The 224733-nt window shown below is 64.0% G+C and carries 215 protein-coding genes, 1 tRNA gene and 2 pseudogenes (2 of these 218 only partly in view); 120 read left to right on the forward strand and 98 right to left on the reverse strand.

The features are described from left to right. The 3 genes in view from ACVW16_RS26680 to ACVW16_RS26690 are tightly spaced (at most 60 nt apart) and all read left to right on the forward strand, a layout consistent with a single transcriptional unit that may run on beyond the window. Nucleotides 1-163, forward strand: partial view of an FAD binding domain-containing protein gene (locus ACVW16_RS26680; RefSeq protein WP_456737815.1) — the 3' end only. The gene continues 854 nt to the left of window position 1, outside the view; the window shows 163 of its 1017 coding nt (coding positions 855-1017); its start codon lies beyond the left edge, outside the window; its stop codon occupies nucleotides 161-163. 2 nt (nucleotides 164-165) lie between these two features. Next, complete coding sequence (locus tag ACVW16_RS26685; RefSeq protein ID WP_456737816.1) at nucleotides 166-2457, forward strand: xanthine dehydrogenase family protein molybdopterin-binding subunit; 2292 nt, start codon at nucleotides 166-168, stop codon at nucleotides 2455-2457. Between the two features lie 60 nt (nucleotides 2458-2517). Then, the gene (locus tag ACVW16_RS26690; protein ID WP_092227328.1) at nucleotides 2518-2982 is read left to right on the forward strand and encodes an FKBP-type peptidyl-prolyl cis-trans isomerase; all 465 of its coding nucleotides are present in this window, start codon (nucleotides 2518-2520) and stop codon (nucleotides 2980-2982) included. Nucleotides 2983-3048: 66 nt separating this feature from the next. Here ACVW16_RS26690 and ACVW16_RS26695 read toward each other — a convergent pair whose 3' ends face one another. Beyond that, nucleotides 3049-3267 carry a CsbD family protein gene (locus ACVW16_RS26695; protein ID WP_456701992.1) on the reverse strand — a complete coding sequence of 73 codons (219 nt, stop codon included), beginning with the start codon at nucleotides 3265-3267 and terminating at the stop codon, nucleotides 3049-3051. A 127-nt stretch (nucleotides 3268-3394) separates the two neighbouring features. Between ACVW16_RS26695 and ACVW16_RS26700 the strand changes: the two genes are divergently transcribed. The 3 genes from ACVW16_RS26700 to ACVW16_RS26710 all read left to right on the forward strand — a co-directional run bounded on the left by ACVW16_RS26700 (nucleotide 3395) and on the right by ACVW16_RS26710 (nucleotide 4981). After that, nucleotides 3395-3910 (forward strand): cupin domain-containing protein, encoded by a 516-nt coding sequence (locus ACVW16_RS26700; protein ID WP_456701993.1) that lies wholly within the window; start codon nucleotides 3395-3397, stop codon nucleotides 3908-3910. 127 nt (nucleotides 3911-4037) lie between these two features. Continuing rightward, on the forward strand, nucleotides 4038-4466 hold the full coding sequence (locus ACVW16_RS26705; RefSeq protein WP_456737817.1) for a VOC family protein: 429 nt from the start codon (nucleotides 4038-4040) through the stop codon (nucleotides 4464-4466). A gap of 26 nt (nucleotides 4467-4492) precedes the next feature. After that, entirely contained in the window at nucleotides 4493-4981 is a 489-nt protein-coding gene (locus tag ACVW16_RS26710) for a VOC family protein (RefSeq protein ID WP_456737818.1), read from the forward strand. 138 nt (nucleotides 4982-5119) lie between these two features. On the opposite strand, the gene ACVW16_RS26715 is transcribed toward ACVW16_RS26710, so the two are convergent. Both ACVW16_RS26715 and ACVW16_RS26720 read right to left on the reverse strand, forming a co-directional pair. Continuing rightward, nucleotides 5120-6277, reverse strand: coding sequence for a hypothetical protein (locus tag ACVW16_RS26715; protein WP_456737819.1), 1158 nt, complete (start codon nucleotides 6275-6277; stop codon nucleotides 5120-5122). 2 nt (nucleotides 6278-6279) lie between these two features. Next, complete coding sequence (locus tag ACVW16_RS26720) at nucleotides 6280-6978, reverse strand: FecR family protein (RefSeq protein WP_456737820.1); 699 nt, start codon at nucleotides 6976-6978, stop codon at nucleotides 6280-6282. Nucleotides 6979-7190: 212 nt separating this feature from the next. Here ACVW16_RS26720 and ACVW16_RS26725 point away from each other — a divergent pair, with 212 nt between their 5' ends. Further along, nucleotides 7191-8456, forward strand: coding sequence for a phospholipid carrier-dependent glycosyltransferase (locus ACVW16_RS26725; protein ID WP_456737821.1), 1266 nt, complete (start codon nucleotides 7191-7193; stop codon nucleotides 8454-8456). 60 nt (nucleotides 8457-8516) lie between these two features. Here the strand turns inward: ACVW16_RS26725 and ACVW16_RS26730 are convergent, their stop codons facing one another. Further along, the gene (locus ACVW16_RS26730; protein WP_456802525.1) at nucleotides 8517-9158 is read right to left on the reverse strand and encodes an OmpA family protein; all 642 of its coding nucleotides are present in this window, start codon (nucleotides 9156-9158) and stop codon (nucleotides 8517-8519) included. Between the two features lie 518 nt (nucleotides 9159-9676). On the opposite strand from ACVW16_RS26730, the gene ACVW16_RS26735 reads away from it, so the two are divergent. The 4 genes from ACVW16_RS26735 to ACVW16_RS26750 all read left to right on the forward strand — a co-directional run bounded on the left by ACVW16_RS26735 (nucleotide 9677) and on the right by ACVW16_RS26750 (nucleotide 13238). Then, a complete protein-coding gene (locus ACVW16_RS26735) occupies nucleotides 9677-11089 on the forward strand; it encodes a caspase family protein (RefSeq protein ID WP_456737822.1) in 1413 nt (470 codons plus the stop codon). 256 nt (nucleotides 11090-11345) lie between these two features. Next, nucleotides 11346-11591: a hypothetical protein gene (locus ACVW16_RS26740; protein ID WP_456738317.1), complete on the forward strand. Its 246-nt coding sequence runs from the start codon at nucleotides 11346-11348 to the stop codon at nucleotides 11589-11591. A gap of 211 nt (nucleotides 11592-11802) precedes the next feature. Further along, a complete protein-coding gene (locus tag ACVW16_RS26745) occupies nucleotides 11803-11961 on the forward strand; it encodes a hypothetical protein (protein WP_456737823.1) in 159 nt (52 codons plus the stop codon). A gap of 116 nt (nucleotides 11962-12077) precedes the next feature. Beyond that, complete coding sequence (locus ACVW16_RS26750; protein WP_456702002.1) at nucleotides 12078-13238, forward strand: winged helix-turn-helix domain-containing protein; 1161 nt, start codon at nucleotides 12078-12080, stop codon at nucleotides 13236-13238. A gap of 120 nt (nucleotides 13239-13358) precedes the next feature. Here ACVW16_RS26750 and ACVW16_RS26755 read toward each other — a convergent pair whose 3' ends face one another. Then, nucleotides 13359-13793, reverse strand: coding sequence for a ribosomal maturation YjgA family protein (locus ACVW16_RS26755; protein WP_456737824.1), 435 nt, complete (start codon nucleotides 13791-13793; stop codon nucleotides 13359-13361). Nucleotides 13794-13860: 67 nt separating this feature from the next. Here ACVW16_RS26755 and ACVW16_RS26760 point away from each other — a divergent pair, with 67 nt between their 5' ends. From ACVW16_RS26760 to ACVW16_RS26805, 10 genes are all read left to right on the forward strand, one after another. Beyond that, nucleotides 13861-15198, forward strand: coding sequence for an MFS transporter (locus ACVW16_RS26760; RefSeq protein WP_456737825.1), 1338 nt, complete (start codon nucleotides 13861-13863; stop codon nucleotides 15196-15198). 125 nt (nucleotides 15199-15323) lie between these two features. Beyond that, a complete protein-coding gene (locus tag ACVW16_RS26765; RefSeq protein WP_456737826.1) occupies nucleotides 15324-16430 on the forward strand; it encodes an efflux RND transporter periplasmic adaptor subunit in 1107 nt (368 codons plus the stop codon). Between the two features lie 178 nt (nucleotides 16431-16608). Then, nucleotides 16609-19746, forward strand: coding sequence for an efflux RND transporter permease subunit (locus ACVW16_RS26770; protein ID WP_456737827.1), 3138 nt, complete (start codon nucleotides 16609-16611; stop codon nucleotides 19744-19746). Between the two features lie 33 nt (nucleotides 19747-19779). Further along, the gene (locus tag ACVW16_RS26775) at nucleotides 19780-20379 is read left to right on the forward strand and encodes a TetR/AcrR family transcriptional regulator (RefSeq protein WP_456702006.1); all 600 of its coding nucleotides are present in this window, start codon (nucleotides 19780-19782) and stop codon (nucleotides 20377-20379) included. 173 nt (nucleotides 20380-20552) lie between these two features. Beyond that, on the forward strand, nucleotides 20553-21176 hold the full coding sequence (locus ACVW16_RS26780; RefSeq protein ID WP_456737828.1) for a flavin reductase family protein: 624 nt from the start codon (nucleotides 20553-20555) through the stop codon (nucleotides 21174-21176). Between the two features lie 167 nt (nucleotides 21177-21343). Continuing rightward, entirely contained in the window at nucleotides 21344-23611 is a 2268-nt protein-coding gene (locus ACVW16_RS26785) for an acyl-CoA dehydrogenase (RefSeq protein WP_456738456.1), read from the forward strand. Continuing rightward, nucleotides 23611-24894 (forward strand): acetyl-CoA C-acetyltransferase, encoded by a 1284-nt coding sequence (locus tag ACVW16_RS26790; protein ID WP_456737830.1) that lies wholly within the window; start codon nucleotides 23611-23613, stop codon nucleotides 24892-24894. Before ACVW16_RS26785 ends, ACVW16_RS26790 begins: the two co-directional genes overlap by 1 nt. A gap of 2 nt (nucleotides 24895-24896) precedes the next feature. Beyond that, complete coding sequence (locus ACVW16_RS26795; RefSeq protein WP_456737831.1) at nucleotides 24897-26993, forward strand: 3-hydroxyacyl-CoA dehydrogenase NAD-binding domain-containing protein; 2097 nt, start codon at nucleotides 24897-24899, stop codon at nucleotides 26991-26993. Nucleotides 26994-27000: 7 nt separating this feature from the next. Then, nucleotides 27001-27411: an acyl-CoA thioesterase gene (locus tag ACVW16_RS26800; protein WP_456737832.1), complete on the forward strand. Its 411-nt coding sequence runs from the start codon at nucleotides 27001-27003 to the stop codon at nucleotides 27409-27411. Nucleotides 27412-27633: 222 nt separating this feature from the next. After that, nucleotides 27634-27825 carry a hypothetical protein gene (locus ACVW16_RS26805; RefSeq protein ID WP_092227352.1) on the forward strand — a complete coding sequence of 64 codons (192 nt, stop codon included), beginning with the start codon at nucleotides 27634-27636 and terminating at the stop codon, nucleotides 27823-27825. A gap of 65 nt (nucleotides 27826-27890) precedes the next feature. Here the strand turns inward: ACVW16_RS26805 and ACVW16_RS26810 are convergent, their stop codons facing one another. Then, on the reverse strand, nucleotides 27891-28343 hold the full coding sequence (locus tag ACVW16_RS26810; protein ID WP_456702012.1) for a nuclear transport factor 2 family protein: 453 nt from the start codon (nucleotides 28341-28343) through the stop codon (nucleotides 27891-27893). 154 nt (nucleotides 28344-28497) lie between these two features. Between ACVW16_RS26810 and ACVW16_RS26815 the strand changes: the two genes are divergently transcribed. Continuing rightward, entirely contained in the window at nucleotides 28498-29172 is a 675-nt protein-coding gene (locus ACVW16_RS26815) for an HAD family hydrolase (RefSeq protein ID WP_456702013.1), read from the forward strand. An 84-nt stretch (nucleotides 29173-29256) separates the two neighbouring features. Then, on the forward strand, nucleotides 29257-30105 hold the full coding sequence (locus ACVW16_RS26820) for a DeoR/GlpR family DNA-binding transcription regulator (protein ID WP_456702014.1): 849 nt from the start codon (nucleotides 29257-29259) through the stop codon (nucleotides 30103-30105). A gap of 4 nt (nucleotides 30106-30109) precedes the next feature. Here ACVW16_RS26820 and ACVW16_RS26825 read toward each other — a convergent pair whose 3' ends face one another. Together ACVW16_RS26825 and ACVW16_RS26830 are read right to left on the reverse strand one after the other, a co-directional pair. Beyond that, nucleotides 30110-30535, reverse strand: coding sequence for a PIN domain-containing protein (locus ACVW16_RS26825; protein WP_456702015.1), 426 nt, complete (start codon nucleotides 30533-30535; stop codon nucleotides 30110-30112). After that, nucleotides 30532-30824, reverse strand: a pseudogene (locus tag ACVW16_RS26830) (type II toxin-antitoxin system Phd/YefM family antitoxin). The gene ACVW16_RS26825 and the pseudogene ACVW16_RS26830 overlap by 4 nt, the downstream one beginning before the upstream one ends. 229 nt (nucleotides 30825-31053) lie before the next feature. Between ACVW16_RS26830 and glpD the strand changes: the two are divergent. The 8 genes from glpD to ACVW16_RS26870 all read left to right on the forward strand — a co-directional run bounded on the left by glpD (nucleotide 31054) and on the right by ACVW16_RS26870 (nucleotide 39673). After that, nucleotides 31054-32604 carry a glycerol-3-phosphate dehydrogenase gene (gene glpD, locus ACVW16_RS26835; RefSeq protein ID WP_456702017.1) on the forward strand — a complete coding sequence of 517 codons (1551 nt, stop codon included), beginning with the start codon at nucleotides 31054-31056 and terminating at the stop codon, nucleotides 32602-32604. Continuing rightward, nucleotides 32601-33740, forward strand: coding sequence for an ABC transporter ATP-binding protein (locus tag ACVW16_RS26840; RefSeq protein WP_456737833.1), 1140 nt, complete (start codon nucleotides 32601-32603; stop codon nucleotides 33738-33740). Before glpD ends, ACVW16_RS26840 begins: the two co-directional genes overlap by 4 nt. 12 nt (nucleotides 33741-33752) lie before the next feature. After that, entirely contained in the window at nucleotides 33753-34838 is a 1086-nt protein-coding gene (locus ACVW16_RS26845; RefSeq protein ID WP_456737834.1) for an ABC transporter ATP-binding protein, read from the forward strand. Beyond that, nucleotides 34838-35812, forward strand: a complete 975-nt coding sequence (locus ACVW16_RS26850; RefSeq protein ID WP_456702020.1) for a carbohydrate ABC transporter permease — start codon at nucleotides 34838-34840, stop codon at nucleotides 35810-35812. Before ACVW16_RS26845 ends, ACVW16_RS26850 begins: the two co-directional genes overlap by 1 nt. Beyond that, nucleotides 35812-36618 (forward strand): carbohydrate ABC transporter permease, encoded by an 807-nt coding sequence (locus ACVW16_RS26855; protein WP_092227359.1) that lies wholly within the window; start codon nucleotides 35812-35814, stop codon nucleotides 36616-36618. The genes ACVW16_RS26850 and ACVW16_RS26855 overlap by 1 nt, the downstream gene beginning before the upstream one ends. Before the next feature lie 9 nt (nucleotides 36619-36627). Then, nucleotides 36628-36957, forward strand: coding sequence for a DUF2160 domain-containing protein (locus ACVW16_RS26860; RefSeq protein ID WP_456702021.1), 330 nt, complete (start codon nucleotides 36628-36630; stop codon nucleotides 36955-36957). Between the two features lie 76 nt (nucleotides 36958-37033). Next, nucleotides 37034-38815, forward strand: a complete 1782-nt coding sequence (locus ACVW16_RS26865) for an ABC transporter substrate-binding protein (RefSeq protein WP_456702022.1) — start codon at nucleotides 37034-37036, stop codon at nucleotides 38813-38815. Nucleotides 38816-38962: 147 nt separating this feature from the next. Beyond that, nucleotides 38963-39673 (forward strand): hypothetical protein, encoded by a 711-nt coding sequence (locus tag ACVW16_RS26870; RefSeq protein WP_456737836.1) that lies wholly within the window; start codon nucleotides 38963-38965, stop codon nucleotides 39671-39673. On the opposite strand, the gene ACVW16_RS26875 is transcribed toward ACVW16_RS26870, so the two are convergent. From ACVW16_RS26875 to ACVW16_RS26900, 6 genes are all read right to left on the reverse strand, one after another. Then, complete coding sequence (locus tag ACVW16_RS26875) at nucleotides 39662-40471, reverse strand: tetratricopeptide repeat protein (protein WP_456702025.1); 810 nt, start codon at nucleotides 40469-40471, stop codon at nucleotides 39662-39664. The two genes, ACVW16_RS26870 and ACVW16_RS26875, sit on opposite strands and share 12 nt — an antisense overlap. 246 nt (nucleotides 40472-40717) lie before the next feature. After that, nucleotides 40718-41818 carry an alkene reductase gene (locus ACVW16_RS26880; protein WP_456702026.1) on the reverse strand — a complete coding sequence of 367 codons (1101 nt, stop codon included), beginning with the start codon at nucleotides 41816-41818 and terminating at the stop codon, nucleotides 40718-40720. A 180-nt stretch (nucleotides 41819-41998) separates the two neighbouring features. Further along, nucleotides 41999-42502 carry a DUF1993 domain-containing protein gene (locus ACVW16_RS26885; protein WP_456702027.1) on the reverse strand — a complete coding sequence of 168 codons (504 nt, stop codon included), beginning with the start codon at nucleotides 42500-42502 and terminating at the stop codon, nucleotides 41999-42001. 110 nt (nucleotides 42503-42612) lie between these two features. Further along, a complete protein-coding gene (locus ACVW16_RS26890; RefSeq protein ID WP_456737837.1) occupies nucleotides 42613-43914 on the reverse strand; it encodes a lytic murein transglycosylase in 1302 nt (433 codons plus the stop codon). A gap of 91 nt (nucleotides 43915-44005) precedes the next feature. Then, nucleotides 44006-45946 carry a glycosyltransferase gene (locus ACVW16_RS26895; RefSeq protein WP_456738458.1) on the reverse strand — a complete coding sequence of 647 codons (1941 nt, stop codon included), beginning with the start codon at nucleotides 45944-45946 and terminating at the stop codon, nucleotides 44006-44008. Continuing rightward, nucleotides 45943-47283 carry an HlyD family secretion protein gene (locus ACVW16_RS26900; protein WP_456737839.1) on the reverse strand — a complete coding sequence of 447 codons (1341 nt, stop codon included), beginning with the start codon at nucleotides 47281-47283 and terminating at the stop codon, nucleotides 45943-45945. Before ACVW16_RS26900 ends, ACVW16_RS26895 begins: the two co-directional genes overlap by 4 nt. Before the next feature lie 287 nt (nucleotides 47284-47570). On the opposite strand from ACVW16_RS26900, the gene htpX reads away from it, so the two are divergent. Together htpX and ACVW16_RS26910 are read left to right on the forward strand one after the other, a co-directional pair. Beyond that, entirely contained in the window at nucleotides 47571-48503 is a 933-nt protein-coding gene (gene htpX, locus ACVW16_RS26905) for a zinc metalloprotease HtpX (RefSeq protein ID WP_456737840.1), read from the forward strand. Between the two features lie 127 nt (nucleotides 48504-48630). Then, on the forward strand, nucleotides 48631-49272 hold the full coding sequence (locus ACVW16_RS26910) for a tetratricopeptide repeat protein (protein WP_456702032.1): 642 nt from the start codon (nucleotides 48631-48633) through the stop codon (nucleotides 49270-49272). A gap of 54 nt (nucleotides 49273-49326) precedes the next feature. Here the strand turns inward: ACVW16_RS26910 and ACVW16_RS26915 are convergent, their stop codons facing one another. Continuing rightward, complete coding sequence (locus ACVW16_RS26915; protein WP_456702033.1) at nucleotides 49327-49674, reverse strand: hypothetical protein; 348 nt, start codon at nucleotides 49672-49674, stop codon at nucleotides 49327-49329. Between the two features lie 158 nt (nucleotides 49675-49832). Next, the gene (locus ACVW16_RS26920; RefSeq protein WP_456702034.1) at nucleotides 49833-50642 is read right to left on the reverse strand and encodes a hypothetical protein; all 810 of its coding nucleotides are present in this window, start codon (nucleotides 50640-50642) and stop codon (nucleotides 49833-49835) included. A 218-nt stretch (nucleotides 50643-50860) separates the two neighbouring features. Here ACVW16_RS26920 and ACVW16_RS26925 point away from each other — a divergent pair, with 218 nt between their 5' ends. Further along, nucleotides 50861-51154, forward strand: coding sequence for an antibiotic biosynthesis monooxygenase (locus ACVW16_RS26925; RefSeq protein ID WP_074120044.1), 294 nt, complete (start codon nucleotides 50861-50863; stop codon nucleotides 51152-51154). A 106-nt stretch (nucleotides 51155-51260) separates the two neighbouring features. On the opposite strand, the gene ACVW16_RS26930 is transcribed toward ACVW16_RS26925, so the two are convergent. After that, nucleotides 51261-52706, reverse strand: coding sequence for a helix-turn-helix domain-containing protein (locus tag ACVW16_RS26930; RefSeq protein WP_456737841.1), 1446 nt, complete (start codon nucleotides 52704-52706; stop codon nucleotides 51261-51263). A 233-nt stretch (nucleotides 52707-52939) separates the two neighbouring features. On the opposite strand from ACVW16_RS26930, the gene ACVW16_RS26935 reads away from it, so the two are divergent. The 3 genes from ACVW16_RS26935 to ACVW16_RS26945 all read left to right on the forward strand — a co-directional run bounded on the left by ACVW16_RS26935 (nucleotide 52940) and on the right by ACVW16_RS26945 (nucleotide 55550). Continuing rightward, nucleotides 52940-54574: an isocitrate lyase gene (locus ACVW16_RS26935; RefSeq protein ID WP_456737842.1), complete on the forward strand. Its 1635-nt coding sequence runs from the start codon at nucleotides 52940-52942 to the stop codon at nucleotides 54572-54574. 23 nt (nucleotides 54575-54597) lie between these two features. Beyond that, on the forward strand, nucleotides 54598-54807 hold the full coding sequence (locus ACVW16_RS26940) for a DUF4170 domain-containing protein (protein ID WP_008137787.1): 210 nt from the start codon (nucleotides 54598-54600) through the stop codon (nucleotides 54805-54807). A gap of 188 nt (nucleotides 54808-54995) precedes the next feature. Continuing rightward, nucleotides 54996-55550 carry a hypothetical protein gene (locus tag ACVW16_RS26945; RefSeq protein WP_456702036.1) on the forward strand — a complete coding sequence of 185 codons (555 nt, stop codon included), beginning with the start codon at nucleotides 54996-54998 and terminating at the stop codon, nucleotides 55548-55550. Between the two features lie 15 nt (nucleotides 55551-55565). On the opposite strand, the gene ACVW16_RS26950 is transcribed toward ACVW16_RS26945, so the two are convergent. Then, on the reverse strand, nucleotides 55566-56459 hold the full coding sequence (locus ACVW16_RS26950) for a metallophosphoesterase family protein (RefSeq protein ID WP_456702037.1): 894 nt from the start codon (nucleotides 56457-56459) through the stop codon (nucleotides 55566-55568). A 92-nt stretch (nucleotides 56460-56551) separates the two neighbouring features. Here ACVW16_RS26950 and ACVW16_RS26955 point away from each other — a divergent pair, with 92 nt between their 5' ends. The 9 genes from ACVW16_RS26955 to ACVW16_RS26995 all read left to right on the forward strand — a co-directional run bounded on the left by ACVW16_RS26955 (nucleotide 56552) and on the right by ACVW16_RS26995 (nucleotide 65016). Next, nucleotides 56552-57043 carry an NUDIX domain-containing protein gene (locus ACVW16_RS26955; RefSeq protein ID WP_456737843.1) on the forward strand — a complete coding sequence of 164 codons (492 nt, stop codon included), beginning with the start codon at nucleotides 56552-56554 and terminating at the stop codon, nucleotides 57041-57043. Nucleotides 57044-57119: 76 nt separating this feature from the next. Continuing rightward, on the forward strand, nucleotides 57120-58307 hold the full coding sequence (locus ACVW16_RS26960; protein ID WP_456737844.1) for a glycosyltransferase family 2 protein: 1188 nt from the start codon (nucleotides 57120-57122) through the stop codon (nucleotides 58305-58307). 34 nt (nucleotides 58308-58341) lie between these two features. Then, entirely contained in the window at nucleotides 58342-59451 is a 1110-nt protein-coding gene (locus ACVW16_RS26965) for a hypothetical protein (protein WP_456737845.1), read from the forward strand. A gap of 61 nt (nucleotides 59452-59512) precedes the next feature. Further along, nucleotides 59513-60028 (forward strand): GNAT family N-acetyltransferase, encoded by a 516-nt coding sequence (locus tag ACVW16_RS26970; protein WP_456737846.1) that lies wholly within the window; start codon nucleotides 59513-59515, stop codon nucleotides 60026-60028. Between the two features lie 26 nt (nucleotides 60029-60054). After that, nucleotides 60055-60522: a hypothetical protein gene (locus ACVW16_RS26975; RefSeq protein WP_456737847.1), complete on the forward strand. Its 468-nt coding sequence runs from the start codon at nucleotides 60055-60057 to the stop codon at nucleotides 60520-60522. 114 nt (nucleotides 60523-60636) lie between these two features. Beyond that, nucleotides 60637-61407 (forward strand): IclR family transcriptional regulator, encoded by a 771-nt coding sequence (locus tag ACVW16_RS26980; protein ID WP_456702043.1) that lies wholly within the window; start codon nucleotides 60637-60639, stop codon nucleotides 61405-61407. Between the two features lie 239 nt (nucleotides 61408-61646). Next, on the forward strand, nucleotides 61647-62966 hold the full coding sequence (locus ACVW16_RS26985) for an MFS transporter (protein ID WP_456737848.1): 1320 nt from the start codon (nucleotides 61647-61649) through the stop codon (nucleotides 62964-62966). Nucleotides 62967-62975: 9 nt separating this feature from the next. Continuing rightward, nucleotides 62976-64592, forward strand: a complete 1617-nt coding sequence (locus tag ACVW16_RS26990; protein ID WP_456737849.1) for an N-acyl-D-amino-acid deacylase family protein — start codon at nucleotides 62976-62978, stop codon at nucleotides 64590-64592. Nucleotides 64593-64632: 40 nt separating this feature from the next. Beyond that, nucleotides 64633-65016, forward strand: a complete 384-nt coding sequence (locus ACVW16_RS26995) for a RidA family protein (RefSeq protein WP_456702046.1) — start codon at nucleotides 64633-64635, stop codon at nucleotides 65014-65016. Nucleotides 65017-65067: 51 nt separating this feature from the next. Here the strand turns inward: ACVW16_RS26995 and ACVW16_RS27000 are convergent, their stop codons facing one another. The 6 genes from ACVW16_RS27000 to ACVW16_RS27025 form a co-directional block, all read right to left on the reverse strand. Then, entirely contained in the window at nucleotides 65068-67335 is a 2268-nt protein-coding gene (locus ACVW16_RS27000) for a TonB-dependent receptor domain-containing protein (protein WP_456737850.1), read from the reverse strand. A gap of 149 nt (nucleotides 67336-67484) precedes the next feature. Next, nucleotides 67485-67883 carry a DUF2946 family protein gene (locus ACVW16_RS27005; RefSeq protein WP_456737851.1) on the reverse strand — a complete coding sequence of 133 codons (399 nt, stop codon included), beginning with the start codon at nucleotides 67881-67883 and terminating at the stop codon, nucleotides 67485-67487. Between the two features lie 326 nt (nucleotides 67884-68209). Then, nucleotides 68210-70273, reverse strand: a complete 2064-nt coding sequence (locus tag ACVW16_RS27010) for a hypothetical protein (protein WP_456702049.1) — start codon at nucleotides 70271-70273, stop codon at nucleotides 68210-68212. Nucleotides 70274-70451: 178 nt separating this feature from the next. Then, a complete protein-coding gene (locus ACVW16_RS27015; RefSeq protein ID WP_456737852.1) occupies nucleotides 70452-73265 on the reverse strand; it encodes a DUF4159 domain-containing protein in 2814 nt (937 codons plus the stop codon). Next, nucleotides 73262-74206: a DUF58 domain-containing protein gene (locus ACVW16_RS27020; protein WP_456702051.1), complete on the reverse strand. Its 945-nt coding sequence runs from the start codon at nucleotides 74204-74206 to the stop codon at nucleotides 73262-73264. Before ACVW16_RS27020 ends, ACVW16_RS27015 begins: the two co-directional genes overlap by 4 nt. Beyond that, nucleotides 74206-75204 carry an AAA family ATPase gene (locus tag ACVW16_RS27025; protein ID WP_456702052.1) on the reverse strand — a complete coding sequence of 333 codons (999 nt, stop codon included), beginning with the start codon at nucleotides 75202-75204 and terminating at the stop codon, nucleotides 74206-74208. Before ACVW16_RS27025 ends, ACVW16_RS27020 begins: the two co-directional genes overlap by 1 nt. 293 nt (nucleotides 75205-75497) lie before the next feature. On the opposite strand from ACVW16_RS27025, the gene ACVW16_RS27030 reads away from it, so the two are divergent. The 7 genes from ACVW16_RS27030 (at nucleotide 75498) to ACVW16_RS27060 (ending at nucleotide 81588) form a co-directional block, all read left to right on the forward strand. After that, complete coding sequence (locus tag ACVW16_RS27030; protein ID WP_456737853.1) at nucleotides 75498-76109, forward strand: DUF1285 domain-containing protein; 612 nt, start codon at nucleotides 75498-75500, stop codon at nucleotides 76107-76109. Nucleotides 76110-76111: 2 nt separating this feature from the next. Then, nucleotides 76112-76783: a CoA pyrophosphatase gene (locus tag ACVW16_RS27035; protein ID WP_456737854.1), complete on the forward strand. Its 672-nt coding sequence runs from the start codon at nucleotides 76112-76114 to the stop codon at nucleotides 76781-76783. Then, nucleotides 76780-77043 carry a DUF6111 family protein gene (locus ACVW16_RS27040; protein WP_456737855.1) on the forward strand — a complete coding sequence of 88 codons (264 nt, stop codon included), beginning with the start codon at nucleotides 76780-76782 and terminating at the stop codon, nucleotides 77041-77043. Before ACVW16_RS27035 ends, ACVW16_RS27040 begins: the two co-directional genes overlap by 4 nt. 10 nt (nucleotides 77044-77053) lie before the next feature. Continuing rightward, entirely contained in the window at nucleotides 77054-78307 is a 1254-nt protein-coding gene (locus ACVW16_RS27045; protein ID WP_456702056.1) for a CCA tRNA nucleotidyltransferase, read from the forward strand. Beyond that, a complete protein-coding gene (locus ACVW16_RS27050; RefSeq protein WP_456737856.1) occupies nucleotides 78304-79074 on the forward strand; it encodes a TSUP family transporter in 771 nt (256 codons plus the stop codon). Before ACVW16_RS27045 ends, ACVW16_RS27050 begins: the two co-directional genes overlap by 4 nt. 128 nt (nucleotides 79075-79202) lie before the next feature. Next, entirely contained in the window at nucleotides 79203-80510 is a 1308-nt protein-coding gene (locus tag ACVW16_RS27055; protein ID WP_456737857.1) for a chloride channel protein, read from the forward strand. Between the two features lie 886 nt (nucleotides 80511-81396). Further along, nucleotides 81397-81588: a hypothetical protein gene (locus tag ACVW16_RS27060; protein ID WP_456737858.1), complete on the forward strand. Its 192-nt coding sequence runs from the start codon at nucleotides 81397-81399 to the stop codon at nucleotides 81586-81588. Nucleotides 81589-82023: 435 nt separating this feature from the next. Here ACVW16_RS27060 and ACVW16_RS27065 read toward each other — a convergent pair whose 3' ends face one another. The 5 genes from ACVW16_RS27065 to ACVW16_RS27085 form a co-directional block, all read right to left on the reverse strand. Further along, the gene (locus ACVW16_RS27065; RefSeq protein ID WP_456737859.1) at nucleotides 82024-83583 is read right to left on the reverse strand and encodes a serine hydrolase domain-containing protein; all 1560 of its coding nucleotides are present in this window, start codon (nucleotides 83581-83583) and stop codon (nucleotides 82024-82026) included. 363 nt (nucleotides 83584-83946) lie between these two features. Continuing rightward, the gene (locus ACVW16_RS27070) at nucleotides 83947-84144 is read right to left on the reverse strand and encodes a DUF3303 domain-containing protein (protein ID WP_456738318.1); all 198 of its coding nucleotides are present in this window, start codon (nucleotides 84142-84144) and stop codon (nucleotides 83947-83949) included. A gap of 186 nt (nucleotides 84145-84330) precedes the next feature. Continuing rightward, nucleotides 84331-84627 carry an antibiotic biosynthesis monooxygenase family protein gene (locus tag ACVW16_RS27075; protein WP_456702061.1) on the reverse strand — a complete coding sequence of 99 codons (297 nt, stop codon included), beginning with the start codon at nucleotides 84625-84627 and terminating at the stop codon, nucleotides 84331-84333. Between the two features lie 120 nt (nucleotides 84628-84747). Further along, the gene (locus ACVW16_RS27080; protein WP_456737860.1) at nucleotides 84748-84930 is read right to left on the reverse strand and encodes a DUF1059 domain-containing protein; all 183 of its coding nucleotides are present in this window, start codon (nucleotides 84928-84930) and stop codon (nucleotides 84748-84750) included. Between the two features lie 374 nt (nucleotides 84931-85304). Further along, nucleotides 85305-85757 (reverse strand): hypothetical protein, encoded by a 453-nt coding sequence (locus ACVW16_RS27085; RefSeq protein WP_456737861.1) that lies wholly within the window; start codon nucleotides 85755-85757, stop codon nucleotides 85305-85307. A gap of 1094 nt (nucleotides 85758-86851) precedes the next feature. Between ACVW16_RS27085 and ACVW16_RS27090 the strand changes: the two genes are divergently transcribed. Continuing rightward, nucleotides 86852-87463 carry a hypothetical protein gene (locus ACVW16_RS27090; RefSeq protein WP_456702064.1) on the forward strand — a complete coding sequence of 204 codons (612 nt, stop codon included), beginning with the start codon at nucleotides 86852-86854 and terminating at the stop codon, nucleotides 87461-87463. Nucleotides 87464-87656: 193 nt separating this feature from the next. On the opposite strand, the gene ACVW16_RS27095 is transcribed toward ACVW16_RS27090, so the two are convergent. Genes ACVW16_RS27095 through ACVW16_RS27115 form a run of 5 tightly spaced genes read right to left on the reverse strand, consistent with a single transcriptional unit; the run spans nucleotide 87657 to nucleotide 90782 of the window. Further along, a complete protein-coding gene (locus tag ACVW16_RS27095) occupies nucleotides 87657-88397 on the reverse strand; it encodes an HAD family hydrolase (protein WP_456737862.1) in 741 nt (246 codons plus the stop codon). After that, nucleotides 88388-89287, reverse strand: a complete 900-nt coding sequence (gene hemF, locus ACVW16_RS27100) for an oxygen-dependent coproporphyrinogen oxidase (protein ID WP_456737863.1) — start codon at nucleotides 89285-89287, stop codon at nucleotides 88388-88390. Before hemF ends, ACVW16_RS27095 begins: the two co-directional genes overlap by 10 nt. Nucleotides 89288-89291: 4 nt before the next feature. Beyond that, a complete protein-coding gene (locus tag ACVW16_RS27105) occupies nucleotides 89292-89657 on the reverse strand; it encodes a 6-pyruvoyl trahydropterin synthase family protein (protein WP_456702067.1) in 366 nt (121 codons plus the stop codon). Nucleotides 89658-89671: 14 nt separating this feature from the next. Then, nucleotides 89672-90304, reverse strand: coding sequence for a 7-carboxy-7-deazaguanine synthase (gene queE / locus ACVW16_RS27110; RefSeq protein WP_456702068.1), 633 nt, complete (start codon nucleotides 90302-90304; stop codon nucleotides 89672-89674). A 19-nt stretch (nucleotides 90305-90323) separates the two neighbouring features. After that, nucleotides 90324-90782 carry a tRNA (cytidine(34)-2'-O)-methyltransferase gene (locus tag ACVW16_RS27115; RefSeq protein WP_456702069.1) on the reverse strand — a complete coding sequence of 153 codons (459 nt, stop codon included), beginning with the start codon at nucleotides 90780-90782 and terminating at the stop codon, nucleotides 90324-90326. 278 nt (nucleotides 90783-91060) lie between these two features. Here ACVW16_RS27115 and petA point away from each other — a divergent pair, with 278 nt between their 5' ends. From petA to ACVW16_RS27140, 5 genes are all read left to right on the forward strand, one after another. Then, the gene (petA, locus tag ACVW16_RS27120) at nucleotides 91061-91591 is read left to right on the forward strand and encodes a ubiquinol-cytochrome c reductase iron-sulfur subunit (protein WP_092227410.1); all 531 of its coding nucleotides are present in this window, start codon (nucleotides 91061-91063) and stop codon (nucleotides 91589-91591) included. Between the two features lie 62 nt (nucleotides 91592-91653). Further along, a complete protein-coding gene (gene fbcH, locus ACVW16_RS27125; protein WP_456702070.1) occupies nucleotides 91654-93717 on the forward strand; it encodes a cytochrome b/c1 in 2064 nt (687 codons plus the stop codon). A 149-nt stretch (nucleotides 93718-93866) separates the two neighbouring features. Next, nucleotides 93867-94541 (forward strand): dienelactone hydrolase family protein, encoded by a 675-nt coding sequence (locus ACVW16_RS27130; protein ID WP_456702071.1) that lies wholly within the window; start codon nucleotides 93867-93869, stop codon nucleotides 94539-94541. 230 nt (nucleotides 94542-94771) lie between these two features. After that, the gene (locus ACVW16_RS27135) at nucleotides 94772-96937 is read left to right on the forward strand and encodes an anthranilate synthase component I (protein ID WP_456702072.1); all 2166 of its coding nucleotides are present in this window, start codon (nucleotides 94772-94774) and stop codon (nucleotides 96935-96937) included. A gap of 9 nt (nucleotides 96938-96946) precedes the next feature. After that, nucleotides 96947-97486, forward strand: coding sequence for an adenine phosphoribosyltransferase (locus ACVW16_RS27140; RefSeq protein ID WP_092227414.1), 540 nt, complete (start codon nucleotides 96947-96949; stop codon nucleotides 97484-97486). Nucleotides 97487-97700: 214 nt separating this feature from the next. Here the strand turns inward: ACVW16_RS27140 and ACVW16_RS27145 are convergent, their stop codons facing one another. From ACVW16_RS27145 to ACVW16_RS27180, 8 genes are all read right to left on the reverse strand, one after another. Continuing rightward, nucleotides 97701-98369, reverse strand: coding sequence for a hypothetical protein (locus ACVW16_RS27145; RefSeq protein ID WP_456702073.1), 669 nt, complete (start codon nucleotides 98367-98369; stop codon nucleotides 97701-97703). Between the two features lie 60 nt (nucleotides 98370-98429). Continuing rightward, nucleotides 98430-99182 carry a P-loop NTPase family protein gene (locus ACVW16_RS27150; RefSeq protein WP_092227416.1) on the reverse strand — a complete coding sequence of 251 codons (753 nt, stop codon included), beginning with the start codon at nucleotides 99180-99182 and terminating at the stop codon, nucleotides 98430-98432. A gap of 192 nt (nucleotides 99183-99374) precedes the next feature. Continuing rightward, the gene (locus ACVW16_RS27155; protein WP_456737865.1) at nucleotides 99375-100634 is read right to left on the reverse strand and encodes a M48 family metalloprotease; all 1260 of its coding nucleotides are present in this window, start codon (nucleotides 100632-100634) and stop codon (nucleotides 99375-99377) included. 32 nt (nucleotides 100635-100666) lie between these two features. Then, nucleotides 100667-101227 carry a LemA family protein gene (locus tag ACVW16_RS27160; protein ID WP_456737866.1) on the reverse strand — a complete coding sequence of 187 codons (561 nt, stop codon included), beginning with the start codon at nucleotides 101225-101227 and terminating at the stop codon, nucleotides 100667-100669. A gap of 134 nt (nucleotides 101228-101361) precedes the next feature. Next, a complete protein-coding gene (locus ACVW16_RS27165; protein ID WP_456802526.1) occupies nucleotides 101362-102339 on the reverse strand; it encodes a small ribosomal subunit Rsm22 family protein in 978 nt (325 codons plus the stop codon). A 58-nt stretch (nucleotides 102340-102397) separates the two neighbouring features. Next, complete coding sequence (gene smc, locus ACVW16_RS27170) at nucleotides 102398-105862, reverse strand: chromosome segregation protein SMC (protein ID WP_456738462.1); 3465 nt, start codon at nucleotides 105860-105862, stop codon at nucleotides 102398-102400. A gap of 216 nt (nucleotides 105863-106078) precedes the next feature. Further along, nucleotides 106079-106735: a DsbA family protein gene (locus ACVW16_RS27175; RefSeq protein ID WP_456702078.1), complete on the reverse strand. Its 657-nt coding sequence runs from the start codon at nucleotides 106733-106735 to the stop codon at nucleotides 106079-106081. A 126-nt stretch (nucleotides 106736-106861) separates the two neighbouring features. Beyond that, complete coding sequence (locus ACVW16_RS27180; RefSeq protein WP_456737869.1) at nucleotides 106862-107371, reverse strand: DUF721 domain-containing protein; 510 nt, start codon at nucleotides 107369-107371, stop codon at nucleotides 106862-106864. Between the two features lie 201 nt (nucleotides 107372-107572). Here ACVW16_RS27180 and mutY point away from each other — a divergent pair. Both mutY and ACVW16_RS27190 read left to right on the forward strand, forming a co-directional pair. Beyond that, nucleotides 107573-108686 (forward strand): annotated as a pseudogene (gene mutY / locus ACVW16_RS27185) (A/G-specific adenine glycosylase). Nucleotides 108687-108738: 52 nt separating this feature from the next. Beyond that, nucleotides 108739-109158: a PaaI family thioesterase gene (locus ACVW16_RS27190; RefSeq protein ID WP_456737870.1), complete on the forward strand. Its 420-nt coding sequence runs from the start codon at nucleotides 108739-108741 to the stop codon at nucleotides 109156-109158. Between the two features lie 211 nt (nucleotides 109159-109369). Here ACVW16_RS27190 and ACVW16_RS27195 read toward each other — a convergent pair whose 3' ends face one another. Then, nucleotides 109370-110647 (reverse strand): flavin-dependent oxidoreductase, encoded by a 1278-nt coding sequence (locus ACVW16_RS27195; protein WP_456737871.1) that lies wholly within the window; start codon nucleotides 110645-110647, stop codon nucleotides 109370-109372. A gap of 126 nt (nucleotides 110648-110773) precedes the next feature. Between ACVW16_RS27195 and ACVW16_RS27200 the strand changes: the two genes are divergently transcribed. Then, nucleotides 110774-111394 (forward strand): glutathione S-transferase family protein, encoded by a 621-nt coding sequence (locus tag ACVW16_RS27200; protein ID WP_456702082.1) that lies wholly within the window; start codon nucleotides 110774-110776, stop codon nucleotides 111392-111394. A 30-nt stretch (nucleotides 111395-111424) separates the two neighbouring features. Here ACVW16_RS27200 and ACVW16_RS27205 read toward each other — a convergent pair whose 3' ends face one another. Then, complete coding sequence (locus ACVW16_RS27205) at nucleotides 111425-112339, reverse strand: LysR family transcriptional regulator (RefSeq protein ID WP_456702083.1); 915 nt, start codon at nucleotides 112337-112339, stop codon at nucleotides 111425-111427. A gap of 90 nt (nucleotides 112340-112429) precedes the next feature. Between ACVW16_RS27205 and ACVW16_RS27210 the strand changes: the two genes are divergently transcribed. Together ACVW16_RS27210 and ACVW16_RS27215 are read left to right on the forward strand one after the other, a co-directional pair. After that, complete coding sequence (locus ACVW16_RS27210) at nucleotides 112430-112879, forward strand: nuclear transport factor 2 family protein (RefSeq protein WP_456737872.1); 450 nt, start codon at nucleotides 112430-112432, stop codon at nucleotides 112877-112879. Nucleotides 112880-112959: 80 nt separating this feature from the next. Continuing rightward, nucleotides 112960-114969 (forward strand): HAMP domain-containing methyl-accepting chemotaxis protein, encoded by a 2010-nt coding sequence (locus ACVW16_RS27215; RefSeq protein WP_456737873.1) that lies wholly within the window; start codon nucleotides 112960-112962, stop codon nucleotides 114967-114969. Nucleotides 114970-115031: 62 nt separating this feature from the next. On the opposite strand, the gene ACVW16_RS27220 is transcribed toward ACVW16_RS27215, so the two are convergent. Continuing rightward, a complete protein-coding gene (locus ACVW16_RS27220; protein ID WP_456702086.1) occupies nucleotides 115032-115712 on the reverse strand; it encodes a glutathione S-transferase family protein in 681 nt (226 codons plus the stop codon). Nucleotides 115713-115858: 146 nt separating this feature from the next. After that, on the reverse strand, nucleotides 115859-116989 hold the full coding sequence (locus ACVW16_RS27225) for a DNA methyltransferase (RefSeq protein ID WP_456737874.1): 1131 nt from the start codon (nucleotides 116987-116989) through the stop codon (nucleotides 115859-115861). 415 nt (nucleotides 116990-117404) lie between these two features. Here ACVW16_RS27225 and ypfJ point away from each other — a divergent pair, with 415 nt between their 5' ends. Both ypfJ and moaB read left to right on the forward strand, forming a co-directional pair. Further along, complete coding sequence (gene ypfJ, locus ACVW16_RS27230; RefSeq protein ID WP_456737875.1) at nucleotides 117405-118346, forward strand: KPN_02809 family neutral zinc metallopeptidase; 942 nt, start codon at nucleotides 117405-117407, stop codon at nucleotides 118344-118346. Between the two features lie 98 nt (nucleotides 118347-118444). Next, entirely contained in the window at nucleotides 118445-119008 is a 564-nt protein-coding gene (moaB, locus tag ACVW16_RS27235) for a molybdenum cofactor biosynthesis protein B (protein WP_456737876.1), read from the forward strand. Between the two features lie 207 nt (nucleotides 119009-119215). Here the strand turns inward: moaB and ACVW16_RS27240 are convergent, their stop codons facing one another. Continuing rightward, nucleotides 119216-120145, reverse strand: a complete 930-nt coding sequence (locus ACVW16_RS27240; protein ID WP_456737877.1) for a bifunctional helix-turn-helix transcriptional regulator/GNAT family N-acetyltransferase — start codon at nucleotides 120143-120145, stop codon at nucleotides 119216-119218. A 61-nt stretch (nucleotides 120146-120206) separates the two neighbouring features. Next, entirely contained in the window at nucleotides 120207-120782 is a 576-nt protein-coding gene (locus ACVW16_RS27245; RefSeq protein WP_456702091.1) for a glycosyl transferase, read from the reverse strand. A gap of 270 nt (nucleotides 120783-121052) precedes the next feature. Here ACVW16_RS27245 and ACVW16_RS27250 point away from each other — a divergent pair, with 270 nt between their 5' ends. After that, the gene (locus ACVW16_RS27250) at nucleotides 121053-121892 is read left to right on the forward strand and encodes an RMD1 family protein (protein ID WP_456702092.1); all 840 of its coding nucleotides are present in this window, start codon (nucleotides 121053-121055) and stop codon (nucleotides 121890-121892) included. Nucleotides 121893-122086: 194 nt separating this feature from the next. Here the strand turns inward: ACVW16_RS27250 and ACVW16_RS27255 are convergent, their stop codons facing one another. Both ACVW16_RS27255 and ACVW16_RS27260 read right to left on the reverse strand, forming a co-directional pair. Further along, nucleotides 122087-123292, reverse strand: coding sequence for an acetate/propionate family kinase (locus tag ACVW16_RS27255; protein ID WP_456702093.1), 1206 nt, complete (start codon nucleotides 123290-123292; stop codon nucleotides 122087-122089). A gap of 5 nt (nucleotides 123293-123297) precedes the next feature. Next, nucleotides 123298-125712, reverse strand: coding sequence for a phosphoketolase family protein (locus tag ACVW16_RS27260; RefSeq protein ID WP_456737878.1), 2415 nt, complete (start codon nucleotides 125710-125712; stop codon nucleotides 123298-123300). Between the two features lie 210 nt (nucleotides 125713-125922). Here ACVW16_RS27260 and ACVW16_RS27265 point away from each other — a divergent pair, with 210 nt between their 5' ends. The 4 genes from ACVW16_RS27265 to ACVW16_RS27280 all read left to right on the forward strand — a co-directional run bounded on the left by ACVW16_RS27265 (nucleotide 125923) and on the right by ACVW16_RS27280 (nucleotide 130043). Continuing rightward, on the forward strand, nucleotides 125923-127086 hold the full coding sequence (locus ACVW16_RS27265) for a PA0069 family radical SAM protein (RefSeq protein WP_456737879.1): 1164 nt from the start codon (nucleotides 125923-125925) through the stop codon (nucleotides 127084-127086). Between the two features lie 21 nt (nucleotides 127087-127107). Beyond that, entirely contained in the window at nucleotides 127108-127563 is a 456-nt protein-coding gene (locus tag ACVW16_RS27270; RefSeq protein ID WP_456702096.1) for a VOC family protein, read from the forward strand. A 77-nt stretch (nucleotides 127564-127640) separates the two neighbouring features. Further along, entirely contained in the window at nucleotides 127641-128435 is a 795-nt protein-coding gene (locus ACVW16_RS27275) for a ribonuclease HII (protein WP_456737880.1), read from the forward strand. Between the two features lie 99 nt (nucleotides 128436-128534). Continuing rightward, nucleotides 128535-130043 (forward strand): glycosyltransferase family 39 protein, encoded by a 1509-nt coding sequence (locus tag ACVW16_RS27280; RefSeq protein WP_456737881.1) that lies wholly within the window; start codon nucleotides 128535-128537, stop codon nucleotides 130041-130043. Between the two features lie 13 nt (nucleotides 130044-130056). Here ACVW16_RS27280 and ACVW16_RS27285 read toward each other — a convergent pair whose 3' ends face one another. Continuing rightward, complete coding sequence (locus ACVW16_RS27285) at nucleotides 130057-130860, reverse strand: uracil-DNA glycosylase (protein ID WP_456802527.1); 804 nt, start codon at nucleotides 130858-130860, stop codon at nucleotides 130057-130059. A 136-nt stretch (nucleotides 130861-130996) separates the two neighbouring features. Between ACVW16_RS27285 and ACVW16_RS27290 the strand changes: the two genes are divergently transcribed. The 3 genes from ACVW16_RS27290 (at nucleotide 130997) to ACVW16_RS27300 (ending at nucleotide 135705) form a co-directional block, all read left to right on the forward strand. Further along, the gene (locus ACVW16_RS27290) at nucleotides 130997-132658 is read left to right on the forward strand and encodes an electron transfer flavoprotein-ubiquinone oxidoreductase (RefSeq protein WP_456702100.1); all 1662 of its coding nucleotides are present in this window, start codon (nucleotides 130997-130999) and stop codon (nucleotides 132656-132658) included. A 327-nt stretch (nucleotides 132659-132985) separates the two neighbouring features. Then, on the forward strand, nucleotides 132986-134782 hold the full coding sequence (locus ACVW16_RS27295) for a tetratricopeptide repeat protein (protein ID WP_456702101.1): 1797 nt from the start codon (nucleotides 132986-132988) through the stop codon (nucleotides 134780-134782). Between the two features lie 38 nt (nucleotides 134783-134820). Beyond that, nucleotides 134821-135705 (forward strand): 4-(cytidine 5'-diphospho)-2-C-methyl-D-erythritol kinase, encoded by an 885-nt coding sequence (locus ACVW16_RS27300; RefSeq protein ID WP_456737883.1) that lies wholly within the window; start codon nucleotides 134821-134823, stop codon nucleotides 135703-135705. On the opposite strand, the gene ACVW16_RS27305 is transcribed toward ACVW16_RS27300, so the two are convergent. The 5 genes from ACVW16_RS27305 to ACVW16_RS27325 all read right to left on the reverse strand — a co-directional run bounded on the left by ACVW16_RS27305 (nucleotide 135702) and on the right by ACVW16_RS27325 (nucleotide 140395). After that, complete coding sequence (locus ACVW16_RS27305; RefSeq protein ID WP_456737884.1) at nucleotides 135702-136574, reverse strand: alpha/beta fold hydrolase; 873 nt, start codon at nucleotides 136572-136574, stop codon at nucleotides 135702-135704. The genes ACVW16_RS27300 and ACVW16_RS27305 overlap by 4 nt on opposite strands. Beyond that, the gene (locus ACVW16_RS27310; protein WP_456737885.1) at nucleotides 136567-137199 is read right to left on the reverse strand and encodes a LysE family translocator; all 633 of its coding nucleotides are present in this window, start codon (nucleotides 137197-137199) and stop codon (nucleotides 136567-136569) included. Before ACVW16_RS27310 ends, ACVW16_RS27305 begins: the two co-directional genes overlap by 8 nt. A gap of 43 nt (nucleotides 137200-137242) precedes the next feature. Continuing rightward, on the reverse strand, nucleotides 137243-138505 hold the full coding sequence (gene fabF / locus ACVW16_RS27315; RefSeq protein WP_456702105.1) for a beta-ketoacyl-ACP synthase II: 1263 nt from the start codon (nucleotides 138503-138505) through the stop codon (nucleotides 137243-137245). Nucleotide 138506: 1 nt separating this feature from the next. Continuing rightward, nucleotides 138507-139022 carry a winged helix-turn-helix transcriptional regulator gene (locus ACVW16_RS27320; protein ID WP_456737886.1) on the reverse strand — a complete coding sequence of 172 codons (516 nt, stop codon included), beginning with the start codon at nucleotides 139020-139022 and terminating at the stop codon, nucleotides 138507-138509. A 365-nt stretch (nucleotides 139023-139387) separates the two neighbouring features. Beyond that, the gene (locus ACVW16_RS27325; RefSeq protein WP_456702107.1) at nucleotides 139388-140395 is read right to left on the reverse strand and encodes a polyprenyl synthetase family protein; all 1008 of its coding nucleotides are present in this window, start codon (nucleotides 140393-140395) and stop codon (nucleotides 139388-139390) included. A gap of 131 nt (nucleotides 140396-140526) precedes the next feature. On the opposite strand from ACVW16_RS27325, the gene ACVW16_RS27330 reads away from it, so the two are divergent. From ACVW16_RS27330 to glyS, 6 genes are all read left to right on the forward strand, one after another. After that, entirely contained in the window at nucleotides 140527-140754 is a 228-nt protein-coding gene (locus ACVW16_RS27330) for a putative signal transducing protein (RefSeq protein ID WP_092227450.1), read from the forward strand. Next, on the forward strand, nucleotides 140747-141514 hold the full coding sequence (locus ACVW16_RS27335; RefSeq protein WP_456738464.1) for a tRNA1(Val) (adenine(37)-N6)-methyltransferase: 768 nt from the start codon (nucleotides 140747-140749) through the stop codon (nucleotides 141512-141514). Before ACVW16_RS27330 ends, ACVW16_RS27335 begins: the two co-directional genes overlap by 8 nt. A gap of 216 nt (nucleotides 141515-141730) precedes the next feature. Further along, a complete protein-coding gene (locus tag ACVW16_RS27340; RefSeq protein WP_456702109.1) occupies nucleotides 141731-142639 on the forward strand; it encodes a S49 family peptidase in 909 nt (302 codons plus the stop codon). 105 nt (nucleotides 142640-142744) lie between these two features. Beyond that, a complete protein-coding gene (locus ACVW16_RS27345) occupies nucleotides 142745-142936 on the forward strand; it encodes a hypothetical protein (protein WP_456702110.1) in 192 nt (63 codons plus the stop codon). A 221-nt stretch (nucleotides 142937-143157) separates the two neighbouring features. After that, complete coding sequence (locus ACVW16_RS27350; RefSeq protein ID WP_456737888.1) at nucleotides 143158-144093, forward strand: glycine--tRNA ligase subunit alpha; 936 nt, start codon at nucleotides 143158-143160, stop codon at nucleotides 144091-144093. Continuing rightward, nucleotides 144093-146201 carry a glycine--tRNA ligase subunit beta gene (glyS, locus tag ACVW16_RS27355; RefSeq protein WP_456737889.1) on the forward strand — a complete coding sequence of 703 codons (2109 nt, stop codon included), beginning with the start codon at nucleotides 144093-144095 and terminating at the stop codon, nucleotides 146199-146201. The genes ACVW16_RS27350 and glyS overlap by 1 nt, the downstream gene beginning before the upstream one ends. Nucleotides 146202-146322: 121 nt before the next feature. Here glyS and ACVW16_RS27360 read toward each other — a convergent pair whose 3' ends face one another. Further along, complete coding sequence (locus ACVW16_RS27360) at nucleotides 146323-146676, reverse strand: DUF1236 domain-containing protein (protein WP_092227456.1); 354 nt, start codon at nucleotides 146674-146676, stop codon at nucleotides 146323-146325. Nucleotides 146677-146912: 236 nt separating this feature from the next. Here ACVW16_RS27360 and ACVW16_RS27365 point away from each other — a divergent pair, with 236 nt between their 5' ends. The 4 genes from ACVW16_RS27365 to ACVW16_RS27380 all read left to right on the forward strand — a co-directional run bounded on the left by ACVW16_RS27365 (nucleotide 146913) and on the right by ACVW16_RS27380 (nucleotide 152001). Next, a complete protein-coding gene (locus ACVW16_RS27365) occupies nucleotides 146913-147068 on the forward strand; it encodes a DUF3096 domain-containing protein (RefSeq protein WP_456702113.1) in 156 nt (51 codons plus the stop codon). Between the two features lie 96 nt (nucleotides 147069-147164). Then, nucleotides 147165-150089 carry a pyruvate, phosphate dikinase gene (ppdK, locus tag ACVW16_RS27370; RefSeq protein WP_456737890.1) on the forward strand — a complete coding sequence of 975 codons (2925 nt, stop codon included), beginning with the start codon at nucleotides 147165-147167 and terminating at the stop codon, nucleotides 150087-150089. 36 nt (nucleotides 150090-150125) lie between these two features. Continuing rightward, entirely contained in the window at nucleotides 150126-150416 is a 291-nt protein-coding gene (locus ACVW16_RS27375) for a hypothetical protein (protein WP_456737891.1), read from the forward strand. A gap of 127 nt (nucleotides 150417-150543) precedes the next feature. Beyond that, entirely contained in the window at nucleotides 150544-152001 is a 1458-nt protein-coding gene (locus tag ACVW16_RS27380) for a cell wall hydrolase (protein ID WP_456737892.1), read from the forward strand. Nucleotides 152002-152008: 7 nt separating this feature from the next. On the opposite strand, the gene nadC is transcribed toward ACVW16_RS27380, so the two are convergent. The 3 genes from nadC to nadA are packed head-to-tail and all read right to left on the reverse strand — an operon-like array spanning nucleotide 152009 to nucleotide 155618. Beyond that, nucleotides 152009-152887 carry a carboxylating nicotinate-nucleotide diphosphorylase gene (gene nadC, locus ACVW16_RS27385; RefSeq protein WP_456737893.1) on the reverse strand — a complete coding sequence of 293 codons (879 nt, stop codon included), beginning with the start codon at nucleotides 152885-152887 and terminating at the stop codon, nucleotides 152009-152011. 11 nt (nucleotides 152888-152898) lie between these two features. Further along, nucleotides 152899-154506, reverse strand: coding sequence for an L-aspartate oxidase (locus ACVW16_RS27390; RefSeq protein WP_456737894.1), 1608 nt, complete (start codon nucleotides 154504-154506; stop codon nucleotides 152899-152901). A gap of 8 nt (nucleotides 154507-154514) precedes the next feature. Continuing rightward, on the reverse strand, nucleotides 154515-155618 hold the full coding sequence (gene nadA / locus ACVW16_RS27395) for a quinolinate synthase NadA (protein ID WP_456737895.1): 1104 nt from the start codon (nucleotides 155616-155618) through the stop codon (nucleotides 154515-154517). 334 nt (nucleotides 155619-155952) lie between these two features. Here nadA and ACVW16_RS27400 point away from each other — a divergent pair, with 334 nt between their 5' ends. The 6 genes from ACVW16_RS27400 to ACVW16_RS27425 all read left to right on the forward strand — a co-directional run bounded on the left by ACVW16_RS27400 (nucleotide 155953) and on the right by ACVW16_RS27425 (nucleotide 163286). After that, on the forward strand, nucleotides 155953-157203 hold the full coding sequence (locus ACVW16_RS27400; RefSeq protein WP_456702119.1) for an MFS transporter: 1251 nt from the start codon (nucleotides 155953-155955) through the stop codon (nucleotides 157201-157203). A 41-nt stretch (nucleotides 157204-157244) separates the two neighbouring features. After that, nucleotides 157245-158231 carry an acrylyl-CoA reductase (NADPH) gene (gene acuI, locus ACVW16_RS27405; protein WP_456702120.1) on the forward strand — a complete coding sequence of 329 codons (987 nt, stop codon included), beginning with the start codon at nucleotides 157245-157247 and terminating at the stop codon, nucleotides 158229-158231. Between the two features lie 112 nt (nucleotides 158232-158343). Beyond that, entirely contained in the window at nucleotides 158344-158958 is a 615-nt protein-coding gene (locus ACVW16_RS27410; RefSeq protein WP_456702121.1) for a hypothetical protein, read from the forward strand. A gap of 166 nt (nucleotides 158959-159124) precedes the next feature. After that, the gene (locus ACVW16_RS27415; RefSeq protein ID WP_456705195.1) at nucleotides 159125-159379 is read left to right on the forward strand and encodes a DUF6894 family protein; all 255 of its coding nucleotides are present in this window, start codon (nucleotides 159125-159127) and stop codon (nucleotides 159377-159379) included. Nucleotides 159380-159585: 206 nt separating this feature from the next. Further along, nucleotides 159586-161319, forward strand: a complete 1734-nt coding sequence (locus tag ACVW16_RS27420; RefSeq protein ID WP_456737896.1) for a methyl-accepting chemotaxis protein — start codon at nucleotides 159586-159588, stop codon at nucleotides 161317-161319. A gap of 278 nt (nucleotides 161320-161597) precedes the next feature. Next, on the forward strand, nucleotides 161598-163286 hold the full coding sequence (locus ACVW16_RS27425) for a methyl-accepting chemotaxis protein (protein ID WP_456737897.1): 1689 nt from the start codon (nucleotides 161598-161600) through the stop codon (nucleotides 163284-163286). Here the strand turns inward: ACVW16_RS27425 and ACVW16_RS27430 are convergent, their stop codons facing one another. The 6 genes from ACVW16_RS27430 to ygfZ form a co-directional block, all read right to left on the reverse strand. Beyond that, entirely contained in the window at nucleotides 163287-165977 is a 2691-nt protein-coding gene (locus ACVW16_RS27430) for a DUF2339 domain-containing protein (RefSeq protein WP_456737898.1), read from the reverse strand. A gap of 46 nt (nucleotides 165978-166023) precedes the next feature. Next, the gene (locus ACVW16_RS27435) at nucleotides 166024-166986 is read right to left on the reverse strand and encodes an NUDIX hydrolase (RefSeq protein WP_456702125.1); all 963 of its coding nucleotides are present in this window, start codon (nucleotides 166984-166986) and stop codon (nucleotides 166024-166026) included. A 19-nt stretch (nucleotides 166987-167005) separates the two neighbouring features. Further along, entirely contained in the window at nucleotides 167006-167512 is a 507-nt protein-coding gene (locus tag ACVW16_RS27440) for a tyrosine phosphatase family protein (RefSeq protein WP_456702126.1), read from the reverse strand. An 80-nt stretch (nucleotides 167513-167592) separates the two neighbouring features. After that, on the reverse strand, nucleotides 167593-168207 hold the full coding sequence (locus ACVW16_RS27445; RefSeq protein ID WP_456737899.1) for a YfbR-like 5'-deoxynucleotidase: 615 nt from the start codon (nucleotides 168205-168207) through the stop codon (nucleotides 167593-167595). Then, the gene (locus ACVW16_RS27450; RefSeq protein ID WP_456702128.1) at nucleotides 168204-168830 is read right to left on the reverse strand and encodes a DNA-3-methyladenine glycosylase I; all 627 of its coding nucleotides are present in this window, start codon (nucleotides 168828-168830) and stop codon (nucleotides 168204-168206) included. Before ACVW16_RS27450 ends, ACVW16_RS27445 begins: the two co-directional genes overlap by 4 nt. Beyond that, nucleotides 168827-169708 (reverse strand): CAF17-like 4Fe-4S cluster assembly/insertion protein YgfZ, encoded by an 882-nt coding sequence (ygfZ, locus tag ACVW16_RS27455; RefSeq protein WP_456737900.1) that lies wholly within the window; start codon nucleotides 169706-169708, stop codon nucleotides 168827-168829. The genes ACVW16_RS27450 and ygfZ overlap by 4 nt, the downstream gene beginning before the upstream one ends. A gap of 101 nt (nucleotides 169709-169809) precedes the next feature. Here ygfZ and ACVW16_RS27460 point away from each other — a divergent pair, with 101 nt between their 5' ends. The 5 genes from ACVW16_RS27460 to ACVW16_RS27480 all read left to right on the forward strand — a co-directional run bounded on the left by ACVW16_RS27460 (nucleotide 169810) and on the right by ACVW16_RS27480 (nucleotide 173890). Further along, a complete protein-coding gene (locus ACVW16_RS27460) occupies nucleotides 169810-171144 on the forward strand; it encodes a dihydroorotase (protein ID WP_456737901.1) in 1335 nt (444 codons plus the stop codon). Nucleotides 171145-171297: 153 nt separating this feature from the next. Further along, nucleotides 171298-172173 (forward strand): sulfurtransferase, encoded by an 876-nt coding sequence (locus tag ACVW16_RS27465; RefSeq protein WP_456737902.1) that lies wholly within the window; start codon nucleotides 171298-171300, stop codon nucleotides 172171-172173. 73 nt (nucleotides 172174-172246) lie between these two features. Continuing rightward, nucleotides 172247-172936, forward strand: coding sequence for an RNA polymerase sigma factor (locus ACVW16_RS27470; protein WP_456737903.1), 690 nt, complete (start codon nucleotides 172247-172249; stop codon nucleotides 172934-172936). 89 nt (nucleotides 172937-173025) lie between these two features. Further along, entirely contained in the window at nucleotides 173026-173559 is a 534-nt protein-coding gene (locus tag ACVW16_RS27475) for a DUF4142 domain-containing protein (protein WP_456737904.1), read from the forward strand. Nucleotides 173560-173569: 10 nt separating this feature from the next. Then, entirely contained in the window at nucleotides 173570-173890 is a 321-nt protein-coding gene (locus ACVW16_RS27480) for a cupredoxin domain-containing protein (protein WP_456737905.1), read from the forward strand. Between the two features lie 41 nt (nucleotides 173891-173931). Here ACVW16_RS27480 and ACVW16_RS27485 read toward each other — a convergent pair whose 3' ends face one another. The 4 genes from ACVW16_RS27485 to ACVW16_RS27500 form a co-directional block, all read right to left on the reverse strand. Next, complete coding sequence (locus ACVW16_RS27485) at nucleotides 173932-174198, reverse strand: hypothetical protein (RefSeq protein ID WP_092227477.1); 267 nt, start codon at nucleotides 174196-174198, stop codon at nucleotides 173932-173934. Nucleotides 174199-174336: 138 nt separating this feature from the next. Next, the gene (locus ACVW16_RS27490) at nucleotides 174337-174714 is read right to left on the reverse strand and encodes a TIGR02301 family protein (protein WP_092227478.1); all 378 of its coding nucleotides are present in this window, start codon (nucleotides 174712-174714) and stop codon (nucleotides 174337-174339) included. Between the two features lie 103 nt (nucleotides 174715-174817). Further along, a complete protein-coding gene (locus ACVW16_RS27495) occupies nucleotides 174818-175252 on the reverse strand; it encodes an NUDIX hydrolase (RefSeq protein ID WP_456737906.1) in 435 nt (144 codons plus the stop codon). 17 nt (nucleotides 175253-175269) lie between these two features. Next, nucleotides 175270-175770, reverse strand: a complete 501-nt coding sequence (locus ACVW16_RS27500) for a hypothetical protein (RefSeq protein WP_456702137.1) — start codon at nucleotides 175768-175770, stop codon at nucleotides 175270-175272. A gap of 63 nt (nucleotides 175771-175833) precedes the next feature. Between ACVW16_RS27500 and ACVW16_RS27505 the strand changes: the two genes are divergently transcribed. Beyond that, nucleotides 175834-176592 carry an SOS response-associated peptidase gene (locus ACVW16_RS27505; RefSeq protein WP_456737907.1) on the forward strand — a complete coding sequence of 253 codons (759 nt, stop codon included), beginning with the start codon at nucleotides 175834-175836 and terminating at the stop codon, nucleotides 176590-176592. A 60-nt stretch (nucleotides 176593-176652) separates the two neighbouring features. Here ACVW16_RS27505 and ACVW16_RS27510 read toward each other — a convergent pair whose 3' ends face one another. Further along, nucleotides 176653-177069, reverse strand: a complete 417-nt coding sequence (locus ACVW16_RS27510; protein WP_456737908.1) for a Tautomerase enzyme — start codon at nucleotides 177067-177069, stop codon at nucleotides 176653-176655. Between the two features lie 107 nt (nucleotides 177070-177176). Here ACVW16_RS27510 and ACVW16_RS27515 point away from each other — a divergent pair, with 107 nt between their 5' ends. Further along, complete coding sequence (locus ACVW16_RS27515; protein WP_456737909.1) at nucleotides 177177-177737, forward strand: TetR family transcriptional regulator; 561 nt, start codon at nucleotides 177177-177179, stop codon at nucleotides 177735-177737. A 3-nt stretch (nucleotides 177738-177740) separates the two neighbouring features. On the opposite strand, the gene ACVW16_RS27520 is transcribed toward ACVW16_RS27515, so the two are convergent. The 6 genes from ACVW16_RS27520 to ACVW16_RS27545 all read right to left on the reverse strand — a co-directional run bounded on the left by ACVW16_RS27520 (nucleotide 177741) and on the right by ACVW16_RS27545 (nucleotide 183467). Next, nucleotides 177741-178934: a CaiB/BaiF CoA transferase family protein gene (locus tag ACVW16_RS27520; protein WP_456737910.1), complete on the reverse strand. Its 1194-nt coding sequence runs from the start codon at nucleotides 178932-178934 to the stop codon at nucleotides 177741-177743. A gap of 35 nt (nucleotides 178935-178969) precedes the next feature. After that, nucleotides 178970-179899: a glycine reductase gene (locus tag ACVW16_RS27525; protein ID WP_456737911.1), complete on the reverse strand. Its 930-nt coding sequence runs from the start codon at nucleotides 179897-179899 to the stop codon at nucleotides 178970-178972. Nucleotides 179900-180001: 102 nt separating this feature from the next. Continuing rightward, nucleotides 180002-180583, reverse strand: a complete 582-nt coding sequence (locus ACVW16_RS27530; protein WP_456702143.1) for an NUDIX domain-containing protein — start codon at nucleotides 180581-180583, stop codon at nucleotides 180002-180004. Between the two features lie 9 nt (nucleotides 180584-180592). Continuing rightward, the gene (locus ACVW16_RS27535; RefSeq protein WP_456702144.1) at nucleotides 180593-181030 is read right to left on the reverse strand and encodes a GNAT family acetyltransferase; all 438 of its coding nucleotides are present in this window, start codon (nucleotides 181028-181030) and stop codon (nucleotides 180593-180595) included. 2 nt (nucleotides 181031-181032) lie between these two features. Beyond that, nucleotides 181033-182460, reverse strand: a complete 1428-nt coding sequence (locus ACVW16_RS27540; protein ID WP_456737912.1) for an FAD-binding oxidoreductase — start codon at nucleotides 182458-182460, stop codon at nucleotides 181033-181035. Nucleotides 182461-182477: 17 nt separating this feature from the next. Continuing rightward, the gene (locus ACVW16_RS27545; RefSeq protein WP_456737913.1) at nucleotides 182478-183467 is read right to left on the reverse strand and encodes an L-threonylcarbamoyladenylate synthase; all 990 of its coding nucleotides are present in this window, start codon (nucleotides 183465-183467) and stop codon (nucleotides 182478-182480) included. 68 nt (nucleotides 183468-183535) lie between these two features. Between ACVW16_RS27545 and ACVW16_RS27550 the strand changes: the two genes are divergently transcribed. Together ACVW16_RS27550 and ACVW16_RS27555 are read left to right on the forward strand one after the other, a co-directional pair. Further along, nucleotides 183536-183612: transfer RNA gene (locus ACVW16_RS27550), tRNA-Pro, on the forward strand. Between the two features lie 104 nt (nucleotides 183613-183716). Next, complete coding sequence (locus ACVW16_RS27555) at nucleotides 183717-183866, forward strand: hypothetical protein (protein ID WP_456737914.1); 150 nt, start codon at nucleotides 183717-183719, stop codon at nucleotides 183864-183866. A 310-nt stretch (nucleotides 183867-184176) separates the two neighbouring features. On the opposite strand, the gene ACVW16_RS27560 is transcribed toward ACVW16_RS27555, so the two are convergent. Beyond that, entirely contained in the window at nucleotides 184177-184497 is a 321-nt protein-coding gene (locus ACVW16_RS27560) for a hypothetical protein (RefSeq protein WP_456737915.1), read from the reverse strand. A gap of 96 nt (nucleotides 184498-184593) precedes the next feature. Further along, nucleotides 184594-184998, reverse strand: a complete 405-nt coding sequence (locus tag ACVW16_RS27565; RefSeq protein ID WP_456737916.1) for an EF-hand domain-containing protein — start codon at nucleotides 184996-184998, stop codon at nucleotides 184594-184596. A 423-nt stretch (nucleotides 184999-185421) separates the two neighbouring features. On the opposite strand from ACVW16_RS27565, the gene ACVW16_RS27570 reads away from it, so the two are divergent. From ACVW16_RS27570 to ACVW16_RS27585, 4 genes are all read left to right on the forward strand, one after another. After that, the gene (locus ACVW16_RS27570; protein ID WP_456737917.1) at nucleotides 185422-185724 is read left to right on the forward strand and encodes a DUF485 domain-containing protein; all 303 of its coding nucleotides are present in this window, start codon (nucleotides 185422-185424) and stop codon (nucleotides 185722-185724) included. Beyond that, entirely contained in the window at nucleotides 185721-187412 is a 1692-nt protein-coding gene (locus tag ACVW16_RS27575; protein ID WP_456702191.1) for a cation acetate symporter, read from the forward strand. The genes ACVW16_RS27570 and ACVW16_RS27575 overlap by 4 nt, the downstream gene beginning before the upstream one ends. A 113-nt stretch (nucleotides 187413-187525) precedes the next feature. Further along, nucleotides 187526-189328: a putative nucleotidyltransferase substrate binding domain-containing protein gene (locus ACVW16_RS27580; RefSeq protein WP_456737918.1), complete on the forward strand. Its 1803-nt coding sequence runs from the start codon at nucleotides 187526-187528 to the stop codon at nucleotides 189326-189328. A 1-nt stretch (nucleotide 189329) separates the two neighbouring features. Next, nucleotides 189330-190001, forward strand: a complete 672-nt coding sequence (locus ACVW16_RS27585; RefSeq protein WP_456737919.1) for a 3'-5' exonuclease — start codon at nucleotides 189330-189332, stop codon at nucleotides 189999-190001. A gap of 147 nt (nucleotides 190002-190148) precedes the next feature. Here the strand turns inward: ACVW16_RS27585 and ACVW16_RS27590 are convergent, their stop codons facing one another. The 3 genes from ACVW16_RS27590 to ACVW16_RS27600 form a co-directional block, all read right to left on the reverse strand. Then, the gene (locus ACVW16_RS27590; protein WP_456737920.1) at nucleotides 190149-190460 is read right to left on the reverse strand and encodes a cytochrome c; all 312 of its coding nucleotides are present in this window, start codon (nucleotides 190458-190460) and stop codon (nucleotides 190149-190151) included. A 97-nt stretch (nucleotides 190461-190557) separates the two neighbouring features. Continuing rightward, a complete protein-coding gene (locus ACVW16_RS27595; protein WP_456702195.1) occupies nucleotides 190558-191121 on the reverse strand; it encodes a hemerythrin domain-containing protein in 564 nt (187 codons plus the stop codon). Nucleotides 191122-191288: 167 nt separating this feature from the next. Beyond that, entirely contained in the window at nucleotides 191289-191741 is a 453-nt protein-coding gene (locus tag ACVW16_RS27600; RefSeq protein ID WP_456702196.1) for a pyridoxamine 5'-phosphate oxidase family protein, read from the reverse strand. Between the two features lie 269 nt (nucleotides 191742-192010). On the opposite strand from ACVW16_RS27600, the gene ACVW16_RS27605 reads away from it, so the two are divergent. Both ACVW16_RS27605 and ACVW16_RS27610 read left to right on the forward strand, forming a co-directional pair. After that, entirely contained in the window at nucleotides 192011-192172 is a 162-nt protein-coding gene (locus tag ACVW16_RS27605) for a hypothetical protein (RefSeq protein ID WP_456737922.1), read from the forward strand. 152 nt (nucleotides 192173-192324) lie between these two features. Continuing rightward, nucleotides 192325-194613: a heavy metal translocating P-type ATPase gene (locus tag ACVW16_RS27610; RefSeq protein ID WP_456738466.1), complete on the forward strand. Its 2289-nt coding sequence runs from the start codon at nucleotides 192325-192327 to the stop codon at nucleotides 194611-194613. A 136-nt stretch (nucleotides 194614-194749) separates the two neighbouring features. On the opposite strand, the gene ACVW16_RS27615 is transcribed toward ACVW16_RS27610, so the two are convergent. Next, nucleotides 194750-195199 (reverse strand): c-type cytochrome, encoded by a 450-nt coding sequence (locus tag ACVW16_RS27615; protein ID WP_456737923.1) that lies wholly within the window; start codon nucleotides 195197-195199, stop codon nucleotides 194750-194752. 283 nt (nucleotides 195200-195482) lie between these two features. Between ACVW16_RS27615 and ACVW16_RS27620 the strand changes: the two genes are divergently transcribed. From ACVW16_RS27620 to ACVW16_RS27635, 4 genes are all read left to right on the forward strand, one after another. Beyond that, the gene (locus tag ACVW16_RS27620) at nucleotides 195483-195725 is read left to right on the forward strand and encodes a hypothetical protein (protein WP_456737924.1); all 243 of its coding nucleotides are present in this window, start codon (nucleotides 195483-195485) and stop codon (nucleotides 195723-195725) included. 190 nt (nucleotides 195726-195915) lie between these two features. Next, a complete protein-coding gene (locus ACVW16_RS27625) occupies nucleotides 195916-196359 on the forward strand; it encodes a baeRF12 domain-containing protein (RefSeq protein WP_456702201.1) in 444 nt (147 codons plus the stop codon). 97 nt (nucleotides 196360-196456) lie between these two features. Beyond that, complete coding sequence (locus ACVW16_RS27630; RefSeq protein ID WP_456737925.1) at nucleotides 196457-196900, forward strand: CBS domain-containing protein; 444 nt, start codon at nucleotides 196457-196459, stop codon at nucleotides 196898-196900. Nucleotides 196901-196940: 40 nt separating this feature from the next. Continuing rightward, nucleotides 196941-198053, forward strand: coding sequence for an OpgC domain-containing protein (locus ACVW16_RS27635; protein WP_456802528.1), 1113 nt, complete (start codon nucleotides 196941-196943; stop codon nucleotides 198051-198053). A gap of 38 nt (nucleotides 198054-198091) precedes the next feature. On the opposite strand, the gene ACVW16_RS27640 is transcribed toward ACVW16_RS27635, so the two are convergent. From ACVW16_RS27640 to ACVW16_RS27655, 4 genes are all read right to left on the reverse strand, one after another. After that, nucleotides 198092-199687, reverse strand: coding sequence for an MBL fold metallo-hydrolase RNA specificity domain-containing protein (locus ACVW16_RS27640; protein ID WP_456737927.1), 1596 nt, complete (start codon nucleotides 199685-199687; stop codon nucleotides 198092-198094). After that, a complete protein-coding gene (locus ACVW16_RS27645; protein WP_456737928.1) occupies nucleotides 199684-200604 on the reverse strand; it encodes a ribose-phosphate pyrophosphokinase in 921 nt (306 codons plus the stop codon). The genes ACVW16_RS27640 and ACVW16_RS27645 overlap by 4 nt, the downstream gene beginning before the upstream one ends. Continuing rightward, a complete protein-coding gene (locus ACVW16_RS27650) occupies nucleotides 200601-202133 on the reverse strand; it encodes a thymidine phosphorylase family protein (RefSeq protein ID WP_456737929.1) in 1533 nt (510 codons plus the stop codon). Before ACVW16_RS27650 ends, ACVW16_RS27645 begins: the two co-directional genes overlap by 4 nt. A 120-nt stretch (nucleotides 202134-202253) precedes the next feature. Further along, nucleotides 202254-202961 carry a c-type cytochrome gene (locus ACVW16_RS27655; RefSeq protein ID WP_456702206.1) on the reverse strand — a complete coding sequence of 236 codons (708 nt, stop codon included), beginning with the start codon at nucleotides 202959-202961 and terminating at the stop codon, nucleotides 202254-202256. 117 nt (nucleotides 202962-203078) lie between these two features. On the opposite strand from ACVW16_RS27655, the gene ACVW16_RS27660 reads away from it, so the two are divergent. Then, nucleotides 203079-203837: a CBS domain-containing protein gene (locus ACVW16_RS27660; RefSeq protein ID WP_456702207.1), complete on the forward strand. Its 759-nt coding sequence runs from the start codon at nucleotides 203079-203081 to the stop codon at nucleotides 203835-203837. Between the two features lie 75 nt (nucleotides 203838-203912). Here ACVW16_RS27660 and ACVW16_RS27665 read toward each other — a convergent pair whose 3' ends face one another. Further along, nucleotides 203913-204125 (reverse strand): hypothetical protein, encoded by a 213-nt coding sequence (locus tag ACVW16_RS27665; RefSeq protein WP_456737930.1) that lies wholly within the window; start codon nucleotides 204123-204125, stop codon nucleotides 203913-203915. A gap of 410 nt (nucleotides 204126-204535) precedes the next feature. On the opposite strand from ACVW16_RS27665, the gene ACVW16_RS27670 reads away from it, so the two are divergent. Continuing rightward, nucleotides 204536-205135, forward strand: coding sequence for a S1C family serine protease (locus tag ACVW16_RS27670; RefSeq protein WP_456737931.1), 600 nt, complete (start codon nucleotides 204536-204538; stop codon nucleotides 205133-205135). Nucleotides 205136-205269: 134 nt separating this feature from the next. Here ACVW16_RS27670 and ACVW16_RS27675 read toward each other — a convergent pair whose 3' ends face one another. Both ACVW16_RS27675 and ACVW16_RS27680 read right to left on the reverse strand, forming a co-directional pair. Then, on the reverse strand, nucleotides 205270-205992 hold the full coding sequence (locus ACVW16_RS27675; protein ID WP_456702210.1) for a CBS domain-containing protein: 723 nt from the start codon (nucleotides 205990-205992) through the stop codon (nucleotides 205270-205272). 88 nt (nucleotides 205993-206080) lie between these two features. Continuing rightward, on the reverse strand, nucleotides 206081-206602 hold the full coding sequence (locus tag ACVW16_RS27680) for an Hsp20/alpha crystallin family protein (RefSeq protein WP_456702211.1): 522 nt from the start codon (nucleotides 206600-206602) through the stop codon (nucleotides 206081-206083). Nucleotides 206603-207139: 537 nt separating this feature from the next. Here ACVW16_RS27680 and ACVW16_RS27685 point away from each other — a divergent pair. The 4 genes from ACVW16_RS27685 to ftsH all read left to right on the forward strand — a co-directional run bounded on the left by ACVW16_RS27685 (nucleotide 207140) and on the right by ftsH (nucleotide 212267). Further along, a complete protein-coding gene (locus tag ACVW16_RS27685) occupies nucleotides 207140-208414 on the forward strand; it encodes an efflux RND transporter periplasmic adaptor subunit (protein WP_456737932.1) in 1275 nt (424 codons plus the stop codon). Beyond that, nucleotides 208411-209637 carry an ABC transporter permease gene (locus ACVW16_RS27690; RefSeq protein ID WP_456702213.1) on the forward strand — a complete coding sequence of 409 codons (1227 nt, stop codon included), beginning with the start codon at nucleotides 208411-208413 and terminating at the stop codon, nucleotides 209635-209637. Before ACVW16_RS27685 ends, ACVW16_RS27690 begins: the two co-directional genes overlap by 4 nt. Continuing rightward, nucleotides 209630-210316: an ABC transporter ATP-binding protein gene (locus tag ACVW16_RS27695; protein ID WP_456737933.1), complete on the forward strand. Its 687-nt coding sequence runs from the start codon at nucleotides 209630-209632 to the stop codon at nucleotides 210314-210316. Before ACVW16_RS27690 ends, ACVW16_RS27695 begins: the two co-directional genes overlap by 8 nt. Before the next feature lie 145 nt (nucleotides 210317-210461). Then, nucleotides 210462-212267: an ATP-dependent zinc metalloprotease FtsH gene (gene ftsH / locus ACVW16_RS27700; protein WP_456738469.1), complete on the forward strand. Its 1806-nt coding sequence runs from the start codon at nucleotides 210462-210464 to the stop codon at nucleotides 212265-212267. A 50-nt stretch (nucleotides 212268-212317) separates the two neighbouring features. Here the strand turns inward: ftsH and ACVW16_RS27705 are convergent, their stop codons facing one another. From ACVW16_RS27705 to ACVW16_RS27715, 3 genes are all read right to left on the reverse strand, one after another. After that, nucleotides 212318-212782: a hypothetical protein gene (locus tag ACVW16_RS27705; RefSeq protein WP_456737934.1), complete on the reverse strand. Its 465-nt coding sequence runs from the start codon at nucleotides 212780-212782 to the stop codon at nucleotides 212318-212320. A gap of 150 nt (nucleotides 212783-212932) precedes the next feature. Next, nucleotides 212933-213274, reverse strand: a complete 342-nt coding sequence (locus tag ACVW16_RS27710; protein ID WP_456702216.1) for a c-type cytochrome — start codon at nucleotides 213272-213274, stop codon at nucleotides 212933-212935. Beyond that, nucleotides 213274-214107 (reverse strand): universal stress protein, encoded by an 834-nt coding sequence (locus tag ACVW16_RS27715; RefSeq protein ID WP_456702217.1) that lies wholly within the window; start codon nucleotides 214105-214107, stop codon nucleotides 213274-213276. The genes ACVW16_RS27710 and ACVW16_RS27715 overlap by 1 nt, the downstream gene beginning before the upstream one ends. 127 nt (nucleotides 214108-214234) lie before the next feature. Here ACVW16_RS27715 and phbB point away from each other — a divergent pair, with 127 nt between their 5' ends. Further along, nucleotides 214235-214960, forward strand: coding sequence for an acetoacetyl-CoA reductase (gene phbB, locus ACVW16_RS27720; protein ID WP_456738320.1), 726 nt, complete (start codon nucleotides 214235-214237; stop codon nucleotides 214958-214960). A 50-nt stretch (nucleotides 214961-215010) separates the two neighbouring features. On the opposite strand, the gene mgtA is transcribed toward phbB, so the two are convergent. After that, nucleotides 215011-217554, reverse strand: a complete 2544-nt coding sequence (mgtA, locus tag ACVW16_RS27725; protein WP_456737935.1) for a magnesium-translocating P-type ATPase — start codon at nucleotides 217552-217554, stop codon at nucleotides 215011-215013. Nucleotides 217555-217681: 127 nt separating this feature from the next. Here mgtA and ACVW16_RS27730 point away from each other — a divergent pair, with 127 nt between their 5' ends. Then, a complete protein-coding gene (locus tag ACVW16_RS27730) occupies nucleotides 217682-219511 on the forward strand; it encodes a PHA/PHB synthase family protein (protein ID WP_456737936.1) in 1830 nt (609 codons plus the stop codon). Between the two features lie 9 nt (nucleotides 219512-219520). Here ACVW16_RS27730 and ACVW16_RS27735 read toward each other — a convergent pair whose 3' ends face one another. The 4 genes from ACVW16_RS27735 to ACVW16_RS27750 all read right to left on the reverse strand — a co-directional run bounded on the left by ACVW16_RS27735 (nucleotide 219521) and on the right by ACVW16_RS27750 (nucleotide 222281). Continuing rightward, nucleotides 219521-220504: a zinc-dependent alcohol dehydrogenase family protein gene (locus tag ACVW16_RS27735; RefSeq protein ID WP_456737937.1), complete on the reverse strand. Its 984-nt coding sequence runs from the start codon at nucleotides 220502-220504 to the stop codon at nucleotides 219521-219523. 127 nt (nucleotides 220505-220631) lie between these two features. After that, nucleotides 220632-221336, reverse strand: coding sequence for a helix-turn-helix domain-containing protein (locus ACVW16_RS27740; RefSeq protein ID WP_456738471.1), 705 nt, complete (start codon nucleotides 221334-221336; stop codon nucleotides 220632-220634). Nucleotides 221337-221543: 207 nt separating this feature from the next. Next, nucleotides 221544-222005, reverse strand: a complete 462-nt coding sequence (locus ACVW16_RS27745) for a phage holin family protein (protein WP_456702221.1) — start codon at nucleotides 222003-222005, stop codon at nucleotides 221544-221546. After that, nucleotides 222006-222281, reverse strand: coding sequence for a hypothetical protein (locus tag ACVW16_RS27750; RefSeq protein WP_456702222.1), 276 nt, complete (start codon nucleotides 222279-222281; stop codon nucleotides 222006-222008). A gap of 159 nt (nucleotides 222282-222440) precedes the next feature. On the opposite strand from ACVW16_RS27750, the gene ACVW16_RS27755 reads away from it, so the two are divergent. The 3 genes in view from ACVW16_RS27755 to ACVW16_RS27765 are tightly spaced (at most 3 nt apart) and all read left to right on the forward strand, a layout consistent with a single transcriptional unit that may run on beyond the window. Continuing rightward, a complete protein-coding gene (locus ACVW16_RS27755) occupies nucleotides 222441-223577 on the forward strand; it encodes an MlaE family ABC transporter permease (protein ID WP_456737939.1) in 1137 nt (378 codons plus the stop codon). A gap of 2 nt (nucleotides 223578-223579) precedes the next feature. Further along, nucleotides 223580-224359, forward strand: a complete 780-nt coding sequence (locus ACVW16_RS27760) for an ABC transporter ATP-binding protein (protein ID WP_456702224.1) — start codon at nucleotides 223580-223582, stop codon at nucleotides 224357-224359. 3 nt (nucleotides 224360-224362) lie between these two features. Then, a protein-coding gene (locus ACVW16_RS27765) for an ABC-type transport auxiliary lipoprotein family protein (RefSeq protein WP_456737940.1) crosses the window boundary here: on the forward strand, nucleotides 224363-224733 show its 5' portion. The gene runs 739 nt beyond the window's last position; the window shows 371 of its 1110 coding nt (coding positions 1-371); its start codon is at nucleotides 224363-224365; the stop codon falls past the right edge of the window.

Here is a 224733-nt window from a genome sequence, read left to right on the forward strand (position 1 = left end):
GGCGCTGCTGAAGGGACAGACCTTCGATGATGGTCTCGCAGAGCGCGCCGCCGAGGCTGCCTTCGCGGACGCCCGGGGGCGCCAATACAACGATTTCAAGATCGCGCTCGGCAAGCGCGTGGTGGCGCGCGCGCTCCAGCAGGCCGCAACGATGGAGATCTGACCATGACCGCAGCTGCTCCCGAGCCCAAGGCGAATATGGGCCAGCCCGTGCCGCGCTATGATGCGGTCGCAAAGGTTACGGGGCGCGCCACGTACGGGTCCGATATGCCGCTGGACAATCCGGCGTATGCGTTCCTGGTCACGAGCGCAATTGCCAAAGGCCGGGTCAATAGTCTTGACCTCGACGATGCCAAACGCGTCCGTGACGTGATCGACATCATCACGCACGAGAACGCCCCTGATCTGAAGGAGTCAAAACTCTTCAGCAATGGCGGCTATGCAGGTACCACGATCCAGCCGCTGAAATCGACCGACATCGCGCATGACGGCGAGATCGTTGCCGTGGTCATTGCAGAGACCTACGAGGCGGCGCGTGAGGCCGCCAACCGTGTCAAGGTCAGCTACACCGCGGCCACCCCGAGCGCGAGCTTCGACTCGCCGGGAGCGACGAAAGCCGCTGCGAAGGGGCAGAATGCGCAATTCAAGGAAGACCCGCAAGTCGGCGACTTCGCGAAGGCGTTCGACGAGGCCGAGGTGAAGGTCGATGCTGCCTACGAGACGCCGACGCAGCACCACAATCCGATGGAGCTGTTTTCGACGAGCTGTGTCTGGATGGGCGACGATCTCGTCATCTATGAGCCCAGCCAATACGTCTACGGTCTGAAGAACGGCGTGGCCGAGCAGCTTGGCATCGACGCTGACAAAGTGAGGGTGGTCAATCCCTATGTCGGCGGCGGCTTTGGCTCGCGCGGCTCCATGACGCCGCGGACCGCCATCATCGCCGGCATAGCGAAGCGGCTGAACCGGCCGATCAAGCTTGTCCCGACCCGCGACCAGGGCTTTACTATCGCGACCTATCGCGCCGAGACGCGGCATGGGATCAAGCTCGGCGCGAGCCGGGATGGGAAGCTGGTCGCCCTCAGGCACGAGGGCGCCGAAGTGTCCTCCCGCGCCGATCCCTATTGCGTCGGCGGCACCAAGACCACGACACGTCTCTATGCCTGCCCGAATGTCGACAGCCTGGTGTCGATCGTGCGTGCCGACCGCAACACGCCCGGCTTCATGCGCTCGCCGCCGGAGGTGCCCTATATGTTCGCGCTGGAGAGCGCGATGGATGAGCTCGCCGTCAAGCTCGACATGGACCCGATCGAGCTCCGTCGCGTCAACGACACGACCAGCGAGCCGATCGGTGGCAAGCCCTATACCTCCCGATCGCTGATGGAGTGTTTCGACGAGGCTGCGAAAGCTTTCGGCTGGTCGCAGCGCTCGGCGGCGCCGAAATCGATGTCAGATGGCGACTGGCTTATCGGCTATGGCTGCGCGGCGGCCTGCTACCCGACGCAGATGGCGCCATCGGCGGCGCGCGTGCGCCTCCAGCGTGATGGCCGCACCCGCGTCGAGATCGCCGGCCACGAGATCGGCACGGGCGCCTACACAGTCATCGCACAGACAGCGGCGGAGCGGCTCGGCGTTCCCCTGGACAAGGTGGCCGTCTTTGTCGGCGACAGCGACCTGCCGCCGGCTCCTGTCGCGGGCGGCTCCAACTCGACGGCCAGCACCTGCTCGGCAGTGATGATGGTGTGTGACCAGATCCGCCAGCGCCTGTTCAAGGCGGTGATGCCAAAGGAGAGTCTCACCGATAAGGCCAAGGAAACGGTTGGCATCGGCCGGACGCCGACGGTGCAGGCGACGAAGAGCGACCGTCCTCTCGATCTGGAGAAGGCCTTCAACGCACTTGGTGTCGGCGTTGTCGAGGAATATGGCGAGTGGAAACCGGAGGGTGCCCCGCCGGATTCCTTCAAGGCCATGCACGCTGGACATGCGCGGCTCGTCGGCGGCGCCGCGATGAAGGACAAGATCGCTTACGCCTTCGGGGCGGAGTTCGTCGAAGTCCGCGTCAACCGATTCACGCACGAGATCCGTGCGCCACGCCTGGTCGGCGCCTTCGCAGCCGGCCGTATCATGAATCCGCGCACGGCCCGCAGCCAGCTGATGGGAGGCCTGATCTGGGGCATGTCGTCGGCGCTGCTGGAAGCGACCGAGATCGACCAGCGTAATGCGCGTTACGTCAACGACAATCTTGCCGACTACCTCGTGCCCGTGAATGCCGACGTCGAAGGTGTCGAGGTGATCCTGCTCTCCGAGCAGGACGATCACATCAATCCGGCAGGGGCGAAGGGACTTGGCGAACTCGCCAATGTCGGGACCAATGCCGCCATCTGCAACGCGATCTATCACGCCACCGGCCAGCGCATCCGCAAGCTGCCGGTGCGGCTGGAAAATATCGAGGTTTGAGGGGTGGAAACGGCGTCGGGCTTGCGGTAGACACCTTCCGCCTCAAACGGAAGGTGTTCTATGCAGCGTTTTCAACGCGCACTCCTCGCCATCATCTCGGCACTCGCGATCACCCTGATCGGTAGCGTGTCGACGTTCGTCTCCACCACGGCATCGGCCCAGACCGCAGGAAAACCCATGACAACAGCTTCAGGCTTGCAAACCATCGACCATGTCGTCGGCACCGGCGCTTCGCCGAAGCCCGGCCAGATCTGCGTGATGCACTATACCGGCTGGCTCTACGAGAATGGCCAAAAGGGCAAGAAGTTCGATAGCTCCGTCGATCGCAACGAGCCGTTCGAATTCCCCATCGGCAAGGGCCGTGTCATCGCCGGCTGGGACGAGGGCGTCGCCACGATGAAGGTCGGCGGCAAGCGCACGCTGATCATCCCGCCGCAGCTCGGCTACGGCGCGCGCGGTGCCGGCGGCGTGATCCCGCCGAACGCGACGTTGATGTTCGACGTGGAATTGCTTGCGGTGAAGTGAGCGAAGATCGCCGCAAACAAAAAGACCGGCCTTGCGGCCGGTCTTTTCATTTCGGTTCAGTGCGTGTTATTCAGTCGAGCGACGTGCTGACGCTGCCGCGCGATCGATTGCATCCTTCGCTGCGTCCTTGGCATCACCCATCGCCTTCTGGCCCTTGCCCTTCACTTCCTGGACCGCGCCTTCGCCTTGCAGACGCTCGGAACCGGTGGCTTCACCGATGCCCTGCTTGGCCTTGCCGATGGCCTCGTTGGCGTTGCCCTTGATCTTGTCACTAGTGCTGCCCATGAAACTCTCCTTGCAGATTGCTCGCGAGAACAACGCCCGGCGGCCATGAGAGTTCCGAATTTGCTATGGCCTGCAGCCGAGGCATTGGTTAGTTTCGCCGGCACGGAACCAACAGAAAGAAAAGCCCATGACCGGCCATGACCATTCGCATTCCCACCATGACCACGATCATCACGACGATCGCTGGAAACATGACGGCGTGCGCGTCATTCCCGGTAACCAGCTCGATACCAATGTGCCCTCGACCGCAGGCATGGACCGCGCAGCTGCGATCAATTTCGCGCGCGTTGGCGCGCAGAAATTGTGGGCGGGCACCGTCAGCATCAAGCCCGCTGCCAAGACCGGCGCACATCACCACGGGCATCTGGAAAGTGTCATCTACGTGGTCAAGGGCAAGGCGCGGATGCGCTGGGGCGAGAGCCTGCAATTCACCGCCGAAGCCGGCCCCGGCGATTTCATCTTCGTGCCGCCCTACGTGCCGCACCAGGAGATCAATGCCAGTCCCGACGAGGTGCTGGAATGCGTGCTGGTCCGCAGCGACGGCGAGGCGGTCGCGATCAATCTCGACATCGAGCCGGTCGAGAAACCCGAGACCGTGCTGTGGGTCGATCCGATCCACCGGGATCCCAACGAGAAGAAGTAATGCTGGCGGCCGGCCGGCGGTCCGACAGACCTCCCAGCGCAAAAATGGCCAAAAAAGTCTCGGAAGGCGTGTCGGATGGGCGCCGGGCCATCCGTCCTTGGGCAGAACCCGCCCCAAGGAGCTTTCGATGGCCAGGATGATCTTCCTCAATCTGCCCGTGACCGACCTCAAGCGCGCGACTGCCTTTTACGAGGCGATCGGCGCGACCAGGAATCCGCAATTCAGTGACGACACGGCGAGCTGCATGGTGTTTTCCGAGACCATCTACGTGATGCTGACGACCCACGACAAATTCCGTCAGTTCACGCCGAAGCCGATCGCGGATGCCAAGACCTCGAACCAGGCGCTGTTCTGCCTGTCCGCCGATGGCCGCAACGAGGTCGACGATATCGTCGGCAAGGCCGAGGCCGCAGGCGGGATCGCCGATCCCGGTCCTGTTGACGAGTACGACTTCATGTACGGCCGCAGCTTTGAGGATCCGGATGGTCACATGTGGGGTGTGAACTGGCTGGACATGGCGGCCGTCCCGGCGAAGCCCGCCATGGCGAGCGCCTGATTGGAACCGGAAGAGGAGCATTCGCGATGTCCAAGCTCGTGCCTTGCATGTGGTTTAACGGCGATGCCGAGGAGGCCGCCAGGTTCTACGTCTCGCTGGTTCCGGATTCAGGGATCACGCACGTCCAGCGCAACGTCTCGGATAACCCGTCCGGCAAGGAGGGCTCGGTGCTCGTCGTCGAGTTCACGGTCGCCGGCCAGCCCTTGGTCGCGCTCAATGGCGGGATGAAGGTCGAATACACCCACGCGCTGTCGTTGATGATTCATTGCGACGATCAGGCCCAGGTCGACAGCGTGTGGAGTGCATTCCTGGCCAACGGTGGCAAGGAGCAGCAGTGTGGCTGGATCAGTGACCGCTATGGCGTGTCCTGGCAGGTGGTGCCCAAGGTGATGTTCGAGTTTCTCTCGAGTCCGGACAGGGCCGCCGCCGCGCGCGCGATGCAGGCCATGATGAAGATGGTGAAGCTGGACGTGGACGTTCTGCGCCGTGCGTTCGAGGGCAAGTCGGCGGCGTGACGTCAACCCAGGTGCCGCAGGGTGGGCAAAGGCGCGAAAGCACCATGGCCACGGTCCCTTTGCTATCAGACGGATGGTGGGCACGGTTGCGCTTTGCCCGCCCTGCGAGACTTGCGCCTGGCGCTTACGCCAACCACGCTAATAATTGATCCTCAGCCCCACGCCGCCATGGATCGTGTTGCCTACTGGCTGGGGGCCGAGCGTGCCGTTGGCAAAGAGGTCCACGACCCAATCCTTCTGCAGACGGAAGCCGAGGCGTCCGCCATATTCGAACCAGCCCTGGTTGCCCATCGTCGGCGCCACCACGCCGTCGCCGGTCACGGTGGCAACGATGCCGCTGTGACTGGCGAATGACTGCACCCAGCCCCCATTGATGTTGGTCTCGATATTGCCGGCGAAGAGATGCGTCCACTGGCCGCCGATCTTGACCAGGCTGGTGCGGTCGGTGCCGTCGGCGATGGTCGCGTCGAACGGGTTGAACGCGACCGCATTGTCCGCGTAGCCCGACACGCGCTGCCAGAGTTGCCAGACCTCGATCGAGGCCGCAACCTCATCACGAGGTGACAGGCGGCTCATCCAGCCGGCGCGACCATAGACTGCGTAGTTGGAAGCGTCACTCGACCCCGTCACGCTCACCGCGCCGAGGCTGGTGTTGTAGCTGCGGGTGTATCGCACCTTCTCCCAGGGCGTCAGGATCGTGCCGACGTCGAAGAACGGACGCGATGAACCCCAATCGGTGAGGTCATAGCGCAGCGCGACGGCGCCGATCGGCGCGCTGGTGACGTGGTAGCCGCCCTCGCTGTATTGCGTGTAGGCGAGGCCGGCCAGCAGCGACAGATTGGGCGTCAGCTCCTTGCGGCCGTGGACGCCGGCCGAGAAAGAGCCAGCCGAACCGAACGCGCTGATGCAGTCACTGCAATTGACCTGCTCGTTGACGCCAAGCAGCACCGTCCCGAGCACCCGGTTGGTGATCATCTGGTTGAAGCGCTGGTTGGCGAGGCCGTTGACCGAGTTGCCGCTGGAATCGGAGCCGGTCGGCGTCGGGCTCGGCAGCGACGGAGACTGGCTTGGCGACGGAGACGGGCTTGGCGATGGAGACGGGTTCGGGGAGGGCGACGCGGCTGGCGTCGGGGACGGCGAATATGTCGGTGACGGGGTGGGCGTTGGATGACCGCACCCGGATTCGCAGAATGTCGCGGCCGTCGCGGGACGGGCGTCGAGCGCGAACAGCGTGAGCGCGGCGGCTGCGCCGAGCGCGCAGGCCAAGGCGAGACGTTTGAAGCCGGGCTTTGCCATCGTCAGCGCCCGCACAGCATGCCGTCGTCATGAACGGCGGGAGTGGCCGGCGAGGCATCGGCGTATTGGTTGACGGCGCAAAGTCCGGCATTGGCGGTGCAGTTGGCGGCAAAGGTCCAGGGCGGCGTGTTGGTCTTGGTGATGGTGACCCTCCCGCCGGTCGAGGTAATGACCGCGGTGTCGCCGGGCTGGGTGAGCTGAATGCACTGGAAGCTCAGGGTGCAGACGTTCGCCGCGCCCTCCTGGAGCACGACGACCGAGCGGCCGCGCTGCGACAGGATGTCGAGCGTCGTGCCGCGAACGCCGATGGTCGCAAGCGGTGTTGTGATCTTGTAGGCGGTCTTCGCCGAATGTCCGGTGACGAAGCGGAAGGCGCCGGTGGCCATGCTGATGGCCACGTCGCGATAGCTGTGCTCGTCATTGAACACGGTGCGGTCGAGCTTCAGCGTCGCGCTCGGCCCGAGCGACAGATTGGTGCTGTCGGCCATGACGAAGCGCGCCGCACTCTCCGCGCCGGTGTGTACGGTCTCGTCGCGCAACATGCTGTCGCCGACATTGATCGGTGTCGTACCTGCAGCGATGCGGACCACCTCGTTCTGGACGAGAACGGCTTCGCCGACGCGCGTCTGGGCTTGCGCGCAAGGCGCAGCGCAGAGTGTCATGGACAGCAGAGTTGGGAAAAGCAGAAAACGCAAATTCATGTCGTAACCGATCGAGGCCCCTGATCGTACTGGATCGCGCGCACTCGTGTTGTGGCAGAATTATCACAAGCGGCGTGAGACAAGCGCTAGCTTAGTGACAGTTGCGGCGGAATGCGTTCAATGGATCGTCCGAGTAGTTTTTTATTCGCGGTGACGCAGATTTGCCACGCAAAATAGCCCTAGAGCCGTCGCGCAAAGCACATGCGGCTCCGATGACGTCGCGAAGCGCAGTGATCGCTGTCGCGATCTTCCTAGCTGCGCATCTCGCGCTGCTGGTCGGGCTGACGACGCCGGAAAAATTCGTCTTCGACGAGGTGCATTACGTGCCGGCTGCGCGGCAGATGCTGGGCACCACGGTGTCGGAGCCGATGCTCAATCCGATGCATCCGCCGCTGGCAAAGGAGCTGATCGCTGTCTCGATCTCGGCATTCGGCGACAATGCGCTGGGCTGGCGCTATCCGGCAACGTTGTTCGGCGCGCTTGCGATCGTCGCGATCTATTTCTGCGGCCTCGCCGTGTTCGGATCGCAGGGACCTGCAATCGCGGCAGCGCTGATCGCGGCGTTCAACCAGATGGTTTACGTGGAAGCGCGCATCGCGATGCTCGACATCTTTGCGCTCGGTCTCGGCCTGCTCGCAATTGCCGCCTTCATGCACGGCTTTCGACGGGAACGTCCGCAGGCTCTGTTCGCGCTCGCCGGCAGCTTGTTCGGCTTTGCGGCGGCCTGCAAATGGAGCGGCCTGTTTCCGCTCGGCGTCTGCATCGTCATCGTGGCGACGGTCCGACTGATGCAGGGCTGGCACACGCTGTTTGCCGATGCGAAGCCGAGCGACTGGTACCGGCCCGATCTCTGGCCCGCCTTCAAGGCCCATCATGCCGCCCTCTGTTTTGCGCTGCTGCCCGCCGTGACTTATATCGCTGCCTTCGTTCCGCTCTATGGCCTGTCATTGCCTGATCTGATCGAAGCGCAGCGCCGGATCTTCGCCGACAACACCACCAGCGCGATCGCCGGCCATACGTATATGAGCTCCTGGCCGTCCTGGCCGTTGCTGGTGCGGCCGGTGTGGTTCCTGTTCGACAAGACGACGGACGACGACGTCGCGGCGATCGTCTTCCTCGGTAATCCCCTGGTGCTATGGCCGGCGTTGCTGGCCCTCGTCATGGTGTTGCGCGACTTCATCGTTGCGCGTCGCTGGGATGCGTTCCTGATTGCTTCGTTTTATTTCGGCCCCTGGCTCGCCTGGGCGCTGCTGCCGCGCACGCTCGGCTTCATCTATTATTATCTGCCGGCCGCAACCGCGGCCTCGCTCGCGCTGGTCTATGCGCTGCGCAGAGACGGCCTGCCGCGCTGGGTGCTGTGGGCCTATGTCGGGATTGCGGCGATCGGCTTTGCGGTCATGCTGCCGATTTCAGCCGCTTTCATCGGCACGTCGATGCGGATGTTCAGCCGGCTGATGTTGTTCCAGAGCTGGATCTGACAAGAGGACGTCGCCCGCCACTTTCGTGGCAGGCGGCTGTTGCTGCCGCGACGTCTCAAATCATTTGGACGCCGTCTTCGTGTCCATGTTCACAACCTGGACGCGGCGGTTGATCGGGTCGGCGCCGTTGGCGGTGTCCTTCAGCTTGGTCTTGCCATAGCCGACGGTGACGAGATCGCCGCCGTTGAGACCGTAGTTCTGCACCAGGTACTTCTTGATCGTGTCGGCACGACGCTCAGAGAGGCCCTGATTGTACTCTTCAGTGCCGATCGCGTCGGTGTGGCCGGCAACCACGAAAGTCGATCCCTTGAGCGATGGATCGGACAGCGCCATTCCGAGCGCCTGCACCGATGGCAGCGAGGTCTTGGCGATGTCGGCCGAGTTGTAGTCGAACTGGATTTCCAGATCGATGTTGGGCTTGGTCGACGCGAGCTCGGCGATCTGATCGCGCTCGCCCATCGAGAGCGAACGGGTCTGCCGGTTGCGCAGTGTATCGAGGAAGGTCGCTTCCTTGGCTTGCGCCGTCGGGTCGGCCTGCGGACCGACCGACAACCCGCGGGTCACCGGCTTCGGCCTCAATGCATCCAGGATCTGGTTGGTGGAAACATTGGCGTCGCCGGCGAAAGCGAGGCCCGCCGCCATCGACAGCGCCGCGGTAAGCGTGATCGCCTTCAGTCCGAAAGACTTATTGAAATGGGTCATTGTCGTATCCTCGGTGTAACGCTTGATGGCGATTTGATGCTCCCAGGATAGAGAAGGTTCAAAGGCTCGGATGTGATGCGGATCACATTCAGGAGGAACCGAAATTCGGTTCGTATCTTAGCAGCCGAGCCGGCCGGTATACACGGCATTCAGCCAGCGGCAGCCGCCTACCACCGGGGCAGCATAGGGCCTGCGTCAGGAAGTGACTCCGTCTCTCGATGCTCGAAAGCAGCGTGCAAATCCTTCACGTCTTTTCGATTTTGCGTTCCGCGGCTTGCTGGACTTCGGGCCGCTGCGGGTACAATCTCCCTGCATGCTCGTGACCGCGGTTACTGCCCGTTGCGTCAGCCCCCCGAAAAGTAGCCGTCGCAGCGTCTTGCAGCTCGGTTGGAGCAGCAGAAATCCCCGGGTGATTCAGATCACAGTGCGTCGCTGTGAACTGGATCTGATTGCTCTCATCGGATCGGCTCTGGCTGATCCGAGAGCATCGAAGAAGTTTGGATCAGGGGAGAATGATCATGCGCTTCTTGATCGCAGCAATTTCAATCGCAGCATTTCTCGTCAGCGGCAACGCAGCTTTTGCCGACAAGCGCGTCGCCTTCGTAGTCGGCAACGCCGCTTACAAGAATGTCCCGCAGCTCCCCAACCCGGCGATCGATTCCAAGGCGATGGCGAGGGTGCTGCGCAATGTCGGCTTCGATGTCGTCGAGGGCTCCAACCTCACGCGCGATGCCATGACTGCAAAGCTCTTGGAGTTTGGCAAGAAGAGCGAAGGCGCCGATGTCGCCGTGTTTTTCTATGCCGGCCACGGGATTGCCGTGAATGGTATCAACTATCTGCTGCCTATTGATGCCGACCTCAAATCCGAGATGGACGTCAAGCTCGGTGCTGCGATCAATGTCGACATCACGCTCGATCAGACCATGGCGGATGCGAAGGTGAAGCTCGTATTCCTGGACGCCTGCCGTGATAACCCGTTCGCAGCAAAGATCCGGTCGGCCAAGGCCACCCGCTCCGTGAATGTGCAGACTGGCCTCGCCGAGATGAAGTCGGGCGAGGGCACGCTGATTGCCTTTGCCACAGGCCCCGGCCAGACCGCGCTCGACGGCGAGGCCGGCACGAACAGCCCGTTCACCCGCGCCCTCGTCGCCAATATTGCCCAGCCGGGAGTCGAGATCCAAGAGGCCATGACCAAGGTTCGTGCCCAGGTCAGTGACGAGACCAGCAAGGGCCAATTGCCCTGGGGGCACACCAACCTCACCGGCAACGTCTATCTCAATCCGGTTGGCGCGCCGGCTGCGGCCACAATCGATCCGTCGAACGCGCCCGTATCGGCCGCGACCAGGCAAGGCGCCGACATCGAGCTCGAGTTCTGGCGCTCGATCAAGGACACCAACAAGGTGGAAGAGCTCAACGCCTATCTCACCAACTATCCGAACGGCACGTTCAAATCGATCGCACTCGCCCGCATCGCGGCGCTGCAGGATGGGCCGTCCAACACCACCCGCAACCTGTCGGCCGGGATCGATCCCGCGACTTTCACCGAAGAGGCCAGCCAGATCTCCGAAGACCAGATCGGTCTCGACAAGGGACAGCGCCGAGACGTGCAGCGTCGCCTCACCGGGCTCGGCTTCGACGTCAAGGTGACCGGGAAGTTCGACGACGACACCCGTTCCGTGATGAAGCGATGGCAGGCGGCACGTGGCTATCCCGCCACGGGTTACCTCAACAAGCTCCAGCACAAGGCTCTGCTGTCGGAGATCGTTTCGGCCCGCGCGGCCGCCTCCGAGCAGGCAGACGATGAGCCGGTGCGTCGCCGGTCTTTCGGCGGTGGTGGCCGGCGCCATCATAGTAGTGGCGTCGGCGCCCCGACGGGCGGCCCCGGCGGTCTGTTTGGCGGCATGATGGGTGGATTGTTCGGCCGCCGCTGAGAGGCAAAGGGCGACGGGGAGCGGCTCGATCGGGGCCGTCTTCGCTGTCGGAAACCTGCGCTCATCGTTCGTCGCAAAGCCGTCGCGTGACCGCCTGTCTGCGAACAAGTTTTCGGCCAGATGCGCGCCTAGCAGACACCTTCATCCGACATCGCAGGCGAGGGGAGCCGAGTTCCATCCAGTGCCGAGGCCAAGTGACTATCAGCGTGACTACCATCGCAGTGGCCCGCCGGATCGGGCCGTGTCTCTGAATGCCATGCCCATCTACATCGGCGCGGCGATGATCGCGGTCGCGATCCTGCTCTCCACGCTGATCACGGGAGTGACCTCCCGGTATACCGGCCTCCAAACTCCGACCGACGAGACCGTGTGGCTGGTCGATCGCCTCACCGGCAGCGTCTATCGTTGCGAGTCGGAAGGGCGCGGCAGGGCCTCCTGCGAGCCTGATATCGCCACTGGCAGCCTCAGCAACCGGCCCAAGGTGCCGAAGGACGGCCGCTAACGCCGTCTCGCTTTGCGCTGCAGCAAGACAATTGCCTGCTCCACGAAACGTTCTCGCCAGAGACTACGTAGTTGCGAAGGCCGGCATGACGCCGGCTTCGTTTTACTTCAGGAGACTTTTCGATGAAGACCTTGCTTACCGCGGCAGCTTTCGTCGCGTTTGCCTTTCCCCAGCGTCCGCCGCGATGATGCCGTGCACCAGCGATAATCTGATGAAGTCGACGGCCGCGATGTCCGGTCCCGCCGACACGCCCGCCAAGATGGCGGCGAACAAGGAAATGGCCATGGCCAACACGGACATGAGCATGGGCAAGATGAAGAGCGGCTGCATGCACTACATGAAGGCGCAGAAGGCCATGTCGATGAAGTAGGCTTCGGCCGCATCATTTCCGCCGCGCTGTCGGCAGATGACGGCGCGGTTTTTTATTTTGCGATTCATCTGCCGCTTCTTTCTCCCCCCGCGAATCCCGCTACATTGCCTCCCGCAATGTCCCGCCCACCAAAACCCCTCCCGCTCTCGACGAGACAGGCCCGGCAGATCTGGCTGCGCGCCCAGCGGCTCGATACGCGCGAGCCGTTCGGGGAGGGCGCGCAGGCGGTTGCCGATGCGGTCGCCCATCTTGGCTATGTGCAGATCGACACCATCAACGTGATCGAGCGGTGTCACCACCACATCCTGTTCAGCCGCATCCCGTCCTACCGCCGCGCCGATCTGCGTCATGCCCAGAGCGTCGACAAAAGCGTGTTCGAGTACTGGACCCATGCGCTGTCCTACGTTCCGTCAGATGATTTTCGCTTCTTCCTGCCGGCGATGCGCGAGCACAAGCGCGAGGGTCACAAATGGTACGCCTCGGTCAAGCCGGCCGACTCGCGCAAGGTGATGCGGCTGCTCCGCGCCGGCCCACTAACGATCCGCGACATCGAGGACGACGTGCTCACCGAGAAGGAGCATCTGTGGCAGAGCCGCAAGCCTTCGAAGCGGGCACTTCAGCTTGCCTTCTATACCGGTGTCGCGACCATCAGCGCGCGCCAGGGCATGCTCAAGACCTATGATCTGATGACGCGCCATTTTGGCTGGGACAAGCTGCCGAAACCCGCTTCGGCGAAAGAGATAACGGCCTATCTGCTTGACCGCGCGTTGCGCTCGCAAGGCGTGGTCAGCCTCGATTCGATCTGCTATCTCGATGCGCCCAGCAAGAAGGCCGTCGCGGGCCTGATCGCCTCGCGCGTCCGCCGCGGCGAGCTCCTGCCTGTCGCGGTCGAAGGCGCGGGAAAGCAGGAGCATTGGGCCATGCCGGCGGCGCTGGAGCCGCATGAATTGTCGCCGGATCTCGTCCACATCCTCTCGCCGTTCGATCCGCTGATCATCCAGCGCAAGCGCACCAATCTCATTTTCGGTTACAATCATCTGTTCGAGGCCTATGTGCCGAAGGCCAAGCGCAAGCTCGGCTATTTCGCGCTGCCCGTGCTGGTCGGCGACGAGATCGTCGCGGCGCTCGACCTCAAGACCGACCGGCAGGCCAGGAAGCTGTTGATGCAGAAATGGACCTGGCTCGGGCAGGGGAAGAAAACCGCCGGGCGCAAGGAACTGAAGCAGGAGATCGAGGACGAACTCGATCGGTTCGAGCGGTTTCAATTGGCGGCGTGAGCGTGGGGCGACCTCACCTCATCTGGACAACGACTTTTCCCTTGGCCCTGCCTTTTGCAAGATAGCCGAGGGCATCCTTTGCTTGCTCAAATGCCTTGTCGATCACCGGCCTCGACGAGACTAGCCTTCAGTTACCCTGCGTATCTCCAAGAGCCGATCCAGCCAGATACCGAACCCGATTCCAACCGCATAAGCCGCCAGATTCCAAAGCGAGAAGATGCGGCCCAACAGCAAGGCGCCGGCGGTGGTGAGGCGGAACGCATCGAGCCATGGCGTATGCACCAGCCGGGAAAACTCGACCACCGCCGCGACCGCCATCGCGATCACCGCGAGCTGGCTCCGGGGCAGCCGCGGCAGCAAGAGCCCGACGAGCAAGAACACCATCGTCGCCCACAGCAGCGAGCCGCCATACTTCACCACGAAGGCGGGAAGGCCGAGCGGAAAGCCGTACCGGCGGAGAGACAGCCCGCAGGCAATCACGACCAGCGCCAGGGCGACGCGGATCAGCGACGTCTGCCGCAGCGCAAGGGTGTTGACTGGCTGCATTGCTTCCATTGACTCTTTACCCGCCGATGCTCAAAACCGCCTTTAGCTCACAAAAGCAACAATAGGGGGGGACGCCATGAGCCAGACCACAGCCTATACCGGTTCCACGGGAGCCAAGAATACCAACAGGTCGGACATCGAGACCTCGACGATCCGTGCCATCTCCTGGCGCCTGATCCCGTTCCTGGTGCTGGCCTACTTCTTCTCCTATCTCGACCGCGTCAATCTCGGCTTCGCCGCGCTGACCATGAACGCGGAGCTGAAGTTCACGCCGCTGATCTTCTCCTGGGGCGCCGGCATCTTCTTCATCGGCTATTTCATCTTCGAGGTGCCGAGCAACCTCGCGCTGGAAAAGTTCGGGGCTAGCCGCTGGATCGCCCGCATCATGGTGACCTGGGGCATCATCTCGGCCCTGATGGCGCTCACGGGCGGCGTCACCAGCTTCTACGTTCTGCGCTTCCTGCTCGGGGTGGCCGAGGCCGGCTTCTTCCCCGGCATCATCCTCTATCTCACCTATTGGTATCCGGCCGAATATCGCGCCCGGTTCCTTGCGGCCTTCGCGATCGCCGTGCCGGTTTCGACCGTGATCGGTGCGCCGATCTCGGGCCTGCTGCTCGGCCTCGACGGCGCGATAGGTCTGAAGGGTTGGCAGTGGCTGTTCATCCTCGAGGGCATCCCTTCCGTGCTGCTCGGCATCGTCACCTGGTTCTACCTCACCGACAGGCCGGAGAAGGCTGACTGGCTCTCGGCCGAGCAGAAGGCGTGGCTCAAGGCTCGACTCGATTCCGAGATTGCCGCCAAGCAGGCGGTCAAGCATCTGTCCCTCGGCGAAGCGCTGTCCTCGCCGAAGGTGATCATGCTGAGCCTGGTCTATTTCGGCTTCGTGGGCGCGCTCTATGGCATGCAGTTCTGGTTGCCGCAGATCGTCAAGGCGTTCGGTCTCACCAACGCCCAGACCGGCTTCGTCACGGCGATCCCGTATCTGTTCGGCACCATCGCGATGATCCTGTGGGCGCGGCATTCGGACGCGACGCGCGAGCGCGTGATGCATGTCGGCGCGCCGCTGCTGCTGACCGCCGTCGCGCTCGCCGTCTCCAGCTACCTCACCGATCCCACGATGACGATGGTGGTGCTGACCTTCGCCGCGATCGGCGTATTCTGCTGCTTCGGTGTGTTCTGGACGCTGCCGACGGCCTGGCTCTCGGGCACCGCTGCTGCCGGCGCCATCGCGCTGATCAACTCGGTCGGCAACCTCGCAGGCTTCGGCGGCCCCTATCTCATCGGCTGGGTCAAGGAAGCGACGGGGCAGACCTCGACCGGCTTGCTCGTGCTCGCGGTGCTGCCCCTGATCGCCGGCATCCTGGTCTTCATCGGCGGCCACGAGAGCAAGCACGAGTTCGCCGAACGCCAGTAGCAAACATCGCCGGCGACGGGCAGAGGTCCCCTCAACGATCACGGTTTCCTGATGACTGACGATTATTGACTTTCGTCAGTGATTAGTCGACATTCCTCTCATTGCAGACGCAGGAGTGTCCTCCGATGTTCGTTCGGTCCGTTTTGTCCAGCTATTCCAGGCTCTTGGCGGGTGTCTCGCTGGCCTTGATGGCCGCTGCGCTGGCCGGGTGCAATGACACCGTCGCCGAAAAGGCCGAGCCTCCGCGGCCGGTTCTGGTCGCAACTGCCCATTTTGATGCCGAGACCCCGGAGCGCAGCTTCGTCGGCACGATCAGGCCCCGGATCGAGAGCGACCTTGGTTTCCGCGTCGCGGGCAAAGTCGACAAGCGACTGGTCGAGGTCGGACAGACCGTCGAAGTCGGTCAGGCCCTCGCGACCCTCGATGAGGTCGATCTGAAGCTCCAGGCCGAGCAGGCCGTCGCCGAGCAGACCGCCGCCACCGGCGTGCTGGCCCAGGCCGCCGCCGCCGAGCAGCGCGCCAAGGAATTGAAGGCCAAGGGCTGGACCACGGATGCCGCGATGGATTCGAGCCGCGCTGCCGCCGACGAGGCCCGTGCGCGCCTCGACCGCGCCATCCGTTCGGTCGAACTGACCCGGAATTCTCTTTCCTACGCGACGCTCAATGCCGACGCCCGTGGCGTCGTCACCGCAACGCTGATCGAGCCCGGCCAGGTGGTCGCCGCAGGCCAAGCTTCGATCCGTGTCGCCCGCTTTGCTGAAAAGGAAGCGGTCGTCGCGATCCCTGAGACGCTGGTTGCACGCGCCAAGTCGGGCGTCGCCAGCGTCACTCTTTGGTCGGAGCCGGACAAGAAATATACGGCCAAGCTGCGCGAGATCGCGCCCACCGCCGATCCGGCGACGCGCACCTATCTCGCAAAGTTTTCGCTGCCTGAAGCCGACGACAAGGTTTCGCTCGGCATGACCGCGACGTTGACGTTGTCGGACGCCGCCACCGAACGTGTCGCGCGGCTGCCGCTGTCGGCACTGTTCAACGAAGGCGGCAAGCCGTCCTTTTACGTCGTCGATGACAATGGTGCGGTCACGCTGAAGCCGGTTGCGGTGAAGGCTTACGACAGCAACGACGTTGTCATCACCGGTGGCGTCGACGAGGGCGCCAAGATCGTCGCCCTCGGCGTCCAGAAGCTCGATCCCGGCCAGAAGGTGCGGGTCGTGTCGTCACTGTCTTTCTAGAGTTTACGCGTCCGTTGTTGCAAGGCGAGTTTCGGCCCGACGCGCAAATGCACGGGCTGAAGCGGCGAAGCGATCCAGAACCTGCCCAGCCCCCTGGATTGCTTCGCTGCCTCGCGACGACGCCTTGAACAGGGCGGCTGTCGTTTTTGGCAATTGGATCGACTTTTCGGAGAGAGCGATGAAGCGCTTCAACCTTTCGGCCTGGGCCGTCAGCCATCCGACGCTGGTTCTGTTCCTGATGCTGGTGCTCGGCGTCGCCGGCTTCTTCTCCTATCAGAAGCTCGGCCGCGCCGAGGATCCGTTCTTCACGGTGAAGGTGGTCAACGTCTCGGTGATGTGGCCGGGCGCGACCGCGCAGGAAATCCAGACCCAGGTCGCCGATCCGATCGAGAAGAAGATCCAGGAGCTGCCTTACTTCGAGAAGGTGCAGACCTATTCCAAGCCTGGCTTCACCGCGCTGCAGGTGACCTTCCGCGATTCCACGCCGCCGAAGGACGTGCCTTACCTTTTCTATCTGCTGCGCAAGAAGCTGGTCGATGTGCAGGGGCAGCTGCCCGCCGGAATCCTGGGACCCGTCGTCAATGACGAATTCTCGGACGTGGACTCCATCCTCTACATGATGACCGGCGACGGCGCTGATTACGCCCAGCTCAAGAAGGTCTCCGAAGGCTTCCGCCAGCGCCTGCTCAAGGTTCCTGGCGTGACCAAGGTCGACGTCTACGGCAACCAGGATGAGCGCATCTACGTCGAGTTCAGCCACGCCAAGCTCGCGACGCTGGGCATCACGCCACAGGCGCTGTTCGATTCGCTCGCCAAGCAGAACAACGTCACGCCGGCCGGCACGGTCGAAACCTCGTCGCAGCGTGTGCCGCTGCGCGTCACCGGCGCACTGGACGGCGCAAAGGCCGTGGCCGAGACCCCGGTCGAGAGCAACGGCCGCGTGTTCCGCCTCGGCGACATCGCCACCGTCACCCACGGCTATGTCGATCCGCCGAGCTTCATCGTTCGCCAGGAAGGCAAGCCCGCCATCGGCATCGGCGTCGTCACCGCCAAGGGCGCCAACATCCTCGAGCTCGGCAAGGAGGTCGAGAAGGCAACGGCCGAGTTCATGAAGGCGGTGCCGCAGGGCGTCGACGTCAGCCTGATCGCCGATCAGCCGAAGGTGGTCGAGCACGCCGTCGGCGAGTTCGTGCACTCCTTCATGGAAGCGCTCGTCATCGTGCTGTTCGTGTCCTTCCTGGCGCTGGGCTGGCGCACCGGCATCGTGGTCGCCATGTCGGTGCCGCTCGTGCTCGGCATCGTCTTCATCGTCATGAACGTGATGTCGCTCGACCTGCACCGCATCACGCTCGGCGCGCTGATCATCGCGCTCGGCCTGCTGGTGGACGATGCCATCATCGCGGTCGAGATGATGGTGGTGAAGATGGAGCAGGGCTGGGACCGCATGCGCGCGGCGTCCTTTGCCTGGGAATCGACTGCGTTTCCGATGCTCACGGGAACGCTGGTTACGGCCGCTGGCTTCCTCCCCATCGGCTTTGCCAATTCCGCGGTCGGAGAATATGCCGGCAGCATCTTCTGGATCGTGGCGATCGCGCTGGTCGCCTCGTGGTTCGTGGCGGTGATCTTCACGCCTTACATCGGCGTCAAGTTGTTGCCGGAGATCAAAGTTCACCGCAATCATGACCCGCATGCGGTCTATGAGACCCGCATGTACCGCGGCTTGCGCGCCGTCGTGCAATGGTGCGTCAATCATCGTATCACGGTGGTGGTCGCGACCGTGGGTGTCTTCGTGGCTTCGATCGTCGGCTTCGGCCATGTGCAGCAGCAGTTCTTCCCGCTGTCGGAGCGGCCCGAACTGTTCCTGCAGCTGCGCCTGCCCGAAGGCACCGCCTTCAACGTCACCGAGATGGCCGTGAAGAAGGCCGAGACGTTGCTCAAGGACGACAAGGATATCGAGACCTATACCGCCTATGTCGGCCAGGGTTCGCCGCGCTTCTGGCTCGGCCTCAACCCGCAGCTTCCGAACGAGGCCTTTGCCGAGATCGTCATCGTCGCCAAGGGCGTCGAGGCGCGCGAGCGGGTCAAGGCCAAGATCGAGGGCGCAGTTGCCGACGGCATGCTGACGGAGGCGCGCGTCCGCGTCGACCGCTTCAATTTCGGCCCGCCCGTCGGCTTCCCCGTGCAGTTCCGCGTGATCGGCCCCGATGCCAACAAGGTGCGCGAGATCGCCTACCAGGTTCGCGACGTCATGCGGCAGAACAAGAACGTCAAGGACGTCCAGCTCGACTGGAACGAGCAGTCGCCTTACCTCAAGCTGGTCGTCGACCAGGATCGCGCCCGCGCCATGGGTCTCACCCCGCAGGACGTGTCGCAGGCGCTGTCGATGCTGATCTCGGGCGCACAGGTCACGACCGTGCGCGACGGCATCGAGAAGGTCGGCGTGGTCGCCCGCGCGATTCCGTCCGAACGTCTCGATCTGGGCGGTGTCGGCGATCTTACCATCACCTCGAAGAATGGCGTCGCGGTCCCGCTGCAGCAGATCGCCAAGATCGAATATTCCCACGAGGAGCCGATCCTGTGGCGGCGCAACCGCGACATGGCGATCACCGTGCGCTCCGACGTCGTCGACGGCGTGCAGGCGCCCGACGTCACTGGCCAGATTGCGCCGAAGCTGAAGCAGATTCAGGATCATCTCGAGCCGGCTTACCGGATCGAGGCGGGCGGTGCGTTCGAGGAATCTGCCAAGGGCAACGCTTCGATCTTCATCCTCTTCCCTGTCATGGTCATGGTGATGCTGACGCTGCTGATGATCCAGCTGCAAAGCTTCTCGCGCCTGTTCCTGGTGTTCCTGACCGCGCCGCTCGGCATCGTCGGCGCGTCCCTCGGCCTCAACGTCGCCAACGCCCCGTTCGGCTTCGTGGCGCTGCTGGGCCTGATCGCGCTCGCCGGCATGATCATGCGCAACACGGTCATCCTGGTCGACCAGATCGAGACTGACGTCTCGCATGGTCTGACCCGGCGTGAGGCGATCGTCGAGGCGACCGTCCGCCGCGCCCGTCCGGTGGTGCTGACGGCGCTCGCCGCCATCCTCGCCATGATCCCGCTGTCGCGTTCGGCCTTCTGGGGCCCCATGGCGATCACCATCATGGGCGGCCTGTTCGTCGCGACCTTCCTGACGCTGCTGTATCTGCCGGGCCTCTATGCCCTCTGGTTCAGGAAGAGCCTCGACGAGGGCGGTACGGCGGAACAGCCTGCCGCGCCGCAGCATGGGAGCGATGACGAGCACGCAATTCCGCTTGCTGAAGCGGCTGAATAAATGAGAAAACTGGCAATGGACGAGTCCTGACGCATGACACTGGTTTCGGAACATATCGAAGGCGACACCCGGGATCGTATTCTCGAGGTGGCCGAGCGGCTGTTCCGCCAGATCGGCTATCAGAAGACCACGGTCGGGGACATCGCCAAAGAGCTCCGGATGAGTCCCGCCAACGTCTATCGCTTCTTCGAATCGAAGAAAGCGATCCACCAATCGGTGGCTCGGGGCCTGATGGGCGAGGTCGAGCTCGAGGCCCGGCGCATCCTGGCAAGGCCCGGTGCGGTGATCCCGCGCTTCCGCGAACTGCTCACCACCATCAACCGCATGAATACCGAGCGATATGTCGATGACAACAAGCTGCACGAGATGGTCGAGATCGCGATGCAGGAAGACTGGGAGGTCTGCGTCACCCACATGGAGTGCATTGCCGGTGTGATCGGCCAGATGATCGCGCAGGGCGCCGCCTCCGGCGAGTTCGAGGTACCGGACCTGCAACTGGCCTCGCTCTGTGCCTGCACCGCCATGATGCGTTTCTTCCACCCCCAGATGATCGCGCAGTGCGCCACCAAGCCCGGCCCCTCGATCGACCAGATGATCGATTTCGTCATCGCGGCTCTGTCGCCGCGCCACTGACCGGGCGGCGGGATTACTCCTATAATCTGGTTCGCGGCGCCCTCGACGGCGGATGGCGAGCGAGGACCCGTCAACACACTCCGTCATGGCGAGCGAAGCGAAGCAATCCTGACTTGTCTCCGACGAGGGATTCTGGATTGCTTCGCGCGCAAATGACGAAAGGGAAGCAGCGCGTGACCGACAAAGACCTGCACTTCTATGAGCCCGCCAAAGGCCACGGCCTCAGGCACGATCCCTTCAATGCCATCATCGCGCCGCGACCGATCGGCTGGATCTCGTCGCGCGATGCCAAGGGCCACGTCAACCTTGCGCCCTACAGCTTCTTCAACGCGTTCTGCTATGTGCCGCCGATCATCGGCTTTTCCTCCACAAACTGGAAGGACTCGGTCGAGAACATCAAGCAGACCGGCGAGTTCGTCTGGAATCTCGCCACCATGGATTTGGCCAGGCAGATGAACGCGACCGCCGCGCATGTCGCCTCCGAAGTCGACGAGTTCGAGATCGCGGGCCTCACCGCCGTCCCCGGCAAGCTCGTCAATGTGCCACGCGTCGGCGAAAGCCCGGTCGCCTTCGAGTGCAAGGTATCCGACATCGTCCGCCTCAAGGGCGCCGACGGCAGGGAGGCCGACGCCTGGCTGACCCTCGGCGAGGTCGTCGCCGTCCACATCGACAAGGCCATGATCAAGGACGGCGTCTACCAGACGGCCGCTGCCCGCCCGATCGTGCGCGCCGGCCGCCGTGGCGATTATTTCGAGATCAAGCCGGAAAACATGTTCGAGATGGTCCGGCCGGATTAGACCGGGCGAGCCCGTAACCCGGAACTGCCACCGCACCCTGGCCGTTAAGTGCGCCGGGGCGGCCGCCCGGCCGCGTCAATTCGCATGATTTTTCAGGCGAAGTGTTCACGCACGCCGGCCACTTTCCGCTAAAATGCCCACATCAGCGCCGTTGCATGAGGTCCGCCATGAGCTTCCGCCGCGACACCCTGACCAAGCCGATCTTCTCATGGGCGCGCGGCGTGCTGCCGGCGATGTCCGATACCGAGCGCGAGGCGCTGGAGGCCGGTGACGTCTGGTGGGATGCCGATCTTTTCGCCGGCAACCCTGATTGGTCGAAGCTGCTGAAGATCCCGCAGGCGACATTGACCGAGGAGGAGCAGGCCTTCCTCAACGGTCCCGTCGACGAGCTCTGCGCCATGCTCGATGAATGGAAGATCTTTTGGGAATGGCGCGATCTGCCGCCCGATGTCTGGCACTTCATCAAGCGCGAAAAATTCTTCGGCATGATCATCCCGAAGGAATTTGGCGGCCTCGGCTTCTCGCCCTATGCGCATTCGGAAGTGGTGCGGAAAATCTCGACGCGTTCGATCGCGGCCGCCGTCACGGTGATGGTGCCGAACTCGCTCGGTCCCGGCGAACTGCTGATGCGCTTCGGCACCAGGGAACAGCAGGAGCGCTGGCTGCCGCGCCTGGCCGATGGCCGCGACATTCCCTGCTTCGGTCTCACCAGCCCGGAGGCCGGCTCCGATGCGGCCTCGATGGTTGACACCGGCATCATCTGCAAGGGCACCTTCGAGGGCCGCGAGGTCACGGGCCTCAAGCTCAACTGGCACAAGCGCTACATCACGCTTGGTCCCGTCGCCACGCTGCTCGGCCTCGCCTTCAAGGCCTATGATCCCGACCATCTCGTGGGCCGGCAGGAAGAGCTCGGCATCACCGTGGCGCTGATCCCGACCGATCTTCCCGGCGTCGAGATCGGCCACCGCCATCTGCCGTCGATGCAGGTGTTCCAGAACGGCCCGAACTGGGGCCGCGACGTCTTCATCCCGCTCGACTATGTCATTGGCGGCCAGGATCGCTTGGGACAAGGCTGGAAGATGCTGATGACGGCGCTCGCCGCCGGCCGCGGCATCTCGCTGCCATCGCTCTCGGCCGCTGGCGCCGCCTATGCCGCCCGCACCACCGGCGCCTATGCCCGCATCCGCGAGCAGTTCGGCATCTCCATCTCCAAGTTCGAAGGCGTCGAGGAGCCGCTCGCGCGCATCGTGGCGACTGCCTACCAGCTCGACGCGGCGCGCCGGCTCACCTGTGCGGCGCTGAACGCCGGCGTCCATCCCGCCGTGATATCAGGCATCATGAAGCTGCATGCGACCGAGCGGATGCGGATCGCGATCGACGACGCGATGGACATCCACGGCGGCAAGGCCGTGATCGACGGCCCGCAAAACTATCTCGGCAATCTGCACCGCGCCGTGCCTGTCGGCATCACGGTGGAGGGCGCCAACATCCTCACCCGCAATCTCATCGTGTTCGGCCAGGGCGCGATCCGCGCCCACCCCTATCTGCTCGACGAGATGAATGCGTTGGCCGATACCGACCGCGAGCGTGGGCTCACCGCGTTCGACAAGGCATTCTGGAGGCATGTCGGCCACAGTTTCCGGACGCTGTTCCGCGCGTTCGGTGCGAGCTGGACCCTTGGCGCCTTCGCACTTACGCCCGATGCAGGCGACGCCACGCCGTTCTATCGCCAGCTCTCGCGCTATTCGGCGGCATTCGCACTTTGCGCCGACGTGGCGCTGCTGATGCTCGGCGGCGCGCTCAAGCGCAAGGAGATGCTGTCGGCGCGCTTCGGCGACATCCTCTCCGAGCTGTACTTGCTCTCCGCCGCGCTAAAACGCTGGCAGGACGAGGGCCGGCAGAAGGAAGACTTTGCCGCGCTCGAATGGTGCATGGCGACGGGCTTCAGGACCATCGAGGTCAGGCTCGCCGAAATCCTTGCCAACCTGCCGAACCGTTTCATTGCCGTCATCCTCAAGCTCGTGGTCCAGCCCTTCGGCGCCCGCGTGCTCGGCCCGTCCGACCGCGTCGTGCACCAATGCGCCGGCATCGTGCTGGAGCCTTCGGCCGCGCGCGAGCGTCTCACGCCGAATCTTGCTCATGTCGATGACGATGGCGGCTTTGCGCGGCTGGAGCGCGCGTTCAAGCTGGTGACGGCCACGGACGCGGTCGCCAGGCGCATGCGCGTCGCTGAAATCCGCGACTGGAAGGAAGCCGTCGCCAAGGGCGTGATCACGCAGGCCGAGGGCGAGCAGCTCGCTTCCGCTCACGAAGCCGTGGCAAAAGTGATCGAGGTCGACGATTTTGCGCCGGAGGCGCTGTCGCCGATTTACAAGAAAACCGGCGACGTGCATCAGTTCTTCCAGGAACTTGGTGAACAGAGGGCGGCGAGCTGATGGCACGACCGGTATTCATCGTCGACGGCAGCCGGACGCCGTTTCTCAAAGCGCGCTCGGGGCCAGGGCCGTTCACGCCTGTCGATCTCGCCGTGCAATGCGGACGGCCGCTGCTGGCGCGCCAGCCATTTTCGCCTGACGATTTCGACCAGGTCATCCTTGGCTGCGTCAACGTGATCGCCGACGAGATGAACCCGGCCCGGGTCGCCGCGCTCCGGCTCGGCATGGGCGAGGACATGGTCGCCTTCACCGTGCAGATCAACTGCGGCTCCGGCATGCAGTCGATCGATACCGCCTACCGCTATATCCGCGAAGGCCATGCCGACATGATCCTGGCCGGCGGCACCGAAGCGTTGAGCCACGCGCCGCTGGTCTGGCCGAATTCCGGCGTGCGCTGGTTCGCAGGGCTCGCCACCGCCAAGGGCCTGGCGGCGAAGCTCGCCGCAGCCTTCAGGCTTCGCCCTCGTTATCTCAAGCCCATCATCGGGCTGGAGCGCGGACTGACCGATCCCGTCACGGAATTGAATATGGGCCAAACCGCAGAAGTGGTCGGCTATCTCTTCGGCATTACCCGCGCACAATCGGATGCCTATGCGGCCGAGAGCCATCGCCGTCTCGCGCATGCGCAAGATGCGGGTTTTCTGAAAGGCGAGGTCGAGACCGCGTTCTCCCGCGACGGCAAATTCTTCGACCATGACGACGGCGTGCGCCCGGACTCCACGGCCGAGACGCTGGCAAAGCTCCGGCCGGTGTTCGAGCGTCCCTGGGGCCAGGTCACTGCCGGCAATTCCTCGCAGATCACCGACGGCGCCTCCTGGGTGATCCTGGCTTCCGACGCGGCGGTGGCCAAACACAAGCTGACGCCGAAGGCTGCCATCGTCGACAGCAATTGGGCCGCGCTCGATCCTTCTATCATGGGGCTCGGTCCCGTGATGTCGGCGACGCCGCTCCTGACCCGCAACAATCTCACGCTCCAGGACGTCGAGACCTGGGAGTTGAACGAGGCGTTTGCGACGCAGGTGCTCGGCTGCCTCGCTGCCTGGAACGATGACAAATTCTGCCGCGAGATTCTCGGGCTCGACGGCGCGGCCGGCCGGATCGACCGCGACAAACTCAATGTCGATGGTGGCGCTATCTCGCTCGGCCACCCCGTCGGCACCTCCGGCAACCGCATCGTGCTGCATCTCGTCAACGCCATGAAACGGCTCGGCACGCGGCGCGGCATTGCGACCGAATGCATTGGTGGCGGGCTCGGTGGTGCCATGCTGATCGAGGCGGTGTGACCATGGATTCCAAGATCATGACCGCGCTCGGCGACCGCGTGCTGGAGCTCGGGCCCAAGCCGGCGGCAGACGGCCCGTACAAGCATTTCAAGCTGACGCGCGGTGCCGATGGCGTCGCCTGGCTGTTGTTCGATCGCGCCGGATCAAGCGCCAACACGCTCTCTTCGGACGTGATGGAGGAGTTCGACGCCGTGCTCGCGGCGATCGAGACTGAGCGCCCCGCGGGCCTGGTGATCCGCTCTGCAAAATCGTCCGGCTTCATCGCCGGTGCCGATGTCAACGAATTCCGTGGCGCATCCGATGCGGAGGCGGTGGAGACGCGCATTCGTGCCGCACATGCGGTGATCGACCATCTGGAGGCGCTGAAGCTGCCGACCGTCGCGGTCATTCACGGCTTCTGTCTCGGTGGCGGCCTCGAGGTCGCGCTGGCCTGTCAGTCGCGCATTGCCATCGACGGCGCGCGCTTCGGCTTTCCGGAGGTGATGCTGGGCCTGCATCCCGGCCTCGGTGGCACCGCGCGCGTCACCGCGCTGGTGAACCCCACGCAGTCGATGACGCTGATGCTGACCGGCCGCACCATCGATGCGCGCCGCGCCAAGTCGCTCGGCCTCGTCGACACCGTGACGCAGGAGCGCCATGTCGAGGGCGCCGTGAAGGACGCGCTGTTCGGGCGCCTGAAGCGGATGCGTCCGGGGGTCCTGACGCGCGCCGCCAATTTCGGTCCGGTGCGCGGCCTGCTGGCAAAACGCATGCGCTCGGAGGCGGCGAAGGCCGCTTCCCGCGAGCATTATCCCGCGCCCTACGCGCTGATCGATCTCTGGGAGACGCATGGCGGCAGCAAAGCTGCGATGTTGAAGGCGGAGCAGGTTTCGTTCGCCAAATTGATGGTGACGCCGACCGCGCAAAATCTCATTCGGGTGTTCTTCCTGCGCGAGCAGATGAAGAAGTCCGCCGGCTCCGGCAACACGGTCAAGCACGTCCACGTGATCGGGGCCGGCGCCATGGGCGGCGACATCGCGGCCTGGGTAGCGGGGCAGGGGCTGCGCGTCTCGCTCGCCGACATGAAGGCCGAGCCGATCGCCGGCGCCGTGAAGCGCGCCGCCGAGCTCTACGGCAAGATCATCCGAAAAGCCACCGAGGTGCGCGACGCGCTCGATCGCCTGATCCCTGACATGGACGGCGAGGGCGTCCGCAACGCGGATCTCATCATCGAGGCGGTGCCGGAAAAGCTCGAGCTGAAGCAGAAGGTCCATGCCGCCCTCGAGCCCAGGATGAAGCCGGGTGCGATTCTCGCCACCAACACGTCGAGCATCCCGCTTGGGGATCTCCGCACCACGCTCTCGCGGCCGGAGCGCCTTGTCGGGCTGCACTTCTTCAATCCGGTATCGCGGTTGCAACTGGTCGAAATCGTCAGCCACGATGGCAACGACGCGCAAGTTCTGAAAGAAGCGCTCGCCTTTGTCGGCGCGATCGACCGCCTGCCGTTACAGGTGAAGAGTTCGCCCGGCTTCCTCGTCAACCGCGCGCTGACGCCCTACATGCTGGAAGCGATGGTGATGCTGGACGAGAAGATCGACCAGCGCCTGATCGATGCAGCTGCCGAAAAGTTCGGCATGCCGATGGGACCGATCGAACTCGCCGACCAGGTTGGGCTCGACATCTGTCTCGACGTCGGCGACATGCTGCGCAGCAAATTTGGCGACCTGCTGCCACCCACGCCTGCATGGTTGCGCGACAAAGTCGCAAAGGGCGAACTTGGCCGCAAGACAGGCAAGGGCTTTTACACCTGGAAGGACGGCAAGGCGCAAAAGGCGCCCTTGCCCGAGACCGGTCCTGGCGTAACCGACCAGATGATCGACCGCCTGGTGCTGCCGATGTCCAATGTGTGCGTCGCCGCTCTGCGCGAAGGCATCGTCGACGACCCCGACGCTGTCGACGGCGCAATGATCTTCGGCACCGGCTATGCGCCGTTCCGCGGCGGGCCGCTGAACTATGCACGTGCGCGCGGCACGGAAAATGTCGTATCGACCATGCGCGCGCTGGCCGAGCGATTCGGCGGCCGCTTCGCACCCGATCCGGGCTGGGACAATTTCAGGTGAGATCCGCATGACCGAAAAGTCGGAGACCGAGCCCAGCGGCGATCTCTGCATCCGCACGCTGGCGATGCCCGCCGATACCAATGCCAATGGCGACATTTTCGGGGGCTGGCTGCTCAGCCAGATGGACGTTGGTGGCGGCGTCTTTGCCTCCAAGACTGCGAAGTCGCGCACCGTCACCGTCGCGATCGACGCGATGAACTTTCGCAAGGCCGTCTATGTCGGCGATCTCGTCTCGGTCTACGCCACCCTCGTGCGCGTCGGCCGGACCTCCCTGACCGTCCATCTCGAAGCGTGGGCGCTGCGGCGCCGCGAGTTGCAGCCGATCCTGGTGACCGACGGCAATTTCACTTACGTCTCGATCGACGACAACGGCCACCCGCAAGCGATCCAGCGCAGCGATCCGCCGATCGCGACATGATCGCATGCGGCGCTCTGTCTCATCTCATGAAGACGTGCAGTGTCAGGAAAGGCGGCGCGAGTGAGTCAACGCGTCGCGCCTTCGCCAACAACCAGTCATAAAACGGATGAGGTCCCGGCGTACTCAATAGGCCGTCGATTCGGGAGGAAAACCGGTTGATTTGCCCTAGGAACCTTTGGGCAGACATGCCGTTATTTGCCCGCACTGAGGAATCTACGGGACATGCCGGACAGCTATATCATCGAAGTGAATTCGCAGACCGCGGGCATCGTGGTCCGCGGCCAGGGCGGCTACTGCTTCTTCGCCTCGTCTGACCAATTCAACCGGCTCGAAGGCCAGCTCTTCCGCAACGCCCGCGAAGCCGAGCGTGCCGCGCGCAAGCTGGTGAATGGGGACGTGAGGGAGGCGGCGTAAGGGCCGTTCTCGTGATTCCGAGGCGCGCGTGGCGCGAGCCCGGAATCTTGCCGCAATGCCGTCGATCACAGCTTCGTCGCTGCGCGCGACAGGAGCTTCCACTCCTCGCCCTGCTTCTGCCAGTTCATCAGGATGTGAAGATTGGTCGGCACTTTTTTCCCGTCGGCCGCCATTTCCTGTTCCGCGATCCAGTGGAAGCGCACGATCGCGGCGGGGCCGACGACTTTGATGGTCGGGTCCTTGTATTCGATCGAGAGAAACTTTGATTTGCCGTCGGTGGCATTGGCGATGAAGGTCGCCTTGTCCTCGACCTTGCCGCTGGAATGGCTGTAGCTCAGCTCGTCCCAGCACAGCGCGCCGAGCGCCTTGCGGTCGGCCGCGATTTGGGCGAGGCGGAAGGCCTCGACCTGCTTCGCCACGGCCTCTTCCTCCCCTGCGGCGGCGAGCGCCGGTTTCGAGAGCGCAAGCGCGGAGATGGCGAAACTCGAGAGAGCCAGATCGCGCCGGTTGATCGTCATCGTTTCCTCCTTTTTGATCTTGCATGGAGTGTTGCAGCCGGGTGCGCTGTTGTCGAGTGGCGCGTGGTCGTCATGCGTGGACGTCATTGCGCGCCCAAGCTTCAATTGATACGTCTTCCGCATCGATGCATCGTGCATCTGGGAAAGTACAGACATGATCGAGAGGATGGGCAGGGCGTTGCTGTTCGATATCGACGGCACGCTCGCCAATACCGACCCGCTGCACTTGAAGGCGTTCAACCAGGTGCTCGGTCCTCGCGGCCATGTCTTCGATCACGCGCGCTTCTCGAAGGAACTGCAAGGCTTCGCCAACGTCGCGATCGGCGAGCGGTTCTTGCCCGACGAAACGCTGGAGCGGCGTGCCGCCATCCTGGACGAGAAAGAAGAAGTGTTCCGCGCCCTCGTTGCGGGTCATATCGAGCCGCTGCCAGGCCTGATGGCGCTGCTCGACCGCGCGGATAGCGCCGGGATTCCCATGGTCGCCGTCACCAATGCGCCGCGCCTCAATGCCGAGTTGCTGCTGTCCGGCCTCGGCATAACGGAGCGGTTCGAGGCGCTTGTGATCGGCGACGAGTTGCCGCACGGCAAGCCGCATCCGCTGCCTTATCAGGAGGGTCTGCGCTTTGTCGGAGCCAGCGCGGCTGCGTCGATCGCGTTCGAGGATTCGCGCTCCGGCGTGCAGTCGGCCACCGCGGCCGGTATCCCGACGATCGGCATCCGGACCAGTCTCAGCGATGCTGACCTTGTTGGGTCCGGCGCGGTTGCCTCCGCGAGCGCCTTCGACGACCCGTTGCTGCTCGCGCGGCTGGCGAGCGCGATGGCGTGGTGAGGGTTTCGTCCACCTACCATCGTCGTCGTGCATTGACCGCGCGCTAAAACCGCCGCACCATGCACCATTCTGGAGGCCATTGCCGTGACCGGATTGACCCATCGCCAGGCTGAAATCCTCAACATCGCCCGCGCCTCCGGCCGCGTCATGGTCGAAGAGCTGGCGCGCCGGTTCGAAGTGTCGGCGCAGACCATCCGGAAAGACCTCAACGATCTCTGCGAGCGCCGTTCGCTGACCCGCGTCCATGGCGGCGCGATCATCGCTTCCGGCGTCGAAAACCTCGCTTACGAGGCGCGGCGCTTCGTCGCCGCCGACGAGAAGAAGGCGATCGGCGCTGCGGCTGCGTCCCTGATCCCGAACGGTTGTTCGCTCTTCATCAACATCGGCACGACGACGGAAGAGGTGGCGAGCGCGCTGACCTCGCACGAAGATCTGCTCGTCATCACCAATAACCTCAACGTCGCCATGCTGCTCTACCGCCATCCCCGCATCGAGGTGGTGGTGGCCGGCGGCACGGTGCGGCGCGCCGACGGCGCCGTGGTCGGCTCGACGGCGACGCAGCTGATCGGCCAGTTCAAGGTCGATTACGCCATCATCGGCGCGTCCGCGATCGACGAGGAGGGCGCGCTGCTCGACTTCGACTATCGCGAGGTGCAGGTGGCACAGGCCATCATCGCCAACGCCCGCAGCGTCATGCTGGTGGCCGATTCCACGAAGCTTCGCCGCAGCGCGCCGGTCCGCATCGCCCATATCAGTCAGATCCAGACCTTCGTCACGGATCAGGAACTGCCGGAGCGCCTCGCCACCATCTGCCACAGCAAGGGCATCGAGGTGATGGCGGCGATGCCGAAGGGAGCGGAGGATATCGACGATACCCAGGCCGATGCGCAGGACACAGCGTCCGAAGCCGCGCCGGTGGTGCGCTTGAGGTAGAGCTTTATGGGCCGTCCCACGGATTGAGCAGCGGAATGCCGAATGCGGCAAACTCCTTCACGTTACGCGTGACGAGTGTGAGGGTGTTGGCAAGCGCGGTTGCTGCGAAGAATCCGTCCATCACCGACAACGCGATGCCGCTGCGGCGGCTGTGCGCCATCAGATCGCCCCAACGCTCGGCGACCGTATGGTCGATCGGCAGGATGCGGCCTCCAAACCGGGCCGGCAGATCATGGGCGAGCCAGGCGGTCAACGCCTCCCGCCGTCGGCCGTCATCCAGCAAGGCGATGCCGCGGCGAAGCTCGGCGATCGACGCAACGCTGATGAACGCGCGATCCTCATCGACGGTATCGAGCCACGCCAGAACTTTCGGAGAAGGCGCCGGCCACTGAACCTCCGATAGCACATTGGTGTCGAGGAGCAGGTTCACGGCATCGCGTCGCGTGGTTCGTCGTGCGCGCGTTCACGCTCGAGTTCGGCGCCGCGTAGCGGCGAAGCCAGCAGGAATTCGGCAAGCGTGCCTTTGCGCGCGGTTTTCCGTGCCCATTCTTCGGCAGAAACGATCACAGCGTCAGGCCTGCCGTGACGGGTGATGATCTGGGGCCCGTTTGGGCGCGATCGACCACCTCGGAGAGGCGCGCCTTGGCCTTCGCAAGCGTCCAAGTGTCTTTCGGTGGGTCAGCCGGCGGCAAGGCGGGAGCGGTACTATGATCGGTCATGTCGAATTTAACCAGTATGACTATCGTGACCATAGAAGCGTGATGTGACCATGCAAGTGTGCGTTGCATCCAAATCGTCGTCTCAGGTGCCCACTTCGAGGGCTGATTGCACACAGAAAAAGTTCCGCTTTCGCTTCCTTTTCCCTCTCTTTCGTCTTGCTTTCGTTTTTCGGTGTGATCTAATCAAAAACGAAAGTAACCACTCGGCTGAACGGGTGGTCGCCGGGGGATGCGTCTGTTGGATCGTATTTTCGACCTCGCCATCATTGGGGGCGGTGTTAACGGTTGCGGCATCGCGCGCGATGCGGTGGGCCGCGGCAACACCGTTTTCCTGTGCGAAATGAACGATTTGGCGAGCGGGACGTCATCCTGGTCGACCAAGCTGGTGCATGGCGGCCTGCGCTATCTCGAATATTACGAGTTTCGCCTGGTCCGCGAGGCGCTGATCGAGCGCGAGATTCTCTGGGGTATCGCCCCCCATATCATCCGCCCCCTGCGTTTCGTTTTGCCGCATCATGCCGGCCTGCGCCCGGCCTGGCTGCTGCGTCTCGGCCTCTTTCTGTATGACCACATCGGCGGTCGTCATTTGCTGCCGGCGACCCGCTCGCTCGATCTCAGGCGCGACGAAGTCGGCCGGCCGCTGATCCCGAATCGCTATAGCCGCGCCTTCGAATATTCCGATTGCTTCGTCGATGACGCTCGCCTGGTCGTGCTCAACGCGCGCGATGCAGCCGACAAGGGCGCGGAGATCCGCACCCGGACCCGTGCGACGGATATCAAGCAATCCGACGGTGTCTGGACCGTCAGCATGGTCGACACGCTGACCGGTGCGCGGTCGCAAATCCAGGCCCGCGCGCTGGTCAATGCCGGCGGCCCCTGGGTCGAGGACGTGCTCGGGCGCGGTGCCGGCGTCAACGCCAAGGCAAAGGTGCGCCTCGTGCAGGGGTCGCACATCGTGGTCAAGAAGCTCTACGACCACGACCGCGCCTACATGTTCCAGAACGCCGACGGTCGCATCATCTTCGTCATTCCCTACCAGGACGACTTCACGCTGATCGGCACCACCGACCGCGACTATGACGGCGATCCCGCCAAGGTGAAGGCGACGGCGGAAGAGATCCAGTATCTTTGTGCTGCCGCAAGCGAATATCTGGCCAAGCCGGTGACACCAGAGGACGTGGTCTGGACCTATTCCGGCGTGCGCCCGCTTTATGACGATGGGGCCAGCGAGGCCAAGGCCGCGACCCGCGACTACGTGTTCGAGCTCGATACGCCCGGCGGTTCTCCGTTGCTGTCGATCTACGGCGGCAAGATCACGACGTATCGCCGCCTTGCCGAAGAGGCGCTGGAACGGCTTGCGCCCTATCTTCGCAGCGCGAAGGCGCGCGAGGGCTGGACCGGCAAATGGCCGCTGCCGGGCGGCGATATGGATGTGTCGGCCGTCGACGGCCTGATCGCCGAGCTCCAGCGCGGCTACCCCTTCCTGAGCCATGAGCATGCCCGACGTCTCGCGCGTGCCTATGGCACCCGTGCCATCAAATTGCTTGGCGACGCAAAATCGGCGGCCGATCTCGGACAGGACTTTGGTGCAACTCTGACGGAACGTGAGGTTCGCTACCTGATGACCAACGAATGGGCGGTGACCGCCGAGGATATCGTCTGGCGCCGCTCCAAGCTCGGCCTGCGGCTGTCTGCCGGCGAAATTGCCGCCCTGGACGACTGGATCAGGACCCATTTTGTGTCGCAAAGTCCTCTGCTGGAAGCAGGAGGACGCTCATGAGCGTGACACTCGACCACGTGACCCGGACCGTCGACGGCATCGAGCATATTCGCGATGTCTCGCTGACGCTCGAGAGCGGCACGCTCAACGTGCTGCTTGGGCCGACGCTGTCGGGCAAGACCTCGATCATGCGGCTGCTCGCCGGCCTCGACAAGCCGACCACGGGCCGGGTGCTGGTCAACGGCAAGGACGTCACCGGCGCCGACGTGCGCCAGCGTTCGGTCGCGATGGTCTATCAGCAATTCATCAACTACCCCTCGCTCACCGTCTATGAAAACATCGCTTCTCCCTTGCGCGTGCAAGGCAAGCCGCGGGACGAGATCGAGGCACGCGTGGCGGAAGCCGCGCGCCTGCTGCGGCTCGAGCCGTTCCTGAAGCGCACCCCGCTCCAGCTCTCCGGTGGTCAGCAACAGCGCACCGCGATGGCGCGCGCGCTCGTGAAGGGCGCCGATCTCGTGCTGCTCGACGAGCCGCTCGCCAATCTCGACTACAAGCTGCGCGAGGAGCTGCGCGCCGAATTGCCACGCATCTTCGAGGCATCGGGCGCGATCTTCGTCTATGCCACGACCGAGCCGAGCGAGGCGCTGCTGCTCGGCGGCAACACCGTGTGCATGTGGGAAGGCCGGGCGCTCCAGATCGGCGGGACGCCCAGTGTCTATCGCCAGCCGCAGACCCTGCGGGTCGCCCAGGTGTTTTCCGATCCGCCGCTCAATCTCGTCGGCATCGAGAAAAAGAACGGCTCGGTGCAATATGCGGGCGGGGTCGCCGCGCCGGCTTCCGGCCTCTATTCTTCGCTCGCCGATGGCGCCTATCGCGTCGGTTTTCGCGCGCATCAGCTTGCACTCGCCAATGGCCAGGCTGACCGCCACGCCTTCCATGCAACGGTGACGGTGACCGAGATCACCGGTTCGGAGAGTTTCGTGCATTTGACTCGCGACGGATCGAACTGGGTTGCGGTGCTGCACGGCGTGCACGAGTTCGAGCCCGGCCAGACCATCGACGCCGTGCTCGATCCCAATGATGTCTTCGTCTTCGACGCGGCGGACCGTCTGGTCGCGGCGCCCGGTTCCATAGCGTTTTCAAGCGAAGTGCCTGGCGGTTCGCGCGAAGAAAACGCGTCGAAGAAAAAAGCCTGAGGGAGGTGCGCCATGGCTCGCATTGACCTCGTCGATCTCGCGCACTCCTACGGCGGCAACGATGCGCCGCAGGAAAGCTTTGCGCTGAAGCCTGTCACCATGACCTGGCGGCAGGGCGGCGCCTACGCGCTGCTCGGACCGTCCGGCTGCGGCAAGACCACGCTGCTCAACGTCATCTCCGGCATCATCACGCCCTCGCGGGGAAAAATCCTGTTCGACCAACAGGACATCACACCGCTGTCAACCCAGAAGCGCAACATCGCCCAGGTGTTCCAGTTTCCGGTGATCTACGACACCATGACGGTGGGGGAGAACCTGGCGTTCCCGTTGAAGAACCGCGGCGTGCCGAAGGCCGAGATCGACAAGCGCGTTGCCGAGATCGGCCGCCTGCTCGATCTCGAACCCTATCTGCACCGCAAGGCCACGCGCCTGACCGCGGATGCCAAGCAGAAGATTTCGCTCGGCCGCGGCCTCGTCCGTTCCGACGTCGCAGCCGTCCTGTTCGACGAGCCGCTGACGGTGATCGATCCCGAGCTGAAATGGCAGCTGCGCTCCAAGCTCAAGGCGCTGCATCGCGAACTCGACCTCACGATGATCTACGTCACCCATGACCAGACCGAGGCGCTGACCTTCGCCGACACCGTCGTCGTCATGCATGACGGCCGTGTGGTGCAGAGCGGCACGCCGGCCGAGCTGTTCGACAAGCCCGCCCATACCTTCGTCGGTTATTTCATCGGCTCGCCCGGCATGAACATCCTGCCGGCCGAGGTGAAGGGGCGCGAGGCGCGGGTCGATGGCCGCGTCATCGCGCTGAACCGCAGCTACGACAACCTGCCCGCGGGCGCCAGGATCGAGATTGGCGTGCGTCCGGAGTTCGTCGACGCGGTCGCGCCCGCACCCGGTCTGCTCACGGCGAAAATCGAACGCATCGACGATCTCGGCCGCATCCGTTTTGCGCGCGTGCGCGTCGGTGAGGCCAAGATCGCGGCGCGGGCGCCGGCCGGCTTCACCAGCTCTGACGGAAATGTCGGGCTCCAATTCAATCCGGCGCACATCCACGTCTATGCCGACAGCCTTCTGGTGGAAGGAGCCGCCTGATGGACAAGACCGTCAACCAAAAAGCCTGGTTCCTGGTGCTGCCGGTGTTCCTGGTCGTCGCCTTCTCGGCGGTGTTGCCGCTGATGACGGTGGTGAACTATTCGATGCAGGACACCTTCGGCAACAACCAGTTCTTCTGGAACGGCGTCGGCTGGTTCAAGGAATTGCTCGATCCCTCGACCGATCTGGGCGGCCGTTTCCTGGCCTCTCTCGGGCGCAACCTGTTCTTCTCGCTGGTGATCCTCGCGATCGAAGTGCCGCTCGGCATCGTGGTCGCGCTGTCGATGCCGCGCCAGGGCTGGCCGGTCGCTGCCTGCCTCGTCACCCTCGCGCTGCCGCTCCTGATTCCGTGGAACGTGGTCGGCACGATCTGGCAGATTTTCGGCCGGCCTGACATCGGCCTGCTCGGCTATGTGCTCAACCACATCGGGCTCGATTACAATTACGTCTCCAACGACATCGACGCCTGGGTCACCGTCATCGTGATGGATGTCTGGCATTGGACGAGCCTCGTCGCGCTGCTCTGCTATGCCGGCCTGAAGTCGATCCCCGATGCCTATTATCAGGCCGCTCAGATCGACGGCGCCTCGCGCTGGGCCGTGTTCAAGGCGATCCAGCTGCCGAAGATGAACCGCGTGCTGCTGATTGCGGTGCTGCTGCGCTTCATGGACAGCTTCATGATCTACACCGAGCCGTTCGTCGTCACCGGTGGCGGACCCGGCAACTCGACCACCTTCGTGTCGATCGAGCTCGTCAAGATCGCGCTCGGCCAGTTCGACCTCGGCAAGGCTGCCGCGCTCTCGCTGGTCTACAACCTGATCATCCTGATCGTCTGCTGGATCTTCTACACCGTCATGACCAACGCCGGCGTCGAACGCAAGGTCCAGACGGAGAGCGAGCCGGCGGTAGAGCCGAAGCCTGCGGCCGCGCTGAAGCCCGTGCCCGCGCTTAAGCCCAAGGAAGGAGTGGCCTGATGCATTCGATTCCCGGCCGCCGCCTCATCATGGGGCTGTTCCTGATCTTCCTGATGTTGCCGATCTACTGGCTCGTCAACATGAGCTTCAAGACCAACGGCGAGATCATCTCGACGATGACGCTGTGGCCGCATGCGCCGACGCTGCAGCATTACAGGCGTATCTTCACCGACGAGAGCTGGTATTCCGGCTATATCAACTCGCTGGAATACGTCGTCATCAACACCATCATCTCGATTTCGGTGGCGTTGCCGGCGGCCTACGCGTTTTCGCGCTATCGCTTCCTCGGCGACAAGCATCTGTTCTTCTGGTTGCTGTCGAACCGCATGGCGCCGGCGGCGGTCTATGCGCTGCCGTTCTTCAACCTCTATTCGGCGATCGGGCTGTTTGATACGCCCTGGGCCGTTGCGCTCGCGCACTGCATCTTCAACGTTCCGCTGGCGGTGTGGATCCTCGAAGGATTCGTCTCCGGCGTACCGCGCGAGATCGACGAGACCGCCTTTCTCGACGGCTATTCGTTCCCGCGCTTCTTCATCCGGATCCTGGTGCCGCTGATCGCGAGCGGCATCGGCGTCGCCGCCTTCTTCTGCTTCATGTTCTCCTGGGTCGAACTGTTGCTGGCGCGCACGCTGACCTCGGTCAACGCCAAGCCGATTGCCGCCGTGATGACGCGCACGGTGTCGGCGGCCGGCATGGATTGGGGCCTGCTGGCGGCCGCCGGCGTGCTCACCATCATTCCGGGCGCACTCGTGATCTGGTTCGTCCGCAACTACATCGCGCGCGGCTTCGCGCTCGGCCGGGTGTAGGAGGTTTTTATGGACTCCATCGCATGGATGGCGTGGACGCTGCCGACCGCGATCTTCTTCGTGGCGCTGGCCTGCACGCTGGCAGTCATGACCTGGCTCGCCGCCGTCTATCCCGAGGCCGAACGCGTCGGGATCCTGCGCATCCCGACCACGCGCGGCGACCGCCTGTTCGTCTCGCTGATCGTTGCGGCCGTCATCCACCTGGCGTGGATCGGCCTCGTCGGTACCAATCCGATCGCCACGATTCCGATCGGGGAGGAAGGATTTGAAATAACGAGCCTGTGGCTCGCAACCGTGATTTCGTTTGCCTCAGGCGTGGTGATCTTTCGCACCGTCTGAGGCATGCGAGAAAGAGCAGATCCGGGGTCTACCCGGGCCTGGATTTAAGTTTTGTCGCTTCAACCGGAGGAAACTAATGCGACACTTGAGAACGACCAAGGACAGTCTTCTGACCATGACCAGCGCGCTCGCGCTGATCGCGGCTTCGATGACGATCGCCGCGCCGGCGCGCGCGGACGAGGCCGCCGCCAAGAAGTGGATCGACAGCGAATTCCAGCCGTCGACCCTGTCGAAAGACGATGCGCTGAAGGAAATGCAGTGGTTCATCAAGGCCGCTGAACCCTTCAAGGGCATGGAGATCAACGTCGTCTCCGAAACGCTGACGACCCACGAATATGAATCCCGCACGCTCGCCAAGGCGTTCGAGGAAATCACCGGCATCAAGGTCAAGCACGACATCATCCAGGAAGGTGACGTCGTCGAAAAGATCCAGACCCAGATGCAGTCCGGCAAGAACGTCTATGACGGCTGGATCAACGACTCCGACTTCATCGGAACGCACTTCCGCTACGGCCAGGCGGTCGACCTGACCGACTGGATGGCGAAGGACGGCAAGGACGTCACCGACCCGATGCTCGACGTCAACGACTTCATCGGCAAGTCGTTCACGACCGCGCCGAACGGTCACCTCTATCAGCTGCCCGACCAGCAGTTCGCCAACCTTTACTGGTTCCGGTACGACTGGTTCACCAATCCGGACTACAAGGCCAAGTTCAAGGCCAAGTATGGCTACGAGCTCGGCGTTCCCGTGAACTGGTCGGCTTACGAAGACATCGCCGACTTCTTCACCAACGACGTCAAGGAGATCAACGGCGCCAAGGTTTACGGCCATATGGACTATGGCAAGAAGGATCCCTCGCTCGGCTGGCGGTTCACCGACGCCTGGCTGTCGATGGCCGGCAACGGCGACAAGGGCATCCCGAACGGCCTGCCGGTCGACGAATGGGGCATCCGCATGGAAGGCTGCCGTCCGGTCGGCTCCTCGGTCGAGCGTGGCGGCGACGTCAACGGCCCGGCAGCGGTCTATTCGATCGTCAAGTATCTCGACTGGATGAAGAAGTATGCTCCGCCGCAGGCGCAGGGCATGACCTTCTCCGAGTCGGGCCCGGTGCCGTCGCAGGGCAACATCGCCCAGCAGATCTTCTGGTACACCGCCTTCACCGCCGACATGGTGAAGCCCGGGCTGCCCGTGATGAACGCGGACGGTACGCCGAAGTGGCGTATGGCTCCGTCGCCGCACGGCGCGTACTGGAAGGACGGCATGAAGCTCGGCTATCAGGACGTGGGATCGGCGACCTTGCTGAAGTCGACCCCGGTCGACCGCCGCAAGGCGGCCTGGCTCTATCTCCAGTTCATCGTCTCCAAGACGGTCAGCCTGAAGAAGAGCCATGTTGGTCTGACCTTCATCCGCGAATCCGACATCTGGGACAAGTCGTTCACCGAACGCGCGCCGAAGCTCGGCGGCCTGATCGAGTTCTACCGCTCGCCCGCGCGCGTGCAGTGGACCCCGACCGGCAACAACGTGCCTGACTATCCGAAGCTCGCCCAGCTGTGGTGGCAGAACATCGGCGACGCGTCGTCCGGTGCGAAGACGCCGCAAGCCGCGATGGATGCGCTCGCAGCCGCTCAGGACTCGGTGATGGAGCGTCTCGAGAAGTCCGGTGTGCAGGGTGCCTGCGGACCGAAGCTCAACCCGAAGAAGACGGCTGAGTTCTGGTACGACAAGTCGGCCAAGGACGGCAACATCGCTCCGCAGCGCAAGCTGGCGAACGAGAAGCCGAAGGGCGAAACCGTCGACTACGACACGCTGATCAAGTCGTGGCCGGCCTCGCCGCCGAAGCGCGCCGAAGCGAAGTAATTCGCCGACGTCATCATGGCCGGGTTCGTCCCGGCCATCCATGAGAGCAGAAGGCCGGGAGCAATCCCGGCCTTTTGTCGTATTGCCCTCTTGCCTTGCGGGCGGGCTTGATCTGAACTGGCCGGGACACAGACGCGAGACTTCGTCATGCGCATGATTTTCCGTTGCGACCCAAAGCTGGCCGGCCATCTGCTGCGGCCGTTTCCAGCGCGCACCGCCTTGCCCGACTGGCTGCGGGCGATGCCTGCGAGCGCGCATTCGGATATCCACGGCCGCGATATCCGCACGGTCAAGCAATGCCCGCCCTTCGTCGATGCGATGGCGTACGGGGTCATGATCCCGCTGCCCTGCGACGTCAGGATCGAGGCCGGCGCGTTCTCGTGGGATTGGGACATTCCCGAACCGGAGACATCAGGTCATCCACGCGCGCCGCTCAGCTTCCATCCCGTCGCGCAATTTGCCGCGGCGCCTTTCTCCAACGGGCGCTCTGCGCTCAAGTTCAACAGTTTCTGGACCATCGAGCTCGAGCCCGGCTGGTCGCTGTTCGCGACGCATCCGGTCAACCGCGACGACCTGCCGTTCCGCCTCGTTTCGGGCCTGGTCGACGCCGACCGCTTTCACGATGGGGGCATCAATTTTCCCGCCGTGTGGATCAGGCCGGATTTTTCCGGGGTCCTGGAAAAGGGAACGCCGATTGCACAATGCTTTGCCGTGCCGCGACAAGCGCCGGAGCTGACGTTCGAGCCTTTCGACGCCGCGCACCGGCAGTCCTACGAGAAGGTCGTTGCCGACGTGCTGGCCGCGCCCAACGTCTATCGCAAGCGGTTTCGTGCCAAGCGCGGGCGCCTAACGCGCTAATAGCGCACGCCGCAGGGCGTCCTCCTCGATCCATAGCCGGCCGTGCGAGGCCGAGGTCAGCGCCATCGCGATCGAGCCGAACAGCTGCGAGCGCAGGCGATAGGCCTGTCCGAACGCGTCCATGGCGGCATCCAGCTCGCCACTCTCCTGCAGGGCGATGCCGAGATTGAGCGCGGCCTCGGCATGGTCGGGCTTGAGCGCGAAGGCCTTGCGATAGGCGCTGGCTGCGCCGTCATGGTCGCGCAAATCCTGTCGCGCAAGGCCAAGATTGAACCACACCGAAGCCGGCGCGTCGGCTTCGGTCGCCTGCGCGAGCAGGCTTGCGGCGGTGGCGGCATCGCCATCCTCCCACGCCAGCCGCCCGAGCTGCGCCGTTGCTTCCTGATGGCCGGGGATGACCTTGAGGATGGCCTGCCAGGCCCCGCGGGCCTGATCCCGCAGCCCGGCCATCTCGAGCGTTCGTGCTTTCTCGATGAACATCTCGCGCTGCGGGCTGTTGCCGATCGCGGCATCGAGATGGGCGAGCGCGGCGTCGAACTGGCCCTCGCTGCGCGCGATGCGCGCCGCCAGCAGCCGGGCCGGCGCGTTGTTCGGCCGTTTGGCGAGACTCACGTCGATATGCGCATGCGCCGGGGCGGCGGCACCTCTGGAGAACAACACGGCAGCGAGCAGATGATGCAGCACCGGATCGCCGGGATCGCGTGCAAGGCCCTGTTCGCACAGACGCTGCGCCTCGTCCGGCTTGCCCGAATTGACCGCTGCAGTCGCGCGGCGAACGAGTGTCTGCGTGTCATCCATCGCCGCATTAGAGCAAGAACGAGACGGCGCAGCAATACAGTGCGATTGGACACGTCAACCGACACAAAAGGCCGCGAGCGATCCGGCCTTGTTTCTTTCTTGCCTCGTGCCGCTTGCGGGGAGAGGCCGACACGCGAAGCGTGGCGGGTGAGGAGGACGCTCCGCGAGTCCAACTACCATCGTGCTTGCGGAGACTCCCGCTCACCCCGACCCTCTCCCCGCAAGCGGGGAGAGGGAGGACAAAAGCTACTCCGCCGGCTCGGCCGCGAGCGTCGGATAATCCGTGTAGCCCCTGGCGCCGCCACCGTAGAACGTGTTCTTGTCCCAATCGTTCAGTGCTGCGCCCTTCTTCAGCCGCTCGACCAGGTCGGGGTTGGAGATGAACGGCTTGCCGAAGGCGATCAGGTCGGCCGCGTCAGCGTCCAGCACCTTGGCGGCGAGATCGAAATCATAGCCGTTGTTGGCCATGTACGCGCCCGCGAAGCGCTTGCGCAGGGATGCGTAGTCGAACGGCGCGACGTCGCGCGGTCCGCCGGTGGCGCCCTCGATGACGTGGAGATAGACGAGCTTCAGCGCGTTCAGCCCATCGACGATGTGATCGAACAACGGCTGCGGATTGGAATCCGAGATGTCGTTTGCCGGCGTCACCGGCGAGATGCGGATGCCGGTCCGGTCGGCGCCGGCCTCCGCCACCACGGCCTTCGAGACCTCCAACATCAGCCGCGCACGGTTCTCGATCGAGCCGCCATAGGCATCCGTGCGCTTGTTGGCGCCGTCCTTGGCGAACTGGTCGAGCAGATAGCCGTTGGCGCCATGGATCTCGACGCCGTCGAAGCCGGCCTCCAGTGCATTCTTCGCAGCCCGTTTGAAGTCGTCGATGATCCCTGGAATTTCGGAGAGCTCGAGCGCGCGCGGCTCGGAGACGTCAGCAAAGGTACCGTTGACGAAAGTCTTGCCCTTGGCGCGGATCGCGCTCGGCGCCACCGGGGCTGCGCCACCCGCCTGGAGGTCGACATGCGAGATGCGGCCGACATGCCAGAGCTGGATGAAGATCTTGCCGCCGCGCTCGTGCACCTTGTCGTTGACCTTGCGCCAGCCGGCGACCTGCTCCCTGGAATAGATGCCGGGGGTGTCTTGATAGCCCTGGCCTTGCTGCGAGACCTGGCTCGCTTCGGTGATCAGGAGGCCTGCGGAGGCGCGCTGGCTGTAATAGTCGGCCGCGAGCGGCGAGGGGACGAAGGTGCCGGGTACCGCGCGATTGCGCGTCAGCGGCGCCATCACCAGGCGATTGGCCAGCGTGATCGGGCCGAGCTTGTAGGTCTCAAACAATTTGGTCGGACGGCTCATTGGGAGTGTTTCCAGGCGGTGAGAGGTCCGGAACACTTGTGCATTGCGATATCAGGCGCAAGGGACGAGCCATACGGAAAGTGCAGGCGAGCTACGCGGCGGGGACCGCGCAGCATGATTCATGCGCATTTTCGGCCGCGGCAGCGTGATTTCGCTGCCGTGCCGGTGCGATGCCGCAAGTCAGCTCATGCCCAGGAAATCGCGCTTGCCGATCTCGACGCCGTTATGGCGCAGGATGCCGTGCGCGGTGGTGGCATGGAAATAAAAGTTCGGCAACGAGACCGAGCTGAAGAACTGCTGGCCCTTCAAGGTCACGGTCCGGTCGGGACCAATAGGGAAAGTGACGTCCCTGGCATCGGCGCCCTCGAACTGTTCCGGCTTGAACGATTTCACGAAGTCGATGGTCTTCGCCAGCCGCTGCTTCAATTCCGCAAAGCTGGTTTCGGTGTCCGGCATGGACGGCACCTCGGTTTGCGTGAGCCGTGCACAGCCCTTGGCCGAAAAGTCGCTGACGAGCTGGATCTGCTTCGACAGCGGCAGCATGTCCGGGAAGAGGCGGGAGCCGAGCAGCACGCTCGGGTCGATCTTTTTGGCCGCGCAATGCGCCTCGGCCTTGGTGAGCAGGCCGGTCATGCTGTTGAGCATTTGCAAATAGGCGGGGACGACGGCGTCGTAGAAGGACATGTGATGCTCGCTTCAAATGGTGAGAAATCCCAGGCGAAAACCTGAGCCACTCACATGGGAGCCTCATGGAATAATACAATCGTCGAAGCGGCTTGTGCGGTGCGAAAATTCTACCGCACCGTCGCCTGGGGCAGTGCCTGTGCCGTGTTGCCACGCATGCGGGCCAGAAGCTCCGCGGTCGGCCAGGAATCGGCCGGCAGGCCGTATTTGATCTGCATCGCCTTGACGGCGGTGCGGCTCTGCTGCCCCAGCACGCCGTCGATCTTGCCGACATTGAAGCCGGCTTGGACCAGAAGCTGCTGCAAGTGCTTGAGCTCGTTGAACGGCAGTTGCGCCACTGGCCCGGCGGGCCTGCGCATCGGCGCTGCACCGGCAATACGCGAGGCGAGATAGCCCGCCGTGGTCGAATAGATCAGCGAGTTATTCCACTCGGTGTAGGCCGCGAAGTTCGCGTAGGCCATGAAGGCCGGCCCGAAGCGTCCCATCGGCAACAACACGGAGCCTGCGAGACTGTCGTTCGGCAGCGGCCGGCCGTCGGGATAGGTGACGCCGAACTGCGCCCATTTCGAGCGCGGCAGCTGCACGCTGAGATCGGTCTGCTCCCACGGCAGGTTCGGGGGCACCTTGATCTCTTCCAGCCACGGCTCGCCGCGCCGCCACTTCAGGCCGTTGGCGATGTAGTTCGCCGTCGAGCCGATCACGTCGTCCTCGCTGCGCAGGAGGTCGCGCCGCCCGTCGCCGTCATAATCGACGGCGTAATTGACGTAGTGCGTCGGCAGGAATTGGGTCTGGCCGAGCTCACCGGCCCAGGAGCCGATCATCTCATCGGGCGTGAGATCGCCGCGGTCGATGATTTTCAGCGCGGCGATGGTCTCGTTCACGAACATCTCCGAGCGCCGGCAGTCATAGGCGAGCGACACCAGCGATTTCAGCGTCGGCAGATTGCCCATGTTGGCGCCGAAATCGCTCTCGAGGCCCCAGAATGCGGCAATCACTGCCGGCGGCACGCCGTATTCCTTCTCGGCACGCGCGAACGCCGCTGCGTGTTGCTTGATGTGCTGTTGGCCGTTCTGCATGCGATAGGGCGCGGCCATGCGGCCGGCAAATTCGGTGAAGAGCTGGCCGAACACGCGCTGCCCGCGGTCGCGGTTGACGATGCCCTGGTCGTAGACGAGATAGGGCGAAGCCTCCGATATGGTTCGCTGCGACACGCCGGCAGCGATCGCCTGCTGTTTCACGTCAGCCAGGAAGCGATCGAAGTTCGCCCCATTGTGGCACGAGGCAGCGCGCGGCGAAGGCGCGGTCGGCTTCGGCGCCGGGGGTCTTGCGGGCGGCGGTGCGAACTGGGCAGAAGCGGTCGTGGAGCAAGCGAGGAGCGCGACGGCCGCGATTGCAAATCGGGTCTGGAGCATAGGGGTCCGGCGGGGAGGACAGGCGTGGATTCGCCCGAAGTCTAAAGCATGATCTCGAAAAGTGCGAAGCCGTTTTCCGAAAAGATCAGGCCTATCCAAACAACCGCATCAGCAGCGCCTTGCCGACGGGGAGCGCCTTGACGCCCTGGTAGGCGCGCACATACTCGCCGGCATAGAACGCCCTGATCGCATGCACGCGCGCGTCCATGCTCTCCTCGAAGCGCACCGCGAATCCGTCTGCGGTCCGCCGCACCACGATCGCGACGATCGAGCGGCCGTAGATCTGGCACTCGATCGTGCTGCCGGGCGCCGGCGGCGCGGGGTCGATCAGCCGGGCGCCGGTGATCGAGATGTCGGCGAGCCGCGCCAGATGCGACCTGCCGTTCTGGTGCAGCAGCACCGGCTCGTTGCGATCAAAACGCTCCGCCTTGCGCTTGCGCGGCTGCTCGATGCAGACGAAGCAGACCACCGTGAGGATGATGGCGTTGTAGAGGCTCCACGCCAGCGCCAGCCCGCCATAGGCGATGTTCTCGCCGCGCAGATGCAGGAGGAAGGCATAGGCGATGGCCGCGAGCGTGATGACGAGCGCGGTGCCGTAGAGCCGCAGCAACGGCCATTCGACGAACCGCCGGCCGCGGTCGCCGCCTTTCGCGGTGACCTTGAATTTGTGTCCTTTCGGCTTCAGGAGACCGGTTGTCACCGCCTTGAGCACGGCAGGCGCCGCGATGAGTTGCGAGACGTCCGTCATCATGGCGAGCGAGCGGCCGCGCGACAGCCAGGCCATGGCGAGACCGTGCCAGATATAGAACGGCAGAAAATAGCGCAGCAGCTCGATCAGGTCGGCCCGGACCGCCTTGATGCCGAACAGCAGGAACAGCCAGGGCACCACGAGGCCGGCAACTTTCCATGGGTAGACCGCGGCCCAGCTCATGAAAGCATCGACCAGCGAGAGCCGGTCGATGAAGGAAAGCTTCGACTGCCGCGACAGCGGCCCGCTGCGGCCGCGCACGATCTGCATCAGGCCGAGGCACCAGCGGCCGCGCTGGGTGATGTATTCCTTCAGCCCTTCCGGCGCGAGACCGATCGTCAATCGCTCGTTGAGATAGATCGTGGTGAGACCGCATTCCTTCAGGCGCAGCGTGACGAGATAGTCTTCTGTCACCGAGTCGGTCGGGAAGCCGCCGATTCGCACGAGCCCGGCATAGCGGATGAGCGACGAGGTGCCGCAGCAGAAGGCGACGCCCCAGGCATCCTTCGCCGGCAGTAGGATATCGAAGAAGAAGCGTTGCTCGTCCGGCCAGACGTCGGTTGCGGCAAGGTTGGTCTGAATCGGGTCGGGATTGATGAAGTGCTGCGGCGTCTGCACCACGCCGACCGAGGGATCGTCCATCAGCGAGATGGTTCGCGCCAGGAAGTCGGGCCGCGGCACGAAATCCGCGTCGAGGAGGGCGACGAATTGCGGCGGCTCCGGCAGCGCGCCGACATGCCGGAGCGCATGGTTGATGTTGCCGGCCTTGGCGTGGCGGTTGTCGGGCCGCGCCAGATAGTAGCAGCCGAGCTCGCCCGAAAGCCGCCTCAGCCAGGGCCGCCGTCCGTCGTCGAGCACCCAGACGCGGTAATTGCCGTACTGCATGCCGGTGGCGCCGATGATGGTGCGCTCGAGGATCGAACGCTCCTCGTTGTAGGTGCAGATGAAGACGTCGATCAGCGGCGGGTGCGGATCTCTGGCCCGGCCGTCGATCCTGGCAGCCGTGGTACGTTCGCGCGTGCGGCTGAGAAACAGCAGCGACAGCGCGACCGCAACGAGCGAGGCGACCTCCAGCAGCATGAAGGGATAGCCGATCACGGCATCAGCCGTCAGATGCGGCAGCGGCAGCGTTGCCGTGACACGCCAGTGGAGATAGCGCAGCATGAGACCGAGCGAGGCGACGGCGAGCAACGAGCGTGCCATCGTGCTCTCGCGCCGGAGCAGCGGCACGATCGCCATGAAGGCGCCGAGCGCGATCAGCCCGGGGGTCAGCGCCGCCGTCATGGCGCGATCTCTTGCCTCGCGAACACGACGCGGCCGGTGCGGCCGACCGTGCAGGCATGGGCAGCGGCATCGGCGAGCGCAACGGTCACGCGATACGGCTCCTTGCTCAGCGCATCGGGATTGATGGCGAGATTGGCGGGCGCGCCGGCGGCGCCGGTCAGGTTGACCACGGTGCCGGAGATCGGCGCGCCGCCGTCGTTCGGCTCGAACGTGGCGTGGTCGCCGAGCTGCAGGCGGTTATAGACGCTCTCGGTGACGTTGGCCGTGATGACGGCGCCGCTGCAGTCGAGCACCTTGAGCAGCGGCTGTCCGGCCTGCACGTCCTCGCCCGGTGAGGTCATCATCTCCCAGACGCGGCCTGCGACCGGGGTCTTGATGTCGGCCTCGGAGAGATCGGCAAAGCGCGCGTCCTCGGTGATGATCTCGCTGCCGAGCCAGGTGATCTCGGTGTCGATGCGCGAAAGATCGGCCTCGAGATCGTTCGCGCGCTGGCGCATCTCCTCCTCGCGCTGCACCGAGCTTGGCCGATCGTTATAGCTGTCGCCGAGGAACGAGCCGTTCTGCGCCGCGGTGAGCTCGACCTTGGCGGCATCGAGCCGCTTGCGCGCGCCGAGCTCGGTCTGCTGCGCCACCGAAAGCTCGCGCGTCAGCCGCGCGAGCTCGACGGTGGAGACGTTGCCGGTTTTCGCCAGCGACGAGGCGCGGTCGACGGCGGCGCTGGCCTCCTCCCGCCGCGCTGCGGCCGCCTCGATCGAGGTCTGGATCTCGGCGATGCGTGCTTCGAGCTGGAGCACGCGCCCGTCCCGGAACTGTGCGGCCTGCCGCGCGAGGTCCGCTTGCGCGGCCTGCGCCGTGGCGAGCTTGGCGGCGACGCTCGGCCGCTCGTTCTCGAGGCGCGACTTCTGCCGCCGGAGATCATCGAGCCGCGTGCGATCGCTGCGCGAGTTCGCCACGCGCAGCACGACGGTGCCGGCCTCGAGTCTGGCCTGGTCGTGGAGCGGAGCGGCGGCGGCCACGCGCCCCCCGATCGGCGCGCGCAGCGTGACGAGCCGGGAGTTCAGCACGGCCTCGACGCTGGAATTCTGCCACATTGCGCGCAATGGCAGCCAGCCGAACACGGCGACGATGGCGAGCCCTGCCGCGATCTTCATGCCGCGCCGCAGATGCAGCCAGCGCCGAGCCGCCGCCGGAGGTTCCGTCCGCGCATCGGGTCCGGGGGTGTGGTCCTCATGGGGGAGCAGCTCCTCGTGCAAGGTCTGTCGCAGGCTCTTGGCGTCACTTTTCGTGTCGTGAGCGGAGCTGTCGTCGACGGAAGCGGTGCGAGAGCGGTCCATCATGGCAGTCACCTTGCTGACGGGGGCGGGCGGAACCGGATAGTGCCCAAAGGACCGCTCGGCGTGCCGGCTGGCGCCGATTAAGCCGAAGCTGCGCTTTCTAATGTTATAAACTACAGCGTGTGTTTTTGGGTAAATGCTGGTCAACTTTTAGTGACGGCGAAACGATGATCGCGCATCTCGCCGCGGCCGGGCGACGCACCAGCATGACCTTGCACCGACCCGCTGCTTTCCTACTTCGAGGGGCGCCGGCCAAAGGCGGTCGCCTTGGCAGGCCAGGGGAGACGGCCATGAACTATCTGCGTACCGCAATGCTTCTCGCCGGCCTCACCGCCCTGTTCATGGGCGTGGGCTATCTGATCGGCGGCGCGGGCGGCGCCATGATCGCGCTCGTGATTGCGGCCGCGACCAATCTCTTCACCTACTGGAACTCCGACCGCGCTGTGCTCTCGATGTACGGCGCCCATGAGGTCGATCGTCGCAGCGCTCCGGAGCTGGTCGATCTCGTCGCCGAGCTGGCGGGCCGTGCGGGCCTGCCGATGCCGCGCCTATTCCTGATGGACGAACCACAGCCCAACGCGTTCGCGACGGGGCGCAATCCCGAGAATGCCGCGGTGGCCGTTACCACGGGTCTGGTGCGCCAGCTCAGTCGCGAGGAGCTTGCCGGGGTGATCGCGCACGAGCTTGCGCATATCAAGCATCACGACACGCTGCTCATGACGGTGACCGCGACGATCGCGGGCGCCATTTCGATGCTGGCGCAGTTCGGCATGTTCTTCGGGGGCAACCGCGACAATAACGGTCCGGGCATCGTCGGCTCCATCCTGATGATGATCCTGGCGCCGCTCGGGGCCATGCTGGTGCAGATGGCGATCAGCCGGACCCGCGAATACGCCGCCGACGATCTCGGCGCGCGCATCGCGGGCCAGCCGATGTGGCTTGCCTCGGCGCTACTCAAGATCGAGAGCGCGGCGCATCAGGTGCCGAATGTCGAGGCCGAGCGAAACCCTGCGACCGCGCACATGTTCATCATCAACCCGCTGTCGGGCCATGGCGTCGACAATCTCTTCGCCACCCATCCCTCGACGCAGAACCGCATCGCCGCGCTCCAGCGGCTCGCGGCCGAGCTCGGCACGCAAGCCGCGCCGTCCGTCGGCGCCAACGAGAACTATCCGGCGCATGGCCCGTGGGGCCGCTCGTCGTCGCGTGGCCCCTGGGGCTGACACGGAGATTCTGCCTCGTTTTGTGACCTGGCGCACAGAGGGCCTGCCCGGCCGGTGTTAACACCTCACCGAGAGTGTTCCTTCGAAAGGGGATGCGTGGCCGGGCCTTTGCCTGCCACCGTCGAAGATGACCAGAGCTGCCGTGCCATTGTTGATCGTCCTGGGCGTGGCCATTGGCCTGTCCACGCACACGGTCGTGAATTGCGGCGATGAGGACGACCCCGACATTTGCTCGGCGGTGATCGGCTTCTCGCCGTTGCGCGGCTCCCTGATCGCCTTCGCTTATGAGGGGCGCGGGCGGATCGCGCTGCGCCACGGCGACAATGGCCGGGCGATCACCGATTTCAGCGAGGCCATTCACCTCAATCCCAACAGGGCCTCGCTCTATCGCGATCGCGCGACGGCCTACCGGCAGAACGGCGAGCAGGAGCTTGCGATCGCCGATTATGACGAGGCGATTGCGCTCGATCCCAAACCCGCCGCGCCCTATCACGAGCGCGGCCTCGCGCTCGCTGCCAAGGGCGATCTCGACCGCGCGATCCTGAGCTACAGCACGGCGGTCCGCCTCGACCCCACAGACGCGCAGGCCCGCCTCGACCGCGGCCTTGCATTCCTCGCCCGCGGCCAGGCCGCTGATGCCGGCGCCGACTTCGAGGCGGCCCTCGCGCTGCCTCCCGGCAAGGATAGCCGGACCCACGACGCCGCGCGCGCCAAGCTCGCCGAACTCACGCATGCCGAGCCGACGCAGGTTTCGGCGCCGCGGCAGTGAAACTTGGTCGCGGCGAGCCACCCTCTCTCGCAAGGGAAAGCGAACAAAGCGCGACTACTTCGCCTTCTTGGCCTTCTTCGCCTTTGCAGCCTTCTTCGCCGGCTTTTCCTTCGCAGGCTTCTCCGCCTTGACCGCGACGGGCGTGCTGGCGACGAGCCGCATGGCGCGGGCGTAGCTGTCGGCGACGTTGTCTGCGGACATCTGAAGGCGCCTTGCGGCGGCGGTGGCCTGCTCCATGGTGGCCTTGGCCATCATCTTGAAGCGAGCGCCGGTCTCGTTGCCTTTGGCCTTGGCTGCAAGGCCGTTGAAGCGATCCCGCCGCTGCTTGGCGCGGGATATCAAGCCCGTATGCAGCTGTCTGGCCAATTGCCGGATCACGACATCCAGGTCGGCGTCCGCCATGTCTTCCATCCCTTTCGAAACAGTCCCAATCGATGCGGCCGGACTATGCAGATCAGCCCCCACCTTGGCAATTCCCGGTGGGCCGTCATCCGCAGCTTCCGGCACCCAAAACAAAAAGCCGCGCTTTTCACGCGGCTTTTGCGAATCTGCCGGGCCCGTTATTTCAGCGAGGCGACCGGTCCGCTCGAAGCCGCTGCCGGATCGGGGTCGAAGCCGAACACGCCGACCAGATATTTGTAATAGTCCGGCATCTTCTCCTTGAGCGCTTCGCGGGTCTTCGGGTCCTGGTAATCGCTCTTGCCGGCCAGGAAGATGCTGGCGGTCACCGCAAAGAACTCCATGTGATTCTTCATCGCATAGGCGTCCTTGGGCAGGAGATCCTTGGACTTGGCATAAGCGTAATAGCTGATCACGCCCTTGTTGGCGTAGCCGTCCGGCAGCAGCCTCGCGTGATAAGCGTGCAGCATCTCATGCAGCAGCACGGCCTCCTTCTCGTAACGCATCATGTCCGGCCGGACCATGATCACGCCGAGCCCGGAATCGACGGCGAGGTCGACCGCATTCGGGTTGGTCCAGCGTTGCGTGTCGTGGTCCCACACCGTCAGCGTCCGCGGCGTGCTGCGCTGGAGGTCCGGCGTGACCCGGCCGTAGCACGCGGTCGCGGCGCCCTCGTCGAGACAGGCGAGCTCGCTCGCGATGATCGGAACGGTGCGGAAGAAGCGCATCACGCGCGGCGAGAGGCCGGCGGCCTCCACGACGTCGATCTGCTGCTTCAGATTATCGGTGAGCTTGTCGAGGTCCTTGCGATCGGACGCCTCCGACAGGTCGAACATGTAGCCGCGATAGCTCTGAAACCCCGGCGGCAGCTTCGCGGCAGCGGCCGATGCGACGTCGAGAGAGCCGGCGTGGGACGGATTGGCGAACAGCGCGCCGACAATGGTCGCGGTCAGCAGCAACGCAATGCGCATATGAACCCCCTGATGTCACTTCACGCGGCAGGATAGGCTGCCGTTGTTTGCGAAAAGTGAGTGGGGCGAGACTAAGCCAGCGATGTTGAGGCGTGCTTAAATCCCGGTTGCAGATCGGCGGCGCGGGTTAGGGCAGGGTTAACCAAGCCGTAGATCGCAGGCGCGCTTGGGCGTAGCATGCTCTCGGGCACCACGCCCACATCGATAGGGAGGATGCCATGTATGCCGCCATCCGTCAGGCCAAGGCGAAGAGTGGAAGCGCCGAAGAGCTGGCGCGCCGCATCAAGGACGGCGCCGTTCCGATCATCAGCGACGTCGACGGCTTCAGGGCCTATTACGTGGTCTACGCCGGCGACGACACGGTGACCGCGATCTCCATCTTCGACAAGTTCGAGCAGGCCGAGGAGGCGAACAAGCGCGCCATCGCCTGGATCGAGAAGGACCTGGGCTCGCTGCTCGCAGGGCATGCGAGCGCTGCGGCGGGGCCGGTGATCGTGCATACGCTGGCGTGAGTCCTCGTCGTTGCGAGGAGCGAAGCGACGAAGCAATCCAGCTTGCGGAGACAGCCTGGATTGCTTCGCTTCGCTCGCAATGACGAGACGGAGGAGAGAGCGTGCCTCACAGCTCCCTCGCATTCGAGAACGCGAAACTCGACACCCTTCTCGTCGTCTCGTCCAGGATCAGCGTGCGCGTGATCGGCGGCTCGGCGCGCTGGGCGCAGTTTTCGCGCTCGCAGAGGCGGCAGTTGACGCCGATCGGCGTGCCCTCGGTTTTCTCGAGATCGATGCCGGCGGCGTAGGTCAGGCGTGCGGCGTGGCGGATCTCGCAGCCGAGTCCGATGGCAAAGCGCGGCTGCGGCAGCGGGTGCGGCGCGACCGGACGACGCACCATCTGCGCAATCGAGAAATAGCGCGTGCCGTCGGACAGTTCGATCACCTGCTTCAACAGGCGATCAGGCGTGTCGAAGGTCGAGTGCACGTTCCACAGCGGACAGGTGCCGCCGAATTTCGAAAACGGGAAGGTGCCGGATGAAAACCGCTTCGACACGTTGCCGGCATTGTCGACGCGCAGCAGGAAGAACGGGATGCCGCGAGCGTTTGGGCGCTGCAGCGTGGTGAGGCGATGGCAGACCTGCTCGAAGCCGGAATTGAAGCGCTGGGCCAGCACGTGGATGTCGTAATTGAGCGCTTCGGCCGCCGCGAGGAAGGCCGGGTAGGGCATCATCACGGCTGCTGCAAAATAATTGCCGAGCGTGATCCGGAACAGCCGCCGCGGCGCGTCATCGAGCGGGCCGGCGCGACCGATGATGGTCTCAAGGGCTTGCGCGCATTCCCCTAAGCCGAGCTGGAAGGCGAGCTGGAAGGCTCGACCGGGTGGATCCACCAGCTCCGAGATCAGGAGCTGGCGGCGGTGGCGATCGAAACGACGCAGCGTCTCCCGCATCACGTCGACGGGCATGATCCGGGTCTGGATCGAATGCTTTTCGCGAAGGCGATTGACGAGCGCCGCATAGAGTTCCTCGGCCGGGACGTTCAGTTCGTCGCGCAGGTTTTCCGCGGCCTGTTCGAGCTCCGGAAAATAATTGCGGTTGGCCTCGATCAGCTCGCGCACGCGCTCGACCGGATTGGCCTCGTAGCGCGTGCCGACGTCGCGGTCCGCCATTTGCGCGGCCGCCAGCGTCTCGCCCTGGCGGGCCTCAGTATAGGCGGCATACAGTCGTTGCAGCGCATGGGTGACCCCGGGGCAGAGCTCGGCGAGGTCGCGCAGCTCCTGCTTGGGAACGTCGATCTGGCGGAACAGCGGATCGGAGAAGATCTCGTTGAGCTCGGCGAAGAAGCGGTCCTCGTCGGCGGTGGCGAGGTCGCGCAGATCGAGGTCATAGGTCTCCGCCAGCCGCAGCAGGATCTGCGCCGTCACCGGGCGCTGGTTCCGCTCGATCAGATTGACGTAGCTCGGCGAGATCCCGAGCCCCTCGGCAATCTGGGTCTGCGACAGCCCCAATTGCTGGCGGATCCTCCGGAAGCGCGGGCCGACGAACAGTTTCTTCCCGGATTCGGCGGGCATTGTCAGGTCTCCAGAGTGATCAAGGTCAGCATTTCTGACCTATAATTTACAAAATTTACAAAATTACATCTACTACATGTTCTGATGTTACATGACATCACCATTCAATTACAAGGGATCTGTACGAACTTCTGTTTCTGGCGTTTATCTCACGCCACGCATTTCGCAATGCATTGTCAAAAATGTCGATGACGGGCCTATCGCTCCGCCATCCGTCGAGAAGGATAAGGCACATGAACTACCAGCCTCGCGGCATCAGCACCCTCCAGGGCCCGGCTTCCTATCAGAGCGAAGTCGAAGCGGCCCAGGCGCTCCTTGAGACCCAGCCGACCTGGAACGGCGTGTCAGCCGAGGCCGTCGCCCGCATGCGCCTGCAGAACCGCTTCAAGACCGGTCTCGACATCGCCCGCTACACCGCGGCGCTGATGCGGGCCGACATGGCGGCCTATGACAAGGATCCGACCAAGTACACCCAGTCGCTCGGTTGCTGGCACGGGTTCATCGCCCAGCAGAAGCTGATCTCGGTCAAGAAGCACTTTGGTGGCAAGACCGATCGCACCTATCTCTACCTCTCCGGCTGGATGATCGCGGCATTGCGCTCCGAGTTCGGACCGCTGCCCGACCAGTCGATGCACGAGAAGACCGCGGTGCCGGCGCTGATCGAGGAGCTCTACACCTTCCTTCGTCAGGCGGATTCCCGTGAGCTCAACGATATCTTCCGCGCGCTCGACAAGGCGCGCAAGGAAGGTGACAAGACGCGCGAGAAGGAGCTGATCGCGAAGATCGACAACTTCCAGACCCATGTCGTGCCTGTCATCGCCGACATCGACGCGGGCTTCGGCAACGCCGAGGCGACCTATCTTCTCGCCAAGAAGATGATCGAAGCGGGCGCCTGCGCGCTCCAGATCGAGAACCAGGTCTCCGACGAGAAGCAGTGCGGTCACCAGGACGGCAAGGTCACGGTTCCGCACGAGGTGTTCATTGCCAAGATCCGCGCCTGCCGCCATGCTTTCCTCGAGCTCGGCGTCGAAGACGGCATCATCGTCACCCGGACCGACTCGCTCGGCGCTGGTCTCACGCAGCAGATCGCCGTGAGCCACAAGCCGGGCGACATCGGCGACCAGTACAACAGCTTCCTCGATTGCGAGGACATCACCGCGGAGAACGCCCGCAACGGCGACGTCATCATCAACCGCAACGGCAAGATGATGCGCCCGAAGCGGTTGCCCTCGAACCTCTATCAGTTCCGTCCCGGCACGGGCGAGGACCGCTGCGTGCTCGACAGCATCACCTCACTGCAGAACGGCGCGGACCTGCTCTGGATCGAGACCGAGAAGCCGCATATCGAGCAGATCGCCAAGATGGTCGACCGCATCCGTCAGGTCGTCCCGAACGCCAAGCTCGCCTACAACAACTCGCCGTCGTTCAACTGGACCATCAACTTCCGTTGGCAGGTCTATGACGCGTGGAAGGAGGCGGGCAAGGATGTCAGCAAGTACAGCCGCGCCGAGCTGATGAAGCCGGAATACGACGATACTCCGCTGGCCATCGAAGCCGACGAGCGCATCCGCACCTTCCAGGCGGACTCGGCCAAGCGCGCCGGCATCTTCCACCATCTGATCACGCTGCCGACCTACCACACGGCCGCGCTGTCCACCGACAACCTCGCGAAGGAATATTTCGGGGAGCAGGGCATGCTCGGCTACGTCAAGAACGTGCAGCGCCAGGAGATCCGTCAGGGCATCGCCTGCGCCAAGCATCAGAACATGGCCGGCTCCGATATCGGCGACGACCACAAGGAATACTTCGCAGGTGAAGCTGCCCTCAAGGCGGGCGGCGCCCACAACACGATGAACCAGTTCGGCTAACGCCACTCAACAGGAGACTGACAATGACCAAAGGCAGCAATTTCTGGGTGATCGGCGGCGAGTTCGGCTCGATGAACTTCCACAAGCTCGTCGAAGGCTCGGCCCAGGTTCAGGGTCCTTTCAAGACCCGCAAGGAGGCCGAAGACGCCTGGCGCTCGGTTTCGGAAGAGAACCGCCACAAAGCCGGCGTCCGTTTCTCGATCGTGGAAGAGCCGTCGCGGGTTTCGGCCTGACGGCTGCCTGACAAATAGAAGAAGACGTCCAAGGACGGAGGGTCCCATCCGGCGCAAGCCGGGTGGGATCGTCTGTTTTTGGCACACATGGATGGCCTGTGGGCGCTGTAAGTATCTGGAATTGTGGCCCTTTGCGGAGATCATGGTTGCTGATAGGTTAACGGCGTCGAGTAAGGACGAGGCCGACAATGTCAGAGCCCGAGACCAGCGGTATCAATCCCGGCCAGCCCCGCCCGGTGCGGCTGCGCGATGCGCTGTTGCGCGCGCGGATCGAGGCCGCTGATCGGACCGGGGTCGTCGTCGACCTCCGGGATGCCGAGGTGGCACGGCTCGAAATCCTCAACGACGCGCTCGATCCCCTGTTCGCGCAGGTGCCGGACAAGATCGATTTGTTCGACCGCGGCATCAGCCAGGGCGATACGCCGAGACTCTGGATCGACGTCGTCGCCCACATCATCATGGGCCGCGACAAGCGGCAGTACCGCTTCGTCCAGGACACCCGCTTCGGCCGCATCGTGCTCGCCGAATCGCACGACACTTCCGTCATCGTCGAAGCCGTCACCGACTACGTCGCCCGCCGCATGATCGAGCGCGAGCATGCGATGGTCGTGCCATCGGAGCCGAAGCCCGAGGTTGCGGAGCCACCGCGCCGCTCGCGCGTCTGGCCGTTCGTGCTCGGATTCATTCTCGGAGCCGCCGCACTGTTCGGCCTCGCCCTGCTCGCGGAATTGCGGAGCTGGTGACAATCCTTCAGCGACCTACACCAGCCGTGCGCGCTTGATCTCGCGGACCTGCATGGCGTGATCGATGCTTCGCACGATCTGCTCGCAGCGCCAGCCGGCATTGTCCTTCTCGATTCTGAACAGATTGTAGGCTGCCGCCGGATAGTGCCCGTGTGCGAGCGCGGACGCCGACGGCACGCCGATCGCGGGAATGTTGCCGTTGCGGCCTTCGAACCACATCGTCGAGTGGATGTGGTCGTGCCCGTGCAGGACCAGTTCGACGCCGTGACGCTTGAGCAGCGCAAGCAGCGCAGCCGAGTCCGTCAGCCGCTTCTGGCGCGCGTCGGATTTCAGCGGGTGATGCACCAGCAACACCCGGAAGACGTCCTCGGCCGCGAGCTGGTCGAGCACGCGTTCGAGATCGACGAGTTGATCGCGTCCGAGCGTGCCCGTCGCCATCAAGGGTGCGGTCGGCACCGCGCTGGAGAGGCTGATCAGTGCGGTCGGCCCGCGGCGGCGCAGGCTCGGAAAGCCGACCCTGCCGTCGTCGCTTGTGAGATAAGGCGCGAAGGTCTCGCCAAAGCGGTGATACGTGGCCCGGACATAGGCATCGTGATTGCCCGGGATCGTCGTGACGCGGTCGGGCGGGCCGACCTCGTCGAGCCAGGCGCGGGCGGGCGCGAACTCCGCCTCCATCGCCAGGTTGACGAGATCGCCTGTGACCGCGATGTGGTCGGGCGCCTGCGCCCGCAGATCGGCGACCAGCGCGTCGAGCACCTCGCGGCGCTGGTATTTGTGGCGGTTGCGCGACCAGTTGACATAGCCGAGCACACGCTTGCCGGCGAGCTCGATCAGCCGCGGCTTCGGCAGGGGCGGCAGATGCGGGTCGGACAGATGGGCGAGCGTGAAAGGTGCCGAGAAGGATGTCATCGCGCGCGATTGCCTCGCTATTCCCTTGCTGTAATGGCAAGGTCGCGCCAACTGCGCAAGCGAAGCCTGAAAAGGCGCATCATGAGAGGCCGATGGGGAAGCGCCTGGACGAGATCCGACGGAGATTCGAGCCGCTGCTGCGGCACGTCTTCCACGCCTATTTCCTGGTGGTGCGTGGCATGACCCTGGGCGTCCGCGCCGTGGTGCTGGATGCCGACAACAAGGTGTTTCTGGTCAAGCACAGCTACGTCGCGGGCTGGTACCTGCCCGGTGGCGGCGTCGACTTTGGCGAGACCATGGAACAGGCGATGCGCCGCGAGCTCAAGGAGGAGGGTGATATCGACGTGACCGGGGAAGCCGTGCTGCACGGCATCTTCCTCAACAGCCATATCTCCCGCCGCGACCACGTCGCGGTCTACGTGGTCAGGCATTTCCGGCTGGACCGGCTGCCTGCGCCGAACCGCGAGATCATCGAATGCGGCTTCTTCGACCCCGCTGCGCTGCCGGAGGGCACGACGCGGGGCACGCGGCTGCGCATCGCGGAAGTGCTCGACGGCAAGCCGGTGATGGCGACGTGGCGGTGAGGGGTCCATCGACTCTGGCAGGCATAGGTGATAGATCGCGCGAAGTTTCCAGGCTTCCACGTTTCGGGCTGTCGACATGAGCACGCAAATGCCGGTTGTCGGCGAACGGAATGTTTCGTCCGATCTCGAGCTCACCATTTTGATGCCGTGCCTCAACGAGGCCGAGACGCTCGCGACCTGCATTGCCAAAGCACAGTCGTTCCTTCGGCGGACAGGGGTCGCCGGCGAGGTGTTGATTGCCGACAACGGCAGCACCGACGGCTCGCAGGATATCGCCAGGCGCGGAGGCGCACGCGTCGTCGACGTTCCCGTTCGCGGCTACGGGGCTGCGCTGCGGGCCGGGATCGCGACGGCGCGCGGCAGCTACATCGTGATGGGCGACGCCGACGACAGCTACAGCTTCGACCGCATCGACGCGTTCCTGGAGCGGCTGCGCGCGGGTGACGACCTGGTGATGGGCAACCGGTTTCGCGGCGGCATAGAACGAGGAGCGATGCCGTTTCTCCATCGCTATCTCGGCAATCCCGTCCTGAGCTGGTTTGGACGGCTCTTCTTCGGTTCGGGGCTTGGCGACTTTCACTGCGGCATGCGCGGCTTCTCCAAGGCCGCAGTGTCGCGGCTCGATCTGCGCACGACCGGGATGGAATTCGCAAGCGAGATGGTGGTGCGAGCGACCCTCGTCAGACTGAAGATTTCCGAGGTGCCGACCACGCTGTCGAAGGACGGACGATCCCGTCCGCCGCACCTGCGGACGTGGCGCGACGGCTGGCGTCACCTCAAGTTTCTGCTGCTGTATTCACCGAGATGGCTGTTCTTCTACCCTGGCGCGCTTCTGGTTGCGGTGGGCACTGCGCTCAGCGGCCTGCTTTTCTTTGGGCCGATCAGAATCGGTGGAATAGGATTCGACATTCGCACGATGCTGGTTGCGTGCACCTGCCTGATCGTGGGCATCCAGGCCATCTGCTTTGCGACGATTGCCCGCAGATTTGCAGCGGATTTGAACCTTCTTCCATCGCCGCGACTTGGCCGCGTCATCGACGCGTTCACGCTCGAGCGTTTCGTCTTTGGCGGCGCTGCGATCCTTGTGATCGGGATCGTCGGCCTGATCACGGCGGTGGCCAGGTGGGGTGAAGTCAATTTCGGATCGCTTGACGTCTCGAGCCTGCTTCGGGTGGTGGCTCTCTCCACGACCGCGATCACCGTCGGTGCCCAGCTGGTCTTTACGGGCTTTCTCGCCGGCCTCATGTCGATCAAGCAGTCGTAAGCACGCGTGTGCTCCGGGATTCAGTGGAAAGTCGATGAAAATTCTCAAGCTCGCTTTCGGCCTGGTCTGCCTGCTGATCCTTGCCGGCAATATGCGCACGTTGTCGCGCTGGACCGAAGCGCGCGGCGTCTATGACGACGTCTGCTATCTGCGTCAGGCTCACCTGTTTCAGCTTTATGGGGTCGGCGGCCTCGATACGGACGTCTCCCGAGACGGGGATCACTTCCTGGCGCGCAAGCTGAAGGAGATCGGCTTTCCGCAAGACAGGCTCGCGCCGTGCCATCCGCCGGCGAAGAGCGGCAAATACGTCTTGCAATATCCACCGGGAACCGGATTTCTGCTGGCTCTCTTTCCGGAAGGGCATCAGGTGGTCCCGCTTTATGCGGCTGCGAGCCTGATCGTGACAGGTTTCGCGCTGCTCGGCATCTTCGCCGCGCGGTCCGCTCAGACAGTCGTTGGAGCGGGCGTGTTCGGAGCCCTTGCCGTGTACATGATGATCAATCCGACGAAGGCCAGTTATTCCATGGCCCCGACGATGGCGATCTGCGCCGCCGCGGGGTATCTGACGGCGCATTGGCTGGCCATGGGCGAGCGTGAAAAATGGTCGGTATCGTTGATCGGTCTCCTGCTCGGATTGTCGGTCAATTTCAGACTGCCAAACCTGTTCCTGGTCGCAGGCTACGTTCTGTACCTGGGCATCGCATTCCTCCGCGCGCGTACCGGCGCATCATTCGTGCGAGGGTTGATCTTTTGTCTCGCCTATGTCGCCGGCATGATACCGACCTTGGTTGCCAACGCGATCAATGCCGGCAGTCCATTTGCGACGACCTACGGTTCGGAGGATGCCATCGGACCCGAATTCAACCTGGAAATTCTCGGCCATTATCTGCATGACCTGCAATTCGGGCTGATACTGCTCGCGATCGGATCGACCGCGTGGCTGCTGCGGATCGGCGACAACGGAGCACGGCAGGTCGCCCTCCTCGTCGCCGGCAATCTCCTGGTCAATCTCTTCTTCTTCCTGAGCCACCCGATTTTCACGCCCTACTACGTGGTTCCGGTCACCATGCTCTCGCTGTGGAGCGTTTGCTTCACCGGTGTCATGCGGCCGCCCCGGTTCGCCAGGGAGGGGCAGCTCGGATAGGTGGACTGCGACCCCGCTCCGGTGGACCTTGGCCTTTCCAGATGCTACTGCGCTAGCCGACATGAACGATCTCGCAATCACCATCAGTCCCGAAGCGCCGGGCGACGCCCAGGCAATCGAGCGGCTGCACGAGCGGACGTTCGGCCCGGGCCGTTTCGTGCTCAGCGCCTATCGCATCCGCGAGCACGTCGATCACCTGCTCGACGTCTCCTTCACCGCCCATATCGGCACGCTGCTGGTTGGCTCCGTCAGGCAATTGCCGGTCATGATCGGCGAGACACCCGCGCTGCTGCTCGGACCCCTCACGGTCGAGCCGCCGTTTCGCAGCCGCGGCATCGGCCGCATGCTGATGGAGCGGGCCTTGAAGGATGCGAAGGACAGAGGGCATCGCATCGTGCTGCTGGTCGGCGACGAGCCCTATTACAGCCAAGTCGGCTTCAGGCCGGTCGAGAAGGGCCGCGTTACCATGCCGGGCCCGGTCGATGCCGCGCGTATCCTGGTGTTCGAGCTCGTTGACGGCGCGTTTGCGGGCGTCTCGGGCACCGTCGCTCCCGACTGGAGCAAGGCGCGGGGATAGCGCACCAAGCACGGCTCGAGGCTCACATGTTCCGCGTGACGGCCGATACATTGCAGGCCTATGTCGATTTCGATCCGGAGCGAAAGCGCGATCTGATCGCGCTGCATGAGCTGGTCGTATCGGCCGCTCCAGCCCTCAAGCGCTACTTCCATCGCGGAACGCCGGCGGGAGAGGCGGGAATGCGCATGAGGATGATCGGCTATGGAAAGTTTCGCTACGCCGTCAGGTCAGGAACAAGCGTGGAGTGGCCGGTGATCGGCGTTGCGCTCCAGAAAAACTACATCAGCGTCTATGTGGCGGTGACCCGACACGGCGCGCCGGTCGTATCCCATTATGCCGGAAAGCTCGGCGAGCTACGGCTCGGAAACAACAACTTCAGTTTCGAGCGCTTCGACGACCTCCAGCATGATGCGGTATCGGCCCTGGTCGCCGAGGTTGCCGGCATCGTCAAAGCGGATCCTGAGAATCCCGTTCGCTACATGCAGGGCTCGTAATCTGCCGGGCCCCCTGTGATTCCAAAGCTTTGAATGCGAAAGCCTGACCCGCTATACCGTCGGCGCGGTTTATGCCAAAAACCGGTGGCGAAGCTGACAAAGGATTCTTGAAGTTTGGCTGCACCCAAGAAGGGCGCCCCGCCCGCGGAACGCCAGAACGGGATTGATCGGACCATCGATCTCCTGGAAGCGCTGCTGCATTTGCGTGCGCCGTCCAAGCTCAGCGAGCTCGCCAAGCAAATGGGCGCGCCGCGGTCGACGGTCTATGCCATCGCCAACCGCCTGATCGAGGCGGACCTGCTCGAGAGTGTCGGCGACGGCGGTCAGGTCTATTTCGGCAAGGCCGTGCACCTCTACGGGCGGGCCTATGCGGAGGCCAATCCCCTGCATCGCCGCTGCCGGGAAGCGCTCGACCGGCTGGCGACCCAGCACAGCGCGACAGCGCAACTCTGCGCCTTGCGCGGCCGCAAATATGTGGTGGTCGATACCAGGGACGGGTCGGGCCTGTTCAGGATCACGACGGATGTTGGCGTCGAAGTGCCGCTGCCGTGGACCGCATCCGGCCGGTTGCTGCTGGATCACATGAGCCCGGCGGAGATCCGCGCGTTCGTTCCGAAAGAGGATTTTCGCCTTCCGGACGGCCGCATGCTCGACATCGACGATTTCATCAGGGACGTGGCGCGCGCGCGGCGTGACGGCAGATGCGTGACGACGGCGCTGTCCGACCGGTTCACGTCATGTCTTGCCGCGCCCGTTCGTGACAAGAAGGGTGTCGCGGTCGCGACGCTTTGCTTCGTCGTGCCTGCGGATTCGGTGAAGGAGCGCAGGGCTGCGCTGCTCGACGATTTGGTCGCCACCGCAACCGAACTCTCGGACAATCACTGATTCATTGACCAGCAGCGCGACGGCCGATGCCGCTGTTGCTCTCGTCGCGGCCGAATCTGCGTCGAGGCCAGGCATTCTCGCATGTCCGCTCTTGACATCGTGTCGCGGGACTATCTAACGTGACGCTATAAGATAATACAGTCTACTATAAGAGACAATTTGGGTGCGGGCGCGGCGAGCTTTCCGGTTCTTTGTGTCGGGGAGCGGCGCGATCCTGCGTTTCCAGGCGAGGATTCAAAATGGCGAAGGCAGGCCAACAGGTACCCGGGCGACGCTGGCTGATCGGTTGTCTCCTCGGCGTCGGAATTCTCATCAACTACATCGATCGCGTCGGGCTCTCCGCCGCGACGCCGGAGCTCACCAAGGAGCTCGGACTCACCGCCACCGACATCGGGCTGCTCGGCAGCGCGTTCTTCTGGACCTATTCGCTGCTGCAAGTCCCCGGCGGCATGGTGCTCGACCGCTTCGGCGTCACCACGGTCGGCCGTGCGTCCAGCTTCCTCTGGGCCGTTGCCGCCACCATCACCGCGCTCGCCAGCGGTCTCTGGGGCATCGCCGCGGCGCGCCTGTTGCTCGGCGTCGCGGAGGCGCCGGCGTTTCCGGCCAGCCAGAAGGCAACCGGTCACTGGTTTCCGCTCGACGAACGCGCGCGCTCGACCGCGATCTTCGATTCCGCTGCAAAGTTCTCCAACGTGATCGGCGTGCCGCTGGTCGCCTATGTGATCTTTCTCTATGGCTGGCGCTGGGGCTTTGGCGTCACCGCGCTGCTGAGCTTCCTGTATTTCGTCGCCTATTACCTCATCTACCGGAATCCGAGTGAGGATCCGAAGCTCTCGAAGGCGGAGCATGACTACATCATCACCGGCGGCGGCACGCCGGAAGGTCCGGCCACGGCGGGACAGAGCCGCATGCTCGGTTATCTCCTGCGCAACCGCAAGGTCTGGGGGCTGACCATCGGCTTCTCCGCCTATGGTTACACCTTCTATCTCTTCCTCACCTGGTTGCCGGGCTATCTCGCCCAGACCATGCACATGAACCTGATGTCGGCCGCGGGCTATTCGACGATCCCCTGGATCTTCGCGACGTTGTCGGACCTGCTGATCGGCGGCTTCCTGGTCGATCATCTGATCGCGCGCGGCTACGACTCGACGCGCGTGCGCCAGTCGGTGATCATCGTCGGCATGCTGATGGGGCTCGCCGTGATCGGTGCCGCCTTCACCGTGAAGCCGGGCTGGGCGCTGCTGTGGTTGTCGATCGCGATCTCGGGGCTATCGGCCGCGGCGCCCGTCGGATCCTCGATCGTGTCGCTGATCGCGCCGAAGGGCGGGGCAGGAACCGTCGGCGGCATTCTGAATTTCACCAACAACATGATGGGCGTGCTCGCGCCGATCGTGACCGGCATCGTGGTCGACTGGACTCAATCCTTTGCCGGGGCTTTCATGATCGCAGGTGTCGTGCTGCTGATCGGCATCTTCTTCTATGTCGTGGTGCTCGGGCGGATCGAATCGATTCCCGATCTCGCCGAGGCGCCGTTGCCAAACGCCGTGCCGGTGCACTGAGGAGGGGGCATGCCCCAGAATTCCGAGAGCAAGGATACGGTCATCCGCAATGCCCGGCTGATCGACGGCACCGGCGCGCCGTGGTTCGAGGCCGATTTGCGCATCAGCGGCAGCCGAATCGCCGCGATCGGCGCCGCCTTGCCTGCTGATGGGGCCGATGTCATCGACGCGCGCGGATGCTATCTCGCGCCCGGCTTCATCGACGCCCATTGCCATGACGATTTGATCTGCCTGCGCGAGCCTGACAGACCGGAGAAGGTGTTGCAGGGCGTGACCACGCTCGTGGTCGGCAATTGCTGCTTCTCGCTCTATCCGTCGACCGCAGCCTCAGCCGAGATGCTGCGCCTGCACTTTTCGGGTCTCGCCGGCGAGACCCAGGCGAACGAAGTGTTCGACAGCTTCGACGGCTATCGGCGCGCCCTGGAAGGGCCGGGCGTGGCGCTCAACCTCGTCTCCCTGGTCGGACATGCCGCGATCCGGCTCGCCGTGCTCGGTTACGAGCGCCGCGCGGCGAGCAGCGAGGAGATCGCGACGATGCAGGCGCTGCTGGCGCAGCAGCTCGCGCAAGGCGCGGCCGGCCTGTCGCTCGGCCTCGTCTATCCGCCGAGTGCCTTTGCCGACGCCGATGAACTGATCGCGCTGGCAGAGACCGTCAGGGCACATGGCAAGCTGCTCACCGCGCATATCCGCAGCTATGAAGCAGGCCTGCTGCATTCCATCGACGAGTTCATTGCGATCCTGCGCGCATCAGGCGCGGCGGGGCTGCTGTCGCATCTGCAATCGGCGGGCAAGCCGAACTGGGGCGCGATCCCCAGGGCGCTCGACCGGCTCGAGGCCGCACGTGCCGAGGGGATCGACATCTCCTTCGACATGTATCCGTATCCCGCCGGCAGCTCCTACATGCTGCAATTGCTGCCGCCGGCCGCGCTCGAAGGTGGCATCGACGCGCTGCGCGAACGGCTGCGCGATCCCGTCAAGCGCGAGGCGCTGCGCGTGCTGGTGGAGGAGGGCGATCCCGATCCGCATGCGGCGCAGTCCAAGATCGTGCTGATCGGCTGGCACAATGTGCGCATCTCCGGCACCGGCAATCCCGAGCTGAAGCCGCTCGAGGGCAAGTCGATGGTCGATGCCGCGCGCGAGCTCGGCATCTCGCCGTTCGATCTGATGGTCCGCTGCATCGAGCAGGACCAGGGCCAGACCGGCATCATCATGTTCCAGCTCGACGAGGCCGATCTGCGCGCGGCCTTCACCCATCGCCTGCACATGGTCGGCTCCGACGGCATTCCGCGTCCGGGCACCAAGCCGCATCCGCGCGCCTATGGCAGCTTCCCGCGTGTCGCGGGCCGGCTGACGCGCGAGCAGGGCTGGTTCACGCTGGAAGATGCCGTGCGTCGGATGACCGCGATGCCCGCGCAGCGCTTCGGCCTGTCCGACCGCGGCATCTTGCGGCCGGGCATGATCGCCGATCTCACGCTGTTCGACGAGACCATCATGGACAAGGCGACCTTCGAGACGCCGACGGAAATGCCCGCAGGCATCCGCTCGGTCTTCGTTGCCGGCAAGGCCGTGGTGGCGGATGGACACAGCACCCTCGCACGGCCGGGCCGGGCCCTGGTCACGGGATGACGGCCCCGCCGTTTTAGTCTTCACACACAGGACGATACCAATGACGCTGATACGATACGGCGCGGCCGGCGGCACCGGCACCGGCGGCCAGCACCTTCCCTTTGCCCGCGCGGTGCAGGCCGACGGCTGGCTCTACGTCTCCGGCCAGACGCCGATGGAGAACGGCGAGGTGATCGAGGGCGGCATCATCCCGCAATCGCACAAGGCGATCCGCAACCTGCTCGCCATCCTGGCTGAAGCCGGCTATGAGCCCAAAGATGTCGTGCGCTGCGGCGTCTGGCTGGATGATCCCAGAGACTTTCAAAGCTTCAACAAGGTCTTCGCCGAGTATTTCGGCGCCAATCCGCCGGCGCGGGCCTGCGTGGTGTCGAGCATGGTGGTGGATTGCAAGGTGGAGATCGACTGCGTCGCCTATCGCAAGTGAGGCGCCCTGGAGGTCGGGGCCAGCAGGCCCCGACGCACGCATGACGCACAGCTAGAACCGCTGCGACATTCCGACGTAGAAGCCGCGCCGCGGTCCGTATTGCGGGGCGAACACGCCGATGCCGGAGCCGTCGCGGATCTGGTAAATCGTGTCGAATACGTTGACCACGTCGAACCGCAGCGTCGTCGGCTTGTTCGGTGCGACGATGTTGAAGTCGTGCGACAGGCCGAGATTCACCTGGGTGTAGCCGGGCAGATGATCGGTGTTGGCAAAGCCCGAGCGCAGGCCGCTGCCATAGACCATCGACACGCTGTAACGCGTGCCGTCCCAGAGATAGGAGGCGCCGGCCGACCCTGACAGCATCTGCGCGTGGTCGGTGTAGATGTAATGGCCTGCGATATAGGCGAGCTCGTCTGCGCCGAACAGATACTGGTTCGAGACCACGTTGCTCGCGATCTGCTTGGCCCAGGCGAGATTGGCGTAGGCGCTGAAATTGCCGTTCTTGTAGGTCGATTTCAGCTCGACCCCGACATTCTCGCCGCGATCGTAGTTGAAGCCGCTCAGCACATAGGCTGCGCCGAACTGGCCGTCGTCGAGCAGGTCGCGCGCCTTCTTGTAATAGGCGTCGGCGCCGACTTCGAGACCAGGGATGGGATACACCTTCTGCATCACCCCGACGTCGAACACGTGCGAGCGTTCGGGGAGCACCGGGCTGTTCTGCCCGACCTCCGGCGTTTGCGTGTTGACGGGCGCACCTGGCGGCGTCACCAGCGCGAGATTGACGGGTGCCGCGATCACCTGCGAGGGCGGGGTGAAGTTGCGCGCATAGCCAGCGTGGAATGTGGTGCCGTCGAACGGCTTCCAGGTCAGGCTGACGCGTGGGCTGAGCTGGTTGGCATCGACATATTGAACCATCTGGTCGAAGCGCAGGCCGGCATTGAGGGTCAGATTATTGGTGATCTTCCACTCGTCCTGGACGTAGGTCCCGATCAGCCAGCCGGTCTTGGCGCTGGAATCGAATACCGAGAATGGGGCATCGATCGTGCCGGCGCCGGGATCGGCGGGATCGGCCAACGGCAGCACCGTGGTCCCGCTGTTCACGAGCGTTCGCTCCGCGCTCACCGACAGGCCGAAGCGCAGCGTATGCGCGTAGCCGATGCGCCATGAGGTGTCCTGCTGGATGCCGTTGACCACGCTCTGGCGATAAACGTCGGAGGAGACGCCGTTGAAGACGAGATCGCCGATCGGATCGGGATAGAAGTGCAGCAGGCTGGTGCGGTTGAAGTAGGATGTCTGCGTGTCGAACTCGCCGTTCGAGATCTGGTAGGAGACGACGTTGAACTGGTTGAACTCGTTCTGGTGCTCGTTGAGCCGGGACGAGTCGAAATTCGAAACGCCGAACGCGGTGTTGGCAGGCGTCTGGCCGGGATTGTCCGGAATCTGGAACGTCGCGTTCGACACGCCGCTCATGAAGGTGAGGCGGCTGGTCGGGTCGATCATCGTCGAGAGATAGAGAAAGCCCTTCTCCTGGTTGGTCCGGTCGTGAATCGCGTTGACTGACGGCGTCGGGTTTTCGATGCCGAGATTATTCTGGAGAAAGCGCCCCGACAGGAAATACTGCGTCTGGCCGACCGTCCCGCCATATTCCACATTGGTCGAGATGGTGCCGTTGCTGCCGCCATAGACGCCGACGACGCCGGAATTGTTGAAGGCGTCGGCCTTGGTCGTGACGTCCAGCACGCCGGCGGTGCGCTGGCCATATTGCGCGGGCAGCGCGCCGGTGAGCAGGCTGAGACTGCCGAGGATGCCGGTGTCGAGGATCTGCCCGAACGCGCCAACGCCGTCGGGAAGCATGACGCCGTTGATACGGTATTGCAGATTGGCGTGCTCGTTGCGGACATGCAAATCGCCGCTCGCCGCCGAATCCTGCGTGACGCCGGGAAACTGCAACAGCACCTTGTCCAGCGAGGCATTGCTGCCCTGGGGCAGCGCCTCGATCGCCTGACGCGTGAGCGTGTGGGCCGTGGCCCCGCCAGGGGGAAGAATGGATTGGCGCGCGGCATCCAGCCGTTCGCCCGGCCCCTCGACGGCCGCCGGCGCTTCTCTCTGGGACCGCGCCGGCGTCGGCGGTTGTCGCTTGCCGGCGACGACGCGAACTTTCGGGCGGCGCGGTGCCGGCGTCTGCTTGGGCGCCTCGACTTCGACGCTGGGCAGCGTCGTGGCCGTTTCCGCGGTTTGCGCCATGGCGCTGCCGCCGGGATAGAACAGCGTGAATGCGGCGAGGCTCGAGCCCGCCCATATTGCTTTTGAAGACAGCATTGTCCTGATTTCCGATCGCGCGCCGCCGCAGCTCTCTTGTCGAGGCTTTGCCAGCGGCACGCGCCGTCGACATGCGACGGATCCTGTTCGATAGCCCAGCGGAATCGGCGTGATGCGGCCGATGCCGAAGGCAGCTCAAGCGACGGAGATCAGGAGGCGGGCGGGGCGCGCGGGTGGAACGCAGAGCCGGCCGATTCCAGATGGAGGAATTCGGCATCGGTGGTGCGGTAGAGCAGCTCGACCGCCTGCGGCAAATGCAGCAGAGGCGGTGTCGCGAACACGACCGTGCCGGCCATCGCAACGAGGGCGCAGATCGCGCAATTGTCCTCGCCGGGCTGCTCGGGATCGTGATGGGTCGGAGATTGCTTGTGGACGGCCGCGCTGTCGGGCGGCGCGATGCCCTTGGCGCTGTCCGTGACCTGCGACTGGGCGAGCGGCGCGGCCTGCGCGAACCAGTGGCTGTGACCGAAGGTCAGCGCGAACTGCACCAGCATCGCGAACATCGCGAGCCGGGCGCCGTGCCTGATATTCGACCGGAACCACTTCATCCAAATGAACCCCACACCGCGAGGCGCCGACCGGGCGTCGCGATGTTATATTGTAACATCGCAATATCGGTCAGCGGATGTCAACCGCGAGAGGATTAGTGAGCGTGGGCGGATCGTGCAATGTGTCGTTCGGGCAACTAGCGTGTGTGGTTTGGTTGCTGTTGCAACGACGGAAGTACGCTCCCTCCCCCCGCTTGCGGGAGAGGGCTGGGTGGGGGTGTCTCCGCAACGGGATAATCCCCAAGGGGAAAGAACCTCACCCGCCACGCTTTGCGAGCGGGTCGGCCTTTCCCGCAATCGGGAGAGGCGGAGCAAGCCTCATCACCTCACCGCCCCTCACGCACCCAGGTCGCAGCAAACGCGCCGAGCAGCAGCAGGAGTCCGATCAGGCCCGCGAAGATCGGCAGCACACCGACGCCCTTGACGATGCTGGCGTCGCGCATGCGCACGCCCATCCAGCCGTCACCGGAAAAGACGCTGGTCGAGCGGACCGGGACGATGCGCGGCAGCTCGACGCTGCCGCCATCCGCGATCCGCACGGAATTGCCGCCGGTCGCCTGCGTCAGCGGCTTCAGAGTTTCGGTAGTGGAGGTGACTTCCGAAAACTCCTTCGGATTGGTCGGGCCGACATTGATCAGCGCCTTCAGCGTGCCGTCGGTGGCCTGCCACAGGCCGAGTTCGTTGGCCGGCAGGCTGGCGCGCCACTCGCCGGGATCGCCGGGAGAGAGCGTCAGATCATGCGAGACACCGGAAGGTGAGGTCACGCTCACCGGCTGCACGCTGTCGGCCATGGTCTGGCGCACCACGACGAGATCCTTGCCCTGCACCTGCAGGCGCAGCGCCTCTTCATCGAGGTCCGGCTGCTTCATCAGCCAGTGCGACATCCGCCTGAGCAGGTCGAGATGCGGACCGCCGCCCTCATAGCCGCGCGCCCACAGCCAGATGTGGTCGGACAGCAAAAGCGCGACGCGGCCCTCGCCGAAGCGCGACAGGAACAGCAGCGGCTTGCCGTCTGCGCCCGTCATGACGGGCGGATTGACCGAGTTGCGGGTCTCGACGGTGCGGAAGAAACGGCTCCAGTGCGGCGGCTCGAACGCCGAGCCCTCGAGACCGCGTGTGACCGGATGGCGTTTGCCGATGTCGGAGAGATGCGCATAGAACGGCTTCTCGGTGACGCCGACCGGTTCGGCCGGCAGCACCGAGTCGAGCGGCGTGCGCCAGATGCTGGTGTTGGAGGCGTAGTCGGGACCGGCCGAGACCAGCACGGCGCCCCCCGAGCGCACATAGCGCGCGATGTTGTCGAAATAGGCGATCGGCAGCACGCCCTGGCGGGCGTAGCGATCGAAGATGATCAGCTGGAATTCGTTGATGTGCTGCTGGAACAGCTCGCGGGTCGGAAACGCGATCAGCGAGAGCTCGTTGATCGGCGTGCCGTCCTGCTTCTCCGGCGGACGCAGAATGGTGAAATGCACGAGGTCGACGCTGGCGTCGGACTTCAACAGGTTGCGCCAGGTGCGTTCGCCGGAGTGCGGCTCGCCTGACACCAGCAGCACGCGCAGCTTGTCGCGGACGCCGTCGATGGAGACGACGGCCCGGTTGTTCACGGGCGTCAGCTCGCGTTCGAGCGGCGAGGCCTCGATCTCGACGATGTTGGGACCGGCATGCTTGATCTCGACCTCGACGCTGGCGCTCTGGCCACTCGCGAGCGCGCGCTCGTTGATGACCTCGCCGTCGCGGCGGACCGTGACCTTGGCGCGCTCGCCGGTGACGCCCTGGTCGTCGAGCTTGTAGGTGATGGTCTGGTTCTGGCCGACGATGCCGAAGCGCGGTGCCGCCGTGATCGCGATGCGGCGATCGCGTTCGCCTTTCTGTCCGGTGATCAGCGCCTGCACCGGCGCCTGGAAGCCGAGCGCGGCGGCATTGGCCGGGATGTCGTGAACGCGACCGTCGGTGATCAGGAACGCGCCGGCGACGCGGTCGACCGGAACGTCCGACAATGCCGAGGCAAGCGCGCCGAACAGCTTGGTGCCGTCGGTCTCGCCATCCGCCTGTCCGGCATCGACGACGCGCACTTCAAGGCCCTTGATCTTCTTCAGGCTGTCGACCAGCTCCTCCTGGGCCTTCGCGGCTTCCTGGTTGCGCTTGCCGAAATTCTGGCTCGGGCTCTTGTCGACGACGACGGCGGCGACCGACGTCAGCGGGTCGCGGTCCTCGCGCGTGAACGAGGGATTGGCGAGCGCCAGCAGGAACAGCGCCAGCGCAGCCACGCGCACCGCCGCGCCGCGCGCCCGCGCGAGCAGCAGCACGGCTGCGATGGCGACGATCGCGGCGAGCGCGATCCACAGCACGATCGTGGGGACAAGCGGCGTGAAGGCTATGCCGTAGTTCATGACGTCACTCTCTCGGCATCGTCATGGCCGGGCCTAGCCGTCCGAAGGACGGCGTCGCTTCGCTCGCCTGTGTCCCGGCCATCCACGCCTTGCCAAGTAGCGCAAAGAACGTGGATGCCCGGGACAAGCCCGAGCATGACGGCTTCAGTTCGGCGCGCACCGAGTTTCAAAACCCGCATCATTGCCCCAGCCGTTCGATCAGGGCCGGTGCGTGCACTTGGTCGGCCTTGTAGTTGCCGGTCAGCGTGTACATCACGATGTTGACGCCGGCGCGGTAGGCGAATTCGCGCTGCCGCGGTTCGCCGGGCGTGAGCGGCAGCATCGGCTGGCCGTCGGGACGGAGTGCCCAGGCGCCCGCGAGGTCGTTGGAGGTGATGATGATCGGCGAGACGCCGTCACCGCCGCGCGCGGGGCGCTGCGCGTTCTCGTCATCGTCGTCGCGCGGCAGCGCCTCGACCCAGGTCTGGCCGGTGTTGAAGCGGCCGGGGAAGTCGCGCAGCAGATAGAACGTCTTGGTCAGCACGTGCTCGCGCGGCACCGGCTCGAGCTCGGGCACGTCCAGCGAGGACAGGAGCTCGCGCAGGGTCTGCATGCCCGGCGTCTGCGATGCACCGTTGTCGCCAGGCGGCGCCTCGACCGCATCGCGGGTGTCGAAGATCACGGTGCCACCTTGCTTCATATAGGCGTCGATCTTGTTGATGGCGTCCTGCGGTGGCTTCGGTGCGCCCGGAACGATCGGCCAGTAGATCAGCGGGAAGAAAGCCAGCTCGTCATGCGCCGGATCGACGCCAACGGGATCACCGGCCTCGAGCGCGGTGCGCTGCGCCAGGAACAGCGTCAGACCGGTCAGGCCGGCCTTGACGATGGAATCGACGTCGGCATTGCCGGTCACGACATAAGCAAGGCGCGTCTGCGAGGTCGACTTCATCGCGAATTCGTCAGACATGCTGTCGGCGCGCGACGGCGTCGGCGCAAGCACCGCGATGCCCGTCAGCAACAGCCCGAGCAGGATCACGGCTGGCGCAGCGCGACGGCGCAGCAGCGCGGCGAGGCCACCGCCGAGCACCGCGACGACGATGGCATCCAGCAGAAACAGCGCGAGCGAGCTCGACAGCAGCCAGCCGCGCAGGTCCCGCGGTTCGGCATTGGTATAGGTCGCGTGCCGGGCGTGCAGGGGCGCGGTGTTGAGGGCGGCGATGCGGTCGGCGGCAGCGAGCGTATTCACGGCGAGCGGTCCTTCTGCCGGTCCGTAGAAGCCGGGCGGATGGTCCGGCGTGGCGCGGTCGCGATAATCAGCCGTCAGCGGCTTGGCGGTCGCGGCCGGTGGCCCGAACGCGCCGAAGCCGTCGAGCAAATGCAGCGGCGCCAGCGTCTCGGTGCTGCCCTCAGCGGCAACGCCGGCGCCGGGCTTCGAGGTGTAGCCGGACATGTCGACGATGCGCCTGAGCATCTCGACGAAGGTGCCGGACATCGGCAGATCCGACCAGCGCATGTCGGCGCTGACATGGAACAGGCTGACGATGCCCTTGCCGCGATGCTCGCCGGTGACGAGGGGCGTGCCGTCTTCGAGCGAGGCCCAGCTCTTGGTCGCGAGCACCGCATCGGGCTCGGCCAGCACCTGCCGGCTCACGGTGACGTCCTTCGGCACGGCGACGCCGGTGAACGGACCATCGGCGGCGAAGGAGGCCAGATGCTGCGGCTTCTCCCAGGTCAGGCTGCCGCCGAGCGTGCGGCCGCCCTTGCGCAGCTTGACCGGAACGAGATCGTCTTCAGCTTGGGCGAGCCGGGGACCTGCGAACCGCACCAGCACGCCGCCCTGGTCGATCCAGGCGTTGAGGCGATCGCGCAATTCGGGCGCAACGGTGCCGACGTCGGCCAGGATGATCATCGGCAGCTTCTGATCGAGGAATTGGGTGATGCCCTGCTGCGGCGCGCCCTTGTCGGCGAGCCGCACGTCCGCGAACGGCGCCAGTGCACGCGTCAGGTAGAAGGTCGGCGCAAGCAGCGGCTGCGATGTTTCGCTGGTCGAACCCGAGACGATGCCGATGGCGCGGCGGCGCCAGCGCTTGTCGAGCAGCTGCACCGCGCCGGCCGAACGCTCGCCCGAGATTTCGAGCCTGGAGATGTCGTTGCGCAGCTCCACGGGCAGGTCGAACGCGGCTTCGACTTCCTTGTCCTGGAGTCCAAAGGTGAAGCGCGCCTCGCCGATCGGTGAGGCCTTCTGGTCGAGGGCCCGCACGGTGCCGGCGAGAATGCCGCTGTCGGTGCGCAGCACCTTCACCGTCATCTTCGCGGCCGCGTTTTCCGCCGCAACCAGCGCCAGCGGCGAGGAGGTGCCGCCTTCGAACACCGTCAAGCTGCGCTCCCCCAAGGTCTTGCCGAGTCCAGCCACGAACTCTTCGCCGCGGCCGGTGTCGACGCCATCGGACAGCCAGGCGATCTCGCAATCGCCGGTTGCGCTCAGGAAGCGATCAATCGCGGTAAGCGCTTCGACGCGCTCGATCGAATAGGGCTTTGGCACGATCTGCCGCAGCGCAACGCGTGCCGCACCCGCGGGCATCAGCGTGATGTCGCGGTTCGGCTCGGACAGCGGCACCAGTGCAATGGCGCGGCGGTCATTGTCGGCATTCGCGATCAGCTCGTCGGCGGCCTTGATTCGGGTGTCCCAGCTCGATGCAGCGCTCCAGCCGTCGTCGAGCATGATCATCAGCGGCGTCTTGCTGGCGGCGAGCCCGGTCTGTGGATTCCAGATCGGGCCGGCGGCGGCAAGGATCACCAGCGCTGCCGCGAGCAGCCGCAGCGCGGTCAGCCACCAAGGCGTCCGCGCGGGCGTCTCTTCCCGTGGCGCGATGTCGAACAGCAGGCGTGTCGGCGGAAACTCGATGCGGCGCGGCCGCGGCGGCATCACACGCAGCAGCCACCACAGCACCGGCAGGCTGACAAGGCCGATCAGGAGCAGCGGTTCGGTGAAGGCGAGCGGCAATCCCATCATGCGGCCGGCCCTGCCTTGATCGTGGTGGTGCGGGCGCCCGACTTGCTCACCTGCATGCCGGCATGGAGGAACAGCAGCAATTCGGCGGCCGAACGGTCGGTGACGTGCGTCGCGAACAGCCAGTCGAGCTTGTTGGTCTCGGCGCGGATCTGGTCGCGATGCAGCGCCAGCCGCGTGGTGTAATCCAGCGCCCAGCTCTCGGCGCGGCCGGCGGTGATCATGCCAGCGCCTTCCGGCTCGACGAATTCGACGCGACCGGAATAGGGAAAGGATTCCTCGGCGGGATCGACGACCTGCACCAGCGTGCCATGCGCGCCGGAGCCGGACAGCCCGGCAAGCGTCGTCCTGATCTCCTGGAGCGGCGACCAGAAATCCGACAGCACGATGGTTTCGGCCAGTGCCGCAGGGACGAAGGAGGGCGGCAGGCTCAGCCTGATGGCATCGTCATGCAGCATCGCCTGCGCCATCTTGTCGATGACGCTGCGGCTCGCGGTCGGCGCCATCAATCCGGGGATGCCGACGCGCTCGCCGCCCGCGACTAGCAGCTCGGCCAGCGCGAACGCGACGATGAGCGTGCGCTCCAGCTTGGATTCGCGCGCGGTCTTCGAGGCAAAGGCCATCGACGGCGAACGATCAGGCCAGATCCAGACCGTGTGCGAGGCCTCCCATTCGAGCTCGCGGACATAGAGATGGTCGTCACGCGCCGAGCGGCGCCAGTCGACATTCTGTGACGGCTCGCCCGACACGAAACGGCGGTATTGCCAGAAATTCTCGCCCGAGCCGGCGCGGCGCCGTCCGTGGAGACCGTGGATGACGTTGGCGGCGATGCGGCGGGCCTCGAGCACCAGACGCGGCAGCGAAGCGGCGAGCGTTCGGCTTTCGCCATCGGCACGTCGGATCGCGATGATCTCCTTCGCCGTGTGCCCGGTGTCTGCAGCCATCAACCGATCCGAGTTTTCAATTGCTTGATGACGTCAGGAATCGTGCGGCCCTCGGCGCGTGCCTGGAACGTCAGCGCCATGCGGTGCTTCAGCACGGGCTCGGCGAGGTCGAGCACGTCGTCGATCGAGGGCGCGAGACGCCCGTCGATCAGCGCGCGGGCGCGCACCGCCAGCATCAGGGATTGGCTGGCGCGCGGGCCGGGGCCCCAGGCGATGAACCTGCCGGCTTCGCCGCTCTCGGCGCCCGGACGAGCCGAACGCACCAGCGAGAGAATGGCCTCGACCACGGAATCTCCGACCGGCAGGCGGCGCACCAGCCGCTGCGCTGATATCAGCGCGTCCGCACTCATCGAGCCCTTCGCCAGCGTCTCCTCGGCGCCTGTCGTCTCGAACAGGATGCGGCGCTCGGCGTCACGATCGGGATAATCGACGTCGATCTCCATCAGGAAGCGGTCGAGCTGCGCCTCGGGCAGCGGGTAGGTGCCCTCCTGCTCCAGCGGATTCTGCGTCGCGAGTACATGGAACGGCTTCGGCAGATCGTGGCGCGCGCCGGCGACCGTGATGTGCTGCTCCTGCATCGCCTGCAGCAGCGCCGACTGCGTGCGCGGTGAGGCGCGGTTGATCTCGTCGGCCATCAGCAGCTGCGCGAACACCGGACCGGAGATGAAGCGGAACGAGCGCTTGCCCGCGGTGCTCTCATCCAGCACCTCGGCGCCGAGAATGTCCGACGGCATCAGGTCGGGCGTGAACTGGATGCGCTTGGCATCGAGGCCGAGCGTGACGCCGAGCGTCTCGACCAGTTTCGTCTTGGCAAGGCCGGGCACGCCGATCAGCAGTGCGTGGCCGCCGGAGAGGATGGTGACCAGCGTGTTCTCGACCACACGATCCTGGCCGAAGATCACGGATCCGATCGCGTCCTTCGCGGCGCGAATCTGAGCAGACACCTGCTCGGCCGAACGCACGACGCCGTCTTCGAGCTTCTCGACACTTTCCGCCATACGCTCGCTCCTTCAGCCTGCCACGCGGCTCATCTGCGTCGCCAGATGATCGCATCGATCTGCGTCATCGATTTCAGTCATGGGCCCCATGCTAGACTTGCAGGAAGGCCATGTATTCGTTGAATTAACCTATCCCCACCTTATCGGCTTCGGGCTATGTACGGCATCACGAAGTGGAGACCTCCCCGACGACTGGCCGGGTGGAACCGTACAGTTGCGGACACGTAGATGTACAAGGTTATGGACCAGTAGACTTGCACCAATCGTGCCAACGGACAGAGTCAGGGCAAACCATGGCGAACCAAGGGCAGAGCGCCGATCGCGGTCTCGAGGGGCTGACTGCCGCCGCCAAAACTGCTGCCAATGCCGAAGGCGCCAAAAAGGGCCTGCCCCCGGTGCATTTGTGGAATCCGCCGTTTTGCGGCGATCTCGACATCCGAATCGCATCCGATGGTACTTGGTTCTACATGGGCACCCCGATCGGCCGTCACGCGCTGGTGCGCCTGTTCTCGACCATCCTGAAGCGCGAAGGCGACAAGCATTTCCTCGTCACGCCCGTGGAGAAGGTCGGCATTCGCGTCGACGACGCGCCATTCATGGCGGTCGAGATGCTCAGAAGCGGCGAGGACAGCCGGCGCGTGCTGAGTTTCCGCACCAATGTGGACGATTGGGTCACCTGCGACGCCGCGCACCGGCTCCGCTTCGAGCGGGCCAAGGACGGCGGCTTGACGCCCTATCTGCATGTCCGCGCCGATCTCTGGGCCAAGGTCACCCGGGCGATCTATTACGATCTGGTTGACATGGGCGAGGAGCGGATGGTCGATGGCCAGCCGATGTTCGGCGTCGAATCATCGGGCGAGTTCTTCGCCATGGCCGATGCGGAGCAGGTGAGGGCCGCGCTTTGAATTTGAACAAGCCTATCCCGACCAGCGAGCCAGTCGCGTTCCGCGCTGACGAGTTCTTCGTCCGCTCCCGGGCCAAGCTCAGCTTCGACGTGCCGCCCGGGCTTTATGATCCGAACATCATCCCGGCGTCAGGCGATCCCGGCACCGACAAGATGCTGGAGATCGTCGCGCGCGAGCAGCCGGTCCGCCCCGCAGCCGTGCTGATCGCGGTGGTCGATCATCCGGAGCCGACCATCCTCCTGACGCAGCGCTCTGCGCATCTCAACGACCATGCCAGCCAGATCGCCTTTCCCGGCGGCAAGATCGACGCCGCCGATTCCTCGCCGCTCGACGCCGCTTTGCGCGAGGCCGAGGAGGAGGTCGGGCTGTCCCGAGACTTCGTCGAGCCGATCGGCTATCTCGATCTCTACGGCACGGCGTTCGGATTCCGCATCCTGCCGACGGTCGCCCGTGTCAGGCCGGGCTTTGAGCTCGCCATCAACCATTCCGAGGTTGATGACGCATTCGAGGTGCCGCTATCCTTCCTGATGAATCCGGTCAACCACCAGGTGCACAGCAAGGAATTCCGCGGCATGGAGCGGTTTTACTATGCGATGCCGTTTGCGGAGCGCTACATCTGGGGCGCGACGGCCGGAATGCTGCGCGTGTTGTATGAGCGGATCTATTCGTCATGATCCGGCCGGTTCTGACCGAGATCGGTATCTTCCTCATCCCCTTTGCCGTCTATGCGCTGTTCCTGGCCGCCACGAGATCCGGCCTGTTCGTGCAATCGTCCTGGCCGATCACCATCGTCGCGCGCCTGATGCTGGCGGCGCTGGTGCTCGTGATCGCCGGGCTGATTGGCTTTGCGCATTTCTCCGGCGCCGCGCCGAACTCCACCTACGTTCCCGCCCATATCGAGAACGGCAAGCTCGTGCCGGGCAGAAACAGATAAGGGCCGGGCGATGAGCGCAGAGCCCATACTCGCTGGCGCGCCGTGGCTGACCGCAGGCGGGACGGCACGCGTGCTGCAACTGCTCAACGCGGACGGCGAGGAAGCGCGCGTGGTCGGCGGCACGGTCCGCAACGCGCTGCTCGGGCTGCCGCCTGGTGACGCGGATATCGCGACCACGGCGGTGCCCGAGGAGGTGGTGCGCCGCGCGAAAAGCGCAGGAATCAAGAGCGTGCCGACCGGGATCGAGCACGGCACCGTCACGCTGGTCATCGACGGCACGCCTTACGAAGTCACCACGCTGCGCGAGGACACCGAGACTTTCGGCCGCAAGGCCAAGGTGGTGTTCGGCCGCGACTGGGTCAAGGACGCCGAGCGGCGCGATTTCACGATGAACGGCCTGTCGGTCGACGCTGACGGCGTCGTTTACGACTATGTCGGCGGCATCGCGGACGCCAAAGCGCGGCGCGTGCGCTTCATCGGCGCGCCCGACCAGCGCATCGCCGAGGATTATTTGCGCATCCTGCGCTTCTTCCGCATCCATGCCGCGTTTGGCGCCGGCGAGCCCGATCGCGACGGCACGCTTGCCTGCATCCGCGGCCGTGCGGGCCTTGCGACCCTCTCGGCCGAACGCGTGCGCATGGAGATGCTGAAACTGCTGGTGACGCCAGGTGCTTCGGTCGCCGCGCTGGCCATGGCCGATGCCGGCCTGCTGCAAGCGATGATCGGTGGTGTCGCCTATACCGGGCCGCTGACCGCCATGATCGCGATCGAGCGCGCGCTCGATCTTGCGCCAAGCAGCACCCGCCGCCTCGCGGCGCTCACGGTCGCGGTCACCGAAGACGCCAGGCGTGTCGCGACGCGCTTGCGGCTCTCCAATGCCGAAACCAAGGCGCTGGATTCGATGGGCCATCGCTGGTGGCGATTCGCCGCCAAGGACGAGGCGAGTGCGCGGCGGCTGGTGTATCGGCTGGGGCCCGAGCGCTATCACGATCGCGTGTTGCTGGCCTGGGCGAGGGCGGGCGGCGATGTCACCTCCTCGCACTGGCGCGCGCTCGCCGAGCTGCCGCAGCGCTGGACTGCGCCGAAATTTCCGCTTCGCGCCGCCGACTTCATCGCGCGCGGCCTGGCGGAAGGACCCGCGCTCGGACATGTGTTGACACTTGCCGAGGACGCTTGGCTTGCGGCCGATTTTCCACTAGAGGAAGCCGCACTCGCTGCCATCGCCGATCAAGCCTGCGCACGCGCCACTCGCGAGAAAAATTGACCATCGTCTCAGGCTTCGCCGACATCTCGATTTTCGAGCTGCTGCTGGTCGCGATGATGGCGTTGTTTGCTTCGATCATCGGCGGTCTTGCCGGCTACGGCACCGGCGCGTTGATGCCGCTGGTGCTGGTGCCGCTGGTCGGCGCCGAACCGGTGGTGCCGATCATCGCGATCTCGGCGCTGTTCACCAATTCCAGCCGCGCCGTCGCCTATATCAGCTACGCCGACCGCCGTCGTGCGGCCGTCGTGCTGGCCTGTGCCGCGCTCACGACGGCGCTCGGTGCCTACGGCTACACGCGTCTCACCAATGCCGGAGCCGCGCTGGTGATCGGCACCATGCTGATCCTGAGCGTGCCGCTGCGCCGCGTGCTGCGGCGGCGCCAGGTCAAGATCGGCGACACGGCCCTGGCGGCCGGCTCGGTCGGCTATGGCGTGCTGGTCGGCGGCACGTCGGGCTCGGGCGTGATCCTGCTCTCGCTGCTGATGGCCGCGGGCCTCGAAGGCGCGGCCGTGATCGCAACCGATGCGATGATCTCGCTCGGGACGGGGTTGATCAAGATCTCGGTGTTCGGCCTCGCCGGCGCCGTCACCGCGCAGGTGCTCGCCTTCGCGCTCCTGATCGGCGGCATCGCCATCCCCGGCGCGTTCCTCGCAAAGGCCTTCGTCGAGCGGATGCCGGTGCATATCCACACGGCGATCCTCGATGTCGCCGTGATCACCGGCGGGCTGGTGATGGTCTCGGCCGCGGCAAGGCAGCTGATGGGGTAGCTGGGACTGGCGGCAGAACTGCGAATCTCGTCCGGGGACCTCGAAATCACGTAGCGCAATCCGCGCGAGGCGCTTACAGCACGTGACTGACCTCGCCTTGTCTCGTTCGCCAAGCCACCGGCTGATACATGTCCAAAATGCTCGACTATCGCCGCCTTCGCTTTATACGGGTCGTATCGGTCCGCTGGCGCAGGCGTCTGACCTTTCTGCTCGGCGGGCTCGCGGTCGGCGCCTCAGCCGTCGCTCTGGCCAGGCTCGCCGACTGGGCGCAGCAGGCATTCGCGTTGCTGCTGTCGGAATCGCGATATGCCGCCCTGCTGGTGACGCCACTGGGGTTTGCGCTGTCGGTCTACCTCACCATCAGCTTCTTTCCGAATTCGCAAGGTAGCGGCATCCCGCAGGCGATCGCCGCCCGTCAGCTCTCCGAGCACACGGCGCGCGAGAGGCTCGTCTCCATCCGCATCGCCATCGGAAAGGTGTTGCTGACGCTGCTCGGGCTGCTTTGCGGTGCTTCGGCAGGCCGGGAGGGGCCGACCGTGCAGGTCGGTGCGTCCGTCATGTTCGCGCTCGGCCGCATGTCGCCACGCCGTCAGCCGGGCCTGATCCTCGCCGGCGCCGCGGCGGGTGTTGCAGCCGCATTCAACACGCCGTTGGCCGGCATCGTGTTCGGCATCGAGGAGATGAGCCGAGCCTATGAAACCCGAACGAGCAGCCTGGTCATCGGCGCGGTGATCGCGGCGGGCCTGACCTCGTTGGCTCTGGTCGGAAACTACGATTATTTCGGCAGCAGTTCGACGATGCTGCGCAACGGCACCGACTGGCTTGCGGTGCCGTTGTGCGGCATCGCCGGTGGGCTGGCCGGTGGTGCGTTCAGCAGGCTCCTCATCGAGGTCGCGCGCGGGCTGCCCGGCCGGCTGGGGCCATTGACCAAGCAATATCCTCTGCCGTTTGCCGCGATCTGCGGCCTTGGGGTTGCCCTTTGCGGCCTGGTCTCGGGCGACATGATCTACGGCACCGGATATGCGCAAGTGAAGTCGGCCCTGGAGACCGGCATTCCGCTGCCCCAGGATTTCGGCGTGTTGAAGCTCGCTGCAACCGCGCTATCAGCGGTCAGCGGCATCCCCGGCGGAATCTTCTCGCCGTCGCTTGCCGTCGGCGCCGGCATCGGCACGAACGTCGCGCATCTGTTTTCGGGCGCCCCGCTCGGCGCGTTCATGCTGCTCGGGATGGTTTCCTATTTTGCCGGCGTCGTGCAGGCTCCCATCACCGCTTTCGTCATCGTGACCGAGATGACCGACAATCACGCCATGGTGGTGCCCCTGATGGCCGCCGCGCTGATCGCCCAGGCGACATCGCGCCTGCTGTGTCCTGAAGGAATCTACCACGCGCTGGCCAAGGGCTTCCTGCGTGCGCACACGGCAGAAGCACCTGTGTAGCGATCGCCTTCGACCTGAGCGCTGCGAAACGTCAGAGCGATGAGGCCGTGAGCTGCGTCGCTCGCATCCGTCGCGTCGTCTGTCGGCCCGGGATGTTCGCTACTCCGGAACGGCCAGGACGTTCTGCGTCCGGCCTTGGAGCGAAGCTCGGCTCGTTGCTTGTCGTCGCCGTTCAAGGGCTCGGCGTCGCTTGCATGTCCTGCCCTGGGCTGAAGCCGGATGCCCCCGGCTGCCCGGAGGGCGGACTTGACGTTGCCGCCTGCGTTTCGTGGCCCGGGCTGAAGCCGGATGCGCCCGGCTGCCCGGAGGGCGGGCTTGACGTTGCCGCCTGCGTTTCGTGGCCCGGGCTGAAGCCGGATGCGCCCGGCTGCCCGGAGGGCGGGCTTGACGTTGCCGCCTGCGTTTCGTGCCCCGGGCTGAGGCCGGATGCCCCCGGCTGCCCGGAGGGCGGGCTTGACGTTGCCGCCTGCATTTCGTGCCCCGGGCTGAGGCCGGATGCCCCCGGCTGCCCGGAAGCCGCGCTTGAAGTTGCCGCCTGCATTTGGTGCCCCGGGCTGAAGCCGGATGCGCCCGGATGCCCGGGGGCCGGGCTTGAAGTTGCCGCCTGCATTTGGTGCCCTGGGCTGAAACCGGATGCACCGGGATGCCCGGCATGGCTTGATGAACCATGATGCCCGGCATGTGAGTGCGAGCTCGAAAACACCGCTGAAAACGCCGCCTGTATCGCGTGTCCCAGGTGTCCTGGGCTAAGGCTCGAAGCGCCATGATTCGTTCCATGCGCGTGCGGGCTCGCAAACGCTGCTTGCATCGCGTGCCCCGGAGCTGATGCCGAACTGCCGTGGCCGACACCTCCTCCGCCGCCGTGCCCTGCACCCACGCCGCCGCCATGTCCTCCACCCATACCAGATGCACCAACGCCGGCTCCTACTCCGGCACCTGCTCCAACTCCGCCTCCGGCGCCTCCGCCACCACCGCCACCACCGCCGCCACCGCCACCGCCGCCACCACCAGCGAGCAGCGGTCCAGACGTTGCGATCAACAATGCGGGTATGGCGGTAACTGCAAGCAGCTTGGCTAGCTTCGTCACGATGATCTCCTTGTCGCTTTCAATTCCGCGCGGCTCACCCAGGGCAACACAACGGGGTTCGACGGCCGGTTCAACGTCGAGCGCTCGGCCGAACGTTCCGCACAAAATGCGATTGAATAAGGCGGACAGGCGCGCACGCCATTTTCTGACGCGGACTGTTACCGGAACGGCACATGTTCCATTCCGTTCAGACGTGCTCGTGGCGTTGCTCTCCTCTGGCGAGCATTCGCTCAGGCAGGCGCCGAGAGATCCCGCAGGTACCTCGCAACCGTGGGAGGGCCGGTGGTTTGTTTTTGGCCCATGTCAGCCAAACTTGGCGTTCGTCCGCGTGTCGGCTAACGCCGTAAACCGGACCTCACGGAGCATCAGCAAGATCGACGCAGTTGACCCAAAGACGGCCTCGTACCCTCGCTTCCGACGCGCAGATCAATCTTGCATCTCTCCGTGCAGCTCGAACTTCGCACCATCGGTATCTTGAAATACGATGTTCACCTTCCCGCCATCGAAGGCAAGTGTCCAGGTCTGGATCTCGCTATGTCCGAGAATTCGGCGCTCGAGAAAAAAGGTATGCTGGTTCAGCCAGCGCCCTCTGCAGGCGTTGATGCCGTACGGCGCGGGCGGACTTTTGCGAAAGGTCCCATCAAGTCCCATCAGTCCGGTGAACCGCTCGATGGAGCGACCCGGCCTTTCGCTGCTGGTCGTGATCACCCACGATGAATCGGTGTCGTAGAAATTCAATGAGAAGCTTTTTGCGTGCAACGCGTTGTCTCCGAGCTGAAATGTCTTGCCCGAAATCTCCTTTGCAAACTCGGGAATACCCGCAATCGCAATTGGCTGCTCCGTTGCGGCCCGGCGGATAGCCGCATCGAGCAGTGCCTTCGCGATCGGGTCGGGAGGTAGTGGCTGGTCCGATTTGACGGCCATCGTGATGTCGTCGATGAACCGCGACACTGAATAGAATTCGTCGTCTCGCAAAACCCCCGTCATGACCGCCACAATATCGAGTCTCGGAAGCACTACGATAAGCTGCGAATGGCGGCCTCGCGCCATGTAGGCGCCTTTTTCCGGGAGCGACCACCACAGATTGGCATAATGAAAGCCGAATGAAGCCGCAATCTTTCCCTCCTGCGCCCTCTCGACCCATGCAGATGGAATGATCTGCTTACCCTCCCAAGCACCATTGTGAAGGTAGAGATAGCCGATCCTCGCCATGTCGTGGGGGTTCAGGAATAGCCCCGCTTCGCCGTCAGTCACGCCCTGCGCATCGACGCTGCCCCATTTCGCGCTGGTGATTCCAAGCGTCTCGAACAGCTCCCTCTTTGCAAAATCAAACGCGCTGAGACCCGTCGTTCTGGTGATCAGCGCTGACAGCACGTAAGGATTTCCGCTGTTGTAGTAAAAGTTGCTTCCGGGAGGGCCCGACATCGGCTGGTCCAGGACGAATTTGGTGCGGTCAGGACTTTTGTACATCCGGATGATCGTCTCATCTGGCGTATATGCCCTTTCCTGCCACGCCAGCCCCGACGTCATGTCGAGCAGGGTCTGAACGGTCATCGCGCGCTTGTTGTCGTCGACGTTCGCGACATTCTTGTCACCAAACAGATCCAGGACCGGGTGATCGACGCTGTCCAGCAGCCCATGCTGGATTTCGATCGCAGTCAGAGTGCTGACGACGCTTTTTGTCACCGATCGGAGATCATGGCTAATCCCTGCGACATAGGGCGCGTAATAGGCTTCGGCAACGATCCTTCCATGCCGGATGATCATCGCGCTGTCTTGCTTGTAGCCGCCCACATTCTCTACCAGCCGAGCTAGCATGGCCGAGTCCATCCCTTGCTCCTCCGGGGTCGACACCTTCCAGGATTTCGTCGGCCAGGGAATCTCCGGGGTGGGTTGAGCGGCAACCTCGCCAGCAAACGCGGCCGGTCCCTGGAGGCAGTGGATGGCCGCCAGCAACGCTGCCGTGATCGGGGTTTTGCGACGCATGGTTGCCTCTCTTTCGGCCTTGGGGGGGTAAGAAGCTTGGGTGTTGCCGTGCGGGTGAAACTGAGTATGACGGCAACTCGTGACAAATTCTACACGCACTGGTTGCTTCAGCGAGTTTCGCCGAGGGCGGGGCGCGTTTTGCGACATTGCGTCCCACGCTATCGGCACGGCGGAGGACAGGGCGATGTCGCATAGTGTGCCGTTTGCGAAGTTGCGCCGCGTCTGACGAGAGTCCGCTCCCCGCGCCAGAGCAGACCAGATTTGCTCAACCCGAGTTCTTCGCAGTTTGCCCCATAACGGACTTTGGCTGCCGGGATAATGCGCTAGGGATGCTCCTCCCGGCTTTTTTATGGGCTCAATTTTTCACGCGTTTCGCGCCCACTCAAGAGAACCTGCACCTGTGGCAGCAGCTTCCCTTACATCAATGACAGGAATTACCTCGGCATCAGTCCAGTAGGAAAACTTAGAAACGAAAGAGACGATGACTGTCGGATCATTCGTCTCAACCAACACGTATCCGCCGTCCCCCATCAGGTTAGAGACGAAGGCTTGGATTGTCAGTCCGTCCTCTGTGGCGAAACAGCAGTGCCCATCTTCATCGGCCGTGGCGCGCCGCGTCGGAAGACGCTATCACCACCAAAATCCGCTGCTTCTTCGATTCGACCCGCCAAGCTGTCGAACTGAGCGCACCGTCGGTGTGATACGCTTTTGAGCATCAAGCCCGGCCATCTCGGCTCGCGACAGCCTTTATTTCAATGACAAGATAACCGGACCCGCAACCGGATCGGTGACCCCGATACCGCCGCCGAGGTCTTCGAGCGCATCGCGAAAAGAATTGAGAGTGGAAATCATATCCGGCCGCGCCTTGATGCACGCGTCCATGCTTTGCCACTCGGCGATAATGCAGTAGGAGCGGTCACCTGTCTTGATCATGTTGGCATGCAATAAGCCTGGCCAAGTTGCTCCAATCGTCTTGTGCGCGTCCAAAAACTCCTGATCGCGCCCCGGCTTCACTCGAAAACGCACTGCATTGAAAGCGGTCACGGTCTTCTCCCATGATACCCTGACATTCTCGAAGACGAATCGCGTCTATGTGTTCGCGTGAGTTGAAGCGCACGCATTCGCCGCTCGCCTTGTTGCGATCACGGACCGATCAGCCCGGGCCTACTGAGTCTTGATCATCTTTGCCAACTCATGGCGCAATTCCGGGCTATCTTGATGGCCGTGTACCGCGGTGGCGTGTTGAACCGCCGCTTCCAAAAGTTCCTTCTTGGAATCGGCTGAAATCGCGACCGTGCAGTTCATCTCGCTAGGATAATCTCGGCAATCCACAAACATTCTAGCCATATCGACCTCCCTCATTGCGAGCATGCCATTCGTCCCGCCTGAACTGATCCCACGATCGTGCCCGCCCGCCTTAACTCCAAACCTATGAGAGCGACCGGCTTGATCGCTGCTCGGCAGCTTCAAATGATGGCAAGGGTCATTACCGTGCTCCGGCAGAGGCGTTATCGAGCGTATCACACATTGACGAGAGTGACATGCCGGCTCCGCGCCCTTTTCGCCTGTCCGGAGGCTGGTCGGGATGGTCGCTCTTGCCCGGTATCTTTTCGATCGGCAAGCTGCTGATCGTCATCGGCCTCCTCAGGCGTCGATGAGCACGCCACCTCCTTTGCTGTTGCGCGCGGCGCTGGCAATCAATGCGTTGGCTGCGGCCGCTGCTATCCAGCGTTCAGATCTACTTGAGGCGAGAGGGCAATATTTCGGAGCCGCTTTGCGCCGATGAAGCTTCGATACGCGGCAAGCTCTTGAAACTGGGCCAACGGCCAGATGACCGGTTCGGACTGCTGCTTGCTAAGATGTATGGCGCGGTCGGCGCCGAGATAAAGTGCGACGTGCGCGCCCCAAGGATTTTTCGTTCGATTGAACAGCAAGAGATCGAGTGGTCTCAATGCGCCCGACACCACATGGGTCTCGCTGCTGTCCTGCCATAAGTCGCTGGACCGAAACGGCGAGACTTCAAATCCGAAATGTTTGAGCAAACTGTACGCAAAGTTCTGGCAATTGGGGCTCTCGGAGATGCTTGGCAGCGTCGGCGTATTCGGATCGTGGTTTTGATCGTATCGAATGTCCCAGAAGTGCTTGGGTATCATATCCGGCGAAATGCTGTTCATTGGCTAAGTCCTTCCGGTCAGCAAAGCGCAAACTTGTCAGCTGGATCTCGCCTCCGAACAGTCTCGACCTGCTGTCCGCATACCCGCCTGCAGTTGCGATCACATCCAATCCGGCAAGCCTTCGCGCAGTGGCGTGCCTGGCATGATCGGGTCCCCTGTGGAAGCAATCATGGGCTGAACAAGCTGTGAAGAAACCGCTCCTTCTCGCCGGGCGCATAACCCTGGCAAGCGCCGAAATATGGTTCAGGCTCGTCGCAGGACGGGGTGGATCGGACCTGGCCCGGCGGCCGAGCTGGCGCGTAGGCAAAGCTCGATGCTGGACCCGGCGTGACCAGGCGCTGCTGGGAGCCAACGGCGGCGTGCCGGTGGGGATGATGCACCGGCGCCGCGTTCGCAACGCCCGACAACGCGATCAAAACGCTCAAAGCCAAAATGGAACGCATCGCTCGATCTCCGGACGCCGCAATCTCGCTAGATAACGCTCGGCCGCAAAGCCCCAACGTATCCCGGCTTCACGACCGCTCACATCCCCGGCATCACCCTGCTTTTCGACCAGCAGCGAAGCAGCGGCGCACGGTGCTGCGCTCCGCTCAGTGAGCATGGCAGACGAGATATACTCCGTTTGACATACCCCTTTTGATCCATTCGCAGTGTGACCAGAGCGGACGCTCGACATTGAGACGAGGTGGCCGTGATGGTACGTGTCCAACCACATCATTCCTGTGAGTGATGGGGCGGGCGACCAGGCTTACGGACTGCCGCCCACCGTTTGGAAATTGGAATACTTGAGGCCCCTGGCTCCGCCTCCGGACGCTTTTCAAAGTCGGCCGGGAAATGTCATGGACGTCATTTCCCTCCGTTCTTCCCCTTGACTCGGAGGCGGGCTCTTTCTGTCGAACTCCAAGAAAGAGCGTTTCGCCATGTCTGTTCTGATAGGCCGGCCCCATCGCAGGGCAAGCAATGATCGCAGAGCAGGTCATGATCGTTCGATCGCCGGACGGATGTGTCGTTACGTCGTGGCTCCCCTGATATGTGCAGCTTGCACTATTTCATTCGCGGGCACCGCTTCGGCTCAATGCGCAGCTCGCGATGTATTGCAGAACCAGCTGAAGTTCAGGACCAGCGCGACCCTAACGTCCCAACGGCCTATCAAGTCCGCCCGCGATATCCCCGCATGGAAGACGATTACAATCGGCAGCTTCGCCGACTCGATAACGCTGCGCGATGCGCTGGATGCCAAGGGCTGCAGTGTCGGTGGTCAGGCCGCCGAAATCCTGGCGCGGCCGGCGTTCACCGTCAGCTCTCAAAAAACGGATGTAGAGCTTGTCAGCGTATCGCCGGCCCAGCTCGGATTCACGTCCGATAGGGTGCCCTTGGCAAACATTTACGCGCGCGCTCGATCGCTCGGCCTTGAACTTGCTGCGGCCGAGGTCGGCCCGCAATTGCGCATCCAGTATGTCGATCAGCCCATGGGTGAATTTCTCACCATCGGAATGGAGCCGATCAGGACGTGGGGTGGCGATCTCATCATTCTGAATGTGGCAAATGGCGGAGCCGGACTGATCCTCATCGGCCAAGACGGCAGAGCCGGAGCGGATATACCAGCAGCAACTCGTTTCGTTTTCACCCGGCCGCATCACCCCGCACCGGGTCTCGAGCTCGTCGAGAAGTCCGGAACATCGCTGCTGCCGGTAGGTGATTGGTAGTCTGCAATCGGGCCCATCGCTTCCGTTGAAGCGGTGGCCGGGAGGCCGTTCGCGGGAGAGGCCTCCATCGCCAACATCCCGAGGATGACATCATGCGCCTGTTTTGCCCGACGGGTCAACGCTTCTTCGAAAAATCCGCAGGCCGTCGGGATTGCGGCAGCGCGCTACTGTGCATGGGGTCGTTTTCGAGAATTCAGTCCGGCACGAGCTCTGTCAGCGAGCGGATGATGCGGTCGGGCCTGACGGTCGAGCCTTCGGGCAGGCCGTCGCCATGCGCGTCGAGCCAGATCGCATAGATGCCGAGGCGCTGCGGCGTCACGACTTCCCACTCCAGATTGTCGCCGATCATCCAGGTGTCCGCAGGTGTGACGCCGAGCGCCTCCATCGCGTGCAGATAGGCGCGCTCCTCGGGCTTGCCGAAGCCGTGCTCACCCTCGATCTGGATGTGGTCGAAGCGATGGGTCAACTCGAAGCGCTCGACCTTGGCGCGCTGCATGTCGGCAGCGCCGTTGGTGACCAGCGCGAGCTTGACGCCATGGGCCTTGAATGCGTCGATCGCATCATGCGCGCCGGGGAAGACGAAGATCGCCTCCTCGCGGTAGCTGGTGAAGCGGTCGGCGACGCGGTCGGCGAGATTGTCGGACAGGGCGTGATGGCCGCGTGCGGCGAGCGCGGCAAAACCGCCGCGCACCGTGAGCCGCCGCGCCTCGCCGAGCTTCATCCGCCAGATCGGCTCGGCGGTCGACCAGAACTGCCGCGCATAGGCCAGCACGGCTGTGGCGACCAGCGCCGGCGGCAGCGGCGCGAGCTCTTCGGCGAATTCTTCCGCGATCGTGTTCCAGGCGATCTCGGGGCGGCCATAGGCCGACAGGATGGTGTCGTCCATGTCGATCAGCATCGCGCGGGGGAGGGGCTTCGCCGTCGTCATGGCCATTTCACCTCGGGCGGCAGCGACGACAGGATGGAGTCCACATTGCCGCCGGTCTTGAGCCCGAAGATCGTGCCGCGGTCATAGAGCAGGTTGAACTCGACATAGCGGCCGCGGCGGATCAGCTGCTCCTCGCGGTCCTCGGCGGTCCAGCTTGTCGCGAAATTGCGGCGCACGATGTCGGGATAGATTTTCAGGAAGGCGCGGCCGACATCCTGGGTGAAGGCGAGGTCGGCATCCCAGTCGCCGCTGTCGTGCCAGTCGTAGAAGATGCCGCCGACGCCGCGCGCCTCTTTCCGATGCGGCAGATAAAAATACTCGTCGCACCACTTCTTGTACTTGTCGTAATCGGCAACGCCGTTCGGACCCGTACAGGCTTCCTTCATCGCGGCGTGGAAGGCGAGCGTGTCCGAATCCTCCTGCGTGCGGCGGCGGTCGAGCACCGGCGTCAGGTCTGCACCGCCGCCGAACCACGCCTTGGTGGTGACGACGAAGCGGGTGTTCATGTGCACGGCCGGCACATGCGGATTGCGCAGGTGCGCGATCAGCGAGATGCCGGAAGCCCAGAACCGCGGGTCTTCGGCCGCGCCCGGGATCTGCGCACGAAACTCGGGCGCGAATTCGCCGTGCACCGTCGAGCAGTGCACGCCGACCTTCTCGAACAGGCGGCCCGACATCATCGACATCACGCCGCCGCCACCGGCTGCGCCGGAGTGGTCGGTGCGCTGCCATGGCCTGCGCGCGAAGCGGCCTGACACGCCGGGATAGAGGCTTTCCGGCGCGTCGTCCTCGAGCCGCTCGAAGCTCGCGCAGATGTCGTCGCGCAGATGCTCGAACCAGCTCCGGGCGCGGGCTTTGCGGTCTTCGATGACGGTCGGGTCGATTGCCGATGTCATGTCGTTAGCCTTGCGGACCGTAATAGGTGCAGCTCTCGTTGCAGCTGTCGCGGTGGATGCTGACGCGGGTGAGCTTGCCGACATGCGCGAGCCGCTCCCAGACGAAGCGCGACAGGTTCTCCAGCGTCGGTGCCCCCAGCGCCTCGATCTTGTTGAGGAACTTGTGGTCGAGCATCAAGCGCACGTCCTCGATGGACCGCTGGAGCAGGCCGAGATCGACCACCATGCCGGTCGCAGGGTCCGGCATGCCGCGCACCGTCACCTCGGCGCGGAAGGAGTGGCCGTGGATCTCTTCGCTCGCCTCACCAAAGGTCGTTCCCTTCAGCGTATGCGCCGCCTCGAAGCGGAACTGTTTCGTCAATTCCCACATCTGTCCGTTCAGTCCTATCTGATGCCGAGCGATTTATGCGTCTGCACGCTCAGCCGCCATTGCGGATGGCGCAGACAATAGTCGATCGCGCGCGCGGTGTTCTCGATGACCTCCGGCCCGTCCATCGGCTGCAGCGAGAACCGCTCGAAGGCGAGGCTCTCGAACGTCTCGGGCGCGGCGAGGGCCTGCGGATAGACCAGCTTGAGTTCGTGTCCCCGGCGCAAGACCAACTCGCTGCCGCCCTTGGGGCTGACGCAGATCCAGTCGAGCCCCTCAGGCGGGATAACCGTGCCATTGGTCTCGACGCCGATCTCGAAGCCGCGGGCGTGCAGCGCCGCGACCAGGGCGTCATCGACCTGCAGCAGCGGCTCGCCCCCGGTCAGCACCACATAGCGGTTGGCGGCGGTTGCGGTCCATTGCGCGGCGATGGTGTCGGCGAGTTCCACGGCCGAGGCGTAGCGGCCGCCGAGCGTGCCGTCGGTGCCGACGAAATCCGTGTCGCAGAACTGACATGTCGCGCTGGCGCGATCGGCCTCGCGGCCGCTCCAGAGGTTGCAGCCGGCAAACCGGCAAAACACCGATGCGCGCCCGGCATGGGCGCCTTCGCCTTGCAAGGTCAGGAAGATTTCCTTGACCGCGTAACTCACTGGCCTCTCCTCGTCATCTCTAAAGGTGCGGGTTCCGGACCTGCCGGAGCGCCTCGCCGGCGGCCATCGCTGCGGTCATGGCGACATTGAGCGACCGCAACCCTTCGGCGATCGGGATCACCAGTCGCGCATCCGCAGCCTCGACCACCGCGTCGGTGACGCCGGCGCTCTCGCGCCCGAATAGCAGGATGTCCGACGTCTGGTAACGGAAATCGCGGTAGTCCGTGGCGCCTTTGGTGGTGAACAGCAGCAGGCGGGCGCCCTGGCTTTCCCGCCATGCCTCGAATTTCGCCCAGGAATCGTGGCGGGCAATACTGACATGGTCGAGGTAGTCCATTCCCGCCCGGCGGAAATGCCGGTCGGAGACCGGAAAGCCGGCCGGTTCGATGATGTGGGCGGCGATTCCCAGACAAGCACACAGGCGAAGAATCGTACCGGTGTTCTGGGGGATGTCGGGTTGGAAAAGTGCGATCTGCATGGGCGTTACGGGGTTGGTTGTGGGCCGGAAATGTCTCAATAAAACATCGCTGGCCGCGGAATTCGTGCATTGCACGCTCCCGCGCCGTTAGCGGGCTTGCGCTCGCCCTGCAAGGGTGCCAATAGAACGATTCTGGACTGCTGTTTTCGCCTTGTTCTGGCGGCGACAAGTGAAGTTCTGCCGCCGCGGGGGGCCGCGGGCGCCGGCAGACTGTTCCGGGGACCTTGGGGGCCCCTGGGGTGGTTCCACCGGCTGCATAAGAAGAAAGGGTTGGAATCGTGACGACAGCGTCTTCGGCGGACCATCCGACACGCCGTGATTTCTTATTCGTTGCAACGGGGGCAGCCGCAGCAGTAGGGGGCGCCGCCGCGCTCTGGCCCTTCATTTCGCAAATGAATCCGGACGCCTCGACCATCGCCGCGGGTGCGCCGATCGAGGTCGATCTGAGCCCGGTTGCCGAGGGGCAGGACATCAAGGTGTTCTGGCGCGGCAAGCCGATCTACATCAGCCATCGCACCAAGAAGCAGATCGACGAGGCGCGCGCCGTTCCTGTGGCGAGCCTGCCCGATCCGCAGTCCGACGAGGCCCGGGTCAAGTCAGGGCACGATCAGTGGCTGGTCGTGATCGGCATCTGCACCCATCTCGGCTGCATCCCGATCGCCCATGAAGGCAATTACGACGGGTTCTTCTGTCCCTGCCATGGTTCGCAGTACGATTCGTCCGGCCGCATCCGCCAGGGGCCCGCGCCCGCGAACCTGGCCGTGCCGCCGTACACTTTCGTTTCGGACACCAAAATCCAGATCGGCTGAGCTTCGGACCCGCGTCCGAAGCCTCGAACCGTCTCGTCGTTTTATTTCCTCAGGATCGCATCATGAGCGGACCATCCGACTACCAGCCGAGCAATCCGGCACTGCAATGGATCGAGCGGCGCCTGCCGATCTTTGGTCTCGTCCATTCCTCCTTCGTCGTCTATCCCACCCCGCGCAACCTGAACTATTGGTGGACCTTCGGCGCCATCCTGTCCTTCATGCTGGGGATGCAGATCCTGACCGGCGTGATCCTGGCAATGCACTACACGCCGCATGCCGATCTCGCCTTCAAGTCGGTGGAACTGATCGTCCGTGACGTGAACTATGGCTGGCTGCTGCGCAACATGCATGCGGTCGGCGCGTCGATGTTCTTCTTCGCGGTCTACGTCCACATGCTGCGCGGCCTCTATTACGGTTCCTACAAGGAGCCGCGCGAGGTGCTCTGGATCCTCGGCGTCATCATTTACCTCTTGATGATGGCAACCGGCTTCATGGGCTACGTGCTTCCCTGGGGCCAGATGAGCTTCTGGGGCGCCACCGTCATCACCAATCTGTTCTCGGCCATTCCTTACGTCGGCGAGAGTATCGTGACCCTGCTGTGGGGTGGCTATTCGGTTGGAAATCCGACGCTGAACCGCTTCTTCTCGCTGCACTATCTGCTGCCATTCCTGATCGCGGGCGTCGTCGTGCTCCACGTCTGGGCACTGCACGTCGCCGGCCAGAACAATCCTGACGGCGTCGAGCCGAAGACGGAAAAGGACACGGTGCCGTTCACGCCGCACGCGACCATCAAGGATGGCTTCGGCGTCGCCTGCTTCCTGCTGCTCTACGCCTGGTTCATCTTCTACATGCCGAACTATCTCGGCGATGCCGACAACTACATTCCGGCGAACCCCGGCGTGACGCCGCCGCACATCGTGCCGGAATGGTATTACCTGCCGTTCTACGCGATCCTGCGCTCGATTCCGAACAAGCTCGCGGGCGTGATCGCGATGTTCTCGGCGATCATCATCCTGTGCTTCCTGCCCTGGCTGGACAGCGCGAGGACGCGTTCGTCGAAGTATCGTCCGCTCGCCAAGCAGTTCTTCTGGATCTTCGTCGTGGTCTGCATCCTGCTCGGCTATCTCGGTGCGCAGCCGCCGGAAGGCATCTACGTGATCGCCGGCCGGGTCCTGACGGTCTGCTACTTCGCCTACTTCCTGATCGTGCTGCCGCTGCTGTCGCGCATCGAGACGCCGCGGCCGGTGCCGAACTCGATCTCGGAAGCGATCCTTGCCAGGAGCGGCAAGGCCGTCGCCTCGATCGCGGTCGCGCTCGTCGCTGCCGGTACGCTGTTCGTCGGCACCGTGCAGGACGCCCGCGCCGAGGAAGGCGGCACCAAGCCGCCGGGCAACAATTGGTCGTTCGCAGGCCCGTTCGGCCACTATGACCGTGGTGCACTCCAGCGCGGCCTGAAGGTCTACAAGGAAGTCTGCTCGAACTGCCACGCGCTGTCTTACGTCGCCTTCCGCAACCTCGCGGAAGCCGGTGGTCCCGGCTATTCGGAGGCGCAAGCAGCGGCGTTTGCCTCCGACTACAAGATCAAGGACGGTCCGAACGATCAGGGCGAGATGTTCGAGCGCCCGGGCCGGCCGGCCGACTACTTCCCCTCGCCGTTCCCGAACGAGCAGGCGGCTCGTGCGGCGAACGGTGGCGCGGCGCCGCCCGACCTGTCGCTGATCACCAAGGCGCGTTCCTATGGCCGCGGCTTCCCGATGTTCATCGTCGACTTCTTCAGCCAGTATCAGGAGCAGGGCCCAGACTACGTCGCCGCCGTGCTCCAGGGCTTCGAGGACAAGGTGCCGGAAGGCGTGACCATCCCGGAAGGCTCGTATTACAACAAGTACTTCCCGGGCCACGCCATCAAGATGCCGAAGCCGCTCAGCGACGGCCAGGTGACCTACGATGACGGCTCGCCGGCGACGGTTGCGCAGTACGCTCACGACGTCACCACGTTCCTGATGTGGACCGCCGAGCCGCACATGGAAGCGCGCAAGCGCCTCGGCCTCCAGGTGTTCGTGTTCCTGATCCTGTTCGCGTTCCTGATGTACTTCACCAAGAAGAAGGTCTGGGCCGACTCGCACTGAGCGGCCGGACGCGAAACGAGAATGAAGGAGCCCCCGCAAGGGGGCTTTTTTATTGGACACGCGCGTGTGTTGTTCGATGCGATTGCCTATCGCGTGCCCAGCCGCCAAAGTACCGCCAGCCTCTCCCTCACAAACCATCGGAGGACACCATGGGAACCACGATCACCTTCAAGCGTCCGGACGGCAAGGATGCCTCGGGCTATCTCGCCAACGCCGCACGCGGCAACGCGCCGGGCGTGGTCGTGATCCAGGAATGGTGGGGCCTGTCGGAGCAGATCAAGGGCCTGTGCGACCGCTTCGCGCTTGCCGGCTTCGACGCGTTGGCGCCCGATCTCTACAAGGGCAAGGTGGTGCCGTATCACGATACGGATGCAGCCGGCAAAGAGATGAACTCGCTCGACTTCATGGACGCCACCACGCAGACGGTGCGCGGCGCTACGCAATACCTGTCGCGCAACGGCGCCAAGGTCGGGCTGACAGGCTTCTGCCTCGGCGGCGCCGTCACCATCATCGGCGCGGTGCATGTACCGGAGCTTGCCGCCGGTGTCGTGTTCTATGGCATTCCGCCGGAGCAGGCGGCCAAGCCCGCCGACGTCAAGATCCCGCTCCAGGCCCACTTTGCCAACAAGGACGATTGGTGCACGCCGGAGCTGGTCGACGGCTTCGAGAAGGCCATGAAGGCCGCCGGCAAGTCGCTGGAGCTGTTCCGCTATGACGCCGAGCACGCCTTCGTCAACGAGCAACGCCAGGCCGTGCACGACCGCGAAGCCGCCGAGCTCGCCTGGGGTCGGGCGACGGAGTTTCTCAGGAAGCATCTGGGTTAACCGCCCTTGGCCGTGATGCGGGGAGCTGCCCTTGACGCAGCCCCCGCGCCATGGTGAGTATCCGCCCATGAGCACCGCAGCCCGCCCATCCCGTCGTTGGTGGCGCACCTCCTAAGAGGTGGCCGGTGCGATTTATTCTCCTAAAATCGTCTGAGGTCGCCGGCACAGCGCGGCGGCCTGATCGTTTGTCCTGTGTGGCGTTCCCTCGGCAAGTTTCGTAAGAGGACCCCATGAACAGGACAGTCTTTGCTCTTCCGCCCAGAAGCGACTACGTCACCCGGGGGGGTCTTGCGATCACCCGCGTGGCCGAGCAGTTCACCGGTCACGCCGACCGGCTCGACGATCTCATCAACCTGCTCGACCGCCGCCGTGGCGTGGTATTGTCCTCGGGCACGACCGTGCCGGGCCGCTACGAGAGCTTTGACCTCGGCTTCTCCGATCCCCCGCTCAAGCTCGAGACCGTTGGCACCAATTTCAGGCTGGAAGCGCTGAATGCGCGCGGCGAGGTGCTGATCGCCTTCCTCGCTGACGTCCTGCGCGAACCCTGCGTCGTGATCTCCGAGAAATCAGCCGCGCGCCTTGCCGGTCGCATCATCCGTGGTGATGCGCCGGTCGAGGAAGATCAGCGCACGCGTCGCGCGAGCGTGATGTCGCTGGTGCGCGACATCATTGCCGCCTTCTCGGCCAATGACGACGGGCTGCTCGGTCTGTTCGGCGCCTTCGCCTATGACCTCGTCTTCCAGATCGAGGATCTCGTGCAGAAGCGTCCGCGCGAAAATGACCAGCGCGACATTGTGCTCTATGTCCCGGATCGCCTGCTCGCCTATGACCGCGCCACCGGGCGTGGCGTCGCGCTCTCCTACGATTTCGCCTGGAAAGGGAAGTCGACCGAAGGCCTGCCGCGCGAGACAGCAGAGAGCCCGTATGTGAAGACGGATCGCCAGGGTTTTGCCGATCACGCGCCCGGCGAATATCAGGCCACCGTCGAGACCGCGCGCGCGGCCTTTGCCCGCGGCGATCTGTTTGAAGCGGTGCCGGGCCAGCTCTTCGCCGAGCCCTGCGAGCGCTCGCCGGCCGAAGTGTTTCAGCGCCTCTGCGTCATCAACCCGTCGCCCTATGGCGCGCTGATGAATCTGGGCGAGGGCGAATTCCTCGTCTCCGCTTCGCCGGAAATGTTCGTGCGCTCCGACGGGCGCCGCGTCGAGACCTGCCCGATATCAGGGACGATCGCGCGCGGCACAGATGCAATTGGCGATGCCGAGCAGATCCGCCAGCTGCTGAACTCGGAGAAGGACGAGTTCGAGCTCAACATGTGCACGGACGTCGACCGCAACGACAAGGCGCGCGTCTGCGTCCCCGGCACGATCAAGGTGCTGGCGCGACGGCAGATCGAGACCTACTCGAAGCTCTTCCACACCGTCGATCATGTCGAGGGCATGCTGCGCCCCGGCTTCGACGCGCTTGATGCGTTCCTCACCCATGCCTGGGCGGTGACGGTGACTGGCGCGCCCAAGCTTTGGGCGATGCAGTTCGTCGAGGATCACGAACGTTCGCCGCGGCGCTGGTACGCCGGCGCGATCGGCGCCGTGAACTTCGACGGCAGCATCAATACCGGTCTCACCATCCGCACCATCCGCATGAAGGATGGTCTGGCCGAGGTGCGCGTCGGCGCCACCTGTCTGTTCGATTCCGATCCGGCTGCCGAGGACCGGGAATGCCAGGTCAAGGCGGCAGCGCTGTTCCAGGCACTGCGCGGCGACCCGCCGAAACCGCTGTCGGCGTTTGCGCCTGACGCCACCGGTTCGGGCAAGCGCGTGCTGCTGATCGATCACGACGACAGCTTCGTGCACATGCTCGCCGATTACTTCCGCCAGGTCGGCGCCGAAGTCACCGTGGTCCGCTATGTGCATGCGCTCGCCATGCTCAAGCAGAAGAGGTGGGATTTGCTGGTGTTGTCGCCAGGGCCGGGCCGCCCGGAGGATTTCGGGATCAAGAAAACCATCGACGCGGCGCTGGAGAACAAGCTACCGGTGTTCGGCGTGTGTCTGGGCGTGCAAGCGATCGGCGAATATTTCGGCGGCGAGCTCGGCCAGCTCACCCATCCGGCGCACGGAAGGCCGTCGCGGGTCCAGGTGCGGGGCGGACGGCTGATGCGCAATCTGCCGAACGAGATCGTCATCGGCCGCTATCACTCGCTGTTCGTCGAGCGCGACAGCATGCCTGATGTGCTCAACGTCACCGCCAGCACCGAGGACGGTGTTGCCATGGCGCTGGAGCACAAGACCCTGCCGGTCGCCGGCGTGCAATTCCACCCGGAATCGCTGATGTCGCTCGGCGGCGAGGTGGGCTTGCGAATTGTCGAGAATGCGTTCCGGCTGGATGCGCCGGTCAATTGAGAGGCACCAATGACCTTTGAGCACGATTTGAAGGCGAGCGTCCGCACCATCGCCGATTATCCCAAGCCGGGGATCATGTTCCGCGACATCACGACGTTGCTCGCGGATGCGCGCGCCTTCCGTCGTGCGGTCGACGAGCTGGTCAATCCGTGGGCCGGCAACAAGATCGACAAGGTTGCCGGCATGGAGGCGCGCGGCTTCATCATCGGCGGCGCCGTGGCGCATCAGCTCTCGGCCGGCTTCGTGCCGATCCGCAAGAAAGGGAAGCTGCCGCACACCACCGTGCGGATCGCTTATTCGCTCGAATACGGCATCGACGAGATGGAGATGCACATCGACGCGATCCAGCCCGGCGAGCGCGTCATCCTCGTCGACGATCTCATTGCCACCGGCGGCACCGCGGAAGGCGCGGTGAAGCTGCTGCGCCAGATCGGCGCCAATGTCGTGGCCGCCTGCTTCATCATCGACCTGCCCGACCTCGGCGGCGCCGCCAAGCTGCGCGCCATGGACGTGCCGGTGCGCACGCTGATGACGTTCGAAGGGCATTGAGAAATCGTGGCGATCGCCGATCGCTTCGGCCTTCAGCTCGGCCCGCCAGTTGTGCCCTGCGTTGCTTCAGCAGCGCGTTCCTGAGATAACCGCTCTCCTCGTCCTCCAGACGCTCGCATTGGCCGAATGTCGGGCCGGCGTTGCCATGAGCGTTTCAGGCGGCCTGGAGGCTGCGCGAGGGACGGTCGGTGTAAATATCACCCGGATAAAATATTCAGGGCCGCTGCAGGATCAGGCTGAGCTCGAGCTCGCGGAAGGCGAGGTAATTCCGCCGGATCCACTGGTGCAACTCGGTCGAGGAATCCTTCTCCTGGCGCAGATAGCCGGTGAAGGAGAAGCTCAGGCGGTCGATATAGGTTTTGAGGAAGCCGGGCAGCGCGGGCAGGCGGAACAGGCGGCCGCCTTCCATCGCGGGTGGCAGCTCGCCGCGAATGACGAACTCGTTGTCGACGGTGATCAGGTTCATCCGCGGGATCTGCCCGCGCAGCATCTCATGGGCGCGGGCCGAGACGCGGTCGGTTTCGGCGACGAACAGGATCTGAGGCGCGACATGCCGGCGCGCCGCCTCCTTCAGCAGGCCGATCTCGTCCGTCATCTTGAAGAACTCGTCGAAGGCGTGGAAGCCGAGGTCGATGACCTTGGCGAGACCGTCATCGACGATGACGCGGTCCATCAGCTGCATCTTGCCGTAGGTATCGATCACATCAGCGGTTTCAGTGACCTTCGGCAGGTAATCGAGCAGCGACGGCTCCTTCAGATTGACGTCGAAGGCGGCGACGTTGCCGTTCTTGAGCAGCAGGAATTCACTCAATAGCCGCGCCAGCAGCGTCTTGCCGACCTGCGGGCGGGGCGAGCAGATGATGTAAACGGGTGTCGCTGGCATCGGCTGCTATATCAGGCCAAGTCACCGCCCAATCCAGCCGTATCAGCCCGGCCTTCGCAACTATTTTTCGCTGTTGCGGGTGACGGGTTTCGAGCCGACGATGTCGGTGAGGCGGATGCGGTCGAATTCGCTCCAGACGTTGGCCAGCCAGTGCCGGACATAGCCGCGCAGCACGAAGGAGTAGTTCGCTGCCTCGTCCTGGATGCCCTTGTTGGCGACGAATTTCAGGAACGGCACCGAGGACACCTCGACCTGTTCATAGGCCATTTCGTTGAGCTTCGGAATGGTCAGCTCGGTCGCGTCCTTGATGCGGTGGAAGTAGGAATTGTAGGTCGCCTGGTCCCACTGGAAGAACTGGGTGTCGTTGATGAAGTTCTTCACCAGGAAATATTTCGCACCGGACATGAAGCCGGCCGTCTCCGCGATTTCCTCGAGCGAGGCGATCGAGGGTCCGAGGATGTGGAACACGGCGAAAGTGATCTGCCCGGCTTTGGCGGCGTCGAGGAAGCCGATGTCGCGCAGCGAGGCGAGCGCGGGCGAGAGCAGGCCGGCGCGCACGTCGATCACGGTGACGGAAGGGCTGACAGCGTTGAGCGTGTCAAAGATCTTCATCTGGTCCGCGGTCGTCGTCATGTCGACGATCTCGGTGATGTCAGGGTGGAAGCGTTTCAGCGTTCCCCGCGGCGACTCCGTATCGAAGGCGCGCGTCGGCACGTTGTTGGCGGAAAAATAATCGAGCAAGGTACGTGACACCGTGGTCTTGCCGACCCCGCCCTTGTCCGCGCCCACCACCACCACTGCCGGCTTTGCCATCGCTGTCCCCTCACGCGCCCCCGATCGCGAGATTGCAATCGGCCGGGCCCAAATCGGTGTCCCGAGTCTGCTGTTGGGCGCGAACATGGCAGAAACAAGGGAGAATTCAAATCCTGCGGCACGCAGTAGCTGCAATTCCCGGAGTTTTTCTCGGGCGCTGTGATTTCGCTGCAAATTGCAGAAGATTCACGCTCAGTGGCGACCCCAAGGACCCATGGTGTTGCTGGAAGGATTGCCGAACGGATTGCCGGCCGCAGTTCCGGAAGCGCCCGGCGCCGGCACGGGCGGTGGCGTGGCCCGGCTGCCTGCATCGTTCCACGGTCCCTGTGGCAGCGGCGGCGGGGCGTCCCGTTGATCGGCCTGCGCCTCCGATTGATCCGCGGCGGACTGTTCCGTCTCATCGTCATCGGATGGCGGTGGCAGCGGACCGGGATCATGGCCGCCGGCGAATTTGACCAGCGCGTCGACGCGGGACTGCACCGACGGGTGGGTCGCGAACAGATCCGAAAAGCCTTCGCGCGGATTGTCCAGGCACATCTCCATCACCGCGGAGGTCGCGCCCGGTAGTTCGCCACGGCCTTCGATCTTGCGCAGCGCGGAGATCATGGCGTCAGGGTTTTTGGTCAGCTCGACCGACCCCGCATCGGCGAGATATTCGCGCGAGCGCGACAGCGCGAGCTTGACCACCTGCGATACGAGCCAGGCCACCACGATCAGCACGACAGCGATGATGATCACGATGATCGCGCCGCCGCCGGAATTCTTGTTGTCGTTCGACGACGAGGACGAGCGGGACGACGATGAGGAGGAAGAACCTGACGACCACGAGCCGCCGCCGGAGCTCCAGCTCAGATTGGTGAACAGGCGGAAGAACAATTCGCCGAAGAAGCCGACCACGCCGGCGATAATCACGGCGACCACCATCAGCTGCACGTCGCCGTTCCTGATGTGGGTCAGCTCGTGGCCGAGCACCGCCTCGATCTCCTGGTCGTTCAGCGCCTTCAGGAGGCCTGTGGTGACGGTGACGGCATATTGCCGCGGATTGAGGCCGGTCGCGAAAGCGTTCAGCGCCGGAGAGTCCATGATCTTCAGCTTCGGCATGGTGATGCCGCGCGAGATGCAGAGATTTTCCAGCAGATTGTAGAGCCGCGGCTCCTCCTGCCTGGTCACGTCACGGCCGCCGGTCACCGCGTCGATCATCGACTGGTGGAAGAAATAGGCGATGACGATCCAGGCGATCGCGCCAGCCGTCGCAAAGGGGAGGGCGACGATGAGGTCGTGGAAGGCGCGGCTCAGATAATAGGCGACGGTCTGGTTGCCGTTGATGACGACCTCGGCGACCAATGCGCCGGCATAAACCAGCACATAGACCAGCGCGAACAGGCCGGCGAGCAGCAGCATCGAACGTAACTTGTTCGAGGCGATGTGCGTGTAGAGACCATACGCGGCCATGACGCGTTGTCCTGCCGGCCGATCGGCTCAGATCAGAATTTCACCTGGGGCGCAGCCTCGACTTCGGTGCGGCTGGCGCCGAGATCGAAGAAGTCCTTCCTGGTGAAGCCGAACATTCCGGCGAACAGCGCGGCCGGCATCTGCTGGATGCCGGTGTTGTATTCCTGGACCGCGTTGTTGAAGAAACGGCGGCTCGCCGCGATCTTGTTCTCGAGGTCGGAGAGCTCGGATGCGAGCTGCTGGAAATTGGCGTTGGCCTTGAGGTCGGGATAGGCCTCCGACAGCGCGATCAGCCGCCCCAGCGCGCCGGAGAGCTGGTTCTCCGCGGCGGACACCTGCGCCGGCCCTTGTGCCGACATCGCCGAATTGCGCGCCTTGATGACGTCGTCGAGCGTGCCGCGCTCGTGCGCCGCATAACCCTTCACCGTCTCGACCAGGTTCGGTATCAGGTCATGACGCTGCTTGAGTTGGACGTCGACATCGGCAAAGGCCTGGTCGACGCGCTGTCCCAGCGCCACCAGCCGGTTGTAGGCGCTGAAGGCGAACAGCACGAGGACGACGATGACGCCGAGAACGATCCAGCCGGTCGACATGGAGAACTCCTGGAAGGAAATTGGAGCGGACAGCCTAAACTAAAATGGGCCCGGGAAGAGCCCCGCGCGGAGGGAAGGTAAGACTTGGTCGGATCGGGCGCCATCCGAGTTCAAGGGAAAAGCGGGCAACGACGTTAACTTTCGGACAGGACGGCGTCGCCCCAGCGCCACCGCCGTGCGCCCGCATAGGCAGCCTTGTCGCGCCGCGGGACCTTGGCGAGTTCGACACCGTGGCCGGTGCAGAGTTTTGCCGTGATCTCGGCCTTGCCGACATCGGGCGGCGCCAGCACGCGTGCGGCGCGGATTGTCGGCGCGGAGCGAGTCAGCGCGACATAGATGAAGCGCTCGTCCTCGAACGGCACCTCGGCGCCCTTGATCTGGCGATGCGCCTGCGAACGCGGCAGGCGCTGATTGAAATGGCACCAGTCGGGCGCGACGAGCGGGCAGGGCTTTTCGTGCGGGCAGGGCGCCGCGACATGGGCGCCTGCCGCGATCAGGTGTTGGCGCAGCGCGAGGATGCGGGCATAGCCGGCGGGCGTGCCGGGCTCGATCACGACCAACGCGTGGCGCGCTTTGGCCCACATTGTCTCCGTAAGCTTGCGCTGGTCGCTCTCGCCGAGCTCGCCGATGACGTAGCTCGCGACGACGAGATCGGCTTGCGAGGCCTCGGCGAGGCTCGTGACTGCATCGCCGGGCAGATAGCGGCAATCCGACAGGCGCGTGCTGTCCTGCGCGAGTTCGAGCGCGAGCCGGCTCAGTGTGGCGTTGGCGTCGAGCAGGGTGAAATCCCGCAGCGACGAAAACGCCTCTGCGGCAGCCCAGCTTGCGGTGCCCGGACCCGCGCCGACGTCGAGCAGGGTTTCCGGCGCGAAGTCTGGCGCGATTTCGGCGAACGCGCTCAGGCTTGCGGCGACGGCGGCGTAGGTTGCCGGCATCCGCGCCAGCGCATAAGCGAGGGCATCAGCTTCGGACTTGATCGTGCCGGAGCCGCCACCGGCGCGATAGGTGGTCGAGATCTTCTGCGAGCGCTGCGCTGCGTCGTTGCGCGAAAAACCCTGCAGCCTGGCCTCGAGCGCGGCCTTGAGTTCGGTGGGGAGGGTGGGTGCGATCATGTTGGCCTACCGTCATCCGGGTGCTCGCGTCGCGAGGATCGGAATGACGGCAGAGATATCACGCCACGTTCTGGTCGAGAATGTCCACGGCCTCGGACAGGCTCACCGAGACGAGCTGGGAGACGCCGCGCTCGGCCATGGTGACACCGAACAGCCGGTTCATCCGCGCCATCGTGATCGGGTTGTGCGTGATGATGACGAAGCGCGTGTCGGTCGAGCTGGTCATCTCGTGCAGCAGGTTGCAGTACCGTTCGACGTTATGATCGTCGAGCGGCGCGTCGACTTCGTCCAGCACGCAGATCGGCGAGGGGTTGGTCAAGAACACCGCGAAGATCAGCGCCATCGCCGTCAGGGCCTGCTCACCGCCCGAAAGCAGCGACAGCGTCTGCGGCTTCTTGCCCGGCGGCTTGGCGATGATTTCGAGACCGGCTTCGAGCGGATCGTCGCTCTCGATCAGATGCAGCGCGGCCTCGCCGCCGCCGAACAGCTCGACGAACAGGCGCTTGAAATGGTTGTTGACGACCTCGAACGAGGTCAGCAGCCGCTCGCGCGCCTCCTTGTTGAGGCTCTGGATGCCCTGGCGCAGCCGCTTGATGGCCTCGACGAGGTCATCACGCTCGGTGACCAGGCCGGTGTGCTGGGTCTCGACCTCCCGCAGCTCTTCCTCGGCGCGCAAATTGACGGCGCCCAGGCGCTCGCGGTCGCGGCGCATCTTTTCGAGGTCCTCCTCGATGTCATGCAGCGGCGGCAGCTCGGCGCCGGGCTCGATCTCGGCAAGGCCGGCGACGGCCTGCGGCTCGACTTCGAGCATGTCGCGGATCTCGCGCTCGATGTCCTCGAGCCGGCGCCGCGCGCTTTCCATGCGCTCCTCGGCCCGCGCCGTGGCCTCGCGGGAGCTGGAGAGCGCTTCGAGCGTCAGCTTGGCGACGCGATCGGTCTCGGCCATCGCGGTCTCCGCAGTGGCGAGCGCGTCGGCGGCCATGCGGCGGTCGTTCTCGGCGTATTCGATCTCGGTGATCAGCGCGCTGCGCTTTTCAGCAAAGACAGCGGGCGCGTTTTCGAGTTCGCTGCGCTCGATCGTGAGCTCGGCGATACGCGCCTGGATGGTGTCGATGTGGGAGGCCGCGCTTTCCTTGCGGTTCTGCCACTCGGTGCGCTCCGCGAGGATCGCCTGGACACGGCGGTCGGCCAGCTCGGCCTCGCGCGCCAGGGCCTGCGCTTCGGCGCGGACCTGGGCTGCGATGCGGCGCTGGCCTTCGATGTCGCTGCGGACGGCGGCGAGACGGGTTTCGGTGTCCTCGCTCGAGGGCAGCTCGCTGATGCCGGCCTCGGCGTATTCATAGGCGGCCTCGGCTTCGGCCCGGTCGGCGGCGAGCCGGCTGTGCGCTTCCGACAGCGTCGCCTTGCGCGCGGCATGACGGCTGATCTCGCGCTCCGCGTTGGCATGGCGCTCGCGCGCGACGTTCAGCTCGCGCTGCGCGGCGCGCCAGGCTTCGCGGGAAGCGCCTTCGGTGCTCGCGGCCATCTGCAATTCGGACTCGGCATTTTCAAGCGCCTGACGCTTGATCTGCGCGTCGATGCGGGCCTGCTCCAGCTCGTTCTCGATGTCGACGAGGCGGGCGCGTTCGGCAAGGCGCCGTGCGGCCCCGGTCGGGGCGTGGGCGGCGGCGACAAAGCCGTCCCAGCGCCAGACGTCGCCCTCGGGCGAGACCAGCCGCTGGCCGGTCTTGAGCTGCGAAACCAGCTCGGCACCACGCTCGCGCGGCACGACGCCGATCTGCGCCAGGCGGCGTGTCAGCTCGGCGGGCGCCTGTACGTGCTTTGCGAGCGGGGTGACGCCTTCGGGCAGCTCCGGATCGCCCTCGGTGACGCCGGCGTTGGTCCAGCGCATCGGCGCCGAGGGATCGACCGGCGCGTCGAGATCATCGCCGAGGGCTGCGCCGATCGCCTTTTCAAAACCCTTGTCGACGGTGATGCCGTCGATGATCGGCGGCCACAGATTCTTGGTCTCGCCGTTGACGATCTTGGAGATCGTGCGCGCTTCGGTATCGAGCCGCTGCACGCGCTTGTCGGCTTCGACCAGCGGCGAGCGCGAGGATTCCAGCGCCTGCCGCGCGGCGACATGTGCGGCCTCGCTCGCCTGGGCCGCGGCTTCGGATGCCGCAAGGGTCTGCTCGGCGGTCTCGACCATGGCGGTCAGCTCGTCGAGGTCACCAAAGCCGCCGGTGTCGGCGGCCAGCTTCTGCTCTTCCGCTGCGACATTCGCGATCTCCTGGTCGAGACGGGAGAGCTTGTCGCGGTGGGTGCGGACGTTGGCCTCTAACTGGTTGCGCTTGGCGGTGAGGTCGGCGAGCGCGGTGGTGAGCTCGGCGAATTGCTGTTCGGTTTCGCTCAGCACCGCCTCGGCTTCGCCGACGCGCTCGTCGACGCCGGAGCGCTTCTCGACGCGCGACTTGATCTCTTCCTTCAGCTCGGCGTCTTCGGTGTCGAGCCGCTGCAGCGCGACGTCGGCGTCCATGGTTTGTTGCTGAGCACGGGAGATGTCGCCTTCGAACTGGGCGAGGCGGCGCTCGAGCTCGGCGACGCGCTCCTTGGCGCGCTCTTCCTCGCGGTCGAGCAGCTCGCGGGCATTGGTCAGGCGCTGAAGGCCTGCGGCGGCGCGCGCTTCGGCATCGCGCAGCGCCGGCATTTCGGCGGCGCGGATCGCCTGGATGCGGGCGGCTTCGGCCTGGTGCTGGGTGCGCTCAGCCATCTCGCGCACGGCGAGATCATGGGTGTGGCCTGACTCGTTGACGTCGGCATGCGCGCCGATCCAGCGCAGATGGAACAGCGTGGCTTCGGCCTTGCGGACCTTGGCCGCGACCTCGCGATAGCGCACGGCCTGGCGGGCCTGCTTCTTCAGGCCTTCCATTTGCCCCGAGAGCTGGCCGATCACGTCCTCGACGCGGGTGAGGTTGGTCTCGGCCGCCTTCAGCCGCAGCTCGGCCTCGTGGCGGCGGGCGTGCAGGCCGGCGACGCCGGCAGCGTCTTCCAGCACGCGGCGGCGCTGCTCGGGCTTGGCCTGGATGATCTCGCCGATCTTGCCCTGGTGGACCAGGGCCGGTGAACGTGCGCCGGTCGCGGCATCCGCGAACAGGATCTGCACGTCGCGGGCGCGCACGTCGCGGCCGTTGATGCGGTACACCGAACCGGCTTCGCGCTCGATGCGGCGGGAGATTTCGAGAATCTGGCTGTCGTTCATCGCCGCCGGCGCGGTGCGATCGGCATTGTCGATCGTCATCGTCACTTCGGCGTGGTTGCGCGCCGGACGGTTGCCGGAGCCGGCGAAGATCACCGCGTCCATGTCGGCGGCGCGCAAGCTCTTGTACGAGGTTTCACCCATCGCCCAGCGCAGCGCTTCGACCAGATTCGACTTGCCGCAACCGTTGGGGCCGACCACGCCGGTGAGGCCCGGCTCGATGACGAAGTCCGTGGGCTCAACGAAAGACTTGAAGCCGTGAAGGCGCAGGCGGGTGATTTTCATAAGCACGCATCTCTGTTGGCAGGCGCGAATCCCCCTGCCTGGACAATACCATGAAAGGCAATGTCGCTGTCTGGGCGAGTCGCGCGGGGCGCCTCATGCGGCGGACAATGGCCGCGGTGTGCCGCGAGGGCAACCGGCGAAAGCCGCTTTTCCCAAGGGATTTATGCCGGGGAAGATACGGCTTTCGAGATGCGAATCAGGATCTTGACGAGCGAATCAGCTCTTCAGCAGCGGGTTGATCTTCTTCGCGAACTCCTCGAACGAGGCCTCGCCTTTGATCTTCTCGCCGTTGATGAAGAAGGTCGGCGTCGAATCGACCTTCAACACGTCGCTGGCATATTTCTGGTCGGCGGCGATCTTGTCGAGCAGCGACTGGTCCTTCAGGCAGGCTTCGACCTGCTGCTGGGTGAGGCCGGCCTGCTTGCCGATCCGCGTCAGCGTCTCCGTGGTGTTCTTCACCACCCAGTCGCTCTGCTGGCGGAACAGCATGTCGGTCACCGCAAAGTACTTGGCCGCGTCGTCCTTGGCGATGCAGCGCGACAGCATCGAGCCGGCGGCGGCTTTGATGTCGAGCGGGAACTCGCGGAAGACGTAACGGATCTTGCCGGTGTCGATGTACTCCGACTTGATCTTGGGGAACACTTGCTCATTGAAGGCCGCGCAGTGCGGGCAGGTCATCGAGGCGTATTCGGTGACGGTGACGGCGGCGTCCTTCGGACCCAGCGCCATGTCGGGGAGCGACACCGGCTTGGCAACGTCGGCCGCGGACTGCGCCATTGCTTCCGAGATGAACCGCAGCGGCGACAGCCCGGCGAGCGCGGCAAGACCGGTCAGCGACAGCATCGTGGTGAAGGCGCGGCGGGTGAGGATCAAGGTCGGCTCCCGAATTGGCTGGTCTTGCCCGAAGTTCCCATCCGGGCGGCCTGTCGCTAGCTCGAAACGTGGTTTGAGGCAATGGCGAGCGGCAAGGACGGGTCCAGATTAGCCAGGGAATGAGGCTCAATTTCGCTTGATGGCGGCTCCGAGCCGCGCCAGCGCCGTCTTCAGTTCTTCATCTTCGATGTCCCCCAGGCTTTCCGCCACCTTGGCGACGGCTTTGGGGTCCGGCGGCCCGGGCCGCACCGGGCGCCGCGGACGCGACAGCGGGGCCTGGCGGAAGGCGAGCTTGCCGACGGCGCTCCAGCCGAAGAAACGGTTGACCCGCTCCAGGATCACGTCGGCGGAATGCTGGATCTCCAGCGCCATCGGGCCCTCGACCCGCAGCACCAGCGTCGCCGGCTCCTGCGGCTGGCCCTCGACCGGCCGGGGCCATTGCATCTTCAGCGGCTCGGCATGGGCGGCGATCTCCGGTCCAGCAATCTGCTCCCACCGCGTCACCAGCTCGCGCGCGGCAAAACCCTGCTTGGCGTAGGCCTCGGCAAAGACGTCATTGAGCAGGATGCCGAGCGGCTTGGCGCTGACGGGGCCGGGTTTGAAGATGGGGCCGAATTTGGAGCCGAATTTGGACATGGGCCTTTATAGCACTTTAGCGGTTTGGCCGCATGCGCTTCGCTGTCATGGCCGGGCTTTGTGCCGCCTGCGCGGCCGAAGCCGCTTCGGCGAGGCGGAGGCCCGGCCATCCACGTTCTTCCTGCGAAGAAAGACGTGGATGCCCGCGACAAGCGCGCGCGTGACGTGGAGAGATCGGTATCAGGTCGCTACAGTAACAGCATGAGCCCGAAATCCGCCCTCAAGGCAAAGTCGGAACCAGTTCTGTCGGGAGTTTCGGCCCGCCCCGCACTGCTGCTCGCCTGGTACGACCGTCATCGCCGCAAGCTCCCCTGGCGCGCGGCGCCCGGGGAAACGTCCGATCCCTATCGCGTCTGGCTCTCCGAAATCATGCTCCAGCAGACCACGGTGAAGGCGGTCGGCCCTTACTTCGAAAAATTCGTCGCGCGCTGGCCTGAGGTGATGGCGTTGGGAAACGCCTCGCTGGACGAGGTGCTGCGGATGTGGGCCGGGCTCGGCTATTATTCGCGCGCGCGCAATCTTTATGCCTGTGCGGTGGCGGTGACGCGCGAGCACGGCGGTGTCTTTCCCGATACGGAGGAGGGGCTGCGTGCGCTACCGGGCATCGGTCCTTACACCGCGGCAGCGATTGCGGCGATCGCGTTCGATCGCCACACCATGCCTGTCGACGGTAATATCGAGCGGGTGGTGTCGCGCCTGTTTGCGGTCGAGGAAGAGCTGCCGCAGGCGAAGCCACTGATCCGGCAACTGGCGGCAACGCTGCTGGCGAACTCCCGCGCCGGCGACAGTGCGCAGGCGCTGATGGATCTGGGCGCCTCGATCTGCACGCCGAGGAAGCCGGCCTGCGCGTTGTGTCCGTTCACTGCTGATTGTACGGCGCGCGCGCTGGGAACGCAGGAGACGTTTCCACGCAAGGCGCCGAAGAAGGGCGGGGACGTTGCGGCGTGGCGCTGCCTTCGTCGTCACACGCGGCGACGAACTGCTGGTCCGCTCGAGGCCTGAAAGGGGCTTGCTCGGTGGCATGACGGAAGTGCCCGGCTCGGAATGGCGCGTCGAACAAGATGACGTGGCGGCAAAACAGCAGGCGCCTCAACTGAAGGGATTGTCGCGCTGGCAGCGCAAGGTCGGCGTGGTTGCCCACGTCTTCACGCATTTCCCGCTCGAGCTCGTGGTCTACACCGCGAAGGCCGAAGCGCGCACCCGCGCGCCCGAGGGCATGCGCTGGGTGCCGATCGCGACGTTGGCAGACGAGGCGCTGCCCAACGTCATGCGCAAGGTGATTGCGCACGCGCTGTCGTCGGGTCGATCGTCCTGACAACACGCTGGCAGCAGCGCTGCGCTATCAGCGCGCGAAACGGAAGCTGCCAATGGTCAAGACTGCGCTCGACAATTTCAAGAGGCCGCCTTGCGCCGAGCTGCTCGGATGGCGCCTGCTCGATGCCCGTCCCGAGGACGGCTGGATCAGGCTCGGCTTCGAGGGCAAGCCTGAGTTCTGCAACCCCGCCGGCTTCATCCAGGGCGGCATGCTTTCCGCCATGCTCGATGACACGATGGGCCCGGCCGTGCTGGTGATGAGCGAGGGCCGGCTCTACACCACGACCATCAGCATGACCGTGAACTTTCTCGGGCCTGCAACGCCCGGACCGATCATCGGTGAGGCCAAGGTGACGCAGCTGGGCAAGACGATTGCGTTCGTCGAGGCCAGGCTGATGGCGGAGGACGGCACGGTGCTGGCGACGGCGAGCGCGAGCGAGCGGTTGCTGGAGGCGGCGCGGGTGGTGAAGTGACTGAGAGCTAGTCACGCGCTCCACTTCCTTCTCCCCTCCTGGGAGAAGGCGGTGCGAAGCGCCGGATGAGGGGTTGCTTCAGCAAGCTCAAATGCAAGCGCGTCATTGGAGGCAACCCCTCACCCAAGTGAGCCTGCGTCCACCAGCGTCGCTGCCCTCTCCCACAAGGGGCGAGGGCGCATCAACTCGCATCTCGCTCCGTGCAGAAAACTCACACCCCCACGCGCGCGTCCTTGCTCACGATCGGCGGTGTCGCATTCAGCGCTTCGACCTGGAAGCCCGCGACGCGCTTGTAGTTGGCGGCGATGTCTTCCAGCTCCTTTTGCGACAGCACGTCGGTGACGTTTTCAAAGCCGTCGGGCGCGCGTTCCTCGACGAGCTGCATCACCTGCTCCGGGCCGTTCCTGCGGTTGAGCAGCACGAGATCAGTGGTTGCCGGCCGTCGCTCGGCCTCATAGGCTTGCAGCGCCGCCTGTGTCGGGCCGTGCGCCAGGATCTCGCGGGTGATGGTGCGGGCATCGAGGATCGCCTGCGAGGCGCCGTTCGAGCCGATCGGGTACATTGGATGCGCGGCATCGCCCATCAGCGTGACCTTGCCGAAGGTCCATTGCGACACCGGATCGCGATCAACCAGCGGATATTCATAGGCGTGCGGGCAGTTCCTGATCAGGCCGGGCACGTCGAGCCAGTCGAACTGCCAGCTCTCGAACCAGGGCAGGAACTCGTCCAGCCGCGCGGTGCGGTTATAGTCCTCGCGCCGCCACTGGTAGGTCGGCGGCATGTGGCGCTCGGCGACCCAGTTGATCAGATGATTGCCTGATGCGTCCGGTTCCTTGGAAATCGGGTAGCAGACGAATTTCAGGATCTCATGGCCGGCCATGATCATGGTGCGGCCGGTGAGGAAGGCCTTTGACGGCGTCACGCCGCGCCAGAGGATGCGGCCGTTCCAGATCGGCGGTCCCTCGTCGGGATAGAGTTTTTCTCGCGCGGCGGAATGGATGCCGTCGGCGGCGACCATGATCGCGCCGTCGCAGGTGCCGGCAGGTTTGCCGGTTGCCCGGTCGACGAAGTCGGCGCGCACGCCATTGGCCGTCTCGGTCCAGCCGGCCAGATGATGGCTGGTGAGGATATTGTCGCGGCCGAGCCGCTCGACCGCGGTATCGAGCAGCAGCTGTTGCAGCGTGCCGCGATGGATCGAGAATTGCGGCCATTTGTAGCCGGCTTCCAGCCCGCGCGGCTCGCTCCAGATCGGCTTGCCGTGCTTGGAGAAATAAGCGAGCTCGCGGGTGCGCACGCCGCTGGCATCGAGCTTGTCCATCAGGCCGAGCTCGATCAGCTCGCGCACCGCATGCGGCAGCACGTTGATGCCGACGCCGAGCGGCTTCAGCGCGGCCACGCTCTCGAACACTTTCACGGGAACGCCGATTCCATGCAGGCTGAGCGCAAGCGTCAGCCCGCCGATGCCGCCGCCGGCGATGAGTACCGTCATGACAAACCCCTCCGATAGCAGGCGTCTTGGCACAGGCGGGCGGCGGTGGGCAACTGCGAAGAGCAGCCGTGCTATGGACCTGATGGTCCACAGCCGTTAACTTCCGGCTTTCCCATGAGGTTCGACATGCTCAAGCTCTACTACGCCACCGGCACCTGTGCGCTCGCCACCTACATCACCCTGGAAGAAGTCGGCGCGGACTACACGGCTGAACGGCTGAGCTTCAAGGACAACCAGCAGAACAGCCCTGAATATCTCGCCATCAATCCGAAGGGCCGCGTGCCGGCCCTTGTGACGGACCGCGGCGTCCTCACCGAGACGCCGGCGATGCTGGCCTACATCGCGCAAATCTTCCCCAAGGCGAAACTCGCGCCGCTCGACGATCCCTTCGAGTTTGCGCAGGCGCAGTCGTTCAACTCCTACCTCTGCTCGACCGTTCATATCAACCATGCCCACAAGTTACGCGGCGCGCGCTGGGCGACGCAGGAAAGCTCGTTCGCCGATATGAAGGCGATGGTGCCGAAGACCATGGGCGCCTGCTTCTCCCTGATCGAGCAGAGGATGTTCAGGGGGCCCTGGGTGATGGGCGATCAGTTCACCGTCTGCGACCCCTATCTCTACACGCTCTCGACCTGGCTCGAGGGCGACGGCGTCGACATCAACGCCACCCCGAAGATCGCGGATCACTTCAAGCGCATGTCGGACCGGCGCGCCGTGCGCAAGGTGATGGACGCGCAGAAGGCGTGAGAGCGCAGGTCTCGTAGGGTGGAATCCACCCTACGCGCCCTTCTTGTCCAGCTCCCGTCCCGTCTCGAGCATCAGCCGCCGCAACCAGATCGAGCCGGGATCCATCTGCGCCCGCGTCGGGTGGAACATGAACTGCTCGTCGATGCCGGGATCGAGCGGCGGCGTCACGGTGACCAGCCCGAGCTGCTTCGCCAGCGCCGTGATCAGCCGGCGCGGCACGAAGGCGACGAGGTCGGTGCGCGCGGCGACGTGCAGCGCTTCGAGATAGCTCGGCACCACCAGCGAGACATGCCGCTCGATGCCTTTGCTGCGCAGCCAGGTGTCGATCAGATCCTCAGCATTGCCGCGGATGACCACGCCGACATGGCGCGCAGCGAGGAACGTCTCGCGGCGCTTCAGCTTTGGCGCAAGCCGATGGCCGCGTCGCACCGCCAATGCGTCGCTGTCGGTGTAGAGCAGCTGGCGGTGAAAGCCCTTGAAGGCGTTGCCGATCGAGATCACGAGGTCGATGGTGCGGGCGAACTCGGCGTGGAAGATCGCCGGTCCCCGCCACGGCACGACGTCGATGCGGACGTTGGGCGCAAGGCGCGTGACCTTCTCCATCAACGGCGGCATCAATAGTTCCACCGCGAGGTCAGGCATCATCAGACGGAAGGGCCGTTCGCTGCGCGCGGCGTCGAACTCGTCAGGCACGAACAGCCCGCGCACCTGGTCGAGCGCCTGCGCCAGCGGCGCGCGCAGCGCTTGCGCCCGCGGCGTCAGCTCCATCCGCGCGCCGGTACGTACCAGCAGCGGATCGCCGAAGATGTCGCGCAGGCGCTGCAGCGCATGGCTCGTTGCCGGCTGCGACAGCGAGATGCGCATGGCGGCACGGCTGACATTGGCCTCGCGCAGCAGCGCGTCGAGCGCGGTCAACAGATTGAGGTCGAGCGAATTCAAATTCATGAGGTGAATAGATATCATATCTACTATCGATTTGCAGAATTCTCGTCGCGCAGTGATGTTCTCCGGGTTGCCACTTCAGGAGATGCCGCCATGAGCGCGAACGCCAACAAGAAACTGATGCAGGATATTTTCGCCGCCGCCGCCGACCCCGATCCGTCGGCGCGCGATCGCGCGCTGTTCACCGCAAGCCTCGCCGACGACGCCAAATGGATCGTCACCGGTCAGTATTCCTGGTCGCGAACCTTCGCGGGCAAGGACGCGATCCTCAACGATCTGCACGGCTATGTCCGCTCCCGCCTGCGCGACCGCACGCGCACGATCGCCGAGCGCTTCATCGCCGACGGCGACATCGTCGTGGTCGAGGCCAAGGGCGACAACGTCACGCCCGAGGGCGTCCGCTACGACAACGACTATTGCCTCGTGTTCCGCCTGGAGGACGGCAAGATCAAGGAGATCCGCGAATACTGCGACTCGGTCCTGACCGAGACGGCGCTGGGCCGGTTCCCGCAAGCCCGGCCCGATCAGGAAGGATACCATTAACAAGTGTACTTCATGGTGCTGCCGCGGAGCGCGAGTCGCCGTGGGGGCGTTCGGCTGCTCGACTTCTTGGGGGCGGCATCATGCCGGGCATTCGTTTGAGGATCAGGGGACGTCTTTACGCCGGGTTTACGGCTCTTGCCGCGGTGGGGCTGGTCATGGCCCTGGTTGCGGTCTGGAACCTTCGGGCCGTCCAGGACCAGGTCGCGAGAATGTCGGCTTTCTCGGACCATGCAGCGCGCGTTCGGGAGATATCGATCCATCTCCAGGCGCTGCAGCGGGCCAATCTGCGCTATATCTACGATGCCAACGAGCCCGCCTTCAAGGAGGCCGCAGAACACGAGGCGGAGACGGTCGCGTTGCTGAAAGCGCAATCGGCGGAGTCGTTCTCGGAGGAGCGGCGCAAGATCTACGATGGTTTGATCGGCGATATCACCAAGCTGCAGTCGCTGCGCGAGCGCATGGGCGCCGCGGTCAAGGAGACGACGAAAGGCAAGGCCGCCCTGCTGCCAGGTGGCGAGGAACTCAACGCCAACGCCGGCAAGCTGGTCATCGCGGCCCATGGAACCCACGATACTGAGATCACGGGGCCCGTTGGCGACCTCGAATCCAAGATATTGCAAGCTCGTCTCGCGAGCTGGCGCTTCCTCGCCATGCGCGATTCCAAGGCAACCTCGACCTTCAGAGCCAATACCGAGAGGGCGCAGCAACGGATCACGGCGCTCCAGGAGGCCAGTCTGCCCGAGCAGGTCAAGTCCGCGCTCGCCCCGGTGAAGACCTCGCTGACCGCCTACCAGGCGGCGTTCGAGGCGACGTCCGCCGCGATCCTTGTGGCCGACGAGACTTTCCGCAACAACATCGCGCCCCTGATCGCCGCAAGTATCGACAAGCTCAAGGTGGCGGATTCCGAACTCACGGCCGAGTCCCAGAACACGCGGACGATCGCCGCCGGCGTGATCGCCCGCACGACATGGATTCAGGAGGCGGCAGGCGGTCTCGCCGTTCTGTTCGGCGCGATCGTCGCCTTCCTGATCGCCCGCAGCATCGTCGGGCCCCTGACCGCGATGACGCGCGCGATGGGGCGTCTCGCCGGCGGCGATCTCGCGGTCGAGATTCCCGGGCGCGGCAACAGGGACGAGATCGGCGACATGGCCAAGGCGATCGACGTGTTCAAGACCAACATGATCGACACCGAGCGGCTGCGGCATGAGCAGACCGAGGCCGAGGCGCGGCAGGCCGAGGATCGCAAGAAAGACATGGTCCGGCTCGCCGACCAGTTCGAGCAGGCGGTCGGAGAGATCGTCGACACCGTGTCGTCGGCCTCGAGCGAGCTCGAAGTCTCCGCCGGGACGCTGACCGCGACCGCGACCCGCGCCCAGGATCTCTCGACGGACGTCGCCTCCGCCTCGCAGGAAGCCACCGCCAACGTCCACGCCGTTGCCTCCGCCACCGAAGAGCTGTCCTCCTCCGTGAGCGAGATCGCGCGTCAGGTCCAGGAATCGGCGCGCATCGCCAGCGAGGCCGTGGGGCAGGCGACCAAGACCAATGCCCGCGTCGGCGAGCTCTCCAAGGCGGCCGCCCGCATCGGCGACGTTGTGGAGCTGATCAGCACCATCGCCGGCCAGACCAATCTCTTGGCGCTCAACGCCACCATCGAGGCGGCGCGCGCCGGCGAAGCCGGCCGCGGCTTTGCCGTGGTCGCTTCCGAAGTGAAGGCGCTGGCCGAGCAGACCGCAAAGGCCACCGGCGAGATCGCCCAGCAGGTCTCCGGCATTCAGGCCGCCACGGAGGAGTCCGTCGGTTCGATTCGCGAGATCAGCGGCACCATCGAGCGTCTCTCGGAAATCTCATCGGCCGTCGCCGCCGCTGTGGAGGAGCAGGGCGCCGCCACGCAGGAGATCTCCCGCAACGTCCAGCAGGCGGCCCATGGCACCCAGCGTGTCGCGACCAATATCGGTGACGTCCAGCGCGGTGCGACCGAGACCGGCTCGGCCTCCTCGCAAGTGCTCACGGCGGCGCGCTCGCTGTCTACGGACAGCAACCGGCTGAAGGTCGAGGTCGCAAAATTCCTGAACTCGGTCCGCGTCGCCTGAAGCTCAATCAACAACGAAAAGGCCAGCGCGTGCGCGTGGCCTTTCATCGTGACGCGATGTGATCAGGCCAGTTTCGCCGTCATGTGCTTGAACATGTTGGCGCGCGCCTCGTCGTCCATCTCGGCCTTGAAGGCGAACTTGTCCTTCAGCGCGAGCGCGCGGCCGGCGGCCGGCCGCGCCGAGATCCCGTCGATCAGCCGCTTCACGTTCGGGTAGCGCGCAAAGGCGTCGTCGCCGAGCTTGAACGGCACCATCCGTGCCCAGCCCCACAGCGCCATGTCGACGATGGAGTAGGCGTCACCGACCATGTAGCTGCGCGCATTGAGGTGACCGTCGAGTATTTTGTAATGGCGATCGGTCTCGTACTGGTAGCGGTTATGGGCGTAGTCGTGGTTCTGGTCCTTTGGCGCAAAATGCTTGAAGTGCACCGCCTGGCCCGAATACGGCCCAACGCCCGTGGCCACGAACATCAGCCAGGACAGCAGCTCGGCGCGGTTGGCGGGCAGGAACTTGCCGGTCTTCTCGGCGAGATAGAGCAGGATCGCGTTGGAATCGAACACGATCGTGCCGTTGTCGTCGATCGCCGGCACCTTGGCGTTCGGATTGATCTTCAGATAATCAGGCGTGAACTGCTCGCCCTTGCGGGTGTCGATCTTCACCGGCTCGTACGCCAGCCCGGCCTCCTCGAGGAAGAGCGCGACCTTGGTCGGGTTCGGCGATCCGTTGAAATAGAATTTGAGCATCTGGCGTCTCCCCAGTTCTGGTGGTCACGGGCGGCCCTCTCATGCCCGAACCTTGTCAAGGGACGCAACCGGCGAGATTGCCGTACGGTCTCTGCGCGCGGCGCAGACCAGCTCGCGTCCTGGCAGGTGCCGTAGGGGGAGCGTCGCTATTCCGCCGCCATGCCGGCGCGGATCTCGGCGCGGAGCTCGTCGATCAGCTTGAGCCCCTTCTTGGTCTCGACGTGCCAGAAGGTCCAGCCGTTGCAGGCCTGCGCGCCTTGCGCCACCGCGCCCATGCGGTGGATCGAGCCGACCTTGTCGCCGAACATGATGGCGCCGTCGGCACGAACCAATGCGCCGAGCTTCTTCTTGGCGTCGAACAGTTTCGTGCCGGGCATGATCATGCCGCGCTCGATCAGCTCGGAGAACGCCACGCGAGGCGCTTCGCGCGCGGTCATGAACGGGGCGAGGCTTTCTTCCGGTAGCGGCTCGACCGCGGCGATGCGCGCTTCGGCGGCCTTCGCATAGGTCTTGTCGCGCTCGAAGCCGATATAGGAGCGGCCGAGGCGCTTGGCGACGGCGCCGGTGGTGCCGGTGCCGTTGAAGGGATCGATCACGAGATCGCCGGGCCTGGACGATGACAGCAGTACGCGTGCGAGCAGGCCTTCCGGCTTCTGCGTCGGATGCACTTTCTTGCCGTCGGCGCCCTTGAGGCGCTCCTCACCGGTGCAGAGCGGGATCAGCCAGTCGGAACGTGCCTGCACGTCCTCGTTGGCGGCTTTCAGCGCCTCGTAGTTGAAGGTGTAGCCCTTGGCCTTCTCGTCGCGCGCGGCCCAGATCATGGTTTCGTGCGCGTTGGTGAAACGGCGGCCGCGGAAATTCGGCATCGGGTTCGACTTGCGCCAGACGATGTCGTTCAGGAGCCAGAAGCCGAGGTCCTGCATGATCGCGCCGACGCGGAAGATGTTGTGATAGGAGCCGATCACCCAGATCGTCGCCGACGGCTTCATCGCGCGGCGCGCGGCCAGCAGCCAGGCGCGCGTGAAATCGTCATAGGCGGAGAAGGAATCGAACTTGTCCCAGTCGTCGTTGACGGCGTCGACGTGGGACTCGTCGGGCCGCTTGAGGTCGCCCTTGAGCTGGAGATTGTAGGGCGGATCGGCGAACACGAGATCGACCGAGCCGGCCTGGAGCTTCGACATCTCGGCGACGCAATCACCGATGACGATGCTGTGCGACGGAGACTCAAAATTTGTGCGGGGCGCCTTTGCAGACGCCCCGCGACGCGACACTACCATGACTCAAGAACTCTGACTCAGGCGACGCTGTCGGCGACGCGGGACCAAACAACCGACTGACCGTTACAATGAAGCCGCAAAGTAAAAATCGGCTTAACTCGCTGCTTTCGCGAGCAGGCCCCGCATCGCGTGTTGCACGCGAGAAGCTGAACGCATTTGCCGTATTTCATAGTGTGTTTCGTATTTCTTCGCGTTGCGGGCGTGGTTGAATCTGCCGATCGCTCCAAAATTCTCTCGGAAAAAAATGCTTGGCCCTCGGAAAAAATTGCTGGCGTCGCAGGCTGCCGCACTAGGCAATAATTGCCGAGCGGGATATTGATTAACACAATGGAAATTTTAGCTATGTGACGCGTTGAGGTTTTTGCGTTTCCGCGTGCCCACGCCGTATCATTGCCGATCTTAAGGGAAGCCCGCCATGCGCTACGATGATTTCCGCCGCAGCGACGACATCGAGGATCGTCGCGACGATGGTGGCGGAGGAATTGGCGGCGGTGGCGGCGGGTTTGGCCTGCCGATGGGCGGCGGCGGTCTCGGCATCGGCACCATCATCGTGCTCGGCCTGGTCGGCTATGCCTTCGGAATCGATCCGCGCATCCTGATTGGCGGCGCCGAGATCCTCACCGGCGGCGGCCAGGCGCCGAGCTACCAGAGCGACCGTCCGTCGAGCCAGGCCAAGCGCGGCGCGCCGACCGACGAGATGGGCAGCATGATCTCGGGCATCCTCGGCGAGATCGACGATCGCTGGAGCGAGATCTTCCAGGCCAGCGGGCAGTCCTACACCGGTCCGAAGGTCGTGCTGTTCCGCAACGTCACCAATGGCGGCCGCTGCGGCCGGGCCGAGTCGGCGATGGGGCCGTTCTACTGCCCGCCTGATCGTACCATCTTCCTCGACACCTCGTTCTTCCGCGAGGTCGAGACGCGCTTCCACGGCTGCTCCGGCAAGTCGGCGTGCAATTTCACCACCGCCTACATCATCGCGCATGAGGCCGGCCATCACATCCAGAACCTGCTCGGCATCATTCCGAAAGTGACGCGGCTGCAGCAGCAGGCCGGCAGCAAGGCCGAGTCGAATGCGCTGCAGGTGAAGGTCGAGCTCCAGGCCGATTGTCTGTCCGGCGTCTGGGTCAATCGCGAGGCGAAGAAGCGCCCGAACTTCCTCGAGGCCGGCGACATCGATGCCGCCCTGACCACAGCGAGCGCGATCGGCGACGATACGCTGCAGCGCCAGGCCACGGGACGCGTGGTGCCTGACTCCTTCACCCACGGCTCGGCCGCGCAGCGCAAGCAGTGGTTCATGACCGGCTATCAGCAGGGCACGCTGCAGGCCTGTAACACGTTCGGCGGCGGCGGGCAGTAGCCGGTCTCGTGCCCGGACGCAGTGGCGTCATCCCGGGGCGAACGCAAGTGCGTTCGTCCCGGGATGACGGCGCTGGGTGGGAGGAAAGGTATGTTGCAATGGCCTCGATCGACGAATCCAAGCAGTTCATCCCGCTCAACATCGCGGTGCTCACCGTCTCCGACACGCGTGCGCTTGCGGATGACAAATCCGGCCAGACGCTCGCCGATCGGCTCACCACGGCCGGCCATCATCTTGCTGCGCGCGAGATCGTCACCGACGATGTCGAGGCGATCCGCGTCGTCATCCGCCGCTGGATCGCGGATGCCGGCGTCGACGTCGTCATCACCACCGGCGGCACCGGCTTCACCGGGCGCGACGTCACGCCCGAGGCAGTCGAGCCGCTGTTCGAGAAGCGCATGGACGGTTTCTCAATCGCCTTCCACATGCTGAGCCACGCCAAGATCGGCACCTCGACGATCCAGAGCCGCGCCACCGCCGGCGTGACGGCTGCGACCTACATCTTCTGCCTGCCTGGCTCGCCGGGCGCTTGCCGTGACGGTTGGGACGGCATCCTCGCGGCACAACTCGACTACCGCACGCGCCCCTGCAATTTCGTCGAGATCATGCCGCGGCTGGACGAGCATCTGCGAAGGCCGAAAGCGCAGGGTGCGACGGTGTAGGCGCGCTGGCGGCGAGCATCATTCGCAACCAAGCGCTGGGCATCGTAGGGTGGGGTAGCCCTGCGGCTCGCGAAGCGCAGACCGCCGGGGCGTAACCCGCCACTTCCGTCACCGCCGAAACCAAAGAGGCGGGTTACGCATCGCGACCGCGCTTCGCGCCGTCGTGACGCTAACCCATCCTACCAGAGTGCGCCGGGCATCGCGCAGCTACAGATCCATTTCCCACGTCTCGCCCATCAGATCGTGCCCAAAACTGTGATGCGGCTTGGACGCGACCAGCTCGAAGCCGGCGCTCTTGTAGATGCTGCGTGCCGCCACCAGAATGCTCTGCGTCCAAAGCGTCATCCTGCTGTAGCCGCGCTCGCGCGCGCCCTGGATGCATTGCTCGACCAGCGCGCGGCCGACGCCGAGGCCGCGTGCATTCTTCTCCACCTGCAACAGCCGGAGCTTGGCGATCTCCCCGGTCGCCTTCACCAGGAAGATCGAGCCGACCGGCTCGCCGCCGACTTCCGCGATCCAGCAGTGCTCGCGCGCGGCGTCGTATTTCTTGATGAACTCTGCGCAGATCTCGGCGACCAGTGCCTCGTAGCTGATGTCCCAACCGTAGTCAGCAGCATAGGCGGCGCCCTGCTTGGAGATGACCCAGCCCATGTCACCGACGCGATGGCTGCGCAGCACGACGGAAGCGGGTTGGCTTCGACGTTGCTCCAAAACCGTCTCGATGGTCGCCATGGCCTGCGTGAGCCGCGTTGCATCGCCGGCCGGAAGCCGGGCCAGCATCGCGGCGACCTCGTTTTGCGAGCTCAGGTTCAGCTCGGCGAAGGCCTGGCGGCCCTTGGCGGTGAGGCTGAGCTGGTATTGCCTGCGATCCACAGGGAGGGGCCGTCGCGTGATGAGCCCCTTTTCCTCGAAGTTTTGGACGATGCGGCTGAGATAGCCGGGATCGAGACCGAGCTCGTTGCCGATCTCCTTCGCCGAAACGTCGTCGCGATGCGCCAGCTCGTAGATGACGCGAGCCTCGCTGAGAGAAAACGCGCTCCTTCCAAGATGCTGGTCGAGCACACCGAGCTTGCGGGTATAGAAGCGGTTGAAGGCGCGAATTGCCGCGATCTGGTCGTCGATACCGTCATTTGCCATGAGACACCTCGATACTTGCCATTGTCAAGCAACTATTTGACTTTGGCAAGTGTTGATGCGCTCATCCCACCATGACGATCCGGCTGCGCAGCAGCGTCCGGGAGGAACGGCCGAGCCGTCTGAGCAGCTTGGCCTCGGAACGATGGGCCTGCGGCGGATAGCCCCCGATCCGGTCGTAATGATCACGCGCGATCAAAAGCCCCTGGTCGCCGAGCGGGCCGATCAGCTTGCGCGCCACGGCGCGCAGAAAGTCGCCGAAGTCGGTATCGGCGTAAGGCGAGCGGGCGTAGCGGAACACGGCCGCACGATCCCGGCCGCTGGCCGCGACCGCCTGGATGAACTGGGTGGTCTCCTCGATCCAGCCGGTTTCCAGCACGGCCCCGGCGGGAAGGAACATCAGCCAGGGCGAGCGGGCCTGGAGCGCGCCGGCGGCAAGCGCTGCGCCTTGCGAAGATCCCTCGCAGCCGATGAACCGGCAGCCCGCGACGTCGGCGACGCGCTCGATGACGCCATTGCCGGTGCCGTCGACCAGCAGAACTTCCTTGACGATGCCGGTCGCCGCGCCGGGTACCAGCGCGGCGAGAGTTGCGACCGCCGTCTGTTCGACGCCTTCGGTCGGTATGATGACGCTCAGCATGATTGAGGCTTCGATGTCCGCACTTCGGGAGAAGCGTAACTTGTTATGATCTTGTCATAAACACGCGGCGTTGCCGAGCGCAACTTTCCGCGGGCAGTTCGGCGTGCGATGGTGAACGGCCGCTCGTCTATCGCAGCTGAATGTGTCGCGCGTGGGGTGGCGATGTTGCCGAATGTTTCGGCAAATCCAGTGTTCGTGACCTTCAAACTGCGCCTTTCTCGGCCGATATCATCAGGGTGAGGACGCCACTGCGCTGAGCAAGATGTGTCTATGAACGCCGATCAACTTCCCGTTGGCACCACGCCAACATCGCCGAAGCCGGACGTCGCGCCGACCTTGCGGATCCGCGCCGTGATGCTGGGCGAACGCATCAACGCGTCGAACCTCGAACTCGGCACGCTGGTGTCCTCGACGCCCGCCGCCTTTCGCGTCCATGCCGGCCTTGTGGTGATCTTCCGCTATGGCGTCGTGGTGCTGATCGGCCTGCTTCCCTCCGAGGAGAAGGTTCTGCTCGACGGCCTGAAGTCCCGTATCACCGGCGAGTTCAGCCCTATCGAGGAGGAAACCGCGCAGGCGCAGCTCTGCAAGGACGAAAACGCCGAGGCGATCCAGCCGGGCGGGCCGATCTGCCTCGCCAAGTTTTCCGACGAACGGCTGCTGCTGATCGCCGACGCGCTGGCCAAGAGCACCTCGCTGGCGCGCGACGAGCGGCGTGTCGCTGCCGTCTTCGATGTCATCGAGCCCTTCGCGCGGGAACTCGCCGAGAAGGGGCGGACCTCGCGGCGGCGGAAGGGCATTCTGCAACTGATCGGCAATGCGCTGCTGGTCCAGCAGCGGGTCGCCGGCCGCGTCGCTGTTGCCGAGAAGCCCGATGCGCTCTGGGAGAAGCCGCAACTCGACCGCCTCTACGCGCGGCTCGAAGACGAATACGAGTTGAAGGAGCGTCTCGACACGCTCGAGCGCAAGATCACCGTCATCGCGGAGACGGCCGATGCGCTGACCGATATCATCGACACCCAGCGCTCGCTGCGGCTCGAGATTGCAGTGGTCGTGCTGATCGTGATCGAGGTGGCGATCGGGTGTTTCCAGATTTTTGAAGGGATTCACTGAGCGAGGCGAGTTTGGTGGCGCTGCAAGCCGAGGACGCGGTTCACCTCTTCCGCAGGGAGAGGTCGGATCGCATCGTAAGATGCGATCCGGGTGAGGGGTTACGGAGTCGCTGAATTGCGCGTCCCATCACTCGCATTGCTGCGCAACCCGCTCTCCCCGCCGGGCAAAGCCGAACTCTGCGGCTGCCCATCGTATCATCTCACGAATGTGCTTGCAGCGTCCGTCGACCGCAGCACTGCAACGCAATGCCGCGCGATTGCCAGCTCTTCGTTGGTCGGGATCACGAACACGTCGACCGCGCTGTATTCGTCGCTGATGCGTTCGCGCCCCTGATCATTCGCCGCATCATCGATGCGCAGCCCGAGCCACCCAAGCCGTTCGCCGATCGCGCTGCGGATCTCCTTCGCGTGCTCGCCGATGCCGCCGGTGAAGACGAGACCGTCCAGTCCGCCGAGCGTGTTCGCCATCACCGCGATCTCCTGCGCCGCACGGAAGGTGAAGAGATCGACGGCTTCTCGTGCTCCGGACTCGCTGCTTGCGAGCAGCGTGCGCATGTCCGCGGAGAGACCGGAGACGCCGAGCAGGCCTGACTCGTGGTAGAGCAGGTGCTGCAAATCCTCGGCTGACATCCTTTCGTGCTGCAGCAGATAGAGCAGCACGCCGGGATCGATCGTGCCGCAGCGGGTGCCCATCACCAGGCCGTCGAGCGGCGTCAATCCCATCGTGGTGTCGAGGCTGCAGCCATCGCGAAGTGCGCAGAGACTCGCGCCATTGCCGAGATGGGCAATCACGATGCGCTCGGCGGCAAGCTCCGGCGCGATGTCCGCGAGCCTGCCCGCGACATATTCGAAGGAGAGCCCATGAAAGCCGTAGCGTCGCAGCCCGCGCGCCTCATGGCGCTTCGGAATCGCGAAGCGGCTCGCGGGCGGCGTCAGGCCGTGATGGAAGGCGGTGTCGAAGCAGGCGATCTGCATCAGGGAGGGGCGGATCGCCCTGATGGCACGGACCGGTGCAAGGCAACGCGGCTGATGTAGCGGCGCAAGCGGCGTGAGCGCGTCCAGCCGGGCATAGACCTGGTCGGTCAGGGTCACAGGACCCGAATAGTCCGGACCACCATGGACGATGCGGTGACCTAAGGCCCGCAAGGAAGCTTCGCCGAAACGGTCCTCGATGAAGGCGAGCACATCAGCGAACAGACGGCCGCCGTCATCATCCGATGCCGTGCGTTGCTTCTCGAACAGCGTCTCGCCCGTTGGGCTCTTCGCCACCAGTCGCGGCCTGGTTTCATGCTCATCGAGCAGGCCCTTGCAAAGCAGTGAGGGCTCGCATCGCACGATCTCGAACAGGCCGAACTTGATGCTCGACGAGCCTGCGTTGAGGACGAGGACCAGATCGGACATGGCGCTCAATCGCCGGCTTCGGCCGGTGTGGTGCCGCCGGAGCTGTTCTGCCAGATCCATTCCTGAATCTCCGGCATGTCCTCGCCGTGCATGCGCACGTAGCGCGAATGCTCGATCAGTTTGTCGCGAAATTGCTGCTTCACATGCGCGGCCTTGGTGGCCAGATCAGGCACGCGCTCGATCGCCTCGATCGCGAGGTGGTAACGGTCGAGTCCGTTGAGCACGACCATGTCGAACGGCGTCGTCGTGGTGCCTTCCTCGGCGAAGCCGCGCACATGCATGCCGGCATGGTTGGTGCGGCTGTAGGTGAGACGGTGGATGAGGTAGGGATAGCCGTGATAGGCGAAGATGACCGGCTTGTCCTTCGTGAACAGGCTGTCGAAGTCGCGATCGCTCAGGCCATGCGGATGCTGCTCATTCGGTTGCAGCGTCATGAGGTCGACGACGTTGACGACGCGGATCCTGAGATCCGGCAGCGCCTTGCGCAGCAGCTCGACCGCCGCGAGCGTCTCCAGCGTGGGGACATCGCCGGCGCAGGCCATCACCACGTCGGGCTCGCCCTTGGCGTCCTCGGTGCCGGCCCAGGTCCAGATGCCGATGCCGGCATCGCAATGCGTTGCGGCCTCCTGCATCGGGAGCCATTGCGGCGCCGGCTGCTTGCCGGCGACGATGACGTTGATGCGGTCATAGGTGCGCAGGCAATGATCGGCGATCCACAGCAGCGTGTTGGCGTCAGGCGGGAGGTAGATGCGGACGATGTCGGCTTTCTTGTTGGCGACGAGGTCGACAAAGCCAGGGTCCTGGTGGCTGAAGCCGTTATGGTCCTGGCGCCAGACATGGGAGGTCAGGAGATAATTCAGCGAGGCGATCGGCCGCCGCCAGGGCAGGTGCCGCGTCACCTTCAGCCATTTGGCGTGCTGATTGAACATGGAATCCACGATGTGGATGAAGGCCTCGTAGCAGGAGAAGAAGCCGTGCCGGCCGGTGAGGAGATAGCCCTCGAGCCAGCCTTGGCAGAGATGCTCGCTCAACACCTCCATGACGCGGCCGTCTTGCGCGAGATGGACGTCGTAAGGCACGGTCGGCTCCATCCAGACGCGTTCGGTCGCGTCGAACACGGCATCGAGCCGGTTTGAGGCGGTCTCGTCCGGGCCCATGATGCGGAAGTTGCGCTCGTCCGCGTTGAGACGAACGACGTCGCGCAAAAATTTGCCGAGTTCGCGCGTCGCTTCCGCCGTGACTCCGCCGGGCTCCGGCACCTCGACTGCAAACTCTCGGAAGTTCGGCAGCTTCAGCTCCTTCTTGAGGAGCCCGCCATTGGCGTGCGGATTGGCGCCCATGCGCCTGTTGCCTTCGGGTGCGAGCGCCTGAAGCTCGGCAACGAGCGCGCCGCTCTCGTCGAACAGCTTTTCCGGCTCGTAGCTGCGCATCCAGTCGTCGAGAATCTTCAGATGCGCTGGATTTTCGCGGCAGTTCGCCACGGGCACCTGATGGGCGCGCCAGAAGCCTTCGACTTTCTTGCCGTCGACCTCCTTCGGGCCGGTCCAGCCCTTCGGGCTCCGCAGCACGATCATCGGCCAGCGCGGCAGCTCGATCGTGTTGCGGCCGTCTCGGGCGTGCTGCTGGATCGAGCGGATGCTGGCGAGCGCAAGGTCGAGCGCATCTGCCATGGCGCGGTGCATCAGCTTGGGATCGTGGCCCTTGACGAGCAGCGGTTCATGGCCGAGCCCACGGAAGAGTTCACGGATCTCGCTGTCGGGCATCCGGCCGAGCACGGTCGGATTGGCGATCTTGTAGCCATTGAGGTGGAGGATCGGCAGGACCGCGCCGTCATGCGCTGGATTGAGGAACTTGTTCGAATGCCAGGACGCGGCGAGCGGGCCGGTCTCGGCCTCGCCGTCGCCGACGACGCAGGCCACGATCAGATCAGGATTGTCGAACGCCGCGCCATACGCGTGCACCAGCGCGTAGCCGAGCTCGCCGCCTTCGTGGATCGAGCCTGGCGTTTCCGGTGCTGCGTGGCTCGGAATGCCGCCGGGGAAGGAGAACTGCCTGAAAAGTTTCCGCAATCCGTCCGCATCGCGCCCGATATCAGGATAGATCTCGCTGTAGCTGCCTTCGAGATACGCGTTGGCGACCATTCCCGGGCCGCCATGGCCGGGACCGCAGACATAGATCATGTCGACGTCCAGCGCGCGGATGACGCGGTTGAGATGGGCGTAGATGAAGTTCAGCCCCGGCGTCGTGCCCCAATGGCCGAGCAGGCGCGGCTTGATGTGCTCGGGCCGGAGCGGCTCGCGCAGCAGCGGATTGTCCAGAAGGTAGATTTGCCCGACAGAGAGATAGTTCGCCGCGCGCCAGTAGCGATCAAGGAGATCGAGGTCACTGCTTGCAGCAGCCTGTTGTCGTCGAGATGTCATGATCCTGCCGACCTTTACCAGGGATCGTCACCAACCGGGTTCCGGCGAGATCGATCCTTCTCCTGCATCAAACCGGACCGAGGTCACGCGGTGTTGCGTGAGGTCAACGGCGTGCGCCCGAACTTTGGGCAGCGCTACTGTGCATGGGGTTGTTTTCGTCTTTTGGATTCTTGTTCTTGATTTGTTCCTTTGTCGTGCTATCTTGATGGCATGAGTCCAGCATCTTCTTCTGCTCTCAAGCACCCGCCGGTCACGGCGCCCTCCGAGCCGGCGGGTGCGCCTTCCGATTTCCCCGAGCTCGGCGTCGCCATCGATCGCGTGCGCAGGCGCGGGCGGGGCGCGCAGTCCAACGCCAGCGGCCGCTACGAGGCCGAGGCCCGCGTCGCCTTCGACGATGGCTGGCAGAGCCTTGAAGAGTTGCCGCCGTTCAAGACCACGGTCGCGGTGGACACCTCGCGCAAGGTGATCACCCGCAACGATTCTCCCGACATCGGCTTCGACCGTTCGATCAATCCCTACCGTGGTTGCGAGCACGGCTGCGTCTATTGCTTCGCGCGGCCGACGCATGCCTATCTCGGCCTGTCGGCGGGGCTCGACTTCGAGTCAAAGCTGTTTGCCAAGCCGGAGGCGCCAGTTCTGCTCGAGAAGGAACTCGCGGCCTCAGGCTACGAGCCGCGGATGATCGCGATCGGCACCAACACCGATCCGTATCAGCCGATCGAGCGCGAGCGCAAAATCATGCGCGGGATTCTCGAAGTGCTGGAGCGCACCGGCCATCCCGTCGGCATCGTCACCAAATCTGCGCTGGTCACACGCGACATCGACATTCTCGCCCGCATGGCCAAGCGCAACCTGGCCAAGGTCGCAATCTCGGTGACCTCGCTCGATCCGAAGTTGGCGCGCACCATGGAGCCAAGGGCCTCGACGCCGCCGAAGCGGCTGCAGGCGCTGAAGCAGCTTTCGGAGGCCGGCATTCCCACCACCGTGATGGTCGCGCCCGTGATCCCCGCGCTGAACGATTCCGAGATCGAGCGCATTCTCGATGCCGCCACGCATGCCGGCGTCAAGGAAGCCTCCTACGTGCTGCTGCGGCTGCCGCTCGAGGTGCGCGATCTCTTCCGCGAATGGCTGATGGCGAATTATCCGGACCGCTATCGCCACGTCTTCACGTTGATCCGCGACATGCGCGGCGGCCGCGACTACGATTCGAAATGGGGCGAGCGCATGAAGGGGACCGGCCCGATGGCCTGGACCATCGGCCGCCGCTTCGAGATCGCCTGCGATCGGCTCGGGCTCAACAAGCGCCGCTCGAAGCTGACCACGGATCATTTTGCGCGGCCGAAGTTGAACGGCGAGCAGCTCAGCCTGTTCTGAGCGGGACGAGCGAGGTGTGTGATGAGCAAGGAACTGCCGGCTCCCGTGCCGCGACTGACGGTGATCACGCTTGGTGTGCGTGACATCCGCGCCAGCATCGCCTTCTACGCCGCACTCGGTTTTTCGCGCCGGCTGAAGGTAACAGGCGAGGCCGTGGCGTTCTTCGACACCGGCGGCCCGGTGCTCGGCCTGTTTCCGTGGGCCCAGCTCGCCGATGACGCCAGACTGCCGGACCAGCCGAGGCCGACGACGTTCCGCGGCATCACGCTCGCCTGGAACTGCGCCTCGCGCGAGGAGGTCGATGCCGTGCTGGCTTTTGCGCTTCGGACGGGCGCGGTCTTGCTGAAGGCTGCGCACGAGACCGATTATGGCGGCTATTCCGGGTATTTTGCCGATCCCGATGGCCATCCCTGGGAGGTCGTCGTGGCGCCCGGCATCGAGGTCGGCGACGACAGGCGCGTGCATCTGACCGAGTAGGGCGGTTCATCTGAATAACGGGAATTGTCTGGGGTTCCCGGTTGCGCGGGCGGGCCGGCTTGCGCACGATCCCGGCCATGATTCGGGACAAGTCCAGTAAGACGCCGGCCAAAGATGCGCCGCAGAACGCGGTTGCGCAAAAGGCGGCCAAGGCGCCGCCTGCCAAAGCCAGCTTCCGCCGCGAGCGCGCGCTGATCAAGCGCGGCGTGTGGCCGATCGCGGGCTGCGACGAGGCCGGCCGCGGGCCGCTCGCCGGTCCCGTGGTGGCGGCCGCGGTGATCCTCGATCCCGACCGCATCCCGCGTGGCATCGACGATTCCAAGCGATTGACTGTGGAAGAGCGCGAAAAGCTGTTCGACAAGATCTGCGCCACCGCGCAAGTCTCGGTCGCCGTGGCTTCGCCCGCGCGCATCGACCGCGACAACATCCTGCGTGCCTCGCTCTGGGCGCTGAAGCGCGCGGTGGTTGCTCTACCAGAGGCGCCGAAGCACGTCTTCGTCGATGGCCGCGATCGGCTCGACACGCCCTGCGACTGCGAGGCCGTGATCGGCGGCGACGGCATCGTACTTTCGATTGCGGCCGCTTCCATCGTCGCCAAGGTGACGCGTGACCGGTTAATGTGCGCGCTGGCGCAGGATTGCCCCGGCTATGGCTTCGAGCAGCACAAGGGCTACGGGGTCCCCGAACATCTCGACGCGCTGAACCGCCTCGGACCGACCGTTCACCACCGCAGCTTCTTCGCCCCGGTCGCCGCCGCACGCGCCAAGCACATGCCCTGGACAGTCTTGCCCGAGCGGGAACTGTTCGATGTCACCGCGATCGAGGTGCAGGTCCAGACGACAGTTGAAATCGATGCGTCCGCGGGCCTCTAGACCAGACGGTCGTTGCCACGACGCGTGTCGCCCTTTATCAAAACAGGTGTGAGCGAATAGGGCCGGCTGGACGGGTTGGCTGCATCTTGCGGGCGTTGCATGCGGTTTACCTCCCTGGTCATCGAGCTCATTCGCGCCCGGCCGCGGCTGATCGTCTGGATTGCCGTGCTGCTTCAAGCCGCGATGTGGTTGCTGGTGGCGCTGCTGTTCTATCGCAGCCCGCCGGGCAGCCTCGCGACCCTGCTGGCCTTCGGCAGGGAATACCAGGTCGGCACCGATCTGGGGCCGCCGCTGTCAATCTGGCTCGCCGACATCGCCTACCGGGCCGCCGGGGGCCATATGTTCGGCGTCTACGTCCTGGCCGAGATCTGCCAGATCGCCACCTTCATCGCGCTCTACCACCTGGCACGCGCCGTCGTCGGCGGCCAGCAGGCGGTGCTCGTCGTTCTTCTGACCATGACGCTGCTGGTCTTTTCCTCGTCGGCGCTCGACTTCGGACCTTTGGTGCTGGCCCGGCCGTTGTGGGCGCTGTTGCTGCTGCATTCCTGGCAGATCATCGGCCAGCGCCGCGGCAATGCCTGGTTCGCCTGGTCGATCGAGGCCGGCCTGCTGCTCCTGACCACGCCGGCCGCGGTCTTCCTGCTCGGGTTGCTCGTCGTATTCGCACTCGCGACCGCCGGCGGTCGCCGGACCTTGCGCGCGCTCGATCCGCTGTTTGCGGTCATCGTCGTCGCCGTGCTGGCGCTACCCTATGCGGTCTGGCTGATGCGCGCCGAGACCCTTGTGCTGCCAGCCTTGCCGCAAGTGGCCGACATCGGCGCCCGTGCGAACCATGCCGCCTGGCTGCTTGGCGGCCTCGTGCTCGGCGCCATCGCAGTCCCGGTGCTGACCTTCCTCAACACCCCCCTGTTCGCCGGCAAGTGCGAGGACGCGCCGATCATCTACCGGCCGCCGGTCGAGCCGCTGGCCCGCCACTTCGTCTATTTCTTTGCGCTGGCGCCGGCGCTCGGCGGCGTCCTGCTCGCCGGCCTGTTCGGGCTCGATGCCGTCGTCGGCGGCGCCGGTATCGTGTTGATCATGTCGGGTCTCGCGACGGTCGTGGTATCGGGCGATCTCATCGCGATGCGCCGCGCTCGTATGCTGCGCACGGTGTGGGCGGCGGCCGTCGTGGCACCCGCTGTCGGCGTCGTACTGGCCGTGCTGTTGCTGCCCTGGAGCGGTACTGGCGAGATCGCGACCTCGATGCCGGCCCGTGCGATCTCCGACTTCTTCGACGACAGCTTTGCCCGCCGGACCAACCATCGCCTGCGCGCGGTGGCCGGCGACACGCAGCTTGCAAGCCTGATCGCGCTGCATTCCGGCCGGCCGCATCTCTTCATCGATGCTGATCCCGCGCGTACGCCGTGGATGTCACAGGCAAAGTTCAACGAGAGTGGCGGCGTCGTGGTCTGGCGCGCGTCCGACACCGCCGGCACCCCGCCGCCCGACATCCTCGCGCGCTTCCCCGGCATCGTGCCCGAAGTGCCGCGGGCTTTCGAATGGCTTGTCACCGGACGCCAGCAATTGCTGCGCATCGGCTGGGCCATTGTGCGGCCGAAGGCGACGTGAGTACGAGCGCTTGCTAGCCCGCCAGCGCCTTGGCGATTGCCCGCAGATCCTGCCAGGCGAGGCGTTTGTAGGACGGCGAGCGCAGCAGATAGGCCGGATGAAACGTCGGCAGCGCCCGGATGGTGCGTGTGCCCGTGTCGTACTCGAACCAGCGCCCGCGCGTACGCATGATGCCTTCGCGCGTCGACAGCAGCGTCTGCGTCGAGGGATTGCCGAGCGTCACCAGCACGTCGGGATTCACCAGCTCGATATGACGCCGGATGAAGGGCAGGCAGATTTGCGTCTCCTGCGGGGTCGGCGTGCGATTGCCGGGCGGCCGCCAGGGGATGACATTGGTGATGTAGGCCGTGCTGCGGTTGAGGCCGATGGCGCCGATCATCAAATCGAGCAGTTTGCCGCTGCGCCCGACGAAGGGCAGTCCCTCGATGTCCTCGTCCCGGCCCGGTGCCTCGCCGACGAACATGATGCGCGCTTGCGGATTGCCGTCGCCGAACACCAGCCGCGTCGCCGTGTGTTTGAGCGCGCAGCCCTCGAACCCCTGCATCAGTTCGCGCAGCGCCTCGAGAGTCGGCGCGCCGCGGGCAGCCTCGCGCGCAGCGGAGATCGCGACGTCGGGCGCCGGTGCGGCCTCGCCGCGCATCACCACAGGCGCGGCGACAGCTCGCGGAGGCTCGGCCGGCGCAGCGCGAGGAGCGGGCGGCGGGGCATCTAATTCCGCCAGGCGGTCGATCGGCTGCTCTGCGAGCGCGCAGTCGACACCGGCCTCCAGGTAGAAGGCAAGAAGCTCTCGGACGGTGGGTACGGGCTCGGGGATCATTGGGAAAGTCAGACTATTAGTTCATCTTAGGACGCCTTGCATCCCAGCGGAACGCATTTCCGTGGTTGTCCTACCCGGAAAAATCGGAAACAAGGGAGCGCAAATGACAAGGAACCGTCTCAAGGGCTGAGATCAGATGAGCACCGAAGAACTTCCCCCGCGCGAATCCATGGAATTCGACGTCGTCATCGTCGGCGCCGGTCCCTCGGGTCTGGCGGCCGCGATCCGGCTGAAGCAGATCAATGCCGATCTCAACGTCGTCGTCGTGGAGAAGGGCTCCGAGGTCGGTGCGCACATTCTTTCCGGCGCGGTGATCGACCCGGCCGGGCTCGACAAGCTGATCCCGGACTGGCGCGACGATGCGGATTGCCCGCTGAAGACGCAGGTCAAGGACGACCGCTTCTATTGGATGACGGGTGGCGGTGCGATCAAGCTGCCGAATTTCATGATGCCGCCGCTCATGAACAACCATCATTGCTATATCGGCTCGCTCGGCAATGTCTGCCGCTGGCTGGCGCGCAAGGCCGAGGCGCTCGGTGTCGAGATCTATCCGGGCTTTGCCGCAGCCGAAGTGCTCTATGACGAAAAGGGCGCGGTGAAGGGCATCGCCACCGGCGACATGGGCATCGGCCGCGACGGCAAGCCAAAGGACTCGTTCACCCGCGGCATGGAGCTGCTCGGCAAGTACACGCTGTTTGCCGAAGGCGCGCGCGGCAGCCTGAGCAAGCAACTGATCGCCAAGTTCGCGCTCGATGCGAAGAGCGAGCCGCCCAAGTTCGGCATTGGCCTCAAGGAGGTCTGGCAGATCGATCCCGGCAAGCATCAGAAGGGCTTGATCCAGCATTCGTTCGGCTGGCCGCTCGACCTGAAGACCGGCGGCGGTTCGTTCCTCTATCACTACGACGACAATTTGGTCGCCGTCGGCTTCGTCGTGCATCTGAACTACGACGATCCGTATCTGTCGCCGTTCGACGAGTTCCAGCGCTTCAAGACGCACCCGTCGATCCGCGGTACCTTCGAAGGCGCCAAGCGCCTCGCTTACGGCGCGCGTGCCATCACCGAAGGCGGTTATCAGTCGGTGCCGAAGCTGACCTTCCCCGGCGGCGCGCTGGTTGGCTGCGCGGCCGGCTTCGTCAACGTGCCGCGCATCAAAGGCGTGCACAATGCGATGGGCACCGGCATGTTGGCTGCCGAGCATGTCGCAGCCGCGCTCGCGGCTGATCGCGCCAACGACGAGATCATCGATTACGAGAACGCCTGGCGTTCCTCGTCGGTCGGCAGGGACCTGTTCCTGGTCCGCAACGTCAAGCCGCTCTGGTCGAAGTTCGGCACCGTGCTCGGCGTTGCGCTCGGCGGTTTCGACATGTGGTTCAACACGCTGTTCGGCACCTCGCTGTTCGGCACCCAGTCGCACGTGAAGCCCGATCGCGCCACGCTCGATCCGGCCAAACAGCATGCGCCGAAGAACTACCCGAAGCCGGATGGCAAGATCTCCTTCGACAAGCTCTCCTCGGTGTTCCTCTCCAACACCAATCACGAGGAGGACCAGCCGGTCCATCTGAAGGTGACGGACATGAACCTGCAGAAGACCTCCGAGCATGATGTGTTCGCCGGTCCGTCGAATCGCTATTGCCCGGCCGGAGTCTACGAATGGGTCGAGGACGGCGGGAGCCCGCGCTACCAGATCAACGCGCAGAACTGCGTCCATTGCAAAACCTGCGACGTGAAGGACCCCAACGGCAACATCACCTGGGTCCCTCCGGAGGGCGGCGGCGGACCGAACTACGAGGCGATGTAAGGACGCGCCCAGCGGCCAAACAGGTCCGGAGGGCGATGTAGCGCACGTTCGCGTGAGAACGGGGGCGTCACGGGGGTCCCCGGCCACGATAAGGCCATAGTGGCGGCGTCTTGGGGCTCTCTCGAGGTCACTTCAACGGTGACTTGAACGGTGACTTGGCCGATTTGGGGCGTGCGGAGGGGATCGCCCGGTCCGAATCCTTGCGGTGAAGCGCCAAAAGCGGCATTGTCCGGACCCGACGGTTCCGGGTCCCGTGTCGCCGGCCGCGTGCGCGCGAGACGGCCTTTCGCTTCAAACCCAGGCACTACCAACTCAAGGCGAGCCCTGATGTTTTCAAATCGCTTCAACCGCTGGACTGCTGCTGCCATCGCCCTTGCGGGTTCCGCGATGTTGGCGGTCCCAGGCGCGGTGCTGGCGCAGACGCCGGATCATCCGGCCGACACGGCGGCACAGTTTCCGACCCGAAACGATCTGAAGTCGCTCACCACGGCCGGCAGCTATCTCGCCGCTCGCCACGCCAGCGTCGAGCGCGACGCGGCCTCCGCCGCCGCCTTCTACCGCTCGGCACTGCGGTCCGATCCCAAGAACAACGAGCTGCTCGATCGCGCCTTCATCTCGTCGGTCGACGATGGCGACATCGAGGAAGCGGTCAAGCTCGCCGAGCGCATCCTCACCGTCGACAAGACCAATCGCGTCGCGCGCCTCGTGGTCGGCGTGCATGATTTGAAGCTGAAGAAATATCCGAGCGCGCAGAGCAACATCAACCAGTCGATTCGCGGGCCGATCACCGATCTCGTCGCGACCCTGCTGTCCGGCTGGGCCGCCTATGGCGCGGGCGATGCCAAGGGCGCAGTTGCGTCCATCGACAAGCTGACTGGTCCGGAATGGTATCCGCTGTTCAAGGACCTGCACGCGGGCATGATCCTCGAGAATGCCGGCAAGGAGAAAGAGGCAGGCGTCCGCTTCGAGCGCGCCTACAAGCTCGACGATTCCATGCTGCGCGTCAGTGAAGCTTATGCGCGCTGGCTCTCGCGCAACAAGGACGCGGCTTCCGCGACAGCTGTCTATGAGGCTTTCGACAAGAAGCTCGCCCGTCATCCGCTGATCGTTGAAGGTCTGCGCGAGACCAAGGCCGGCAAGAAGCTGCCGCCGCTGGTCGATTCCGCGCAGGCCGGTGCGGCCGAGGCGCTCTACGGCATCGGCGCCACGCTGACCCGCCGCGGCGGCGAAGATCTGGCGCTGGTCTATCTCCAGCTCGCGCTCTACCTCCAGCCGACGCATCCGCTGGCCCTGCTCTCGCTCGCCGACCTCTACGAATCGGTGAAGCGGCCGCAGATGGCGATCAAGATCTATGAGCGCGTGCCGTCGAGCTCGCCCTTGAAGCGCAATGCGCAGATCCAGCTCGCCATCGACCTGGATTCCGCTGACCGAACCGACGAGGCGATCAAGATCCTCAAGGGTGTGATATCAGAGGATTCCAAGGACCTCGAAGCCATCATGGCGCTTGGCAATCTCGAACGCGGCCGCAAGAAGTTCGCCGACTGCGGGGCGACCTATTCGCAAGGCATCGACGTGCTGCCCGCCGGCAACGACAAGGCCAACAGCGTCTGGTATTACTATCGCGGTATTTGCGAGGAGCGCTCCAAGGAATGGAGTAAGGCGGAAGCCGACATGAAGAAGGCGCTCGAGCTGCAACCCGACCAGCCGCATGTCCTGAATTATCTCGGCTATTCCTGGATCGACCAGGGGGTGAATCTCGATGAAGGCATGAAGATGATCAAGCGTGCCGTCGAGCAGCGTCCAGACGACGGCTACATCGTCGACTCTCTCGGCTGGGCCTATTACCGCATCGGCAACTACGAAGAGGCGGTGAAGAACCTCGAGCGCGCCATCGACCTGAAGCCCGAGGATCCCACCATCAACGACCATCTCGGCGATGCCTATTGGCGCGTCGGCCGCACGCTCGAGGCCAAATTCCAGTGGGCACATGCCCGCGATCTCAAGCCGGAGCCGGAGGAGCTGCCGAAGATCGAGGCCAAGATCGCCAATGGCATGACCGAGGAGACCTCGAACTCTTCGGCCGCGCAGGCGGACAAGAAGAAAGACGACGGCAAGGGCGGTTGATCGAAGTCACTGGACGGGTAACTGGGGGCGTATCGCCGATGCCGGCGTTGGTTGAAGAAGGGCGCGCGAAGGTCAATCTGAGCCTTCGCGTAGTCGGCCGTCGCGCCGACGGCTATCATGATCTCGAAAGCGTGGTTGCGTTTGCCGATTGTGCCGACCGGCTCACGCTGGATCCGGGCGGTGAGCTCCGGCTTGCGACCACGGGACCGCTCGCGGCAGCCTGCGGCGAGACAGCTGACAATCTCGTGCTCAAGGCCGCCAAGCTGCTGGCCGATGCTGTGCCGAATTTGAAGCTCGGCGCTTTCGCGCTCGACAAGGTGTTGCCGGTTGCAGCCGGCATCGGTGGCGGTTCGGCCGACGCTGCAGCGGCGCTGCGCCTGCTGGCGCGCCTCAACGATCTGCCGCTCGATGATCCCAGGCTCCAGAAGGTCGCGCTTGCGACCGGCGCCGACGTGCCGGTGTGCCTGCTGTCGCGGGCCTGCGACATGACCGGCGTCGGCGAGCAATTGCTGCCGCTGGCGCTGCCGAGCATGCCGTGCGTGATGGTCAATCCGCGCGTGCCGGTCGCGACCAAGGACGTGTTCAAGGAGTTGGGCCTGCGCAACGGCGAATTGCTGGTCGGCGCGACCGATGTGCTTGAAGCTCCGGCGTGGCCGGAGGCGGGCGGATCGATCACCGATTGGGTCGATGTTCTCGAAACCGTCGCCAATGATCTCGAAGCCCCTGCGCTGCGGATCGAACCTGTGATCGGGACGGTGCTGGAAACTTTGCGCGACTCCGCTGGCGTCAAGCTCGCGCGCATGTCCGGCTCCGGCGCGACGTGCTTTGCGATTTATGGCGTGCCCGGTGATGCACAGGCCGCCGCCGAGAGGATTCGGCGCGACCACCTCGGCTGGTGGGTGCATGCGGGGACGCTGAGCTAGGCGCCGCTTTCCTCCGAAAGCCCGAGAAACCGCCTGATCTCGCCCAGCACCTCATCCGGCTTGTCATGCTGCAGCCAGTGTCCGGCACCGGCGATGGTTGCGATGCGGGCGTGCTGGAAATACTGCTCCAGGCCCTTTGCTCCGGCGAGAAAGCTTTCGCCGGCATTGAGCAGCAGCGTCGGGCAGGCGATGCGCGACCACAGCGCGACATGGTCGTCCGGCCAGAGCCGGTGCGGTGCGGAGGCGCGCTGGTAGGGGTCGAACTTCCAGCTATAGGTGCCGTCGTCATTCTGCCGCGCGCCGTGCGTTGCGAGGTGAAGCGCGAGCTCGCGGCTGAGGCGCTTGTTGTGCAAGACCATCTGCGCCGCCGCGTCCGCGAGGGTCGCATAGCGGCGCGGTGTGCGGTCGTGCAGCCTGTCGAGCTGGCCGACCCATCTGCCGATGCGTTCATGCGCCGGCGGCTTGGGTGAATCCGGCAGCATCGTCACACCGTCGAGCACGACGAGCTTGGAGACCAGTTCGGGGAATGCCCCAGAGAAGATCAGGCTCACCATGCCGCCCATCGAGTGGCCGATGAGCGTCACCTGGGGGGCCGCGATGCTGCGGACGAGCTGGGCGAGATCGTAAACATACTCAGTCAGCGCGTAGCTGCCGCCTTTGGTCCAGTCGGAATCGCCGTGGCCGCGCAGGTCAGGTGCGATCACATGAAAATTCGGCTGCAGCGAGCGGGCAATGGCGTCCCAACTCCGGCAATGATCCCGGCCGCCATGGATCAGGATCAGCGGCGGTGCCTCCACGTTGGCCCAATCGGCATAATGCAGGCGCAGGCCGTGGGATTCGTAGAAGCGGCTTTGCGGGGTGTCAGCCATTCGCCGGTCTCCGCGCCAGCGCAAGACACAGGCCAAGGCCTGCAATGAAGACGCCGGAGCCTTGGGTGAGACGACGCATCAGAAGCGGCCGTCCGATCAATCGCGTGCGGGTCGCCGATGCCATGAGCACCAGGATGACATCGGCGAGCGTGTTCAGCGTCACCGAGATGGCGCCGAGCATGATGAATTGCAGCGTGGGACTCGCTCCCGCGGGATCCAGGAATTGCGGAATGAAGGCCAGAAAGAACGCCGCGGTTTTCGGGTTCAGCGCCTCGACGAGCATGCCGTCGCGGAACGCCCTGGTGTCGCCGACGGGCTCGCTCTCGAGCGGCAGCATTCGGCCGGCGCCGCGAAAGGTCTTGATGCCGAGCCAGACCAGATAGAGCGCGCCGACGAATTTGAGGGCGGTAAACAGCTCGGCGCTGGCCAGGATGATCGCGGAGATGCCGAGGCTGCCGGCGACGACATGAACCAGCCCGCCGAGCGCGGTCCCCGCTGTCGAGGCAAAGCCGCTCGTGCGGCCTGCCGACAAGGTTCGTGCCGTGACGTAGAAGATGCCGGGCCCGGGAATGGCGGCAATGACGAGGGCGGCGCCCAGGAATAGCCAAAAGTTCGTATCGCTCATCCTGCTGTCGTAGCAATGGCCAGCGTGATTGCAAGCCTGCCCGCTAGCCTATGCGGCGGAAGATCGCGCTGGCGTTCACCCCGCCGAAGCCGAACCCGTTCGAGATCGCATGCTGCATCGGCGTCGGTCGCGCGCTGCCGGCCACGATGTCGATGCCGTCGGCGCCAGGATCCGGGTCCTCGAAATTGAGCGTCGGCGGCGCGATCTGGTCGCGCAAGGCCAGCACGGTGAAGATCGCTTCGAGCCCACCGGCCGCGCCGAGCAGATGGCCGGTAGCCGATTTGGTCGCGCTGACGGCGATGCTGCGGTTGCGGCCGAACAGCGCACCGATGGCGCCGAGTTCGCTCTCATCGCCGGCCGGCGTCGAGGTCGCATGCGCGTTGAGGTGCTGCAAATCGGAAGGTGCGAGCTGCGCCTGGCGCAGTGCGATCTCCATGGCGCGGCGGGCGCCGTGGCCATCAGGTGGGCCCGACGTCATGTGATAGGCGTCCGCGGTGGTGCCATATCCGACGATCTCCGCGATCGGCGTGGCGCCGCGGGCAACCGCATGTTCCAGCTCCTCGATCACCAGAATGCCGGCGCCTTCGCCCATGACAAAGCCGTCGCGATCGCGATCGAACGGGCGCGAGGCGCGCGCGGGAGTGTCGTTGAACGCGCTCGACAGCGCACGTGCCGCCGCGAAGCCGCCGAGACTAACGATATCGATGCAGGCTTCTGCGCCGCCGCAGATCGCGACATCGGCCTCACCCGCGCGGATGATGCGCGCGGCATCGCCGATTGCCTGCACGCCGGCGGCACACGCCGTAACAGGCGTCCCCAGCGCGCCCCTGTAGCCGTATCTGATCGAGACATGGCCGGCCGCGAGGTTGGCGAGGAACGAGGGAATCGTGAACGGCGACAGCCGGCGCGGGCCGCGCTGCCCGGTGATGCGCACGGCCTCCGCCATGGCCGGAAACCCGCCGACGCCGGAGCCGATGATCGTCGCGGTCCGTTCCAGCGATGTCGTATCCTGCGGCGCCCATTGAGCTTGCGCGACGGCTTCTGCGGTGGCGAGCAATGCGAACAGGATGAAGCGGTCCATCTTGCGCTGATCTTTCGGCGTGGCGGCCTGCGCTGCGTCGAAGCCGCCGTCCGCATCCTCTGCCTTGTCGGGCACGAGTCCGGCAATGCGCGCCGGCAGCGCCTCCGACCATTGGGGCAGGGGACGCAGTCCGCTCTGTCCGGCAAGCAGCCGGCGCCAGGATGTCTCCACACCACAGCCGAGCGGCGACACCGCGCCCATTCCCGTGACGACGATACGACGCATGTCAGTCTCCAGCCGGCGCGACCGCCGGGTTCATGGCTTTGAGCGAGGTGAGCCGACGCCGCATCAGGCGGCTCGCGCCAGGCCCTGCGATCACCACCGCATTGGCGAGCGTGATCGGTTGCCTGCCGGCGGCGTCGACCACGATCGGATCGAGCGGCCGACGATCGTCCCGGTTCGCCAGCAGGATGGATTCGCCCTTCGGCGCGAGGTGCTTGTTGCCCCAGGCGAGCAGCGTGGCGATGACGGGGAAGAAATCCCGCGCCTTGTCCGTCAGCACATATTCGTAACGTGGCGGCCGCTCGTGATAGCGGCGGCGGACGAACATGCCTGTTTTGGTGAGATGGGCCAGGCGCCGTGACAGGATGTTCGGCGCGATCGAGAGATTGCGCTCGAACTCGTCGAACCGCGTCGAACCCTGAAACGCATCCCGCAGGATCAGGATACTCCACCACTCGCCAACCGTCTCCACGGCACGGCCGACCGGGCATTCCAGGATCGAGGGGGACTTAGGTTGCATCAGGGAAAGGTAGGGGAGTGGCTTGCAAAAAGCAAGTTACTGCAGGGCAGCGGACGGGTGTGGGTTGAAAGGGCCGCGACTATGAGGCTGTTGCTCCGGCGAGAGCCGCTGCTCCGATCAGAGCGGCGGCTGCGGTTTCAGATGCACGCTCGTGAGCGATTGTGCGCGACATACGCCGCCATTGCGAGCGCAGGAAGCAATCCAGAGTCTTTCGGGCCCTTACATCAAGCGCGGGTCGGCCTTCGGCCGGTGCTAACTCGCAATGACGCTGCTGATGCCGTCGCGCCTATCTCAACGGCGTCCTCCCGGCGAACGCCGAGACGACACGGAGTGTCTCGCCGGCAGTCGCGCCTAAGCGCGAAAGCCTAATGCGATCGTGCCAGGCAGAACGCCACCACCTGCTCCAGCGCGCTCTTCATCGGCGAGGACGGGAACAGCGCCAGCGCATCGACCGCCATGGCGCCGTAGTGCTGCGCGCGGCTGAGCGTGTCCTCGAGAGCGCGGTGCTTGTTCATCAGGCCGATGGCGTGGTCGAGATCGCTGTCGCCGATTTCGCCGCGCTCCAGCGCCTTGATCCAGAACGCGCGCTCGGTGTCATTGCCACGTCGGAAGGCGAGCACGACGGGAAGGGTGATCTTGCCCTCGCGGAAATCGTCGCCGGTGTTCTTGCCGAGTTTTGCGCTCTTGCCGCCGTAATCGAGCACGTCGTCGACGAGCTGGAAGGCGATGCCGAGATTCATGCCGACGGAGCGGCAGGCCGTCTGCTCCGCCTTCGGGCGGTTGGCAATCACGGGGCCGACTTCGCAGGCCGCGGCGAACAGCTCGGCGGTCTTGCCGCGGATCACGGCGAGATATTCGTCCTCGGTGGTTGCAGTGTTCTTGGCGGCGGCGAGCTGCATCACCTCGCCCTCGGCGATGGTGGCGGCGGCTGCGGAGAGGATGTCGAGCGCGCGCAGCGAGCCGACCTCGACCATCATGCGGAAGGCTTGTCCGAGCAGGAAGTCGCCGACCAGTACGCTGGCCTCGTTGCCCCAGAGCATGCGTGCCGAGAGCTTGCCGCGGCGCATTTCGCTCTCGTCGACGACGTCGTCGTGGAGCAGCGTGGCAGTGTGCATGAACTCGACCGAGGCAGCGAGCTTGATGTGACCGTCGCCGGTGTAGCCGGCGAGGTTGGCCATGGCGAGTGTCAGCATCGGCCGCAGCCGCTTGCCGCCCGAGGAGATCAGATGGTTGGCGACCTCCGGGATCATGGTCACATCTGACCCGGTCCGCGACAGGATCGTGGCGTTGACGCGCTCCATGTCACCGGCGACAAGGGTAACCAGCTCTTCGATCGACGCGCCGGGGGTTTCGAAAGGTACGATGACGGCCACGCCGGTCTCCAATATTTGCCCCGGAGGGGCTATTCTGATGGAAAGACAATAGAAACTGGACGGGGATGCGGCAAGGGCCTGTGGAACCATTGACATCTGCCGCTCAACCCCTTTCAGCCCAGGAGGCTCGTTTGCGTGAACTGGTTCGGACCAATGATATCGTGCTGGTGTCGGCGATCGGTGCGCTGCTCGACGGCGCCAACATCCACCATCTGGTGCTGGACCAGAACATGAGCATCATCGAGGGCTCGCTCGGCGTCCTGCCGCGGCGAATCCTGGTCCACGAGGACGACGCCAGCGAAGCCCGGCAACTCCTGACCGAGGCCGGGCTCAGCCACGAACTGCGCGGCGATGATTGACGTCGTCACAGATCTCACCGAGGACGCCTTTCTCGGCGGACAGCTGCGCCTCAAGCAGAAGCGATCCGGCCACCGCGCAGGGCACGATGCGATCCTGCTTGCGGCCGCGACGGCAGCCCGTGAGGGGGATCGGGTGGTCGATTTCGGGGCAGGCGTCGGCACCGCCGGCCTGGCGCTGGCCCGCCGCGTGGCCGGCCTCAATCTTTGCCTGGTGGAGATCGATGCGGAATTGGCAGAGCTCGCACGCGCCAATGCAGCCGCGAATGCGATTACCGCTGACGTGATCGTGCTCGACGTCACTGATGACGCGCAGCCGTTTGCGGCACATGGGCTCGTGCCTGATAGTGCCGATTGCGTGTTGATGAACCCGCCTTTCAACGATGCCATCAGGCATCGCGGTTCGCCGCATCAGGCGCGTCACACCGCGCATGTCGCAACCGAGGAGACGTTGCATGCCTGGGTGCATTCAGCGCGGCGCGTCCTCCGGTCGAACGGTGTGCTGACGCTGATCTGGCGAGCGGATGGAATCGCCGACGTTTTGGCAGCGCTGTCAGGCGGTTTTGGCAGCCTGTCGATTCTGCCGGTTCATGGCGAAGCGGCACGGCCTGCGATCCGCGTGCTGGTGCGTGCCGTCAAGGGCGGCCGCGCGCCGACGCGATTGCTGCCGGGCCTGATGCTCAATAACGAGTCACACGTGCCCAAAAAAGAGGTGAGGGATATTCTCGAGGGAAAAGCGGACTTGCCGCTGGCGGAGCCGTGACGGCTTACTGGGGAAGCGATTCCGACTGCTGTTCCTGCGGGGACGTATAGCGAATCGCGGTGAGGAGCGCGGCGATCAGCATCAACAGCAGATAGATCTTCATGTCGTTTCCTCCGCTGCCTCATTGCAGCTTCCCGCCGCGGATTCTGCAAAACACGTTCCAGGCACTTTCAATGACAGTCGCGTGATAAGAATTGGTTAATCAGGAGTAACGGAATGGCCGAACAATTGAACGATCGCGAGAATTCCGGCCTGGCCGACAAGCTCTTGCAATACCTGCCGGCGCGCTTCCGACCGGGTACGGCGGTGGTGCCGGTGGTGCGGCTGTCAGGCGTCATCGGCGCGGTGACGCCGCTGCGTCCGGGCATGACACTCGCGGGCGTCGCGCGGGTGCTGGAGCGGGCGTTTTCGTATCGGAACGCCAAGGCGGTGGCGCTGGTGATCAATTCGCCCGGCGGCTCGCCGGTGCAGTCGCGCCAGATCTATCTGCGCATCAAGCAACTCGCGGCGGAGAAGAAGCTGCCCGTGCTCGTGTTCGTCGAGGATGTCGCGGCCTCGGGCGGCTACATGATCGCCTGCGCCGGCGACGAGATTTTCTGCGATCCGTCATCGATTCTCGGCTCGATCGGCGTGGTCGGCGGCAGTTTTGGTTTCCAGGAGGCAATCAAGCGGCTCGGCATCGAGCGGCGCCTCTACACGGCCGGCGCGCACAAGGCGATGCTCGATCCGTTCCTGCCCGAAAATCCTGATGACGTGGCCAAGCTGAAGGCGCTTCAGCGCGAGATCCATCAGATCTTCATCGCGCTGGTGAAGGAGAGCCGCGGTAGCAGGCTCAAGGGCGCCGACGACACCCTGTTCACCGGCGAGTACTGGGCCGGCGAGACGTCGATCGCGCTGGGACTTGCCGACGGCCTCGGCGATCTCCGCTCAACTCTTCGTGCCCGCTACGGCGACAAGGTTCTCACCCCCGTGATCGCGCAGCCGACCGGGCTGTTGTCCGGCCTGTTGGGACGGAAATCGCCAGGCGCAGGGCAGCTTTCGGCCATGGAATCAATGGCCAGCCTGCCGGACGAGCTGATCTCGGCGGTCGAGACGCGGGCGATTTGGGCGAAATTCGGGTTCTAGGCGAATCCCCTGCCGCGCCATTTGGTCCGTCTTGAGCCAATTGCGGCGCAGCCCGGACTGCGCGAGAATGTGCGTGGGGGTTGAGCACTAGACAAGGATCGACCGATGCCGCCGTTCGTTGCATTCGCGGGCGTCCTGGGTGGGCTTGCCGTGGTCCGCTGGGCATACAAGACCGCACTCCGGATCAACCAGGAGCTGGAGGAGATGCGCCTGTCGCGCGTCGCCGAGGCCGCCCATACGGGGGCCGTCCAGACGCTGAAGCGTGACCCGGTGACCGGAGCGTATAGGCCGGGATAGTCTCCGCACGGAAGGTGCGCTGCCTCTCGCGCTTGCGGAGGAGGCCGGGTCGGGTCTTTCCACACGCGAGAAACCCAAGAGGAGAAAGCCCTCACCCGCGCTTTCGGCGCGACCTCTCCCGCGGGCGGGAGAGGTAAGAAAGGCCCCTTTGCCTTGATTCCCATCCCCGCCGTCGATACGGTCCCGCGCGATTCAAACCCCCGCGAGAGCCTGATCTGACGATGGACGCCTCATTGCCCGCCCATATGCGCCCGGAACGCTCGTTCCAGGGCTTCATCCTCGCGCTCCAGCGGTTCTGGGCCGAGCAGGGCTGCGTGATCCTGCAGCCCTACGACATGGAGATGGGCGCGGGGACCTTCCATCCGGCCACCACGCTTCGCGCGCTCGGGCCGAAGCCCTGGAACGCCGCCTATGTGCAGCCCTCGCGCCGGCCCAAGGACGGCCGCTACGGCGAGAATCCGAACCGGATGCAGCACTACTACCAGTTCCAGGTGATCATGAAGCCGTCGCCGCCGAACCTTCAGGAGCTTTACCTGAAGTCGCTGGCCGCGATCGGCATCGACTCCGCCGTTCACGACATCCGCTTCGTCGAGGACGATTGGGAGAGCCCGACGCTCGGCGCCTGGGGTTTGGGCTGGGAGTGCTGGTGCGATGGCATGGAAGTCAGCCAGTTCACCTACTTCCAGCAGGTCGCCGGCGTCGAATGCGCGCCTGTTGCGGGCGAGCTCACCTACGGGCTCGAGCGTCTCGCGATGTATGTGCAGGGCGTCGATCGCGTCTACGATCTCAACTTCAACGGCCGCGAGGGCGACCAGAAGGTCACCTATGGCGACGTCTTCCTGCAGGCCGAGCGGGAATATTCGAAGCACAATTTTGAAGTCGCCGACACCGCGATGCTGTTCGAGCAGTTCAAGATGGCGGAAGCGGCCTGTCGGAAGTACCTCGACGCCGGCTGGAAGGACGACAAGCGCGAGGCGCATCTCATGGCGCTGCCGGCCTATGACCAGTGCATCAAGGCGAGCCACGTCTTCAACCTGCTCGACGCCCGCGGCGTGATCTCTGTAACCGAACGGCAAAGCTACATTCTTCGCGTGCGCGAGCTGGCAAAATCCTGCGGCGAGGCCTGGATCCATACTGAAGCGGGCGGAGCGGCCTGATGCCCGATCTTTTGCTTGAACTGTTTTCGGAAGAAATCCCCGCGCGCATGCAGGCCAAGGCGGCCGACGATCTGCGCCGCCTCGTGACCGAGAAGCTCGTCGCCGAGGGCCTCGTCTATGAGGGCGCGAAAGCGTTCGCGACGCCGCGCCGGCTCGCACTCACCGTGCACGGCATCCCCGCGCGCCAGCCCGACCTGAAGACCGAACGCCGCGGACCGAAAGTCGGCGCGCCCGATGCGGCCGTGCAGGGCTTCCTCAAGGCGACCGGCCTGAAATCGCTGGAAGAAGCCAAGATCCAGCGCGACCCCAAGGGTGACTTCTACATCGGATTGATCGAGAAGCCCGGCCGCGACGCCATCGACGTGCTCGCGGAAATCCTGCCCGTCATCATCAGAACCTTCCCCTGGCCGAAATCGATGCGCTGGGGCGCGCGCTCTGGAAAACCGGGTTCGTTGAGCTGGGTACGTCCGCTGCACGCGATCATCGCGACCTTCGGGCCCGAGACGGAAGAGCCCGATGTCGTGAAGTTCGAGGTCGACGGCATCGAGACCGGGCAGACGACGTATGGCCATCGCTTCATGGCTCCATCGGCGATTTCTGTGCGCCGCTTCGAAGACTACGAAGCGAAGCTGAAGGCGGCAAAGGTCATTCTCGATCCGCAGGCGCGCAAGGACATCATCTTCGCCGACGCCAAGGAATTGACGTTTGCGCAAGGCTTCGAGCTGGTCGAGGATCAGGTGCTGCTCGACGAGGTCTCAGGGCTCGTCGAATGGCCCGTCGTCATGATGGGATCGTTCGAAGAAGAATACCTCGCGATACCCGACGAGGTGATCCGCGCCACCATCCGCAATAACCAGAAGTGTTTTGTCGTTAGGGATCCCAAGACCGGGAAGCTGACCAACAAGTTCGTCCTTACAGCAAATATCGAGGCAGCAGACGGCGGCAAGGTCATCGTATCGGGCAATGAGCGCGTGATCCGTCCTCGCCTGTCGGATGCGAAGTTCTTCTACGAGACCGACCTGAAGACGAGGCTCGAGGATCGGCTGCCGAAGTTCGAGCAGATCGTGTTTCACGAGAAGCTCGGAACTCAGGCCGCGCGCATCAAGCGCATCGAGCGCCTCGCCGCCGAGATCGCGCCGCTGGTCGGCGCCGATGTCGTCAAGGCGACGCGCGCCGCGCATCTGGCGAAGGCGGATTTGCTGACCGAGGTTGTCGGTGAATTCCCTGAGGTGCAGGGCTTGATGGGCAAGTATTACGCGCTGGCTCAGGGCGAGGATGCATCCGTCGCCGCCGCCTGCGAAGAGCATTACAAGCCGCAGGGGCCGGCCGATCGCGTGCCGACCGATCCGGTCAGTGTCGCGGTTGCGCTCGCGGACAAGATCGATACGCTCGTCGGCTTCTGGGCGATCGACGAGAAGCCGACGGGCAGCAAGGACCCGTATGCGCTGCGTCGCGCGGCGCTCGGTGTGATTAGAATCGCGATCGAGAATGAGCTCGACCTGCATCCAAGGGGGCTTCTCGACTCGCATATCCGTGCCATCCGCCCTGACATCTCTGATACCGAGAAGGGAATTATCGGCGACACATTCCAGCTATTCTTCGAAGATCGATTGACGGTTCAATTGAGAGAACAAGGCGCGCGGCATGATCTCGTCGCAGCCGTGCTTGAGCTTGGTGGAAACGAGGCCGGGCTGCTTTCAATCGTTCGCCGCGTCGCGGCGCTCGGAAAGTTCCTCGATACTGACGACGGCAAGAACCTGCTCGCCGGCACCAAGCGCGCCAGCAACATCCTTTCGATCGAGGAGAAGAAAGACAGGAGTACCTTCGACGGTGCGCCGGATGCGGCGCTCTATAGCCTTGCAGAAGAAAAGGCTCTGGCGAAGGCGATCGACGAGGTGAAGGCGGAAGCTGGTGCCGCCGTTGCCAGGGAGGACTTTTCCGCCGCGATGAGCGCGATGGCCAAGCTGCGTCCGCCGGTCGATGCGTTTTTCGACAAGGTGCGTGTCAACGACGACAATGCCAAGGTGCGTGAGAACCGGCTGAAGCTGCTCAACGAGATCCGCAGCGCCACGCGTGCGGTCGCGGACTTCTCGAAGATCCAGGATTGAGGCGGGATAAAAATGCCCCGCCCGGCGGGGGGAAGACCGGGCGGGGCCTGATGTCCGATTTTCACTGCTGCGCCAGAATGATTGACGTGGCGCGCCGGACATCGAGTTGAACTGATTCTCCTTAGTCCATCACCTCGACGATGCGCCGCGAGCGCGGTTCGACCAGCACGGTCGAGCCGTTCACGACGGTGTAGCGGTAGGTCGTCGCACCGAAACGTTGCGGCACGTCATAATAAGTGATGCCGGTTTCGGGTAAGGTGGCGCCGACGACCACGCGATCCGGAATATGGAAGGCCGGCACACGTTGCTCGACGACGTAGTCGCGGAAAGCCGGGCGCTGCTCGACCGCAATCGTCGGGCCGCTATCGACCACGACGGGCGCGCGTCCCACTGTGATCCCGGTTTGCGCCTGCGCTGCGACCGGCGAGCCGATCGCGGCCGCGAGCGCTGCAAGGGCAAGAATCCTGTTTCGCATGGGCAACTCCTTCGACGTGCTTGCGACATGGTTTTACCGGACGCGCCAATGGCGCGACCGGTTGCCAATGCTGCGCCGCGCGCGATGTTCCGAAAAAAGCCCTGCCGCATCGGCGGCAATTTCGGGCAGTTTTCGCGAACTGGGGAACTCGCCGAGGTGCCAGCGCGTCTCTACCCGCGGAACCCGGTCCGCTATGATCCGCCCGCGATTCGCCTCAACGTTCGGAAAGACAATTCATGCACATCACTGTCGCCCACATCTCGCCGATCCTGTCCCTGCTCGCGGGTGTGCTCATCCTGATCATGCCGCGCCTGCTGAACCTGATCGTGGCGATCTTTCTCATCGTCAATGGTGCGATCGGGCTCGGTTTGTTGAGGTGGCTCCATCTCTAGGCCTTCATTTTCCGGAACTCTTCGACTTGCGCGGGCCCGCCCAAAATGGTGTAAGGCCCGCAATTTCCCGTCCCTCTCGCAGGTTGTGTGCAAGCCATGGCCAAAGCCGCCTCGAAGCCGAATAAATCTCCAGCGAAATCAAAGGGCTCCGCCAAGACCAAAGCCGCGCCCGCGGCCCGCAAGGCGCTTGCCAAGAGCGCCGTGAAGAACGTCCCGAAGCCGGCGGCCAAGGCGTCTGCGAAGCCCGCCGCGAAGGCTGCGACCAAGTCGGCTGCGCCCAAGGTCGCCAAGAGCGCTCCGGCCAAGAGCGCCTCGACCAAGGCGGCGCCAGCCAAGGTTCCTGCAAACAAGTGGGTCTTCACTTTCGGCGACGGCAAGGCCGAGGGCCGCACGGAGATGCGCGACCTGCTCGGCGGCAAGGGGGCCAACCTCGCCGAGATGGCTAATCTCGGCCTGCCGGTGCCCCCCGGCTTCACGATCCCGACCTCGGTCTGCACCTATTTCTACGCCCACGACAAATCCTATCCGAAGGAACTGCAGTCGCAGGTCGAGAGCGCGCTCGACTACGTCGGCAAGTTGACCGGCAAGGTGTTCGGCGACACTAAGAACCCGCTGCTCGTCTCCGTGCGCTCCGGCGCGCGCGCCTCGATGCCGGGCATGATGGACACCGTGCTCAATCTCGGCCTGAACGACGAAACCGTGGAAGCACTGTCGGAACTCTCCGGCGACCGCCGTTTCGCCTATGACAGCTATCGCCGCTTCATCACCATGTATTCCGACGTGGTGCTCGGTTTCGAGCATCATCACTTCGAGGAAATCCTCGACACCTTCAAGGACAGCCAGGGCTACACGCTCGACACCGACCTCACCGCCGACGACTGGGTCGATCTGGTCGGCAAATACAAGGACGCGGTCGCCCGCGAGACCGGCAAGGACTTCCCGCAGGATCCGCATGACCAGCTCTGGGGCGCGGTCGGCGCGGTGTTCTCATCCTGGATGAACGCGCGCGCGGTGACCTACCGCAAGCTGCACGACATTCCGGAATCATGGGGCACCGCGGTCAACGTGCAGGCCATGGTGTTCGGCAACATGGGCGAGACCTCGGCAACCGGTGTCGCCTTCACCCGCAACCCCTCGACCGGCGAGAGCAAGCTCTACGGCGAATTCCTGATCAATGCGCAAGGCGAGGACGTGGTGGCGGGCATCCGCACGCCTCAGGACATCACCGAAGAGGCGCGCAAGGAATCGGGCTCCGACAAGGCGTCGATGGAGGCGGCGATGCCTGAGGCCTTCAAGGAGCTGACGCGGATCTACACGCTCCTCGAGAAGCACTACCGTGACATGCAGGACATGGAGTTCACGGTCGAGCAGGGCAAGCTGTGGATGCTGCAGACCCGTAGCGGCAAGCGGACCGCGAAGGCCGCGCTGCGCATCGCAGTCGAGCTTGCGAACGAAGGCCTGATCAGCAAGAACGAAGCGGTGACGCGCATCGATCCCGCCTCGCTCGACCAGCTCCTGCATCCGACCATCGATCCCGAAGCCAATCGCGACGTGATCGCGACCGGCTTGCCGGCGTCGCCGGGTGCGGCCTCCGGCGAGATCGTGTTCTCGTCCGATGAAGCGGCCAAGCTTCAGGGCGACGGACGCAAGGTCATTCTGGTTCGCATCGAGACCAGCCCCGAAGATATCCACGGCATGCACGCCGCCGAAGGCATCCTGACCACCCGCGGCGGCATGACCTCGCACGCGGCGGTCGTCGCGCGCGGCATGGGCAAGCCCTGCGTCTCAGGCTGCGGCACCATTCGCGTGGATTACGGCCGCGGCACCATGAGCATCGGCTCGCGCACCTTCAAGGCCGGCGACGTCATCACCATCGACGGTTCGCTCGGTCAGGTGCTGGCCGGCCGCATGCCGATGATCGAGCCGGAACTGTCAGGCGAGTTCGGCACGCTGATGAACTGGGCCGACCAGGTCCGCAAGATCGGCGTCCGCGTCAACGGCGACACGCCGGATGACGCCCGCACCGCGATCAAGTTCGGCGCGGAAGGCATCGGCCTCTGTCGCACCGAGCACATGTTCTTCGAGGAGACGCGCATTCGCACGGTGCGCGAGATGATCCTCTCCGAGGACGAGCAGTCGCGCCGTGCCGCGCTTGCCAAGTTGCTGCCGATGCAGCGCGCCGACTTCGTCGAGCTGTTCGAGATCATGAAGGGCCTGCCCGTCACGATCCGCCTGCTGGACCCGCCGCTGCATGAGTTCCTGCCGCATACCCATGCCGAGGTCGAGGAAGTGGCGCGCGCCATGAACACCGATCCGCGGCGTCTGGCGGACCGCGCGCGCGAGCTGTCGGAGTTCAATCCGATGCTCGGCTTCCGCGGTTGCCGTATCGCGATCGCCTATCCTGAAATCGCCGAGATGCAGGCACGCGCGATCTTCGAAGCCGCGGTCGAGGCCGAGAAGCGCACCGGCAAGGCGGTCGGCCTCGAGGTGATGGTGCCGCTGATCGCGACCAAGGCCGAGCTCGATCTGGTCAAGGCCCGCATCGACGCCACCGCGAAGTCGGTGATGCGCGAGACCAACACCAAGATCGCCTATCAGGTCGGCACCATGATCGAGCTGCCGCGCGCCTGCCTGCTCGCGGAACAGATCGCCGAGAGCGCCGAGTTCTTCTCGTTCGGCACCAACGACCTGACGCAGACGACCTACGGCATCAGCCGCGACGACGCCGCGAGCTTCCTCGGTCCCTATGTGACCAAGGGCATCCTCTCGATCGATCCCTTCATCTCGCTCGACCAGGAAGGCGTCGGCGAGCTCGTCAAGATCGGCGTCGCGCGCGGCCGCAAGGCGCGCCCGAAGCTCAAGATGGGCATTTGCGGCGAGCACGGCGGCGACCCGGCCTCCGTCGCCTTCTGCCACAATGTCGGCCTCGACTACGTGTCGTGCTCACCGTACCGCGTGCCGATAGCGCGCCTCGCCGCCGCGCAGGCCGCGCTCGGCAAGGCGATTGCGAGCCAGGCGTAAGCTGTCGCGATAGACGGGATGCGAAGGAGGCGGGGCTTGCCCCGCCTCTTTGTTTACGCGACGCCCGATCCGCGTCGTTGCGAGGAGCTCGCGACAGAATTGCGCAGCAATTTTGCGCAGATGCGACGAAGCAAGCGGGATTCTGGAATGCTTCGCTTCGCTCGGACGGAGAGGGAACCGTACGCGTCGCGCAATGATAAGTGCGCGCAAGACCTGATCAGCAAGAGTTCCTTCACCATTCGCGTTGACCGGATGTTTACCGCTTCAGATGACGCGGCGTTTACCAACGCGCAGCACCGGCCGCTGAAAACACCCGACATTGCTTGAGTGTGCCTGCCGCGCAACGCCGATTAACGCCCCGGCAACCTAAATTAGATACTTACAATAAAGATCGAACTGCACGGATGTACTGGGTTCGATCGGAAACGGGCGTAAGCGTAGCGTGAGCGTAACGATGCTGGTGTTGCGTAACCATCCGAAGGGCGCGCGGTTCGCGTCCTTCGGAATCGGTCTCTTCATCTTCGCCTTGATGCCGCGAGAGACCGGCTATCAGGACATAGGCTCCCTGCTGGCGCGTCAGCCCGGCGTTGCCGAGCGCTGGCAGAAACAGGTGTTCTCCGCGGCCTCGTCGATTCAGCTTGCGACTTACAGCTTCTCGCGTCCGATCGGCACGTCCATTCCGCAGAGCGCGATGGTTCGCCTCGCGAGCCTCGATGGCCGCTACGTCACCGGCACGATCTCTCGCGGCAATCCCGCGCTCCAGACCCCGACGCGCTATCAGGCCTCCGATTTCCCCAAGGTCGAACGGGCGCTGAAGGGCGACCGTCTCGCCACCGTGACGCCTGCGCCTCCGCCCGAGAGGCCCGCGCCCTCCGCGACGCCGGCGCAGCAGGATCCCGCCACGTCTAACAGCTCTGTCTTCGGTGCCAAGACGGCCCAGCGACCGGTCGAGCAGCCACAGGCAATGTCGCCGGAGTCTGCGGCGGCACTCGATCCCGAGCTTCAGGAGGCGCTGCGCGCGCCGCCTTTGACGCAATATGCCAATCCGAAGGCCGACGAGAGTGCGCTGTCCTTCGCGGCACAGCCGCTCAACGCGCTGAAGCCGGCGACGGTCGCCCCGCCGCGCGATCCCTTCAGTGTGAAGACGTCGAACCTGTTCTTCGGCAGCTCCTCGCTCGGCGGCGCCGTCGAGAGCATCGAGAGCTGGCAGCCCGGTGCCGAGCCGCTGATCGTGATGCCCGACCCCGACATGAAGCTGGCCTCGCTGTCGCCGCCGACCGACGACGTCGGAAACGCGACCGAGAGCGGCGAGAGCGTCGCGCCGAAAGGCGAGGTCAACGCCGACAACCAGCGCTCCAAATCGCCGGCCGAACGGCTGGCACTGGACGGCAAGTCACGGGCGAAGTCTGAAAAGTGTCTCGCTGAAGCCGTCTATTTCGAATCCCGCGGCGAGGCCGTGCGCGGCCAGATCGCGGTCGCGCAAGTGGTGATGAACCGCGTCTTCTCCGGCAAATATCCTGATACGGTGTGCGGCGTGGTCTATCAGAACAAATACCGTCATTTCGCCTGCCAGTTCACGTTCGCCTGCGACAACAATCCCGACGTGATCCGCGAGCCCGAGATGTGGGATCGTGCGAAGAAGATCTCCAAGGCGATGCTCGATGGCCAGATCTGGTTGCCGGAGGTCGGCAAGTCGACGCACTACCATGCCTATTGGGTGCGTCCGTCCTGGGTGGCCGAGATGAAGAAGATGTACAAGACAGGCGTGCACACCTTCTATCGTCCGCGCGCCTGGGGTAACGGCGAGGAGGAGCCGAGCTGGGGCACGCCGGCGCAGACCGCCGCACTCTCGGCAGAGCTCGCGCAGGAAGCCAAGAGCTCCGCCGAGATGGGCGTGACCGAGCGGCGCTGACCGCGCCTCAGGTCTCGATATCCAGCGCGCAGTCGAAGTTGGGCACGGAATGCGTCAGCGCGCCTGAGGAGGCGTAGTCGACGCCGGTTGCCGCAATCGCGGCAATCGAGTCCAGCGTGACGCCGCCGGACGCTTCGAGCGTGAGGCGGCCTTCCGTGATCCGGACGGCCTCGCGCAGCGTCGCGAGGTCCATGTTGTCGAGCAGCACCGCCTCCGCAAGGCCGGTCGCAAGCACCTCGCGCAGCTGCGCGAGCGTGTCGACCTCGATCTCGATCTTGACGAGGTGACCCGCATGAGCGCGGGCGCGCTCCAGCACGGGCCGGATGCCGCCGGCGACCGCGATGTGATTGTCCTTGATCAGGATCGCATCATCGAGGCCGAAACGGTGGTTGAAGCCGCCGCCGCACCGCACCGCGTATTTCTCCAGCGCCCGCAATCCCGTCGTGGTCTTTCGCGTGCAGCAGATGCGCATCCTGGTGCCCTGGGTACGCGCGACGTAGTCGTCGGTGAGCGTGGCGATGCCCGAGAGGCGGCCGACGAAGTTCAGCGCGGTGCGTTCCGCGGTGAGGATGGCGCGAGCGGGGCCCGAGATCGTCAGCACCTGCTGGCCGCGGACGACCCGCGCGGCATCGCGGACATGGGCGCGTATTTCGATATCCGGCGAGAGCTTTTGCAGCGTCGCCAGCGCCAGCGGCAACCCGGCGATGATCCCGGATTGGCGCGCGACGAGGACCGCTTGCGCCTTTGTTGCTTCCGGGATCGTCGCGAGTGAAGTGATGTCACCGGCGCGGCCGAGATCTTCGTCGAGCGCGCGATGCACGGCGTCATCGATGGCGAGGGGGGAGAGGAAGGCGTCGGGATAGAGCAGGGAGGTCGGGGTGATCATGGAAAACTCCGTCAGGCGATCATGGATTGCGCGAGGTGCGTGGTTGTATGTTCGGTGAGGCCGTCCGCGATCGCGCGCACCGCAGCGAGCGTGGTCATGGTTCGCTGCGCCAGCGCGGGTATCTCCGCGGCATGGTCCGAGCGGAAATGCGCGCCGCGGCTTTCGCGGCGGCTCCAAGCTGCGGCCGCGACGAGCAGGGCCGCCGTCGCCATGTTGCGGACGGCGATGCTCGCAGCCGCGCGTTCGAGGGTGGCGAAACTCCGCACAGCTTCCGCAAGCCCGTCACCATCGCGGATCACGCCGACATTCGCGCTCATCATGTTGCGCAGGCGTTTCACAGCGGCTGCATCCGGGGCACCGCCGCGCGGTGTCACCAGCGCCTCCGGCAGGCGGCTCGGCGAGGGGATCGTGTGGCCGGCGATGTCGTCGGCGATACGTGCGGCATAGACCACCGCTTCCAGCAGCGAATTGGACGCAAGCCGGTTGGCGCCATGCGCACCGGTTGAGGCGACTTCGCCGCCGGCCCACAGCCCGGCGATCGAGCTGCGGCCGTGTGCGTCCACCGCGATTCCGCCCATGTGATAGTGCACGGCCGGCGCGATCGGAATGGCCTCGATCGCGGGATCGATGCCCGCGGCGATGCAGCTTGCATGCACGGTCGGGAACTTTTCTGCGAAGTGCGCGCCCAAGGCCTGCCGTGCATCGAGGAAGGCGCCGCGCCCGGCCGCGATCTCGGCGAACACGCCGCGGGCCACGATGTCGCGCGGGGCGAGTTCGGCGAGCGGATGCTGCGCCGCCATGAAGCGCTCGCCATTGCCATTGATCAGCGTGGCGCCTTCGCCGCGCAGCGCCTCGGTCGCAAGTGGTGCTGGATCACGGCCAACCATGATGGCGGTCGGGTGAAACTGCACGAATTCGGTATCGGCGATCACGGCGCCTGCGCGCGCCGCAATCGCAAGACCCGATCCGTTGGCCTGCGCTGGATTGGTGGTGACGGCGTAGAGATGGCCGATGCCGCCGGTTGCAAGCACGATGGCGCGCGAGGCGATCATCATGGGCATTGCTGCACAGTTACCAGCCTCGCGCAATTGAACGCCGGTGACCGCGCCGTCCTCGGTGAGCAGCGCTTCGGCGACAAAACCTTCGATCAGGCGGATCGACGGGGTGCGGCGCGCCGCCTCGCTCAGCGCCGCGATGATCGCCGCGCCGGCGCCGTCGCCGCGGACGTGAACGATCCGCCGCGCGGAATGCGCCGCTTCCCGGCCCACGGCCAGCCGTCCCTCGAGATCGCGGTCGAACGGCACGCCGTAAGCGAGCAGATCGTGAATCCGCGAGCCCGCCTCGCGGGCGATCCCGAGCGCGATCGCTTCGTCGACGATACCTCCGCCGACCGCAATGGTATCCGCGGCATGCGCTTCGGGACTGTCGCCTTCGGCCACGGCAGCCGCGATGCCGCCTTGCGCCCATGCGGAGGACGCCCCCTGTCCGAGCGGCGCCGCCGCGATCAGCGTCACCGGCCGCGGCGCCAGCTTCAGCGCGCAGAACAATCCTGCGAGCCCACCGCCGACGATGACGACGTCATCGGTGGAGCGGGTGAGGTTGTGGATGTTGTCGATCATGTCACGCCTCAATTGTTCAAATTGATCATCCGTTCGACCGATCGCCGCGCGCGCGCCGCGAGCGACGGATCGATCGTGACTTCCTCGCCGAGCGTCAGCAGGCTCTCGAGAATGTTGGCGAGGGTGATGCGCTTCATGTGCGGGCAGAGATTGCAGGGCCGCAGCATCTCGACGTCGGGCAACTCGGCGCGGACATTGTCGGCCATCGAGCACTCCGTGATCATCACCAGGCGTCGCGGCCGCCGCTCGCGCACCCAGCTGATCATGTGCGCGGTCGAGCCGGTGAAGTCGGCTTCCGCCAGCACGTCAGGCGGGCATTCGGGATGCGCGATGATCTGCACGGAGGGATCGGCCTCGCGAAACGCGCGCAGCTCGTCGCCGGTAAAGCGCTCGTGCACCTCGCAGGCGCCCTTCCAGGCGATGATTTTGACATCGGTCTTCGAGGCGACATAGGTCGCAAGATAACGGTCGGGCAGGAAGATCACGCTGGGTGCGTCCAGGCTCTCCACCACTTGCACCGCGTTGGACGAGGTGCAGCAGATGTCGACTTCGGCTTTCACCTCCGCCGACGTGTTGACATAGGCAACCACGGGCACGCCGGGAAATCTTTCACGCAGCAGGCGCACGTCCGCGCCGGTGATGCTGGCGGCGAGCGAGCAGCCGGCGCGAGAATCCGGGATCAGCACGGTCTTGTCGGGATTGAGCAGCTTTGACGTCTCCGCCATGAAGTGCACGCCGCACTGGACGATGACATCCGCCCTCACCTTGGTGGCCTCGATGGCGAGCTGGAGCGAATCGCCACCGATGTCGGCGACGCCATGAAAGATCTCCGGTGCCTGGTAGTTGTGGGCGAGGATCACCGCGTTGCGCGCGCGCTTCAGCTGATTGATCGCGTGAATCGCCGGCGCCATCAGTGGCCACTCGATCGGCGGGATGACATGCTTGAGGCGCTCGTAAATCGGCGCGGTCGCGCGCTCGACATCGTCGGTCCAGTCCAGCGACGGCCGCGGCAGCGCAGAACCAGTTTGCGCCGGCGCTGGTGGGGTGGAGGTGGCCCGGCCCTGCGGCCGATTGGCAAAGTCGTCGGGACCGTAAATTCCAGCGATCGGCATCGAAGCCTCCCATGTAATACATATGCTCAGTGTGAGCATATATTGAGCCTGAGAAATCCGGCCGCGAGGCCGGGGCAGATTTCACCAGGACTAAATATGCTCAATGTGAGTAAATCCGAGATAACACGCCGCAGAGGGGACCGCTAGGGGCTCTCGCACACATTCCCGTCAAGTCGCGCTGCGCGCGTCAAAGGACGCGATAAAACGCATTGCTCCCGCAGCAGCCCCTCCTGGGATGCAATCATTTTCCATTTTGGATTTTCATGCATCTGCATTAAACGTCTGACTGCGGCCGCTGATCAGCGGACTGGCCGAGCGACGGATGAGGAGCACCATGTCGATCCAAACGGGCGAACTCACTCCCTCACGTTCCTCCAACTGGCGCACGCCGGCCGTCGTCATCCTCTGTGGCTGTGCGATCGGCATGCTGGGCTTCGGGCCGCGCTCGGCGCTGGGCTTCTTTGTCCAGCCGATGAGCCATGAATTCGCCTGGGGCCGCGACGTGTTCGGCCTCGCGATCGCCGTGCAGAACCTGTTGTGGGGATTGGGCCAACCCCTGGCCGGCGCGATTGCCGATCGCTTCGGCCTGTACCGCGTGATGTGCGTCGGTGCGCTGCTCTATGCCGGGGGTCTGTTGCTGATGCGCTATTCCTCGACGCCGCTGTCGCTCAACATCGGTGCGGGCGTGATGATCGGCTTCGGTCTCGCGGGCTGCTCGTTCAACCTGGTGCTGTCGGCGTTCACCAAGCTGCTTCCGGCCGAGAAGCGCGGTCTTGCGCTCGGGGCCGGCACGGCCGCGGGCTCGCTCGGCCAGTTCCTGTACGCGCCGATCGGCGTTGCCCTGATCGACAATTTCGGCTGGCAGCAAACTCTCGCGGTGTTCGGCTTCATGATGCTGTTGATCATCCCGCTGGCGCTGGCGATCTCGACCCCGCCCGTAGCAAGCATGGCCAATGCGGCGCCTGCGGATGAGCAGACCATCGCCGGGGCACTCACGGAGGCGTTCGGCCATCGTTCCTACGTGCTGCTGGTGCTCGGCTTCTTCACCTGCGGCTTCCAACTCGCCTTCATCACCGTGCATCTGCCGGCGTTCCTCGTCGACCGCGGCGTCTCGGCGCAAACCGGCGGCTGGGTGATCGCGGCGATCGGCCTGTTCAACATCATGGGCTCTCTGAGCGTCGGCTATCTCCAGAACAGCTTGCCGAAGCGCTACATCCTCTCGACGATCTACTTCATTCGTGCGCTCGCGACGCTCGCATTCATCTCGTTCCCGATCACGCCGTTCTCGGCGATCGCGTTCGGCGCGGTGTCCGGGCTGACCTGGCTCTCGACGGTGCCGCCGACCTCGGCGCTGGTGGCGCTGATGTTCGGCACGCGCTGGCTTGCGACGCTCTACGGCTTCGCCTTCGTCAGCCATCAGGTCGGCGGCTTCCTCGGCGTCTGGTTAGGGGGCATCGTGTTCGAGCGATACGGTTCCTATACGCCGATCTGGTGGCTCTCGATCCTGTTCGGGGTGCTCTCGGCGCTGATCAATCTTCCGATCGTCGAAAAGCCGGTCGCGCGGGCGGTTGCGCAGCCTGCCTGATCGGTTAAACATCCCCGTCAAACAAGTCAGGGAGTTCAGCCGTGGCCAATTTCAAGGCGATCCGGATCGACAAGGCCGACAAGGGCACCACCGCGCAGCTGACGCAGTTCGACGAAGCCGAGCTGATGGATGGCGACGTCACCGTCCGCGTGGAATGGTCGACGCTGAACTACAAGGACGGCCTTGCGCTGACAGGCAAGGCGCCGGTGGTGCGCCGCTTCCCGATGATCGCCGGCATCGATTTCGCCGGCACCGTCGAAGCCTCCTCCCATTCGCAATGGAAGGCGGGCGACAAGGTCGTCTGCACCGGCTGGGGCATGGGTGAAACCCATCTCGGCGCCTATGCCGAGAAGGCGCGGGTGAAGGGCGACTGGCTGGTCGCACTGCCGCAGGGCCTGTCGGCACGGGATGCGATGGCGATCGGCACCGCCGGCTTCACCGCGATGCTCTCAGTGCTGGCGCTGGAGAAGCACGGCGTTTCGCCAAAAAGCGGTCCGGTCGTCGTGACGGGCGCGGCCGGCGGCGTCGGCTCGGTGGCGACCGCCGTGCTGTCGAAGCTCGGCTACCATGTCATCGCTTCGACCGGCCGCGCCTCGGAGGCCGATTACCTGAAGAGCCTAGGTGCCGCCGAAGTCATCAACCGCAATGAACTGTCGGGGCCGGCAAAGCCACTGGGCAAGGAGCGCTGGGCGGCCGGTATCGATAGCGTCGGCTCGACCACGCTCGCGAATTTGCTGTCGATGACAAGCTATGGTGGCGCCATTGCCGCCTGCGGTCTGGCGGCGGGCATGGACCTGCCGTCTTCGGTCGCGCCCTTCATTTTGCGTGGGGTGTGCCTTCTCGGCATCGATTCCGTCATGTGCCCGCTTCCGCCGCGAAAAGCCGCCTGGCAGCGCCTCGCCTCCGATCTGGATCGTTCAAAACTGTCTGAAATAACTACAGAAATTGCGCTGGACCAGGTTCCCGAGTGGGGCGCAAAAATCCTCGCCGGCGAGGTCCGCGGTCGCATCGTGGTAAAAATTGTCTAACGGCGTTCAGACTTTACCAACCAAGCTGCTTCAATGTCGCCATGGTTGGTATGGTAAGCAGCGGGTAAAGAGATAAGGCATCGCCCGCTGCGGGGTTGGTTCGGAGTTGAGCATGCTTGCGCGTATTGTGTTGGGGGCTGTTACGGCAGTCGTGACGTTTGCGCCGGCCATCGCCTTGGCCGGGAATATGAACGCGGATGAGGCACGCCGCTTCGTCGCCGGCAAGGTGTTCGCCTTCACCTGTTTCGACGGCACCCGCGGTGCAGGGCGTATCCTCGACGATCTCGGCGCCGCCGGCGCGGTGCAGTTCTCGGGCTCGGGTCCGGTCCGCCACCTCCGCCTGCCGGGCAACACCCTCCAGATCCGTGGCCAGAACGTCTGCGCCTCGATCAAGGGAATCCCGTTCGAGCCTTGTTTCAACCTGGAGAAGACCGATGACCGCAGCTTCCGCGGCTCGGTCTCGGGCATGGGTTTCGCCTATTGCGACTTCCACCATCAGGGCGGCAACCAGATGCTGATGGCGCGCGCGGTTGCGCGGCCGCGCTCGCTCCGTGCGCGGGAGCAGACCGGTTCGGTCAACGCACCGAGCACCGAGGTCGCTGCGCGCGTCGAAACACCGCGGGTCGAGAGCAGCCGGATCGAGCCGGTGAAGTCGGAAGTGAAGCCCGAACCCAAATCCGAGTCCAAGAACGAAGGCCCGCTCGAGCTGCGACGCTCGACCGAGTGATATCCCGCGCAAAACCGCGCGCGCAATTTACCCGTCTTTGACGAATGCATCGCACGCCAAGCCGCTGCGCCGTAATCATACGGCCTGCGGTTTTCATGCCTTGGTAGCGACTGAGGCCGCAGCCTTGCGCAACGGCCGGAAAGCGGCCCTACGCAAGGCTTCAATGATGTCGCTGTACTTCTTCCGCATCAGCACCGGCCGCTATTCAGGCGCCGCGGATCAGCCGTACGAGTTCGAGGATCGCGCCGCGGCCTGGACCGAGATGACCGAGGTGTGCGCCAATCTGCTCGGCGGCATCGCGCGCAACCTGAAGCCGAATGCGAAGTGGAGCATGGAGCTGCTCGACGAGAACAAGAAACCGGTCTTTCGCATCAGCCTGGACGGCGAGGCCGTTTGCTGCGCCGACACGATCGCTGACTGACGTTAACGAATGCGGCATCTGCAAATCCGCGAAGGGCGATTCTCTGCACGTGAAAGCTGTGCAGCTTCCATTGCTTGAGCATCATTTCCGTAGTTCTACCCACGCGGCGAGGATCCCCGCTTAACGTTAATGAGCAAACCTGTCGGTTAGCATCCCGCGGCGCTTACGCGCTTCGCCACGGCAATTCGTACCCGGGGAATCCGTCAATGATCTTCATTCAGAACCTGCGAATTGGCACCAAGCTCGCCGTGACCTCGGCGCTGACCATCGGTCTCGTCGGGCTGATGATCTTCCTCCAGATGAGCGGAGATGCCGAGGTCCAGAAGCTCGGAGCGTCAGCATCGCAGCAGCAGACGATTGCGATCAACGCCACGGATGCCAAGGCCTCGGTGCGGGGGATGCAGATCGGTATTCGCGACATCCTGACATCATCCTCGCCGGCCGCAATGCAGAAGGCCGTAACCTATTTCAACGACCGGCAGAACTCAGCGCTGCAGTTCGCGGCAGCAATGGCCAAGCTCTCGCGCTCGCCGGAGAATCGCAAGCGGATGGATCGCCTCACGGTGCTGATCGGCGAATTCGGCAAGGGTGAGCAACAGATCGAAGCGCTCCGCAAGCAGGCGCTTGCGCTCGACACCAGGACGGATGGCGAGGCGGCCGCCAAGCTGGCCGCCGAAATTGACCAACTCCGCATGGGAACGCTGGCGCCGATCAACGAAGAGATATCCGTCCTTGCCGACCAGATCGCCAACTTCGCCAAGCAGAAAAGCGCCGATGCGCGCGCCGACGCGGAAGCGGAGGCCACGTCCGTTGCGCGGACGTCGTTCATCACCGGCCTGCTGGTCGCGCTGCTCCTCATCGGGTCGTGCATCTTCTCCGTCTTCAGCATCGCGCGGCCGATGCGCGCCCTGACGGTTGCGATGGAGAAGCTCGCCGGCGGCGACTTCTCGGTGGCACTGCCTGGGCTCGGCCGCAAGGACGAGCTCGGCGAGGTCGCCGGCGCCGTCGAGAAATTCAAGGTCGTGTCCGAGCGCAAGGCGCGCGAGGAAGCGGAAGCCAAGATGCGGCAGGATCAGATCGCGGCCGAACAGCGCAAGGTGGAAATGCGAAAGCTCGCCGACGGTTTCGAAGCCGCCGTCGGCGAGATCGTCGGCACGGTGTCGTCGGCTTCGACCGAGCTCGAAGCCTCTGCCACGACGCTGACGTCGACCGCCGAGCGCGCGCAGCGGCTCACCGCCGTGGTCGCCGCGGCTTCGGAGGAAGCCTCGACCAATGTGCAATCGGTGGCCTCTGCAACAGAGGAGCTGTCGTCCTCGATTACCGAGATCAGCCGCCAGGTACAGGAATCCGCACGCGTGGCGAGCGAGGCGGTCGGCCAGGCGCGCAACACCACCGAGCGCGTCAGCGAATTGTCCAAGGCGGCAACGCGGATCGGCGACGTGGTCGAACTGATCAACACCATCGCTGGCCAGACCAATTTGCTGGCGCTCAACGCCACGATCGAGGCGGCGCGTGCCGGCGAAGCCGGCCGGGGCTTTGCCGTCGTCGCCTCCGAGGTCAAGGCGCTGGCCGAGCAGACCGCCAAAGCGACCGGCGAGATCGGCCAACAGATCTCAGGCATTCAGACCGCGACCCAGGAATCGGTCGGGGCCATCAAGGACATCAGCGACACCATCGAAAAGCTGTCCGAGATTGCCTCGACCATCGCAGCGGCCGTGGAAGAGCAGGGCGCGGCGACGCAGGAAATTTCGCGCAACGTGCAGCAGGCTGCGCAAGGCACGCATCAGGTCTCGTCCAACATCGGCGACGTGCAGCGCGGTGCGAGCGAAACCGGATCGGCGTCCTCGCAGGTGCTGTCGGCCGCGCAGATGCTTTCCGGCGACAGCAACCGCCTGAAGCTGGAAGTGAGCAAGTTCCTCGAGACGGTGCGCGCGGCCTGAGGGTCGCCGGCCGTTCTGTTCGAGCCGCATCCGCCGGCGCGACGGTGCGCCATCAGGCGGATATTTGTCGCGCTGCAGCACATGCTTGTGGAGCGGACAAGATCGGCGGCGGCGAATTCAGTGGTTTCACTAGGTCGCTGTTAACGGGTGTTTGCGACAATGGGCGCAATCGTTTCGGATAACAACCAGCCGGCATTGTTGGAATGACTTCCGCCCCCGTCGTTCGTGACGGTCGCGCCGGGGAAGGTTCGTGCGTTGGCTATCATCGGGATTTTGTGATGTCGAAGTTGTCGATCGTCTTCAAGCTTCTGACCGTGTTGTCGGTCCTCGTGCTCTCGCTCGCCGGTGTCGGCGTGGTGGCGATCGGCGCGATGCAGAACATCAATTCCCATACCGTCGAGATCGCAGAGAGCTGGCTGCCGAGCGTGCGTGCGCTGGGCTCGATCCGCGCCGATGTCAACGAACTGCGCGTCGCGCTCCGTCTGCATCTGATGCAGGATACGGCCGAGGGCAAGCAAGCTGCCGAGAAACGCCTCGCCTCGCTGCGCGAACGCATCGAGCAAACCCGTAAGACCTACGAGCCGCTGATCACGTCCGCCGAGGAGCGCTCGATCTACGGGCAATGGACCGCGGCGTGGGGCGAGTATCTCAACGGCGTGCAAGAGGTGATGGCGCTGTCGCGCAAGAGCCCGGGCAAGTTCCCGACGGAAGCCAACGAGCTGTTGCAGACCAAGGTCGCCAAGATGGCGCAGGCCGCCGATCCGTTGTTGACGAAGGACATCGAGCTGAACAACCAAGGCGCCGAGATCGAGACCAAGCAGGCGGCTGACGGCTACGCCTCGATCTTCCGCGTGCTGGTCGGCATCATCGTGCTCTCGGTCGTCATCGCGATCGCGGCGGCCCATTATCTCGTTCGCGACGTGTCACGCGGCATCGCCTCGATCATTCGCCCGATGCAGTCGCTCGGTGAAGGCGATCTTTCGGCGGAGGTGCCGCATCGCGGCGAGAAGACCGAGATCGGGTCGATGGCCGACGCGCTTCAGATCTTCAAGGAGGCGCTGATCGCCAAGAGGGCTGCTGACGAAGCGGCCGCGCGCGATGCCGAAGCCAAGATCGAGCGCGGCCGCCGCGTCGACGCCATCACCCGCAAGTTCGAAGCGATGATCGGTGAGGTTGTCGGGACCGTGTCGTCGGCCTCGACCGAGCTCGAGGCATCCGCCTTGACGCTGACCAACACGGCGCAGCGCGGACAGGAGCTTGCGACCGTCGTCGCCGCCGCGTCCGAGGAGGCCTCCACCAACGTTCAGGCCGTGGCGTCGGCTTCGGAGGAGTTGTCGTCCTCGATCACCGAGATCAGCCGCCGCGTGCAGGATTCGGCGCGGATGGCCGCGGAAGCCGTCGAGCAGGCGACACGGACCAACGAGCGCGTCAACGAGCTGTCGCAGGCGGCCGCCCGCATCGGCGACGTCGTCGAGCTCATCCACACCATCGCGGGCCAGACCAATTTGCTGGCGCTGAACGCGACCATCGAGGCCGCGCGTGCCGGCGAAGCCGGCCGCGGCTTCGCGGTCGTCGCCTCCGAGGTCAAGGCGCTGGCCGAGCAGACCGCGAAGGCGACCGGAGAAATCGGAGCGCAGGTCGCGGGCATCCAGACCGCGACGCAGGAATCGGTCAATGCCATCCAGGAGATCAGCGGCACGATCGAGCGGCTGTCGGAGGTGTCCGCAGCCATCGCCGCGGCCGTCGAGGAGCAGGGCGCGGCCACGCAGGAAATCTCGCGTAACGTGCAGCAGGCTTCGGACGGCACGCAAGAGGTTTCGTCGAACATCACCGATGTGCAACGCGGAGCGATCGAGACCGGCGAGGCCTCGAGCGAGGTGCTATCGGCCGCGAAATCGCTCGCGACCGACAGCACCCGCCTCAGGGTCGAAGTCGCGCAGTTCCTGGATTCGGTCCGCGCGGCATGATCAACCGCTCGTCTGTGGCACCGGCGGTGGCGTGACCTGCCGCCGAAACAGGATGCGCTGGTAGAGCCAGCCGATTGCGACCAGCACGATGCCGAGGCCCATGAACGACAGCGCGCGGTAGACGCCTGTCAGCGTCGACATGTCGATCACGAAGGCCTTCAGGATCGTCAGCGCGATGACGACTGCCGACGCCAGCCGGGCGCGTTCGGAATTGACCGCTATGCCGATACCGAGCAGCACCACGCCGAAGGCGAGCCAGCCGATCGAATAGGTGTATTGCTCGGCCCCGGTCGTCTCACCGCTGTCGAGGAACGGACCGTGATAGAAGCGGCGGATCTCGAGCGTCAGGTACGACAGTGCAAACACCAGCGCCGTGCCTGCGATCACGTTCGCGTAGATCTTGCCGCGTTCGCCGGCCACGGCATAGGCGAGCAGCAGCATCAGCACCGACGGCAGTGCGTAGCCGAGCAGCAACAGGTTGAAAACGGCGCCGCCGACATCGATGTGCCAGATCAGCGGGTTCTGCAGGAACAGCAGGCCGAACACGCTGATGAATCCGGCAATCGCCGTGAGCACGACCGCGCCCACATTGTGCACGATCGAGTGGCTGCGCAGCCGCAAGCGTTCCAGCCCCATCGCCATCGCCAGCGCCATCAAGACCTGCAGGGCAGCCTCTAACAGCGACGGCGCGGCGATCATGTCGCCGCCGGTGGCGAGATGGCGCACCTCCATGAAGGCGAGCAGGGCCGTGAACAGGATGGCCCCGGCCTCCACCATGCGCAGTGGTGCGTCATCACCCCTGCGGCGCAGGAAGAGGCTTGCGCCCCAGAACGAGGCTGCCGGCAGGCCATAACCCCACAACAGCCAGTTGAAGATGGGCGTGGTGCCGACGGCATCGCCGACGATGCGCGGATCATAGCCGACGCGTGCGGTGACGATGCCGGCGAACATCGCGGCAAGCCAGCGCAGGAATGGAATCGGCCGCCGCATCGCAATCCACGCGGTGCCGAGCGACACCAGCGCCAGCGCGATGGTGAGCCAGCCTTTTTCGAGCGCGAAGGTCAGCGCCAGCGCCAGGGCGCCGAGCGTGCCGGTTGCAAACAACGCCGTGGAGATCGCCAGGCCCGGCCGGGTCTCGCGGCGGGTGAGCGCTTCTGTCGCCGCGCCAAAGGCGGCTGCGAGCAACACCGCGAGCATCGCGAACGGGATCGAGCGGTCGAGATGAGCGATGCGGGCATAGAGCGCGACCAGGAGCGCGATCGGCGTGGCGACGCCTGCCGCCGACCACACCACGGGAATGATCGCCGAATTCGAGCGTCCTTGTGCGAAAAAGCCCGCGAGACCGAAGCCGGCGGCGAAGATCGCGGCCATCACCAGATGCTGCGTCACCGCGCTGTCGATTGCGGTCGGCGCCACGCCGGCCATGGGGCCGCCCGGCAGCACCAGCATATCAGGGTTGGCGCGCACCGCCCATTCGGCGAACACGATGAAGACGGTCGCAGCCGCCGCGCCCAGCGCGCCGGCGGCGGCCTCCGCGCGCCAGGCGACGGCCAGCGTCGCCGCGATCAGCAGTGTAAAGGCGATCAGCGAGAGATCGGCATGCGCGCTCGACAGCACGATCAGCATTGCGCCGAACAGATAGGCCCCGAGCGCGCTCGACGAGACCGGCTCGATCTGTCCGTCCTCGATATCAGGACCGAACATGAAGCCGCAGACGACGAGCAATGCGGCGAGCACGAACCCTGACATCACGTGGAACGCGTGCGGCGCGAGGTGCCGGTCGCCGGTATCAAGGCCAGGGAAGATCCAGAGTACGGCGAAGACGATCGTCGTGACCGCGAGCCAGCGCCACAGCCTGATGCGGGCGAGACCAAAGCTCGCGGCGGTGACGATGGCAAGATAGATATAGAGCGCCCAATAGTCCGGCTTGCCGCTCGAGACGAGCACCGGCGTCGCGAAGGCACCGACCACGCCGAGGCCCGCCAGCGCCGGCCCGTGCAGCAGCGCGGCCGCAAGCGTGCCCATCGCAACGAGGCCGAGCAGCACGAAGGCGGTGGCGGGCACGAGAAACCCGTAGAGCGCATACGCGGCGTAGACGGTCGCAAATGCCACCGCTGTTCCGGCGGCGGTGAGGATCGCGGGGATATCAGCGATCGGCAGTGCCTGGATGTTGGAGATGCTCTCCCTGCGCCGCGTCCATTCGCCCGCACCGAGCAGCGCGAGCGCGAACAAACCGCCGAGGAATACGCGGACGCCGGGGCCGACAAGGCCGGCCTCGATCGAATAGCGCACCATGAAGAAACCGCCGAGCGCGAGTGCAAGCCCGCCGATCCACACCACCCAGCGCGTGCCGAGCCGTTCTTCGAAGCCGGGGGCCGGCGTCGGCAGCGACGGCGGCGCCTCGGTTGAGGGGCTCGCCTCGATCGGGGGCGGCGCGGCCTCTTCGGTGACGGGTGGCGGTGCGGCCTCGGCTTCCGGCGCAAGCGGCGGCGGCTCTGCTGCAGGCGTGCTCGCTTGCTCCTGCACAGGCAGCGGTGGCGGCGGCTGGACCTGCCGCAGCGCCAGCAGTGCGGCCTCCAGCGAGCCGAGCCGCCGGCGCAGCTCGGTCGCCTGATTCGACGCTTTCAGCGCGATCAGGAACGCGGCGATCGCAATCATCACTGCAAAGACGTCGAACGGGGCGTCGAACATGGGGCCTCCTGGCGATCGGCGGGCAGGGGCCGACCGCAAACTTGATCTAGCGCCGGGAGCGTAGGCGCAAGCCCGGCGCGGGCCGCTCCTGGAGCACCTCACGGCGGAAGCGATAGAGCGCCGCCGGTCTCCCGCCCGTCTGTGTCGACATCACGCCGGTCGGTTCGACAAGGGCTTCGGTTTCGACCAGACGGCGGAAATTCTGCTTGTGCAGGTGGCGGCCGGAGATCGCCTCCACCGTGTACTGCAACTCAGTGAGTGTGAACTCAGCGGGCAAAAGTTCAAACACCACAGGGCGATACTTCAGTTTCGCACGCAGCCGCGCGATCCCCGTGGCGAGAATCCGGCGATGGTCGAACCGCATCGAGGTGCCGAGCGCGGGCAGTGTCTTGCGCGCCCTTGCTGCCGGGCGGCCGTCGCGTCTGGCCTCCTCGACCAGCCCGGCCTCGTATAGCAGCTCATAGCGATCGAGCACGCGTTCCTCGTCCCAGGCCGCGCCGTCGAGCCCGAAATAGAATCGGACGCGATCCCTGCGCGGCAATGCGCGCGTGGTCTCCGGCGTCTCTTCCTCGGCCCAGGCAGTCAGCGCCGGGATGATGTCACGGCCGATGATCGCGGGCGGCGCCTCGCGCCAGTCTTCCCAGGGGAAGAAGCGATACCAGGGCTCGAAGCTCGCCGTGGTCGCAGCTGTCTCGGCAGTGCGCGTCAGCGCGAGATAGCCGATCGACACCATATGCGCACCGGTGTCGCCGGTCTCCGCATGGCGGCCGCGATCGCCAAACGTATAGAGCTGCTCGACATAGCCGAGCCGCAGGCCCGCCTGTTCCTCGACCCAGGCGCGCAGCCCGATCTCGAAGGTGCGATGGCTCGGCGCATCGAACGGACCGAACGGCAGGCCGGCGAGCCCGTCGCCGCCACGGGAGGTCAGCACCAGCGGCTCATGATCCTCGATCGCGACGATCGCGGCAGTCAGGCCAATCTCGATCGGCGTGAGGAGCTTGTCGCTCATGCGGCGGTGATTGCTGGTGTCATTCGAGCTCGATGGCAAAGGGGCGGCCTTCGACCATCATCTCGCCCGGGCCCATTTCGTCGAGCGCGCGCAACATGCGGCCGTTGCGCCCCAGTGCGCGGTCGGCGAGGCTGACGATGCGCCGGTTCGGCGAGGCGATCGGAGACGCCGCGCGGATCTTCTTCGCGATCTCGATCTCGTCACGTTCAGGGTTGAGCGCGCAGACGGCTGTGAATGCGCTCGCGGTGGAGCGGCTGATGCCGGCATAGCAATGCACCACCAGCGGCGCACTGCGGTCCCACCCGCGCACGAAATTCAGCACCTGGCCGATATGTGCTTCCGACGGCGCGACAAAGCCGTCCATCTCCTCGGTGATGTCGTCCATCGAGACCTTGAGATGATTGGCCGGCAGCACCGATACCGGCCGTGCCACCTGCTCGACATTGGCCATTACGGTCAGCACATGGCTGGCCCCGGTGCGGCGGACGGTTTCGGGAAGAGCGGCGAGCGAGCAGACGTGGATCATGGCAAACCTTTTTGCCGCTGATTATAACCCCGGCCGCAGGGCGGGCAAAGGCGCATCGCGCCGTACCCACCGTCTCGTACCTACGCAAACACGGCGCCGAACCGCTCCAGAAACTGCTTCTCGGCCCGGGCCGCGGTCCAGGGCGTCAGATAGTCGCGCCTGATACTTTCGGACAGGCCGGGATCCCTGCCGAACAGACGCTTCGCCTCGCTCTCGCTGAAACCGGCAAGCTCAGTCGCCTCCAGATAAGCCGCGCCGCGGTCGGCGGCCTTGATCGCCACCGTGATCTCCTCGGGCAGTTCCGGCGGCAACCCGAAGCGGATGTGGATGGCGCCGAGCAGGCGTTTCTCCACCGCCTTGTAGTGACCGTCGAGCACGGCCTTGAACGGCGAGATCATGTCGCCGATCACATACTCAGGCGCATCGTGCAGCAGTGCTGCCAGCCGCATGCGCGCGTCGACGCGCGGCATCTCGTGCCGCAGCACGGTTTCCACCAGCAGCGTGTGCTGCGCGACCGAGAAGATATGAGCCCCGGTGGTCTGCCCGTTCCAGCGCGCGACGCGCGCCAGCCCATGCGCGATGTCGCCGATCTCGACATCGAGCGGAGAGGGATCGAGCAGATCGAGCCGCCGGCCCGACAGCATGCGCTGCCAGGCGCGGGACGCCGCATCGCGCGAGGTCTTCCTGGCCGTCATTTGGACTTGAGGCGCGGCTTGCGCTGCAGCTTGCTGCACGTCGAATGGCAGTGGCAGTCGACGAGATGGTCGTTGACCATGCCGGTTGCCTGCATGAAGGCATAGACGATGGTCGGGCCGACGAACTTGAAGCCGCGCGAGGACAGTTCCTTGGAGATCTGCACCGACAGCGGCGTCGAGGCCGGCACGCTCGCGGTGGTCTTGAAAGTGTTGACCTTGGGCCGTCCGCCCATGAAGTCCCACAGCAGTTTCGAGAAGCCCGGCCCCTTCTCCATGATATCGAGATAGGATTTTGCACTGAGGATCGTGCCTTCGATCTTGGCGCGATTGCGCACGATGCCGACGTCGTTCATCAGCGCGTGCACCTTCTTGTCGGTGTAGCGCGCGATCTTCTCCGGCTGGAAATCGTCGAAGGCTTTGCGGAAATTGTCGCGCTTGCGCAGGATGGTGATCCAGGACAGGCCGGCCTGAAAGCCGTCGAGGATCAGCTTTTCATAGAGCGCGCGGTCGTCGTACTCCGGCACACCCCATTCGGTGTCGTGATAGTCGACGTAGAGCGGATCTTCGCCCGGCCAGGGGCAGCGGGTCTTCCCGTCGGGATGCAGGCGGGGAGCGCGGCTCATGCGATGGGCTGCTTTGCGGGAATACGGACGATGTCAGGTTCGGCCAGCTTCAACGCGAGGCCGCCGGCGGTGAGCGGCTGTTCGGCATCGAGTGCGTCCGCAACGCGGTCGATGCGCACCAGCGCAATGCCCTTGCCTTTCGCCGACGAGCCCATCGTGCCGACGGACTTGTCGCCGGCCATGACGCTGACGCCGGCTTCGGGCGAGGAGTCCTCGAGCAGCACCTTCACGCTGCGGGTGCGCGCAGTGCCGCGATGCTGCATGCGCGAGACGACCTCCTGGCCGACATAGCAGCCCTTGTCGAAATCGACGCCGGCGAGGCGATCCATGTTGGTTTCGTGCGGGAACGCATCGCCGTACATGAAATCCAGCCCGCCGCGCGGCACGCCGAGCGCGATCCGGTGCGCCTCGTAGTCAGCGGCGTCGACCAGCTCGGCGCCGATCAAATCGGACAGTTTCTGCTTGAGATCCTCAGGGATCAGGATGCGCGTGCCGAGCTCGGCGTTGCGCGGGTCAGTGAAGGCAAGATCCGGCTGCGCAGCGGGCTGGCCGTCCCAGGCCGCGAGCACGCCGAGATCGTCGGAGAGGTTGTCCACCGTGACCTTGGCGCGCAGCTTGTAGAATTTCAGCTTGGTGGCCAGGCCCTCGGCCAGGGCCTTCGGGCAGTCGATCAGGAACCCGCCGCCATGGCCGGCGGGCGCTTCCGTGATCAGGAAATCCACGATGATCTTGCCCTGCGGCGTCAGCAGCGCGCCGAATCGCCCCAGGCCCGGCTTGAGCCTGTCGACATCGGTGGTGATGAGGCCGTTGAGGAAGTTGCGCGCGTCCTCGCCCGCGACCTTGATCACGCCCCGGTCGGGAAGAAACGCTGATTTCATGCGAAAATCTCTTGCGACATGGTGCTTCGGAACGTAAGCCCGCAAGGCATAAACGACAAGACCTCGAGCCCTGCGCTTGGGGATGAGAGGGGCCTCCAGCCATGACCCAGCGCTTCGATGTGATCCTCAAAGGCGGCACCGTCGTCAACCAGGACGGCGAGAATGTTCGCGATATCGGCATCACAGGCGGTCGCATCGCCGAGCTGGGCCCGCTGTCGCAAGGCTCCGCCGCCGAGGTGATCGACTGCAAGGGCCTCCACATCCTGCCCGGCGTGATGGACACGCAGGTGCATTTCCGCGAGCCCGGGCTGGAGCAGAAGGAAGACCTCGAGACCGGTTCGCGCAGCGCGGTCATGGGCGGCGTCACCGCCGTGTTCGAGATGCCGAACACCTCGCCATTGACCGTGACGGAAGCCACCTTCACCGACAAGGTAAAGCGCGCCCATCACCGCATGCATTGCGATTTCGCGTTCTTCATCGGCGGCACCCGCGAGAACGTGCAGGACCTGCCGGCGCTGGAACGTGCGCCAGGCTGCGCTGGCGTAAAAGTGTTCATCGGTTCCTCGACCGGCGCGCTGCTGGTGGAGGACGACGAAAGCCTGCGCCGCATCTTCCAGGTGATCCGCCGCCGAGCCGCCTTCCACGCCGAGGACGAGTATCGTCTCAACGACCGCAAGTCGCTGCGCATCGAGGGCGATCCGCGCTCGCATCCGGTCTGGCGCGACGAGACCGCGGCACTGATGGCGACTCAGCGCCTGGTCAAGCTCGCGCACGAGACGGGAAAACGCATCCACGTGCTGCACATCTCGACCAAGGAAGAGATCGAGTTTCTGCGCGACCACAAGGACGTCGCGTCCTGCGAGGCGACGCCGCATCATCTCACGCTGGTCGCGCCTGAATGTTACGAGCGCCTCGGCACGTTGGCGCAGATGAACCCGCCGGTGCGCGGTGCCGATCATCGCGCCGGCATCTGGCGCGGCATCGAGCAGGGCATCATCGATGTGCTCGGCTCCGACCACGCCCCGCATACGCTCGAAGAGAAGCAGAAGACCTATCCGGCGTCGCCCTCCGGCATGACCGGCGTGCAGACGCTGGTGCCGCTGATGCTCGATCACGTCAATGCCGGCCGCTTGTCGCTGGCAAGGTTCGTCGATCTCACCAGCGCCGGCCCCGCGCGTCTCTACAACATGGCCTGCAAGGGCCGCATCGCCGCCGGCTACGATGCCGACTTCACGGTGGTGGACCTCAAGCGCAGCGAGATCATCACAAACAAATGGGTGGCGTCGAGGGCCGGCTGGACGCCGTACGACGGCGTTCGGGTGACGGGTTGGCCCGTCGGCACGTTCGTGCGTGGCAAGCGCGTGATGTGGCAGGGCGAACTGGTCACGCCCTCGCAGGGCGAGGCAGTGCGGTTTCTGGAGACGTTGAAGCAGTAGCGGTTTCTGTGAGAGGGGCCGGCATACCATCCCCCGTCATTGCGAGCGCAGCGAAGCAATCCAGAATGGTTGGCGGCAGTCTGGATTGCTTCGCTGCGCTCGCAATGACGAGGGGAGAGAGCTACACTCCCTCGTGAACGGGAGTGCAGTCCGATGTCGCAGCCATCATCTCTCATCTCCACCGAGCAACTCGCCGCGATCATCGGCCATCCCGACCTCCGCCTCTACGATTGCACGACCTACAACGAACCTGTCCCGCCGGGCAGCGACGTGCCGTATCGCGCCGTCCCCGGCGACAAGACCTTTGCCGCCGGCCACATCCCGGGCGCCGATTTCCTCGATTTGCAAGGCGAATTCTCCGACACCTCCGCACAGCAGTTTTTCATGATGCCTGACGTGGCCCAGCTTGAAACCGCCTTCGGCCGCCATGGGCTCGATGCCACGAAGACCATCGTGCTCTACAGCATCGGCACCATGATGTGGGCAACGCGATTCTGGTGGATGCTGCGCTCGCTTGGCGTCGATGCGCAGGTACTCGACGGTGGCTTCGACAAATGGAAGGACGAGGGGCGGGCGGTCGAGACTGGTGCTCCGGAGGGCTATCCAGCCACGGTTTTCAAAGCCGCGCCGCGCGCTGGCTTCTTCGTCGACAAGGCCTTTGTGAAGGCGCGGATCGGCGACCCCTCGACCGTTACCGTCAATGCCCTCGGACCGCAATTTCACGGAGGTCTCGAGCCGAGCCGTTACGGCCGGCCGGGTCGCGTCCCCGGCAGCGTCAACGTACCAGCTGCAACGCTCACCAATGCCGACAAGACGCTGACGACGCTTGCGGACGCCGAAGCCAAATTCACTGCGGTGGGCGTCACGCGCGATAAGAACGTGATCCTCTATTGCGGCGGCGGCATTTCCGCGACGATCGACCTGCTGATGCTGACGCAGCTCGGCTACGACAAGCTGATGCTGTACGATGCCTCGATGGGCGAATGGGCGAGGGACGCGGCGCTGCCGATCGAGACGGATGAGAGGTGAGAAAAAAGCGGGAACCTTCGTCGCCACCCTGCATCCAATGTCTGGAACCAAGCTGAACGAGCAGGTGACCGCCATGCAACGGACCGCAGCCGGCCAGACAGCCGGCATCAGGGCATCGGAAGCCGAGCTGATCGACCGGGCGCGGGGCCGGGACGAGGCCGCGCTCCGCGAGATCATGCAGGCCAACAACCGCAAGCTCTACCGCCTTGCACGCGGCATTCTGCGCAGCGACAGCGAGGCCGAGGATGTGGTGCAGGAAACCTATGTCCGCGCCTTCACCCATCTCGACGGCTTTAAGGGCGAGTCCGCGCTGTCGACCTGGCTGTCGCGCATCGCGATCAACGAAGCGCTGGGCCGGGTGCGAAATGCAAAACCCGATGTCGAGCTCGGCGCGGTGGGCGAAGAGGCGCTCGAGGCGCAAATCATCAAATTTCCCGTCTCTCCTCCAGGCGATCCGGAAAGGACCATGGCCCAGCGTGAAATCCAGCGCGTCGTCGAGCGCGCCATCGACGAGTTGCCTGACGTTTTCCGGATGGTTTTCGTCGCACGGGTCATGGAAGGGATGACCACCGAGGAGACCGCCGATCTGCTCGCCGTCAAGTCCGAGACCGTGAAGACGCGCCTGCACCGCGCGCGTACCATGCTGCGCGAGACCGTCGAGAAGGAGATCGGACCGGTGATGATGGACGCCTTCCCGTTTGCGGGCCGGCGTTGCGAGCGCCTGACCCTGTCAGTGCTGAAGCGCCTCGGAATCCGCGGCTAAATCATTCGGGAACGTCTGCGCGAAAATTCCATCCAATTCCTGTGGAGCAACGGCGGCAAAACCGTCCGGCAGCACAGGAGTGTCAAATCATGTTCGTTCGTTGGAGCGCGGCGCTCGCCGCAGCCATTCTGTTGTCCAGCCCCGTGCCGCTGCAAGGCGCGCGCGCTGCCGACAAGCTCACCGATCCGCAGATCGCCCATATCGCCTACACCGCCGGGGTGATCGACATCAACGCGGCCAAGCAGGCGCAGAAGAAGGCCAAGAACAAGGACGTCAAGGCATTTGCGGATGACATGCTGCGCGACCACGAGGCGGTCAACAAGCAGGCGCTCGCGCTGGTCAAGAAGCTCAACGTCACACCTGAGGACAACGATACCAGCAAGGCGCTGTCGAAGCAGGCGAGCGACAAGCTGGCCGAGCTCGACAAGCTGAACGGCGCTGCCTTCGACAAGGCCTATGTCGCCAACGAGGTCGCCTACCACAAGACGGTCAATACCGCGCTGGAAACCCAGCTCATCCCGTCCGCCAGCAATGCCGAGCTGAAGAACCTGTTGCAGACCGGCCTGAAGATCTTCCAGGGCCATGAGCAACATGCCGAGCACGTCGCGGCCGAGCTGAAATAGGGAGCGTGCGATGAAGCCGGGACGCCTCGCTGTGATCGCGCTCGCGGTCGCTTTCCTGCCGATGTCAGTCCCGGCGCAAGCCGCGACCATCGAGATCACGATGGAAAATCTCGTGATCTCACCGGCCGAGGTTTCGGCGAGGATCGGCGACACCATTACCTGGATCAACAAGGATGTCTTGGCCCACACCGCGACTGCGACGAACGGCGATTTCGACGTCGCGCTGCCGCCAAAGAAGTCGGCGACGCTTCTCGTGAAGAAGGCGGGAACGGTCGATTATTACTGCCGCTATCACCCCAACATGAAAGCGACGCTCAAGATCGAGCCGTGATGAATGGCCCCGCCGGCGCGGCGGGGCATCTTCAAAGCGGCTTACTGCCTTGCGAGGCAGACCGAGAATTCGCCGTTGCGAATGCGCGCGGGAAAACCCTCGACGAATTTCGCCACCGCGTCCTCGCCATAGGTGCCGACGAGCTCGGCGAGTGCCGCAAACAGACTGGCCTGCGCCAGGCAGTCACCGTCGACGCCGTCATGGCGTGCTTCGGCCCAGGCCTCGTTGAGATAACTCAGTGCTGCCTGTTTCTGCTCATGATCGGGCAGCGGCGCACGGGCGGGGGCGTAGGAAATCGGCTGGCTCATGAAACTCGATCAGGCTGGGCGCGATCCACGGCGATGCGCTGTGCAAGAGGTGTAGCACGCGCATTAACGTCCGCTAGGCCACATCTTTAAGAACGGTTAACGGCTGTGAATAAAGTCGGTGACAGAGTTCCCGCAAACTCAGTTCGCGTAGCGGGCCGTGAGATCGCGCGAGATCTTCGAACCCTCCTCGATGGAACGGCGGATCGCGACCGTCGCGGCCGGCGTGCAGCTGCGATAGGTCTGTTGAAAGCCGTTGTAGCCGCGATTGAAGCCCGCGATCATGCGGGTGCGGCGCTCGCCGGAGGGGGTTTCGGCATCGATCAGCGCCTGCATCTCGCTGCGCCATTTGTTGCCCTCGTTGGTGCCGCAGATGCCGCGCAGATAGTGCAGGCCGCCGAGGATCTCGGCCAGCCGCTGCAAATCGCCGTCGAACGGTGCCGCCACGTCCTGGGCCCGGGTGGGCGCAGAGGCGCAGGCGAGGATCAGGGCAAGGATGGCCAGAAATCGCGTCGACATCGGCGGGCTGTATGCCCCGTCGCGGCCGGGGAAGCAAGGCGAGCCGCGCGGGCGGTGCGCTGCCTCTCGGGCTTGCGGAGAGGTGTCGAAGCTCGTGGCTCGCTCAGAGGCCGATCAGCCTCGCAGCCGCCTGGATGATCTCCTCCAGGCCCCCGGTCATCTTGAGGTCGCCGAGGCTGCCCAGCGCATCCGGAGCGATCCACCTGAAATCGTCGAGCTCGTCGTTCAGGGCCGGTTCCCGGGCCACCCAGCGGGCGGCAAAGGACATGATCAGGTAGTGACCGGCGCCCGCAGCGGCCGGCAAAACCTCGCGCCAGCCCGCCAGGCTGACGATCTCGATCTCGAGCCCGGTCTCCTCGTCGACCTCGCGGCTCAGGGCCTGGTGCAGCGATTCGCCGAATTCGACGCGGCCGCCCGGCAGCGAATAGAACCCTTTGGCGGGCGAACGGGCCCGCCGGGTCAGCAGCACCTTGCCCTCGCGGAAAATCGCCGCGCTGACCGCGATCTGGGGATGGGTGGGCTGGGCGTCCGAGGACATCTTTTCAGCAACCCTGGCTAATTCGCCATGATGGTGTCGACGTCGGCTTCCGCGCCGCCATTGATGATGCCGCCGCAGGCCGCGATCAGCGGCTTGACCCAGAGGGTGGCCTGCTCGGCCAGCCGAACTCGGGTCGTGTCCTTCTCCACGTCGCGCATGGCGGAACCGACCGCAATCAGGATCGAGGTCATGGTGTCGGTGAGGTGGTCGAACTGGGCGCGCACGTTCGGATCGGCCTTCTCATAGGCTTCGATGGCCAGGTCCCGCGCCTTGAAGTTCGAGGCCGTGAAATGCTCGGCATAGGACAGCGGCGACCAGGTCAGAAAATCCTCAGCGCATTCCGGCATATCCGGGATCATCTCCAGGAGCATGACGGCTTCATTGAAATGGTTGAGATAGTCGGTGGCAAGCCCGGTCCGCGGGTTGATGTTGGCCACGCGTAGTCGTTCGGCCCAGGCTTGCGCCTCGGAGGCCGTCTCTGCAGGCGTCCGCGCGGATTGCGAGGCCATTGAGCTCATCCGCCGCAGTGTTAACGTTCGGGGTTAAAAGGACCTGAACGGACCCTATATAGACGCCCTGAGATGTGTGGACGCTTCGTCATAACTTCGGCCCCCGCGGCTTTACGGCAACTGTTCGGGTACATCGAGCAGCCGAATTTCCCGCCCCGGTACAATGTCGCTCCGACGCAACCGATTCCGGTCGTGTTGCTCGAGAACGGCGCGCGCCATTTCCGCCTGATGCGCTGGGGCCTGTTGCCGAGCTGGGTCAAGGACCCCAAAGGCTTCACGCTGCTGATCAACGCCCGTTCCGAGACGGTGCTGGAGAAGCCTGCGTTCAAGAAGGCCATACGCAGGCGCCGTGGGCTGATCCCGGCCGATGGTTATTACGAATGGAAGTCTCTCGACGGCCGCAAGCAGCCGTTCTTCATCCATCGCGCGGACGGTGCGCCGCTCGGCTTCGCTGCGGTGTTCGAGACCTGGATCGGCCCGAACGGCGAGGAGCTCGACACGGTGGCGATCGTCACGGCGGCGGCAGGCGAGGATCTCGCCGCGTTGCATGACCGCGTGCCCGTGACGATCAGCCCGCGCGATTTCGAGCGCTGGCTCGACAGCCGGAGCGACGAGATCGATCCGGTCCTGCCGCTGATGGCGTCACCACGTATCGGCGAATTCGCCTGGCGCCCGGTCTCCTCCCGCGTCAATCGCGTCGCCAATGACGATGAGCAGCTGCTCTTGCCGATCAGCGCCGAGGAGATGGAAGCCGAGACGTCGAAACCGAAGAAGCCCGCGCGCAAGGCGGCAGGCGCGTCGCCGGAAGACGGGCAGGGGTCTTTGTTTTAGGCAGGCTGCCGGTGGGCAAAGACGCAACGCGCCGTGCCCACCTTCTGTTCGATCAATGGTTCAAGCCGCCGCGACGGCCGATCCGAGCGCGGCGTTGCTGTACGCCTCGCCGCCAATGCCCCAGCCGCCGTCGACGGCGTAGCTGACATTGGCGAAGATGTGCTCGCGCTTGATGCGACCCCCGGCGGCCCTCTCGATGATATCAGTTCCCTCGGAAATCCAGGCGTCCTTGAGCTCCTGCGTCGGCAGCACGAATGACGGCACCTTGAGTTCGAACACCGCGATGTCAGCGGGCTTGCCGCCGGAATAGGTGCGGCTCTTCGGCACCACGGTCACTTCGCCGATGACGTTCGGTGTCATGAAGCGGTTGCCGGCGAGGCCGTGCAGGCGCAGCAGCAGCTCGGTCAGCTTGGCGAATGCCTCGGCTTCTCCCGATGGCGTCAGCGTGCCTTCAGGTACGATGATTTGGATGGGCATTTGAAGTCTCCTGCTTTGCACCGTGAGATAACGGTCGTTATATGAAACATAACGATCGTTATATCGTCAAGCCTAATATAACGATCGCTATCGAGAGGTGATCGGCGATGGCGCGACCGAAGAAGAGCGAGGGTGACGCCCGCAGGCGGCTGGCGGATGCGGTCGGGCGCGGCTTTCGCACCGGCGGGTTTGGGGGCGCCGGCGTGGACGCGCTTGCGAAGGGGGCAGGGCTCACGTCGGGAGCATTTTACGCTCATTTCGACTCGAAGGCGGATGCGTTCCGGCTCGCCGTGGCGGACGGGCTCGCGTTCCTGCGCGGCGGCATCGCCCAGTTTCAGGCCCAACACGGCAGCGGCTGGCGCGATCCGTTCATCGATTTCTATCTGGGTGCGCGGATGGAGGTCGGCCTGGACGAGGCCTGCGCGCTCCCAAGCTTTTCCTCCGACGTTGCGCGCTCCGACCCGGCAACGCGCGCCGTTTACCAGGGCGAGCTGGAGCGTCTCGTGGACCTCGTCGCGCAGGGCTTTCGCGGTGCCCATGCGCGTGAGCGGGCGCTGGCGCTGCTGGCGATCCTGACAGGCGCGGCCGATATGGCGCGTGCGGTGAAGGACGATGCCATTAGGCGCGAGATCCTTGCCGCGGCGAAGATCGCGGCGAAAGCGATCTAGTTCTCAGACGACCTCACGCTTCCGCAGATCGGCGATGCCAGCTGCATCAAACCCGAGCTCACCCAGCACCGCATCCGTATCCGCGCCAAGCTCCGGCGCCATCCGGTCGAGCTTGCCGCCGCCATGGGCGAGCTTGAACCCGCTGCCGGCAAAGCGCAGGCGGCCATAGGGTGTGTCGAGCTCCTGGATCGCGCCGCGCGCCTTGATCTGCGGATGATCGATGATCTCCTCGATCTTCCAGATGCTGGCGCAGGGCGCGCCGGCGTCCTCGAGAACCTTCTCCCACTCGCGTGCCGGCTTTGCCGCAAGTGCTTCCTCGATGATGGCGCGTAGCGCGGGCTCGTTCTCGTTGCGGGAAAACCAGTCGGCGAAGCGTGGATCGGCGAGCGTATCCTCGCGGCCCAGCGTGGACATCAGCACGCGGTACTGCTTCTCATTGTTGACGGCGAGCAGGATGTGACCGTCGCCGCATTTGAACAGGTTTGCGGTGGTCCGGCGGCTGACCGCCTGATTTCCCGAGAGTTGCTGCCGATGGCCGGCGACCGACCAGTCCGCGATTTGCCCCGAGAGAAATGCCATGGTTGCCTCCAGCATGGAGACGTCGATGAGTTGGCCCTTGCCGGTGCGGTCGCGCTGATAGAGCGCGCTCGACACCCCGAACGCGGCCGTCGCGCCCGAGAGCACGTCGCACACCGCAAAACCCGCGCGCGTCGGCCCCGTTTCGGGGTGACCGGTGATCGCCATGATGCCCGATAGCGCCTGCATCTTGCCGTCATAGCCCGGCCGCAACCGATCCGGGCCGGTCTGGCCAAAGCCCGAGACCGCGCAATAGATCAGTTTTGGATTGATCGCCGACAGCGCCTGATAGCCGATGCCGAGCTTGTCCATCACGCCCGGGCGGAAGTTTTCCATGACGACGTCGACCTGGGCAGCAAGCTTCGTCACGATCGCAATCGCGTCAGGTTTCTGCAGATCGAGCGTGAGGCTGCGCTTGTTGCCGTTGATGGCCTGGAACGCCGGCGCCAGCCCGCGCTCGGCCCATTCGCGTGAGAGCGGCGTCCGGCGCATGTCCTCGCCCTCGCGCCGCTCCACCTTGATGACATCGGCGCCCAGCAACGCGAGCTGATAGCTCGCATAGGGGCCGGCCAGAACTTGGGTGAAGTCCAGGATCTTCACGCCCTCGAACGGTCGCGTCACGTCTCTCTCCCGTTGTTTGTTGTTATTGGAGGACGTCAGGCGGCGCGGTTGCCGCGCGCGATCTCCTTCTGTTTGTCGAACTCGGCGCGACGGCGCGCCAGCTCCTCCGGCGAGAGCTGCGCGACATTGTTGTAGTCGAGCTTCCAGGAGGCATCCTCGCTCCAGCGCAGCGGCGACTGCATGGTCGTCTGCGGGCCGCTCGCGGTCTCCAACAGAGTGAGCGCCAGCTCCAGCGTCTGCGCCTGCGAGGGCACGTCATGCGGCTTGCCGGCAGAATTGCCGAGGGGGAAATCCGAGAACAGAAAGCGCGGGACGGCGGCGTGCTCGATGATGTCCTTGGCGCAGCCCATGATCACGGTCGGAATGCCATTGGCCTCCAGATGCCGCGCCACCAGCGCTGTGGTCTGATGGCAGACCGGGCAGTTCGGCACCAGCACGGCGGCGTCGACCTGGTCGGCAAGGCAGCGCGCCAAAATCTCCGGCGCATCGGTGTCGAGCGTGACGCGATGGCTGCGGTTGGTCGGCGCGCCGAAGAAGCGCGGCGCAACTTCGCCGATGCGACCCGCGGCGCCTGCGTTCAAGAGTTGCAGCAGCGGAAACCAGGTGCCGTTGTCGGTGGCCGTGGTGTGCTTGCGGTCGTAGCCGATATGCGAGATGCGCAGATCGTGCTGCTGCGACGTGTCGCCGTCATAGACCTGATAAAATTTCGCGCTGCCATTATACGCCGCGCCCGGTCCCTGGTCGCCCTTGGCGGGATCGTAGGGCGCCGCCGTGGTGATGATGGTGACGCGCGATTGCGCCAGCTTCTTCTTCAGCGGCTGGAACGGCGCTTCGGTGTAATGCGCCCAGCGATACGGCGTGGTGTAACCGATCGCGCTGTAATAATCCCGCGTGCGCTGCATATAGGGCACGGGGGAATCATGGTCGGGCGCAAAGCCGAATTCGTCGTCGCGCGGAGCGGACATGGGCGCGTCTCCAGGTTCTTGTTGAGGCCAGACTAGAGATAGTCGGTGGTTTGCTCAACAGGTGCCACGGGCGCGCAGGCCAGAATTGCCGTCCCGGTGGGGCTATCTGAAAATATGCAGCGCCGCGTATTGCAGCAGCATGATCGCCTTGGCGTCGATGATCCGGCCGTCGGCGATCATCGCGAGCGCCTCGTCGATACCGAGCTCCAGCACCTCGATATCCTCGCCCTCATGCGCGAGGCCGCCGCCGGCGCTGACGCGCATCGAGGGCTCGTATTCGGCGACGAAGAAATGCAGCTTCTCGGTGATGGCGCCGGGGCTCATGAACGCCTCGAACACCTTGTGGACGTCGTGCAGGCGATAACCGGTTTCCTCCTCGGCCTCGGCGCGGATGCGCACCTCGGGCGCGGCGTCGTCCAGCACGCCGGCGGCTGCCTCGATCAGCAGATCGTCGTAGCCCCGGAGGAAGGCGGGCAGGCGGAACTGGCGCACCAGGATCACGGTGCGGCCCGCGCGATTATAGGGCAGCACGGCGGCGGCATTGTCGCGCTCATAGGTCTCGCGGTGCTGCGTCTGCCATTCGCCATTGGCGCGGCGGTAGTCGAATGTCGTGGTCCTCAGCGGGGTCCAGCCGTCCGAGAGCACGCGGACGTCCTTGATGCGGACGCGGTCGGAAATGGTCATGACTTGATCTCAGTTGCTTGCAGTGGTCTCGCGGCCGTCGAGCCACTTCTGGAACATCACCGACGTCGATTCCTCGAAGCCGAGCGACTGGTAGAACGCATTGGCCTGCGCATTCTCGCGGCGCACGAGGAGCTGCAGCTTTGCGATGCCGGCTTGGCGCAGCCAGTCTTCGGCCGCCGCCATGACGGCGCGGCCATAACCGCGCTTGCGCCCATCAGGATCGACGGCGACGTAGTAGGCCCAGCCGCGATGTCCGTCATGGCCGACCATGACGGACGCGACGATCGCACCGGCGTCGCGGCCGATCAGCACGGTGGAGTTCTCGCGCCGCCGCGCCAGCGCGATGTCGGCATGCGGGTCGTTCCACGGCCGGGTCAGGCCGCAACGCTGCCACAGCGCAACGACGTTCTCGACATCGGCATCATTGATGGCGTCAATCGCAAGCATGCTCACAGCACCTTCCCCGGATTCATGATGCCGTGCGGATCGAGCATCGCCTTGATCGAGCGCATCAGCTCGATCGCGGTCTTGTCCTTGACCTCGGGCAGCTCGTCGCGTTTGAGTACGCCGATGCCGTGCTCGGCCGAGATCGAGCCGCCCATGCGCAGCACGATCGCGAACACGACGGCGTTCACCTCGTGCCAGCGCGCCAGATAATCCGCGGTGTCGGCGCCGATGGGCTGGCTGACATTGTAGTGCAGATTGCCGTCGCCGAGATGGCCGAACGGCACCGGCCGCGCGCCCGGGATCAGCTTGACCACGGCGGCGTTCGCCTCCGCGATGAATTCGGGCACGGCGGCTACGGGAACGGAAATGTCGTGCTTGATCGAGCCGCCCTCCGGCTTCTGTGCCGCCGACATCTCTTCACGCAGCTTCCAGAAGGCGTTGCGCTGGGTCAGGTTGGCCGCGATCACGGCGTCGTCGACGATCTCGTCTTCCATGGCGCGGGTGAGGATCGTCTCCAGCGGCGTGCGCGCGTCGTCGCCGGGCGATGACAATTCCATCAGCACGTACCACGGATGCTTCTCAGCGAGGGGATCGCGCACGTCGATGCCGTGGCGAACGGAGAAGTCCACCGCCATCTCCGACAGCAGCTCGAAGCTCGTCAGTGCGTTCGCAGCCTCGCCTTGCGCGATGCTCAGCAGTTTCAGCGCCGCCGCTGGCGACTTCAGCCCGACATAGGCGGTCTCGACCGCCCGCGGCTTCGGAAACAGCTTCAATGTTGCCGCAGTGATGATGCCGAGCGTGCCTTCCGCGCCGATGAACAGATTGTGCAGATTGTAGCCGGTGTTGTCCTTCTTCAGCTTCGACAGCACGTTGAGCACGCGGCCGTCGGCGAGCACCACTTCCAGCCCCAGCGCCATCTCGCGCGCGACGCCATAGGCGAGCGCGGCGGTGCCGCCGGCATTGGTCGAGAGATTGCCGCCGATGGTGCAGCTGCCTTCCGCGCCGAGCGACAGCGGAAACAGCCGGTCGGCGTCGGATGCCTTCGCTTGCGCGATCTGCAGCACCACGCCGGCTTCGACCGTCATGGTGTTGGAGGCGGTGTCGACCTCGCGGATCTTGTCCAGGCGCCGCAGCGACACCACCACCTCGCCATTGTGCGGCGTCTGCCCGCCGACGAGCCCGGTGTTGCCACCCTGCGGCACCAGCGCGATTTTGTGCTGCGAGGCGAGCTTGCAGATCGCGGACACTTCCGCCGTCGAGCCCGGGCGCAGCACCAGGGGGGAGCGGCCGTGGAACAGATTGCGCTCCTCGGTGACGTAAGCCTCGATGTCGGCGGCGTCGGTGATCGCGTGGCGATCGCCAACGATCTCGCGGAATTGGTCGATCAGTTCGGGCGCAAGCGGCGGAATGGCGGATTGATTGATGTTCATCGTCTCGTCTCTGCTTCTTATCTCGCCACCGCGGCCCGGCGCAGCCGGTCATTGATCGCTTCACCCAGGCCTTCTTCGGGGATCGTCATCACCGCGATCGCTCGCGGTGCTTTCGCATCAAGCGCTCGAAGATAGCCGAACAGATTGGCCGCGGCCTCATCGAGGTCAGCCGTGGGGGACAAATTCATGACAGCGGCGGTCGCCTCCTGGCCAGGCAGGCGATCAGGCCCGAACGCCAGCAGCGCTTCATCGGCGGCAACGTCCCGCGCATCGAGCCGCACATGGGCGCGCGGCGCGTAATGCGAGGCCATCATGCCCGGCGCCAGCAGCTGGCTGTCGTCGCTCTCGGTCTCTACGGGCGCTCGCGCCAAGGGCATGCCCAGCACGGCCTCGACCCGCTCGCGCGACAGCCCCCCGGGCCGCAGCAGCATCGGCGCCTCGAAGCATCCGACGATGGTCGATTCCACGCCCACCGTAACGGGCCCGCCGTCGATGATCAGGTCGATCCGCCCGCCAAGGTCGCTCGCGACATGCGCGGCCAGCGTCGGCGAGACGTGGCCGGAGATATTGGCGGAGGGCGCCACCACCGCGCCGCCAAAGGCGCGAAGGATCGCTTCCGCCACGGGGTGGGCGGGCATGCGGATCGCGACCGTGTCCAGGCCCGCCGTGGCGAGATCGGAGACCGGACAATCGTCGGCCTTCGGCACCACCAGCGTCAACGGCCCCGGCCAGAACGCTTGCGCAAGCTGCAACGCGCGCGCGTCGAACCGCCCGATCCGCCGTGCCGCGGCGAGATCTGCGACGTGGGCGATCAGCGGATTGAAGGCTGGCCGGCCCTTGGCGGCATAGAGATGGGCGATCGCGGTCGCGTTCGCCGCGTCCGCGCCGAGCCCGTAGACGGTCTCGGTCGGAAACGCGACCAGGCCGCCGGCAGCCAAAGTCCGGGCGGCGGCTTCCGCGCCGGCTTGGCCGGCCGGCAAAATCGACGTTTCAAGACCGGTTTTCACAGGGACAAAATTCCTCATAACGGCCGCTTGCGGTGCGCCAAACCCGACGCTATAAGCCGGCCTCTTGTCGGAGTGTGGCTCAGCCCGGTAGAGCACTGCGTTCGGGACGCAGGGGTCGCAGGTTCGAATCCTGCCACTCCGACCATCATTTCAATGGCTTGCCCAGCCTCGCGCGAGGACCGGACCGCGCTCTTCTGCCCCATTTGCTCGCAAAATGCACGCACCGTCTTGCTGTCGCGGGAAGCAGCCATGTCGCCGTGTCTGGGCAACGGCGACCATTCTTTCCTCCCCTTCCAGCCCGGCTTGATCGTGTCGGGCTTCTCCAAGGTCCCGCTTTTTGGTGTGCCTGTTGACCTCACGCACGTTGGCTCGACCGCGCCGATGGCGTTGCTCATGTAGTCCGGCGCGTAGGGAGGTTGCGCATCGCCGTCTTGGATCTCTTGGTTTGGATTCGGCCGGGAGGATTCAAACGAAATTGCAGGAAAGATTCGGTCTCCAGATCTTCCGCCGAATCGACTCTGCTGCTGGTGTTATGATACCTAAGGGGTCGTTGGTTTGGTGAGCAGGCGCACGAGAAGCGAGCGCAGTCCCGGTGCGCCGAAGCCCGGGCGCCCAGGGATTACGGATTGGGCCACGGCAGCTTGATCCCGTACGTCATCAATTGCGATCTCTGCTTGATAAGGACATCGAGAAGGCGACGCTTAGAGCCTTAGCCCGTGTGCCGGGCTACTCTTTCCAAAGCGCTTCGCTGCCGAAGGAGCCAATCGTTCGAAGTTGGATATGCGCTCTCGAAAACATCGAGCGCATCGAGGACGACGCGGACGAACCACGTCGAATACGTGAGGCAACTGCGTTCAGTGCCCGTTGCACGCGCATCGCGACCTTGCTCCAGCACTTTCTCGAAACGGGGGAAGATACCGCCTTCCTTGCCCATGTTCAGCGCAGTGAAGACCCGCACCGCGTCGTCGCTGCGATAAACGAGGAGATCGATCTTGCGCCTGGCGATCTGACGAGGGGCGTGAGACCGCACAGGGCATCAGCGCGCCGCCGGCGGCAAACTTGGCCGACCGCCGCTCAAACCACAGGCTGCAAAGGATATCACGCCTTGGCTAGGCGTCGGAGCCGGTCACCTGGTCCCGTGTATGAACGCTTGCATCTCCTCGAGCGTCAGCTTGCCATCTTTGTTGCTGTCCATCGCCTTGAAAAGTCGTTCGTGAGCTGCCTGAAATTCCTGCAGTGAGATGGTCCCATCGCCATCGGCGTCCATCAGAGCGAACATCATACGCATCATAAAAGGTGGTCCCATCGCGCTCCCACCCATCATGCCGCGCCCCATCACGCGTCCCTCCATCATTCCGTGCCCCATCATGCTGCCTTGCCCCATCGTGCTCGCGCCTTCATGGCCGCTGGGCTGGGATTGCATTTGTGGCTGATCTGGCTGGGGCGTCATTCGGTCCTGTGCAGTCGCGCCGACCACGCTGCACGTCAGGATGAGAGCGGATATTGTGAGCCTTGGAATGCGCGTGTACATTTCGAACCTCCTCCGAAACGTGTCGCCTGCCTCATTAAGTTCGGCACGAGTGATATTGATCCTCATCCCGGCTTTCGCTTACGCAGCCCTCGCACACTACGACGTGTGCGGGACCGCTGCATTGATCCCCCTCAATGCCAAGGCAGCCTAACGGGCGATGATTTGACGGGCATGGAGGCCTCGCAGGCCTTATGAGCAAGGAAATCCGCTATGGGAGAGCCGCGCAACCGGGTTGTTCGGGTCAGGTGCCGTCACCGCGGACAAGGCATTGTCTTCATTTCTGCGGCCGCTTCACCCGAGGCTCGCATTGAATCATCGGAATTTGATCTGAATCATGGAGTTTGGTCCGCCAACGCTTAAAGCGTGGGCGAGCCTTGTCAGACAAGGGGCATTTCAACGGGAAGAACTCCAGGGATCATTGATGTGAGCAACCTTGCAAGGATTGAACGCGACCCGAACTACCAGGAGCTTGTGCGCCGGCGTTCGTCGCTGGGCTGGACGCTGTCGGTGATCGTGCTGGTCATCTATTTCGGCTTCATCCTGCTGGTAGCCTACGCTCCCAAAGTGTTGGGCATTCCACTCGGCAGCGGCGTGACAACCATCGGAATCCCCATAGGCTTGTCCGTCATCGTGCTCGCCTTCGTGCTGACGGGCATTTACGTGCGTCAGGCGAATTCCAGCTACGATGTACTGATCCGCAAGATTGTTGAGGAGAACCGCTCATGAAGAAGTTCTCGTCGGTGCTGGTGATCCTATTCACAAGCATCCCCACGCTCGCGCTTGCCGCTGGCACCATCGAGGGTGGCTCCAGGCAGCCGACCAACTGGTCAGCGATCGGCATGTTCGTCGGGTTCGTCGCGCTCACGCTTGCAATCACCTATTGGGCCGCAAAACGGACCGCGTCGGCTGCGGACTTCTACTCGGCCGGCGGCGGAATTACCGGGTTCCAGAATGGTCTTGCAATTGCCGGCGACTATATGTCGGCGGCTTCATTCCTCGGTATCTCCGGCCTCGTCTACACCTCCGGCTACGACGGCTTGATCTACTCGGTCGGCTGGCTCGTGGGCTGGCCGATCGTCACGTTTCTGATCGCCGAGCAGCTGCGCAATCTCGGCAAGTTCACCTTTGCCGACGTCACGTCGTTTCGGCTGGGGCAGACCGACATCCGTATCCTGGCGGCGTGCGGCTCGCTGGTGACCGTCGCGTTCTACTTGATTGCCCAGATGGTCGGAGCCGGCAAGCTCATCCAGCTGTTGTTCGGTCTGGATTACTGGATCGCAGTCGTACTGGTCGGCGGCCTGATGATGATCTACGTGACCTTCGGAGGGATGAAGGCGACAACCTGGGTGCAGATCGTCAAGGCCGCATTGCTGCTCTCGGGCGCAACCTTCATGGCCGGAGCTGTCCTCTACAAGTACGGGTTCAGTCCCGAAAGCCTGTTCACCAAGGCAACCGAGGTGCACCCCAAGAAGCTCGCAATCATGGAGCCAGGCAGCCTTATTTCGAACCCGCTGTCGGCAATCTCGCTCGGCCTGGCGCTGATGTTCGGGACGGCCGGCCTGCCGCACATCCTGATGCGCTTCTTCACCGTGAAGGACGCTCAGGCGGCCCGTAAGTCGGTGTTCTACGCCACAGGCCTTATCGGATATTTCTACATCCTGACCTTCATCATCGGCTTTGGCGCGATCACGCTGGTTTCGACCGACGCGATGTTCCTGGACGGGACCATTCTGGAAAAGACCAAGAGCGGCATCGCGGCGATCAGGGGCGGCTCCAACATGGCCGCCATCCATCTCGCCAGCGCGGTCGGCGGCAATCTGTTTCTGGGCTTTATCTCGGCCGTCGCCTTCGCCACGATCCTAGCCGTCGTGTCGGGATTGGCCCTGGCCGGGGCATCGTCCATCAGCCATGACCTCTACGGCATGGTGATCAAGGGCGGGACCGCCAATGAGCAGGACGAGATCCGTGTCTCGAAGATCGCGACACTGGTTCTGGGCGTGTTGGCCATCTTCCTCGGCATCGTATTCGAGAATCAGAATGTAGCCTTCATGGTTGGCCTCGCTTTCGCCATCGCGGCGTCCTGCAATTTCCCCGTGCTGGTGATGTCGATTTTCTGGAGGGGCCTGACGACGCGGGGAGCGCTGGTCGGCGGCTTCCTGGGTCTCGTCAGCGCAGTCGTCGGGGTCATTCTCTCGCCGGCCGTCTGGGAGGTCACGCTGGGCTTCGCCAAGGGGTCCGCGCCTGTCAAGCTGGACAATCCGGCCTTGTTCTCGATGGCGCTGGCGTTTGCGGGTATCTGGCTGGTCTCCATTCTGGATCGCAGCAAGCGGGCCGCGCTCGACCGCGACGGTTTTGATGCACAATATGTTCGGTCGCAGACCGGTATCGGAGCTGCCTCGGCGACTACTCACTGAATAAGGCCGGGTCGACGGCGCTTGGCGCCGGCCGGGTCACCGGACCGGCCGGTGCCATCTTTCGATGGTCGATCGTCAGGCCTCTGGATTGTCTGCATCCTCGGAAGACCGAAATGCCCAAGGCATTCGATATCACCAACCCTCCGTTCGATCGTCTGACGCCGCACGAGGCCGAAACATTGCGGGCGGCGCTCGATATAGGCTACTTCAGCCCGGGAGAAGCGATCATCAGCAGGGACGCTCCGGCGGATGCCCTCTATGTCGTGATCAAGGGCACGGTCGAGGAGCGGAGCGAGGCGGATCTGCTCGCGCTGCTCGGTCCCAAGGACACGTTCGACAGTCGCGTGCTCGTTCACGACCACAACGGGCACCACTTTCTCGCCCGCGATGAAACGCTTTGCTATATAATCCCCAAGGCCGTCGCCCTCAAATTGATCAAGGCCAATCCGCGATTTGCGGCTTTCTTCTACCGCGAGATCTCTCAGAAGCTGGATGAGCTTGCCAATGACGAGGAGGCGAAGCGTTACGGCTCGCTGATGCACGCCAGGGTCAGCGAGCTGTTTCTGCATCCTCCATCGTTCGTGGCGGCGAGGGACACGGTTGAAGCCGCCGGTCACCTGATGCACGAGATCGACAGCAACGCGCTGTTTGTTCGGGATGGCGAGCGGATCGGCATCATAACAGGCATGAACCTGTCAAAGGCGGTCGTGTTGCGGCGCCAGCCGATCCAGACGCCCGTGGGCGAGTTTGCCAATTTCGACATCGTGTCGGTCAGACCCGACGATTTCGTCTCTTCGGCCCTTCTACTGATGACGAAACACAATAAGCGGCGTCTCGCCGTGCACGATGGCGAGCGGTTCGTCGGTATTCTCGAGGACATCGACCTCCTTGGATTTCTGGCAGGTAGCGCCCAGGTCGTCGCCGGCCGCATCGATCGCGGCTCCAGCCTGCAGGATCTGGCGATCGCTGCGCGCGAGATCGAGGCGCAAACGCGGGCGCTGCGAAGGCAGGGCGTCAAGGTGGAGGTGATCGCGGAGATCGTTTCGGACCTCAACCGGCGCCTTCTCTCCAGACTGTTCGAAATGGTCGCGCCCGCCGAGCTGCGGACCAGCGGTTGTCTGATCGTCATGGGCAGCGAGGGCCGCGGCGAGCAGACGATGCGCACCGACCAGGACAACGGTCTCATCCTGGAGGGACCGGCCGAAAGTGCGACACTGGAGTTCTTCCGGAACGAGTTCTCGGGTGCGCTGGAGAGCTTCGGTTTTCCGCCCTGTCCCGGTGATATCATGGTGCGCAATCCGGTCTGGTCCAGGCCGCTCGCCGACTATCTCGCGGACTTTCGCCGCTGGATCGTACTTCCAGACCAGACCGCGCACATGAATGTAGCTATCATCTATGATGCGCAAGCGATCGCGGGCAACGCGCAACTGCTTGATAGCGCCAAGACGGCGCTGATCGACATGATCCGAGGCGAGCAGGCGTTCCTGGCCCACTTCGCTCGCGCGGTCGACGCCTTCGAGACACCGATCGGCCTCTTCAACAACCTGATCACGTCCGAGGGCACGGGAGACGCGCTCGATCTCAAGAAAGGCGGCATCTTTCCCATCGTACACGGCGTTCGCAGCCTGGCGCTCGGACAGGGCCTGCACGAGACCTCCACCGACAAGAGAATCTCCCGTCTATGTGACCTGGGCGTGCTGCGAACCGACTTTGGACGCGACTTGAACCAGGCGTTTCGATTCCTGCTGATGCTCCGGCTCGACGGGCAGCTGGCTGCGTCGGCCGGCGCGTCGGGTACTCTGGTGAGACCGGCGCATTTGTCCAGTATGGAGCGTCAATTGCTGCGCGACGCGCTCCATGTGGTGAAGCAGTTTCGCGAAATTGTCCGTCATCATTTCAAGCTCGGCATATTTTAGAATGCTGCCACGTGCAATCAAGCGGCTGCTCCACCAGGCGACCCTGAGCGACCAGTCGTACCGCTTCATGTTCGGTCGAGCGCCAGACGACGAGTTCGTCGTCATCGATTGTGAGACGACCGGTCTCAATGTGCGGAAGGACGACGTCGTCACGATTGCCGCAATCAAAATCCGCGGCAACCGTATACTGACCAGCATGCACTTCGAAGCCGTAGTCCGTCCCGACAGGGAGATGGGAGCAGAGGCGATCAAGATCCATCGTTTGCGTCGGTCCGATGTCGAGGCAGCGCCAATCGTCTGGAAAGTTCTGCCGAGTTTTCTGCACTTCATCGGGACGCGTCCCCTGATCGGCTACTATGTCGATTTCGACATCGCTATGCTGGACAAGTACATTCTTCCGCTGGTGGGAATCGAGCTGCCTAACGAGCGTATTGAAATTTCGCGGCTGTATTACGAGCGCAAATACGGTGATGCCCCTCCCAACACGTCAATCGACCTCTCGTTCGCTGCGATCCTCCGTGACCTCTGCATTCCTCTGCTGGAACAGCATGATGCTTTCGACGATGCCTTGATGACTGCGATGATGTTCTTGCAGTTACGCGACCTGGCCAAGCGGGGCGTGCGGATCGCGCGCCAACGCTCCAGCCCGGTTTTCAATCCGACCGGGGCGTGACCAGGGCTCGGTGCGCCGGAGCCGGGATGTAGAGTGTTCGTTGCTGGCCGCGAAGCGGACGGAGGCAGTATGCCTAAGAAGCTGACTTCAGATGACCAAGGTTCGCTCCGATGCCTCGTGAGCGCGGCAGCTCGACGATCTCGTCGGTTACCTGAGTGAGCGGATGTATTCGGCCAAATCCGATATTTCTGATCGCTGGAGCGACAGGCTTGGCATATTGGGGTGCGGCTTGAGCAGCAGGAACGCGAGTTTGTTCTGATCGAACTCGGGCGTTCGCGCGATTTGGCTGAATGGCGGCGCATGGTCGATGGCAATCGTCTGGCCGGACTCGACGACATGACAGATTGAGCACCAGCGTTTTGCGATGTCCTTGCCGTGTTGGGGATCGGCCACCGCGGATTGCGCCAGAATCGCGAACACGAGGAATACGACGAAGGAAGATTTGAGTGCTTCGGACATGGCAGGTCTTTTACGTTTCGGCTAGATGGCTTATCAGCCCTTCTGCATTTGGCCGGCGTATTCGCTATCAGGAAGCCTATGGCCAGAGAAAACGCGGCTACTTTCGTTCGGCTTCAGCCTCTTGCTCCAGCCGCAGAATATGTGCGCGTAGCGCGTCGAACCGCTCTTCGGCAACATCGCTGAACAGCGGATCCTTGAGACCGGTTTCCGCCGAGGCGATCTCGGTCCAATCCTGCGGCTTGAGTGCATTGAGCGCCGCGGGAAAGAAATCGCGATCTTCCATCATCACGTGGCGGCGCTCGTGCGCAATGAAATCGCGAACGATGAGATCCACATTTTCACGAAGGATTTCCTGATCTGCGAGTACGCCGTCGACCGCGCGAGCGACGCGGCGTAAAAGCTGGGCCCCTTTCTGGTGTTCGCGAGCCAGATCACCGACCTTCGCAGCAGCAGCTGGATCGCGTGTTTTTAGCTTGGCAAAGACGCGGTCTTCCTGGGGATGGTGATACACTTCCGGGTAGACTTCGAAATAACTGATCACCCCGCGAATGACCTCGTAGTCGGGACGTTCTCCGCGGTCGAACACCTCGAGTTCCCGCTCGAGGATGGCGAGCAGCGTCTCGATATTGCGATGCTCTCGGGTTAGGCGTTCGATGATCATGGCAACACTCCACTGAGTGAACCCTTTTGAAGAATGATCCTCTCGCCCGTATCTGCTTTGCGACAGATCAAATATGGTCAGATTTGGCATGCAGCCACGAACGGTGAAATGAGTTTCGCCAGGGCAAAGGCTCGGCGAGCGAAAGCGCTGGCGGAAGCCGCTGCTGCTTAGCACGCGATCAGGTCGGTATGTCCAAATCCCCTTGAGTAGTCGAGCAGTGAGACGATCGTGGGTGTCAGGCGAAAGACGCAGATCTCCGAGGTTTTCGGCATGGGGAGATCGAGGCCTTTCTGGTTCGGATATCGCGAGATCAGGAGCCGCAGGGCTTTTTCGAACTCGGCGGGATCCGTTACGAGATTCGCGCGTGCCGCCATCGATAGACCCGCGATGTCCATGACCTGGGCGGGATCGTCGTCCACCGTTAGCGAGACCCGATCGTCCCTCGCAAGGTTGGCTGCCTTCTGGCTGTCCGCTCCGCAAAGAAAATAGATGACGAGTCCATCGTTGGCGTAGCCGACGCTAGTCACCTGGGGCCAGCCGTCAGGTCGTACCGTAGCGATCCTCGCGGTCCGGTGCTGGTTCAAAAGCCGAAGGATTTTCCGCTTGAACTTTTCGTCCATTGCTCGCCTCCGATTTACAGCAGTCTAGCTCCCGACCCGCGGGCAGGTTTTGAGGCAGGTCAAGTATCGTTGAAGCCGGCCGCCAGGCCTGGGCGCAGTCGGCCCATTCATCGCCCGAGGCGATTGTGCCAATGCTCCGGGAGGAGGCGCTGCTTATTTGGCGGCACGTTTGTCGCAATAGCGGACCCATCCACCGAGCTGATTCGTTGAGCTGCATCAAGCTGGCTTTCAACAGCGGTGACATCGTGCGAGTTGGGAGGACTGCTCTGATGCGCCGATTTGCCCTGAAGGCTCTATTTGCGGCCTTGGCTTTCAGAAGAGCCGAGAAGGAGCGGGTCGATTGGGATCGAAATATTTTGATCTTCTCGACGGCGGTAACCGTCGGGTTGGTTGCGCTCTATGTCTACGGCAAGACAACCTCGCGCTGGTGAACTGTTTCGCGGGAACGACTGCGACGATGCGCATTCACCCGTCGTTGCCGACCTTCCGCTTCAACAGGGATGATGCGGTAGCAGCCCTGGACTGCAGGGAATCAATTCAGGAACCACCCAAGCCGGTACGCAAGTAGCTGCGGAATGAGACCATGTCGTTTGAGCGGGTTCTGCGATGGGCCCTGGTTGCGATCGCAATCGCGGGATTGACCGCGGGTATTCTTGCGCGAGCCGCGGGTCGGCCTGATCTGGCCGGCCTCGCATGGGCAATCGGCACGGCGCCCGTGATAGGAGGACTGGCCGTCTCGATCGTCAGGGACTTGTTGGGCGGCCGCCTTGGCGTCGACGCGATCGCACTCCTTTCGATGAGCGCGGCGCTGGCGCTCGGCCAGCCGCTTGCCGGGGCTGTCGTCGCACTGATGTATTCCGGCGGCAACGTGCTGGAGGAAATCGCAATCGCGCGGGCTGAACACGATCTGCGGTCACTCGTCGATCGTGCGCCGCGCCGGGCACAGCGCAAGACCGGTGAGCGGATCGAAGAGGTTCCGATCGAGGCGGTCTTGGTCGGCGAAGAGCTCCTCGTAAGGGCCGGCGAGATCGTGCCGGTTGACGGCATCGTCTGTTCGGCCACGGCCACTATCGACGAGTCCGCGGTTACGGGGGAGCCGATCCCCGTCGAGAAGACACGCGGCAGCGCCGTTTTTTCAGGTTCGCTGAATGCGGGTGAGACGTTCGAGTTGACCGTTACCGCCCCGGCCGCGGAGAGTACTTACGCTGGTATCGTGCGCATGGTGACGGCGGCACAAACGGCGAAGGCTCCCTTTGTGCGGTTGGCCGATCGCTATGCGCTGATCTTTCTGCCGGTGACGCTCGTCATTGCCTTCCTGGCGTGGCTGATCTCGGGTGATCTGACCCGCAGCCTCGCTGTGCTGGTGGCGGCAACGCCCTGTCCGCTGATTCTGGCCGCACCCGTCGCCTTTATCGCCGGCGTGGCGCAAGCGGCCCGTCGCGGCATCTTGGCCAAGGGCGGAGGGGCACTGGAGGCGCTGGCGCGCGCGCACACCGTGCTGTTCGACAAAACCGGCACCCTTACGGTCGGAGGTGCGCGGTTGCTTTCGGTCGAAGTCGCGCCGGGGGAAAATCCGGACGAGGTCCTCACGCTTGGGGCATCGCTGGAGCAGGCCTCGCATCACGTGCTCGCCAAGACCGTCGTTGCTGCGGCCGTTGATCGCGGCCTCGAGCTGAAAGCGCCGGAGCAGGTCAAAGAGACCATGGGCACCGGCCTGTCTGGCCTGATCGACGGCCGGCAGATAACCGCTGGCTCGCGAGAGCTGCTCCGCTCGAGTGCCGAGCTGTCGCCGTGGGAGCTGCGGGCAATCCGACGCGCATCGTGGCGCTCGGCACTGATCGTCTTTGTTGCCGTGGACGGCCGTGCGATCGGCGCGCTGCTACTGGCCGACGAGCTGCGGCCTGATACGCCGCGAGCGATCCGGCTGCTGCGCGACGCCGGCATCGCGCGATTGGTGATGGTCACGGGCGATCGCGCCGCAGCGGCGCAGGCCATCGGAGCCGCGCTCGACCTCGATGCCGTGCTGGCCGACCGCGTTCCCTCGGACAAGGTCGAGGCCGTGCGCACCGAACAGCGGCTGCATCCGACCATCATGGTCGGCGATGGTATCAATGATGCACCTGCGTTGGCCGTAGCCGATATCGGCATCGCGCTGGGCGCGCGCGGCGCGAGCGCCTCGTCAGAGGCGGCGGATGTGGTGATCCTGACCGATCGGCTTGATCGCGTCGGCGAAGCGATCATAATCGCGCAGCGAGCATGGCGTATCGCACTCCAAAGCATCATTGTTGGGATGGGATTGTCGACAGGGGCGATGGTGGCCGCCACCGTTGGCTGGCTGGGTCCAGTCCCGGCGGCGATCGCACAGGAGGTGATCGATGTTGCCGTCATCCTGAACGCGCTGCGCGCGCTCACTCCAGCTCATGGGAGCACGGGTCGTCGGATATCCGCAGAGCAGGGCCTGGCATTGCATCACGACCATCAGACACTGTTCAGGGATCTCGACCGGCTCCGCAAGATCGCCGATGCGATCGACGATGCGACGCCAGACACCGCGGCGGGCTTGATCGAAGAGGCTCATCGCCTGGTTCAGGGCAGCGTCGTCAAGCACGAGCGCGAGGACGAGCGCAGCGTCTATCCGAAGATTGCAGGGGTGCTGCGTGAACGCCACGGCCTTTCGGCAATGAGTCGCGCGCATCGTGAGATCTTGCACCTTGCGCGGTTGCTCGCGCGGATCTCGGCTGATCTGCCGTCGGAAAAAATCGACCGCTATCTTGTCCGAGACGCCCAACGCGTAATCGAGGCGATCGAAACGCTGGTGCGCATGCATACGGCTCAAGAGGAGGACATTTACGAAGCCGTGGCCGCGCAGTAATCAGTCTGGCGAGCTTTAGGCAGCCCGAGGCCAAGTAAAAGGGCCTTCTTCGTTAGAGCGCGAACTGGCCGAGGACTTGCTACTTTCTCTCCAGTGTTGTTCGGCATCGGCGCACGTGCCGCGCGGCTGTCGCCTGCTACTCTTGCTGAATGCGGCCGAGATAATCGATAATAGCGAGAATGCGTTTTCGCACGACGACTTCCGGGCTTTGCTCTGGTCCAGCCATCTTCCAATAATACGGATCAACATAGTGGGGCAAGTTGACGATGGGGTTGAATCGCTCTCCCCAAACTGGCATTTCACGAGTGCCGTGAGCTGGAATTGTCTTCGATCCATCTATGGTTTCATAAACAGCGTTCGTAGGAAATACGCCGTGGTTGTTCTTGGCCAACATCGTCAAATCGGGAGGCGGTAACTTAAGTTGGTTGCTAACCGGTCCTTTGCCCCTCGCATCCGCACCATGACAGCTGGCGCACGAAGATCGAAATTCTGACCTACCGATGTCGAGGTCTTCAGCCTCGGCTGCGGCGGCGAAACCAGTGGTCAGACTGGCCACTACCAAAAATGTTCCACCAAAGCGTACCATGTCGTGCTCCGACGCAGGCTGGTAAGATGTAAAATATTAGCGGCTTCGCATCCCGACAGTTTTGATTCGCATCAAGTCTGGCTTTCGACTTGAGCTCATAGGTGGTTTGAGATGCGGCGGATTTATGCAGCCGCGAGTGCCTTAACCGCCCCTGTGGGTCGCCAGAGCTCTCAATTGATCTCGCTCAATCCCTTCGCGGCGCTAGAGGCTAAAGTCTTCCAGGAGTCCTGTGAGGCCGATCAAACTCGCTTCAATATCGTACACTCTCTGGCAGGTGAGCTGAATGATGCCCCCCAAATTGACATTGCCCGACTTGGAGGAGCGGCTGCAAGAGTTGCAGGAAGGCGCGCTTGTTCAGATCAGCCGCAGCGACTACGAGCGCCTGTTTGGATTGAACGATGCTGCGCTCGGTCGTCTCCGCAATTTCGCCCGCGGTCACCAATGCGTGGCGAGTTTCGCGGACACTGCCATACTGTTTCATAAGCGTGTCGCGTTGGCGGACGAGGAGCCTGCTCCGCCACAGTAGCGCCATTGGTGATGGCGGTGCTCAGCTTGGGAAATCCGCCGGCTCCATTCGCGTGGACAAAGGCGGGCGTTTCAGGCAGGCGATTTGCCCGTCATCTTGCCGGATTTGCGAGCGATCGAGATTGATCAGGATCAACGACGAGGGTCCGCCAAGCGGTAGGAATCATCGACCTCCGAGGGAGTAGATCCGAATGCTGATACCGCATGGTGCCGTAGTGTTCGTCGGCGACGGACGAAAGGCGCTATTCTTCCGCAACGAAGGCAGCGAAAAGCTCCCGAGCCTGAAGGTGGAGGCTGTCTTCGAGGACGAGAATCCCCCGGCTCACGACCAAGGGAGCGATCGGCCTGGCAGGGTGAGCAAGGCCTTGCATTCAGGGCAGAGAAGCGCCGTGGAGACGGTTGACTGGCACGAGCTTGAGGAGCGCCGCTTTGTGAAGCAAGTGGCGGCTGCCGCGGAAGGTCTTGTGCGCGGCGATCCGTCGACTGCACTGATCATCGTCGCTCCGCCTCGAACCCTGGCAGCGCTTCGGTCGGATTTTCATCGTGATGTGAAGAGACGGATCGTGGCGGAGCTTGCGAAGGATCTCACCAGGCATCCGGTCGGCGACATCGAAAAGCATTTGCTGGACGAGTAGGGCGGGCCGTGTTGGTGCGGCCTCGCGTGAGGTAGCAGCTCCGACTGCCGGCGTTGGCGGTTCCGATGGGAGAGAAGCAATGCGGGCGTCAGATATCATGCGGACCTCGTTCGCAACTGTGAGGCCGGAAGCACCGCTTCTGGAGGCCCTCCATCTCCTTCTCGAGACCAATCAACGTGGCCTGCCGGTTCTCGATCGCGAAGGGGCCTTGGTCGGCATTATTGCCGAAGGCGACTTCCTCCATCGTCGCGAGCTGGGCGTCACTTATCCCGAAGGGTGTTGGCTCGAATGGCTGCTGGGGAAGCAGGAAGGCGAACTGGCTCGCGAGCGAACCAGGGGACTTCGGGTCGAAGCAGTCATGAGCCGTCATCCCGTTTGCGTCGAGGAGAATGCCACGATCGATGCTGTCGTCAAGGAAATGGATGTCTACCAGATCTCGCAGCTGCCGGTGCTCCGCAAGAGAAAGGTCGTGGGTATCGTTGGCCGGATGCAGATGCTCACGGCGCTGGCAAGCTGTCTTGGCAAGCCCGGCAAGCCTTAAGGAAATAGGTCAGCCGAGCGGCGGGATTCGAGCTTTTGCGATGGGTCCACTCGACAAGATTCCACACCGAGACATTCGGCTCGATGCCTGCAGGGGCATTGCACTCTGGTTCGTCTTCATCAACCACATCCCAGGGAATATCTGTAGCTGGCTTACGTTGAGCCATTATGGATTCAGCGACACCACTGAAGTCTTCATGTTTGTCTCGGGGCTGACGTGCACGATGGCATATGGACACGTGTTCAGAAGCGCCGGGACTTGGGCGACGATCTGTCATACGATTCGGCGGAGCTGGGAGATTTATTCGGCATTTCTCCTGCTGACGCTGTTTCTGGTCGTGGCCGTTCATTGGATGGATGCCGACCTCGCAGACGAGGCAAATGTGGCGATCGTCCTCCAGAAACCGGGAGAAGCGCTGTCGCGTGCGTCTATCCTGCAATACCGGCCCGTCAATACGGACGTGCTGCCGACCTTCGTGCTCTTTCATTTGCTGTTTGCGCCGTGGCTCCTGCTTTTGCTCAGATGGCCCAATGCGACCTTGGCCGTTTCGGCTCTCCTGTACGGCTTGGTCCAGGCTTACGGCTGGAACCTTCGGGGATGGCCGACGAACGACTGGTATTTCAACCCGTTCGCCTGGCAATTCCTCGTCACGATCGGTGGATGGTGGGCGGTGGTGGGGCATGGGCGGTTGGCGCCATTCGTGATGTCGCGTCCGGCGATCATGCTTTCGGCCGCATACCTGATTTGGTCACTGGCTGTTACAATGAGTTGGATCAATCCGGCTCTTGAGCTCGTAGTTCCTCGATTCCTGAAAGCCTTGGTCTATCCGATAGACAAGTCGGATCTTGATCCGCTGCGGCTTCTGCATTTCCTTGCGCTTGCGGTCTGCGTCGCCAATATCGTGCCCGCGCATCGGGCCGCCTTACGGTCGCGCGCGGTGTTGGGCGCCGTTCGTTGTGGAGAGAATTCGCTCGAGGTTTACTGTGTTGGAGTTCTGCTGTCGCTTTTCGCTTACTTCCTTCTGAGGACTGCATCCGGCGGCGTGCTTGCACAAATCATGGTCAGCGGCATGGGGATCGCGGTTCTCACAGTCTTTGCCACCGTGTTGACCCGAACCACAGACCGAGCCGCGTCTCGACTGAGATTGCTCTGACTCGATCTCTCTTCCGAGGCCGTATCGGCGAGCACCGTTCATCCCCCTTCGAGCGCTTTGCGCAATTTCCGGATGATGACGCCGCGCGATCGATCGTCGGCCGCGGCTTCGATCTGGTCATTGATATCGAGAACCAATTTGGACATATCATTGTGCCAGTCCAGGTTGACAACCGCTTCGGGCGCGAGCCTGCGGCGGCGAGCCACTTCGATCGGCGTCGGCGCGGCAGTCGACAACTCGTAGACATCGTCCAGTATTGGCGTGAAGATCCGCGCTGTTGGAACGGTTCGCTCGGCGATTCGGTTCAGAAGGCCTTCGAGCGCGTGCTCTTCACCGTGCACGATGAAAAGGCCACGATGAATGGGACCGCGCGAGGCTATCCAGCGCGCGAGTTCGGGGCCGTCAGCGTGTCCCGAATATTCGTCGATATACCGAATTCTCGCGGCGACCTTGATCTCCTCGCCCTGGATCCTCACCGCCTTCGCGCCATCGCGCAAGAAGCGGCCCAGGGTGCCCTGGGCCTGGAATCCGGTGAGAAGGACCGTGCCCTCCCTGCGCCATAACCATCGCTTCAGATGATGGCGGATGCGACCTGCGTCGCACATGCCGCTTGCGGCAATGATGATGTGGAAGCCGGAGAGCCTGGCGATCGATTTGCTCTCGTCAACGGTTTCCGTGAAGCGCAGCTGACTGGAACCAAGCAGCCGGTCCAGATCGACGGCCGGATCGAGGCTCGCCGCGTTGTTCCTGAAGACCTCCGTGGAACGGATCGCTAAAGGCGAATCAAGGAAGATCGGTGCCGTCGGTATCTCCCCGCGGGCCATCAAGTCGGCCAGGTCAACGATCAGCTCTTGGGTCCGTTCAACCGCAAAAGCGGGGATTAGCAGCGCGCCGCGTCCACTGGCGGCATCTCGCACCTCCCGGGCGAGATGGGAACGACGCAGTGCGGGTGTTGTGGACGGCCGGTCGCTGTCGCCGTAGGTCGACTCGCAGAACACGTAATCGAGGCTGGTCGGGCCTTCCGGGTCCGGCTCCAGTAGTTTGGCGTCGGGCCCGATGTCACCCGACATCAGAACGCGCAAGGGGCCTTCATCTCTGCCTTGAGCGGCGAATTCCAACTCGATCGAAGCCGAGCCAAGCAAATGGCCGGCATTCCAGTAGCGGGCGCGGACGCCCGGTATCACCGTGTACCACGCCTGGTACTCGACCGGCCGAAAGGCATCGAGAATCGCAATCGCATCGGCTTGCGTGTAGATGGGCGCGACGGCAGCACGCCCTCGGGCTGCGTTGCGGCGATTCAGGGCGGCAACCTCCGTCTCCTGGATGTTGCCCGCATCGGGAAGCATATACGAGCAGAGCTCGATGGTACCTCGCGTTGCTAGGATCGGGGCTGAAAAGCCTTCGCGCTTCAGCTTGGGCAGGAGCCCCCTATGGTCGATGTGGGCGTGGGTCAGCAATACCGCATCGATGTCGGCCGGGCGAAACGGGAACGCGCCATAATTCAGCGCTTTCAGCGTCTTTTGTCCCTGGAACAGGCCGCAATCCACCAGGAATCGTCCTGCCGGCGTTTTGAAGAGATAGCAGGAGCCGGTAACGGTGCGGGCCGCGCCGCAGAATTGGACGGTAACGCTCAAGGGGGGCTCCCACTTTCCGGTATGCCAACCACGTCTCGGCGCAATGCGCGAGCGAGAAGATCGTCGAGGCTGATGGCGTTGGTTGGATGCGGCACGCTGTTGGTGGATCGGACGGAACGAATGCCGGCGCGACCGAACGCGGTCATAAGCGCCGGTGGAAATAGTGCGTGGACGATGATGGCCCCGATGGAAGAGGCTCCCGAGGCGACAAGAGCTTCCGCGCAGGCGGTAAGCGTCCCACCGGACGACACGATGTCGTCGATGAAAAGCACCGGACGGCCGACGAACAGCTTCGTGTTCGGGAATGCGATGTGCACCGATTGATCACCCCGGCGTACTTTTCGCGCCACGCTGTAGGCAAGTCCGAGGCGGCCGGCGATGTCGGCCACCCAAGGTCGCGACTCTTCATCGGGGCCGACCACGACCGTCGCGGGAGCGACTGCCTCGGCATGGAGCTTGGCCTCGATCGCAGGAGCCGCCGATAGATTGTCCGCATCTATTCCAGGGAACACGCCGGCGAGGCTGGGCGTGCGATGGAGATGTGCATCAACCGTGATAACGCGATCGAAGCTGCTCGCGAGAAGAGTACCGACTGCGCGCTGGCTGATCGCCTCACCCGGCTGGAACGCAGCATCCTGGCGCATGTAGCCGAGATAGGGCGAAACGAGCACCAAGCGCCTCGCGCCGTTGCGCCGTAAGGCTTCCGCAGCGAACAGCAGCGCAATCAGCTTGTCATTGGGCTGATCGAGCGAGCAACAGACTATTGTGGTGTTTGCCGCCGGGCCTACAGTTGCCCGCAGCTCTCCATCCGGAAATCGATGCAAGTTGATCGCATGGCCTGGGATGCCGAGGGCCTCGGCGAGCCGAGGCCCAAAATGAGCTGACGTGGGCAGCCATTGAACCGCAGTTGGGATCATGGTGCGGCCTCGGCTTGCGCTTCGATCCGGTAAGCGGACTCCAGCTGGGCCATGCCCACGGCAAGGTCAAATCCCGAGGGCTCGAACGCGTGAATGCGATAGAGCGGCTCGCCTTGCTCGACCCGATTGCCGATCTTCTTGAACAACTTGATTCCCGCGCCCTTGTCGAGCGGGGCGCCGGCCGTCCGCGCCAGGCGGTTGAGACGCAAGCAATCGATCGCTGCAACGACACCATCTCGTTCGGCGCGAACGTCGATGGCAAGGCTGCCAATTTTGCTCGCGGAAGGCGCAGGGCCCTGGGCTTCGATGATCTTCACCATCTGTCGAAGCGCCGCCCCGCTTTCCAGGAGCTCAGTTGCCCGCGCATAGCCGGTGCCCCCCCGCAAATCAGGGTCGTATTCCAGAAGGTAGGCGGCAAGGCGTAGCGACTTCTCACGAAGATCGCGCGGGGCTTGGGGCTCATTGGCGAGGACCGCCATGACGTCCTGTGCCTCAAGCGCCGGGCCGATACCATTGCCGATTGGCTGCCGTCCATCGGTGGTCACGACCTCCACTTCGAGGCCAAACCGATCGCCGACGAACTGAAACAGCTTGCGAAGTCGCATAGCCTGCGACGCAGTCGTAAGCTTGGCATTGGGACCCACCGGGAGGTCGACGAGAAGGTGTGTCGAGCCGGCGGCCAGCTTCTTCGACATAATGGATGCAACCATCTGTTCGTGCGTATCCAGCGCCAGGGGGCGCTCGACGCCGATCAGAATGTCGTCTGCCGGGGATAGGTTGACGTGCCCGCCCCATACAAGGCAGCCATTGCACGAGGCGACGACCTCCTTCATGGCTTCGACGCTGAGGTCGACCCGGGCCAGCACCTCCATGGTATCGGCCGTTCCGGCTGGCGACGTGATCGAGCGCGATGACGTCTTCGGGATTGTCAGTCCGTGCGCGGCTACAATCGGCACCACGATCATCGACGTGCGATTGCCGGGAATGCCGCCAATGCAATGCTTGTCGACGACAGTTTTTGTATTCCATCTGAGCTGCGTACCGGCTCTGGCCATGGCCTCTGTGAGCGCGATCAGCTCCCCGGATGTCATGAAATTTGCGGTGCTGACGAGGAAGGCAGCGATCTCCATGTCCGAATAGCGGTAATGCGTGAGATCGTCGACAATTGCGCTGATCTCGGGAGCCTCAAGTGTCTTGCCCTGGATCTTGGCGCGAACCGCGTCCAAACTCGGCGGGGACGGAGCAGGGGTAACTTCCACGTAGGTGCCCGCCGGCTGTCCAAAGCGCCGAAATGCCGGCTCCGCCATGCCAAGCTGGTCGGGCCCGACCAGGCCGTCATCATCGGTGAGAAGCACAGTTGCCAGTTGCGTCTTGGAGCCGCTGCGCAGCTCGACCCTGGAAAAGCCACGAAACAGGTCCGGCCGCAGCGCCGTTGAACGGCGGGAGATCACAACGACGTTCTCCCGGCCGGTGTCGAGATTGACACACCGGGATTTGAGCTGCGCGCGGCCGGGCGGAATGGCGTTCATCAATGAAGATTCTCGCGGGTGAAGCAAGGATAGGCGGCTGCCGACGAGACCGGTTTGCGACAGATCAATCGGCCGCCTGCTCTCTGGCGCGGGCTTGGATAAGCCGGCGCTGCGGATGCCTCAGCGAGACCCGTTCGGTTCTAACGTTTCCAGGTACGCGACAAGTGCCTCGATCTGGTATTCGGTGAGCCTTGGATTTGGCATTGCCTGGTCAGGCCCTAGCCAGCGGTGCCTTGAAACCAGAAATTGCCGGAGCTCGTCTGCAGAAAACGACGGCCGCTTGATGATCTCCAAGAAGTTCGGTGCCGAGGGCCGGGGTGCCGGCGCTTCCTTTGCGGCGTCGGAAACGACATGGCACGTTCCGCAGGATGCGCGAGCGAGCGCCCGTCCTTCAGCCACCTGGTCCGTAAACAGCTGATTGGGAACGGGCAACGTGAGCGGCACCTGAATTGTAATCGAGGCATACCCGCTCGCCCGGTGGCAGTCGTTGCAATCGTTTGTCAGCGCTGAGTACGCCTTCGTGAAGGCAGGCACGTCTTTCGATTGTATCGCCTCACGTACGCCTTGGAGCTTCTCCTCGGCGCGACTGGTGCGCGATGCATCGGTCAACAGCTTGCCTGCGGTTTCGAGACTGCTGTCGATCTGTTCAGCCTCATAGTTTGCCAGGCTCCAATTGCTCAGCTTGCCCGCAAACCATAGCTTGGCGTGCTGAAGTTGCAGTCTGGTCATAAGATCGGATAGTGCAGCAGAAACGTCGGCAGGCGCCCCTGCGCCGGAGACCGAGAGTGATGCGAGGATCGCGACCGACAACAGCGTTCGCAGGCGCATGGTCGATCTCTCCGATGTTGTTCATCAGAATGACATTCTGACCCGTCCCGGTGTTGATCTGAATCAAGACGTCATTTGACGCGGCAAATACCTCTTAAGTCTTTCCGGAGTGGAGACATGCGCGCGTACCAGATAATGTCTCAACGGGTGATGACGATCCGACCCGATGCCCCGATTGTCGACGCCATCAAGTTAATGCTTGATCATCACATCAGCGGTCTGCCGGTTACGGATTCCGCCGGAAAGCTTGTCGGAGTCCTGTGTGAGAGCGATTTCCTCAGGCGAGGCGAAATTGGAACGGAACATGCGCGCAACCGAGTGCTGTCAGTCCTGCTTGGGGGCGAACGGATTGCGGGCGAATTCGTCAAGGAGCACGGTCGCAAGGTCGAACAGCTGATGACGCGCGAGCCGGCGACGACCAGCGAGCAGGCGTCTGTCGAAGAAGTCGCCGATCTGATGGAGCGCCGGCATCTGAATCATGTTCCGGTGATGCGCGGCGATCGCATCGTCGGCATCATCACTCGGTCGGATTTCCTCTCGGCAGTTGCCGGTCCGCTGACCAGCACGTCCGGCTATTCGCAGGATGATAATCAGATCCGTCGGTCCGTTCTCGCGGCGTTGGCCGGGAGACCATGGCAACCCATCGGCCTAAACGTTAGCGTCAACAAAGGCGCGGTGACGCTACGGGGCGTCGTCAAGGGCGAAAACGCTCATCGGGCTGTTATCGTGACATGCGAGAACGTTCCAGGTGTTCGAGACGTGGTTGACCGCCTTTGTCTTCGCTCCGCCCATCCCGACCCGGAGGACGACTATGGCGGAGGCGATTTCGTGTCGCTGCACGCCGAGCCATCGACACTCGACGACGAACCTTTGTGATGCCTCGTTAGTCCTCATGTATCATCAGCGCCCTGATTGCTTCGCTAGTCATCTCACGATCCTCCAACAGTCGATCTAGATCGAGTGTCTCTCGTGCTGCGCGATCGCGGTAAGAGCATGTCCCGGGCGGGTCTCGTGGACGGCCTGGGCCGTCGCTTTTACGTTCATCTCCGGATGGCTCGGGCGGGCAGCCAGTGTGGTCGCGATCATGGCGGTGCTGGCGAGCAGCACAGCAGCGACCACCTTCAGGTGCGTTGCCCTGTCAGCCGAGTAAATCGAGTGGTTCATTGCAGGCCCCTTTGTCAACGAGCCAGATGCGTGCTGGTGAAATCGTTCTAGAGCATCGGCCGAACGGCCGAAATTCTGGGGTTTCACCTAAGGAAGTATCCGTAGGCTCGGAAGAGAGATGGCACGGCTCGCGGTCATCCAACATTCGCCGGGAGATTTGCGAGGATGGCGAGGCGATATTTGAGGATCCTCAAATAGCACCGGATCCAGATCATTAAGCTCGTTAGGCAATGTAGCTCTGATCGCTGGACGGGTGTCCTATGTCACGCAGCATCTCTTGCCGATGTCTAAGATGGATAAGCGTTTCGGCCTGCAGTCTGGCGCTCGTCCTCGAGTCCGGTGCCTCTTGGGGCAACGACGTCCATAGAGAACAAGGCGAGACTTACCAGACGACGAGCCTTGCTCTCCTGGTGAAGCGCATCTCGCCCGCTGTGGTGCGGGTACAAGGCTGGGGCGTGCCGTCGGAACGGCGAATATTCGACCCGGAAGCAGTCTTCCCGGATCCACCCACGCCTCGAGAGTGGCAAGGAGCGGGCGTCATCGTGGACGCCCTGGCAGGCCTGATCGTGACCGCAAATCACTTGGTTGCAAACGCAACGACTGTAGAGGCGTTGCTTCAGGATGGACGAGCATTGAACGCCGTCGTGCTTGTCCGATCCGATCGCGACGACGTTGCGCTACTCCGGATCGAGGCCGGCAACCTTCATGCGTTGGATCTGGAGAAGCCTGGCGCGCTTGATGTGGGAGAGCCGGTTTTGGCCATCGGTGATCCCGATGATTGGGGACAGACCGTGACCTTCGGCATCGTTTCGGGGCTGCATCGTGCCTGTCCTGGCATAGCCAATCGCAATCTGATCCAGTCAGACGTACTTGTGGGTCACGGAAGCTCAGGAGGTGCGCTCGTGAATCTACATGGCAAGCTCATCGGCGTGATCGTTGCGCGAAGGGACGGATTTGCTTTTGCGGCGTCGGTCGACGCGATCACGAGGCTTTTTGTGGCTGCCCAATAGGAAGAGAGTTTTCTGAGCATCTTAAGCCGAAGTTCAGCGCGCCGCGCGCAATGAACAGCGCCGTGATCGGCGCTGCTATGACAAATAGAATGCGGACGATTCATCCGAGCAAGATCGCTCCGATCTGAGGATACTCAGCCCGCCGCCTTCATATCTTCCGGGGACTCCACACAATAGCCGGAGTAGGTATCAACGAGGCAGAGATGATCGTGAACTTGCTTGACGCCGCTGGTGTTCTCGGCGGCGATGATCGTCGCGCGCCGCGCCTCATCGGTCGTGATCAGGCCGTGCAGTTGGACGATCCCTCGGCGGCAAGTCACCCTGAAACCGATGGGACGCCAGTCGGTGGCATCCACGGCACGCGTAACGCGCTGGCAAATGTGCTCATCGTCAGCAGTCGGGTCCGGGATTTCGTGCGCAAGACTCGCCATGGCTTGCAGGAGATTGCTTCTCGTCACGATGCCGATCGTACTCTTGCCTCGCATCACAGGAACTCGCTTGATATCGTGCTTCTCCATCAAAGCGACGATATCCGCCAACGACGTCTCTTCCCGGACTGTGATGACCTTCCGCGTCATGACATCCTCGACTTTTCGTCCGCGCTCGTGAATGAACTCCGCGGCCGCTCGTCCGGGTCCCATGAAGAATTTCAACCAGGCCGCATGATTCCGTCCCGTGCCGATCTCGCTGCGGCGGAGAAAGTCGCTCTCCGAGACCACGCCGACCAGATTGCCGGTATCGTCGATAACGGGCAGCCCACTGATATGCATCCGAAGCATGATCTTGGCGGCTTCTTCGATTGTGGTGTGCGGCGTTACCGCGACGACGTCTCTCGTCATGACATGAATTGCGTGCATTGTGTGCCCTCCGGAAGCAGATGATGGGGGTATGGGTCCGGCATCGGCGCAAGGCTGCGACTAAGGCAGCCTCGCACCGGCGACGTTATCAGGCGGCTTTCACGTTGATCGTCTTTGCCGGCTTTTGGGCTTCCTCCGTCTTCGGAAGCGTGAGCTTGAGTACGCCGTTCTTGAAGGTCGCCTCGATCTTGTCGGCGTTGACGCCGTCCGGCAGGGTGAAATAGCGCTCGAAGGTGCCGTAACGGCGCTCGGAGACGTAGTAGTCCTTCTTCTTTTCCTCCGTTTCCTCGCGCTTCTCGGCTTTAATGGTGAGGCTGCCATTCGCGAGGGTGATGTTGATGTTCTTCTCGTCGAGGCCAGGAAGTTCAGCGGTGATCTCGTAGGCCTTGTCGCTTTCGGCGACGTCGACGGCCGGCGCTGAAATCGACTTGGAGAGGTCGCGTTCGAGTCGCGCGAGCGATCGGAACGGTCGATTCCAGAAGCCGTTGCCGAAATCGTCGAAGATCTGGTCGATTTCGTTTCTCAACGCTTCAAACGGCCGCCACGTCTCACCAGCGGTTGCGGGCGTAGTGGACGATTTTGTGACGGGCAGCTTTGTCTCGGTTGCCATGATCATGTCTCCTTCGAGGTGTGACCATCTCGGTCGCCGCGAAGAATAGTCTCGGCCATCGAGCCGGACTTGATTTCGCTCAACTCGAAAACGATGCCCCCAACTTTTCGGAGTCTTGGAGGCGATGGAAAGGAATGCGAGTAGTGCGTGTTCGACGCGGTGCGAGTTCGTTGAAGAGCTGCATCCGATCAATGAGGCAGTAAGGCAGACGCTTCTCGATGTCGGGGGCAGCACCGCCGGCTATGCATCCGATCCCCTTGGTAATCATTGATCGCCAAGTTGCACGTAGGCGCGCTTCACAGCAGCCCAAGCCGTTCGGCCCGCCGAACAAGACTTGCTTGTACGCTTGGCTTGAATTGATCCTGGCCGACGCAGGCTAAGGTCGTCGATCCTCCTCGGTGCGGCCAGCCGGGGATAGGTTCGTCTCAGGGTATTGACCTAGCGCAATCTGTCCACGGCACCGGTACGGTAGTTCGACCATCGAAACATGAAGCGGAAGCCCGCCGATCGTTTTGTCGCGATTTGGATGGCGCGGTCATGGTCGAACAAGCACTGCCATACCCGAAACAGAAGAACATGGGCCGGTTCTCGGCGGCATCGGCGTGGTCAGGCTTCATCGCTCACAGATGGTTTATCCTGACGGTCGTTGTGCTGCTCGGCCTAGGTGCCTGGCAGGGTGTCCGGGTCCTACTTGGTCCCGCCGTCGTAGTCGACCAGGTCTTGCGTGCGCGCTTGATAGAAACGGTGGTGGCAAGCGGGCATGTCGAGACACCCTACCGGGTCGAGATCGGCAGCCAGATTACCGGGACGGTAGAGGATGTGCTGGTGCGGGAGGGCGAGAAGGTCGCCAAGGGGCAGCCTTTGATTGCGCTGGAAGCGCGCGAATTGAAAGCCACGGTGGTCCAGAGCCAGAGTGCGGTGGCCCAGTCCGAAGCCCGGATCAGGCAGCTCGAGGAGCTCACGCTTCCTTCGGCCAAGGAAGCGCTGACGCAGGCCCAAGCGACGCTTCTGAACGCTCAACTGACCTATGACCGTACGGCGCAGCTCGAACGCAATGGTTATGCGACAAGGGCCGCCTTAGACGACGCACAGAAGACGCTTGACGTCGCGCGTGCCGTAAAACGAGCGGCTGAATTCCAAGTCTACACCGCGGGCCCGGGCGGCAGCGACTATGTCATGGCCCAGACACAGCTCAATCAGGCGCGGGCCAACCTGGACACGGCGGAATCCCGCTTGAGCTATGCGACGATCGTAGCTCCTCGCGACGGCGTTCTGATCACCCGGAGCGTCGAACGTGGCACCGTGGTACAGGCGGGAAAGGCGCTCATGGTGCTTGCGCCGTCGGGTGACTTGCAACTGGTATTGCAAATCGACGAACGCAATCTCGGCAAACTCGCACTTGGACAGAACGCGCTGGCATCCGCGGATGCCTATCCGGACCGGCATTTTGCCGCCGCGGTCTCCTACATCAATCCGGGCGTCGATATTTCCCGCGCGACTGTCCAAGTAAAGCTCACCGTGGCGGACCCACCCGAGGATCTGCGTCAGGACATGACCGTCTCGGTCGACATCGAGGTCGCAGCGAAAGACAACGCGAAGGTACTGCCTGTGCGCTCGGTGCACGACATCCTCTCCGGTCAACCCTGGGTGTTGGCCATGAAGGATGGGCGGGCAACCAAGCGTCCGGTGAAGCTCGGCTTGCGCGGCAACAGCCAGGTCGAGATCGTCGAGGGGCTGGAGCCCGGCGACGTTGCGATCCCGCAAAGCTCCGGCGTACTGACCGGGCAGCGCGTGCGGGCCGTCCTGCCATGAACCACTGGCTCCCATTCGAGTGGATCGCCGCCGTACGCTTCCTGCGCGAGGGAAGATTGCAGACCATCTTCATTATCGGCGGCATCTCGATCGGCGTTGGCGTCATTGTCTTCATGTCGGCGATGCTCGCGGGCATGGAAGCAAATTTCATCAAGCGTGTGTTGACGTCGCAGCCGCAGATTCAGCTCATCACGCCGGATCAGGTCGCGCGCTCCTTGCGCAATGGCGCCGGCGAGATCGAGGACGCCGTGGTGCAGCGGCCGAGCCAGCGGGTGATCTCGATCGACCAGTGGCCGAAGGTCAGGACCCAGATGCTTGCGATGCCCGAAGTCACTGCAGTCTCGCCGACCATCACCGGGTCGGTTCTTGCAGTCCGTGGAGACGCCAGCCGTGCCGTGACGCTGACGGGGATCGAACCGGAAACGTATTTTGTGATTGTCAGGGTACCGGACTACATCGCCGCGGGCGAGGCACGGTTGACCAGTGAAGACATCATCATTGGCACCGAGCTGGCCAAGAATCTCGGAGCGACCGTCGGCGACAAGCTGAACCTGCAGGCGTCTCCTGGCGCCAATCGAGTCCTGACCATTTCCGGGCTGGTCGATTTCGGTAACAAGGGCGTCAATCAGCGTGCGGCATTCGTCGCGCTGCGCACCGGGCAGTCTCTGCTCGGCATGATCGGCGGCGTCACCACTATCGACATGGCCATCAAGGACATCTACGCGGCCGAAATACTCGCCAAGCGGATACAGGCATCGACGGTTGTGGAGGCCGATAGCTGGATTGCCACCAACGCGCAGTTCTTCACCGCGGTGCAGGCGCAGATCTACACGAACACGCTGATCCGTCTGTTCGTCGGCTTGTCGGTAGCCTTCGGTATTGCTGCGGTTCTTGTCGTCTCTGTGATCCAACGCTCCAAGGAGATCGGCATCCTTCGGGCAATGGGCACTTCGCGTGGACAGATACTGCGTGTGTTCCTGTTGCAGGGTGGGCTACTCGGCTTCGTCGGCTCGTTGTTCGGCGCTGCAATGGGCGCACTTGCTCTAATCTACTGGCACGCCGTCGCCCGCCAAGCGGATGGTACGGAATTCTTTCCGCTGATCCTTGAGCGAAGCCTCTTCCTCTACACGGCGCTACTCGCCACCTTCACGGGCTTGCTGGCCGCGATGGCACCGGCGGTGCGTGCCGCGAAGCTCGATCCGCTGGAGGCGATCCGTGGCTGACGAGATCCTGAAGCTCGAGGGTGTCTGCAAGGCCTACAATGTCGGCCTGCCAATCGAGGTCGAGGTGCTGCACGATATCGATCTTCAGCTTGATCATGGCGAGTTCCTGGCGCTGATCGGCCCGTCCGGCTCGGGCAAGAGCACCCTGCTCAATATCGTCGGTTTGCTCGATCGGCCGACGTCCGGCCGGCTTCTGATCAAGGGGCGGGATACGGCATTGCTCGGTGATGACGAACTCACGCGTCTGCGAGGTCACACCATCGGCTTCGTGTTTCAGTATCATCTGCTGATCTCGGCGTTCACCGCGCGCGAAAATATCATGATGCCGCTGCTGGTAGATCGTGGCTTTCCAGCCGCGGATATCGAGGCGCGGGCTGATCATCTGCTGGTCCAGGTCGGTCTGGAAAAGTTTGGGAGCAATCTGGCCAACAACTTGTCGGGCGGTCAGCAGCAGCGGATAGCGGTGGCCAGAGCGCTTGCCATGAACCCGGATCTCGTGTTGGCGGACGAGCCGACCGGCAACCTCGATACGAAGTCGGCCGATGCCATCTTTGAGCTGATGCGGCGAGTCAACCGGGAGAGCGGCACGAGCTTTCTACTCGTCACCCATAACCTCGACCTTGCGCGCCGCTGTGACCGCATCATCCAGGTGATCGACGGCCGGATCGCGGATCGTTGAAGTCAGTTTCCCCTCGTTGGCACATCGCGGTTTTGACGTGAATCAAGCCGAGACCCTCGGCTCTGGTTACCATTGAACCTCTGGTCGACCCCGATGGGAGCAGCAGGTGGAGCCCGATAACGTTTCGCGCAAGCAGGCCATAGCGATGGGCCTGATTTTCGTGGGTGGTATGCTGCTCGTGGTCCTGCAGTTTGTCTTGTCGACGTACAATTCAATCGAGGCCATTCCCTATAGTCAATTTGAGCAATTGCTCGCCCAGGAAAAGGTCGCCGAGGTTTCCGTCGCTCCAGATACCATCAATGGAAAATTGAAGGAGCCTCTCCCCAGCGGAAAATCCGCATTCGTTACAGCGCGGGTCGATATGGCCTTGGCTGACCGGATTGGAGCAAAGGGAGCAAGTGTTACTGGCGTTCCCGGAAACGGCCTTTTGCAAACATTGCTATCCTGGATCTTCCCGGTCATCGTCTTCTTCGTGATTTGGTTCTGGGTCGGTCGCGGCATGACCGGTCGGCAGGGCTTCGGAGGGCTCATGGCGATCGGTAAGTCCCGTGCTAAGGTCTACGTCGAGAATGACATCAAGGTCACCTTTGCGGATGTGGCCGGAGTGGAGGAGGCGAAGTTTGAACTCCAGGAGGTGGTCTCGTTCCTCAGGGACCCCGGGAGTTACGGCCGGTTGGGCGCGCATGTGCCGAAGGGAATCTTGCTGGTGGGACCGCCAGGGACCGGAAAGACCCTGCTTGCCCGCGCCGTGGCGGGGGAAGCCGGCGTCCCGTTCTTCTCGATCTCAGGCTCGGAATTCGTCGAGATGTTCGTTGGGGTTGGTGCTGCGCGCGTTCGGGACCTGTTTGAGCAGGCCCGCAAAGCGGCACCTTGCATCATTTTCGTCGACGAACTCGACGCGCTGGGACGAAGCCGCGGACCGATGTCGTTCGGGAGCCACGACGAGAAGGAGCAGACCCTTAATCAGCTGTTGTCCGAACTCGACGGCTTCGATCCGAGCGCCGGCGTCATTTTGCTGGCCGCGACCAACCGACCCGAGATCCTGGATCCCGCGCTGCTGCGGGCGGGGAGATTCGACCGACAGGTTCTCGTCGACCGTCCCGACAAGATCGGGCGCGTTGCCATTCTCAAGGTGCACGTCCGCAAGATCCGCATGGGCAAGGATGTCGACCTCGACAAGGTAGCAGGTCTTACGACGGGGTTCACGGGTGCTGACCTCGCAAATCTCGTCAACGAGGCCGCGATCGCAGCGACCAGGCGGAGCGGCACGGAGGTCGCGTTCACCGATTTTGTCACGGCGATCGAACGGATCGTGGCCGGGATTGAGAAGAAGAGCAGGGTGCTCAGCAAGGACGAGCGGCGGAGGGTTGCCTATCACGAGATGGGCCACGCCCTCGTTGCGGCCAGCCTGCCCGGCGTCGACCCTGTCCAGAAGGTATCGATCATTCCGCGGGGAATCGGTGCACTGGGGTACACCATCCAGCGCCCGACCGAGGACAGGTTCTTGCTTACGACCGCCGAGCTGAAGAACCGCATTGCTGTGCTGATGGGAGGACGCGCGTCGGAGCGCATGATCTTCGACGGAGCCATTTCGACCGGCGCGGCCGATGATCTTCAACGTGCGACCGAAGTCGCAATCGAGATGGTGACCAAGTACGGCATGGATGAGACCGTGGGGCAGCGCACCTACGCCCCAAAGCCGCAGGCCTTCCTCGCGGCGGCGCAGGATGCGGTCGTTGCGGCTGCGGAAGCGACCGGCCGCGAGATCGATCTCGCCGTGCGTAACCTGATCGAGGAGGGTGACCGTTGCGCCCGGGAGATCCTGCTACGACGACGCACCGAGCTCGAAGCCGGTGTTGAACTACTCATCGCAAATGAAACGATAACGTCGGACCAGTTCGCCCCCTTGCGCGGCACGCATAGCAAGGAAAGCGAGCCGGTCGCCGCATGATTGCTGCGGGGAGCGGGCGCGCGCGCAATTTGGGGTGCGTCAAACCCCAATCATTTCTTCTGAGCCTTGCCCATTGGTGCGAATATCTGATTGGCGGGCGGCAGCTGGTCGCTCGGCAGGCCTATCGCGATAAAGCTGCGTTCCAGCGAGGTGTGGCAGGCATTGCAGCCGTCGGTCAGTGCGCGCATGGAGGCGGTGAACCTGCGACCATCCCCAGCGTCGATCGCAGCTGCGATCGAGAGCAGCGGATCCTTCATCGTGGTTACGTTGCTTACCGGAATGCCGGGGTAGAATACGGCAGCTTGGGCCAGACTATCCGTCAACTGGCGCAATTCGTACGCGGCAAGTTCCCAGTTCTTTGACTTGCCCGCGAACCACAGTTTCAGGTGCTGAAGCTGCGCCGCGTTCATAACTTCGACGAGGCGGGGCGTGTATTGTCTGACAGTTGGAGAAGGTTCGAAGTCCGATTGGGCAGTCGCGGATGTGCCAGCGCCTGCCAAGATCGCAAGAGCCAAGCACGAGTTCCGTAGAGTCATTTAACTGGTCTCCAGAAATGTCGTTTCCTTGAGGCGGCTGGTGGGGTGCTCGCCGAAGTCCCCACCAAGTCGGGTCGGAGATGCCAGGCCAATTCCGATCAGGCCTGGCTCGAGCCGCACCACGAGCCCTCATTGCTCCAATGTCTTCAAAAACACCATGAAATCGCCGACCTGATCGGCATCGAAACGAAATTCCGGCATTGCCGGATGCCCCGTGACGATGCCCTCGGCCAGGGCTTCTTGCAGCATCTCGATCGGATATCGTTCGTGTAACGTCCTGAACGGGGGAGCGATTTTGAGCGGGCTGGGGCTGACCTTGTCGGTGGAGTGGCACTTCGCACAATACAGCAGCGCAAGACGCCGGCCTTGTTCGACGCTTGAAGCCGTAGCTGGGCTCGAGGGGAGAAGCAAGTCCGCGGCAAGTATGGCGCCTGCTATCGCACGCACAGTTCTCCTCACATCGTGCTCCATCAATGCGACATCATGACAGGAACAGTCATGCTGCGGAACGTCTCCTGCGTGACACCGCCGAACACCGTTTCCTGAAATCGAGAATGGCCGTAACCGCCCATGACCAGTAGATCGAGGCTTTCATCCGCAGCGATCGACAGGATGCTCGCTTGCAGATTACTGCGGTCGCATTGAAGTGAAACGGTCTTTGCCGGCAAGCCCTTCCGCGCTAGGTGCGTCAGGAGGCGTTCGGGCGATGCGTCGGGCGGCGCCTCGGATGCATTGAGGGTGATGATGGTCAGAGCGTCTGCCAGGGTGATGAACGGCATCGCGTCCCGTAAGGCGCGGGCGGCAAGGCGACTGCCGTCCCAGCAAATACCGACGCGTGCCGCCTTAAACGTACCCCGGAAGGTATAAGGAATGAACAGCATGGGCCCGCCCGACTGCAGCAGGAGCTCCTTAGGAAGCTGGTTGTCGAACGTCTCGCAATCAGGGTCGCCTTGTGACACGATCGTCAGATCATAGAGGCGAGCCGCTGCCCCAGCTTTCAAGACGATCTCGGCAGTTGTCTCGCTCAGTGCGTATTTCCCGTAGTTGATTCGGGCGTTCTTCGCCTCGATCTCGAAAATTCGCAGTGCAGCTTGGGCGCGTTCCAGCGCACGTTCATACTCGACTTGCAGAGATGCTGCGATGGCCGCGCCGCCTTCCGCCACAAACGGCACATTCGTCGAGGCATATCCTGTTGCAAGTGCATCCAGATGCGCGCCGGCACTGATCGCCAGGGAAACGGACGCATCGATGGCGGGGCGCGGCGAGCGCTCTGTTGGAATATGCACCAGTAGATCCTTGAACATGCGTGCCTCCCGTTTCGGTCTTGCCGTCACAGATCAGCACATGTCGCCGTTGGGAGACTTGACGCACGTCAAAGCGGCAGCAGGAACGCCGGATATCGTCCTAACCGCGCAGGCGGGAGTGCTAAACATGGCGCGGGTGGCATTGGTTACGGGCGGTACCAGAGGCATTGGGGCCGCCATATCGCAAGCGCTTCAGACGGCGGGCTACCGGGTAGCTGCCACCTACGCCGGAAACGCCGAGGCGGCCAAGGCCTTCATGAACCGAACGGGCATCTCGTCCTATCAATGGGACATTGGTGATTTCGATGCTTGCGCCATCGGAGTGAAGTCCGTTGAGACCTCGCTCGGGCCGATCGACGTTCTCGTCAACAATGCCGGGATCGTTCGTGACGCGACGCTCCACAAGATGAGCAGGACGCAATGGGATGCCGTGATCCGCACCAATCTCGACGGTGCGTTCAACATGTGCCGGCAGGTCATCGACGGCATGCGTGCGCGACGATATGGTCGAATCATCAATATCTCGTCGATCAACGGACAAAAAGGCCAGTTCGGTCAGACCAACTATTCTGCGGCGAAAGCCGGCGAGCTTGGGTTCACCAAGGCATTGGCGCTGGAAACGGCGCGCCTCGGAATCACGGTCAACGCCATCTGCCCGGGCTATATCCATACCGAGATGCTGGATGCTGTGCCGCGAGACGTTCTGGAGAAGAGCATCCTGCCGCAAATTCCGGTCGGCCGTCTTGGACAGCCAGAAGAGATTGCGCGCGCCGTCGTGTTTTTGGCGGCAGAAGAGGCGGGTTTCATCACCGGATCGACGCTGTCGATCAATGGCGGTCAGTACATGATCTGAAGGTCGCCCGCCTATCGCTTTCAACTCGCCAAGACGCTCACTCCCGGGCCTTACAGAATCGAAACTGCGAGGCGCTTGGCAATCTCCGCGGAGACGAGATAAGCGGCCGCGATAGCGAATATCGTCGCCACGAGTGCGGCAGAAGGAGCGGTAAAGCCGAATAGGTGTGCCCATGGGCCGAGCGCAAGTCCCTCGCCCAAGATGAGGGCGCCGAAGGACGTTGCGATCAAGATGGCGTGGGGGCGGATTGCGCGCCACGGTCTCCGGCGAGACCTGATTACGAAAATCACCAGGATCTGCGTCGATATTGATTCCACGAACCATCCGGTCTGAAACAGTGCCGCGTCGGCTTCAAATAGCTTGAGAAGAACGGCAAAGGTGACCACGTCAAACACGGAAGAGACCATTCCCATCACGATCGTGAAGCGAAGGATCTCTGCCATGTTCCAGGTTTCCGGTCGCGCGACGTCTTCATGGTCGACCTCATCGAAAGGAATGCCAACTTCGGAGAGGTCGTAGATCAGGTTGTTCAACAGAATCTGCAGGGGTAGCAGTGGCAGAAACGGAAGAACGATCGAGGCCAAGGCCATCGAAAGCATGTTGCCGAAGTTGGAACTTGTTCCCATTCGGACATACTTCAGGATGTTGGCAAACGTCCTGCGGCCTTCGCGCACGCCGGCCGCAAGGACTGAAAGGTCGGCAGCGAGCAGGATCATGTCGGCGGCTGCGCGGGCGACTTCGGTCGCGCCCGTGACGGATATGCCGACATGGGCTGCGTGGATCGCCGGGGCGTCGTTGACGCCGTCTCCCATGAAGCCGACCACATGGTTGCGATGGCGGAGTGCGGCAATGATCCGTCGCTTCTGATCAGGATCGATGCGGGCAAACAGATCGATATTATCGACCCGGGCCGCGAGCGCTGCATCGGTGAGCCCGGAGATCTCAACTCCGGTCATGACACGATCCGACTGAAGACCGACCGAACGAGCGACGTGAGAGACGACGGCGCCATGGTCACCCGAGAGTATCTTTACTGCTATGCCCAGCGAGGTAAGAGCTTCAATGGCTGAGGCTGCATCCTGCTTCGGTGGATCAGCGAAGACACAGAACCCAATCATTGTCAGATCCGCCTCGTCGCCAATGGCAATCGTCTGCTGTGCCGGAGAAATGGATCTGACGGCGACAGCTAGAAGCCGAAAGCCGTCCCGGGCATATCGGTCCTGAATATCGCCCATTCTTTTCTGCCAGGCGGAGTCGAGCGGATGGGCCAGACCATCGATGTCCACGGCGACGCAGCGGGCTAAAATGGCTTCCGGAGCCCCTTTTGCGATCAAAATGTGTTCGTCGCCCCGTGCCACCAGGACCGACAGGCACCTCCGCTCGAAGTCGAACGGTACTTCCGAGAGTCGAACCCAGCCATCTATGCCGCCGTCTTTCGCTGAGAGTATCGCCCGGTCGAGCGGACTTCTGACCCCGGCTTGGAAGGTGCTGTTGAGGTACGCGAGGCGCAGAATGCGATCACTAGGTCGCCCTCTCGGATCGACATGCGCGTCAAGCGTGATTGTGGCGTCCGTCAACGTTCCCGTCTTGTCCACACAAAGCGTGTCCATCGCGCCAAGATCGTGAATGGCCGACAGTCGCTTGACGATAACCTTTCGTTCCGCCATGCGCAGAGCGCCTCGGGCGAGCGTTACAGTCATCACCATGGGCAGCAGTTCGGGTGTCAGGCCGACGGCGAGTGCCACCGCAAACAAGAAGGACTCCATCGCAGGACGTTGCGCGACGAGATGCGCCATCAATACGAACAGGGTGAGAAACAGTGTAAGCCGAAGGATCAGCAGTCCAAGCTTTCGGACACCCTCCTCGAGCGATGTTGGCGGCACGTTGGCTGCCAGTGCTGCAGCGATCGCACCAAATCGCGTGCCGCTTCCGGTTTTCACCACCATCATCTCGCCGCTTCCGCCGACAGTGCTGGTTCCGGCGAACAGGGCATTCGTTGCTTCTGCTGGCATGGCCGCGGAGCAGGGGGCATTCGTCTTGAAGGCCGGAAACGGTTCGCCCGTCATCAAGGCCTCATTGACCTGCAATTCATGGGCGTCGAGGACGATGCCATCGGCAGGTATGAGGTCACCGATGCGGAGTTTCACGATGTCTCCGGGGACGAGCGACGTCACCGGTATCGTAACGTCTTTGCCATCCCGGACGACGTCGGCTTGAATGGCGACCGATTCCCGCAACGCGTCGGCCGTCAGTTCGGCGCGATGTTCCTGAACGATGTCCAACGTGAGGGACAGAGACAGCACGGTCGCGATGATTGCGAAACTGCCAATGTCGCCGCTTAGCCCAGATACGAGCGCAGCCGCCAGCAGCATCGCAACCAGGGGGTTCCAAAGGCGTTGGCCGAGTTTGTGCAGGACCGAGCGGCGTTGAGAGGAGTCGGCGCGGTTCGCGCCGAAGATCGCCAGGCGCCGGTCCGCTTCGACCTGCGATAGCCCGTTCGGACCGGACCCTAGCGCGCGGCAGAGGACGTCACTTGGTGCTTGCCAGAATTCGGCAGCGGCCAAAGCGTCGGCCGCGCTGGGCTGCTCGATCATCGAAGGCCTCGCCGAGCCGTTGGTCACTAGGCCAGGAAGGTAAGAGGCAGCTCAATCTCCGAGTTGATGCAGCTCAATTCGTTCCCGGACAACGCGGTTAGCTTGCGTGGGGCCAAAGGAGTTCACCATGTCGCCTCCAGCATCCGTCGGCCGTATTCCGGTTGCTTCAAATTCTGACCGGATCCTCGTCGAGCCCATGGCTATCGAGGCACAGACGACAGCGCAGCCGTCCAGCTCCGATGCCGCGGTCGATGACATCGATCGATCCTTCCACGCGGCGCTGGCGCGGTTGACCGGCGGGGTCTCGCCGGCAGCGCTGGCCTTAGCTTTTGCCGATTGGCAGCTGCACCTTCTGGCCTCGCCGGGCAAGCAGGCCAGTCTTGCCGGCCGGGCGATCCAGAATGCGTTTGACCTTGTCGATGCCATGGTACCGAGGCATGCGGTATTCAAGCCTTGGTCCGTGATCCGGCCGCTGGAGAACGATCGCCGTTTCACAGGACCCGATTGGGAGCTGCCATCCTTCAATCTCCTGGCCCAGGCTTTCCTGCTGAACCAACAATGGTGGCATTCGACGACGACCGGTATTCACGGACTGGCCCATTCGAACGCGGCGATCGCCGACTTCGCGCTTCGCCAATGCCTGGATACGGTGGCGCCGACGAATTTTGCCGTCAGCAATCCTGAAGTTCTGCGCAAGATCATGGAGACCGGCGGCGGCAACTTCGTCTATGGCCTGCACAATTTTGTCGAGGATTGGCAGGCCCTGCTCGCTGGCGCAAGGCTCAGGAGCGATCAGACCTATGTGGTGGGTAAAGACGTTGCCATCACGCCCGGCAAGGTCGTCTATCGCAACGAGCTGATCGAGCTCATCCAGTATTCCCCGACGACGCCGACCGTGCGGCCCGAACCCGTTCTGATCGTGCCTGCCTGGATCATGAAGTATTACATTCTCGATCTGACGCCGCGCAATTCTCTCGTCCGTTACCTGGTCGAAAGCGGCTTCACTGTCTTCATGATTTCGTGGAAGAACCCAACGCCACAGTATCGCAATTTCGGTCTCGAAGATTACCGCGAGCTCGGAGTGGATGCCGCGATCACGACCATCAACTCGCTTCGGCCTGGACAGGCGATTCACGCCGCCGGCTATTGCCTCGGCGGTACCCTGTTGTCGATCGCGGCGGCCCGGCTGGCCCGCGAGCGGCCCGACTGCCTGCGAACGGTGACGTTGCTCGCGGCGCAAACCGATTTCACGGAAGCCGGCGAGCTCACCTTGTTCATCAATGAAAGCCAGGTCGCGTTCCTGGAGGACATGATGTGGCGGCAGGGGCTGCTCGCAACGGCACAGATGGCAGGGGCCTTTCAGATGTTGCGGACAAATGACCTGCTTTGGTCGCGCGTCGTGCGGGACTATCTGGTCGGAGAGCGGGCCGCGCCAAGCGAGCTGATGTCGTGGAACGCCGATGCCACGCGCATGCCCTACCAAATGCATTCAGACTATTTGCGGCGCCTGTTCCTCAACAATGATCTCGCCGAGGGACGCTATCAGGTCAATGGCAGGCCAGTCTCGCTCGCGGATCTGCACATACCGATGTTTGTCGTCGGCACGTTGCGCGACCATGTCGCGCCGTGGAAGTCGACGTACAAGATGAACTTCCTTGCCGATGCAGACGTCACCTACGTTCTGACGAGTGGCGGACACAACGCCGGCATTGTCGCACCGCCAGGCGAAGAGGGGCGCAGCTACCAGGTGCGCACAAAGAAGGCTCATGATCCGTATCTCGGTCCGGACGAATGGATCAAGTGCGCGCCGTCTCACGAAGGATCGTGGTGGACGGAGTGGACGCGATTTCTCGCCGCGCATTCCGGTCAGTTTGTTCCGAGCTCGTTGGCGGCAGATTCGGGACAGAAGAGCGCGGCCTCGGATGACGCGCCGGGCTCTTACGTGCTCGAGCAGTAGACGCGGGGGTCACGGCTGCAAAACCGCCGCGCCAGTCAGCTTGCCCGCCCTCAGACGGGCAAGCGCTTCATTGGCCTCGACGAGCGGGAATACCGTCGTGTGCGTCTGGATATTGATCTTTGCGGCGGCGGCGAGAAAATCGATGCCGTCCCTTCGCGTGAGGTTCGCGACCGATACGATCTGCCGTTCGCCCCAAAGGATACGATAGGGGAACGTCGGAATGTCGGACATATGAATGCCGGCGCAAACAACGCGACCGCCCTTGCGCACCGCGCGCAGGGCAAGCGGCACCAACGCTCCGACCGGCGCGTAGATGATGGCGGCATCGAGTTCGGTCGGCGGAACGTCCTCTGAAGCGCCGGCCCAGTCGGCGCCGAGCGAAAAGGCAAGTTGCCGCGCTTCCTTGTCGTCGCCACGGGTGAAGGCGTAAACTTTCCGTCCCTGTGAGCGGGCCATCTGCGCGACGATATGGCCGGCCGCGCCAAAGCCATAAATGCCGAGCGTCTTGCCGTCGCCGGCCATCACAAGGGATCGCCAGCCGATCAGCCCGGCGCAGAGCAGGGGTGAAAGGGCGGCGTCCTCGCCGTGCTCGCCGAGTGGAAAGCAATATCGGGCATCGGCGACGAGGTGGCTGGCAAAGCCGCCATCGCGCGTGTAGCCGGTGAATTCAGGGCGATCGCACAGATTTTCCTTGTCGGTGCGGCAATAAAAGCACTCACCGCAGGTGAAGCCGAGCCATGGAACACCTACGCGCATGCCCAGCTCCAGCTCGTTGACGCCCGCACCGAGTGCATCGATGCGGCCCACGACTTCATGCCCCGGGATAATCGGATAGGAAATGTCGGGTAACTCGCCATCCACCACGTGCAGGTCAGTCCGGCACACGCCGCACGCGCTGACCTTGACGCGGACCTCGCCGGGGCCGGGGACCGGGTCGGGTCGTTGCTGGAATGTCAACCGCTCGCCGCGCGCGGAGAGAACCATCGCGTACATGTCGCATTCCCGCGGCTCGTCGTGCGTCGTCCGGTCTTGTCTCGCCGGATCTGGAAGTCAGTGTGCGCCGTTCGCTACGCCAGCGCAACATCCGACTTCCCACAGGTTCTCGGCGCACGAGGATGAATCAGGCGTCGAGATTGTGCAGGCGCTGGCGGTTGCGCAGCACAATCTGGCGGGCGCCAGAGAAACCGAGAATGCCCTGAGCGTGCAGCTGTGACAGCGCGCGGGACACGGTCTCGAGGGTGAGGCCGAGATAGTCGCCGATGTCGCGGCGGCACATCGGCAGTGCCATCATGCCCGCGACGGCGAGACGGCGGTCCATTTCGAGCAGAAAGGTTGCGACGCGCTCCATCGCGGTCTTGCGTCCGAGCAGCAGCATGTGGTTTTCGGCGTGGCGCAGCTCCGAGGCGGTCATTGTCCAGAGCTTGTGGGCGACCTGGGCGTCGGTGCCGGAGGCCTTCTCAAGGCTCGCGCGCTTCACCAGGCGCACCGTGGTGTCGATGATGGCCTCGGCGGCGAGCCGATGGCTGGCGCCGGATTCCAGACCGAACACGTCGCCGGGAAGGTGAAAGGCGCCGATCTGGCGGCGGCCGTCGGAAAGAAGCTTGTAGCTGCGCACCGCACCGGTGATGACCTGGTAGACATATTCGGCCGGCTCATCCTCGCCGTAAATCTCCTCGTCCTTGCGGTACGAGAATTCGGTGGCGACAAGGCCGACATGGCCGGTGATCGCGCCGAGCCGATCGGCGACGGGATGGAGGGTAACGGCAACCTTGCTGCCGCTGATCGGAGTGTTGATTGCCTTGGTGTCGAGTGACTGGGTCAGCATCTGAGCCATCTCCGTTGTGATGACCGATGCTTACGTCGGAACGAGGCGCGGGAAAATTTCGAACGATATCTTAAGGGGCTCTACTTACGTAGAATCCCGCAGGTCAGCCTAAGGTGCTTCTGATGGCGACCGCACGCATGATGCGCGGCGGCCCAACTGCCGATGTTGCCGATCTCCGCCATTTTGTCTTCCGCTGCGCGCCATCCGCTAGGGGGGTGCAACAGGCGGCTTCCGCAGGCTCTTGACTGCGATCGCAACTAGCGGCGTGAGAAGCGGGAGCAGGCCGCTCAGCGGGTGGTGGATCGTTCCCGTCACTTGAGCGTGGAGCGCGCGCGCCTCGAGCTGAATGGCTTCGATTGCTGCACCATGGATTTCATTGGCGAGCTCGATCTCGCGTCCTGACGGCGGCCGCCTCGCGACGAGGAACAGCATTGCCGCGATGCCGAAATTGATGGTGCCGAGAACGGCCGCCGCGACGATTGCGCTCCAGATCTGGACCAGGGCGAAATAGGCCGACAATTCCAGCATCAGCAGACCGAAGGTGGCGATCAGCGCTGCGAAAGTCCGCAGGCCGAGCCCGATCAGGAGGTGCCGCAGTCTGATGTCGGCGATGATCCTGTCGGTGCGCCAGAGCACGCGCAGGTGTTTGATGATATTTTCCGTAGCCACCTAGTGTCTCCTCAGCATGAATCCGACGACGACGCCAAGTGCGAACGCCGAAGCGAGCGACGCCGCCGGACGCTCTGCGAGGAGGCTATGGAGCTCCTCTTGCTCCTCGCTGACGGTCTCGCCGAGTTCGGTCAGCGCGGCCTTGATCTGGTCGGCCAAGGCCTCGACACGGTCTTCCGGCGCATTGAGCGTCTGCTCCCCGGCCTTGTTCAGCAGCTGCGTAACATCGATCTTCATCGCGTTCAGTTCGTCGGTCATGCTGCCGGTGTCGAACATTGGCGGCCTCCATTGAATGGAAGAAGCCTATGCGAGCCGGTTCGTGAGCGATTGATTTGCGTCAACGGCGTGTTCCCGGTTTGACGCAGGTCAATCCAGGTGCGTGGCGGCGACCTAGAAACCTAGACGGATCAGGAGCGATCCCGTGAGGATGCAAGCGTGAACTCGGAACCAATGCTGCTGACGACGCCGTCTGGCGACGGGCTCGAACTGCGGCCCGAGGGGTCATGGATCGCCGCCAACGTGTCGAGGCTCGAAGCGCTCTCTCTAGCGGCAAGAGCGGCTGTCGATCGATCGAAGGCAGTGACGCTTGATATGGCCGGTGTCAGCGAACTCGACACGCTCGGCGCCTGGCTTCTGGAGAAACTGTCGCGTCGGGCAGAATCCTCCAGCCGATCGGTCGAGGTGGTCGGAATAGCCGACAATTTCGCCGGCCTGTTGGACGAAGTGCGTCAGGTCAACCGGCACAATCCACTGCCGACACCTATGCCCAACCCGGTTCTGCACGGGCTGCACGATCTCGGCAAGTCCACGGTCGATGCGCGGGAGGACATCAGGATCTTCCTTCAGATGCTCGGCGCACTGTTCATGTCTGTGGCGGGGGTCCTACGCCGCCCGCGGTCGTTGCGGCTGACGTCACTGGTCTACCAGCTCTACCGCATCGGCTGGCAGGCGATCCCGATCGTCATGCTCATCACTTTCCTGATCGGCGCGATCATCGCGCAGCAGGGCTTTTTTCATTTCCGCCGGTTCGGCGCGGAGTCCTACACGGTCGACATGGTCGGCATCCTCGTGCTGCGCGAGTTGGGCGTGCTGATCGTTGCGATCATCGTCGCTGGCCGTTCGGGAAGCGCATACACCGCCGAGCTCGGTTCCATGAAGATGCGCGAGGAGATCGATGCGCTCTCGACCATGGGGCTCGATCCGGTCGACGTCCTGATCCTGCCGCGGGTGGCCGCCCTCGTGATTTCATTGCCGATCCTCGCCTTCATGGGCTCGATCGCGGCGCTCTATGGCGGCGGGCTGGTCGCGCAGTTTTACGGCGACATGGGCCCGGCAATCTACATTGCGCGCCTGCATGAGGCCATTTCCGTCACCCATTTCGAGGTCGGCATCCTGAAAGCGCCGTTCATGGCGCTGGTGATCGGGATCGTCGCCTGCAGCGAGGGATTGCGCGTCAAAGGCAGCGCCGAATCGCTTGGCAGGCAGACGACGACCTCGGTGGTGAAGTCGATCTTTCTGGTGATCGTTCTCGACGGCCTGTTCGCGATCTTTTTTGCCTCGATCGGAATGTGACGATGTTGGATTCAGTGCAGGAGCCTGCGATCCGCGTCCGTGACCTCGTGGTCGGCTTCGGTCGGCAGACCGTGCTGGACAATCTGTCGCTTGACGTCCGCCGCGGGGAAATCCTGGGACTGGTCGGAGCGTCCGGCGGCGGCAAGTCGGTCCTGATGCGCACCATCATCGGGCTCGTCCCGCGGCGAGGGGGCACTATCGAAGTCATGGGACAGCCGATCGGCAGTGCGCACGACCGCAGCGCACATGGCGCGGCCGGCACATGGGGCATCTTGTTCCAGCAGGGCGCGCTGTTCTCCTCGCTGACGGTCCGGCAGAATGTCCAGTTCCCGCTACGCGAAAACCTCGTCCTGTCTCAGGATCTGATGGATGAAATCGCGATCGCTAAGCTTGAGATGGTTGGGCTGCGGGCGGAGGACGCCGACAAATATCCGTCCGAGCTGTCCGGCGGCATGACCAAACGCGTTGCGCTGGCACGCGCCCTGGCGCTCGATCCGCCGATCCTGTTCCTGGACGAGCCGACCTCCGGTCTCGATCCGATTGCGGCCGGTGACTTCGATGCCCTGATCCAGACCTTGCAGAAGACCCTGGGGCTCACTGTGCTCATGGTGACCCATGATCTCGCAAGCTTGACCACAGTCTGCGACCGCGTCGCGGCGCTGGCCGACGGCAAGATCGTGGCGATCGGTCCGATGCGCGAACTTCTTCAATCCGAGCATCCCTGGGTGCGAGCCTATTTCCACGGCAAGCGTTCCCAGATGCTGCAACCCCACATGAGATGAGACATGGAAACCCGCGCTCCCCATGTGTTGATCGGCGCCTTCGTGCTGGCTGCGATCCTTGCGGTCTTCGGCTTCGTCTATTGGCTGAACAATACGGGCGGCATTGGGCCTCGCACGACCTATCGGGTACAGTTTCAGGGGCCGGTGCCCGGCCTCCTGGTCGGCGCCGGCGTGTTGTTCAACGGCATCCGCGTCGGAGAGGTCACAGAACTGGGTCTCACCCAGGACAATCCGCGTTTCGTCAATGCGACGATTTCGGTCGCGTCTGCGACCCCCGTGCGGGCCGACACGAGGGTTGGCCTCGATTTCCAGGGGCTGACCGGCGTGCCGGTGGTGGCGCTGGAAGGCGGCACGAGCGTCGCCAAATCGGGCGA

This window comes from Bradyrhizobium sp. USDA 4474 (assembly GCF_054057515.1).

Bases quoted from the DNA above. Each gene is read 5' to 3' on its own strand.
- ACVW16_RS26685 (WP_456737816.1), top strand. From the start codon at position 166: ATGACCGCAGCTGCTCCCGAGCCCAAGGCGAATATGGGCCAGCCCGTG.
- ACVW16_RS26690 (WP_092227328.1), top strand. From the start codon at position 2,518: ATGCAGCGTTTTCAACGCGCACTCCTCGCCATCATCTCGGCACTCGCG.
- ACVW16_RS26695 (WP_456701992.1), bottom strand. From the start codon at position 3,267: ATGGGCAGCACTAGTGACAAGATCAAGGGCAACGCCAACGAGGCCATC.
- ACVW16_RS26700 (WP_456701993.1), top strand. From the start codon at position 3,395: ATGACCGGCCATGACCATTCGCATTCCCACCATGACCACGATCATCAC.
- ACVW16_RS26705 (WP_456737817.1), top strand. From the start codon at position 4,038: ATGGCCAGGATGATCTTCCTCAATCTGCCCGTGACCGACCTCAAGCGC.
- ACVW16_RS26710 (WP_456737818.1), top strand. From the start codon at position 4,493: ATGTCCAAGCTCGTGCCTTGCATGTGGTTTAACGGCGATGCCGAGGAG.
- ACVW16_RS26715 (WP_456737819.1), bottom strand. From the start codon at position 6,277: ATGGCAAAGCCCGGCTTCAAACGTCTCGCCTTGGCCTGCGCGCTCGGC.
- ACVW16_RS26720 (WP_456737820.1), bottom strand. From the start codon at position 6,978: ATGAATTTGCGTTTTCTGCTTTTCCCAACTCTGCTGTCCATGACACTC.
- ACVW16_RS26725 (WP_456737821.1), top strand. From the start codon at position 7,191: ATGACGTCGCGAAGCGCAGTGATCGCTGTCGCGATCTTCCTAGCTGCG.
- ACVW16_RS26730 (WP_456802525.1), bottom strand. From the start codon at position 9,158: ATGACCCATTTCAATAAGTCTTTCGGACTGAAGGCGATCACGCTTACC.
- ACVW16_RS26735 (WP_456737822.1), top strand. From the start codon at position 9,677: ATGCGCTTCTTGATCGCAGCAATTTCAATCGCAGCATTTCTCGTCAGC.
- ACVW16_RS26740 (WP_456738317.1), top strand. From the start codon at position 11,346: ATGCCCATCTACATCGGCGCGGCGATGATCGCGGTCGCGATCCTGCTC.
- ACVW16_RS26745 (WP_456737823.1), top strand. From the start codon at position 11,803: ATGAAGTCGACGGCCGCGATGTCCGGTCCCGCCGACACGCCCGCCAAG.
- ACVW16_RS26750 (WP_456702002.1), top strand. From the start codon at position 12,078: ATGTCCCGCCCACCAAAACCCCTCCCGCTCTCGACGAGACAGGCCCGG.
- ACVW16_RS26755 (WP_456737824.1), bottom strand. From the start codon at position 13,793: ATGGAAGCAATGCAGCCAGTCAACACCCTTGCGCTGCGGCAGACGTCG.
- ACVW16_RS26760 (WP_456737825.1), top strand. From the start codon at position 13,861: ATGAGCCAGACCACAGCCTATACCGGTTCCACGGGAGCCAAGAATACC.
- ACVW16_RS26765 (WP_456737826.1), top strand. From the start codon at position 15,324: ATGTTCGTTCGGTCCGTTTTGTCCAGCTATTCCAGGCTCTTGGCGGGT.
- ACVW16_RS26770 (WP_456737827.1), top strand. From the start codon at position 16,609: ATGAAGCGCTTCAACCTTTCGGCCTGGGCCGTCAGCCATCCGACGCTG.
- ACVW16_RS26775 (WP_456702006.1), top strand. From the start codon at position 19,780: ATGACACTGGTTTCGGAACATATCGAAGGCGACACCCGGGATCGTATT.
- ACVW16_RS26785 (WP_456738456.1), top strand. From the start codon at position 21,344: ATGAGCTTCCGCCGCGACACCCTGACCAAGCCGATCTTCTCATGGGCG.
- ACVW16_RS26790 (WP_456737830.1), top strand. From the start codon at position 23,611: ATGGCACGACCGGTATTCATCGTCGACGGCAGCCGGACGCCGTTTCTC.
- ACVW16_RS26795 (WP_456737831.1), top strand. From the start codon at position 24,897: ATGGATTCCAAGATCATGACCGCGCTCGGCGACCGCGTGCTGGAGCTC.
- ACVW16_RS26800 (WP_456737832.1), top strand. From the start codon at position 27,001: ATGACCGAAAAGTCGGAGACCGAGCCCAGCGGCGATCTCTGCATCCGC.
- ACVW16_RS26805 (WP_092227352.1), top strand. From the start codon at position 27,634: ATGCCGGACAGCTATATCATCGAAGTGAATTCGCAGACCGCGGGCATC.
- ACVW16_RS26810 (WP_456702012.1), bottom strand. From the start codon at position 28,343: ATGACGATCAACCGGCGCGATCTGGCTCTCTCGAGTTTCGCCATCTCC.
- ACVW16_RS26815 (WP_456702013.1), top strand. From the start codon at position 28,498: ATGATCGAGAGGATGGGCAGGGCGTTGCTGTTCGATATCGACGGCACG.
- glpD (WP_456702017.1), top strand. From the start codon at position 31,054: ATGCGTCTGTTGGATCGTATTTTCGACCTCGCCATCATTGGGGGCGGT.
- ACVW16_RS26840 (WP_456737833.1), top strand. From the start codon at position 32,601: ATGAGCGTGACACTCGACCACGTGACCCGGACCGTCGACGGCATCGAG.
- ACVW16_RS26845 (WP_456737834.1), top strand. From the start codon at position 33,753: ATGGCTCGCATTGACCTCGTCGATCTCGCGCACTCCTACGGCGGCAAC.
- ACVW16_RS26850 (WP_456702020.1), top strand. From the start codon at position 34,838: ATGGACAAGACCGTCAACCAAAAAGCCTGGTTCCTGGTGCTGCCGGTG.
- ACVW16_RS26855 (WP_092227359.1), top strand. From the start codon at position 35,812: ATGCATTCGATTCCCGGCCGCCGCCTCATCATGGGGCTGTTCCTGATC.
- ACVW16_RS26860 (WP_456702021.1), top strand. From the start codon at position 36,628: ATGGACTCCATCGCATGGATGGCGTGGACGCTGCCGACCGCGATCTTC.
- ACVW16_RS26865 (WP_456702022.1), top strand. From the start codon at position 37,034: ATGCGACACTTGAGAACGACCAAGGACAGTCTTCTGACCATGACCAGC.
- ACVW16_RS26870 (WP_456737836.1), top strand. From the start codon at position 38,963: ATGCGCATGATTTTCCGTTGCGACCCAAAGCTGGCCGGCCATCTGCTG.
- ACVW16_RS26875 (WP_456702025.1), bottom strand. From the start codon at position 40,471: ATGGATGACACGCAGACACTCGTTCGCCGCGCGACTGCAGCGGTCAAT.
- ACVW16_RS26880 (WP_456702026.1), bottom strand. From the start codon at position 41,818: ATGAGCCGTCCGACCAAATTGTTTGAGACCTACAAGCTCGGCCCGATC.
- ACVW16_RS26885 (WP_456702027.1), bottom strand. From the start codon at position 42,502: ATGTCCTTCTACGACGCCGTCGTCCCCGCCTATTTGCAAATGCTCAAC.
- ACVW16_RS26890 (WP_456737837.1), bottom strand. From the start codon at position 43,914: ATGCTCCAGACCCGATTTGCAATCGCGGCCGTCGCGCTCCTCGCTTGC.
- ACVW16_RS26895 (WP_456738458.1), bottom strand. From the start codon at position 45,946: ATGACGGCGGCGCTGACCCCCGGGCTGATCGCGCTCGGCGCCTTCATG.
- ACVW16_RS26900 (WP_456737839.1), bottom strand. From the start codon at position 47,283: ATGATGGACCGCTCTCGCACCGCTTCCGTCGACGACAGCTCCGCTCAC.
- htpX (WP_456737840.1), top strand. From the start codon at position 47,571: ATGAACTATCTGCGTACCGCAATGCTTCTCGCCGGCCTCACCGCCCTG.
- ACVW16_RS26910 (WP_456702032.1), top strand. From the start codon at position 48,631: ATGACCAGAGCTGCCGTGCCATTGTTGATCGTCCTGGGCGTGGCCATT.
- ACVW16_RS26915 (WP_456702033.1), bottom strand. From the start codon at position 49,674: ATGGCGGACGCCGACCTGGATGTCGTGATCCGGCAATTGGCCAGACAG.
- ACVW16_RS26920 (WP_456702034.1), bottom strand. From the start codon at position 50,642: ATGCGCATTGCGTTGCTGCTGACCGCGACCATTGTCGGCGCGCTGTTC.
- ACVW16_RS26925 (WP_074120044.1), top strand. From the start codon at position 50,861: ATGTATGCCGCCATCCGTCAGGCCAAGGCGAAGAGTGGAAGCGCCGAA.
- ACVW16_RS26930 (WP_456737841.1), bottom strand. From the start codon at position 52,706: ATGCCCGCCGAATCCGGGAAGAAACTGTTCGTCGGCCCGCGCTTCCGG.
- ACVW16_RS26935 (WP_456737842.1), top strand. From the start codon at position 52,940: ATGAACTACCAGCCTCGCGGCATCAGCACCCTCCAGGGCCCGGCTTCC.
- ACVW16_RS26940 (WP_008137787.1), top strand. From the start codon at position 54,598: ATGACCAAAGGCAGCAATTTCTGGGTGATCGGCGGCGAGTTCGGCTCG.
- ACVW16_RS26945 (WP_456702036.1), top strand. From the start codon at position 54,996: ATGTCAGAGCCCGAGACCAGCGGTATCAATCCCGGCCAGCCCCGCCCG.
- ACVW16_RS26950 (WP_456702037.1), bottom strand. From the start codon at position 56,459: ATGACATCCTTCTCGGCACCTTTCACGCTCGCCCATCTGTCCGACCCG.
- ACVW16_RS26955 (WP_456737843.1), top strand. From the start codon at position 56,552: ATGGGGAAGCGCCTGGACGAGATCCGACGGAGATTCGAGCCGCTGCTG.
- ACVW16_RS26960 (WP_456737844.1), top strand. From the start codon at position 57,120: ATGAGCACGCAAATGCCGGTTGTCGGCGAACGGAATGTTTCGTCCGAT.
- ACVW16_RS26965 (WP_456737845.1), top strand. From the start codon at position 58,342: ATGAAAATTCTCAAGCTCGCTTTCGGCCTGGTCTGCCTGCTGATCCTT.
- ACVW16_RS26970 (WP_456737846.1), top strand. From the start codon at position 59,513: ATGAACGATCTCGCAATCACCATCAGTCCCGAAGCGCCGGGCGACGCC.
- ACVW16_RS26975 (WP_456737847.1), top strand. From the start codon at position 60,055: ATGTTCCGCGTGACGGCCGATACATTGCAGGCCTATGTCGATTTCGAT.
- ACVW16_RS26985 (WP_456737848.1), top strand. From the start codon at position 61,647: ATGGCGAAGGCAGGCCAACAGGTACCCGGGCGACGCTGGCTGATCGGT.
- ACVW16_RS26990 (WP_456737849.1), top strand. From the start codon at position 62,976: ATGCCCCAGAATTCCGAGAGCAAGGATACGGTCATCCGCAATGCCCGG.
- ACVW16_RS26995 (WP_456702046.1), top strand. From the start codon at position 64,633: ATGACGCTGATACGATACGGCGCGGCCGGCGGCACCGGCACCGGCGGC.
- ACVW16_RS27000 (WP_456737850.1), bottom strand. From the start codon at position 67,335: ATGCTGTCTTCAAAAGCAATATGGGCGGGCTCGAGCCTCGCCGCATTC.
- ACVW16_RS27005 (WP_456737851.1), bottom strand. From the start codon at position 67,883: ATGAAGTGGTTCCGGTCGAATATCAGGCACGGCGCCCGGCTCGCGATG.
- ACVW16_RS27010 (WP_456702049.1), bottom strand. From the start codon at position 70,273: ATGAACTACGGCATAGCCTTCACGCCGCTTGTCCCCACGATCGTGCTG.
- ACVW16_RS27015 (WP_456737852.1), bottom strand. From the start codon at position 73,265: ATGATGGGATTGCCGCTCGCCTTCACCGAACCGCTGCTCCTGATCGGC.
- ACVW16_RS27020 (WP_456702051.1), bottom strand. From the start codon at position 74,206: ATGGCTGCAGACACCGGGCACACGGCGAAGGAGATCATCGCGATCCGA.
- ACVW16_RS27025 (WP_456702052.1), bottom strand. From the start codon at position 75,204: ATGGCGGAAAGTGTCGAGAAGCTCGAAGACGGCGTCGTGCGTTCGGCC.
- ACVW16_RS27030 (WP_456737853.1), top strand. From the start codon at position 75,498: ATGGCGAACCAAGGGCAGAGCGCCGATCGCGGTCTCGAGGGGCTGACT.
- ACVW16_RS27040 (WP_456737855.1), top strand. From the start codon at position 76,780: ATGATCCGGCCGGTTCTGACCGAGATCGGTATCTTCCTCATCCCCTTT.
- ACVW16_RS27045 (WP_456702056.1), top strand. From the start codon at position 77,054: ATGAGCGCAGAGCCCATACTCGCTGGCGCGCCGTGGCTGACCGCAGGC.
- ACVW16_RS27055 (WP_456737857.1), top strand. From the start codon at position 79,203: ATGTCCAAAATGCTCGACTATCGCCGCCTTCGCTTTATACGGGTCGTA.
- ACVW16_RS27060 (WP_456737858.1), top strand. From the start codon at position 81,397: ATGTCCTCCACCCATACCAGATGCACCAACGCCGGCTCCTACTCCGGC.
- ACVW16_RS27065 (WP_456737859.1), bottom strand. From the start codon at position 83,583: ATGCGTCGCAAAACCCCGATCACGGCAGCGTTGCTGGCGGCCATCCAC.
- ACVW16_RS27080 (WP_456737860.1), bottom strand. From the start codon at position 84,930: ATGGCTAGAATGTTTGTGGATTGCCGAGATTATCCTAGCGAGATGAAC.
- ACVW16_RS27085 (WP_456737861.1), bottom strand. From the start codon at position 85,757: ATGAACAGCATTTCGCCGGATATGATACCCAAGCACTTCTGGGACATT.
- ACVW16_RS27095 (WP_456737862.1), bottom strand. From the start codon at position 88,397: ATGGCCATGACGACGGCGAAGCCCCTCCCCCGCGCGATGCTGATCGAC.
- hemF (WP_456737863.1), bottom strand. From the start codon at position 89,287: ATGACATCGGCAATCGACCCGACCGTCATCGAAGACCGCAAAGCCCGC.
- ACVW16_RS27105 (WP_456702067.1), bottom strand. From the start codon at position 89,657: ATGTGGGAATTGACGAAACAGTTCCGCTTCGAGGCGGCGCATACGCTG.
- ACVW16_RS27115 (WP_456702069.1), bottom strand. From the start codon at position 90,782: ATGCAGATCGCACTTTTCCAACCCGACATCCCCCAGAACACCGGTACG.
- fbcH (WP_456702070.1), top strand. From the start codon at position 91,654: ATGAGCGGACCATCCGACTACCAGCCGAGCAATCCGGCACTGCAATGG.
- ACVW16_RS27130 (WP_456702071.1), top strand. From the start codon at position 93,867: ATGGGAACCACGATCACCTTCAAGCGTCCGGACGGCAAGGATGCCTCG.
- ACVW16_RS27135 (WP_456702072.1), top strand. From the start codon at position 94,772: ATGAACAGGACAGTCTTTGCTCTTCCGCCCAGAAGCGACTACGTCACC.
- ACVW16_RS27140 (WP_092227414.1), top strand. From the start codon at position 96,947: ATGACCTTTGAGCACGATTTGAAGGCGAGCGTCCGCACCATCGCCGAT.
- ACVW16_RS27145 (WP_456702073.1), bottom strand. From the start codon at position 98,369: ATGCCAGCGACACCCGTTTACATCATCTGCTCGCCCCGCCCGCAGGTC.
- ACVW16_RS27150 (WP_092227416.1), bottom strand. From the start codon at position 99,182: ATGGCAAAGCCGGCAGTGGTGGTGGTGGGCGCGGACAAGGGCGGGGTC.
- ACVW16_RS27155 (WP_456737865.1), bottom strand. From the start codon at position 100,634: ATGGCCGCGTATGGTCTCTACACGCACATCGCCTCGAACAAGTTACGT.
- ACVW16_RS27160 (WP_456737866.1), bottom strand. From the start codon at position 101,227: ATGTCGACCGGCTGGATCGTTCTCGGCGTCATCGTCGTCCTCGTGCTG.
- ACVW16_RS27165 (WP_456802526.1), bottom strand. From the start codon at position 102,339: ATGATCGCACCCACCCTCCCCACCGAACTCAAGGCCGCGCTCGAGGCC.
- smc (WP_456738462.1), bottom strand. From the start codon at position 105,862: ATGAAAATCACCCGCCTGCGCCTTCACGGCTTCAAGTCTTTCGTTGAG.
- ACVW16_RS27180 (WP_456737869.1), bottom strand. From the start codon at position 107,371: ATGTCCAAATTCGGCTCCAAATTCGGCCCCATCTTCAAACCCGGCCCC.
- ACVW16_RS27190 (WP_456737870.1), top strand. From the start codon at position 108,739: ATGGTCAAGACTGCGCTCGACAATTTCAAGAGGCCGCCTTGCGCCGAG.
- ACVW16_RS27195 (WP_456737871.1), bottom strand. From the start codon at position 110,647: ATGACGGTACTCATCGCCGGCGGCGGCATCGGCGGGCTGACGCTTGCG.
- ACVW16_RS27200 (WP_456702082.1), top strand. From the start codon at position 110,774: ATGCTCAAGCTCTACTACGCCACCGGCACCTGTGCGCTCGCCACCTAC.
- ACVW16_RS27205 (WP_456702083.1), bottom strand. From the start codon at position 112,339: ATGAATTTGAATTCGCTCGACCTCAATCTGTTGACCGCGCTCGACGCG.
- ACVW16_RS27210 (WP_456737872.1), top strand. From the start codon at position 112,430: ATGAGCGCGAACGCCAACAAGAAACTGATGCAGGATATTTTCGCCGCC.
- ACVW16_RS27215 (WP_456737873.1), top strand. From the start codon at position 112,960: ATGCCGGGCATTCGTTTGAGGATCAGGGGACGTCTTTACGCCGGGTTT.
- ACVW16_RS27220 (WP_456702086.1), bottom strand. From the start codon at position 115,712: ATGCTCAAATTCTATTTCAACGGATCGCCGAACCCGACCAAGGTCGCG.
- ACVW16_RS27225 (WP_456737874.1), bottom strand. From the start codon at position 116,989: ATGGTAGTGTCGCGTCGCGGGGCGTCTGCAAAGGCGCCCCGCACAAAT.
- ypfJ (WP_456737875.1), top strand. From the start codon at position 117,405: ATGCGCTACGATGATTTCCGCCGCAGCGACGACATCGAGGATCGTCGC.
- moaB (WP_456737876.1), top strand. From the start codon at position 118,445: ATGGCCTCGATCGACGAATCCAAGCAGTTCATCCCGCTCAACATCGCG.
- ACVW16_RS27240 (WP_456737877.1), bottom strand. From the start codon at position 120,145: ATGGCAAATGACGGTATCGACGACCAGATCGCGGCAATTCGCGCCTTC.
- ACVW16_RS27245 (WP_456702091.1), bottom strand. From the start codon at position 120,782: ATGCTGAGCGTCATCATACCGACCGAAGGCGTCGAACAGACGGCGGTC.
- ACVW16_RS27250 (WP_456702092.1), top strand. From the start codon at position 121,053: ATGAACGCCGATCAACTTCCCGTTGGCACCACGCCAACATCGCCGAAG.
- ACVW16_RS27255 (WP_456702093.1), bottom strand. From the start codon at position 123,292: ATGTCCGATCTGGTCCTCGTCCTCAACGCAGGCTCGTCGAGCATCAAG.
- ACVW16_RS27260 (WP_456737878.1), bottom strand. From the start codon at position 125,712: ATGACATCTCGACGACAACAGGCTGCTGCAAGCAGTGACCTCGATCTC.
- ACVW16_RS27265 (WP_456737879.1), top strand. From the start codon at position 125,923: ATGAGTCCAGCATCTTCTTCTGCTCTCAAGCACCCGCCGGTCACGGCG.
- ACVW16_RS27270 (WP_456702096.1), top strand. From the start codon at position 127,108: ATGAGCAAGGAACTGCCGGCTCCCGTGCCGCGACTGACGGTGATCACG.
- ACVW16_RS27275 (WP_456737880.1), top strand. From the start codon at position 127,641: ATGATTCGGGACAAGTCCAGTAAGACGCCGGCCAAAGATGCGCCGCAG.
- ACVW16_RS27280 (WP_456737881.1), top strand. From the start codon at position 128,535: ATGCGGTTTACCTCCCTGGTCATCGAGCTCATTCGCGCCCGGCCGCGG.
- ACVW16_RS27285 (WP_456802527.1), bottom strand. From the start codon at position 130,860: ATGATCCCCGAGCCCGTACCCACCGTCCGAGAGCTTCTTGCCTTCTAC.
- ACVW16_RS27290 (WP_456702100.1), top strand. From the start codon at position 130,997: ATGAGCACCGAAGAACTTCCCCCGCGCGAATCCATGGAATTCGACGTC.
- ACVW16_RS27295 (WP_456702101.1), top strand. From the start codon at position 132,986: ATGTTTTCAAATCGCTTCAACCGCTGGACTGCTGCTGCCATCGCCCTT.
- ACVW16_RS27300 (WP_456737883.1), top strand. From the start codon at position 134,821: ATGCCGGCGTTGGTTGAAGAAGGGCGCGCGAAGGTCAATCTGAGCCTT.
- ACVW16_RS27305 (WP_456737884.1), bottom strand. From the start codon at position 136,574: ATGGCTGACACCCCGCAAAGCCGCTTCTACGAATCCCACGGCCTGCGC.
- ACVW16_RS27310 (WP_456737885.1), bottom strand. From the start codon at position 137,199: ATGAGCGATACGAACTTTTGGCTATTCCTGGGCGCCGCCCTCGTCATT.
- fabF (WP_456702105.1), bottom strand. From the start codon at position 138,505: ATGCGTCGTATCGTCGTCACGGGAATGGGCGCGGTGTCGCCGCTCGGC.
- ACVW16_RS27320 (WP_456737886.1), bottom strand. From the start codon at position 139,022: ATGCAACCTAAGTCCCCCTCGATCCTGGAATGCCCGGTCGGCCGTGCC.
- ACVW16_RS27335 (WP_456738464.1), top strand. From the start codon at position 140,747: ATGATTGACGTCGTCACAGATCTCACCGAGGACGCCTTTCTCGGCGGA.
- ACVW16_RS27340 (WP_456702109.1), top strand. From the start codon at position 141,731: ATGGCCGAACAATTGAACGATCGCGAGAATTCCGGCCTGGCCGACAAG.
- ACVW16_RS27345 (WP_456702110.1), top strand. From the start codon at position 142,745: ATGCCGCCGTTCGTTGCATTCGCGGGCGTCCTGGGTGGGCTTGCCGTG.
- ACVW16_RS27350 (WP_456737888.1), top strand. From the start codon at position 143,158: ATGGACGCCTCATTGCCCGCCCATATGCGCCCGGAACGCTCGTTCCAG.
- glyS (WP_456737889.1), top strand. From the start codon at position 144,093: ATGCCCGATCTTTTGCTTGAACTGTTTTCGGAAGAAATCCCCGCGCGC.
- ACVW16_RS27360 (WP_092227456.1), bottom strand. From the start codon at position 146,676: ATGCGAAACAGGATTCTTGCCCTTGCAGCGCTCGCGGCCGCGATCGGC.
- ACVW16_RS27365 (WP_456702113.1), top strand. From the start codon at position 146,913: ATGCACATCACTGTCGCCCACATCTCGCCGATCCTGTCCCTGCTCGCG.
- ppdK (WP_456737890.1), top strand. From the start codon at position 147,165: ATGGCCAAAGCCGCCTCGAAGCCGAATAAATCTCCAGCGAAATCAAAG.
- ACVW16_RS27380 (WP_456737892.1), top strand. From the start codon at position 150,544: ATGCTGGTGTTGCGTAACCATCCGAAGGGCGCGCGGTTCGCGTCCTTC.
- nadC (WP_456737893.1), bottom strand. From the start codon at position 152,887: ATGATCACCCCGACCTCCCTGCTCTATCCCGACGCCTTCCTCTCCCCC.
- ACVW16_RS27390 (WP_456737894.1), bottom strand. From the start codon at position 154,506: ATGATCGACAACATCCACAACCTCACCCGCTCCACCGATGACGTCGTC.
- nadA (WP_456737895.1), bottom strand. From the start codon at position 155,618: ATGCCGATCGCTGGAATTTACGGTCCCGACGACTTTGCCAATCGGCCG.
- ACVW16_RS27400 (WP_456702119.1), top strand. From the start codon at position 155,953: ATGTCGATCCAAACGGGCGAACTCACTCCCTCACGTTCCTCCAACTGG.
- ACVW16_RS27410 (WP_456702121.1), top strand. From the start codon at position 158,344: ATGCTTGCGCGTATTGTGTTGGGGGCTGTTACGGCAGTCGTGACGTTT.
- ACVW16_RS27415 (WP_456705195.1), top strand. From the start codon at position 159,125: ATGTCGCTGTACTTCTTCCGCATCAGCACCGGCCGCTATTCAGGCGCC.
- ACVW16_RS27420 (WP_456737896.1), top strand. From the start codon at position 159,586: ATGATCTTCATTCAGAACCTGCGAATTGGCACCAAGCTCGCCGTGACC.
- ACVW16_RS27425 (WP_456737897.1), top strand. From the start codon at position 161,598: ATGTCGAAGTTGTCGATCGTCTTCAAGCTTCTGACCGTGTTGTCGGTC.
- ACVW16_RS27430 (WP_456737898.1), bottom strand. From the start codon at position 165,977: ATGTTCGACGCCCCGTTCGACGTCTTTGCAGTGATGATTGCGATCGCC.
- ACVW16_RS27435 (WP_456702125.1), bottom strand. From the start codon at position 166,986: ATGAGCGACAAGCTCCTCACGCCGATCGAGATTGGCCTGACTGCCGCG.
- ACVW16_RS27440 (WP_456702126.1), bottom strand. From the start codon at position 167,512: ATGATCCACGTCTGCTCGCTCGCCGCTCTTCCCGAAACCGTCCGCCGC.
- ACVW16_RS27445 (WP_456737899.1), bottom strand. From the start codon at position 168,207: ATGACGGCCAGGAAGACCTCGCGCGATGCGGCGTCCCGCGCCTGGCAG.
- ACVW16_RS27450 (WP_456702128.1), bottom strand. From the start codon at position 168,830: ATGAGCCGCGCTCCCCGCCTGCATCCCGACGGGAAGACCCGCTGCCCC.
- ygfZ (WP_456737900.1), bottom strand. From the start codon at position 169,708: ATGAAATCAGCGTTTCTTCCCGACCGGGGCGTGATCAAGGTCGCGGGC.
- ACVW16_RS27460 (WP_456737901.1), top strand. From the start codon at position 169,810: ATGACCCAGCGCTTCGATGTGATCCTCAAAGGCGGCACCGTCGTCAAC.
- ACVW16_RS27465 (WP_456737902.1), top strand. From the start codon at position 171,298: ATGTCGCAGCCATCATCTCTCATCTCCACCGAGCAACTCGCCGCGATC.
- ACVW16_RS27470 (WP_456737903.1), top strand. From the start codon at position 172,247: ATGCAACGGACCGCAGCCGGCCAGACAGCCGGCATCAGGGCATCGGAA.
- ACVW16_RS27475 (WP_456737904.1), top strand. From the start codon at position 173,026: ATGTTCGTTCGTTGGAGCGCGGCGCTCGCCGCAGCCATTCTGTTGTCC.
- ACVW16_RS27480 (WP_456737905.1), top strand. From the start codon at position 173,570: ATGAAGCCGGGACGCCTCGCTGTGATCGCGCTCGCGGTCGCTTTCCTG.
- ACVW16_RS27485 (WP_092227477.1), bottom strand. From the start codon at position 174,198: ATGAGCCAGCCGATTTCCTACGCCCCCGCCCGTGCGCCGCTGCCCGAT.
- ACVW16_RS27490 (WP_092227478.1), bottom strand. From the start codon at position 174,714: ATGTCGACGCGATTTCTGGCCATCCTTGCCCTGATCCTCGCCTGCGCC.
- ACVW16_RS27495 (WP_456737906.1), bottom strand. From the start codon at position 175,252: ATGTCCTCGGACGCCCAGCCCACCCATCCCCAGATCGCGGTCAGCGCG.
- ACVW16_RS27500 (WP_456702137.1), bottom strand. From the start codon at position 175,770: ATGAGCTCAATGGCCTCGCAATCCGCGCGGACGCCTGCAGAGACGGCC.
- ACVW16_RS27505 (WP_456737907.1), top strand. From the start codon at position 175,834: ATGTGTGGACGCTTCGTCATAACTTCGGCCCCCGCGGCTTTACGGCAA.
- ACVW16_RS27510 (WP_456737908.1), bottom strand. From the start codon at position 177,069: ATGCCCATCCAAATCATCGTACCTGAAGGCACGCTGACGCCATCGGGA.
- ACVW16_RS27515 (WP_456737909.1), top strand. From the start codon at position 177,177: ATGGCGCGACCGAAGAAGAGCGAGGGTGACGCCCGCAGGCGGCTGGCG.
- ACVW16_RS27525 (WP_456737911.1), bottom strand. From the start codon at position 179,899: ATGTCCGCTCCGCGCGACGACGAATTCGGCTTTGCGCCCGACCATGAT.
- ACVW16_RS27530 (WP_456702143.1), bottom strand. From the start codon at position 180,583: ATGACCATTTCCGACCGCGTCCGCATCAAGGACGTCCGCGTGCTCTCG.
- ACVW16_RS27535 (WP_456702144.1), bottom strand. From the start codon at position 181,030: ATGCTTGCGATTGACGCCATCAATGATGCCGATGTCGAGAACGTCGTT.
- ACVW16_RS27540 (WP_456737912.1), bottom strand. From the start codon at position 182,460: ATGAACATCAATCAATCCGCCATTCCGCCGCTTGCGCCCGAACTGATC.
- ACVW16_RS27555 (WP_456737914.1), top strand. From the start codon at position 183,717: ATGTCGCCGTGTCTGGGCAACGGCGACCATTCTTTCCTCCCCTTCCAG.
- ACVW16_RS27565 (WP_456737916.1), bottom strand. From the start codon at position 184,998: ATGTACACGCGCATTCCAAGGCTCACAATATCCGCTCTCATCCTGACG.
- ACVW16_RS27575 (WP_456702191.1), top strand. From the start codon at position 185,721: ATGAAGAAGTTCTCGTCGGTGCTGGTGATCCTATTCACAAGCATCCCC.
- ACVW16_RS27580 (WP_456737918.1), top strand. From the start codon at position 187,526: ATGCCCAAGGCATTCGATATCACCAACCCTCCGTTCGATCGTCTGACG.
- ACVW16_RS27585 (WP_456737919.1), top strand. From the start codon at position 189,330: ATGCTGCCACGTGCAATCAAGCGGCTGCTCCACCAGGCGACCCTGAGC.
- ACVW16_RS27590 (WP_456737920.1), bottom strand. From the start codon at position 190,460: ATGTCCGAAGCACTCAAATCTTCCTTCGTCGTATTCCTCGTGTTCGCG.
- ACVW16_RS27595 (WP_456702195.1), bottom strand. From the start codon at position 191,121: ATGATCATCGAACGCCTAACCCGAGAGCATCGCAATATCGAGACGCTG.
- ACVW16_RS27600 (WP_456702196.1), bottom strand. From the start codon at position 191,741: ATGGACGAAAAGTTCAAGCGGAAAATCCTTCGGCTTTTGAACCAGCAC.
- ACVW16_RS27605 (WP_456737922.1), top strand. From the start codon at position 192,011: ATGCGCCGATTTGCCCTGAAGGCTCTATTTGCGGCCTTGGCTTTCAGA.
- ACVW16_RS27610 (WP_456738466.1), top strand. From the start codon at position 192,325: ATGTCGTTTGAGCGGGTTCTGCGATGGGCCCTGGTTGCGATCGCAATC.
- ACVW16_RS27615 (WP_456737923.1), bottom strand. From the start codon at position 195,199: ATGGTACGCTTTGGTGGAACATTTTTGGTAGTGGCCAGTCTGACCACT.
- ACVW16_RS27620 (WP_456737924.1), top strand. From the start codon at position 195,483: ATGATGCCCCCCAAATTGACATTGCCCGACTTGGAGGAGCGGCTGCAA.
- ACVW16_RS27625 (WP_456702201.1), top strand. From the start codon at position 195,916: ATGCTGATACCGCATGGTGCCGTAGTGTTCGTCGGCGACGGACGAAAG.
- ACVW16_RS27630 (WP_456737925.1), top strand. From the start codon at position 196,457: ATGCGGACCTCGTTCGCAACTGTGAGGCCGGAAGCACCGCTTCTGGAG.
- ACVW16_RS27635 (WP_456802528.1), top strand. From the start codon at position 196,941: ATGGGTCCACTCGACAAGATTCCACACCGAGACATTCGGCTCGATGCC.
- ACVW16_RS27645 (WP_456737928.1), bottom strand. From the start codon at position 200,604: ATGATCCCAACTGCGGTTCAATGGCTGCCCACGTCAGCTCATTTTGGG.
- ACVW16_RS27650 (WP_456737929.1), bottom strand. From the start codon at position 202,133: ATGAACGCCATTCCGCCCGGCCGCGCGCAGCTCAAATCCCGGTGTGTC.
- ACVW16_RS27655 (WP_456702206.1), bottom strand. From the start codon at position 202,961: ATGCGCCTGCGAACGCTGTTGTCGGTCGCGATCCTCGCATCACTCTCG.
- ACVW16_RS27660 (WP_456702207.1), top strand. From the start codon at position 203,079: ATGCGCGCGTACCAGATAATGTCTCAACGGGTGATGACGATCCGACCC.
- ACVW16_RS27665 (WP_456737930.1), bottom strand. From the start codon at position 204,125: ATGAACCACTCGATTTACTCGGCTGACAGGGCAACGCACCTGAAGGTG.
- ACVW16_RS27675 (WP_456702210.1), bottom strand. From the start codon at position 205,992: ATGCACGCAATTCATGTCATGACGAGAGACGTCGTCGCGGTAACGCCG.
- ACVW16_RS27680 (WP_456702211.1), bottom strand. From the start codon at position 206,602: ATGGCAACCGAGACAAAGCTGCCCGTCACAAAATCGTCCACTACGCCC.
- ACVW16_RS27685 (WP_456737932.1), top strand. From the start codon at position 207,140: ATGGTCGAACAAGCACTGCCATACCCGAAACAGAAGAACATGGGCCGG.
- ACVW16_RS27690 (WP_456702213.1), top strand. From the start codon at position 208,411: ATGAACCACTGGCTCCCATTCGAGTGGATCGCCGCCGTACGCTTCCTG.
- ftsH (WP_456738469.1), top strand. From the start codon at position 210,462: ATGGGCCTGATTTTCGTGGGTGGTATGCTGCTCGTGGTCCTGCAGTTT.
- ACVW16_RS27710 (WP_456702216.1), bottom strand. From the start codon at position 213,274: ATGGAGCACGATGTGAGGAGAACTGTGCGTGCGATAGCAGGCGCCATA.
- ACVW16_RS27715 (WP_456702217.1), bottom strand. From the start codon at position 214,107: ATGTTCAAGGATCTACTGGTGCATATTCCAACAGAGCGCTCGCCGCGC.
- phbB (WP_456738320.1), top strand. From the start codon at position 214,235: ATGGCGCGGGTGGCATTGGTTACGGGCGGTACCAGAGGCATTGGGGCC.
- mgtA (WP_456737935.1), bottom strand. From the start codon at position 217,554: ATGATCGAGCAGCCCAGCGCGGCCGACGCTTTGGCCGCTGCCGAATTC.
- ACVW16_RS27730 (WP_456737936.1), top strand. From the start codon at position 217,682: ATGTCGCCTCCAGCATCCGTCGGCCGTATTCCGGTTGCTTCAAATTCT.
- ACVW16_RS27735 (WP_456737937.1), bottom strand. From the start codon at position 220,504: ATGTACGCGATGGTTCTCTCCGCGCGCGGCGAGCGGTTGACATTCCAG.
- ACVW16_RS27740 (WP_456738471.1), bottom strand. From the start codon at position 221,336: ATGCTGACCCAGTCACTCGACACCAAGGCAATCAACACTCCGATCAGC.
- ACVW16_RS27750 (WP_456702222.1), bottom strand. From the start codon at position 222,281: ATGTTCGACACCGGCAGCATGACCGACGAACTGAACGCGATGAAGATC.
- ACVW16_RS27760 (WP_456702224.1), top strand. From the start codon at position 223,580: ATGTTGGATTCAGTGCAGGAGCCTGCGATCCGCGTCCGTGACCTCGTG.